This window comes from Tenacibaculum aquimarinum (assembly GCF_022478115.1).
GTDB classification, from domain to species: domain Bacteria; phylum Bacteroidota; class Bacteroidia; order Flavobacteriales; family Flavobacteriaceae; genus Polaribacter; species Polaribacter aquimarinum_A.
Window position 1 is genome coordinate 1 of sequence record NZ_JAKGSC010000001.1, and the last position, 230,686, is coordinate 230,686.

The window sequence follows — 230,686 nt, forward strand, 5'->3', positions numbered from 1 at the left end:
CTGAACTTACAGGTGCTACTGGTGCTGCGTTAATTGTTAAAGTAACTGGGGTTCTTGAGGCTGATATACATCCTGTTACACTATTACTTGCTTCTGCATAATAGGTTACTGTTCCTACTGAATCTAATGTTACATCTGCTGGTAAAACAACTGTTCCTCCTGTCGCTGCATCGTACCAAGTTAAGGTGTCGCCATCTACTAAGGTTGCAGTTGCAGTTAAGGTTTGGATTGGACTTTGTTCACATTCTTCGATATCTCCGCCTGATGTTGGTGGCGTTGGCAAAGCATCAATTGTTAAATCCATAACATCGGATACTACTGTTGAACAACTGCCTATTCCTGTTACTGTTTTTGTTAATTGAACTACTGATGCTGATTGATCTGCTGTTCCTAAACTATAAACTGGGGCTTCTGCTGTGGCATCATCAAAAGTTCCATCTCCACTTGTACTCCATACTATTGTTCCTGATGTTGATGTTGCAACTGTGGTTGCTGTACTTAAATCAAAACTTACGCCATCAGCACAAATTGACTCGTCTGATCCTGCATTTACCTCTGGTGTTGGATCTATGGTTACTGTTATTGTTTCTGGATTTCCAATACAACCTGCTATACTTGTTGGTGTTACTACATAAGCTACTGTTAATGCGCCTCCTGTTGCATTGGTAAATACATCATTAGCTATTGCATTTGATGGTAATCCTGTTCCTGCTGTAGCATTACTTCCGCCTGCAACTAATCCTGCGTCTGGTGTTACACTTACTAACTCCCATGTTGCTGCGGCTGTACTTGTTGGTAAAACTTCTAACGCTACTCCTATTGCGCCATCACTACAAACTGTAGTATCTAAAGCTGTCGAAACTACTGGCTCTGGATTTACTGTAACAATTACATCAAACGGTGTACCTACACAACTATCTGGTGCGGCTCCTTCTGGTGTTACTGTATATGTTATCGTTACTGGATTTGCTGTAACATTTGTATAGGTATCTGTAATATTTGCTGCACTTCCTGTGGTTCTTGCTGCTCCTGCTGCTACATTCGCTTGGTCTGATGAAGCAACTGTATAGGTAAATGTACTGCCTGATGATAATGCTGATAAATCAAAATCTAAGGCTTCATCTGAACAAGTAACAGCTGTTTGATCTGCTATCCCATTTGGTGCCGCATTGATTGTTAATACAACTGGGGTTCTTGTTAAACTTGAACAACCATCTGCATTGGTCGATTCTGCATAATATGTAATCGTTCCTACCGAACTCAATGTTGGAGCACTTACTAAGTTTCCTGCTGTTGCTGCATCATACCAAGTAATAGTAATACCTGCTAACGGTGCAACTGTTGTACTAGCATCTAAAGTTTGTACTGGCTCTAAAGCACATTCTGTTAAATCTCCTGAACTTACAGGTGCTACTGGTGCTGCGTTAATTGTTAAAGTAACTGGGGTTCTTGAGGCTGATATACATCCTGTTGCATTGCTACTTGCTTCTGCATAATAGGTTACTGTTCCTACCGAATCTAATGTTGGTGTTGTAACTACGGCTCCACCTGTAGCTGCATCATACCAAGTTAAGGTATTGTTTCCATCTACTAAGGTCGCGGTTGCGGTTAATGTCTGAATTGGACTTTGCTCACATTCTTCGATATCTCCGCCTGATGTTGGTGGTGTTGGTAAAGCATCAATTCTTAACACAAAGTCTGAAACTACTGATGTTCCTGAACAACTTCCTGTTCCTGTTACTGTTTTTGTTAAGGTTATTGTTCCTGCTGAAGCATCTGCAGAAGTTGGTGTATATGTTGGGTTTTCATTCGAAAGACTACTAAATACTCCTGTTCCACTTGTTGCCCAAGTTATTGTTCCGTTTGATGATGTTCCATCTGTAAAAGTGTACATTTCATCTGGACAAATGGAAGCAAATGTTGTTGTTCCAACACTTGAAGTTGGTGCCGGATTTATTGTAACTGTAATAGTTTCAGTATCACCTTCACAACCAGAAGTAGATGTTGCTTGTACAACGTAATCTACTGTTAAATCTCCTGATGTTGTATTTGTAAACACATCATTTGCCATTGCATTTGAAGCCATTCCTGGTCCCGTAGTAACATTAGAACTTCCTGCAATCAAACCTGCTTGAGGACTAACACTAACAATTCTCCAAGATGCAGCCTCAACGCTTGTTGGTGCTACATCTAAATTAGCACCTACAACATTATCACTACATACTGTTGTATCTAATGTATTTGAAACAACAGGCTCTGGACTAACCGTAACTGTTATATCAAAAACTTGACCTGAACACGCACCAGCGCTACTACCAATAGTTACAGTATAAATAATTGTAACTGGCGCCGCAGTAGTATTTACATAAGTATCTGTAATATTTAGAGACATTTCTGCTGTACGATCATCACCTGCTGGAACGTTTAATTGATCTGATGATGATACTGTATATGTTGTAGGGAATGATGATATTCCAATATTTAATGCTTCTTTTGAACAAACTTCTTCTGTTAAATTTGGAAAAGGTGGTGATTCCAATCTTAAAACAACTTCTTCTCTAACTGGGTTAACACATGGTGTTGTTGTATCAAATACTTCAGCAAAATAAGATGTTGAACCATTACCTGTATGAGTTGGGCTTGCAACTTGAGTTCCACCTGTTAAAGCATCAAACCACCTTACATCTGTATTAGGGTTCAATGTAATAGCATTATTAGCATCTAAAGTTTGCCCACTATCACATTCTATTAAATCTTGTACACTTGCTAATTTTGGTTGTTGATTTATAGTTAACACAACATCAAAAGGTGTTCCTGGACAATTCCCAGGAGCTGGTCCAATTGGTGTTACTGTATAAGTTAAATTAATTGGATTTAAACTTTCATTTTTAAAAGTACCTGAAATTGTAGTTCCTGCTCCTGGAGCTGGAGCTGGTATTTCACTTGGATTTGAAGAAACAACTGTGTAGCTAAAATTAGTTCCATCTGACACTGTAGTTAAATCTAAAGAATAAGGATCATCTGAACATACTTCTCCAACTGTATTTGTACCTGTAGGAGAATCAAAAATTGTTAATGTGAAATCTGAAGTTGCGGATGTTCCTGAACAACTACCAGTTCCGTTTACAGTTTTTGTTAAAGTTATTGTTCCAGCACTGGCATCCGCAGTACTTGGTGTATATGTAGGGTTTTCATTAGAAACACTACTAAATGTACCTGTTCCGCTAGTAGTCCATGCTATTGTTCCGTTTGATGATGTTCCATTTGTAAAAGTGTACATTGCATCTGGACATATAGAACCCTCTGTATCAGTACCGACACTTGATGTTGGTGCAGCATCAACAGTTATTGTTACCGTATCGCTTACTGCTACACAAGGCGCAATTGTATCTGTAGTTAAAGTTAACACATAAGTTCCTGCTGCGGTTGCACTAAAGTTTACTGTATCTGGCGTTGCCGTTGCCGTTGCTGGAGTTAATGAACCTGCACTTCCTGGATTAGTTGTTACAGTCCAAGTTCCTGTTGTTGCTCCACCTCCAATACTAGAACCAGATAATTGATAGTTTCCGAAACCTTCACATAATGTTGCATTTGGACCAGCTTCAACTGTTGGTTCTTCAATTATATTTAATGTAAATTCTGAAGTTACTGGTGTTCCTGAACAAGTACCAATTCCATTTACTGTTTTTGTTAACGTTACTGTTACTGCTGAAACATCTGCTGCACTTGGTGTATATGTTGGGTTTTCTGCTGAATTACTACTAAACACTCCTGTTCCACTTGTTGACCAAGCTACTGTTCCTCCTGACGATGTTCCATCAGAAAAAGTATACATAGCATCTGAACATATTGTATCTGAGGTATCTGTTCCAACATCTGATGTTGGCGCAGGATTTATTGTCACAGTAATAGTTTCAGTTTCACCAGTACAACCTGATGAAGATGTTCCTTCTACAACATAATCTACTGTTAAATCTCCGGTTGTTGAATTTGTATATACATCACTTGCTATTGCATTCGAGGCCATACCTGGTCCTGTTGCAACATTAGAACTTCCAGCAACTAAACCTGCTTGAGGAATAATGCTAACAATTCTCCAAGATGCAGCAGCAACACTTGTTGACTCAACATCTAAAACAACCCCAATAGCATTATCACTACAAACTACTGTATTTAATGTACTTGAAACAACTGGTTCAGGGCTAACAGTAACTGTTATATCAAAAACTTCTCCTGCACATGCAGATACTCCACCGATAGTAACTGTATAAATAATAGTTACAGGAGCTGTGGTAGTATTTACATAAGTATCCGTAATATTCGCAGACATTTCTGTTGTACGATCTACACCTGCAGGAACATTTAACTGATCTGAAGATGAAACTGTATAAGTTGCTGGAAATGCAGATATACCAATATTTAAAGCTTCGTTTGAACAAACTGCTTCTGTTAAATCTGGGAAAGGTGGCGATTCTAATCTTAACACAACCTCTTCTCTTATAGGATTAACACATGGAGTAGCTGTATCAAATACTTCAGCAAAGTATGAAGTTGAACCAACAGTATTGTGTGTTGGAGTTGTAACTAGAGTACCTCCTGTTAAAGCATCATACCACCTCACACCTGTATTAGGATTTAAAGTAATAGCGTCATTAGCATCTAATGTTTGTCCACTAAAACACTCTATTAAGTCTTGTACACTTGCTAATTTTGGTTGTTGATTTACCGTTACAATAACTTCAAATGGATCTCCAGGACAATTATTTGGAGATGGTCCTATAGGAGTTACAGTATAAGTAAGGTTTACTGGGTTTAAACTTTCATTTTTAAAAGTGCCTGAGATTGTAGTTCCTGTACCAGAAGCTGGAGAAGGAATTACACCTGAGTTTGAAGAAACTGCAGTATAACTAAAATCTGTTCCATCTGATATTGTAGTTAAATCTAAAGAATATGGATCATCAGAACACACCGCTTCAGAAGTATTTGTTCCTACTGGTGAATCGAAAATTGTTAATGTTACATCTGATCTTGATGCACTTGAACAACCAAACTGATTTTGAACTTCAGCATAATATACAATAGTACCAATCGAATCTAATGTTGGGCTAGGTATAATTGTATTTCCTGTAGCTGAATCGTACCAAACTACAGTCTCTCCTGGTTGCAGTGGTAAAGCATCGTTTGCGTCTAATGTCTGTATTGGGAACTCCTCACATTCTTCTATAGCATATGTATCAAATACTGGATTAGGTCTTACTTGAGCAGTAGCAGAATCTGAAAATGTATCGGTACATCTAGGTTCATCTATATAACTAACCGTAACACTCAACTCATAAGGACCTGGTGTATTACCTGCTGTTACTGTTACAGTTTCCTGATCCGTATCTGTTAAAGTTATATCTCCAGAAACAACATTCCAATTATAAGCTAAAGGTAAATCTCCACTAGCATCTACAGTAACTGTAGCTGATTCCCCAACACATAAATCTGATGATGGTAGAGGTGAATTTATAATAGGTTTTGAAAAAACATCCCAAGAGATACTCTCTATACGTGCACAATTTCCTGGAGAAGGACAAGGTCCATCAGTTTCATTACCACTATTTCCTCTAGAACCTCCTTTTGACCTTAATTCTAGACTAACGACTCCATCTGCAGCTAACGCACTTATATCATCCCCTATTAGATCTATAGTAATTGTACTTACTGTTCCTGAACACTCACCTAATCCACTTGGAGGAATCCCTCCGATTATTTCATTATTTTCATCAATTACAACTACCCACTCTGTACCACTATTAAAATCTCCCTGAGTATTAATTACTGTTGTTGCGTCTGAACAAGTAGTAGTTTCTCCAGGTGGAACCGAAAAATTAAAAAGAAAATCTGGCCCTTCTGTTCCTACTTGACAGTATTGGGCATCGGTTAAACTACCAGAGGTTGTTGCCTCATAATTAGTAGGATTTGCATCTCCTGCCGCTGTTTCTGCAGTAACATCTACAGTTACAACAATACCAGCATCTCCAGGATTGTTTCCTGTTGCTGGTATTGGATTGTAAAACTCATTTACAATTGCCTGAGTAATTGTAGCACAACCTGGTTTTGATTGTATTTCTGCTAAAGTTTGTGTTTGAGCACTGACTGAAAAACAACCTAATATCAAAAAGAAAGCTGATATTAATGTTTTTTTAATATTATTACTAATTCTCAAATTAATATAAAATATTCTCATACAAGGGAGCGTTAAGTGATTTATTTAAACTAAAAAAACTTCAAGTTCTTTGAATTAAAAACTTGAATTGAAATCAATGTAATTTTCTATGATATTAAAGTTTAGACACAATTTCTAGGTAAATGTCACACGAACACTTAGTCGAATGCCTAGTCTTTAATTCAATTTCATAAAAAAAAATGAGCTTGAAAACTCGATTTAAAATCAAATATAAGTGGAATTTAAGAAAATTTTAAGAAACTATTAAGAAAATTTAGACTGAACAACAAAATTTAACATTGGCATAATAATAATAATAATAATAATAACAACCTTAAATCAAAACAAGTAAGTATTTATAATGTTTTACCTCAACTTAAAATGCATCTCAACAGGTATATGATCAGAAGCCTCACCAAACTGAGTTAACACTTTTCCATCTAAATATTCTATTGATTTTTTTGTGTAAAAAATATAGTCAATTCTTTCAACCGGGTTTTTAGTATCAAAAGTATTTCCTGGGTTTCCAGCATTAAAAGCAGCATTACCAACATCATTTAAAGCAAACATTTTCTGTATAATAGCTTCTTTGTCTCTTGCCCTTGAATTAAAATCGCCCAATAAAATTGTTGGATATTCATTCTTATAAGAATTAAACAACTCTAAAACTGCATTAAACTGATTTACTCTTGTTTGCTTATCAAAAGCTTCTAAATGCACATTTATAACTACAACCTCTTTATCTTCAATTACAACTTTAGTTACCTGAGCTAAACGTTCAATATATAATGCATCTCTATAAAACGGAGCGTCTGCTACGCGCTCTAGAACTATACGTTTATATTCTTTTATAGGATATTTACTAATGACTGATTGCCCAGAATTCATTCTTCCAAAATGCATACTTGGTGGCCAATACGGAAAAGGAACATAGGTTTCATCCCAATTTGTACCTTCAGCTATATAATTGTAACCTAATTTTGCAATTTCATCTTGTTGATCTACATCGTAAGATCTTGCTGAAGCATAATCTATTTCTTGAAAAGCAATAATATCTGCTTTTACTTTTTTAAACTCAGATTTTACAATTTCCAAGTTTTTATCAAACAACTCTTTTGGCTTTGCAATTGCGCGGTTATTTGTCATTCCACTTAAATACCCAATATTATAGGTTACAATGCTATAAATACTATCATTATCGGTAGTTGTAGAATATTCCTTTGTAATTAATTTTTCATATTGACCTTCTTCCATTGTTGGTGATGAAGCCCACACAAAAAACAATGTAAAAGCAATTAATAATAAAAAAACGAACAAACTTAATACTCTAAAAAAACGTTTCATTTAGTGTTGATTTTTGGTAAATTCTTCTACTATCTTACTAATAGAAGTATTTATTTCTTCTTGGTTAATATTATATGCTAAATCTACGGTTTTTTTATCAGGAAATTGTTCAATCATAATTGTTGAAGAAGGAAAAGCAAATTCCACACCCAATGCTTTTGCCAGTTTTACAATAGCAATATGAAACTTATGTTTTGAAGATTGCTCAACACCCCATTGTAAAGATTTAAAATACACATTTATCATAATTAATAATGCCGAATCACCAAAACCAGTAAACTCTACATTATACGATTCTGATCTTGTTTCTGGATGCACAATAACAATTTCTCTTATTCCTTTTACAAACGCTTCAATTAATTCTGGCGGCGTATCGTAACGAATACCTAACTCCGTATTATAACGTCTAAATAAACGTAAACCTTTATTATTGATTGTAATTTCTGCCAACTTACTATTCGGAATTTGATATATTGAAGTATCTACTCCACGTATTCTAGTTGACCTAAAACCAACCTCTTCAACTTCTCCAGAAATACTATCTGCTTCTACCCAATCTCCAATATGAAACGGTTTGTCTAAAAATATCATTACCGTTCCTATTAAATTCTTAACAGTGTCTTGAGAAGCCAACGCCAACGCCAAACCTCCAATTGAAACCCCTGCAATTACAGCCGTAGTATCAATTCCTAATAAGGTTAACAGTTTTAAGAAACCTAAAAACAGTACAATACCTGTTAAAAATTTATGCAAAATTGGCACTAATTGATCATCTAACCTTCCGTGTGTTCTTTCTGTAAATTCTGAATAAATTCTCATTACAACTTTCACTAATTTTAAGAATACATAAATCCAAAAAACAGTTGCAGCTATATTTAAAATTAGAAAAACCCACTTATTTACATGCAAACCAAATCTTAAAGAAGGAAAAATAGTTTCTACAAACCATATGCCAACCAACAAACTTATTGGATGCGCTAGCTTTTTTAAAACTGAGTTTATTTCTGCATTCTTGCTATGTGTTATTCTATATTGAATTTTTCTTAAGATGAAATATGAAATCCATCTACAGATAAAATAAATTACAAATGCTATTGCAATTAAAATAAGACTCATTATTGCTTGCCATAATTCTATACCAAATAATTTTTTATGACCAACTTCTGGAACAAAATCTTGAATTTTTCTAACATACCAAGGATAAACCTGATTATAAAGAGCATCTATATTTTGTATTGTTTCTTCTGAATAATACCAACTTTTATCAGTTCTTTCAACAGAAATTAAAGGCATTCTGTCTGGAAACAACACATATTTATAAGATTTCACATAACCAATAGTATCGTTATAATTAGGATTTGTTGGTATTTTACTAAAATCTACAAACAAACCTTTTCCATCTAAAACCTGTTTTATTCTTTTCGCTTTTTTAATAGCCAAATCCTCGGGTAAACCTTTTATGGTTTTTGCTGCTTTCTCAGGAAAATAACTATCCGACTGTAAAAAATACAAGTGTGTATATATGGCAGCGTTTGGATTGGAAAGGTTTACGTTCTGTGTGTTTTGAGCAAAAGTAAACGTAGTTATAGTTAAAAATATAAAGAATAAGTTTCTCATTAGATTGCAGTTTTCTATAGCCGGGAGATTGTTAATCATCTGTTAAAGTAAAAACCAAAGTTAAACCTTTTTAAAATTTGAAGGTCTTAGATGTGTAAATAAATTATAACCTTAAAATAAAAAAAAGATGAAACAGATAATAACAGTAGTAGCATTAATGTTTGCCGTAACTTTTACAGCACAAGCACAGAAAAAACAAAAAAGAGGAGATTCAGAAAAATTAACCGTTGCACAACAGGCCGATTTAAAACTTAAGAAAATGACTTTAGCTTTAGATTTAACCGAAAGCCAACAAAGCCAATTAAAACCAATTATAGCTGAGCAAGCTGCTGAAAGAAAAGCAATGCAAGAAAAGCGTAAGGCAATGAGAGATAGCGATAAAAAACCTAAAAAATTATCTGCAGATGAACGTTACGCTATGCAAAGCAAAAAGTTAGACAAACAAATTGCAATGAAAAGCAAATTAAAAAATATTTTAAATGACGAGCAATTTGCGAAGTTTGAAAAGAAGTTTGCTAAGCAAAAAGGGAAAATGAAAAGAAAGATGAATAAGAAGCGTAAAGGCAAAAAAGAGGATAGAAAATAAATTAGTTTAGTTGATTAGTTTTTTGATTGAAAAACTCGGTTTCGGTAAAAGGAAATCGAGTTTTTTTTGTGTTTTAAATTTAGTTTGATTCTAAACTTATTTTTAAATAACTTCGCTAACGTTGAATATTAACAATTAAAACTGTGAATATTCTTTTACATTAGCGAATCAATAAAAATAACTTGGTCAGTACGCCCAACTATTCTTTAAACCAACTCGAATATTTTACATAATTATTGGCAATTCGGTCAATTTCTCCAGAGATAAGTTCTTGCGAAATGTCTTTAACTTTCTTGGCAGGAACGCCCGCATAAATGCTTCCACTTTTAACGTGTGTGTTTTTTGTAACCACAGCTCCGGCAGCAATAATTGAATTCGATTCCACAATACAATCGTCCATAATTATGCTTCCCATACCAACCAAAACGTTGTCGTGAATTGTGCAACCGTGTACAATTGCATTGTGCCCAATAGACACATTATTGCCAATTGTTGTGGGCGATTTTTGATAGGTTGCATGGATTACCGCGCCATCTTGCACATTAACCTTGTCGCCCATTTTTATAAAATGCACATCGCCTCTAATTACGGCGTTATACCAAATTGAGCATTCGCTTCCCATTTCTACATCGCCTAAAATTGTAGCATTTTCGGCTACAAATGTTCCTGCTGGAATTTGTGGGTGTTTTCCGTTTACTGTTTTTATTATTGGCATAGTAGTTTCTTTTTAAGTTTTTGATAAGAGTAGCGTCTATTCTTTCGTTTGTATGACTTTCCTTTTATCATTCCAAAAACTTCATTTGTTTTCGGAAAATATTTAAGTGAACTTTCAAAACAACCTTCAAGTGCATAATCATTTTCCGTTTCATTTGGAAGTTTAAATCCTGTTCTTTTAGGTTTATATGTTGCAAAAATATACGTTTTACCTTTTTTAAACTCTTGAATACTTGCACGACAATCAGCTCCATCAGTATCAAAAATCTCAATAATTCTTCTATTTTCTTTTCCTTTAATAACTTCTATTATTTCAACTCTAATAGACTCTCCAAGATCATAGGAATTATCAAATTCATTTTCAATTTGTGCTTCATTAAATTTTTCGAAATCAAAATAACGTTTACCTTCTTTTGTATGATAAACATGTTCAATAACTTTTCCTTTTACAACTAGTTCAGACAATGGAGCTAGTTTCATAAAATTCCCACCCCATTCGCAATCACAAGCAAATATCTTATTAGAAAAACAAAGAACAGTTAAGATGATTAATATTTTTCTCATATCTATTTAAAATAAGACAACAAATTAGCTTTTTTAGAGGCAGAAACTAAAATTTCTTTTCCGTTGGAAACAATAACACTTCCACCCTTTCCTTTTTTGTATTTTGTAATTGCATTTACGTTTACTAAATACGATTTATGAATTCTTGCAAATGTGTATTCTTTTAAAATATCTTCAAAATACTTCAACGTTTTACTGACTAATTTTTTAGAGTTTGCTAAATGAATTTCGGTATAATTATCGTCTGCTTTGCAGAAAACAATATCGTTGATATCTAAAACTTCAAAGCCATCTTGTTGCGGAATGGTTATTTTTCCTGAAGCTGAATTTGTTATTGGCGTTAAAATTTGATGTTGTAATTGATTCTCTTTTTCTTTAATTTCGGTAACAATATTTACGGCTTTAATCAGCTCATCTATAGAAATTGGTTTTAGTAAATAATAACTTGCATGGCTGTTTAAGGCCTCAATTGCGTAATGATCGTAAGCAGTTACAAAAACCGTTTCAAAAGTTCTGTCTTCCACTTTTTCTAACAAATCGAACGCATTTCCAAACGGCATTTCTACGTCTAAAAACACTAAATCTAACTCGTGTTTTTCAATTAATTTATACGCATCTTCAATATTACTTGCTTCACCTAACAACGTTACATTTGGGCAATATTTACCAATATAATTACGGAGAATTTCTCTGCTTATTTGTTCGTCTTCTACTAATATTGCTTTTAGTTTCATGCTTAATTTTTTGAAGCTATTTCCTGCTTTCCGTTATATCTTTTTTTATGAAAAATAAAAAAAGGATGCCACTTCAATCAGGGCTAAGTTTATTTGCTTACTTCTTTTACTTCTTTAAAAAAACGTCCACTTTGGTTCCGCTTCCGTCTTTAGAAACATCAGCAATTGTTACTGATATTCGCTCTTTATACATATCGTTTAAAATGGCAATTCTGTTTTTAATAGTGCTCATTCCTTTCGATTTTTGCTTCAACTGATTTTTAGTTTTTAACGCTTGCGATTGCTTTCTTCCAATTCCGTTATCTTCAATTGAAATCTGAAGTGTTTCAGCATCTTTTTGAGCTATAGAAATAGATAAATTTCCTTTTTCTTTACGGTAACGTAAACCATGCCAAATGGCATTTTCAATATATGGTTGCAACAACATTGGCGGAATTGAAAATTGGTCTAAATCAATATTTTTATCCACATTAATTTGATAATCGAACTTGTCTTTAAAACGATTATGCTCTAATTTCACATACAATTCCAACAGCTCAATTTCTTTTGTAAACGGAATAAAATCTTCATCAGAATTCTCTAAAACAGAACGCATTAATACCGAAAATTCAGATAAATATCGATTTGCATTTCGCTCATCATTTACTGCAATAAAACTATTTACTGAGTTTAAAGCATTAAAAATAAAATGCGGATTCATTTGTGAGCGCATCGATTTTAATGCCAATAAGTTATTTGCAAGCTTTTGTTGCTTTGTGGTTCTAAACATAAAATACGCCAACAAACTCATCAATAAAAAACCAGCAATTAACGAGTAAATTATGTATTGTTGTCGCTTATTACTTTCTTGGGTAAGTTGCTGATCTTTATACGCTAAACTTATTTTACTTTTATTTAATTCTTTGTCTTTCTCCAGGCTAGAAATTCTGTTTTGGTTGTCAGAAATCTTTTTAGAAAAACGTTTTGTCTGTTGAATTTCCTGTTGTTTTCTCACATAGTCTTCATCAACCAACTTTACATATTCTTTGTAATTCTTTAACGCTTCTGCATCATTTCCAACAGTTGCAAAAGCTTCAGAAATTCTTCGAGTTGCGTCTTTTTCCACTTCAAAATCGCCTTCTTTTTTTGCTTCACTTTTACTCTTTTTAAAATAACTAATTGCAGCAGGATATTCTTCTTTTAACAAATACGCATTTCCAATTTTATAGTTTATTTTTTGCGTATTTATAGAGTCTTTATTTATTGCAACTGGAGCTTCTAATTCTAAACTTTCAATTTGTTCTGCTTCTTCTAAAGTTTGCTGACGTAGCTTAATTTCATCATCATACCTACTAGATTTATTGTAATAATCTGCTACTCTTTCTTGCTCTTTTAAAGAACGTTTTTTGTTTTCTTTAGAAGCTAAATCCAATGAGTTTTTAAACAATGTTTCCGCTTCAATAGTATTACCAAGATTTGCAGAAACCTCTGCTAATTTTGAATTTAAATCCGTAATTTTTGGTGTTACTAAATTTTTCTTTGCAACATTTAATGCCGTTTGATAGTGCGTTTTTGCTTGTGCAAATTTTTGCTGAGCCAAATACACATCACCCAAACCTTCATTCACCACAATCACCTGATAACTAGTTAATTTACTATTTAAAAGTGTTTTATAGTTTTGCTCGCTGTCTTTGTATTTTTTAAACAAAAATTTATTTTTAGCCAACTGCAAACGCGTATCTACTTTGTCATTTAAGCCAAGTGAAATCGTATAATTTTCTATCGCTAAATCATATTGTTTCCAGTACGAATACACATCTCCTAATATTTTATAAGCAGTTGCATTTTTATCTTTAGCATTGTTGTTTTTTAAAGCTTTAGTTATAAATGAAAGACTTTTATCAATATCTTTTTTCTTATAGAAATCAGCCGAATCTAATAAATGAGTTTGATTTACAACTCTAGACTTAGACACATATTTAGACTTTCTTTTTTGTGGAAATCCTTCCACCAAAATCTTAACATCTTCGTCTGACTTTATTGTATAACGAACTGTTTCAAAATCTGGATGACTAACTATTAACTCATCATTTATATTGGCTTTTACTTTATAAATCCCATTAAAATCGGCAAATGAAGTTCCAAAACCATTTACCTTAACCTCGGCATCTTTAATAGTATTGTTATATTCTTTGTCTACAACCCTTACTTTAACTATAAAGGATTTTGAATTTGATATTGCTTCATTTTCTTGCGAAAACAAAGAAAAAACAACTCCAAAAAGGAATATAAAAAGTATGTTAATTTGTTTACTCATTAGTATCTTTTATGCTCTTTACTCCTAAAAATATTTAAACATCTTTGAAAAAAATTAGGTTTTTCTGCAACAGCAATCATTCCTACAGTTACAACTTCCCCTAAAATACTATCATCTTCTTCCATTAGAATTACAAGTGGCTTTTTAATTGATAAAATATCAATTTCTTGAGTCTTTAAACCTATAAAAGAAACAACTAAGATATGAGACTTTCTTTTTTTATTGGGTATTTCTATAGAAAAATTTCCATCAAAATCTGTTTCTACCCCAATAGTTGTTCCTTTTAAAATAATTGCTGCACCTGGTAAAGGCCCAGTAATATCTTTAATAGTTCCTTTTATTAAAATACTATCCGTCTTAACTTCTTTATCTAAAAAAACAGCCTCAATAGTTGGATTTACTTTTTTAAAATGATGACTTTCAACCTTATTTACCTTACCTTGAGAAAACATTGGCTCAGCACCAGATATCATGGAAATTAAAGCAAAACTTGCAGCTACTTTAGATAAATTTTTATTTTGTGGAGTTTCAATTTCTCTTTCTAATTGAGTGTTTTTAAAACGACCACATACGTTTTTACTTCCCGAAACTATACTTGTAATTTTAGCATCTGTAAGTTTTGTAAAATCGATAACTTCCTTATTACAACTTTTACAAAATTTCCCTTTTTGAACAGGACTCATTTTAGCCCAGTTTTCATGACATGGTTTTGGAATAGATAATTGATATTTCATAATAATTAGTTTTAATTTCTTGGTAAACTTAAACACAAAAAACCAACCAAAAAAACGTGAAAACCCAATAAAATCAATCTAAACAAGCTTAAAAACATAGTTTACTCAATTCTTATTCTCGTTCACTCATTCAAAAGCACACTTTACTCATTCTAGTTTTTTTAATAAAAAAGTTGACGGTAGTTTTATACCATCAAACTGATACAAACCGTAAAATAACTTATAACTTAAAAAAACTAAAACATTATGAAAACATCAGTAAAAACATTCGTCCTTTCGTTCCTTTTCTTAGGATTAATTTCTTGTGGAAATGCAAATGCATCTGAGAAAAATCCGAAGAAAAAAAACACCATTAAAGTTGCTTTATTATTAGATACAAGCGGAAGCATGAGCGGATTAATAAACCAGGCAAAAGCGCAATTATGGGAAATTGTAAACGAACTTTCATATGCAAAATGCGGCAACGAAAAACCTAATTTAGAAATTGCTTTGTATGAATATGGAAACGACAGAATATCTTCGGAAAGTGGTTTTATCAGAAAGGTTTTACACTTTAGTACAGACTTAGATGAAATCTCAGAACGATTATTTTCTTTAACTACAAACGGCGGAAGCGAGTATTGTGGTAAAGTTATTCAGACTTCAATAAACGAGTTAGAATGGGGTAAAAATAAAGACGATTTAAAAATGATTTTTATTGCTGGTAACGAACCTTTTACGCAAGGAAATGTATTTTACAAAGACGCAATTACCAATGCTAAAGAAAACGATGTTGTTGTAAATACTATTTTTTGTGGTGATTATAGATCTGGAGTTTCAGGAATGTGGCAAGATGGAGCAACGCATGGAAATGGAGATTATATGACTATAAACCACAATAAAAAAATTGTACATGTTGTAACTCCTTATGATGATGAAATTATCATCTTAAATAAGCGTTTAAACAAAACTTATGTTTATTATGGTAATAAGGGTGCTTCAAAATTTGCAAGTCAATACACACAAGATATGAACGCCGAAACATTAGACGAAGTTGTGGTTGTTAAACGTGCAGTTAGTAAAAGTTCTCGTTTGTATAATAATAAAAACTGGGATTTGGTGGATGCTGAAAAAGAAGCTGACTTTAATTACAACAAGATAAAAAAGAAACAATTACCTAAAGAATTGCAAGGTAAATCTACTGAAGAAATAAAAAAATATGTAAAATCAAAAAGTGAAGAACGTGCTAAAATTCAACAAGAAATAAAAGAATTAGATAAAAAACGTAGAGCTTTTGTTACTAAAAAAAAGCTAGAAAAAACGAACAAAGATGAGCTAAATAGCGTTATGATTAACGCCATAAAAAAACAAGCGAAAAAGAAAAGTTACACTTGGTAAAACAGTTTTGGTTGATTTAGTTAGTGGGTTCGTGGAGATTTATAGAAATCTCTGCGAACTTTTTTAGTTTAACAATAAATGTTGCCCAATACTAATTTCATTACTTGTTAACCCGTTAATTTCTTTTAACTTCTCAACAGTAGTATTATACTTTCTAGAAATTGAATACAGTGTATCTCCTTTTACTACTTGATAATAATTACCAACCGTATTTTCTATTACAATGTTAGGTTCTTCTTTCACAATTTCAGTAGTTTCTTCAACAACAGTATTGTTTTGTTGTGACTTGGCATAATCAAACTCGTACAATTTATACCTTTCAATAATACTTATTAATTTACTTGGATATTTTCGATCGGTAGCATAACCAGCTTTTCTCAATCCTTTTGCCCAACGTTTATAGTCTTTAGGATCTAAAGTAAATAAGCTTGCATATCTTTTTCTTCCCGCTAAAAAAAGTGAATGATCTTTAAACGAAGTATCTGGATGTTGGTATTTTCTAAAACACTCCCCTTTTTCATCATCATCATGCAGTACCTTTTGTCCCTGCCAACCTCTATGACATTTTATTCCAAAATGATTGTTAGAACGAGTTGCTAAATCGCTACGACCATTTCCAGATTCTAAAATTCCTTGTGCTAATGTGATACTTGCAGGAACTTTATGCGCATGCATTTCTGAAACAGCAATTGGCGCAAATTTATTAATGTATTGTAAAGTGTATCTATTTAAATTTGGATTAGCTTTAACAATCTCCTCTACATGTTCTTCTTGGTTAACATTTGGTTGCTCTTCTGGAGTTTCTTCAACAATTACAACAACTGGTTTTGTAGGTTGGACAACCTTTTTCTTTGAACCACAGCTTGAAAATGCTAAAGTTGACAGAACAATTATTATAAAATATTTTAACCTCATTAAACCAATATTAACTCTTTATTCTTTGTCTTTAATTGCGCATTAACTCCGTCAATTCCTTGTAAACCTCCAGTATGAATTACTAAAATTTTACTTCCTTTTTCAAAGTAATCTTTACCAACTAAATCTAAAACTCCAAATAACATTTTACCTGTGTAAACTGGGTCTAATGGAATTGTAGTTTCTTCTTTAAATTCATTAATGAAACGAATTAGTTCTTCATTATATTTTCCATAGCCACCAAAATGATATTTCTTTTGCAATTTCCAATTATCATTTCTTGTTGTGTACTTCTTAATATCATCAGCTAAAGAATAGGCTTTTAAAGCAGGAAAGCCCAATATTTTCTGGTTCTTTTTTGCTGAATTAACTAACCCTGCAATTGTACCTCCAGTACCAACTGCACTACAGATATAATTGAATTGACTATCTTCTTCTGTTAAGATTTCTTGACAACCATCTACCGCTAAACAATTTGTACCACCTTCAGGAATAAGGTAAAAATCTCCCCATCTGTTTTTTAACTTTTCAATAAAACCAAACGATGTTTTTTGGCGATAAACATCTCTAGGGACAAACTGAAAATGCATTCCATTTTCATGTGCTTCTCTTAAAGTTGCATTATTTTTTAAGGTTTCCTTTATATTAAGACCTAACTCTTCTCCGCGAATAACACCAATTGTTTTAAAACCACTTTTCTTTCCCGCAACAGCTGTTGCTACAATATGATTAGAAAAAGCTCCTCCAAAAGTTAACAGTATTTTTTTCTTTAATTTTTGCGCTTCTTGAAGATTATATTTTAATTTTCTGAATTTATTACCCGACACAAAAGGATGTATTGCGTCCTCTCTTTTTACAAATAATTCCACTCCTTTTTCTTCTAGAATAGATAGATTAATTTGTTGATTTTGGGTTGTAATTCCTTCTTTAAAAATATTCATATTAGTATTTTCCAAAAACTGGATTTATAAATTTATCTGGTTAGCTCTCTACCTTTACCAAAAGGTTAGATAATTGCAAAAATAGTGTTTGATTTTGTATTTATAATAACGAAAACCTATAAAAAACGTTTATTTTTTAATAAAATTTAACTTTATGATAATAGTAACTTTGGCTTAAAATTATAAAAATAATTTAAAATAAGAAAGAAATCATTATTTATTTGAATGCTTTTTAAAATTATATTTGCTAATTCAATAAACCAAATAAATTGGTTTATATTAATAAATTAGCCAAAAGGATAACAAAAAAAGAAAACCTATGAATTTAAAGTTAATCTTATTAATTGTTTGTGGCGTTTTTTGGTCTATAGCTTATATAGCTGTTGCTAAAAAAGGCTTAAAAGACAAAACGTATGCAATGCCTTTTTTAGCATTGTCGCTTAATTTTTCTTGGGAAGTTTACAACACAATACAAGGATATCTTTTTGCAGGTTTTCATATTTCTACAAAAATAAATATTGTTTGGACTTTATTAGATATGCTTATTCTATACTCTTATTTTAAGTATGGAAATAAAGAATTAAAGAAAGAAAAACAGTTCTTTTATCTATATTCAATTTCAATTTTGCTACTATCTTTTTGCCTACAACATTACATCGGATATAAATTAGGGTTAATACAAGGTGCCGTTTATTCTGGCTTTTGGATTAACTTATTAATGTCTATTCTATTTATCAGAATGTTTTATAAAAGAAGTAATTTAGAAGGACAATCATTGTTAATTGCATCGGCTAAATGTATAGGAACTTTAGCTATTACAATTCTTGTTGGTGTTCTTGGAATTAACCGTTTAGGCGGAAAAATAGACTCAATAATGTATATTGGGTTTATTACTTTTATTATAGATTTCTATTATGTTTACCTTGTTGGTAAAGCTTTAAATACTAAAAATTAGTAACCTGTTCCTCTACAGTTTCCCAATCTGTCATTAAATCTTCTACTTTTTTCTTTTTAGCTTTATAGTTTTCAAAGAAATTCGGTTTCGAAGAAACTTCATCGTAGTTTTCTGCTAATTGTAGATCAATTTTGCTAATTTCTTTTTCTAAATCAGCAATTTCAGTTTCAATTTTATTAAGTTTATTCTTTAACTTCTTTAAAGCTTTTTCCTGATCTCGAGATAATTGATGCGCTTCTTTCTTAGCAGGTGTTTTTTCAACTTTTACAACAGTTCTTTTTTCTGCCTCTCTAAGATTTTCAATTTTATGTTGCTCTAAGAAATAATCTATATCTCCTAAATATTCTTTAATCTCTTTATCTTTAAAACCATACACAGTTGTAGTTAATCCTTGTAAGAAATCTCTATCGTGAGAAACAACAATTAACGTTCCATTAAAATTATTTAACGCTTCTTTTAATACTGTTTTAGAGGCAATATCCAAGTGGTTAGTTGGCTCATCCATTATTAAAACATTAAATGGCTGCAATAATAATTTACATAATGCAAGTCTATTTCTTTCTCCTCCAGAAAGCACTTTTGCTTTTTTATCTACTGCATCTCCTCCAAATAAAAACGAACCTAACATGTCTCTAACACGCATTCTGTTTGTATCTGTAGCTGCATCTTCCATAATTTGCAAGACCGTTTTTTCTGGTGGTAAATGTTCTGATTGATTCTGAGCGAAATACCCTACTTCTACATTATGACCGAGTTTTAGATGTCCTTCAAACGGAATTTCTCCAACCATCATTTTTGCTAACGTAGATTTTCCTTGACCGTTTTGACCAACAAAAGCAATTTTACTGTTACGCTCAATTAATAAATCTACACCTTCTAAAACATGTTTATCTCCATAACTTTTGCTAAGATTTTCAGCTTCAACAATAATTTTTCCAGGCTCTTTAGAAATTGCAAAACGAACATTCATCGCTTGGTTATCATCTTGATCCACTTCAATTAATTCAACTTTATCAAGTTGTTTCATTAAAGATTGCGCCATGGAAGCCTTACTTGCTTTTGCTTTAAATTTGTTTATTAAGTGCTGTTTTTGCTTTATTTCTTTCTCTTGATTCTTCTGTGCTTGTAACTGCTTTTCTTTTATTTCTCGTCTTAATAATAAGAATTCTGAATACGGTTTTTTGTAGTCATAAATTTGACCTAAAGAAATTTCTATAGTTCTATTAGTTACGTTATCTAAGAACATTTTATCGTGAGAAACCAATACAATTGCACCAGAATACGACTTTAAGAAGTTCTCTAACCAAATAATTGATTCTATATCTAAGTGATTTGTTGGCTCATCCAACAATAAAATATCGTTATTTTGAAGTAATAATTTTGCTAATTCAATTCGCATTCTCCAACCTCCTGAGAAAGTATCTGTTAGTTTATCAAAATCTTCTCTTTGAAAACCTAAACCTTGTAAAATTTTCTCTGTATCTCCTTGGTAATTATAACCTCCTAGCAACTCATAACGCTCAGTAAACTCAGTTAAATCTACAATTAATTGAGAATACTCTTCACTTTCGTAATCAGTTCTTGTAGCAAGTTGCTCGTTAATTTCATCTAGCTTAGCTTCTATTTCTTTAATTTCTACAAAGGCTTGGTACGCTTCTTCTAATATTGTTCTTCCTTCTACAAAGTCTATATCTTGACGTAAGAAACCCATATTAATATCTTTATCAAAAGCCATTGAACCTCCACTAGACTCAATATCTTTAGAAAGGACTTTTAATAAAGTAGATTTTCCTGCTCCGTTTTTACCAATAAGACCAATTCTATCACCTTTATTTAATTTGAAAGTGATACCAGAAAACAAATCGGTTCCCATAAAAGAAACCGTTAAATTGTGTACGTTAAGCATAGAATGTAATAAATGTTACTTAATTAAATGGATAAAAAAATTACCTTTGCAAAAGTATATAAATTATAACGCAAGATGTTTAAAAAAGGAACAAAACTCTACAGTATTTTTACAGGTAAATGTCCACATTGCCATGAAGGTAAATTCTTTAAGTATCCTTTTACAATTAAACCTTCAAAAATTCTTAAAATTTACGATAATTGTGAGGTTTGCAACCAAAAATATATGCTAGAACCTTCATTTTATTATGGAGCAATGTATGTAAATTATGGTTTATCCGTAGCTACTTTTGTGGCTGTATTTATTATTGCTAAAGTACTTTTAGGACTTACTATTTTAGAAAGCTTTATCGCAATAATAGTAGTTTCAATACTACTTACACCTTTTTGCCTGCGTCTTTCTAGAATTATTTGGATTAATATTTTTGTGCATTACAAAAAGAAAAAGTAATTTTTTTTAGGCCTTCAACTTTTTGATAAATCTTATTATATCGATTTCTTCGTCTAAGTCTGCACCATTTTCTAAGTGATTATACAATTGCTTAGCAACTGTTGGAGCAATCATAACTCCGCGAGTTCCTAAACCATTTAAAACAACCAAGTTTTTATATGTTGGATGTACACCGACTAAAGGTCTTCGTCCTGCTACTGTTGGTCTTATTCCTGCTGTTTGCTCAATAATTTTATAGGGAACGTTAATTACCTTTTCTAATTTTTCAACGAGTTCTTTTTTTCCTTCTTCAGAAGGATTAGATGTTTTATCCGTCCAATTAAAAGTTGCACCTACTTTGTAAATATTATCTCCTAAAGGAAGTACAAAAAGTGTTGATTTTAATAAGAAATTAATATCTAATTCTGGCGCATGAATGGTAATTAACTCACCTTTTGCTTCGTTTAAAGGTAATTTATTAAAAAACGGATTTTCTGTAACTCCATAGCCTTCACAAAAAACAATATTTGTTGCTTCTACTTCTTTGTAAGTAACTGTTTTTTCTTGAAATTCTATTTGTTGATGTTCAAACTTCTCGAATCTAATAGCATTTTCACTTTCTAGATAATCTCTATAGGTTTCAACTAGTTTTTTTGTATCTATTCTACCAGTCTCTTTTACGTTTCCAAATGAGAAATCTGCTAGTACTCCATTGTAACTTTTGGTATCTAAATTTGGATCTATATAAGCTGTTAGTTTTGGTTTATCGGAAGCTTCAAACCAATTATTTTGGTCTTCTATTGATTTAAAAACTTTTTTGGTTGTAAATTTTTGATCGAACTTTGTATTGAATTTACCTTCTAATTTCTCGTAAAAGGGAAGTGCAACTGCTAATTGTTCTTTTGCGTTCCAAACGGGAGTAAACCTTTTTAAAATAACGGGATTATAAACTCCTCCTGCTACTAAAGAAGATGTTTGAGAGCTATCTTCAAAAACTATAAAACTTTTCTTATTTGCTACTAATTCTTCTACAAATGCTAAACCAGCAAGTCCTAAACCAACTATTATATAATCTACTTTCACGCTTCAAAAATACGGATTGTTTATTAATGTTTTGATTTTTATATTGCGTTAAAAAACACCCCTAAAATTCCCTCAAGGGGATAACCGAACGTCTTTAAATTTTCTGTTACTTAAACAAACTGTTTGATGTTAATACATAGAAACATAGTTGAAAAAACTGGAACAAAAAGCTTGCAAACAGGTTTAGCCCTGATTGAACGGTTTGTTTGAGCTCTTTTGTGAAGAATGAACAAAAAGGGAGTAGTGAAAGCAGGAAATTGCTTCACATAAAAAAAGCGCTCTTTAAAAAGAACGCTTTTGTTTTATTTATTGAATTGTGGTTAGTAATTCCACATATCCATTTCTCTGTTACGGATACCGTCTTTTATTTTATCTGCTTCTAACAGTTGAAATAAAGAGTTTCCACGAACGTAATCTTTAATACCTCTATTACCGTAAATGTTTTCTTCTTTTACAATAGTTGCATTAAATCTACGTGCGTTTAACAAGTTATCGTATGATATTGGTTGCGATGAATTCTTAGGGTTAAAGACTTTCGTTTTATGTAATAAATCTCTTGCTTCTGGATAAAATACCCAGAAAAGTTCATATACATTTTCTGAATCGTCTATTTCTTCAACTCCTAAAGATTGTACGTCTGGACCCATTGGCGCAATTGCCAATAAACGATATTTTAATTCACCTTGACGTTTATCAAAATACCACATTCCTTTTAACATATATCCTTCAATACGGTCAGATTTGATTTCATAATTATCAACGTAATCTCCTACTTGACGTGAGTTTACTAATAATTGATCTAACTCATCTACATTCACTTTTGTAGTAAAATAAGAATCGGTATACACTTCTGTAAGTTGTCCTGATTTTACTCCTTTTAAAAGCGTATCGAATAATGAACGACGATTTGCTGGTGCGTTTAAAGTATCGATTGGAAAATAGTATGGTAAATTAATTTTTTGACTTAAATCTACATACTCCCAAACAACCTTAGACCATAAAACATCTCTATCGGCTATATAACCGTAAGGTAATGGTTTATCTTTGTCTACTGCTTTTTGCTCTTCAGATTTTACACCAATCTCACCAGCTTTTTTGGCATTTAAGAGATTAGATTGTGCATTTGCAACACTTACTGTTGCAACTAACACTAAAATCATATAAAAACGTTTCCAATTCATACTTTTAAATTTTATCTATTAATTCGTAATTTCTATACTTACAGGTATTACTTCCTTAAGTTGGTAAGATGAGTTACTTACTTTTGCTTTTATATCGTAAAAAGTAATCATATCTCCTCTTCTGGCTTTTGAAATTAAACTAGCAGCCTTAGCATTTAGTTGAGAGCCACTAACATTTGCTGTTAATTGTCCTGGAACTTTAACTTTGAAGCTTAATACTTGTAATTTTAAATCGAATAAAAAATCTGGTAAACCTGCAGAAATTTGAGCTCTTGAAGCACTACTTTTTGGCATTCTTACAACACCTGTTTTACCTCTTACCATTCCCATTGCGGCTGGTATATCTTTTATTCTAAACTTTTTATTTGAACTTACTGGTGTACCATCTGGCAATTTACCTGAAACTCTAATTGTTACATCACTTCCACCTGCTCCTGTTGGACGCATGTTGTATTTACTTCCTGAACCTTTAGTTAAACCTGGTGCAGAAGCATTTACTTTATTTGTAGGTATTCCTGGAATAGAAATAGTCATTGGGTTTGTTAACCCTTTATAAACTACATTCATTTTATCCGCAGAAATTACCGCTTCATTTGGTTTTGGAATTACAGCGTAAGAACCTTTAATTGGAATTTTAACTAGAGAATCTCCTTCTCTAAACATAAACTCACCTTTTATATCGTGATCTCCTACTCCTCCAGTTGGTCCGTCTAAAATAACTTGACCTGCCTGAATTTTAGATTTATCAACATCCTTACCATTTAAAACAACTCTTTCAGCTGTTAAGTTTGGATCGTTTTTACCTAATACAATTTTTCCTGATAATTTTTCTCCTGCATAATATGCGTTCTTGTCAAAAACCACCATTGCATCGTAGTTTGTCATAGAAACTGCAGCTGATAACTCTTGTGTTAGCAATGCAGATAAAGCATCTGCTTCAGTAGCTTTAATATCTGCTTGCATTTGAGTTAACTTAGTTACAGAAGCTATTAAAGGAAAACCTTCAAAATGATAATTTAACCAGTTTTTTGTTACTCCTTCACTATCGGTAACATCAGTAGTTTCAAAACGAGAAGATACTACACCAGCTAATTCTCTTTTTCCTAAAATTTTAACTGTTTCATTACGATAGTTGTTAACTTTAGATAAAAATTCTTGACCGTTAGGTGAAGTTTTTCCTCCTTGAAAGAAGTATTCATCTAAAAAGTCTGGTTTATCCATTTCTTCGTAAGCAGATTTATCTTCAACATCTGAAGTCATTTCTCCTTTTAATCCTTCTAAATAATTATAAAGATCGTCAGACATAGTTCTTATACTATCTGTCTTTCTTTTTGCATCACCATATTGCTTAGCTTGTTCAGAAGCTTTCAATTTTAATGCATCATAAGAAGCTGCATTACTCTTTTCAGCTCTAGTATTAGAGTCTGCTATTTTTTTATTCATTAATCCAAATGCAGAAAGAACTTCTTTACTCATATTCATTGCTAACATTGCAATAAAAACAAGATACATCAAGTTAATCATTTTCTGCCTTGGAGATAATTTTCCGCCTGCCATATTAATTAGTTTTTTTTAGTTAAAATTAGTTGAACTAATTAATTATTATTTAGACATTGCTGATAACATACCACCGTAAACTCCATTTAATGAAGATAAGTTAGTTGCTAAAGAATCCATTTGTTCTTGTAAACGAGAAGCATTTGCTACCATTTCAGAATTTAACTCTGATTGCTTTTGGGCAGATTCAACTTGGTTTACATATAAGCTATTTAATTGCTCCATCTTAACCGCAGCTAAAGACATTTGCTCGTTATATTTATTTGTTGAAGAAACAGTTTCTGATGCAGAAGTTAATCCTTGTGCAGCATTTTCAAAGTTCTTAATTCCATCTCCTAAACGAGACATTAAACCTGCATCTAATTTTGCTTCAGAAAGCATGTTATCTAATTTTTGAGATAATAAACTTTGTGCATCAGCTGGAGATGCATCTCCACTTAAAGATGAACTTTCTGCTCCTGCTAATTCTGGGTATACTTTGGTCCAATCTAAATCATCCTCAACTGGTTCAAAAGCTGATATAAAGAATACAATTGCTTCTACTATCATACCTACCATTAACACTTCGTTACCATAAGGCCAGTGTAAAATTTTAAATAAAGCTCCTAAAATTACTACTGCAGCTCCGATACCGTAAGCCATGTTAAATAATTTCTTAGTTGATTTTGATTGTGCCATAATTTTTTTCTTTTAATTAAGGGTTTAAAATATTAAAGTTTGATTATTAAATTTAATTCTTTTTAGTTCCAAGGTAATCTTGAACTGTTCTAAAACCGATATAACTTCTTGCTGTATCAGAATATTCCCAATCACGAGAACCTACCTCTAAGAAATAAGCTACATCTTTCCATGAACCTCCACGAATTATTTTCTTTTTATTTTCTCTGTTTTCTACATTTGGATTCATAGTAGAACCCATATAGTAAGACATTTGATTGTAACCAGTTGCAGTCCATTCTGCTACATTACCAGACATATTATACAAACCATATTCGTTTGCATTGTATGATTTTGCTTCTACTGTGTATAAAGCTCCATCTGCTGCATAATCTCCTCTTACTGGTTTAAAGTTTGCTAAGAAACAACCTTGGTCGCTCGTTGTACTTGGACCTCCCCAAGGATATTTTGCGTATTTTAAACCTCCACGTGCAGCATATTCCCATTCTGCTTCTGTTGGCAATCTAAATCCTGGTACACTTCCTAACTTTTTTCTTGAACTTTGGTAAGCGTTTTTAATTTTTGTTCTCCAATTACAAAATGCTCTTGCTTGATCCCAAGTAACACCAACTACTGGGTATTCTTCATAAGCTTGGTGAGCGAAGTATTCTTGGTGCATTGGATCATTATAAGAATAATTGAAATCCTTTATCCAAACTGTTGTATCTGGAAAAACATTTACAGCTTCATGCTTTAAGAAGTTTTTTCTACTTTTTCCTTTACGTGCAGCTTCTTCATTATCAAACCAAGAAAAACGATATTCTAAATACTTTGTATTAAAAGTTCTAACTCCATTTAAAGCTTCGTCTCTTTTAATATATAATGAGTCCATAACCTCTACATAATCTGCATCTGGATATTCATTTTTATCCCAAAGTAATTCTTCTTCCCAATTTAATGGTTTTAAAGAATCTAACCCTTCACCTAAATCATAATAGTTTTCTATCATGTATTTTTGATAAGCTGTTTGGTTTGTTGTGTCTGCAGATGCAAACGCATAACGTTGTATACCTGTAGCATCATCTCCTTCTACACCAGAGTCTCCTCCAACTGCAAATTCTGCTTGGTATGCTAACTTAGTTCTAGTAATAGAATCTCTAACCCAGTAAACAAATTGTTTGTATTCACTATTTGTTATTTCAGTTTCATCCATATAATATGGCTGAACCGTAACTGTTCTTGTTGGAGCATTCATAGTTGCTAATGGGTCTTCATCTTGTTTTCCCATAGTAAAAGATCCTCCTGGAATTAATGTCATTCCTAAAGGCTTCTCTGCAAACCATTTTCTTTTAGATTTAACACCTACAAGTTCTCCTCTATCGTTAGAGCCACAACTGTAAATAAATGCTATTAGTACTGCAAATACTGCGATTTTCTTCATATTACTTCTATATCTTTTCAAAAAAGTCTGTAAACCTATTATTTTTTTAACTAAAAAACAACGTTTTTTGTTAGTCTTTTTATATTTTTTTTAGAGCTTTAAACCATCTATCAGGAATTTTTTGTGCTATTGCTTCTTTATAATCCTGATATGTACATGGTATTAACGCATGTCTTTTGTATTTATTATTTGTAATTAAATTTATTTCCATCCACCAACGACCGCTCTTATCGCTTTTATAAAAGTTAATTGGATCATCATCTTCTAATAAAACAGTGAATTTTTGATAACTCTCTTTGGTTGAATATGGATAATCTTTTGCCCTAAAATTCACTCCTTCAATAAAATACCAAATAATTTGGGCTATTAAATGCGCTGTTTGAAAATTAGCATCGTGTTTAGAATTATACTCATAAACTCCAAATGACGTTACTTTATCACTTATTCCTGCATAACGTGCAATGGCACAAATTTCTTCACCATAAAAACCATTGGGCGACGCATTATTATTGGCAGGAGCTTCACTTTGACGGATACTTCCAATATCAATTGAAACAATATCTGCATCTCTCATTATTGGTTCAACTAAAGTTATATCTTTAACCTTACCCAAACGATATGCATCAAAAAACATATTTTCTAACAATTCTAATTCTTCCTGTGAATTAAAATATGTTTGATAACCAATATTACTATAATTAAACAAATTATTAGGCTGTTGCATAATAATTTTACTTAAAAAAGAAGTTGATGTTAATTCATCTTCAAGTGTACCAATATCAAAACGACTATCAACAGAAACTAAATTTACGGTTTGCTCTAAAACATCATATGCTCTATAGTTTGCAAATGTAAGATCTTGGCTTCCTCCAATAATTACTGGTATTATATCATTTTTTAACAAATGAGAAATAATTTCTCTAACCGCAAAATAAGTATCTTTTACTGTATTTCCTTTTTGAACATTTCCTAAATCTGCAATTGCTGCATTCCATTTTCCTGGAAATAATTGATATAAATGTTTTCTAATATTGTGTAAATTTTCGCCACATCCAATATTATCTTCTGCATTTCTATCTTCTTGCACACCAAAAATGGCGATTTTAACATCGTCTAATTCTGGAAAACCATCCTGCTGAGAGTGAATAGTAATATTATTTCCCAAAGCCTGATCTGACTGCAACACAAGATGTGCTACAACAGTTTCTTTTACAGGTGATAAAAAATCTGCAATCATTTACTTATTTCTTTTTTGCTGTTTTTTTAGCTGGTGCTTTTTTCTTTGCTTTCTTTTTTGGTGTCTTAGCTTCAATCATTTTTACCGCTTCTTCTTTAGAAAGTTTTTCTATTTCAGTGGTTTTAGGTAACTCAATTTTAATTTTCCCTTTTAAAACGTTGAATCTTCCCCACCTTGCTTTTTCCACACGGATACCAACATCTTCCCAGTTATGGATTACTTTGTCGATTTCTTTTTGTTTTTTAACTTCAATTAATTCAACAATATCATCATCAGAAAGATTATCGAAATCGTATTTTTTATTAACGTTGATAAACATTGAGTTCCATTTTATAAATGGTCCAAAACGCCCAACACCTTTTTGTACTGGTAAATCTTCGTAATGATAAATTGGTGCGTCTGCTTTTTGTTTTGCTACAATTAATTCTTGTGCTCTTGGCAAATCTACTTCCATAGGATTTTCTCCTTTATCAAGAGAAACAAACATGGTTCCAAAACGAATATATGGTCCAAAACGACCGTTAGAAACAATTACGTCTTCACCTTCATAAGAACCTAACGTTTTTGGAAGCAAGAATAACTCTAACGCTTCTTCCATAGTTATGGTTCCTAAATTCTGGTCTTTATTTAAACTTGCAAATACTTTCTCTTCATCTTCTGGCGCTCCAATTTGTGCAATTGGCCCAAATTTACCCAAACGTACTAATACCGTTTTTCCAGATTCTGGGTGTTTTCCTAAGATGCGCTCTCCACTTTCTCTATCTGCATTTTCTTTAACATCTTCTACAGTTTCATGAAATTTAGTATAGAAACCTTTAATCATTTCTATCCAATCTTCATCACCTTCAGAAATATCATCAAAAGAGTTTTCTACTTTAGCTGTAAATCCGAAATCTAAAATATTAGAGAAATTAGCAACTAAAAAGTCGTTTACAATGTTCCCAATATCAGTTGGAACTAATTTGTTTTTATTAGATCCTGTTTTTTCGGTTAAGGTTTGACTTTTTACAGTTCCGGCAGTTAAAATCATCTGCTCGTAACCTCTTTCTACACCTTCATCTTCACCTTTTTCTACATAACCTCTTCTTTGAACAGTAGAAATTGTTGGCGCATATGTAGACGGACGTCCAATACCCAATTCTTCTAATTGCTTAACTAAAGAAGCCTCTGTAAAACGGTAAGGTGGACTTGTAAATCTTTGTGTTGCATTTATAAAAGTATAATCTAATGCTTCTCCTATTTTTAAATTCGGCAACATTCCTGCTTGCTCTTCATCTTCGTTATCATTTCCTTCTAAATATACTTTAAGGAAACCATCAAACTTTATCATTTCTCCGTTTGCAGTAAAGATTTTTGCGTTTTCAGAATTTTCAATCTTAAAATTGGTTCTTTCTAATTGCGCATCACTCATTTGAGAAGCTAATGTTCTTTTCCAAATTAAATTATACAATCTAGTTTGATCATATTCAGTATCAATAGAATGCATTTTCATATTTGTAGGTCTAATAGCTTCGTGAGCTTCTTGAGCACCTTTTGCTTTCGACTTAAAAACACGTTGTTTACTATATTCTTTTCCGTAATAATTTGTAATTTCTTCTTCAGCAGCATTTCTTGCATCTACAGATAAGTTCACACTATCTGTTCTCATATAAGTAATTAAACCGGCTTCATACAAACGTTGTGCAACTTGCATTGTCTTGGCAACAGGAAAACCTAATTTCCTTGATGCTTCTTGTTGTAAAGTTGATGTTGTAAATGGTGCTGCTGGAGATTTCTTTGCGGGTTTTTTTGTTAAATCTGCAATAGAAAAATCTGCATTAGCACAAGACTCTAAGAAGCTTTCTGCTGCTTTTTTAGAATCGAAATTTTTAGGAATAGCTGCTTTAAACTTCTTTCCTTCGTTATTAGAAAACTCAGCAACTACTTTATAATGTGTTTCTGAAGTAAACTCCTGAATACTTCTTTCTCTTTCTACTATTAAACGTACAGCAACAGACTGAACTCTACCTGCAGATAAACCTCCTTTTACTTTACGCCATAAAACAGGCGATAATTCATAACCAACAAGTCTATCTAAAACTCTACGTGCTTGTTGTGCATTTACCATATTATAGTCTATATCTCTTGGATTTTCGACTGCTTTTAAAATGGCATTTTTAGTAATCTCATGAAAAACAATACGTTTTGTATTTTCATCTTTAAGTTCTAATTGCTCTTTTAAATGCCAAGCAATTGCTTCTCCCTCTCGATCCTCATCACTTGCTAACCAAACAGTTTCTGCTTTCTTTGCTAAGGTTTTTAATTTCTTAACTACTGGTTTCTTATCGTCGGAAACTATATATTTTGGACTAAAATCGCCATCAACATCAATACCTAATTCTTTGGAAGGTAAATCTGCAATATGTCCATAACTAGACTCTACTTGAAAATCTTTTCCAAGAAATTTCTCAATGGTTTTTGCTTTTGCTGGTGACTCTACTATAACTAAATTCTTTGCCATAAATCTTTTCAATTATCAATATCTTACACCTTATATATATGATGTAATGAGTTTGCAAAAGTAGAACGTTTTTTTTAAAAACAAATTTTTTATTCCATTTTAAGGTGTTTTTAATGGAAAAATACCCGTTAATATTCTGCCAATTTGTCACAATCCTTATATTTTGGTTGTATATTTGCCTTCTATTTTACACGAATAAAGTACACATGGAACCGATTGAAAAAGTAATTGATGAAAGAGTGCAAGGTAAAGCACTTACTACTGAGCATAAAGATGGAAATACTAAAAAGCTTTTTATAGAAAGTTATGGTTGTCAAATGAATATGAACGACAGTGAAATTGTTGCTTCTATTCTTTCTGACCAAGGTTTTAACACCACTCAAATTTTAGAAGAAGCCGATTTAGTTTTGGTAAACACTTGTTCTATTAGAGAAAAAGCCGAAACTACTGTAAGAAAACGTTTGCAAAAATATAATAGAGTAAAAAAAGAGTCTAACAAAAACATGAAAGTTGGTGTTTTAGGCTGTATGGCAGAACGTTTAAAAGAAAAATTTTTAGAAGAAGAAAAGATTGTAGATTTAGTAGTTGGTCCAGATGCTTATAGAGATATTCCAAATCTTTTAGAAGAAATTGACGCAGGTAGAGATGCCGTAAATGTGATACTTTCTAAAGACGAAACTTATGGAGACGTTTCTCCTGTTCGCTTAAACTCTAACGGAGTTTCTGCATTTGTTTCTATTACGCGTGGTTGCGATAATATGTGTACATTTTGCGTAGTTCCATTTACTCGTGGTAGAGAAAGAAGTAGAGATCCAAAGAGTATTATTGAAGAAATAAGATCTATGGTTGATAAAAACTTCAAAGAAATTACACTACTTGGTCAAAACGTAGATTCTTATTTATGGTATGGCGGCGGATTAAAAAAAGATTTTAAAAAAGCCTCTGAATTAGCACAAGAAACAGCTGTAGAATTTGCAGAATTGTTAGATATGTGTGCTACAGAATTCCCAAAAACACGTTTTCGTTTTTCAACTTCTAATCCGCAGGATATGAGTTTAGACGTAATACATGTAATGGCAAAACATAAAAACGTTTGTAAATACCTACACTTACCTGTTCAAAGTGGTTCTAACGCAATGTTAAAAGCCATGAACAGACAACATACACGCGAAGAATACATGGAGTTGGTAGACAATATTTTTAAAATTGTTCCAGAAATGTCACTATCTCAAGATATGATTGTTGGTTTTTGTGGAGAAACAGAACAAGATCATCAAGACACCTTAGAGTTGTTGAGATACGTAAAATACGATTTCGGTTTTATGTTCACCTATTCTGAAAGACCAGGAACTTTAGCTGCCAAAAAAATGGCAGATGATGTACCAGAACCTGTTAAAAAACGTCGTTTACAAGAATTAATCGACTTACAACAAGAACACGCTTTATATAGAACACAACAACATTTAGGAAAGACGGAAGAATTTTTAATTGAAGGAACTTCTAAGAAAGATCCAAACCAATGGAAAGCCAGAAATACCCAAAATACCGTTGCTGTTTTTGAAAAAGGAGACTATAAATTAGGTGATTTTGTAATGGTGAAAATTGAAGATTGCACTTCAGCAACCTTAAAAGGAACTGTTGTTGGATATTCTGATAATAATTAATTTTTAGAAAAGAGAAGCAAGAGACAAGAACAAAGATCACCTCTTTTCTCTCTATTCTTTTTTCTCTATTCTGAAGAAAAAAAATGGAAAACCTACAAGCAATAAAACAACGTTTTGGCATTATCGGTAACGATGTGCAACTTAATCGTGCAATAGAAAAAGCATTACGAGTAGCGCCTACAGATATTTCTGTTTTGGTAACTGGAGAAAGCGGAGTTGGTAAAGAAAATATTCCGAAAATAATACATCAATTATCGCACAGAAAACATGCAAAATATATTGCTGTAAACTGTGGTGCAATTCCTGAAGGAACAATTGATAGTGAACTTTTTGGGCACGAAAAAGGCGCTTTTACAGGCGCAACTGCAACCAGAAAAGGATATTTTGAAGTTGCCGATGGAGGAACTATTTTTTTAGATGAAGTTGGAGAATTACCATTAACAACTCAAGTACGTTTATTACGTGTTTTAGAGAATGGAGAATTTATAAAAGTTGGTTCTTCACAAGTACAAAAAACCAATGTTCGTATTGTTGCAGCTACCAACGTAAATATGCAACAAGCAATAGCAAAAGAAAAATTTAGAGAAGATTTATATTACAGATTAAGCACTATTGAAATTAATTTACCAGCGCTTAGAGAACGTGGTGAAGACATTCATTTGTTATTCAGAAAATTTGCTTCAGATTTTGCTCAGAAATACAGAATGCCAACTATTAGACTGGATGACAATTCAGTAAAAATGCTGTTAAATTACCGTTTTCCAGGAAATATTCGTCAATTAAAAAATATAGCAGAACAAATTTCTGTTGTAGAGGAAAGCAGACAAATAACTGCGGATAAAATGGTGCAATATCTACCAAACAACAACGGTAACTTACCTGCAATTTTTGGAGAAAAAGCAGCAAATGATTTTTCTACAGAACGCGATATTATGTACAAAATTTTGTTTGACATGCGTAACGACATTAATGATTTAAAGAAATTGACTTTAGACTTAATGCAACATGGTAATTCCGAAGAAGTACAAGAAGAAAACAGCCGATTAATTGAACGTATTTACGAAGAAAAACCTGCTCTACAAAATCAAGTAGAGGTTGTACAGTTACCACAAAAATCGGTTGAAAATAATTACGATTTTGCAGAAACCGTAGAAGAAGATGAAAGCTTATCATTACAAGACAAAGAAATTGAAATGATTAGAAAATCGTTAGAAAAAAACAAAAATAAACGTAAATTGGCTGCAAAAGAGCTCGGTATTTCTGAGAGAACTCTGTACAGAAAAATTAAACAATACGATTTGTAATACTTTAATACATGAAAGCAGTAGAAATTTTTAAAATAAGAAAATCTTTTTCTCCAAACAGTTCAGAAACAATTAAAACTGAAGCAGAAGATTTAATCAATGAAAAACACTACAAAGGTTACAGGTTAGTTTCTACATCTTTTACTGTTGAAGGTCGTTATTTTTATGCTTTTATTACCATGAAAAAACCTAACACATATTAATTATGAAATTACGTCAAATTGGCTTTTTAGTTATAGTTGCAATTACAATTGTAGGTTGTGGTGCTTATTCTTTTACAGGAGGAAATACTGGTGATGCAAAAACAATTCAAATAGATTTTTTCCCAAATCAAGCTTCTTTAGTTGAACCAACACTAAGTCAAAAATTTACGAACGATTTACAAGATTTATTTACAAGACAAACCAACTTAACTTTAGGTCCAAATGGCGACTTAGTTCTACAAGGTGAAATTACAGGTTACAGAATAACACCAATGAGTGCAAATGCAGACCAAACTGCATCTCAAAACAGATTAACAGTTACCGTAAATGTAAGATTTACAAACAAATTAGTTGAGAAAGATGATTTTGAAAGAAGTTTTTCTTTCTATTCAGACTACGGAGCACAAGTACAATTAATTGGAGGTGTTTTAGAAACGGCATTAGAAGAAATTATAGAAAGAATTACGCAAGATATTTTTAATGCATCAGTTGCAAAATGGTAACAGTTAGAACTGAAATGGATAAAAATAGATACATACAAATTCTTAACACACCACATTTAATTCAGCAAGAAGAAATAACCGAATTAAAGAAGGTTATTGATGAATTTCCTTATTTTCAAAGTGCAAGATCATTATATTTAAAAGCTTTAAATAACCAAAAAAGTTTTAAATACAATAATGAACTTAAAACCACAGCAGCTTACACTACAGATAGAACCGTATTATTCAATTTTATTACTTCAACTATTTTTACGGAAGAAACCTCAACCAAAGAAGCAACACTTCATCAACAAATAGCGGAAGAAATTCAACAAGAAGAACCGCAAGAAGTTCTAGACATAAAAGAAGAATTATCATTAGGAAAACCTCTCTCTTTTACACAAAACGAATCTCACTCTTTTAATCAATGGTTGCAATTATCTGTTAAAAAACCAATAATTAGAACTTCTGAAAAGCCTAAAACTGAGGATAAAATTTCAATTATAGAAAAATTCATACAAAATAGTCCTAAAATATCAAGAGTAAAAAAAGGTGCTATTTCTGAAGTAAAAGTTCATAAAAATGAGCAACCAACCCTTTTAATGACAGAAACTTTAGCTAAAGTTTATCTTGAACAAAAAAAGTATGGAAACGCTATAAAAGCTTATGAAATTTTAAGTTTGAAATATCCAGAAAAAAGTGGTTTCTTTGCAGACCAAATTAAACGAATACAAATTTTACAAAACTCAAAATAAATGACAACTTACGGTTTAATCTTAATTTTAATCTTAATTGTTGCAATTGCACTAATCTTAATAGTAATGGTTCAAAACCCAAAAGGTGGCGGATTATCTTCTTCTTTTGGTGGTGGCGGTTCTCAATCTTTAGGAGGTGTTCAAAACACAAACAAATTTTTAGACAACACAACATGGACATTAGCAATTGCTATGTTTGCTTTAATTTTATTAGCAAACTTTGCTATTCCTAGAGGAAATGGAAGTGATACACATCAATTAGATAATACTTTAGACGGAATAGAAGCTACTACTCCAGTTGAAGCTCCAGCAAATACTGGAAACGACAGTATTCAGTAGTTTACTAAATAACACTATTAAAAATGCCAACGAAAATGACACGTTGGCATTTTTTTTTACAACTATTTTAAGCAAAAAACTATTAGCTCGTAAATTTGTCAGTTGAATTCAATTGGCATAATTTCTGACTACTTATAAAACATAAAAAGTAATTAATTAATCAAAATTTATAAAAATGGGATTAAATATAAAACCTTTAGCAGACAGAGTTCTTGTAGAACCAGCTCCTGCAGAAACAAAAACAGCATCTGGATTAATTATTCCAGATAACGCAAAAGAAAAGCCTCAAAAAGGTACAGTTGTAGCTATTGGAAATGGAACAAAAGACGAACCTTTAACTGTAAAAGTTGGTGATACTGTGTTATATGGTAAATATGGCGGAACAGAATTAAAACTAGAAGGAAAAGATTATTTAATGATGCGTGAAAGCGATATCATGGCAATTGTATAAAAGTAGCATTCAATTTTTAGTTGCAGTATTCAGTCGCAACAATTAAACGAATAAACATTTAAACGAATAAAAACTTAAAGAAAATGGCAAAAGATATAAAATTTGATATTGAAGCAAGAGACGGTTTAAAACGTGGAGTTGATGCTTTAGCAAACGCAGTAAAAGTAACTTTAGGACCAAAAGGAAGAAACGTAATTATTTCTAAATCTTTTGGAGCTCCAACGGTAACAAAAGATGGTGTTTCTGTAGCAAAAGAAGTTGAGTTAGAAGACGAATTAGAAAACATGGGAGCGCAAATGGTTAAAGAAGTTGCTTCTAAAACTAACGATTTAGCTGGAGACGGAACAACTACTGCAACTGTACTTGCACAAGCAATTGTAAAAGAAGGTTTAAAAAACGTAGCCGCTGGTGCAAATCCAATGGATTTAAAACGTGGAATTGATAAAGCTGTAACTGCAATTGTTACTGATTTAGAAAAACAAGCTAAAAAAGTAGGTAATTCTTCAGATAAAATTCAACAAGTAGCCTCAATTTCTGCAAATAACGATTCTGTTATTGGAGATTTAATTGCAACTGCTTTTGGCAAAGTTGGTAAAGAAGGAGTTATAACTGTAGAAGAAGCTAAAGGAACAGATACATATGTAGATGTTGTAGAAGGTATGCAATTCGATAGAGGTTATTTATCTCCATACTTTGTTACGGATGCAGACAAAATGATTGCAGATTTAGACAATCCTTATGTGTTATTATTCGACAAAAAGATTTCTAACTTACAAGAAATTCTTCCAATATTAGAACCAGTTTCTCAATCAGGAAGACCTTTATTAATTATTGCTGAAGATGTAGACGGACAAGCATTAGCTACTTTAGTTGTAAATAAATTAAGAGGTGGATTAAAAATTGCTGCTGTAAAAGCTCCAGGTTTTGGAGACAGAAGAAAAGCAATGTTAGAAGATATCGCAATCTTAACTGGAGGAACCGTTATTTCTGAAGAAAGAGGATTTTCATTAGAAAACGCAACTTTAGACTTATTAGGAACTGCAGAATCAATAACAGTAGACAAAGACAATACAACAATTGTAAATGGTGCTGGAAACGCAACTGCAATTAAAGCGAGAGTTAATCAAATTAAATCTCAAATAGAAACTACAACGTCTGATTACGATAAAGAAAAACTACAAGAACGTTTAGCTAAATTAGCTGGTGGTGTTGCTGTTTTATATGTTGGTGCTGCTTCTGAAGTAGAAATGAAAGAAAAGAAAGACAGAGTAGACGATGCTTTACACGCTACAAGAGCCGCAGTAGAAGAAGGAATTGTTGCTGGTGGTGGTGTTGCTTTAGTTAGAGCAAAAACTGTTTTAACTAAAATAACAACTGATAATTTAGACGAAACTACAGGTGTACAAATTGTAAACAAAGCAATTGAAGCTCCTTTAAGAACTATAGTAGAAAATGCTGGTGGTGAAGGATCTGTAGTTATAAATAAAGTATTAGAAGGAAAAAAAGACTTTGGTTATGATGCAAAATCAGAAACGTATGTAAATATGTTAGATGCAGGAATTATCGATCCTAAAAAAGTAACACGTGTTGCTTTAGAAAACGCAGCTTCTGTTGCAGGAATGATTCTAACAACCGAATGTGCTTTAATAGACATTAAAGAAGATAATCCTGGTGGAGGAATGCCTCCAATGGGTGGCGGAATGCCAGGAATGATGTAATCGTTTATTACAACACTCTATAAATTTAAAAAATCCGTTCTTTGCTGAACGGATTTTTTTATTATAAACCAATTAATAAAAGACTTAAATAAAATCTCAATGATAAACTGGTAAAAATTTAATTCTACTATTTACAACTAACTTAAAATCTTATTTATTAGTTCTTGTTTTGCTTTTTCATCATCACCAAACAACCATTGCAGCACATTGTCTTCCCAAATTTGACCTTTTTCAGTTTCTGTAATAATTTTCTGATCAATTGCTAAATCTAAAATTTTTCCAGGATACGAAGATTGCCTATCACTTTCCATTTCTCCTAAAGGATACGGATCATCTAAGCCCATTAAAACTTGACTTGTTCCTTGCCTTTTAAACATTAATTTCAACGAATCCGTGTCGTGAACTAACGTATCGAAAAAGATGTTTTTATGACCAACTGCTTTTCTTGGATGTGTTTTCCCTTCAAATAAATCTGGTCTTCCATCAAAACCTTGAATACGTCTTCCTAAATTCATTTGTGCCAATTGGCCTCCGTGTGCAAAACATGTTCTGATATTCGGAAAGCGTTCTTGCATTCCGTTTAAGGTATAAAAATGATACGCATCGCCACATTGTGCCAACATCCAAATTAGGTGAAAACGCCAATTTGTGTTTTCTAGTTTTATCATTTTATCTCCATCATACGGATGAATCTCAATTGCTAGTTTGTATTTATCTGCTAATTCAAAAATTCGATCGTTTTCTTCGTCAAAAACACAACGCCATTGCCCTATTGAATCCATAAAATGCGTTGGCAAACAAAGAACTTTTAAACCTAATTCTTCCACACAACGTTTCATTTCATCTAATGCTCCGTAAATAAAACCTGGATGCACAACAAAACCACAGGTAAACTTAGATGGATTATCATGCTCTACTTTTGCATTAAAATCGTTTTGAAAACGTAATGCCTTTTTCATTTCCTCTAAACGTAATCCATTTCCATATAATTGAGATAGATTTAAAACTACTGCGTGATCTATTTTGTTTTTCTCCATCCACAATAATTTCTCATCTAAGAAAAAACTTGAATCGGTTACTGGACGTCTCCATCCCTTTTGCAACATATGTTTACGCTCATCATCTACCCAAAAAATTTCCTTTTCCTTCATAAAATCAGGAATTTGCTCTGGATAAGGCAATAAATGTGAATGTCCGTTTATTCGTAGTTTACGCTTCATTTATTTAATTTTCTTTGGTGATTGCATTACGGTTCCACAATTAGAACAGGTGCATTTCTTTTTATCTGAATAATATTTATCGAAAATAATTGGCATATCGGTTTCTATGTTATCCAATGCAAATTCTTCTCTGTATAATGGATTTCCACAGTTTTCGCAATACCATTCTAACGCGTCCAACATTCCTTCCGAACGTGGATATTCTATAACTAAACCAACAGTATTTTCTTTTCTTTGTGGAGAGTGTGGTACTTTTCCTGGCAGTAAATAAATATCACCTTCATTAATTTCTACGTCAATCATTTCTCCTTTATCGTCTATGATTTTTAAAATCATATCGCCTTCTACTTGATAGAAAAACTCTGGAGTTTCATTATAATGATAATCTTTTCTGTTATTTGGCCCACCAACAACCATAACAATATACTCGCCATTATCCCAAACTTGTTTGTTACCAACGGGTGGTTTTAATAAATGACGATGTTCATCAATCCACTTTTTAAAATTTAAAGGTTGTACTAAATTCATTTTATAGATTTTTAAATTATTGGATATTTTGATTGTTAGACTTTAAAATTACTGATTTTTTATGTCTTTATAATTTATCACTTCGTTTCTTTTAACTCACAAACCTCCACAAACAAGTTTAGCCCTGATAGAGCGGCATGTTTGAGCTCGTTGAGGAACGAAACAGCGAGTAGCGAAAGCAGGAAATAGCTTCTTATAACAATTTGGGCGTTACCTAAAGGTCGGGCTTTTATCTATATCTTTTTTTTGAAAAAAGAAAAAAGGATGTCGTTTCAATCCCTAACGCGGGGCTTCGTTATACATTTATAAAGATTTTGTTCTTCCGCCATCTACAGGAAGGTTAATTCCGTTGATATAACTTGCCTGTTCGCTTGCCAAAAAAGTAACAGCTGCAGCAGTTTCCTCTGGTTTTGCAAAACGTGCAGCCGGAACATAACTTTTTAAAAGTTGCTCCATTTCTGCTTCGGTTGTGTTTGCTTTCTCTGATTTTATCTTAATAATTTGGTCTAAACGCGCCGTATTTGTAAAACCTGGCAGCACATTATTTACCGTAATTTGAAACCCACCAAGTTCTGTTGCCAAGGTTTTTGCCCAATTACCAACCGCATTTCTAATAGTATTTGAAACACCTAAACCCGGAATTGGCTCTTTTACAGATGTAGAAATTACATTAATAATTCTACCAAATTTCTCAGATTTCATAAACGGAACCACTGCTTGCGTTAAAATTTGATTGCAAACAATATGCATTTGAAACGCATTTATTAAATCGGTTGGAGTTGCTGTTAGTAACTCTCCTCCTTTTGGTCCTCCAGTATTATTTATTAAAATATGAAACTTTAAATCGGTAGTTTCTAATACTTTTTTTAGTTCTTCTGGTTTAGAAAAGTCTGCAACCAAATAACCATGGCATTGGTTATCTTTTGGTAATTCTGCTAGAACTTCTTTAAGTTTTTCTTCGTTTCTTGCTACTAAAGTTACGTTAGCTCCTTCGTTTGCTAAAGCCATTGCTGTGGCTTTTCCAATTCCTTGAGTGCTTCCACAAACTAATGCGTTTTTGTTTTTTATGTTTAAATTCATGTTTTATAGATGAAAGAAAAAAGAAGTTAGAAGTAAGACTTTCTCATCTCTCTTCTTGACTCTTTTCTCCAGATTCTTATTTATTTTCTAACACCATTTCTTTAATCTTCACTGCTTTTTCAAAGTGATCTAATTTATGTGTATCAATCCACCAAGTTGCTGCTTCCATTAACAACTTTGGATTGTCATTTTTATTTTTGAAAAATGCGTAAAAAGACAAACCTACGTTTGTTCCTTTTTTTTCAATTTTATCATCACAAACTTGAATGATTTTTTCTTTTAATTCTTTATTCATAACTAATACAAATATTTTTAGGTTCAGTAAAAAAACGCAAAGCTTCAAAACCTCCTTCACGTCCTACTCCGCTTTCTTTTTGCCCTCCAAAAGGCGTTCTTAAATCTCTCATTAGCCATGTATTAACCCAAACAATTCCACTATGTAATTGTTTAGAAAACTGCATGGTTCTATTTAAGTTATTTGTCCATAAAGTAGCTGATAATCCGTATTTTACATCGTTTGCTAATTGCAAAGCTTCATCATCTGTCTTAAAAGGGATAATAGTTACAACTGGACCAAAAATTTCTTCTTGATTCAATCTACATTGATTGCTTTCAACTTCTATAATTGTTGGTTGTAAATAGTAGCCGTTCTCGCTTCCATTTACGGCAACTTTTTTACCTCCAAAAAGTATTTTCCCACCTTCTTGTTCGGCAATATCTATGTAACTTTTTACTTTTTCTAAATGTTGTTTGGATACTAATGCACCAATATTTGTATCAGTTTCTGATGGATTTCCAACTTTCAATTCAGATACTTTCTGAACAAAATCTTTTTTGAATTGCTCATATATTTTTTCTTCTACAAAAATTCTACTTCCACATAAACAAATCTGACCTTGGTTTGCAAATGAAGAACGAACCGTAGTTTCTAACATTTTATTGTAATCGCAATCTGCAAAAATTATATTCGGATTTTTACCGCCTAATTCTAAAGACAGTTTCTTAAACATTGGAGCAGCAACTCGCGCAATGTGTGCGCCTGTTGTTGTTCCGCCTGTAAAGGAAATTGCTTTAATATTTTTATGCTCAACAATGGCTTGACCTGTTGTTTGTCCTAATCCGTGAACAATATTTAAAACGCCTTTTGGGAGGCCAGCCTCTTTTGTTATTTCTGAAAGTAGATATGCTGTAGCAGGAGTCACTTCGCTTGGTTTTGCGATAACGCAATTTCCTGCAGCGATTGCTGGTGCAATTTTCCAAGTGAATAAATACAATGGTAAATTCCACGGAGAAATACAACCAACAACGCCAATTGGTTGGCGTAAGGTAAAATTAACGGCATTTAACCCAACACTTTCATGAGCTTCTGAAGAAAACTGTGTAATTGCATTTGCAAAAAACTGAAAGTTTGCTGCTGCTCTTGGAATGTCTATTGCAGTTGCTAAACTAACTGGTTTCCCGTTATCTTTAGATTCTACTTCTGCTAAAAAAGTTAATTTCTCTTTTATTAAATCCGCTATTTTAGACAAGATTTTACTTCTTGTTGCCAATGTTGTATTAGACCAACTTGGAAATGCTTTTTCTGCCGCTTCAACAGCTTTTTCTACATCTTCTTTTGTAGAATCTGGAATTTGCCCATACACTTCTCCAATTGATGGATTATAGTTATCAATATAATTACCCGAAATTGGATTTACAAATTCTCCGTTTATGTAGTTTTGGATTTTCATTATTGCTTCTTATAAGCCGTTACCTTAATTTCTACAACCAAATCTGGATGCGGTAATTGATGCACGGCAACTGTGGTTCTTGTTGGTCCTGTTTCTTTGTCAAAAAACTCTGCGTAGGCTTTATTATATCCTGCAAAATCATTCATATTTACTAAAAACGAAGAAACATCTACTACATCTTCTATAGATGCTCCAACAGTTTGTAACGTTTTATCTATGTTTTTTAAAACTTCTCTTGTTTGGGTTTCAGCATTTAAACGCTTTGTTCCCATTTCATCAATAATATCAACGCCTGCAATGGTGTTGTCTGCTCTACGTGAACTGGTTCCTGATACAAAAATAAAATCGCCCACAACTTTAACATGTGGATATGCGCCTCTTGGTGTTACTTTTTTTTCTGACATATTATTTTGCTAATTCTAACAGTTTTAATGTGGTTCTTAAATTTCTTGTTGTTGCTATAACTTTGAGTTTCTTCTCAATACTATTATTGGTCAGTTTTGTTTTACCAAAACCAGATGGACAATTTAAATACACAACATCATTGTCAACTTTATATTTGTCTTCTCCAATATTTTTAATCTCAATAATTGTTTCTTCTGGCACTTTATTTAAAAACGAAAAAGCAACTATTTTTTCATTTTTTGTTGAAAAATGATAGCTCTCAATTACTTTTTCCCATTCCGGAATTGTTCTTATAATTACAGGAACATCATAACCGAATTTATCTAAAATTCCGTTTTCTATTATTTTACAGATTTCTGATTTTAGTTTTTCTGACTCTAAAATAATATTCCCGCTTTGAATGTATGTTTGAACATTTTTAAAACCTAAATCGTTTAATAAATTACGAAGTTCTGCCATTGGAAGTTTGTTTTTCCCTGACACATTTATTCCACGTAATAAAACAATGTACTTTTTCATTTTTAACTTAAATATTCTATTAGTTTCAATTTATAACTGTCTTTTATAAAAAGATTTAGCCCTGATTGAAACGGCATCCTTTTTTATTTTTCATAAAAAAGATATAGTGAAAAGCAGGAAATAGCTTCAAAAAAAAACTATAATCCTGCTATTTTATTTGCTTCTAAAATTTCATTTGTTTCAACTTTCACTTTTTCTAAAATGACTTTTAATTCATCTTTTGTCATGTTCAAATGCGTGTGAACTTCATCACCTGCAATTAAATTCAGTAACGCTTTGTCTTGCGCTCTTCCTCGCTTCATTGCTTCATTGTAACCAATTTCATCATTAAAAGTTACCTTTGAGTATTTAGAAAAATACTTTGTTGGAAAGGTTTTCTCTAAATCCATTTCTATCTTTCTTTTTTCTTTAAACAACGGATTTGCGACATGACCTTTCATCTCATGGAAATTATCTAATGCCAAATCTGCAATTGCATCTGTGTTTTCTTTCCTAGCTTTTTCATACGTTTTGAAAACGGTTTCCCAATTGCCTAATTCTTGATTTAAAATTTCGTCAAAAACGGTAACATCTTCAAAGGAAGCATTCATTCCTTGTCCGTAAAACGGAACAATTGCGTGTGCTGCATCGCCCAATAAAATGGTGTTATTTTTATAAGACCAAGGCGAACATTTTACGGTTCCTAACGCACCTGTTGGGTTGTTTAAAAACTCTTCTTTTATATTCGGAATTATTGCCAACGCATCTGGAAATTCATTTTCAAAAAATGCTGTTATTTTTTCTTCGGAAGTTAAATTATTGAAATTATATTCGCCTTCATCATAACTTAAAAATAAGGTTACTGTGAAGCTTCCGTCCATATTTGGTAATGCAATTAGCATATAATCGCCACGAGGCCAAATGTGTAAATGTCCATCGCTTATTTGATGTTTTCCATTTTTATCCGCTGGAATTTCTAGCTCTTTATAACCGTGTGTTAAGTAATTTTGCGAATAACTAAACAAGAATTTCTTTTCTAAATAATAGCTCTTTCTTAAAATAGAACCTGCTCCATCGGTTCCAAAAATAACATCTGCATCAATAGAAAATGTTTCTTTAGTTTTGTAGTCTTTAAAATGAGCGATTGTATTTTCTATAGCTACCGAAGTACATTTTTTATTAAAATGAATGTTTACATTTTCATGTTTTTCTGCTTCAGTTAATAGAATTCCGTTTAAATCGCCACGAGAAATTGAATTTATATATTCATTTTCTCTTCCTGAATAATTAGAGGCAAACGTATTTCCTTCTTTGTCGTGCATTAAACGACCGTACATTGGTATACAAATTTCTCTTGCCTTCTCTTCTACTCCACATAAACGTAATGCTTTAAATCCGCGATCTGACAATGCTAAATTGATTGATCTTCCTGCAGAAATATCTGTAGTTCTTAAATCTGGTCTACTTTCATACACCTCAACTTTGTAACCTCTTTGTGCTAATCTTAAAGCCAATAAACTTCCGCATAAACCAGCTCCTATTATTAGTATGTTATCTTGTTTTGTCATTTATTTTTTCTTTATTCTTACATTCATTTTGTTTTGATACAAAACGAACCAAAAAATCATATTGAATTGAGGAAATTCCTTCGTTCATTATTTTACAAAAGCGTTTGTAAAATTGAAACCATTCTATAAACATCTTCAAAAGAATTATACATTGGCGTTGGCGCACAACGAATAACATCTGGTTCTCGCCAATCTGTAATAATATTGTTTTCTGTTAGTTTTTTATGTAAACTTTTATCAGCGTTTTTAACTTGAATTGATAACTGACAACCGCGTTCTTTTGGATTACTTGGCGTTATAATTTTAATGTCATGCGAACCAATTTCATTTATTAAAAACTCAAAATACCCTGTTAGTTTTTCTGATTTTTCTCGCAACGCAACCATACCAACCTCTGCAAACATATCTAAAGATGCTTTAATTGCCGCCATAGATAATATTGGTGGATTACTTAATTGCCAACCTTCTGCTCCGTCCATTACATCAAATGGTTGACGCATATTAAAACGTGTATCTTTATTATGATTCCACCAACCTGCAAAACGTGGTAAATCTTTATTTTTTGAATGTTTTTCGTGAACAAATAATCCGCCTAAACTTCCTGGTCCAGAATTTAAGTATTTGTAAGTACACCAAGCTGCAAAATCTACTCCTGAATTGTGTAAATCTGGCGAAATGTTTCCTGCTCCGTGTGCTAAATCGATTCCGACGACACAATCTTTAAAATGACCAATTTCTGCAATTCGTTTTAAATCTAAATATTGACCCGTATAATAATTTACGCCTCCGATTAGTAATAAAGCAATTTCATCTCCTTGTTCAGAAACAATGGTTTCTAAATCTTCAATATTTAGTAATTCTTCCCCTTTTCTTGGTTTCCATTCAATAACATCTTCTTCAGAAAAGCCGTGAAATTTTAATTGTGACTGTACCGCATATCTATCCGAAGGAAAAGCATCTGATTCAATTACAATTTTATATTTTGTTTTTGTTGGCCTGTAAAACGACACCATTAGCAAATGAAGATTGGTTGTAAGCGTATTCATAACCACAACTTCAATTGGTTTAGCACCTACAATTTTTGCCATATTTTCAGTAAGAAACTCATGATAAGGCATCCAAGGATTTTTGGCTTCGAAATGACCTTCTACTCCGTAATTTGCCCAATCATCTAATTCTTGTTGAATATATTCTTTGGTTGATTTTGGCTGTAAACCAAGAGAATTCCCTGTAAAGTAAAGCCAATTATTTCCGTTTTTGTCTTTCGGAATATGAAATCGATTTCGTAAATAAGAAAGTGTATCTTCTTTATCTTGCTGTTGCGCGTACGCTAAAGTGTTTTGGTAGTTCATTAAATAAAAAAATGATTGTCTTCAAATATAAAACAATCATTTTTTAGATAATAATATTTACTATAGATTTTAATACAATACTCTAAACTTAATAGTTCCTTCTATTTTTCTTAATTCGTCTAAAACTTCTGTATTATATTCTTTATCTAGATCTGTAATTACATAACCAACTTTAGGATCTGTAGACAAATACTGACCTGTTATGTTTAAGTTATATTCTGCCAAAACCTTATTAATTTTAGCCATTACGCCTGGAACATTTTTATGAATATGTAAAAAACGATGCGCATTAGTTTGTCTAGGCAATCTAATATTTGGGAAATTTACTGCATCTACAGTATTACCAGAATTTATATATGCCATAATTTTACCAGGAACAAAATCTGCAATATCTCTTTGTGCTTCTTCTGTACTTCCACCAACGTGTGGTGTTAAAATTACGTTTGGCAATCCTTTTAATTCTGTGAAAAAATCACCGTTCTTTCTTGGCTCTTCTGGATACACATCTACTGCAGTTCCAGCAATTTTACCTGATTTTAAAGCTGCTACTAAAGCAGGAATATCTACCACAAAACCACGAGAAAGGTTTACTAAATGTGCACCATCTTTCATCTGAGAAATCTCTTTTTCTCCAAAGAAATTTTTATTTGCAGCATTATCATCAACATGTAAAGTAACAACATCTGAAAGTGCTAATAAATCTGACAATTCATCTACTTTAGTTGCGTTTCCTAATGCTAATTTATCTTCAACATCATAATAATAAACATCCATTCCAAGAGCTTCTGCTAAAATAGAAAGTTGTTTTCCAATGTTTCCATAACCGACAATTCCTAATTTTTTACCACGAACTTCCCTAGAACCTTCTGCTGTTTTATTCCATTGACCATTGTGAATTTCTGTGCTTCGTTGAAAAACAGAACGCATTAACATAATAATTTCCCCAATTGCCAACTCTACAACTGAACGTGTATTACTATAGGGTGCGTTAAAAACTACAATTCCGTTTTCTTTACACGCTTCTAGATCAATTTGCTTTGTACCAATACAAAACGCACTTACAACCATTAATTTTTCAGCAGCATCAACAACTTTTTGAGTTACATGCGTTTTAGATCGAATACCTAAAACGTGTACGTCTTTTATTTTTTCAATTAATTCGTCTTCAGACAAACTTTTTGAAACTGTTTCTACTGTAAAACCATCTTTAGACAACTTCTTAAAAGCATCTGAATGTACGTTTTCTAACAATAAAATTTTAATTCTGTTCTTTGGGTATGAGATATTTCTTGGCAAATCGTTTATGTATAAAAATTCGTCTAAACTTGGTGTAATATGGTCTGCATTTGCAACCGTTTTTTCTCTTGACACATTTTCTGTATATGCAAAAAAAGTATCTGCAATTCCTGCTACCTTAGTAACAGCATCACTGTAACCGTCTCCAATTACTTGAATTTCCCCCACTAAATCTAGATTTTGTAAACACTCTATTTTTCCATTGTGTTTAGAAAGTGAGTTCTCTGCATCAAAACCTACAATTAAATCGTTTTCATCAAACTCAAAAGTATTGGCAAAAACTCTTTCTGAAGGAATATTATATTCCGCAACAATTGGATCTATAAATTCTTTAAATCCTGCTGAAATTACATAAATATCATCAGAATATTGTTCAAAAAATTCTTTATTTCTTTCTATTGAAGGTGAAACATATTTTTTTAATTCTTCAATTAAAACAGATAAATCTGATTTTTTAGCTTTTAGTAACTGAATTCTTTGTTTTAATGACTCAGGAAAAGAAATATCACCATCAATTCCTTTATTGGTAATATTTACAATCTCTTCTAAAACTTCTTCTCTATTAGGATTATTAGCCTGTGTAATTTCACACAATACATCTAGAGCTTCTACACTTGTTAATGTGCTGTCAAAATCGAAAACATAATTTCTTTTCACGTTACTTATTTCTTGAATTAAACACCTAATGTACAACCCTTTTTTAAAATAATTTTAAGACAAATACCTCATTTTATTCATTTTTTCTGAATATGCACTAAAGCGAAATATTCACTATCATTTTCTTAAAAAATGGCTTGCATTTTATCAAATCCTAAAAGTAATAACCACCAAAAAACAGGAACTGCTTCTACCCAAACTGCACTATAATATTTAGATTGCTTTACTGAGGCTCTCATCAATAGAAATAACACTAAAAAAAAGACTATTAAAAAGACTGACCTAAAACTTGAATTTGGAGTTATTAAAAATTCTAAAAACAAACAAAAAGCCAACAAAACAAAACCTACCTTTTTAGTTTTCTCTACACCTATTTTCTGTGGAAGGGTTTGTAAGGAAATTGCATCAAATTGCAAATCTCGAATATCGAAAGGCAAAATTAAAACCACCACAAATAAAAAACGTTGAAGCGCAGTTAAAAAAACAGTTAAGTCAACTATTTTTTCCGCATTATAAACTGGTAATAAAACTGTAAAACCTGACCAAACTAGTGCAACTACAATAATTTTTAAATGACTTATGTTTCGTAAATTCTTTTGAAATCCACTTAAAAAAGGAACCGCATACAAAAGTGTTAATAGTACTAAAGGTGATAAAAACAACAATGTTTTTAATGATAATTGCCATGCATAAAAGCACATCAACAAAAAACAAATAAGCGAGAAAACCTGTATTATTTTTAAGTTTTTGGTTAAACTTCTGTGATGCAGTTTTGCTACACCGGCATATTTTACAAAGTTATAACCTGTAATTGTTCCGAAGAAAGCAAAAAAACTTAATGAATTACTATAAGGTAAATCAAAATACAACTCAGTAATTCTAACTAAAGAAAAAACTGCTAATGCAACATGAATACTTGAATTTATATAAAAATTTAATATTTTTTTAAAGAACAACATTTCACAAAAATACTTAATTGTTTATAACCTCAAAAAAAGGTTGATAAATATCTAATTTGCCAATCTAAAATTCTTTGATTTTGGTTATTTTTACACACGGAAAAACATATAGCCTAATGAACACAACTTCATTTCAATTAAGACATATTGGACCTCGTAAAAAAGACCAATCTAAAATGCTCGAAACTATTGGTGTAAATTCTTTAGACCAATTAATATTCGAAACAATTCCTGATGATATTCGCCTAAAAAGTGAATTAAATTTAGCGCCAGAAATGAGTGAATATGAATATTTAAATCATATTAACGAATTGGGAGCTAAAAACAAGGTTTTTAAATCTTACATCGGTTTAGGATATCACGAAGCAATTGTGCCAAGTGTAATTCAACGAAACATCTTAGAAAATCCAGGTTGGTACACAGCGTACACGCCTTACCAAGCTGAGATTGCACAAGGTCGTTTAGAAGCCTTATTAAATTACCAAACTATGGTTTGCGATTTAACAGGTATGGAACTTGCAAACGCATCTTTACTAGACGAAGGAACTGCCGCAGCAGAAGCAATGGCTTTATTATTTGATGTTCGTGAACGTACACAAAAGAAAGCAAATGTGAATAAATTCTTTATTTCTTCAGCAATTTTACCACAGACTTTATCGGTTTTACAAACACGTGCAACTCCAATCGGAATTGAATTAGTTATTGGAAATCACGAAGATTTTGATTTTTCTACGGATTTTTTCGGAGCAATTGTTCAATATCCTGGAAAACATGGTCAAGTTTATGATTATACAGATTTTGTTACAAAATGTAATAACAATAATATAAAAGTAGCAGTAGCAGCTGATATTTTATCATTAGTAAAGTTAAAAGCTCCTGGAGAATTTGGTGCAGATGTAGTAGTTGGAACAACACAACGTTTTGGAATTCCTTTAGGTTACGGAGGTCCTCACGCAGGTTACTTTGCTACCAAAGAAAAATACAAAAGAAGTATTCCTGGAAGAATTATTGGTGTTACAAAAGATGTTGATGGCGGCCGAGCAATGCGTATGGCGTTACAAACACGAGAACAACATATTAAAAGAGAAAAAGCCACTTCTAACATTTGTACTGCACAAGTTTTATTAGCAGTTATGGCAGGAATGTATGCTGTGTATCACGGTAAAGACGGCTTACAATTTATTGCTGATAAAGTTCATAGCGCAACAAATACGTTAGCTAACTCTTTAACAAATTTAGGTTTTACTCAAAAAAATAGTTCATTCTTCGATACTATTTTAGTTGAAGTTGAAGCAAATATTTTAAAACCAATCGCAGAAGCAAACAATATTAACTTTAACTACGTTGATAACAATCTTGTTTCTATTTCAATAAATGAAACAGTTAGTTTAAAAGAATTAAATGCTATTGTTAATTGTTTTGAACAAGCATTTAATCTTAAAAAAGCAGAAATTACTGAATTCACTTCTGAAGAAAAAATTATAGATGCTGCAAAAAGGAACACTTCTTTTTTAGAGAATAAAATATTTAACACGTATCAATCGGAAACAGATATGATGCGTTATATTAAAAAATTAGAACGTAAAGATTTAGCCTTAAATCACTCAATGATTTCTTTAGGTTCTTGTACAATGAAGTTGAATGCAGCTTCAGAAATGTTACCTTTAAGTAATCCTAATTGGGGAAATATTCATCCTTTTGTTCCTTTAAATCAAGCTGAAGGATATCAAACAGTTTTAAAAAATCTTGAAGAACAGTTAAATGTTATTACTGGTTTTGCTGGAACTTCTTTACAGCCAAATTCTGGTGCACAAGGAGAATTTGCTGGTTTAATGACAATTAGAGCATATCATCAATCTAATAATGATTCACACAGAAATATTTGTTTAATTCCAGCTTCTGCTCACGGAACAAATCCTGCGTCAGCAGTAATGGCCGGAATGAAAGTGGTGGTTACAAAAACAGATGAACGCGGAAATATTGATGTTGAAGATTTACGCGCAAAAGCCGAATTACACAAAGACAATTTAGCTGCATTAATGGTTACATATCCTTCTACTCACGGAGTTTATGAGAAAGCTATTATGGAAGTTACCAAAATTATTCATGATAACGGCGGACAAGTTTATATGGACGGTGCAAATATGAATGCCCAAGTTGGATTGACAAATCCTGCAACAATTGGCGCAGACGTTTGTCACTTAAACCTACATAAAACATTTGCTATTCCACATGGTGGTGGTGGACCTGGAGTTGGACCAATTTGTGTTGCTCCACAATTAGTTCCATTTTTACCGACAAATCCTGTTGTTGCAACTGGTGGTGAAAATGCTATAACAGCAATTTCTGCAGCGCCTTGGGGTTCTGCTTTAGCTTGTTTAATTTCTTACGGATATATTACAATGTTAGGCTCAAATGGATTAACAAACTCAACCAAAAATGCCATATTAAATGCCAACTATATTAAAGAACGTTTAAACGGGCATTACGAAACTTTGTATACGGGTGAAATGAATCGTGCTGCACACGAAATGATTTTAGATTGCCGTGCTTTTAAAGAAAAAGGAATTGAAGTTGTTGATATAGCAAAACGTTTAATGGATTTCGGTTTTCATGCTCCAACTGTTTCTTTTCCAGTAGCAGGAACTATAATGATAGAACCAACAGAAAGTGAAAGTGTTGAAGAATTAGATAGATTTTGTGATGCAATGATTGCGATTAGAAAGGAAATTTCTGAAGCTGAAAAAGACAATGTGAATAATCCACTTAAAAATGCACCACACACACAAGCAATGCTAACATCGGATGAATGGTCTTTACCATACTCAAGAAAACAAGCGGCATTTCCATTAGAATATATTGCTGATAATAAATTTTGGCCTTCTGTACGTAGAGTTGATGATGCTTTTGGAGATAGAAATTTAATGTGTTCTTGTAATCCTATTGAAGATTATATGGAAGCATAAAACAATAAATATTGATAATTCACCAAAAACCCAACAAAATTTTTGTTGGGTTTTATTTTTTAAAACAGTTATCTATAAACCTCTTCTAAGCTTTCAATCTTACCATTTTCTACAGATCTTCTGAAAATTTCTGTTGCTTTAACATCTGCTATAGATTTTTTACCCATTGCCGCAACCAATTCTTTTGTTGCCAAAATGGTTTTTTCATGATAATTTTTTACACGAACATTCTTATCACCTACAACCAACGCTTTTACCAAATCGTCATCTTGGGTTGCAACACCTACTGGACACGTATCTAAATTACACTCTCTGGCTTGTATACAACCTAAACTTAACATAAAACTACGCGCCATTCCTATTGCATCAGCACCAAGTGCAAAATATTTTACAATATCGAAAGCATCAATGGCTTTACCACTAGCAATAATTTTAATTTGATGTCTAAGATTATACTTTTCTAATGTTTTATTTACAAAAGATAATCCGTCTAACAGTGGCGTTCCAACATAATTAGAAAACTCTAATGGCGCAGAACCTGTACCTCCTTCTCCTCCATCAACAGCTATAAAATCAGGATAATTATTAGCTTCAGAAAATGCTTTAATCATCTCTTCAATCTCTTCATTGTTACCAACACAAAACTTAACTCCAACAGGCTTTCCTTCGGATAAATCTCTTACTTTTTGCAAGAAAACAATCATTTCTTCAAAATTAGAAAAAGCCGAATGTCCTGGAGGAGAATCTACCTGTGTAAATGGAACAACACCTCTAATTTGTGCAATTTCTTCAGTGTTCTTTTTTGCAGGAAGAATTCCTCCATGTCCTGGTTTCGCTCCTTGAGAAAACTTAATTTCAATCATTTTTACTTCTGGACGGATTGCATTTTTCCTAAACGCTTCATCATCAAACAAACGCTTACCATTAATATCGTGTTTTCCTGCACCAAAATAACCTGTTCCTACTTGAAAAATTAAATCGCCACCTTGTAAATGGTATGGTGAAATTCCTCCTTCTCCAGTATTATGAGCAAATCCTGCCATTTTTGCTCCTTGATTTAAAGCCTTAATAGCATTTTTACTTAAGGAACCAAAAGACATTGCCGAAATATTAATAATAGAAGCATCATACTTTTGAGAACATTTATCGGAACCTATTAATACTCTTTCTCCAGTAACTTTATGATGATCTGTTGGGAATAAAGAATGTTTTACAAACTCATACCCTTTTGCATACACGTTATGCTGTGTTCCAAAGGGAATTGTATCTTTTTGCAGTTTTGCTCGTTGGTAAACAATAGATCTTTTTTCTCTGTTTATTGGCGTTCCATTTAAATTATCTTCAATAAAATATTGTTGAATTTTCTCTCTTTCATCTTCAAAAAGCCAACGTAATCTTGCAATTAAAGGAAATGATCTTAATAAAGAATGCTTATCTTGAAAAGCATCAAAAAGTGCAACTATAGTTAAAATTCCTGTAATTGATAGTAAAATAATATTACCAACATGTGGTAGAAAGTAAACTAAGACTCCGGAAGCTAAAGTTGCAGTTATTAAAATAGCAAGAATTGTATTTCTCATTTTATTGAATTTATTTGACGGATAAAAGTACAAAAATGCGTTCAAATTAAAGCCAAAAATTATTTGATAAGTTTAGCCCAGATTGAACGGCGTGTTTGAGCTCTCACGCTTTTTCAGCGTGAAGCGAGTAGTGAAAGCTGGAAATAGCTTCCATAAAAAAAGCCCTAACAGACGTTAGAGCTTTGAATAAATTGCAATCAAAAAAATTATTTTTTGAATTTTGCGTATCTTGTTTTGAACTTGTCAATACGACCAGCTGTATCTACTAATTTAGATTTACCAGTGTAAAATGGGTGAGAAGTTCTTGAAATCTCTAATTTAATTAATGGATATTCTGTACCCTCAACCTCTAAAGTTTCTTTAGTGTTTGCTGTAGATTTAGTTAAAAAAACATCTCCGTTAGACATGTCTTTAAACGCTACCATTCTATAATTTTCTGGATGTATACCTTTTTGCATCTTGTATAATTTTAATATCTTACTTTTGTATAAAACTGTTTAAATTGGTAAAATTAAAACGTTTTATTTATCAAAAACCTGCAATGGCTATTTGAGTGCGCAAATTTAACCCTTTTTTTGAATTTGCAAACAAATAAATTGTTTTATTTGTAGTGAAAATTATAATTATGTATAAATCTAAACTTTTATTGGTTGTTTTTACAGCAACTATCTTACTCTCAGCTTGTAAAAGCGGTTATAAATTTAAATTAACATCGCCTAAAAAAACTACACTTGGTAAAAGTGTAACTGTTTCTTTGGAAGAAATTAATGGAAATGCGGTAGATTCTATTCAGTTTTTTGTGAATAACAAGAAAATTGTTTCTAAAGGTGCTTCTGCAACTATTAATACTAAAGAATTTGGTGTTGGTAAACACGCTGTAACTGCTGTTGCTTTTTATCCTGAAAAAGCGAAAAAAATTAATAATACAATTGAAATTTTTGCCACAAAAGCACCTGATGTTTATTCTTACAAAATTGTAAACACGTTTCCGCATGACCAAAAAGCCTATACACAAGGTTTAGAGTTTAATAATGGTTTTTTATATGAGACAACTGGTAGAAAAGGACAGTCTTGGTTACGTAAAGTTGATTATAAAACAGGTGAAGTTCTACAGCAAGAAGACTTAAGCAGCACTTATTTTGGTGAAGGAATGACTATTTTTAATGATAAAATATTTTGGCTTACTTGGCAAGCTGGTAAAGGTTTTGTGTATGACGTAGATTCATTTAAACAAGAAAGAAGCTTTGAGTATTTTAACAGTAAAGAAGGTTGGGGTTTAACGCATAATGATACTGAATTAATTAAATCTGACGGAACTAATAGAATTTGGTTTTTAGACCCAGTAAATCAAAAAGAAAAGCGTTCTATCCAAGCTTACACAAACAAAGTTTCTTTACAGAGTTTAAACGAATTGGAATATATTAATGGTAAAATTTATGCGAATTACTGGCAAAAACCTTTAATTGCAATTATAAATCCAGAAAATGGAACTGTAGATGGAATTGTTGATCTTACTAATTTAGTAAAAGAAATGAAGAAGTCTCAAAAGTTAGATGCTGCTGATGATGTTTTAAACGGAATTGCTTTTGATGCAAAAAACAACAGAATGTTTGTTACCGGAAAACATTGGAGCAAATTATTTGAAATTGAATTGGTAAAAAAATAAGTCCATAATGGACGTTTTTTAATTATAAATGTCAGATGGAGCGCAGAAAGACCTTAATTAACCTCTCGACTGCGCTCTAGGAGATCGAAATGAAAAAATATGCGTAACTTTCTTATAGTATTACTTGTAATTATTCTTGCTTCTGTAACTTCTTGTAGAAAAGATTTTACAACCATACAAAGTTTTGGCAACTTAGAATTTTCTAAAGACACTGTTTTTTTAGACACTGTTTTCAGCAATATTGGTTCAGCAACATATAACTTAAAAGTATATAATAGAGGAAGCAAGGCAATTACAATTCCGTCAATTCAATTAGAAAACGGAATGGCTTCTAACTACCGTTTAAACGTAGACGGAATTTCAGGAGACACTTTTAACGACATAGACATTCTTGCAAACGATAGTATGTATGTTTTTATTGAAACTACAATCGATTTTAATGCAGTTCCAAATCCGCTGTACACCGATAAAATTTTATTTGATAACGGTAACAATCAACAAGATGTAGATTTGGTAACGTTGGTACAAGATGCGGTTTTTCTTTTTCCTGATAGAGATCCGATTTCTATGAAAATTGACAGTTTAACTTTAGATGGACAACCAACTACAATTAGAGGTCGATTTTTAGAAGATTCAGAATTAACGTTCACCAACGAAAAACCTTATGTAATTTATGGTTACATGGCAGTTCCTAACGGAAAAACAGCAACAATTGAAGCAGGTGCAAAACTTCATTTTCATGACAATTCTGGTTTCATTGTAGATAATGGTGCAACATTAAAAAGTAACGGAACATTAACCGAAAAAGTTGTTTTTGAAGGCGATAGATTAGAACATGCCTTTAGTAATATTCCTGGACAATGGGGAACACTTTGGATGCGCGCAGGAAGCAAAGAAAACGAATTACATAACACACAAATTAAAAACGGAATTATTGGTGTTTTGGTTGATAGTATTAACGGAACAAACCCTGTTTTAACATTAAAAGGCACAGAAATTTACAACAATTCTAACTACGGAATTCTTGCCAGAGAAACCAATATTTTAGGAGAAAACATTGTTATTGGCAACGCAGGCCAATCTTCTTTAGCGGCAACTATTGGCGGAACTTATAACTTTACACACAGCACATTTGCCAACTATTGGAGCAACAGTTTACGTCAATTACCTAGTGTTTTGGTAAATAATCATTTCACGTATTTAAATGCAAGCGGAGATGAAATTACCGAAACCAGAGATTTACACGCGGCAAACTTTACCAACTGTATTATTACAGGAAATAATAACATCGAATTTATTTTAGACAAGGTAGATGGAAGCGCTTTTAACTATTCTGCGACAAATAGTCTAATTCAGTTTGAAGATGTTGGTGGAACATTTACAAACAATACAGAAATGGATTTTACAAATTCCAATTACAACAATATAATTCTAAACGGATTCCCACATTTTAGAGATACTTCTAAAAACGATTTTATTATTGGTGAAAATTCCGATGCTATAAACGCAGCTGCTCCAAGTTCAATTTCAGAAGACATTTTAGGAGTTAGTAGAACTGTAAATCCAGCAATTGGTGCGTATCAAGATATTATTTTTTAGAAGCTATTTCCTGCTTTCCGTTATATCTTTTTATGCTGTAATGGTCAAGTTTTACTTTTTTGTAAACTGTGGCAATCTCATAATTAAAAAACAGATTGCTTCGTTATTTTTTTAGCATAAAAAGGATGCCACTTCAATCAGGGCTAAACTTATTTGCTAACTTAAGTTTGCTTTTGAGTTTCTTCAGAAATCAAACCTACAAATTCATTTTTCTTATCAACTGAAATAGCTAACGATTTTGCTTTCTTTTTAAAACCGTAAAAACTATCAAATTCAACTTCATCTTTTAAATGAATAATTACATTATGACCACCTAAATCATTTAATGGAGAAAAACTTACTATACTTTTGTCTTCAGGTAAATCTTTTGTACTGACCTCCACTCCTTCAATCAAATTAAAAGGTATAATTGCTTTGCTAAAAAAACCAAATTGTAATAAAACTTCCTTTGTTTCAACATCAACTTTAAAAGGCATTCTTACTAAAGATTTTACCAAAGCAAATATCTGCAACCCTGTATAAATACTTGTTCCAGTTAAAATCCAAGATAGTAATACATTCCAATCTTCTATTAATTTATGAATAGCAATTGTTTCTATAAAAACAATCAATATTAAAACAAGTAAAACTGAAACAAGCCCATTTTCTTTATAATTAGAAAACTCATTTTTTTTAAGATTTCGTTTTTTCCATAAAAAAAAACCATAATAAATAACAGCTACTTCAGTTGCTAACAAGGTTGCAATTTTGGAAGGAAAACTTTCTTTACAAGCAATTTTTACAGTATCAAAGAAATTTAGATTTGTAGTTTTAAGCTTTTTAAATTCTAGTGTAATTTTTCTAATTTTAATAAACAGAAAAGTTAAAACTCCTAACTCAATAATAGGAAAGAAATAAGTTTTAATTTGAGACAAAAGTGATTGTTGATTCTCTGGCAACATAAAACTTGCCGTTACCAAACCGATAAGAAATAAAGAAATAATAGTGATTTTTGGAATTTCTTTTTTTCTAATACTAAAAAAGTAAACTAACGGAATTGTAAACAACAAATCTAAAGTAATTCCTATAGAAAGTTCTTTAGGATACTTAGAAAACCAAGTTGATTTTGTCAATAAAAACATTAAAAAAATCATTAATAAGGGAATCCCAAAAACTATTAAATTACTTTTAACAGTAGTTATTTTAATCATAAGAAAACTGTTTTATGTTACACTACTTATTAGTAGTAAAACACTTTAATATGTTACAATTTTCATTGGTTTATTTCTCCTTATAAACAACTCCATTTTTCATTACAAAAACAACATTTTCCATGGTAGCAATATTCTTTGTAGGATCATCATTTACAGCAATAATATCAGCAAAAAAACCTTTTTTCACTTGACCAATTTCTGCTTCCATTTTTAACAACATGGCGTTTGTAATTGTTGCAGATTGCAATGTTTCCATTGCTGGCATACCAGCTTCAACCATATAACCAAATTCTTTTCCGTTGTTACCGTGTTTAAATACACCTGCATCGGTTCCAAAAGCAATTCCAACACCTTTTTTATACGCTTTTGCAAAAGTTCCTTGTATTTGTGGACCAACTGCCAATGCTTTTGGCACAACAATATCAGGGTAAAATCCTTTAACGGCAGCTTTTTCAGCCACTTCTTTTCCTGCAGTAATTGTTGGGACTAAATACGCGTCGTGTTTTTTCATTAACTCCATGGTTTTATCGCTCATGTAGGTTCCGTGTTCAATGGTTTTAACGCCACCAATAATTGCGCGTTGCATTCCTTCATCTCCATGCGCATGCGCAGCAACATGCATTCCGTAATCTTTTGCCATATCACAAATTGCTTTTACCTCTTCAATTGTAAATTGTGGATTGTCACCCGATTTTGCGACACTTAAAACGCCACCAGTTGCAGTTATTTTTATACAATCTGCTCCGTTTTTATAACGTTGTCTTACTGCTTTTTTTGCATCTTCAACAGAATTCACAACACCTTCTTTGGGTCCAGGGTTTCCAATAAGCACTCTACTACTTCCGTTTGTTGGGTCTGCATGACCTCCAGTTGTTGCCAACGATTTTCCTGCAGTAAAAACTCTTGGCCCAGGAATTTTACCCGCTTCAATTGCTTTTTTTATGGAAATATTTACGCCTGTTCCTCCTAAATCTCTAACCGTTGTAAATCCGTTTAACAACGTAGATTTTGCAAAACCTACTGAGTTATAAGCAACATCAGCTTCGTTTAATGTGTATTTATTAATCCTTGTTTTTTTATCGTATTCCATTTCAATATGAACGTGCATATCAATTAAACCAGGCATAACCACTTTATCTTTTAAGTCGATGGTTTTGTCAACCGCATTTCTTGGCATCACATAACCACTCATCACATCAATTATTTTGTTTTGATTGACAACAATGGTTTGTTCTGTTTTAATATTTCCAGATTTGGTGTCAATTAATTTTCCACATAAAATATAGGTGTTTTGAGATTGTGCATTACAAATCATCAATAGGAAACAAAAAATAAATGTTAGTTTTTTCATGAGTAAAAAATTTAGTTGAGTTGATAAAAGTAAGGATTTTTTAAGTAGCTTGCTTCTTTAAATTATAAGTACTTAATGAAAAATGTAGTTATTACTGGAACAAGTAGAGGAATTGGTTTTGAATTGGCTAAACAATTTGCCGAAGCAGGCAATAATGTATTGGCTTTATCAAGAAATACAAAACCTTTAGAAACTTTTAATCATAAAAACATCACCACAATTTCTGTAGATTTATCTAATAATTCTGATATTAAAAAAGCGGTAGATTTTATAAAAACTGAATGGAAACAGGTTGATATTTTAATAAACAACGCAGGTAAATTAGTTAACAAGCCGTTTACAGAATTAACTTCTGAAGATTTTTTAGACGTATATAAGGTGAATGTTTTTGCAGTGGCAGAATTGACAAAAAGCTTGATTCCGTTTTTCCAAAAAGGAAGTCATGTTGTTACCATAAGTTCTATGGGTGGAATTCAAGGAAGTTTAAAATTCCCAGGTTTAGCGGCTTATTCTTCTGCAAAAGGCGCAGTAATTACACTTTCTGAATTATTAGCCGAAGAATACAAAGAACAACAAATTGCATTTAATGTATTGGCTTTAGGAGCTGTACAAACCGAAATGCTAGAAGAAGCTTTCCCTGGTTATATAGCACCAATTTCTGCAACAGAAATGGCTGAATATATTTTCAATTTCGCTTTAACAGGGAATAAAGTGTATAACGGAAAAGTGCTGCAGGTTTCATCTACAAATCCTTAAAAAAATGAATATAAACTTTTGAAAGAAATACTTATAAAATATATTCCTGAAAAAGCAATTCCGTTAGTCGAATATTTAATTAACGAACATAACATCAATCTGAAAATTGTAAGTCAACGACAAACAAAACACGGTGATTTTAGAAAATTAGCCAACGGAAAAATGCAAATTACCGTTAATAACAACCTCAACGAATATCAGTTTTTATTAACGTTAATTCATGAAATTGCGCATCATGTTGCGCACGTTAAGTTTGGAAGGGTACAACCGCACGGAAAAGAATGGAAAACGGTTTTTCAGCATTTAATGTTACCTTTTTTACAGCCAGAAATTTACCCGAAGGAAATAGTTCCTTTTTTAGCAAAATATCTTAAAAACCCTAAAGCAAGTACTGATGCAGATGTTAAACTTTCGTTAGCATTACGCGGATTTAAGGCAGAAACAGGAAAGAACTTTATCTTTGAAATTCCTAATGGAAGTGTTTTTAAGTTTAAAAACAAATTGTACAAACGCGGTGCAAAAAGAAGAACTCGTTACGAGTGTTTGCAAATACAAACAAAACGCGTATATTTATTTAATCAAAATGTAGAAGTGGAATTATATGAAAGATAACTATTACGCAGTAATTATGGCTGGTGGCGTTGGCTCAAGATTTTGGCCTGTAAGCACACAAGAGTTTCCAAAGCAATTTCATGATATGCTTGGAACTGGACAAACATTAATTCAACGAACTTTTGAAAGAATTAACGAGTTAGTTCCTTCAAAAAATATTTTAATTGCAACCAATGCTCGTTACGAGGAATTGGTTTTAGATCAATTACCAAAAACAACAAAAAAGCAACTATTATTAGAACCTGCAATGCGTAATACCGCACCTTGTATTTTATATGCTGCTTTAAAAATACACGCACAAAATCCTGACGGAATAATGCTAGTTGCTCCTTCGGATCATTGGATTGATAATGAAAGTGAATTTACAAAAAACATAAAAACTTCTTTTGATGCTTGTGCTAAAGAAGATATTTTAATGACTTTAGGTATTCAGCCAGACAATCCAAATACAGGTTATGGTTATATTCAATTTGAAGGAAATTCAACTGAGATTAAAAAAGTGAAAAACTTTACAGAAAAACCAAATTTACCAACTGCAAAACAATTTTTAGCAAGTGGAGATTATCTTTGGAATGCGGGTATTTTTGTTTGGTCGGTTAAGAGTATTTTAAAGGCTTTTAAAAACTATTTACCCGAAATGGTTGACCTTTTAGATGACGGAAACAATGTTTACAATACAGATTTCGAAGACGATTTTATAAATAGTAATTATGTGAAATGTCAAAATATTTCTATTGACTTCGGAATTATGGAACATTCTAAAAACGTACATGTTTTACCTGTAGACTTTGGTTGGAACGATCTAGGAACTTGGGGTTCACTTTATAATAAATTAGAAAAAGACACTGCTAAAAACGCAAGCATTGGTGCACAAACTATTTTTAAGGATGCCAACGGAAACATGATTAGAACACAGTCTGGTAAACGTGTTGTAATTCAAGGATTGAGTAATTATATAGTTGTTGAAAAAGACGATGTATTACTTATTTGTCCGAAAGAAGACGAACAAGATATTAAGCAAATTTCACAAGAAGTAAAAGATACTTTTGGTGATGAATATGTATAAAAAAAGGCTTCCGAAATGGAAGCCTTTTTTTTTTATCTAATCTCTTTTAATAAAGAGAGTATCTAATTCCATTTCTTTCTGTAACCAAGTACGCAATTCTCTTTCTTTTGGACTTATAATACTATCTGGCAAACTTCTATTCCATTTTAAAGTTAGTACAGGAATCGTATCAATTTTAATAAAATCTTTCGATAATAAAACGTTTGCAAAACCAATTTCTTGAATACCGTTATATCTTATTTTAGCATCTTTTGCAATGCTACTAAACGCTACTACTTTTTGATTTTTATTTTGTGCGTTTAATTCAATCCTTTGATTTAAAGACGAAACTGTTCCTTGTAAATCTTCAATCTGTTTTTGTAACCCAGCAATTATATTTTTACTCTCTTGAAGTTCTTGACGCTTCTCTTTATACGCTGTAGTTATCATGTCAAAACTCTTAGTATCACTTCCTTTAATATTAAGTGTAAAATCTTTTATATGATTATATTTAGTATCACTTACTAGTTCATTTTCTAAATCATTTTTTGTGGCATCAGTAATTTCATTAAAAAAGTTTAAATCAATAGTTTTTGTCTCTAAATTAGGTTCAAATTCTATTAACTGTAAAGAAACATTTCCTTTTATTTCATTTTGAATAAAACTCTTAACCTCTTGATTCATTCTTGTTTCACTCAACAATGTTAAAAAAGTTAAAACCGCTGGTATCATGGCTATTAACCCAAAAAAAGCTGCCATTTGCGCTATTCTTTTTCTTTTTTGTGAATTAGCGTATTTTAACATAGGAAAACTTAATACTTTTAAAACTATAAAAGTAGAAAGCGCAATGAAGGTAGTATTGATTGTAAACAAATACATAGCTCCAAAAAAGAAGCTATAATTACCAATTGCTAATCCATAACCTGCAGTACATAAAGGTGGCATTAATGCAGTTGCAATTGCTACACCAAAAATAACTGAAGCTATTGTTCCTTTTTTTGTTCGTGCAACTATTAAAGCCAAACCTCCAAAAATTGCTATAAGTACATCAAGAATATTGGGCGATGTTCTAGCCTCTAATTCTGGTGTTAGTTCAGTAAGTGGAGATATCCAAAAATACAAATATGCTGTTAAAACACTTAGCACAACCATTACCAAAAGATTAATAAAAGAACTTTTTAGAGTATCAATATCATTAATTGCTAATGACATACCTATTCCTAAAATAGGCCCCATTAAAGGAGAAATTAACATGGCACCAATTACTACAGCAGTAGAACTTACATTTAAACCAATAGATGCTACAAATATTGCGAAAATAAGAATCCAAGCTGTGGCTCCTTTTAATGGAATATCATTTTTTATAGCTAAGATTGTTGCATCGTGATCCGTGTCATGCCTAAAGTCAAAAATATCTTTTATAAATTTCTTTATACTTTCAACTAAGCCAATAGCATCTTCCCTTACTTCTTGTTTAGATTGTTCTATTTCTAATTCTTTATTATTTTCTTCCATAAAAATACACTTATATAATGTTCGAAATATACAAAAAGAATTTCTAGTTATAAATGGATTTATTTTTATTAAAAATCTACAATAAAACCAAAACCTGGCAATAAATTTCCTTGAGAGTTTTCTACCTCTTCTAAGACATATTTTGAAGAATCATTTGGATCTACAACCTTATTTCCGTTTGCGTCTAAAACTGGAACCAAAAAGGCTTGTTGCACAGACTCTGAACCTAACGCATTCTGGATATCAATATAAAAATTAAGTGAAGTCTTCTTCCAATACCAAGTTTTATCAATTCTAAGATCTAATTGGGTAAAGGTGTCAAATCTTTCTGTATTTAATTTTGAGAAATCTAAAACCCCTTGATTATTTGCATCATAATTTTCAATAATTGCTGATTTTTCAAAGTCGTAAGGCGTATAAGGTCTACCTCCAACTAGTCTAAATTTTGCACCAATTTCCCAATTTCTATTTAATTTTTTCCCTCCAGTAAAAGTTAACAAATGCTTATTGTCCCAAGTTGAAGGAACATAGGTGTTATTAACATCCTTAAATTCACTTCTTACAAAAGTGTACGATAGAATTCCGTAAATACCATCAAAAGATTTTTTTTGAGCAAGCAACTCGAAACCGTAAGATCTACCTTGATTGTTAGAAATAACGGCTTCACTTCCAACAACACCAAAATCGTTTCCTAAATTAGCTAAACTCACTTGATCTTTTATTGAAAACGGATACTTATCATAACTTTTATAAAAACCTTCTAATGTGATTTTTGAATTATTTTCTGGTCTAAATTCCAATCCTGCAACTGTATGTGCTGAAGAAATATAGCTTGTTGTTGGCTGATTAACCAAAACATTATTATTGTCTCGATAGCCTAAAACTGTATAAGCTGGCAATTGATAATATTTTCCTAAAGATGCATTAACAAACCATTTATCTGACAAAGAATAAGAAGCCGAAACTCTTGGTGAAAATTGATTAAAAGGGTTTTTCATTTCTGAATTGTAGTTATTAGCATCTGCTCTCACTCCTACTGAAACTTGTAAATTTTCATTGAAAAAACCTTGAGAAGCTTGTGCAAAAACCGCATAACTAAACACAGAGAACTCAGAATCAAAATTAAATGTTTGTAATCCATTAGTATTTGCAAATCGTTGAAACGTTTTATTTTGATATTTGGCTTGTTGTAAACTAACACCAAAATTCAACTTTATACCGTTATTTAATCGCATATCATTTTCAAATCTGAATTTATTTTCAATCTCTTTTGAAGAATAATCTAATAACAAATCATTAGGATTGTTAGTATTATCAAAATATTTTACTGCATTATTTTTCCATTCATTTCTACTTAAAACATACGTTTGCGTACTATTTTCAGCATAATGTTTGTAGGAAGCACCAAAAGTATAATTCCATTGCGTTTGAATTGGAATTCTACTTAAAGAGTAGTTGTTCTTTTTTAATGTCTCTTCATCTGTAACACCATCATTAACTTCTTCATTTAATTCAAAATCATCAATTGCTGCAAGAGCAAAAACAGCAATTTCATCATTATTATCTAATTTAGATTTTACATTTAATTGAAAATCATTGTAAGTTGGTAAAAACGGCAATTTTATTAGTTTAAATAAGAACTGTAAGTAAGATTGACGCGCAGAAAACATTACACTAGTATTCTTCGATAATGGTCCTTGTAAGGTAATTCCTGCGTCAGAAGTACCAAGTGTTGCTCTTCCTTCAAATGAATTGAGGTTTCCTGTTTTCTGAGTAAACTCAATAACAGAACTTAAAGTATTTCCCCTATTTGCAGGAAATGCGCTTGAATAAAAATCTACTTTTCTAATTAAATCTGTATTAATAATTCCTACAGGACCTCCAGAAGCTCCTTGTGTTTGAAAGTGGTTTATTACTGGAACTTCAATTCCATCAACATAAAATTTATTTTCTGAAGTTGCGCCACCACGAATAATAATATCGTTTCTAAAACCTGGATTTGATGCAACTCCTGGTAAAGATTGAATTACTTTTAAAACATCTCTATTTCCTCCTGGATTTTTTTCTATTTCTGCAACTCCTAAGTTCTGTAAAGAAAGTGGACTTTCTACTTTTCTTTTGAATAACGAAGATTGAATTATTACCTCATCCAATTGAGAATTATCTTCCTCTAACGCTATTACTATAAAGGGTGTTTTATCTTGTGTAACTAAATAATCTTCTGAAACTACAGTAGAAAACCCTACAAAAGAAGCACGAATTTTAACATAACCCAAGGTTACGTTTTTTAATTCGAAAGAACCATTTTCATCTGTAATTGTTCCTTTCTGACTTCCTTCAATAATTACATTTACAAAAGGTAATACTTCTCTTGTTTGCTTATTGATAACACTACCCTTAACTACACCTATTTCTTGGGCAAAACTAGTTAATGAAAAAACTATTAGAATAATTAATAATACTACTTTCTTCATGTTATTTTTTTTCAAATATACGATTTTGTTTAACAAATAATTAAAAAACATAAACAAAAATATTTTTTAATTAAAAAAAGAGCTTAACTTTATCAGTTAAACTCTTTTTAGTGACCGGGCTGGGGCTCGAACCCAGGACCCTCTCCTTAAAAGGGAGATGCTCTACCAACTGAGCTACCAGGTCATTTTCCTTTTGCGCTTAGCGGGTGCAAATATATATTCTAATAATGGATTCTACAACAAAAAAATTAATTAATTTTCATTTAAATATGCTTCCCTTACTTTCTTAAATAAGTTAGAAGAATACACAAACTTTACAACTGCTTCATTATCAGTTTTAAAGATTTCCTCATTAGTACCTTCCCAAGCTTTTTTTCCATCCTTTAAAAAAATAATTTTTTCTCCAATTTCCATTACAGAATTCATATCATGCGTATTTATTACCGTAGTAATTTGATATTCGTCTGTAATTTCTTGAATTAAGTTATCTATTACAATAGCTGTATTGGGATCTAAACCAGAATTTGGCTCATCACAAAATAAATATTTAGGATTCATTACAATTGCTCTAGCAATTGCTACACGCTTTTGCATTCCTCCAGATAATTCTGCAGGGAATTTTTTATTAGAATTCTCTAGGTTAACACGCTTTAAAACAACGTTAACGCGCTCTAACATTTCTTTTTCAGATTGTTTTGTAAACATTTTTAAAGGAAACATTACATTTTCTTCAACTGTTTGAGAATCGAATAATGCAGACCCTTGAAAAACCATACCAATTTCTTGTCGCCATTGGCGTTGTTCTTCTATCGTAAATTCAGTATTAACTCTTCCGTCAAAAGAAATTGTACCTTCCTCTGGTGTATGTAAACCAATTAATGATTTTAAAAAAACTGTTTTACCAGAACCGCTCTGCCCAATTATTAAGCTTGTTTCTCCAGGGTGAAAAGAAGTTGTAATTCCTTTTAACACCTTTACATCTCCAAATCCTTTATGTAAATTTTTTACTTCTATCATATTATGTAAGCAAGAGTTGTGTTAAAATATAATTTGCAATTACTATTAATATTATGGTCCAAACCACAGATTGTGTACTCGCTTTACCGACTGCTATAGAGCCTCCTTTTACATAATAACCATGATAAGAAGGAACTGTAGCAATTAAGAATGCAAAAATTATAGTTTTAACAAATGCGTAAAAAACTAAAAATCCATCAAATTCTAATTGAACTCCATATATATAATCTACAGAAGAAAACATTCCTGAAACAAAACCTGCAAAATACCCACCTAAAATTCCTAAAAATATTGCTAAAATCAATAAAAAAGGATAGAAAAATAATGTGGCTATTACTTTAGGAAGTACTAAGTGATTTAATGAATTTATCCCCATTACTTCTAATGCATCTATTTGCTCTGTAACTCTCATAGCTCCAATACTCGATGTTATATAAGACCCTACTTTACCTGCTAGAATAATAGAACAAAAAGTAGGTGCAAACTCTAAAATTATAGAACGTTTAGTTGCAAAACCAATTAAGTATTTTGGGATAAATGGACTGTTAATATTTAATGCTGTTTGTAAAGCAATTACACCACCAATAAAAAAGGATATAAACATAATTATACCAAGAGATTTTAGACCTAACTCGTCTATCTCCCTAACAATTGCTTCGTAAAAAACACGGCCTCTTTGTGGTTTTTTAAACACCTGGCGTAACATAATAAAGTATTTACCAATATGTTCTATATAGTTCATTTGATTTATTTAATAACGCTAAAGTAATAAACTATTTGGTTTCTTTTATGATGATTTGTGTACATTTGATTTTATCAAAAATGAAATTTCAAAATGAAGAATGTATTTTCTATTTTAATCTTAAGTATTCTAGTGTTAACTTCTTGTAAAAATGAGAAAAAAACTACAACTAAATCTAAACTAGTAGTTGGTATTGTTATAGACCAAATGCGTTACGATTACTTAACGCGTTTTGCAGATAAATATGGTGACGGTGGTTTTAAACGTATATTAAAGGGAGGTTTTTCACTTGAAAATGCGCACTATAATTATATTCCAACTTATACTGCTGTTGGCCATACATCTATATATACCGGAACAACTCCAACTAATCACGCAATAATTTCTAACAACTGGTATGATAAATACGAAAAGAAAACAATTTACTGTGTAGATGATTCAAACTATAAAACGATTGGAAATGATGGTGATGGAGGAAAAAAATCTCCTTATAGAATGCTTACAACAACCATTGCAGATCAATTAAGGTTATCACAAAATATGAATGGAAAATCTATTGGACTTTCCATAAAAGATAGATCAGCAATTTTACCGGCTGGTCATACAGCAAATGCAGCTTATTGGTTTGATGGTGGAGCGCAAGGAAAATGGATTTCGTCTTCTTTTTACATGAACGAACTACCAAACTGGGTAAAAGAATTTAATGAAAACGGAAAAGCTGATGAATACTTAAGTAAACCTTGGGAAACCTTATATGACATTAACACTTACATTGAAAGCGTAGAAGATAACAACAAATTTGAAGAAACTTTTAAAGGTCAAGAAGCTCCTGTTTTTCCGCATGACATTCCAACTTTACGAAGTAAAAACAATAATTATAGTATTTTAAAAGCAATACCGGCAGGAAATTCTTTTACAACAGATTTTGCAAAAGCTACAATTACTAATGAACAATTAGGAAAATCTAATTACACCGATTTTTTAGCAATAAGCTACTCTTCTACAGATTATGTTGGGCATCAATTTGGTGTAGCTTCTAAAGAAATTGAAGACACTTATTTACGCTTAGATAAAGATTTAGAGATTTTATTTACTTTTTTAGATACAGAAGTTGGCGCAGGAAATTACACTTTATTTTTAACAGCAGATCATGCAGCAGTTCAAGTTCCGTCTTATTTACAATCTGTAAAAATCCCAGCAAATTATTTTAGTTACACTAAATTTAAAACGTATTTAAATGAAGTTTCAAAAAAGTATTTTAAATCTGATGAATTGATAGAGAACGTTTCTAATTTTCAAATATTTTTAAATAAAGAGAAAATTGAATCTTTAAAATTAGACGAACATTTAGTTGCACAAAAACTAGCCGACGAATCTATTAACTACAAAGGTATTTATAAAGCTGTTACGGCAAAAACCTTACAAACAACTACTTTTACAAACGGTATTTTAAACTCACTACAAAATGGATATAATCAAAAATATTCTGGAGATATTCTGTTAGTTCCAAATCCATCTACAATTAGTAATTATTATAAAAATGGCGGAACAACACATGGATCTGGATATTCTTACGATACTCATATTCCTATTATTTTCTATGGAAATGGAATAACAAAAGGGGCTTCAAAAAAGGAATATGAAATTATTGATATTGCTCCAACAATATCTAACTTACTACAGATTGAATTCCCGAATGGTAATACTGGAAAAATTATTGATGAAGTTTTAAAATAATTACACTCAATTACTTTAGATAATTTATGACTTTTTTAACAAAACTCGAGATGGTTGCACATGCAACGACCTCGAGTTTTGTTGTATTTTTGCAGCATGAATTCAGAGAAAAATAATATTGACTTCGAAAACTCTATTGGTCCTTGGTTGGGTCAAACTGGTAAAATAGTTGACTACTTTTTTCATGAATCATTTAAATCTAAAAATATAGATCTTACTAAAGAACAAATGATAGTTCTTAAAAAACTACATGATCAAGATGGTTTAAATCAAAATGAATTAGCTTTTTTAACATTAAGAAATAAATCTTCATTAACACGATTACTGTCAAAAATGGAGATAAAAAAATATATCTTCAGAAAGCAAAGTAAGGAAGACAAACGCATTAAAAATGTATATCTAACTCCATTTGGAAAAGAAATTTTTGAAAAAACAAAACCTGTTATTCAGAATTTAATAACAACTATGGAACAAAACATTTCTCTTGAAGAAAAACAACAAATCATAAAAACCTTTAAAAAAATTCAAACTAATTTTCGCTCTAAAATAGAGCACATTTAATAAACTATATATGAGAAAAATAATTCTTTCAGTACTTGGAATACTCTTAATTGCAGGTGCTTTTCTACTTGGAAATTACATGATTGAAAACAAGAAAAAGCCAAAACCAAAATTTAATAAAGTAATAAAAACTGTCTTTGTTAAAAATGTTATCAATAAAGAAATTCCTATAGTATTAACAGCAAGCGGAAATTTAACAGCTAAAAATAAAATTGAAATCTATTCTGAAGTTTCTGGCGTTTTAAAACCATCTGCAAAGCCATTTAAAAGCGGAACAAATTTTTACAACGGACAAACATTATTAAGTATTAATAGTGATGAGTTTTACGCAAGTTTACAATCTCAAAAAAGTAACTTGTTCAATTTAGTTACTTCAATAATGCCAGATTTACGTTTAGATTATCCAAACGATTTTAAAAAATGGGAATCTTATTTACAAAGTTTCGACATTAATAAAACTACTCCTAAACTACCTGAGTTTTCATCAGACAAAGAAAAATATTTTATTTCAGGAAGAGGAATTAACACAGCATATTACAACGTTAAAAACTTAGAAGTTAAGTTAGGTAAATACAGAATTAGAGCTCCTTTTAGTGGAATCTTAACTGAAGCTTTAGTTACACCTGGAACTTTAGTTAGAGTTGGTCAGAAATTAGGTGAGTTTATAGATTCTTCTGTTTTTGAAATGGAAGTTTCGTTAAATACTGCCTATGCAGATTTATTAAAAATTGGCAATTCGGTTTCTCTATCAAACTTAGAAAAATCTAAAAACTATACTGGTAAAGTTGTTCGTGTAAATGGAAAAGTAGATCAGGTTTCTCAAACTATAAAAGCCTTTATTCAAGTTGCACATAAAGACTTAAAAGAAGGCATGTTTTTAGAAGCAAATTTAATAGCAAAATCTGAAAAAGATGCTATTGAAATACCAAGAAAGTTATTGGTAGATAACGAAGCTATTTATACAGTTACAAACGATAGTATTTTAACTTTAACCTCTGTAAACCCAGTTTATTTTGGTGCAGAAAACGTCATTATAAAAGGGTTAGATGATAACACTAAAATTTTAACACAAACTTTACCAGGTGCTTTTGATGGTATGATTGTAAAAATTAACACTAAGAAATAAGCTATGAAAAAAATCATTACTTATTTTATTAAGTATCCAGTAGCTGTAAATGTAATGATTATTGCATTTATTATTTTTGGAGCCGTTGGTGCTCTTAGCATGAAATCTTCTTTCTTTCCGTTAGTAGATTCCGAATTAATAAATATTTCTTTAGCATATCCAGGAGCTTCACCAGCAGAAATGGAAGAAGGTGTTGTTCTTAAAATTGAAGATAATTTAAAAGGAATTGTAGGTGTAGAAAGAGTTACGTCTGTTTCTAGAGAAAATTCTGCAACTGTTAATATTGAAGTTGAGAAAGGAAAAAATATCGATGTTGTTTTATCCGATGTAAAAAATGCCGTAGATAGAGTTCCGTCATTTCCTTCAGGAATGGAACCTGCTGTAATTGCTAAGGTAGAAAGTATACGTCCAACCATTAGTTTTACGGTTAGTGGAGAAAATATTTCCCTAAAATCTATTAAACAATATGCAAGAAATGTAGAAAACGATATTAGAAGTATTGACGGAATTTCTCAAGTTGCATTGTCTGGTTTCCCTGATGAAGAAATAGAAATTGCAGTAAGAGAAAATGAATTAAGATCTTATAATTTAACTTTTTCCGAAGTTTCGAACGCGGTAAAAAATTCTAACATTCTTATAACGGGTGGAAATATTAAAACTATTGAAGAAGACTATTTAATTAGAGCAAGTAACCGTTCTTATTACGGAATTGAGCTTCAAAACTTAATCGTTAGAACAGAAACTAACGGAAATATAATTCGTTTAAAAGATGTTGCAGAAGTTAAAGATACTTGGTCAGAAACTCCAGATAGATTATATTATAACGGCAATTTAGCAATTAATGTAACGGTTAGTAATACTAATAATGAAGATTTAGTTTCTTCAGCAGAAAAAATTAAAGAATACATTCATCAATTTAATCAAGAGAATCAAAATGTACAGTTAAATGTTTCTAGTGACTCCTCTACAACTTTAAACGGAAGAACAAAGTTATTGATAGAAAATGGTGTTGTTGGTATTTTATTAGTGCTATTCTTTTTAGCATTATTTTTAAACTTACGTTTGGCAATTTGGGTGGCTTTTGGTTTGCCTATAGCTTTCTTCGGAATGTTTATTTTTGCAGCACAATTTGATGTTACAATTAATGTTTTATCGCTCTTCGGAATGATTATCGTTATTGGTATTTTGGTGGATGATGGAATTGTAATTGGAGAAAATATTTATCATCATTATTACGATTTAGGAAAATCTAAAATTCAAGCTGCAATAGATGGTACTATGGAAGTAATTCCGCCAATTGTTTCTGCAATTTTAACCACAATCATTGCATTTTCTACCTTCTTTTTTGTTGATGGTAGAATAGGAAGTTTTTTTGGGGAAGTTTCTACAATTGTATTGCTAACACTATCTGTTTCTTTAATTGAAGCACTAATTATTTTACCTGCACATATTGCACATTCCAAAGCTTTAGACAGGAAAAGGTTAGAAAACGGAGAAGATAAAAAGACAAATGTAATTGATACTTTTTTCAACAAAGTAAACAAAGCTGCAGATACAATATTATCAAAATTCAGAGATACTTATTATTTACCATTTTTAAAATTCTGTTTACAAAATAAAATATTTGCTTTTGCAATACCAGTTGCTTTAATAGTAATTAGTATGTTATCTATGCAAGCTGGTATCATTAAACAATCATTTTTTCCAAGAATTGCAAGTGACAGAGTTCAAATTTCTTTAACAATGCCGCAAGGTACCAACGAACAAATTACAGATTCTATTATTTCATCTATCGAAGAAAAAGTTTGGTTAGTAAATAAAGAATATTCAGAAAAACAATCTGGAGATTTAGAAGTTGTAGAAAATGTTATAAAACGTGTTGGACCAGGAAGCGCAAATGCAACATTAACAGTAAACTTATTACCAGGAGAAGCAAGAGATTTTTCATCTCCAGAAATTACAAACTCAATTAGTGATTTAGTTGGTAAAGTATATGGTGTAGAAAGTTTAACTTTTGGTTCTGGAGGTAATTTTGGTGGTAGCCCAGTTGCCGTTTCTCTTTTAGGAAACAATATTAATGAGCTTAAAGCTGCTAAAGAAGAATTAAAACAAGAATTAGAAAATAATTCACTTTTAAAAGACATTTCAGATAACGATCCTGCGGGAATTAAAGAAATACAAATCACTTTAAAAGACAACGCTTATTTATTAGGTTTAAATCTACAATCTATAATGGCGCAAGTACGTTATGGTTTCTTCGGATTACAAGCTCAACGTTTTCAGCGAGGACAAGATGAAATTAAAGTTTGGGTTCGCTACGATAAAAAAGACAGGTCTTCTATAAATGATTTAGATGATATGCGTATTGTAACTCCAAGTGGAGCAAGAGTTCCTTTTTCTGAAATTGCAAATTATAATATCCAAAGAGGAGACATTGCTATTAATCACCTAAAAGGAAAAAGAGAAATACAAATTACAGCAGATTTAAAAGATTTAGAAGCAAGTGCTACTGAAATTTTAGATGATATTAAAACGAGAGTTATGCCACAAATTACGGCTAAATATCATACAGTATCACCTTTGTATGAAGGGCAAAATAGAGAAGCTAATAAAACTACAGATTCTGTAGTTGTAGTTGGGCCAATTATATTATTGCTAATTTATATTGTAATTGCATTTACATTCCGTTCATATAGCCAACCAATTTTGCTAATTATTATGATTCCTTTTAGTATGATTGGTGTTATTTGGGGACATTATTTCCATAATTTTCCAATAGGAATTTTATCATTCTTAGGTATAATAGCCTTAATAGGAATTATGGTAAATGACGGCTTAGTCTTAATAGGAAAATTTAATAACTTTCTAAAAGAAGGTATGAAATATGATGATGCACTTATTGCAGCAGGTCAATCTCGTTTTAGAGCCATATTTTTAACCTCATTAACAACAGTTGCTGGTTTAGCACCATTGTTATTAGAGAAAAGTAGACAAGCACAATTTTTAATTCCGATGGCTATTTCAATTTCTTACGGAATTGCAATTGCGACTATATTAACATTGGTTATGTTGCCATTATTATTATCAGTTTCTAACTCAATTAAAGTAGGAATTAAGTGGTTAAAAACTGGAGACGATATTACAAAAGAAGAAGTAGAAAGAGCAATTATAGAATCTAAATTTGATGAAAATGAAGGTCATTAAAAACACAATACTAATAGTCGCTTTTTTAACGGCTTTACAAGGAATTTCTCAAGAAATTTTAACAAAAAAAGAAGCACTAGCAATAACCTTAGAAAACAACTTTGGTGTTAAAATTGCAAACAATAATTTAGAAGTTGCTAAAAACAATACAAGTATTTACAATACTGGATTTTTACCAACAGCTTCTATTTCTTCAGGTGCAAATTATAGAAATGAAAGTCAGACTATTAATAGACAAGACGGAACTTCTACAACAATTAACGGCGCAGTTACCAAAAGTTATAACGCATCTTTAAACCTAAATTATACAATTTTTGATGGTTTGGGAAGAAAGTACAATTATCAGCAATTAAAGGAAACTTATAATTTAACAGAATTACAAGCAAAGGAAACAATTGAAAACACGTATTTACAATTATTTACTACGTATTTTCAAATAGCAAGATTGGCTGAAAACACCACTAATTTAAGTGAAGCTTTAGCAATTTCTAAACAACGTTTAAAACGTGCAACCTATCAATATGAATACGGTCAATATACAAAGTTAGAATTGTTAAATGCTGAAGTAGATATTAATAATGATAGTATTACATTAATAAACGCTAAGCAACAATTAAGCAATGCAAAGCGTGGTTTAAATGTAATTTTAGGTGTAGAAAAAGAGGTTAATTATGATATAGAAACTGAAGTAGCTTTTAATAAAATGTTGAATTTTGATGATTTACATCAAAAAACAATTGCTAATAATGCTACTTTAAAACAAAATGAAAAGAACATTGCAATTAGTGAATTCAACATTAAAATAAATAAGACTAGCTACTTACCTACTTTAGGTTTAAATACATCCTATGGTTGGAATAAAAGTGAAAATCCTGCAACTTCTTTTTTAGCTGCTTCTACGTCTAACGGCTTAAATGCTGGTTTAAGTTTGTCTTGGAATTTATTTGATGGCGGAAGTACAAAAACACGTGTTGCAAATGCTAAAATTGCCTTAGAAAACCAAGAAATACTTTTAGAACAGCAAAAAATAACAATAGGAAACACATTAAAAAACACTTGGGAGAATTACCAAAATCAGTTGTTTATTTTACAAGCTCAGGAGAAAAATGTATTAACAACTCAAAACAACTTTGAAAGAACGCAAGAGCGTTATAAATTAGGGCAAGTAACTTCTATTGAATTTAGACAAGCACAAATAAATTTAATTAATTCTAAAACTGCTTTAAACAATGCAAAATTTGATGCAAAATTAATTGAACTACAATTACTTCAATTAAGTGGTCAAATATTAAATTTGGCGTTTTAAGAAGTAATAACTTATATTAAAAAAAGCAGCTAAATAGCTGCTTTTTTTGTTTCTATAAACTAGAGAATATGTTATTTACTAGAATGCTTTTTAATTGCTTTGTTGGATAAGAAAATTCCAATAGCAAGAGATATAAATGCTCCTGTTGCAATTCCAGGAACGAAGTCTATAAATAGAAAGAAATCATAAGCTCCATGAAATAAGGTTGCAATTAATAAACCGATAAAGTTCAATTTTGTTTTATTAGTAGAAAACTTAGCTTTCCCCATAAAATAACCCATTAAAATTGCAAAAGTACCATGTGCAGGAACTGCTGTAAAGGCTCTTAAAACTCCTGTTGCTGCTCCATGTTGAAAAGTATATAGTACATTTTCTAAAGCTGCAAAACCCATAGAAACCATTACTGCATATACAATACCATCAAAAGGCTCATTGAACTCTTTATTGTTTTGTGCATAATATTTTACAATTATAAACTTGGCAAACTCTTCTACCAAAGCAACTACAACAAATGCTTGTACAAATTGCTGAATAATGCTTTTAGAGTCTGTTAAGGGTATTAAATTAATTAATATTCCGCTTAAAATTGCTGTAATTAAAACGCTTGCTGTTGCTCCTAACATAAAGTTTTTAAATAAAAACTTTATGGGTTCTTTTTCAAATTTATCTTTAAAATAGATATATAAAATAATGACCATTACTGGCGCAACTGCTAAAAGTAGTAAGTTCATTTTGTGAATATACGTTTTTTAATAAACGGACTAGCTTTTTTATAAAACAATAGCCTTAATTAATAAGCTTAGCCTTGATTGAGCGGCATGTTTGAGCTCTTTTGAGGCACGAAAAAAGCGAGTAGCGAAAGCGAGAAATAGCTTCTAAAAATTATGCTTTTGGCAGAAAAACTTCTGCCATCATGCAGCGTGCGCTTCCGCCTCCACAGGTTTCTATAGTTGTTAAATCTGAATGAATAATATTAGAATGCTTTTCTATCTTTTGTAATTGACTTGCTGTTAATGATTTATAAGCAGAGGTGCTCATTATTAAAAACTTTTGATTGTCGTTTCCAATAACCTGCAACATATTTCCGGCAAATTGTTGCACTTGTTTTTCAGTAATATCTATAACTTCTTTACCGTCTGATTTTAAGTTTTTTACAACATTTTTTCGTTCTTTTTTATCGTCAATAGCACTTAAACAAATTACCGCAAAAGTTTCTGCAATACACATCATAACATTAGTATGATAAATTGCTTCCCTGCTTTCTTGCACGGTTTGATTTGCTGTAAAAATGATTGGAGTATATTCAAAATCTTCACAAAATTCTATAAATAATTCTTCCTCTGCTCGTGGAGAAATTGCACAATATGCTTTTCTATTTTGTCTATCTAAAATCATACTTCCAGTACCTTCAAGAAAAATTTGTTCCTCTTCGGCTTCAGTATAATCTACACAGTTTTCTATTTTAAAACCTTCTTTTTCTATTAGTTCTAAAACATCTTCCCTTCTTTCTAACCTCCTATTTTCAGCAAACATTGGGTAGATTGCTACGTCTCCGTTTTCGTGAAAAGAAATCCAGTTATTCGGAAAAAGTGCATCTGGAGTATCTGGTTCTTTAGTATCTTCAATTACAATAACTTTTATTCCGTTTTGTTGTAATTTATCTACAAAAGCATCAAACTCTTGCTGTGCATTGGCATTAATAGCAGCTGGCAACATGTTTTTTAAAGACTGTTGATAGTAATTGTTTACTGCTGTTTGCTCGTTCATCCTAAAGCTTGCTGGACGAACCATTAAAATAGTATTGGTAGTTTGTTGCATTTTCTATTGTTTGATAAAAAATTAATCTCTAATTAAAGGCATTGTACTACAACGTAACAAACCTTCTTGTTTAGAGATTTCTGAATATGGTACTTCTTCTACAGTAATACCGTTTTTGCGTAACCAAGTGTTTAATCTTGTAAAGTTCTTTTCTGAGATTACTACATCTTCAGAAATAGAGAAAATATTACTATTCATATTATACATTTCTTCTTTAGAAATGATAAAACAATTGTCTTTTCCGAAGTAGTTTAATAACCATTCATATTCTTCTTTCTCTAAGAAACCTTCTTTATGTAATATTGCTTTATTTTTTCCTACTGGTTGAAAACAACAATCTAAATGCAAGGCATTATCTCTAGGGTTCGTTTGAGATTTTCTTAAGTTAAATGATTTTACTTTTTTGTGTGGAAAAGTTTTCTCTATAAACTCAACTCCTTGTGTGTTAGTTCTTGCAACAATATAATCTGCATAGTCTTCTCCTCTATAAGTTCCTATAAAAATATAATCATTCCAAAGCATAACGTCTCCTCCTTCAATATGTACTTCTTCTGGAGGGCGAATAACTTTGGCAGGATTAATTTGATCTATAACATATTGCAGTGCCTCTAACTCTACTTCTCTGTTTGGTAAAATATTTGCCTTTATAAAAACATCATCAATAACAAATGCGATGTCTCTTGCAAAAATTTGGTTACAATTTTCTATTAATTCAGGTCTATAAACTTTTATGTTGTATTTCTTAAAAACGGCAGCAACAGCTTCCATTTCTTTTACCATATCTTCTTCTAAAGGATATGTTCCTGCTTTTATATGTTCTAACGATTTAGGATCATAAGCTTCTTCCAAACTAGGTGTTGGGCCGTTGCTTTTAGCAGTTCCAAGAACTACAGCTCTTAATCTAGAAATTTCGTTTTTTACGTTTAATTTTAGCATGGGCAAATATAAAAAAAAACTTCATGTTAAACATGAAGCTTTTTTTTATAAAAATTCTTTACTATTATTTTATCTATTAGAGATATCTTTAAATGCTCTATAGTTTTCTCCTGTATATACTTGACGTGGACGTCCAATAGGCTCTTTACCTAAACGCATTTCTCTCCATTGTGCAATCCAACCTGGTAAACGACCTAAAGCAAACATTACTGTAAACATTTCTACAGGAATTCCCATAGCTCTATAAATTATACCTGAATAAAAATCTACATTTGGATATAATTTACGTTTTACAAAGTACTCATCATTTAATGCTTCTTGTTCTAAACCTTTAGCAATATCAAGAATAGGATCATTAACTCCTAATTCTTTTAAAACTTCATCAGCTGCAACTTTAATAATCTTTGCACGAGGATCAAAGTTTTTATATACTCTATGTCCAAAGCCCATTAAACGGAAAGGATCATTTTTATCTTTTGCTTTTGCCATGTACTTCTTAGTATCACCGCCATCTTCTTTAATTGCTTCTAGCATTTCTAAAACTGCTTGGTTAGCTCCACCATGAAGTGGTCCCCAAAGTGCAGATATTCCTGCAGAAAGAGAAGCAAATAAACCTGCGTGAGAAGAACCTACAATTCTTACTGTAGAAGTAGAACAATTTTGCTCGTGATCTGCATGTAAGATTAATAATTTATCTAAAGCATTTACTAAAACTTCATTTTGAACATACTCTTCATTAGGTTGTTCAAACATCATTTTTAAAACATTTTCTACGTATCCTAAAGATTTTGATCCATAGTTTAATGGTAAGCCTTGTTTTTTACGCATAGTCCAAGCTACTAATACAGGGAATTTTCCTAATATTTTAACTACAGAATTATACATATCCTCTTCTGAATCTACATTGACAGAGCTAGGATTAAAAGCTGTTAAAGCAGAAGTTAATGAAGATAAAACGCCCATTGGATGCGCATTTTTAGGAAAAGCATCAATGATTTTTTTAATATCATCATCTACAATAGACTTATCTTTTATATCTGAATGAAATTTATCTAATTGTTCTTTAGTTGGTAATTCTCCAAAAATTAAAGCATAAGCAACTTCTAAAAAGTCTGCTTTTTCAGCTAATTCTTCTATAGAATAACCTCTATAACGTAAAATACCTTCTTCTCCATTTAAAAAAGTAATAGCACTTTGGCAAGAACCCGTGTTTTTATAACCTGGATCTATTGTGGTAATACCACCAGTTGCGCCTCTAAGCGTTTTTATATCAATTGCTACTTCATTTTCTGTTCCTGTAATTAAAGGAAATTCATATTGATTATCGCCTATTTGTAATTTTGCTATATCTGACATTTTCTAAACTTATTTTTAATATTGAAGTGAGCCACGAAGATACCAAATTTAAAGGATTTTAAAAATATCCTAACATAGATTTTTAGTATCTTGAAATTGTTTCTTTCTATTCATTAAATTCATAAAAAAAACCTCACTTTTCTATAGATAGAATGTGAGGTTTATAAATTTATTTAATTTAATTTATAATTTAAAAGCTTTTTCTTGTGGAAAATAAGCTACATCTGCTAATTGTTCTTCTATTCGAAGTAATTGATTGTACTTTGCCATTCTATCTGAACGAGAAGCAGAACCAGTTTTTATTTGACCACAATTTAATGCAACTGCTAAATCTGCAATTGTATTATCTTCAGTTTCACCAGATCTGTGACTCATTACTGAAGTATAACCTGCATTATGCGCCATGTTTACAGCAGCAATAGTTTCAGTTAAAGTACCTATTTGGTTAACTTTTATTAAAATTGAGTTTGCTGTATTAGTGTTAATCCCTTTAGATAAACGTTCTACATTTGTTACAAATAAATCGTCTCCAACTAATTGTACTTTATCTCCAATCTTTTCAGTTAAATATTTCCAACCTTCCCAATCGTTTTCATCCATACCATCTTCAATAGAAATAATTGGATAATTTTCTGAAAGTTCGGCTAAATAATCTGCTTGTTCTTTACTTGTTCTTATTTTTCCTGTACTTCCTTCAAACTTAGTGTAGTCGTATTTTCCATCTACAAAAAATTCTGCAGCAGCACAATCTAAGGCAATCATAACATCATCTCCTAATTTGTAACCTGCATTATCAACTGCTTTTTTAATAGTATCAAGAGCGTCCTCTGTTCCACCTTCTAAATTTGGAGCAAAACCTCCTTCATCACCAACTGCTGTCGATAAATTTCTATCGTGTAAAACTTTCTTTAAGTTATGAAAAATCTCAGATCCCATTTGCATAGCGTGCGTAAAATTCTTTGCTTTTACTGGCATTACCATAAACTCTTGGAATGCAATTGGAGCATCTGAATGAGACCCCCCATTAATGATATTCATCATTGGAACTGGCAATGTATTGGCTGAAACACCTCCAACATATCTATATAATGGCATTCCTAATTCATTAGCTGCAGCTTTAGCAACTGCTAAAGAAACACCTAAAATTGCATTTGCTCCTAATTTAGCCTTGTTTGGAGTAGCGTCTAAATCAATCATTGCTTGATCAATTGCGTTTTGTTCAAAAACAGAAACACCTAATAAGTTTTCAGCTATTAATGTATTTACATTCTTAACAGCATTTAAAACTCCTTTACCCATATAATCTTTTCCGCCATCACGTAATTCTACAGCTTCGTGTTCTCCTGTAGAAGCTCCAGAAGGAACTGCAGCTCTACCTAAAACTCCATTATCTGTAGTTACATCTACTTCTATAGTTGGGTTACCTCTTGAATCAAAGATTTGACGTGCGTGAATGTTAATTATAATACTCATAATAGTTGTTATTTTTTACTTGCAATTTAATAAAAGCTTGGTTTTATTCTATTTTTTAAATGTAATTTCTACGAAAACGTTTACGCTTGTACCTGTTTTGCCTTTTTTATATTCTCTATAAATTGATCAAATAAATATTCCGAATCGTGTGGTCCTGGGCTTGCTTCTGGGTGATATTGTACAGAAAATACATTTTTAGAATTCATTTTAATACCTGCAACTGTATTATCATTTAAATGTACATGTGTAATTTCTACATCGGAATGTGCCTCAGTTTCTTCTCTATTTATAGCAAAACCATGATTTTGAGAAGTTATTTCTCCCTTACCTGTTAATAGGTTTTTTACTGGGTGATTGATTCCTCTATGTCCATTATGCATTTTGTAGGTTGAAATTCCGTTTGCTAACGCAATGACTTGATGTCCTAAACAAATTCCAAATAAAGGAGAATCACTCTTTATAATTTCTTTTGCAGTTTTAATCGCATCGGTTAAAGGTTCTGGATCTCCAGGACCATTTGAAATAAAATAACCATCTGGATTAAATGAGCTTAATTCTTCGAAACTTGAATTATAAGGATACACCTTAACATATGCTCCTCTTTTTACTAAGTTTCTTAAAATATTCTTTTTAATTCCAATATCTAAAGCTGCTATTTTAATTTCAGATTTTTCATCACCAACAAAATAAGGTTCATTTGTAGAAACTTTAGAAGCTAGTTCTAAACCTTCCATATTTGGAGTTCCTGCTAATTGTTTTTTTAATTCATCAATGTTATCAACTTCAGTAGAAATAATAGCATTCATTGCACCATTATCTCTAATGTATGATACAAGTGCACGAGTATCTACATCTGATATAGCTACTAAATTATGTTTTGTAAACCAGTCTAATAAATTTCCATCAGAATCTACACGAGAGTGAGTAAAACTAAAGTTACGGCAAATTAATCCTGAAATTTTAATTCCATCAGATTCTACTTCGTTATTATTAATTCCGTAGTTACCAATATGTGCGTTGGTTGTTACCATTAACTGTCCAAAATAAGATGGATCAGTAAATATTTCTTGGTAACCAGTCATACCTGTATTAAAACAGATTTCTCCAGTAGATGTTCCTTCTATTCCTACAGATTTTCCATAAAAAATGGTTCCATCTGCTAATAAAACTAGTGCTTTTTTACGTGATTGATATTTCATTGGGTGTGTTGTGTTGTTGTGTTTGTTGCAAAAATAATATAAAAAAAAGGATAAACTAAATAGTTTATCCTTTTGTATATGTGAATTATAAAAATTTCATTTTTATTCTTCAGTTTTCTCTTCAGTCTTTGTATCAACTGATTCAACTGCTGCTTCAGCTTTGTTTCCTCCACGACGGCTACGACGAGTAGTTTTCTTAGCTTTGTTTCCTTTAGGGTTGTATAATTCGTTGTAATCAACTAATTCTACCATTGCCATTGGAGCGTTATCTCCTTGACGGTTTCCTAATTTGATAATACGAATATATCCTCCTGGACGATCAGCAACTTTAACAGATATTTCTTTGAATAATTCTGTTACAGCATGTTTATCGCGTAAGTAACTAAATACTGTTCTACGATTGTGTGTTGTATCTGATTTAGACTTAGTAATTAAAGGCTCTATATACTGACGTATAGCTTTAGCTTTTGCTACTGTTGTGTTAATACGCTTGTGCTCTATTAAAGAACATGCCATATTTGCTAACATTGCTTTTCTATGCGCTGTTTGCCTTCCTAAATGATTAAATTTCTTTCCGTGTCTCATGACCTTTGTGTGTTTGCTTTCATCTTGCTACTACTTATTATAAGGAGCAAAATATGAAAGGTTAATCTTTATCTAATTTGTATTTACTTAAGTCCATTCCAAAACTTAGGCTTTTATTTATCACTAACTCTTCTAATTCAGTTAATGATTTTTTACCAAAGTTTCTAAACTTCATTAAATCGCTTTTGTTAAATGATACTAAGTCTCCTAGAGTATCTACTTCTGCAGCTTTTAAACAGTTTAATGCACGTACAGATAAATCCATATCGATTAAACGAGTTTTAAGCAACTGACGCATATGTAATGATTCCTCATCATATGTTTCAGTTTGTGCAATTTCATCTGCCTCTAAAGTGATACGCTCATCAGAGAATAACATAAAGTGGTGGATTAAAATTTTAGCTGCTTCTGTTAATGCATCTTTAGGGTTAATAGAACCGTCTGTGTCAATATCGAAAACTAATTTTTCGTAATCTGTTTTTTGTTCTACTCTAAAGTTTTCTACTGCATATTTTACATTCTTTATAGGAGTGTAAATAGAATCAGTAAAAATAGTACCTAAAGGAGCATTTGCCTTTTTATTTTCTTCTGCTGGAACAAATCCTCTACCTTTTTCGATAGTGATTTCGGCGTTAAACTTTACCGATTTATCCATATTACAAATAACTAAATCTGGATTTAAAACTTGAAATCCTGAAGTAAATTTTTGTAAATCACCAGCTGTAAGCTGATCTTGACCTGATACTGAAATTGATACAGTTTCTCTATCAGACTCTTCTATTTGTTTCTTAAAACGAACTTGTTTTAAGTTTAAGATAATTTCTGTTACGTCTTCTACAACACCTTTAATTGTTGAAAATTCGTGCTCAACACCATCAACTCTTAATGATGTAATTGCAAAACCTTCTAAAGATGATAATAAAACTCTACGTAAAGCATTACCTACAGTTAAACCAAAACCAGGTTCTAGAGGTCTGAATTCAAATCTACCAGAAAAATCTGTAGATTCGATCATAATAACTTTATCGGGCTTTTGAAAATTTAAAATTGCCATTTTTTTCTTCTTTTTAATTGTTATTCAGTTGCGCGGTTTATAAGTGTGAAGAATTACGAATAAACCCTTTGGCTGAATTTCAATATTATTAATTTATTACTTAGAATATAATTCTACGATTAATTGTTCTTTGAACGTTTCTGGGATTTGTAATCTTTCTGGAGCTTTTACAAAAGTTCCAGATTTTTGATCGTTGTTCCAAGTTAACCATTCATAAACAGCACTGTTAGACGCTAAAGCATCTTCAATTGCTACTAATGATTTAGATTTTTCTCTTACAGCGATTACATCTCCTGCTTGCACAGAATAAGAAGGGATATTTACAATCTCTCCGTTTACAGTAATGTGACGGTGAGAAACTAATTGACGAGCTCCACTTCTAGATTTTGAAACACCTAAACGGTATACAACATTATCTAAACGAGATTCACAAAGTTGTAATAAAACTTCACCTGTAATACCTCCAGCAGCTTGTGCTTTCTTAAATAAATTACTGAATTGACGCTCTAATATACCATAAGCATATTTAGCTTTTTGCTTCTCCATTAACTGAGTTGCATATTCAGATTTTTTACCTCTTCTTCTAGCATTTCCATGCTGTCCTGGTGGGTAATTTCTTTTTTCGAAGTTTTTATCATCTCCGAAGATTGCTTCGCCAAATTTACGAGCAATTTTAGTTTTTGGTCCTGTATATCTTGCCATTTCTTTTTGTTTTTGATAGGGATTATGAATTAAGGCTTAATCCTTCGATAATCTAATTCCTATCTATTAAAATAATTAATTATTATACTCTTCTTCTCTTTGGTGGACGACATCCGTTGTGAGGCATTGGAGTAACATCAATAATTTCTGTTACTTCGATACCTGCATTGTGGATAGATCTGATCGCAGATTCTCTACCGTTTCCAGGTCCTTTAACATACACTTTTACTTTACGTAAACCTGCTTCTTTAGCTGGTGCCGCACAGTCTTCTGCTGCTAATTGAGCTGCATAAGGAGTGTTCTTTTTAGAACCTCTAAAGCCCATTTTTCCTGCAGATGACCAAGAGATTACATCTCCTTTTTTGTTTGTTAAAGAAATAATAATATTGTTAAAAGATGCAGTTACGTGCGCTTCTCCAACAGATTCTATTATAACCTTACGTTTTTTTGAACTTGATTTTGCCATAATTTTTAAGTTTTAGTAATTTAGTTTTCTAACTTAAAAGTTTAATAACTTCTATTAGATCTTTATTACTTTATCTAACTTTATTTTTTCTTGTTAGCTACAGTTTTACGCTTACCTTTTCTTGTACGAGAGTTGTTTTTAGTTCTCTGACCTCTTAAAGGGAGACTCATTCTGTGACGAATTCCTCTTTGACATCCGATATCCATTAAACGTTTAATGCTTATCTGAACTTCAGAACGTAATTCACCTTCAATAGTGAATGTACCTACTTGTTCACGGATTGCCGCGATTTGATCATCTGACCAATCTTGAACCTTTACACTTTCGTCAATTTTTGCGTTAGCTAAAATTTCTTGTGCTCTACTTTTTCCTATTCCAAAGATGTACGTTAATGAAATAACACCTCTTTTATTCTTAGGAATATCAATACCTGCTATTCTTGCCATTACCCTTGTCTTTGTTTAAATCTAGGATTTTGTTTATTAATTACGTATAATCTACCTTTTCTGCGAACTATTTTGCAGTCGGCACTTCTTTTCTTAATAGATGCTCTTACTTTCATCGTTTTAAACTTTATATAAATATTAAAGAATTAATATCTATAGGTTATTCTTGCCTTTGTTAAATCATAAGGACTCATTTCTAACTTTACTTTGTCTCCAGGTAAAAGTTTTATATAATGCATACGCATTTTACCAGAAATGTGTGCTGTTACAATATGTCCGTTTTCTAACTCTACACGAAACATAGCATTAGACAATGCCTCTGTTATGCTTCCGTCTTGTTGAATTGCTGGTTGCTTAGCCATCCTTTTATAATGATTTTCTATTAGTATTACCTGTCTTCATTAAACCATCATAATGGCTATTTAGCAAGTAAGCGTTAATTTGTTGTAGAGTATCAATTGCTACTCCTACCATAATAATTAACGATGTTCCTCCATAAAATAGCGCCCAATTTTGTTGTACTCCAAATTGATATGCTACTGCTGGTAAAATAGATAAGGCAGCCAAGAAAATTGAACCTGGTAAGGTAATTCTTGATAATACTGAATCTAATCTATCTGCTGTATCCTTTCCTGGTCTAATACCTGGAATAAAACCTCCGCTTCTTTTTAAACCTTGAGCCATTTCATCTGTACGAACCGTAATGGCAGTATAGAAATAACTAAAGATTATAATTAATAATGCGAAGATTACGTTATACCACAATCCGTTAATGTCTTGTAAACTAGCTAAAGCTGGAAAACGTTGCGCTAATGCAATTGGCAAAAACATAATTGCTTGTGCAAAAATGATTGGCATTACACCTGCTGCGTTTAACTTTAATGGGATATAATCTCTTGATCCTGCTACATTAGAAATACTTCCTGCAACTGTTCTTCGGGCATATTGTACTGCAATCTTACGAACTGCTGTTACCAGTAACACGGTTAAGAGAATTACTACAAACCAAATAATGATTTCAATTAAAATCATCATTACTCCACCTGCACCTGCGTTTGTTGTTTTAGAAACAAACTCTTGTAAAAATGCCGCTGGAAAGTTAGCGATAATACCTACAGTAATTAATAACGAAATACCGTTACCAACTCCTTTATCGGTAATACGCTCACCTAACCACATAGCAAATATAGTACCTGCACTTAATAAGATTATTGATGAAACCCAAAAAGTAGCACCACCAACTAAAAATGCAGATTCTGGTAAACCAAATTGCGTTTTAATTGCTGTGATGTATGTTGGCGCTTGAAACAATGTAATTAAAATTGTTAACCAACGTGTTATTTGTGTAATTTTCTTACGACCACTTTCACCATCTTTTTGTAGTTTTTGTAAATAAGGAATTGCTATTCCCATTAATTGTACTACAATAGATGCCGAGATATATGGCATAATACCCAAAGCCATTACAGATGCTCTTGCAAAAGCTCCTCCTGTAAATGCATTTAAAATTCCTAAAAGACCAGAAGATGTACCCTCTTTTAATGCTGAAAGTTGTAATGGATCTATACCAGGTAATGGTACAGCTGCCATAAAACGATAAACAGCAATTAAACCGATTGTAAGAAGAATTTTGTTTTTCAATTCTTCAATCTTAAATATGTCTCTTAAAGTATTTATAAAATTCATCATTTACATTTAGTATTATAAACTTACTGCCTCACCTCCAGCAGCTTCAATAGCAGCTTTAGCGGTAGCAGTATATTTATGAACAGTAATATTTAATTTAGCTTTTAATTCTCCACCACCTAATATTTTAACTAAGTCGTTCTTACGAACTAAACGGTTTTCTATTAATACTTCTAAATTAACTGTGTCCTCGATTTTTTTAGCGTCAACTAAAGATTGTAATTTATCTAAGTTGATTCCTACATATTCTTTACGATTGATGTTTGTGAAACCGAATTTAGGCACACGTCTTTGTAACGGCATTTGCCCACCTTCGAAACCAATCTTACGAGAATATCCAGAACGAGATTTTTGTCCGTTGTGACCTCTAGTAGCGGTACCACCTTTACCAGAACCTTCACCACGTGCAATTCTCTTAACTTTCTTAACAGATCCTTCTGCTGGTTTTAAGTTGTGTAAACTCATGATTTTTATTGTCTTATTTAACTTCTTCTACAGAAATTAAGTGTTTAACTGTATTTACCATACCAATAATAGAAGGAGTTGCCTCATGTTCTACTGTTTGGTTCATTCTTCGTAAACCTAATGCCTCTAATGTTCTCTTTTGGTTTTTAAGGCGACCGATTTTACTTTTTACTTGTGTAACTTTAATTTTACTCATCGTCTTAAATTTTATCCGTTAAAAACTTTCTCTAAAGAAACTCCTCTTTGCTTAGCAATAGTTGCTGCGCTACGTAATTGTAATAAAGCATTAAAAGTTGCTTTTACAACATTATGAGGATTAGATGATCCTTGAGATTTTGATAATACATCATGTATACCTACAGCGTCTAATACCGCACGTACTGCACCACCGGCAATAACTCCTGTACCATGAGAAGCAGGCTTAACAAATACTCTTGCTCCACCAAATTTCCCTTTTTGTTCGTGTGGTAAAGTACCATCTAAAATAGGAATTCTAACTAAATTTTTCTTTGCATCTTCAATTGCTTTTGCAATTGCTGAAGCAACATCTTTAGATTTTCCTAAACCATGACCTACAACTCCGTTACCATCTCCAACAACAACAATTGCTGAAAAACCAAAAGCTCTACCACCTTTAGTTACTTTAGTTACACGTTGTACGCCTACTAATTTATCTACAAGCTCTAATCCGCTTGGTTTTACTCTTTCTACGTTTTTATATCCTTGCATAATATAACTTCTTAAAATTTTAAACCAGCTTCTCTAGCAGCATCTGCTAAAACTTTAACTCTACCGTGATATAAATATCCGTTTCTATCAAAAGCAACAGTTTCAACACCTGCTTTAGATGCTTTCTCTGCAATTGCTTTACCAACTGCTACTGCTGTTTCTGCTTTAGAACTTGCTGTAATTTCTTTATCTCTTGATGATGCAGCTACTAATGTAACACCGTCAACATCATTTATTATTTGAGCATAGATTTCTTTGTTACTTCTAAAAACCGTTAATCTTGGTTTTGTAGCTGTACCAGTAACAATTTTTCTAATTCTATGCTTAATACGTTGTCTTCTTTCAAGCTTTGATAATGCCATAACTCTATAAATTATGCAGATTTACCTGCTTTTCTTCTTAATACTTCTCCTACAAACTTAACTCCTTTTCCTTTGTAAGGCTCTGGGCTACGGAAGCCACGGATCTTAGCGGCAACTTGACCTACTAATTGCTTATCATAAGAAGTTAATTTAACTAATGGGTTCTTACCTTTTTCAGATACTGTTTCAACTTTAACTTCTGGAGCTATTTCTAAAACAATATTGTGAGAGTAACCTAATGCTAAATCTAGTTTTTGACCTTGGTTTGAAGCTCTATAACCTACACCAACTAATTCTAATTCCTTAGAAAAACCTTTTGTAGTTCCTTCAACCATGTTATTTATCAAAGCTCTCATTAAACCGTGTTGGGCTTTATGAGTTTTACTTTCTGATGCTCTATCTAGAACGATTTGTGCATCTTCTATCTTTACGGTAATTCCTTCAGAGATAACTTGTGTTAATTCTCCTAATTTACCTTTTACTGTAACCACGTTATCGTTTACTTTAACTTCAACACCTTGTGGTAATGCGATTGGATTTTTTCCTATTCTACTCATTGTACAAAGTGATTAATAAACGTAACATAAAACTTCTCCTCCAACATTCTCTAAACGGGCTTTCTTGTTAGTCATAACACCTTTAGAAGTTGAAACAATAGCAATACCTAGACCATTTAAGACTCTTGGCATTTCTTTTGAGCCTACGTACTTACGTAAACCTGGAGTTGAGATTCTTTGAATCTTTCTGATTACTGACTCTTTTGTGTCACGGTCATACTTTAAAGCTATCTTAATTGTTCCTTGAACTTTATCGTCATTGAACTGATAACTTAAAATGTAACCTTGATCAAACAAAATCTTAGTCATTTCCTTCTTCAAATTTGAAGCAGGAATTTCTACTACTCGGTGTCCTGCACTAATTGCATTTCTTACTCGAGTTAGAAAATCCGCGATTGGATCTGTATACATATTAAATTGATTTGCGATTTTGGTTTTTAATTACCTCTATACTACTTACAGAAAGTGTGTCTTCTGTGATAATTAAACCTTAAATCTGTTAAAATTTGTTATACTCAAAAAAATAGAGCGTGCAAATATACACATTCTATTTTTTATATTGAGATTTATTTTTAGTTGCTTACCAACTTGCTTTTCTAACACCAGGAATTAACCCTTGGTTAGCCATTTCACGAAATGTAACACGTGAAACTCCAAACTGACGCATATATCCTTTTGGACGTCCAGTTAATTTACAACGATTGTGCATTCTTACTGGTGAAGCATTCTTTGGTAACTTCTGTAAACCTTCATAGTCTCCAGCTTCTTTTAAAGCTTTACGTTTTTCAGCATATTTTGCAACTGTTGCTGCTCTTTTACGCTCACGTGCTTTCATTGATTCTTTAGCCATCTTCTAGTTCTTTTTAAATGGTAAACCTAATTCAGTTAATAACGATTTAGCTTCCTTATCAGTAGCTGCAGATGTTACAAATGTAATATCCATACCGTTAATCTTCTTAACTTGGTCTATGTTAATTTCTGGGTAGATGATTTGTTCAGTAACACCTAATGTGTAATTACCTCTACCATCAAAACCATTCGCTTTAATTCCGTTAAAATCTCTTACACGTGGTAAAGAAGCTGTAACTAATCTATCTAAAAATTCGTACATTTTCTCTCCTCTTAACGTAACTTTTGCACCAATTGGCATTCCTTTACGTAATTTGAAGTTTGCAACATCTTTCTTAGATAAAGTTGAAACTGCTTTTTGACCTGTAATAGTTGCTAACTCTTCTAAAGCGTAGTCTATTAATTTCTTATCAGCTATTGCAGCACCAACACCTTTACTTACAACTATCTTTTGTAATTTAGGCACTTGCATTACATTCTTATAACTGAATTCTTCAGTAAGAGCACTTATTACTCTTTCTTTATATTCTGCTTTTAATCTTGGTACGTAACTCATGATTATTATTATTTTTTAGTTTTTTTAGAGATTCTAGTTTTAGTATCTCCATCAACTTTATAACCTACTCTTACAGCAACACCATCTTCTACTAACATAACATTAGAAATATGAATAGAAGCTTCTTTCTTTACGATACCACCTTGAGGACTTGTAGCACTTGGCTTAGTGTGTTTAGACACCATGTTAGCACCTTCTACTATTACTCTATTCTTATCTTTAAGAATTTGTAATACTTTACCTTCAGTATTTTTACTAGTACCTGTAATTACTTTTACAGTATCTCCTGTTTTTATTTTGAACTTTTGCATCTTATTTGATATTAAAGCACTTCAGGTGCTAATGATACTATCTTCATAAATTGTTTCTCACGTAATTCACGTCCAACAGGTCCAAATACACGTGTTCCTCTCATCTCCTCAGTTGGATTTAAAAGTACACAAGCATTATCATCAAATCTGATGTATGATCCGTCTTTACGTCTTACTTCCTTTTTAGTACGAACAACTACCGCTCTAGATACTTGACCTTTTTTAACAGATCCGTTAGGAGTTGCGGACTTTACAGTAACTACAATTTTATCTCCTACTCTAGCATAACGCTTTCTTGTTCCTCCTAAAACTCTTATCACTAAAACTTCTTTTGCTCCAGTGTTATCTGCGACTTTTAATCTTGATTCTGTCTGTAACATATTATTTAGCTCTTTCTAGGATTTCTACTAATCTCCAACGTTTAGATTTACTCATAGGACGTGTTTCCATTATCCTAACTGTATCTCCTTCGTTGCAATCATTCTGTTCGTCGTGTGCAACATACTTTTTCGTCTTTAATACGAATTTACCGTACATTGGGTGCTTTACTCTCTTTACTTCTGCAACAACAATAGATTTCTCCATTTTGCTACTAGAAACAACACCTATTCTCTCTTTTCTAAGATTTCTTTTTTCCATCTTTAAAATTGACTATAGAATTATTGTAATTCTCTTTTGGTTAATTCTGTTGCAATTCTTGCAACCGATTTTCTTAAGCTTCTTAACTCCAAAGGGTTTTCTAATGGAGTAATGGCGTGAGCCATCTTAAGATCCGAATAATTTTTCTTCAACGCTCCAAGCTTTTCTTGTAAGTCAGCTGCAGATAATTCTTTAATTTCTGATTGTTTCATATCTATTAGAATTAAGCGTTAATATCAAAATCTCTTGCGATAACAAACTTCGTTCTTACAGGAAGTTTTTGTGCAGCTAAACGTAAGGCTTCTTTTGCAACATCAATTGGCACTCCACCAATTTCAAACAAAACTCTACCTGGTTTAATTACTGACACAAAATGGTCTGGTGCTCCTTTACCTTTACCCATACGAACCTCTAAAGGTTTTTTGGTAATAGGCTTGTCTGGAAATATTTTAATCCAAAGCTGACCTTCTCTTTTCATGTGACGAGTTGCCGCAATACGAGCTGCCTCTATTTGACGAGAAGTAAGAAGGTTCTGATCTAAAGATTTAATCCCAAACATTCCGTTAGAAAGTTGAGTTCCTCTACCAGAGTTACCATTCATATTCCCTTTCGCCTTTTGTACCTTACGGTATTTTACTCTTTTTGGCTGTAACATTTTTAATTTCTTTTAAAAATTATTTTCTTCTGCGTGGTTGACGTTTAGAGTTACCACCACCTTTAGGACCACCTTTTTGTTTAGATAAACCTACTAATGGAGATAATTCACGTTTTCCGTAAACCTCACCTTTCATAATCCATACTTTAATACCTAATCTTCCGTATTGTGTATGAGCTTCTACAAGTGCATAATCAATATCTGCTCTAAAAGTAGATAATGGAATTCTTCCTTCTTTATAGTGTTCAGAACGTGCCATTTCAGCTCCGTTTAAACGACCAGAAAGTTGAACTTTAATTCCTTCTGCATTCATTCTCATGGCTGCTTGAATAGCCATTTTAGTTGCACGCTTGTAAGAAATTCTATTTTCAATTTGACGAGCAATACTAGCTGCAACTAAATTTGCATCTACTTCTGGACGTTTAATTTCAAAAATATTAATTTGAACTTCTTTACTTGTAATTTTTTTAAGCTCTTCTTTTAACTTGTCTACCTCTTGACCACCTTTCCCAATAATAATACCAGGTCTTGCAGTAGTGATAGTAACGGTTACAAGTTTAAGCGTACGCTCAATAATTACACGAGAAACACTTGCCTTAAATAATCTAGCACGAACGTACTTTCTTATTTTATTATCCTCAGCTAATTTATCTCCGTAGTCATTTCCACCATACCAGTTAGATTCCCATCCTCTGATAATTCCTAAACGATTTCCTATTGGATTTGTTTTTTGTCCCATATCTACTTTGATTAATTGCTTTTAGTTTTAGTACCTAACTCTAAAGTAACGTGATTAGAACGCTTACGAATTCTGTGTGCACGCCCTTGTGGAGCTGGTCTTAATCTTTTTAACATACCTGCGCTATCTACACAAATCGATTTTACGAATAATCCTGCATCTTCGATGCTTGCATCTTCATTTTTAGCTTGCCAGTTTGCAATTGCAGACATTAACAATTTCTCTAAATTACGTGATGCTTCTTTTGGACTAAACTTTAAGATTTGTAAAGCTTTTTCAACTTCTACACCTCTTACCTGATCTGCTACCAAACGCATTTTTCTTGGTGATGTAGGACAATTAGTTATTTTAGCGAAAGCTCTAGTCTTTCTAGCTTCTTTTAACTGTGTTGCCATGTTATGTTTACGACTTCCCATAATTTCCTACTTATTTTTTTCCTTTATTTTTCGCACCTGCATGTCCACGGAATGAACGTGTTGGTGAAAATTCTCCTAGTTTATGACCTACCATGTTCTCTGTAACATATACAGGAACAAATTGACGTCCATTGTGCACTGCTATTGTTTGCCCTACGAAATCTGGAGTAATCATACTTGCTCTTGACCAAGTTTTAATCACAGATTTGCTTCCAGCTTCAATACTAGCTTGCACTTTTCTATCTAATTTATAGTGAACGTAAGGTCCTTTTTTTAATGATCTTGCCATGGTTTATTTTTTTCTACGTTCTATAATATACTTATTACTCGCTTTGGTCTTAGATCTAGTCTTATAACCTTTAGCAGGTATACCGTTACGAGATCTTGGATGCCCTCCAGAAGCACGTCCTTCACCACCTCCCATTGGGTGATCAACTGGATTCATACGTACTGGGTTAGTTCTTGGTCTTCTACCTAACCATCTGCTTCTACCTGCTTTACCAGATACAAGTAATTGATGATCTGAGTTAGATACAACTCCGATAGTAGCCATACAAGTTAACAAGATTAATCTTGTTTCACCTGAAGGTAACTTAACTGTTGCATACTTACCATCTCTTGCCATTAGTTGAGCAAACGAACCTGCTGAACGAGCCATAACAGCTCCTTGACCTGGACGTAACTCTATACAAGAAATTGTAGTTCCTAAAGGAATATCACTTAAGTATAAAGCATTTCCAATTTCTGGAGTTGCTTCTCTACCTGAAACGATAGTTTGACCTACTTTTAATCCGTTTTGTGCAATTACATAACGTTTTTCTCCATCAGCATAAAAAACTAATGCAATAAATGCAGTACGATTTGGATCATACTCAATAGTTTTAACTGTTGCAGGAATACCTTGCTTATCTTTCTTAAAATCGATAATACGGTATTTTTGCTTATGACCACCACCTATATTACGTGTTGTCATACGTCCTTGACTGTTTCGACCTCCAGATCTTTTATTCGGTGCCAATAATGACTTTTCCGGCTTATCAGTAGTTATGGCGTCGAACCCATTTACTACTCTAAAACGCTGACCTGGTGTTACTGGTTTTAATTTTCTAACTGACATTTGTGTCTTTTTTCTTAAAGATTGTTATAAAAATCAATGCTTTCTCCTTCAGCTACTTGTACAATTGCTTTCTTGTATCCACCAGTTAATCCTGTAACCATACCTTTTTTGGTAAATTTGGTTTTTCTTTCGATAGGATAATTCATGGTTTTTACTGAATTGATAGTTACTCCATAAGCAGCTTCAACAGCTCCTTTAATTTGTAACTTATTAGCTCTCTTATCTACTACAAAAGTAAAACGGTTAAATAACTCGCTGTCACTTGTAGCTTTTTCTGTAATAATAGGTTTAATTAAAATACTCATCTTGTTCCCTATTTACTTAAATTAGATTCAATTCCTTCTAAAGAACTTTCAGCAATTACTACTTTACTTGCATGTAATACATTGTAAGTGTTAATTCCTGTTGCGTTCACAACTTTAGAGCCTTTTAAGTTACGTGATGATAAATACACATTTGCATTTCCTTCATTACCTAAAACAAATAAAGATTTCTTAGAATCTAACTCTAATGCTTTTAATACATTAACAAACTCTTTAGTTTTTGGAGTTTCAAAATTGAAATCTTCAATTACTACTAAGTTGCTATCTTTTGCTTGAATACTTAAAGCTGACTTACGTGCTAAACGCTTTAAGTTTTTATTCAATTTGAAAGAATAATTACGTGGTCTTGGTCCGAACATACGTCCTCCACCTCTAAAAACTCCAGACTTGATAGAACCTGCTCTTGCAGTACCAGTTCCTTTTTGTTTTTTAATTTTTCTTGTACTTCCTGCTATCTCAGCTCTCTCTTTTGCTTTGTGAGTACCTTGACGCTGGTTAGCTAAATATTGCTTTACATCTAAGTATATAGCATGATCATTTGGCTCTATTCCGAATACCTCTTTAGAAAGTTCAACTTTCCTTCCAGTATCTTTTCCTGTAATATCTAAAACTGCTACCTTCATTATTTCTGAATAGTTACAAAAGCATTTTTGTGTCCAGGAATTGCTCCTTTTACAACAAGTAAGTTCTTTTCAGCAACTACTTTTAATACTTTTAAGTTTTGAACTTTAATTGTGTCTCCACCCATACGACCTGCCATGCGCATTCCTTTGAATACTCTTGCAGGATAAGATGCGGCACCAATTGATCCTGGCGCTCTTAAACGGTTATGTTGACCGTGAGTAGCTTGACCGACACCGGCAAAACCGTGACGCTTAACAACTCCTTGAAAACCTTTACCTTTTGAAACTCCAGATACATCTACGAATTCTCCTTCTGTAAAATGATCTACTGAAATTGAATCTCCTAATTTGTACTCTTGATCAAATCCTTGAAATTCAACGACTTTCTTTTTTGCAGTTGTACCCGCTTTTTTAAAGTGGCCATCTAACGCTTTGTTAGAGCTTTTTGCTTTTTTGTCATCGAAACCAAGTTGTAATGCATTATACCCATCAACTTCTTCAGTTCTGACTTGGGTAACAACACAAGGACCTGCTTCTATAACGGTACAAGGAATATTCTTCCCGTTCTCGTCAAATAAGCTGGTCATCCCAATTTTTCTACCTATTAATCCAGACATTTGTTTAGATTTTAGACGTTAGATGCTATTTATCCAGCGCGTCTATTAATAATTAATTGTTTGAAACGTATGTTTCATTTTCTTCCTTTAGGTTAATTCAAAAAAAAAGAGCGTAAAAATAATTTTCATGCTCTGAATATTATTTTACCGTTTTTCCTTCGCGAAACCCTCTGGACATGTTGTTTTTACTGATTATAAACTCAATAAAAACTTTACCCCGAACTAATTCGGAGTGCAAAAATATAAAAAACTTTCGGTTTAACAAAATTAAACCGAAAGTTAGATAATACTTAAACTTTAATTTCTACTTCTACTCCACTTGGTAATTCAAGTTTCATTAGCGCATCAATAGTCTTCGAAGAAGAACTATAGATATCTAACAAACGCTTGTAAGCAGATAATTGAAATTGTTCTCTAGATTTTTTGTTTACGTGTGGTGAACGTAATACAGTAAAAATCTTTTTATTTGTTGGTAAAGGTATTGGTCCGTTTACAACAGCACCAGTACTTTTTACAGTCTTTACAATTTTTTCAGCAGATTTATCTACTAAATTGTAATCGTAAGACTTTAATTTTATTCTAATTTTTTGACTCATCTTAATCTATTTAGTAAATTATCCTTTAGCTTTTGCAATTACTTCTTCTGAAACATTAGAAGGTGTTTCTGCATAGTGAGAAAATTCCATAGTAGAAGTTGCTCTACCAGAAGACATTGTTCTTAATGCTGTAACATAACCAAACATTTCTGATAATGGAACTGTTGCTTTTACAACTTTTGCTCCAGCTCTATCAGACATATCAGATACTTGACCACGTCTTCTATTTAAATCTCCTACGATATCTCCCATGTTTTCTTCAGGAGTTAACACTTCTAACTTCATGATTGGCTCCATAATTTTAGCTTTTGCAGCTTTAGAAGCAGCTTTAAAGCCCATTTTTGCAGCTAATTCAAAAGATAATTGATCAGAATCCACAGGGTGGAAAGAACCATCTCTTAAAGTTACCTTCATAGAATCCATTTCATAACCCGCTAAAGGACCATTGTTCATAGCCTCTTTGAAACCTTTCTCTACAGAAGGAACAAATTCTTTAGGAACATTACCACCTTTAATTACAGATTCGAATTGTAAACCTTGCACACCTTCGTCTGCTGGCTCCATTGTAAATACAATGTCAGCAAATTTACCACGTCCACCAGATTGTTTCTTGTAAACTTCTCTATGATCTGCAGAAGCAGTAATAGCTTCTTTATACTCAACTTGAGGTTGACCTTCGTTAACTTCCACCTTGAATTCACGTCTTAAACGATCAACAATAATATCTAAGTGTAACTCTCCCATTCCTGAGATAATAGTTTGCCCTGAAGCTTCATCTGTTCTAACTGTAAATGTTGGATCTTCTTCAGCTAATTTTGCTAAAGACATACCTAACTTATCTACATCTGCTTTAGTTTTAGGCTCAACCGCAATACCAATTACTGGATCTGGGAAGTCCATAGATTCTAAAACAATAGGATGTTTTTCATCTGATAATGTATCTCCAGTTTTAATAGATTTAAAACCTACAGCTGCACCAATATCTCCTGCTTCAATATAATCGATAGCATTTTGCTTATTAGCGTGCATCTGATAGATACGAGAAATACGTTCTTTTTTACCTGAACGGTTATTTAAAACATAAGAACCTGCATCTAAACGACCAGAATATGCTCTAAAAAATGCTAAACGCCCAACAAAAGGGTCTGTAGCAATTTTAAATGCTAAAGCAGCAAAAGGCTCCTTAGCATCTGGCTTTCTTTTTTCTTCTTCATCTGTATCTGGATTTACTCCAACTACAGCTTCCTTATCTAAAGGAGAAGGCAAATAACGACACACAGCATCTAATAAGAACTGAACACCTTTATTTTTAAAAGCAGATCCACAAATCATAGGAATAATTGCCATATCCATTACAGCAGCTCTAAGTGCAGCATGCACTTCTTCTTCTGTAATAGAATTTTCATCTTCCATGAATTTTTCTAAAAGATTCTCATCATAACTTGCTACTTCTTCAATTAAAAGTGCACGGTACTTACGAGCTTCTTCTTTCATATCCTCAGGAATCTCGATAATATCGAAAGTTGCTCCTTGAGTTGCATCATGCCATACAATAGCACGGTTTTTTACTAAATCAATAACACCTTTAAAATCATCTTCGTCTCCAATGTTTAAAACGATTGGCACCGCGTTAGATTTTAACATGTCTTTTACTTGTTGACAAACTCCTAAAAAGTCAGATCCTTGACGGTCCATTTTGTTAACGAAACCAATTCTTGGTACTTTATAGTTATCAGCCAATCTCCAGTTAGTCTCAGATTGAGGCTCAACACCATCAACTGCACTAAATAAAAATACTAAACCATCAAGTACTCTTAATGATCTATTTACTTCTACTGTAAAATCAACGTGACCTGGAGTATCAATAATATTAAAGTGATATCCTTTAGTTTCTGGAGTTGCTTCTCCATTTTCTAATGGGAACTTCCACTCACAAGTTGTAGCTGCAGAAGTAATTGTAATACCTCTTTCTTGCTCTTGCTCCATCCAGTCCATTGTAGCTGCACCATCATGTACTTCACCAATTTTATGTGAAACACCTGTATAATACAATACACGTTCTGTAGTTGTAGTTTTTCCTGCATCAATATGTGCAGCAATACCAATATTTCTTGTAAATTTTAAATCTCTAGCCATTTCTTAGAATCTAAAGTGTGAGAATGCTTTGTTTGCTTCAGCCATCTTATGCGTATCTGTACGCTTTTTAACCGCTGCACCTTCTTCTTTAGCTGCTGCTAAAACTTCTGCTGCCAAACGTTGAGCCATTGTTTTCTCGTTACGCTTACGTGTGTAAGTAATCATCCATTTAATTGCCATAGATACTTTACGATCTGGGCGAATTTGCATTGGAATCTGGAATGTTGCTCCACCAACACGACGAGATCTTACTTCTACGTGAGGCATTACATTAGATAAACCTTCTTTCCAAATTTCTAGTGCTGACTTCTCTTCGTCAGTCTTTTTTTCTTCTACGATATCCATTGCATCGTAAAATACTTTAAAAGCTACAGATTTTTTACCGTCCCACATTAAGTTGTTTACAAAACGCGTAACTAACTGGTCGTTAAACCTTGGATCTGGCAAAAGCTCTCTTTTTTTCGCTTTTCTTTTTCTCATGTCTTTACATTAAAAAAGTTAATTAATTTTAGTTATTAATACCTACGTACCTTTAACCTCTTTTTACTTCTTTGGGCGTTTAGCTCCGTATTTTGATCTACGTTGCGTTCTTCCTTCAACTCCTGCAGTATCTAAAGCTCCACGTACTACGTGATACTTTACACCTGGTAAGTCTTTTACCCTTCCACCTCTAACTAATACTATCGAGTGCTCTTGTAAGTTGTGTCCTTCACCGCCAATGTATGCGTTGATCTCGTTACCATTTGTTAACCTTACACGCGCTACTTTACGCATTGCTGAGTTAGGTTTCTTTGGTGTTGTAGTATATACACGAGTACAAACTCCACGACGTTGTGGACAACTTAATAAAGCGGCCGATTTACTCTTCTTAGTTATTTTGGTTCTTCCTTTACGAACTAATTGTTGAATAGTTGGCATACTAAATTGTTGCTAATTTTCGTTCTACTTAAATCTTTTTTCTCTTAATTATAAGAGTGCGCAAATGTACAACTAATATCCAATTAAGCAAATATCAGGTAGTTATTTTTTTAAAATGATTTTTCAACATTAAAAAACACATAAAAAAACAAGCGTTTTAAAAACAATAATTCCCCTGTAATTACCTTTTTTGGTGGTTTTGATTTAGTACATTTACCAATAATTTTCACTTTACTTATTTCCTTTTGATAAAAAAAACAACCTCATATATATGTATAGTAATTTTAACATTGACTTTTAACGAAGTTTTTGGACAAGAGTTACTGCTAAAAATTAAATCAAAAGATAGCCTAGAAAATACTTTTTTAAAGAAACTGATTTTCATCGAGAATCAAAAATCAGAAAAAGACATATATAATGAGGTAAATATTATCTCAGAAAAACTAAAATATTTTGGATACTTCTTAAACTCTATAGACAGTATAATTAACAAGAACAAAACCTACACTTCTTATTTTACATTAAGGAACAGAACAGAAAAAGCACTGATAAAACTAAACGAGAATAAGACACATACAAACAAAATCTATTTAATTAAAAATGACACTGCAATTATTGCAATTGAAGAATTATCCCCTTTTCTTTCTTCAATATCTAGTGAATTAGAAAACAAGGGCAAGTCTTTCTCAGAAGTTAAACTAAAAAACATTCAACTTAAAGAAAACTTCCTACATGCTGAATTAGATATTTATCAATCAAAAGAAAGATCAATTAACAAGATTATAGTTAAAGGGTATAATCAATTTTCTAAACCTCACCTGAAACGTTTCCTGAATGTAAAAAAGGAAACTATCTTCAATCAACAAAAAATAGAAGAAATTTCTTCTACAATTAATTCTTTAGATTTTATTTCAGAAATTAAACCACCAGAAATTTTATTCAGTAAAGACTCCACCTTATTATACATCTATCTAAAAGAGCAAAAAACAAATAGCTTTGACGGCTTATTAAATTTTGCTTCAAAAGAAAATGGAAAGGGATTGCTTTTTAACGGTCATTTAGATTTAAAATTAAATAACATTTTACACACAGGAGAGAAATTCGAATTGTTTTGGAAAGCCAATGGTGAAGAAAGACAAGAATTTAAAATAACAACAGAGGTGCCATATATTTTTAACTCTGCATTTACCCCAAACTTATCTTTCTCTATTTACAAACAGGACTCTACTTTTTTAAGCACAAAATTCCACACAGGTATAAACTACAAAATAAAACCTAAAATGGATATCGCATTAACTTTTGATTCTGAAACATCAGAAAACACACTTCAAAATAACACCAGTGAAACCGTAAAAGATTTTGAAAACACTTTTTTAGGTGCTCAATTAACATATCGAAAATCTAAAAACGACGCTTTTCATAATGATAAATTCCTAATTAGGCTAAACCCATCTTTCGGGTACAGAAATAGCGAAAACATAAAAACAGACCAATTTAAAATTAATATTGAAGTATCATATCTATGGGATTTAAACAACAGGAGCTCTATTTATATTAAAAACGAAACCGGACACTTAAACTCAGACAATTTTATTGATAATGAATTATATAGAATTGGTGGAGCAAATTCAATTAGAGGTTTTAATGAACAGAGCATTTTCACATCTCAATTCAGTTTCATAAATTTAGAATACAGGTATTTAACATCGCAAAATTCTTACCTATATTCTATTACAGACTTCGGAAGAGTAAAAATTTCAAATACAACTAATGAAAACCTATATGGTTTTGGTTTTGGGTATTTATTTAAAATTAACAACTCTCAAATAAATCTCGGCTATGTTTTAGGTAAAACAACTAGTCAACCATTTGACTTTAAACAATCTAAATTACTCATAAGCTTCCTTAGCTATTTTTAATCAATTCATTTAAGTCTAAATAAAAGATCAAACCTTACAAGAAAATATGATTTTTTCACACTTATTTAACATTTTAATAGGTTATTTAAGATAAAATTAAGAATTTAGCCTTTAATAATTCAAATAATCAAGTATGAAAACAAAGTTTAAAGGAATCTTAACGCTGTTTCTAGCGTTTATTGTGCATGCCTCATTTGCACAAGACAGAACTGTTTCCGGAACAGTATCTGACAGCACAGGTGGTTTACCAGGTGTTGGAGTTTTAATTAAAGGAACAACCCAAGGGGTTGAAACAGATTTTGATGGAAATTACTCTATCAAAACAAAAACAGGAGCTACGTTAGTTTTTAGCTATGTTGGAATGAAAACTACTGAGAAAGTGGTTGGAACATCAAGCACTATTAATGTATTAATGGAAGAGGATGCCAATGTTCTTGAGGAGGTTGTTATAACCGCATTAGGAATAAAAAGAGAAAAAAAATCACTTGGTTTTGCTCAACAATCTGTAAAAGGAGAACAGTTAACTCAAACCAAAGAAGTGGATGTTAACAATGCTATCGCTGGTAAAGTTGCTGGTGTTCAATTATTAGGCGCACCTAGTTCTGGTTTCGCAAACGCAGTAGTTAGATTAAGAGGTGAAAGCAATTTACTATATGTAGTAGATGGTGTTAAAATTGAAAACTCAGCTGACATTAACACTGATGACATTGAAGACTTAAGTGTATTAAAAGGTAGTGGAGCTACAGCTCTATATGGTCCTATTGGAAAAAATGGTGTTGTAATTATTACTACCAAAAAAGCAAAGAAAGGTAAAACTTCTTTTGTACTTGACCAATCTCTACAGGTTTCTAACGTATATATTCTACCTGAATATCAAAATGAATATGGTGGTGGATACACACAAACTTTTAGCACTTTAAATGGTCAAAATATACCAAATTATGCTGCTGATGAATCTTGGGGACCACGTTTAGATGGTACCTTAGTAAGACATTGGGATAGTTGGATTCCAGGATCTTCAACTTATGGTGAATTAAGGCCTTGGTCTGCTAACCCAGACAATGTACAAGATTTTTATGAAAGTGGTATTACAACCAATACTTCTTTAGCGTTTAGTAAAGGCGGTGAAGGCTATAACATAAAAACTGTTTTAAGAAATGTTGACATAGAGGGAGTTATGCCTAACTCAGAAAGAAACTTACAACAAATTAGCGTTGGTGCTAGTTTTGATATCTCAGAGCAAGTAGAAGTATATACGAACCTTAATTATCAACATAGAAAAACGTTAAACAACCCTACTGAAGGATATGGTAACGTTGCATCTAACTTTAACCAATGGTTTCAAAGACAGGTTGACATGAATAGATTGAGAGATGGCTACAACCAAAATGGTCAATTTTACTCATGGAACATGAGAAGCACTACCGATCCAAACCCTCAATATTGGGATTCTCCGTTTTTCGAAACTGATTTAAACTTAAAACATCAAACAAAAAACGCAACATATGGTAATTTAGGGCTTAACTATAAACCAACTGACAATTTAACTATAAACGTTGAAGCAAGAAGAGCTGTAAATGCCTATAAAAGTGATGCTAGAGTTGCATTTGGTGGTTTAAACCAAACTTCTTTCACACAAAGAGATGACACAACAACATCTACTGAATTTTTTGGAGCCGCTACTTACAACACAGATTTAACTGAAGATTTAGATGTTACAGCTACAGCAGGTACTGAATTAAGACAATGGCAAAGAAGGTATATTGATGGAGCTACTAGTGGTGGTTTAACAATTCCTGGTATTTTCACAGTTGCTTCTTCTAAAGACAGACCTGTATATACGAATAGAGAATGGAATGAAAAAAATAGAGCGGTATTTGCTACAGCTTCTTTCGGCTATAAGGATATGTTATATTTAGACGGATCTATAAGATCTGATTGGAACTCTAATGCAAATAAAGAAAACAATAGAGTTATAACAAAAGGAGGATCGTTAAGCTTCTTATTCCACAAAGTCTTAGATTTTGATGCTTTAAGTTTTGGAAAAATTAGAGCAGGTTTTGCAGAGGCTCCAAGTTTCCCTGGAGTAAATGAATTACAACAAACATACAACACAGGTGGTTCTTTTAATGGTACAATACCTTTTTATCCAACGGCAAACCAAGCTAACAACCTATTAGAAGGTGGAATAAGAGAAGAACTTGAATTAGGTGCTGAACTACAATTTTTTAGAAATAGATTAGGAATAGATTTTACTTATTTTGACAGAAAAGATAATAATCTTCCAATTCAAGTACCGTTAACAGGTGCTACAGGTTATACGTCTTCAAGTATAAATTCAGGTAGACTCTCTTCTAATGGTATTGAAGTTGCTATTTCAGGAACTCCTATTAAAAATGATAATTTAACATGGAATATAGGTCTTAATTTTGCGACATTAAAAAGAACTGTTGATGAGTTATATATTGACCCTACTACAGGTGAAGAAATCACAACAGATGTACTAGACACTTCTTGGAGAGGTTTAACTCTAGAAGCTAGAGTTGGTGAAGAATGGGGTGCTTTTTACGGACGTAAAATCAGAAGAGATGCAGATGGAAACCAAATGCTTGATGCTTCCGGTGCTGTACAATTTGATCAGAATCAATATTTAGGTAATTTATTACCAGATTTTACTGGTGGTTTAACAAATTCTATTACTTATAAAAACATTACTTTATCTGCTAATATTGATTTCCAAAAAGGAGGGAAATATTTTTCAGTAACAAAAATGTTTAACAATTACTCTGGTTTAGGTATAGAAACTGTAGGTAACAATGACCTTGGAAACCCAGTAAGAGACCCTGTAGCTAATGGAGGTGGTGTTCTAGTTGAAGGAGTAGACATGACTTCTGGCGCACCTGTTTCTTATCACGTAGATGCATCATCTTATTGGCCGAGTTTATTTGCCCTACACGAAAGATGGTTATATGATGCGTCTTATATAAAACTTAGACAATTATCTTTAGGCTATACATTATCGTCTAAACATTTTGAAAACACACCTATTGAAGATATAACCTTAAATGCGTTTGCTAACAATTTATGGTTAATTTACTCTGACGTTAAAGGCATTGACCCTTCTGAAATTGAGAATAGTAGTGCTGGCGGATACAGATGGGAAGAAGGAGGACAAGCACCAAGTGCTAGAACTTTCGGTATGAATATTAAAATAAGATTTTAATTTAAAAATTTTAAAAATGAAAAAAATAATATATAAAGCATTTGCATTTACAGCTATACTTTCTTTAATGTATAGTTGTGAATCATATGATTTTGGAGGAACTAACGACAATCTTAACAACCCGTCAACTGCAATTCCATCATCACTATTAACAGGAGCACAAGCAAAACTATCTGGAGCAGTAACCTTAGACGGAACAGCAACACCATCTTTGTATGTGCAACATTTATCTCAAACTCAATATACTGAAGAGTCTAGATATCAAACAATAAACTTCAGTTGGAACATTACAGGAAGTGGAACTGGACAACAAGGTAATGTTGGTATTTATAATAAACCAATTTTAGCACTTCAAACTATTATAGATGTAAATTCAGATCCAGAAACAGCAACAGCAATGTCTGCCTTTGGTTCAAATAACAATCAAATCGCTGTAGCTAAAATTTTAACTGCTTATTATTACCAATGGATGACTGATAGATGGGGAATGTTACCTTACAGCGAGGCACTTGGCGGTGTTGCTTCTCCTTACCCAGCATATGATAGCCAAGAAGCAATTTACAAAGGTTCTTTTGACCAAATTGATGAAGCTTTAGCTCAAATGGATGCTGGAGCAGGCCCAGATGGAGACATCTTTTATGGCGGTGATATGACAAAATGGAAAAAGTTTGCAAATACATTAAAAATGAATATGGCAATTCGTTTAGCTAAGGTGTATCCAGCTGCAGGGGATTATGCTGCAACTAAATTCACCCAAGCAATGCCTGGAGCAATTTCTTCTGTAAGTGAAAACATAATGTTCCCATTTATTTCAGATGACCAATATGACAACCCTTATCAAGATGACTACATAGACGATGCAAGAACAGATGAATGTTTAAGTGACGTGCTTGTTGACTATATGCAAGACCCAACTAGAAATGACCCAAGACTACCTATGTTTGGCGAACCAGCAGTATCTACAGGAACATATGTAGGTTTACAATATGGTTGGGACGGAGCAGGTACTATTCCAAATGATGATGTATCATTTATGAATGATAATTTAATTAAAAACGGAGAAACAGAAGTACCAATGTTTACCTATGCACAAGTATCATTTAATAAAGCAGAAGCTGTTTTATTGGGATGGATTGGTGGAAATGCACAAACATTTTATGAAGATGGAATAAAAGCTTCAATGGAGCAATGGGGTGTTTCAAGTGCAGATGCAACAACTTATATTGGAATGTCTGGTGTTGCATATAACGCATCTACTGGTTTGCAACAAATTGCAGAACAAAAGTGGTTAGCATTATTTTACCAACCTTATGAAGCATGGGCTGAATGGAGACGTTTAGATTTCCCAGTACTAACTCCAGCAGTTGATATATTAACAGGAACTACAATTCCTGTAAGACACGGTTATCCTTCTGCGGAACCAAGCCAAAACACTGCAAGCTACAATGCAGCTGTTAACGCTCAAGGCCCAGATGCATTATCTACAAAGTTATGGTGGGATAAATAATATATTACATTAAATAGTACTAAAAAGGTAGAAAATTATATTTTCTACCTTTTTTTTTATGTAAATTTTGTATTTTTATAAAAAAACAAATGAAAACATTTACTTTACTAATAACATTGACATTTAATATTAGCCTTTTTTGTCAGGGAAGTTCAGATTTGGCTTTAGTTGGCAGTGGACCGAGAAGCTCTACAGAAAGTTTATTAGATTTTAACCTATCTAAACTAAATGGTTCTTTTCAATTTATTGACAATAACCTTTTAAAAAAAACAGAAAACTCAAATATAAAAGGTAGTTTTTATCTCTATAAAAATTGGAAAAACAAATCATCTATAATCACTAAAAATAATAAGAAATATGATTTACCTAATATTAATTTTGATTTAGACATTGAAAAATTCATTTCTAAAACATCAAAAGATAGTGTCTTTATATACACTGATTTAAAAGAAGTAAAAATAAGTGACAACAAATTTATAAAAATTGAAAATAAATATTTCGAAATATTAATTGACAAACCATCTAAAATTTCTTTTTTTAAGAATTATTCAGGAAAACTTAAAAAAGCAGTTTTAAACAAAATGACGAACCAACAACTTAGACCAGCTGAATATGTTAAAGTAATAAAATATTTCACCCTAAAAAACAATCAATTATCCGAAGTAAAACTTAGCAAAAAAAATATTTTAAAAACAATTGACCCTAAAAATCAAAAAGAAATAAAAAAATACATTAAAGACAATAAACTTTCTTACAAGAAAGAAAAAGATGTATTAAAAATATTAACTCATAACAATAAATTAACGAATTAGAACCTCTTTCAATTTCAAAATATATCATATTTTAAAAACACTCTACTAAATTTAATAGTGGAGTGTTTTTTTTTGTGATAAACCAATAAACAAACATCTAACAATACATAAAACAACTTATTTGGAACATTTTTATGTTAAAAAAGTTGTCGTATTAAGATAAATTTAAGATTTTAGCGATTAATTAATTCAAATAATTATACAATGAAGACAAAGTTTAATGGAATTTTAACGCTTCTACTAGCGTTGGTTGTGCAAATTTCCTTTGCACAAGAAAGGACTATTTCTGGTACTGTTTCTGATGAAACAGGTCCTTTACCAGGGGTAACCGTATTAAAAAAAGGAACTACATCTGGAACAGAAACAGATTTTGATGGTAACTATACTATCAAAGCTAAAACTGGAGATGTATTAGTTTTTAGTTTTGTAGGAATGGTAGCAGTTGAAAAAACAGTGGGCCTTCCTAATAATATCAGCTTAGTGATGAAAGCTGACACTTTATTAGACGAGGTAATTGTAACTGGTTATGGTGTTTCTACTAAACAAGCATATACAGGTACAGCTAAGGTTGTTAAAAGTGAAAACATTGAAGCTAAATCTGTATCAAACGTTTCTCAAGCATTAGCAGGAGAGGTTGCTGGTGTAACAGTAATTAACAGTTCAGGTCAACCTGGATCTGCTGCAACAATTAGAATTAGAGGTTTTGGTACTATTAATGGTAATAGTAGTCCTTTATATGTTGTGGATGGTGTACCTTACTTAAACAGTATTAGTAACATTAACCCAGCTGATATAGAATCTACAACTGTATTAAAAGATGCAACTGCAACTTCAATATATGGTTCTAGGGGAGCAAATGGTGTTATTGTTATAACTACAAAAAAAGGTAGAAACGGTGTTTCTAACATTTCTGTTGACGTTAAGACAGGTGTAAACATGAGACTTTTACCTTCTTATAATGTAATCACAGACCAAGAAGAGTATATTGGTATAGGATGGGAAGCATTAAAAAATACAGGAGAATTCTTAGGAAGTGCAGATCCTGTAACTTATGCAAATGATAGATTATTTTCAGGTGCAGGTATTAGCCCAGATTATAACATGTGGAATGTAGCTAACACAAGCGAATTAATTGACCCTACAACTGGAACAGTTAGACCTGGTGTTACTAGAAAATACACTCCAGAGAATTGGGCTGACTATGGATTTCAATCTTCAATTAGAACAGAAGCAAACTTAAGTATGAGTGGTGGTAATGATAACACAACTTATTTTTCTTCTTTCGGTTATTTAGATGATGCTGGTTATGTAATAAATTCAGATTATAAACGTTACTCTACAAGATTAAATGTTACTCATAAGCCTGCTGAATGGTTAGAAGCAAATGCTAACATAGATTATTCTTATGGTGTACAAACTACAAATGGACAATCTTCAGATTCTGGTTCTATTTTTTGGTTTACTGATAACATTCCATCTATTTATCCTTTATTTTTAAGAGATGCAAGTGGTTCAATTGTTCCTGACCCTTTTTATGGAGGAAACCAATATGATTATGGACAAAACAGAGGTTTTGGAGGTTTAACAAATGCCGTAGCAGATGCAACATACAATTTAGATCAAAATAAACGTCACTCTGTAAACGGAAACTTTTCTTTTAAAGTAAACTTTACTGAAGATTTATCTTTTACAGCTAAATATGGTGCAAATTACTACAGCTTTATTGACGATAGTATAAATAACCCTTTCTACGGTTCTGCTGTAGGTCAAGGAGGTAGTTTATTTAAAGAGCAAAGACAAGCTTTAACTCAGAACTTTTTACAAATGGTAAATTATAATAAGAGTTTTGGAGATCATTACATTTCTGCTTTAGTAGCACATGAAACAAATGAATGGAAAAGAGATCGTACTTTTATTAGTAAAAATACTGTTGTAAACTTAGTTAACGGATTAGATAATCCTTCTAACTACATTAACACTGGTAGTGATCCATCAGGATATACTGAAGAAACAGGAATTGAAAGTTATTTTGCACAAGTTAACTATAACTATTTAAGCAAATATTACTTATCTGGTACAATAAGACGTGATGGTTCTTCTCGTTTTGCTGTAAATAAGTGGGGTACATTCTGGTCTGCAGGTGCATCTTGGATTATGAGTAAAGAAGACTTTATGAGTGATAATTCATTTGTAAACTATTTAAAATTAAAAGCTAGTTACGGTATTCAAGGAGACCAAGGTGGTGTAGATTTTTACTCTGGACAAAATGGATATGATATTGACAATTTAGATGGAAACATCTCATTAATTGTTAGACCTAGACAAAACCCAGAATTAACTTGGGAGTCAAGTAAAATGTATCAGGTTGGTACTGAATTTACACTTTTCAACAATGTAATTGATGGTTCTTTAGATTACTATATTAAAGATACTGAAGATTTAATTTTTAGCGTACGTGTACCTATTTCTACAGGTGATGCAATTGATACTACAAATGATGGATCTATTGTAAACAGAGGTTTTGAATTTGATTTAACTGGACATATTATAGATAAAGAAAATTTTAAATTAGACTTATCTGTTAATGGTGAAATGTTAGATAATGAAATTACTAAAATGCCATTTGATGCTGCAGAAGGTAGAGATAAAATTATTGACATTGATGGTAGTTTCGGTAGAGCTGAAGGACATAGTAGATATGATTACTATATGCCAGTATGGGCAGGAGTAGATGCTGCTAATGGAGATCCGTTATGGGAAACAAATTATGTTGATACTAATTCAAATGGAAGTTTTGACTCTGGAGAAGAAATTTTAGATTTATTTGAATACCAAGTTAGAAACCCAACAACGGAAGTTAAACAAGCACTTACTAACGTATACCAAGAAGCTACTAGTAAATTTGTTGGAAAATCTGCAATTCCTACTGTAAGAGGTGCATTTAGATTATCTGCTAAAATACATGACTTTGATATCACATCTCAGTTTGCTTATAGTTTAGGTGGTTATGGTTACGATGGTAATTATGCAAGTGTCTTAGGTAGCCGTCAAGCAGGTAGTAATAACTATCACGTTGACATAAGAGATAGATGGCAAAATCCAGGTGACGTAACTAACGTTCCTAGAATTTATAGTAACCAAAACATCAACGTTAATAGTGTGTCTACACGTTTTTTAACAAGTTCTGATTATTTAGCATTAAATAATGTAAGGATTGGTTATAACCTACCGTCTAAGTATTTAAGCGAAACAGGTATTTCTAATGTTAGTGTTTGGGTAGCTGGAGATAATTTATTTTTATTAAGTGCTAGAGATGGATTTAATCCTTCTGCTTCTTTAATAGGATCTTCTGCAAGATACCAGTATACACCATTATCAACATTTACACTTGGTGTTCGTGTTAAAATATAATTAACTATTAAACTAAAAAAAAATGAAACGTAATTTTTTAAAAACAGTACTTGCTATAGCAGTAACTGCAACATTTTTTAGTTGTGGAGACGAGCTATTAGAAAAAAGCCCTACATCATTTATTAATGTAGATGATGCAGGTGAGTCTGGTCAATTAAATCCAGCAATTTTAGATGCAAATCTAAACGGTATTTATTCTATGATGATAAATACTGGAACTGGAGGAACAACTAGCCATGAGGATTTTGGACAAAAAGGGTATGATATTATGTCAGACTTTTTATCTGGTGATTTAGCATTAACTGCAAATAACTATAATAGGTATGGTGATTTTGCAAACTTATTATCAACAATTGATTATGCTAATACGGATAATTATACGCCTTGGAGATATTACTATAGAGTAATAAGGTCGGCTAACTTAGTAATTAACTCTTTAGGAGGTAATGATATAGTGCCAGAGTCTGATAATGCTAAATATTCTTTAGGTCAAGCTAAAGCATTAAGAGCATACGCATATTTTTATTTATCACAATACTATCAAGCAGAATATAATGGTTCAGAAGCTATATTACCTTTATACAAGGATGCTAATGACCCAGTATTAGGTCAAGCTCCAATGAGCGAAGTATATGATTTCATGATCGAAGATTTAACATCTGCTGTATCATTCTTAAATGGTTTCAATAGAACTAGTAAATCTTCTGTTAATCAAGACGTAGCTAAAGCATTATTAGCATATGTTTATGCAGCCAAAGGAGATAGCGCATCTAACTTATTAGCTAAAGGTTTAGCTGATCAAGTAATTGCTTCTGGTTATCCTTTAATGACTTCAAGCGAAGTTACTGGTGGATTTAATAATGCAGCTACTCCAGGATGGATTTGGGGATTTGACATTACTTTAACTAACGGTTTAGACTTAATCTCTTGGTGGGGACAAATGGATGTATTTACATACAGCTACCAATGGGCTGGAGATAAAAAAGGTATGGATAATGGTTTATATGCATCAATTAATGCAAATGATGTAAGAAAAACTCAATTTGATACTTCAAACTCTTTACAACCACGTAACAAATTTTACAATGCTGCAAGAGTTATTGGTGGACAAAGAAATATTGAAGATGATTATATTTATATGAGAGTAGCTGAAATGTATTTATTATCTGCAGAGATGGCAGCTAAAGAAAATCAACCTGCTGCTGCACGTACTAGACTTAAACAATTATTATCTCAAAGATTTAGTAGCGCTGCTGATTATGCTTATGTAGATGGTTTAAGTGGTGATGCTCTTTTAGATGAAGTAGTTTTACAAACTAGAATTGAATTATGGGGTGAAGGTAAGAGTTATTTATCTATGAAGAGAAATAAACAAATGATGACTAGAGGTTCTAACCACGTTTTTCTTGCAGGTTTATCTATTCCTCATACTGATGAAAGATTAACTTACGAAATTCCACGTGCTGAAGTTCAAAACAACCCATTTATAGACTAATATTGTGATTTTAGAAAGTTTCTTATTCATTTAAGAAACTTTCTATTTTACATTATAAAATTTAACAATTATGAAAAAACAAATATTTTTATTATTATTTTCTTTTACATTTTTAACTTTTACAAGTTGTAAAGAAGATATAGAAACTTCTGCGTTAAAATATATTTCTTTTGAAAAAACTGAAATGAGTTTAGGCGTAACAGTAGGTTCTGAAGAATCAAGAGAGATCAAAATTTACACAACAAACACAACTAGTACTGATAGAACTATCAATATATCAGTAATTGAAGATGAATCTACTGCTGATCCTGCTGCATATACTGTATCATCGTCAGTAACAATCCCAGCTGGAACTAATGAAGGTGCAATTAACCTTAACTTTAAGGATATTGGATTAGATTTTACAGCAAGTAAAACGGTAGCATTAAAGTTTGAATCTAGTGATGAAATCGCTGTAGGTGAAAAATTAATATTAAATGTTACTCGTGTTTGTCCAAATGAACAAACAGAAATAAGTGTTGTTTTTGATGGTTACGCAAGTGAAAATGCTATTAGCATTAAAGATTCTAGTGGAAACGTAGTGTTTTCTGCTGGTTCTTGGGCTGATGGATTAGGAAGTTATTCTTCTCAAATATGTTTAATCCCAGGAGATTATACTTTTACTATAACTGATAGTTATGGTGATGGACTATCTTATCCTGCAAACGGTTCAGTTGAAGCAACATATAACGGAACTACTTTAGTGAATATTGTTGGAAATTTTGGATCTGGTCAAACTGTTAGTTTTACAATTCAATAAGAAAGTAATTTCAATAAAATAATTTAAAAACCACCTTTCGAGGTGGTTTTTTTATGCATAAACTTTACATACCTTTGCAATATGCAAAATGAAACAACAAATATATTTGGAATAAGAGCAATTATAGAAGCAATAGAATCCGGCTCTACACTAAACAAGGTATATCTACAAAAAGGATTACGCGGAGATTTGTTTTTTGAATTAGATAAACTAATTAAAAAAAATAAAATATCTGTTAGTCAAGTTCCTGTGGAAAAATTAGATAGGTTATCAAAAAACAGTAATCACCAAGGAGCTGTAGCTCAAATTTCTCAAATAGATTTTTATGATTTAGAAGAGTTAATAGAGAAAACAGTTGAAGACAATAAAACTCCTTTATTTCTTTTATTAGATCAAATTTCTGATGTTAGAAATTTTGGGGCAATAATAAGAACGGCTGAATGTACTGGAGTTAATGGAATAATAATACAGAAAAGTGGTAGCGCGCCAGTAAACGCAGAAACAATAAAAACTTCTGCTGGTGCAGCTTTTAAAGTACCAATTTGTAGAGTAGATCATATAAAAGATGCATTATACTTGCTACAAGCCTCAGAAATAAAAACAGTAGCTGCCACTGAAAAAACTGAAGATTCGGTTTTTGATATCAATTTTAATCAGCCAATTGCAATTGTAATGGGATCTGAACACAGAGGTGTTAATCCATCTGTACTAAAAATGGTTGATTATAAAGCTAAACTTCCTCTATTAGGGGAAATAGGCTCTTTAAATGTTTCAGTTGCTTGTGGGGCTTTTCTATACGAAAACGTTAGACAAAGAACATTAAAACAGTAACCTATTTTAAATTATCTGATTCTTCAGGAAGGTTTGTCTCATAAATTTCTTCCTGAAGAATTAAATTACCCTCTTCATCAAACATTTCATCAAACTCAGTTTGTGTAAATTGAAATTCTTCTTTTACAATTCCTTTTCCTTTATATAAAAAGGCGAAAATAATTCCAGCAACAAATCCAGATAAATGTCCTTCCCAAGACATTCCTTCTTTAATAGGCAATACATACCAAATCATGCTTCCATAAAGGAAAATAACCACTAAAGAAAGTGATATTAATCTTAAATGTCTTTTTAAGATACCACTAAAGAATATAAAACTGAATAGTAAATATACTATTCCACTTGCTCCAATATGATAGGAATCTCGAGCAATTATCCAAGTAAAAAGGCCAGTTAATAATCCACCATAAACTAAAACTTTTAAAGCTACTTTTTTATAAAAAAATAATAAACTAGTTAAAAATATAAATAATGGTATAGAGTTATTAAATAAATGGCTTGTATTACTATGGATAAAAGGTGATAAGAAAACACCTCTGAAACCTTTAATTGTTCTTGGAAAAACTCCAAACTTATTAAAGTTGTAATTAAAATTAATTTCTAACCAATATACAAACCAAATTATAACCACAGATAGTATTGGAATTAAAATGGTTTGTTTAGAAAACTTAAGTTCTTTATCGTTTAACATTAAAATAAAGGTAACAAAAACTTAACCATTTAATATTTACTGAATACCTGTCAGAAATCTTTATTATTTTTACTGAATGAACGAACCTTTGGCAGAAAGAATACGACCAAAAAAATTAGAAGACTATATTAGTCAACAACATTTGGTTGGTAAAACAGGTATTTTAACAAATCATATAAAACAAGGTATTATACCTTCTTTAATTTTATGGGGACCTCCAGGAATTGGAAAAACTACGCTGGCAAACATTATCGCAAACGAATCTGGACGTCCATTTTATACATTAAGTGCAATTAGTTCTGGAGTAAAAGATGTTAGAGAAATAATTGAAAAGGCTAAAAAAAGTGGTGGTTTATTTACTGCTAAAAATCCTATTTTATTTATTGATGAAATTCATAGATTTAGTAAATCTCAACAAGATTCTTTATTAGGTGCTGTAGAAAAAGGTTGGGTAACACTTATTGGTGCAACTACAGAAAACCCAAGTTTTGAAGTTATACCTGCCCTACTCTCTAGATGTCAAGTTTATATTTTAAATTCCTTTGATAAAAATGATTTAGTTGCTTTAATAAAAAGAGCAATGGAAAAGGATGAAATTTTAAAGGATAAAAATATTACATTAAAAGAAACGGAAGCTTTACTTCAAGTTTCTGGCGGAGATGCTCGTAAATTGTTGAATATATTTGAATTATTAGTTATTGCTGAAGATAAAATTACTATAACTAATAAACTGGTTTTAGAAAAGATTCAGAAAAATACTGTTAGATATGATAAAACTGGCGAACAACATTATGATATAATTTCGGCATTTATAAAATCTATTAGAGGAAGTGATCCAAATGCGGCTGTGTATTATTTAGCAAGAATGATTGAAGGTGGTGAAGATGTGAAGTTTATTGCACGAAGACTTTTAATTTTGGCTTCGGAAGATATTGGAAATGCAAATCCTACTGCTTTAATTTTAGCAAACAACACTTTTCAGGCAGTTTCTGTGATAGGACATCCAGAATCCCGAATAATACTAAGCCAGTGTGCTGTATATTTAGCAAACTCAGCAAAAAGTAATGCTTCTTATATGGCAATTAACGTAGCGCAAGATTTAGTTAGAAAAACGGGAGATTTATCGATTCCTTTGCATTTAAGAAATGCGCCAACAAAATTAATGAAAGATTTAGATTATGGTAAAAATTATCAATACTCTCATAATTATGACGGTAATTTTATTGATCAAGAGTTTTTACCAGATGAAATAACAAACACGAAATTATACGAACCAGGAAACAACGCCAGAGAAAATCAATTTAGAGAAAAATTGAGAGAGCGTTGGAAAGATAAATATGGCTATTAGCTAGCTCGCATGAGGGATTGAAACGGCATCCTTTTTTTGTTTTTATCAAAAAAGATATAGTGTAAAGCCCGACATTAAAAAACCGAAAAGCAGCTACTGCTTTTCGGTTTTTTAATGGCATGCCCTAAAATTTAATCTGATATGTTTTTTGAACTAATTGTCCATTCTTATAATATTCTGCAATCCAATTGTTACCATTTTTAAAAAATACTCCGTCTAAATTTTTAATAAAAAAGAAATCTTTTTTACTAGATTTTAAAATTTGAAAAACTATTGCTGGTTTTGTGTTAACCAATTGGAAACCATTAGATTTTTTTTGAGCGTATAAAACATTGTTTTCTTCAATTTCTTTTGTTTCTTCTTTTAATTCTATCTCTTTTTCTGGAACAACTTTAACTCCTGGGTTTACAATTGGCGGCAAGACTTCTTTAACTTCTGTTTCGTCTTTAAGAGGTTGGTAATTGTAATTTAAATTTTTAACGGAAACAAAAGCATTTCTTATGGCTTCCTGATAAGCTTTTTTGTAATCTTTACTTTTACTTTTACCTTCAATTGAAGTGAATATAACATTATTAGAACAATCTTTTAATTCTATAAAATTTGCTATGGAAAGCATTTTAGAAGAATTTTTAACATTTGCCGTTAAAGCTAGACATCTATTAATGGATAAATCGCTAGGTAACTTTTCATCACTTAAAAAAGCAGTAAAACCATATTTTTTAAACAAAAACTTGGTCAAAGAATTAACTTGATGTTTATCTGGAGAACTTAACCATTCGAACTGTGTTGGAATAATTATATATTTATAATTATTGATGCTTTTTTCTTGAGAAAATGCATTTATAGCTAAAAAAAGAAATATTAAATAAATTATTTTTTTAATCATTGTTAGTTGTTTTTAAATATAAGAATATGACTTAAAGATAGTCTTTTATTTGTTTTAAAGAATTGACAGAAAGTATACCTCCTATTTTGTTTTCAGCAGCTTTAAAGTTACAATGTATTGCCATCATACCAAACTCGAGAGCTCCAATAACATCTGCATCATAACTATCTCCAATCATAATACTTTCTTGCGGAATAGTATTTGCTTGATTTAATGCAAACTCAAATATTTTTGGATTTGGTTTTTTAACACCTACACTTTCAGATGTTATTATTTTATCAAAATAAGAATTTAAACCCGATTTTTTTATTTTTAAATGTTGTACCTCATCAAAACCATTGGTAATTATGTGCATTTTATATTTTGATTTCAAATAATCTAACAAGTCCAAAGTCCCTTCAAGAAGATAATTATAGTTAGGTAAATATTCTATATATAAATCTGCTATTTTATTAATTTTTCCATCTGAAATAGTAAATTCAAGTGCATTAAATGAATCTTTTAATCTACCATAACGCAATTTAGATTTACTAACTTTTTCTTCTCTAAAAAGCCTCCAATAATTTAAATTAATTGGCATATAGACTTCTAAAAAATCATTTACTTTGATGGATATTTCTAATTCTTGAAAGACTTCTTGAAAGGTAAGCTCAGAATTTTTATCAAAATCCCATAACGTATGATCTAAATCGAAAAAAACGTGTTTAATATTCATACGTCTAAAATACTTTAATTTGAATAATATTAGCGTATTTTCGTTTAAATTTATTGTCTTAAATCCTTTAAAAATTGAGTAAGAAACTGCATATTTTATTTCTCTGCGGATGGTATCCTTCAAAGGTAAACCCTACTAATGGTGATTTTATTCAGAGACATGCAGAAGCTGTAACTTTAGAAAATACAGTTAGTGTATTACATGTTGTAACGGATAAAAATTACTCTCAAAATATTGAGTATTCTTTTGAGATAATAAATGGAGTAAAAACACATATTGCTTATGTAAAAGCAACTAAAAATCCGTTTTTAAAAGGAATTTTATTTTTGAAAGCTTTTAAAACAATTTTAAGTAAAATAAATTCTATTGATTTAGTACACTTAAATGTTTTATATCCTTTTGGCTTATTTGCTTTGTATTTAAAGTGGTTTAAAAAAAAGAAATACATAATTACAGAACATTGGACTAGATATCTTTATCCGCAAGTAAATGATATTAGTTTTATTGAAAAAAACATTTCAAAACTAATATGTAAAAATGCATTTTTAATTTGCCCAGTTTCTACTGAGTTAGAAGATTCTATGTTAAAAAACAAGTTTAAAGGAAACTACCAAAAAATAGGGAACGTTGTAGATACGTCCTTATTTACACCTAAAAAAAAGACTAATACCGTTTTTAATTTGTTGCATGTATCTAGCTTATTAGATCATCATAAAAACATTTCTGGTATGTTAAAAGTTGCTAAACAGCTAGAAAATAAAATTGGTGAATTTACATGGAAATTTGTTGGCGGCAAACAAGATCAATATCAGGAATTAATAAATACATTAAATTTCTCAAAAGCCAAAATTGAGTTTATTAATCATGTTCCTCAAGAAATATTAGTAACCTATTTACAAGAAGCGGACATTTATATTTCGTTTAGTAATTACGAAACTTTTGGAATTGTTATGGCAGAAGCATTATCTTGTGGAGTTCCTGTTATTTCTACAAATACCGGTATTTTAAATGAACTTGAGCAAAACGAAGAATTTTATAAAATTATATCTATTAAAGATAAAGTTGCTTTATTGGAAGAAATCGAAAATTTTAAGCAGGCTTCAAAGAAAGGTGATCAACTTAAAATGCATGATTTTATCGTAAAAAACTACAGTAAAAAAGCAATATCTAATCAATTTTCTGAGATATATCATAAATCTTTAAAAGCATAATTTGAAACTCTTAAAGAACTATATTCAAAATTTCTTAAACAGATCTGGTAGTTATGTCTTTATGGCTACCATAATTTCTAGGTTCTTATCTTTTTTAGCTTCTTGGGTTGCATTACAACTTATACCAAATAAAGAATTAGGAGTTGTGTTATTTGCTTTTAACATTATATCCTTTATTATTCCGTTTAGTGGACTAGGGTTAAGTCAAGGGTTAATTAGATACGGAGCTTTATTAAAAACAAAACAAGAGAAAGACAACCTATTTTCTTATACGTTTAAAAAAGGGGTTTTTGTTTCATTATTGATGATTTTATCAATAATTATTACAAGTTATTTTATCCCTTTTGAGTTTGAAAACACTTATAAATTTTTAGCTCTTTTATCTTTTCTGGTACTTCCGATGTTTGCTTTCGAAATGCTAAAAATTAAATTTAGACTAGAACATAATAATAAACAATTTGCTTTTACTGAAATTCTTTACAACACAATTTTAATTATACTTGTATTTGTTTTAAGCTCCTTATACAGAGAAATAGGTTACGTTTTTGCGTTACTTTTAGCACCAACAATTACTGTTTTAGCACTTTACAAGAATAGTAGTTTTACACTAAAAACAACACTAAAACCATCAATTGTAGATATTTCGTTTTGGAAGTATGGTTTTTTCGCAAGCTTGGCTAATGTAGCAACACAATTACTTTTTGTTATAGATGTTTTCTTAATTGGTTATCTTTTAAAAGATGCAGAGATGGTTACTAATTACAGATATGTATCTATAATTCCATTTAGTATTTTGTTTTTACCAAGAGTTTTTATAGCAACGGATTTTGTTGCTTTTACTGAAAAAATTTACAATAAAAAATACATTTTCAACTATATAAAAAGTTACATGTTGTTGTTTTTTATTGTTAGTATCCTTTTGCTTTTGTTTTCAGTTTTATTTGCTGAAGAAATTCTATCAATATTTGATGACAGTTTTATACAATTTTCTAGTAGTTTTATAATCTTAACCATTGGTGTTTGTGGAATTTTGCTACTTAGAGGTTTATTTGGAAACCTACTATCTTCAATTGGTAAAGCGCATGTAAACTATTATATTATATCTGTTGCTTTAATAATAAACGTAATTAGCAACTATTATTTAATTCCAAATTTTGGTATAAAAGGCGCGGCAATTACCTCTGCTTTATTAATGTGGTTTACTGGTATTACTTCAGCAATATGTTTTGCAATTTTATATAAAAAAGAAGTGAATACTACTTCTTAAAAAAACGTATAAACTTAGGTAAGTTATTCTTTTTTAATTGCTGATAAGTTTCTGTTTTAGCTCCAAAACTGTTAAAGTATTTAGCAATAGAACTTATTGAAGAACCTCCAAAACCAAATTCTTTAAAACCATTTCTATATTTAAAAATAGCGCGATCGATTAAAAAAGTATTTGCTCCGTTTTTACGATTTTTAAAATCCGTTGAAGAAACTAATATTGAAACCCTGTCTACATCTTTTAAAAAAAATCCTGAAGCAACTAGTTTATTATCGCTATCGTAAATAGAAAGCAACTCTCCTACTCTTCTTTCTATACAGGTTTGCATAAGTTTTAATAAGTTTCCGTAATCTTTTTCTGTAATTCCTTTAGCTTTCTTACCTATATTCTCTTTAAAAAGTTGAATTAAATTTGCAGGATTATCATTCCATTTTTCTGTTAAATCTGCTTTTTTAGCTCTTCTTAAATCTTTTTTTCTATCGCTTTTATAGTTCTTAAAAATAGTTGCATCATCGAAGTTTAAGGTTAAATATTGTAAATATCTATCTAAACAACTATCTTGAAACATTGTAAAAGAATTTTTAGAATTCATTCTTAAATCTGTGTATTTAAATTCATCGAATAATTCAATTAAAAACTCATTTTCATCAATAATTTCTGTTGAAAAAATACCGAGCTGTAATGTCCACAATGGTTGATATGCATATTTTATTAAGTATTTCCTTCTCCAAGTAACTGGCATTACCGCTTCATAATCTTCCAAGACAAAAACGCTCCAATTATCTGTAACAATATCTAAATACCATGAGAACGCAAAAATGTTGCTTTGCTGTGCATTTTGTATACAAGCATCGTATTTTTCAACATCAATATGTTTGCGTTCAACTAAACGAATCATATTTATTTATTTACAATTTTTAACATAGAACCATACAAACGTCCCCAACCTTTCCAACGTAAATAATTACTTAAACTCTCGTTATGAAACAAGGTTATAAAGGTTCCGTTTACGTGTTTTACTTCGTTTTTTAAATCACGAATTCTACCTAAAGATTGTTTTGGAGTTAACTTCATATAATCGTTTAAAGTTGTATCCATTACTGCAAAAGGAAATATTTTTAAAGGTGTTTGAATTTCAAAATCTAAATCGTAAAAATAAAATGGCGTACAAGTACTTGCCCTAAAACCAACATGACTTGCGTAACCCATAGAATAGTCTTCTTCTATTTCTAAATCTATTAATATTTGATAGGTTTCTGGTAAATCGAATTTTAAAAAATGTTGTCGAGATCGTTTTATTGGCATATTAGTAATGCTTTCTAAACGTTTTTTCTCTTTCTTTAGAAGTTGTAAATTATTCATTGTAAAATATGAAGGATGTAAACCAACTCTTGCATAATCTACCATATCTTTAATAAGCAACCTGAACTTGTTTTTAGCTGCTGAAATATTTGTATCAAACGTTGTATAATCTCCAATTAAAAAGAAGAAAATAGTTCTTACTTCTAATTCTTTTTTTAGGTTGATAATTTTCTCAAAAGTATCAAAAGGATCTTTTTTAAAACCTGCTCTAACTGCAAATCTATCCCAAATATTAAAAATCTTTAATTTGTAGAAGTCATTTAAAAATCCGCCAATAGTTCTTACAAAACCTTTATGCTTGTATGCATACGCATTATCTACATCAATGGTAGAAATATAGTTATATTCTCTTTTTTTGTACGGATGCTCTGGAAATTTTTCTTGTAATACTGATAAGAATTTATACGCCCAAATGTCTATAACTGGTTTTTCTAAAAAACCTTTATTAAAAGCTAAACTTTGGTCTGCTGTGTAACGCCCATGTTTATCTTTAACGTGTGGTAAATATTCTTCGTAACGGGTTATTAAATAAAAACTTGCTGCAAAAATATCAAACGGAATAGCCGATTTTGCGCCAGATGGAAAAAAACAAGGAATCTCTTCCCATTTTTGAATGGTAATATCTACATCATTAACACCTTGTTCAAATAGTAAATCGTTACTTTTAATAAAAAACTCACTCCCTAAAGGTACTTTTGTATAGGACATTTTAGCGCCACTATGTGCCACAAAGTCTTCAATTTTTGTTGTAAAATCGATAGATATAAGCAATGTTCTGGTAAAGATGTGCTTAAATATATAGCGAAGTCTTGGAGTAATTTTATGTGTGTAAACTAATATCATTCTGTTCAGTTAGCAGTTGGCAGTTGCAGTTTTCAGTCAGTCGCTTACTAAAACTGTAAACTATATTAATCCTTCATCTGCGAAGCTAAAATACGCTTTTTCGGTTATTATTAAATGATCTAGCAATGTAATATCTAGGGTTATTGCTGCTTGTTTTATTTTTTGAGTTAATGTCTTGTCTGAATTACTTGGTTGTAGTTTTCCTGACGGATGATTATGACAAACAATCATACCAATTGCAGATAGTTCTAAAGCTCTTTTACACAACAATCTAACATCTACCAAAGTTGCAGTTAAACCTCCTTTACTAATTTGATGTTTCTCTAATACTTTGTTAGCATTATTGAGATATAAAACCCAAAATTCTTCGTGAGCTAAATCTCCAATTACAGGCTGCATTATTTTAAATGCACTATTACTACTTGTTATTTTTGGGTTTATTGAAGTTTCTTCAAACTGTCTTCTTTTGCCTAATTCTAAAGCCGTTATTATTGAAATTGCTTTAGCTTCTCCTATTCCTTTAAAAACTTGTAATTCTTCTACAGATAAACGCGACAACTTGTTTAAATTATTATTTACCGATTGTAAAATTCTTTTGGATAATGCTACGGCACTTTCTTGCCTATTTCCTGAGCCTATTAATATGGCAATTAGTTCTGCATCGGATAATGCTGCTTTTCCTTTTGAAACTAGTTTTTCTCGCGGTCGATCATCTAAAGCCCATGACTTTATAGTTAACTTTTCCATTTTTTTAGCTTTTTTAACAAAGATAGTAAATGAGATTTTAGTTAGCTTTATTGCAAAAAATCCATAGATACGTTTAGCCCTGATTGAGGCATTTGTTGAAGCTCTTTTGTGAAGCATGAACAAAAAGCGACTGCCGAAAGCAGGAAATAGCTTCTTAAAAATAGTTTTATTTATGTAAAACCGTATCTTTGTATTCTATTCTTATTCATACTTATGAAGATTATTATAGCTGGAGCTGGTGATGTTGGCTTCCATTTGGCTAAATTACTGTCCTATGAATCTCAAGACACTTATGTGATTGATTTTGATGGAGATAAACTAAATTATATTAATAATAATTTGGATGTTATCACTAAAAAAGGTGATGCTACTTCTGTTAAATTACTGAAAGAAATTGGTGTAGAATCTGCCGATTTATTGCTTGCAGTTACTGAAAGTCAGAACACAAATTTCACCATTTCTGTGATTGGTAAAGCTTTAGGAGCTAAAAAAACTATTGCCAGAATTAAAAATCAGGAGTTTTTAGAAACAAAAGATGTTAATTTTAAAGATTTTGGTGTAGATTTTATGATTTCGCCACAAGAATTGGCTGCAGATGAGATTAAAATGCTTTTAAATCAATCTTCATTTAACGATACAGTTGCTTTTGAAAACGGGCTTTTTAATGTGATGGGAACTTCTCTTACGTATAAATCTCCAATTGTAGATTTAACTGTAAAGGAAGCTAAAGATAAGTTTAATATGGTAGATTTTATTACCATTGCTATTAAACGAGAAGGTGTTGCACAAACTATAATTCCGCGTGGAGATACTGTTTATAAAATGTCTGACCAGGTTTATTTTTCTGTACCAAATTATAGTTTAGATAAATTATACCCAATAATTGGTAAAGAGCATTTAGATATAAATAATGTTATGATTTTGGGCGGAAGTGGAATAGGACAAAAAACTGCCAGAAATCTTTGTAAAGATAATTTTAAGGTTAAACTTATAGAAAAGAATAAAAACAAAGCTATACGTTTGGCCGAAGAACTTTCTAATACGCTAATTATTAATGGAGACGGACGTAACTTAGAACTTTTAGAAGAGGAAAGTATTAGACAAATGGACGCTTTTATTGCCGTAACAGGAGATTCTGAAACCAATATAATGTCTTGTTTAGTAGCAAAATCTAAAGGTGTGAAAAAGACAATTGCCTTAGTTGAAAATATGGATTATATCAATATTTCTCAAACTATTGGAATTGATACACTTATTAATAAAAAATTAATTGCCGCAAGTAATATTTTTCGTCATATTAGAAAAGGAGAAATTTTAGCATTGGCAAACTTACATAATATTGATGCCGAAGTATTTGAGTTTGAAGTACAACCAAATGCTAAGGTTACCGAAAAACCTATTAAAGAACTTCGTTTTCCTCGTGAAGCCGTTTTTGGTGGAATTATTAGAGATGAAAAAGCATTAATGTCTTTTGGTGATATGCAAATACAAAATGGCGATAAAGTTATTGTATTCTGTTTACCAGAAGCTATAAGTACTGTTGAAGAATTGTTTAACTAATGAACCTCAACCTAAAAATAATTTACCGCTTTCTTGGTATAACCGCAATAATGAATGGTATTTTTATGCTGTTTGCTGTTCCGTTTAGCATTTATCATGAAGAAGTTGCCAAATGGGGAATTTTAAATGCAGGTATAATTACCATTTCTATTGGTTTACTACTTTACTTCTTTAACAAACCCAAGAGTACAAATATTCAAAAAAAAGAAGGGTATTTAATTGTTACACTCGGATGGTTAACTCTTTCTTTTACAGGAATGTTACCCTATTTATTATCTGGCGCAATACCAAACCTAACCAATGCTTTTTTTGAAACTATTTCTGGGTATTCTACTACCGGATCTTCTATTTTAACAGATATTGAATCCATGCCAAAAGGTATACTTTTTTGGAGAAGTGCAACACATTGGATTGGAGGAATGGGGATTATAGTACTAACAATTGCCATCTTGCCAATGCTAGGAATTGGAGGAATGCAACTATTTATGGCAGAAGCTCCTGGTCCGTCAGCAGATAAACTACACCCAAGAATTACAGATACTGCCAAAAGACTATATTTAATATATGTAATCTTAACTTTTGCGCAATTTTTATTATTAAAAATAGCAGGAATGTCTTGGTTTGATTCTATAAACCATGCAATGGCAACAGTAAGTACTGGAGGTTTTTCTACAAAAAATGCTAGTGTTGCTTATTGGAACGGAATTCCTGCAGTACAGTACATAATTATCTTTTTTATGTTTATTGCAGGAACAAATTTTGTATTAACTTATTTTGCACTAAAAGGAAAAGTGCAGAAAATGTTTCAAAGTGAAGAGTTTAAATATTATCTCTTTGGCATATTAGGAGTTTCTCTCTTAATTGCTATCATCATTTACTTTTTCCAGGATCCAAATTTACAGACAACAATTGCACATCCTAAAGTTTATGGAAATGCAGAAAGTGCTATAAGGCATGCTTTGTTTCAAGTTATATCAGTTGTTACAACCACAGGTTTTGTAACAGCAGACTTTACTATGTGGAGCTTTTTTGCAACCGGAATTTTCTTCGCTTTATTTTTTACAGGAGGTTCTGCAGGATCTACTTCTGGAGGTATTAAAATTGTAAGACATATTGTAATGCTAAAAAATAGCTTCCTAGAATTTAAAAAAGCATTGCATCCAAATGCAATTATTCCGGTGAGATATGACGGAAAAACTGTTAGTCAAAATATTGTATTTAATATTTTATCTTTCTTTATACTTTACATGCTTATATTTATTGTTAGTACAGTAATACTAACTATTTTAGGGTTAGATATTATGTCTGCTTTTGGTGCTGCTGCTTCTTCTTTAGGTAATATTGGTCCTGCAATAGGTTCTGTAAGTCCTGTGGATAATTTTGCACATCTATCTATTGGTGCTAAATGGTTTTGCTCTTTCCTAATGTTAATTGGAAGGTTAGAACTATTTACTGTCTTAATACTATTTACACCTTTCTTTTGGAGAAATAATTAATATTAATTTAATATTAATAAAATTATTAGTATCTTTTAACTTTCTATATTTGATATCTAAACTCAATAACACAATTTTATGAAACAAAAATACTTTTTAAAAACATTATTAATTACAACACTTTTTTGGGGAATCCAAAATTCCTGGGGTCAATTAAGTATTACAACTGCTGATACAGACTTTTCAATTGATTTTGACTCGACTGTAGCTGATGTTAACAATGGGCAATTTAATGCTTCTGGCTTAGATGCTTCACCGGCATCAGGACAATTGGACAGTGATGCCTGGACAATTACCGGTTTTAGCTCTGCTGCTGATTTAACAAGAGGTGAAAATGATGGTGGTGTTACTACTGGTGGTTTATATGCATTTGACATTTCAAATGGAGGAACAAAAAATAACGCTATTGGAATTCAACCAGGTGGTTCAGATTTTACTCCTGGAACAATAACTTTAAAAATTGATAATAATACAGGTGCTGCTGTGATAGAGGCAAATATTAACTACGATATTTGGGTTTTGAACAATGCATCAAGAGGAAACAGTTTTAACTTTTCTTATAGTACTGATAACTCTACTTACACTGATGTTGCTGGAATGGATTTCACTTCTACTGGAGATATTCTTCCTGAAGCTAGTTGGGAAAAAACAGGGAGATTTAATAACATTTCTGGATTAAATATTCCAAATGGTGGAAGCTTATATATTAGATGGACAGGAGATGACGAAGTCGGTAGTGGTTCTAGAGATGAATTTGCTCTTGACAACATAATTGTTAAGATGTCAGGAAGTGTTCTTGATAAAGATTCTTTCAATAAACTAGATGTAAATGTATATCCAAATCCTGTTACTAACGGAGAGGTTTTTATTAAATCTTCTAACGGTGAAGAAAAGAACGTTGAAGTTTACAACATTTTAGGAAGAAGATTAATTTCAACTAAAGTTAATGCTAACGACAAACTTGATGTTAGTAATTTAAATGCAGGAATTTACCTTCTAAAGATAAATGAAGGTGAAAAACAACTTACTAAAAAGATAGTAATAAAGTAACAAAATACTTTTAAAACTATTCTACTAACTATAATTAGTGGTAGAGAGATATTAAAAAAAGCCAGAACATATAATATATGTTCTGGCTTTATGTTATTTACAAAATAAAATCTTTTAAAATAAAAAAAGCTTCTCTAAATGAGAAGCTTTTTGTTTGTACAGGCGGAGAGACTCGAACTCTCACACCTTTCGGCACTAGATCCTAAGTCTAGCGTGTCTACCAATTCCACCACGCCTGCAACTTTTCCGAAGTAAATCGGGATGCAAATATAAACAATAAGCAGAAACTACAAAGCAGTTCATAATTATTTTTCTATTTTTGAGTTGAAATAAAAAACTACACATGAGTATTATAAAATCTTACATAGAAAATAATAAAGATAGATTTATTAACGAACTAGTAGAATTACTTAAAATTCCTTCAGTTAGTGCTGATTCCGCATATAAAAAAGATGTTTTATTAACTGCTGATTTTGTTTTAGAAAGCCTAAAAAAGGCTGGTTGCGATAAAGTTGAATTATGCGAAACTCCAGGTTATCCAATAATTTATGGAGAGAAAATAATTGATAAAGACCTACCAACAATATTAGTATATGGACATTATGATGTTCAACCTGCTGATCCAATAGAACTTTGGACTTCTCCTCCATTTGAACCTATTATCAAAAAAACAGATAAACACCCTGAAGGCGCAATTTTTGCACGTGGTGCTTGTGATGACAAAGGTCAAATGTATATGCACGTAAAAGCGTTAGAATACATGACTTCAACAGGGAATTTACCTTGTAATGTGAAGTTTATGATTGAAGGTGAAGAAGAAGTTGGTTCAGAAAGTTTAGCTTGGTTTGTTCCAAGAAACAAAGAAAAATTAGCAAACGATGTAATTTTAATTTCTGATACAGGAATGATTGCAAACGATATTCCTTCAATCACAACAGGTTTACGTGGTTTAAGCTATGTTGAGGTTGAAGTAACAGGACCAAATAGAGATTTACACTCTGGCCTTTATGGAGGAGCTGTTGCAAATCCTATTAATATTTTAACAAAAATGATTGCTTCTTTACATGACGAAAACAATCATATTACCATTCCTGGTTTTTACGATAATGTAGAAGAACTTTCAACAGAAGAAAGAGCAGAAATGGCAAAAGCACCATTTTCTTTAGAAAACTATAAAGACGCTTTAAAAATTGAAGCTGTTCATGGAGAAAAAGGCTATACAACTAATGAACGTAATTCAATAAGACCAACCTTAGATGTAAACGGAATTTGGGGAGGTTACACTGGAGAAGGCGCTAAAACTGTAATTGCTTCTAAAGCATATGCAAAAATTTCGATGCGTTTAGTACCAAATCAAGATTGGAAAGATATAACAGAATTGTTCAAAAAGCATTTTGAAAGTATTGCTCCAAAATCGGTAACAGTTCTTGTAAAACCACATCATGGAGGTCAAGGTTATGTTACTCCAATTGATAACATTGCCTATCAAGCAGCAAGTAAAGCGTACGAAACAACGTTTGGTAAAACGCCTATTCCGCAACGAAGTGGAGGAAGTATTCCTATCGTTTCTTTGTTTGAGCAAGAACTAAAAAGTAAGACTATTTTAATGGGCTTCGGTTTAGATTCTGATGCCATTCACTCTCCAAACGAGCATTTCGGGGTTTTCAATTACCTAAAAGGAATAGAGACCATTCCGTATTTTTATACATATTTCACAGAAATGTCTAAATAAAAACAAACAATCCGTTCAGCAATGAGCGGATTTTTTTTTGGGGCGTTACCCAATTATTTTACCAAATAATTGCGTCAGGCTTTCCACTATATCTTTTTTTAAAACAAAAAAAGGATGCCGTTTCAATCCTTAACCCAGGCGTTATTTGCCAACTTCAGTAAAATTTCAAAAAAACATTTATACTCTACATTTGTAGAATTAAAATATTTGTTCTATGTTTGTAGAGTAAAAAATAATTCTTATGATTCAATTATCTAAAACAGAAGAACAATTAATGCAATATTTATGGAAGCGAGAAAAAGCTTTTATGAAAGATTTGTTAGAAGATTATTCTGAGCCAAAACCTGCTACCACAACTGTTGCAACACTATTAAAAAGGATAGCAGACAAAGGTTTTATAGATTATAAATTGTTTGGTAAATCGAGAGAATATTTTCCTATTATTAAAAAAACCGATTACTTTTCTAATCATGTAAACGGATTAATTAAAAACTTCTTTAACGATTCTGCGAGTCAGTTTGCGTCTTTTTTTACCAAAGAAACCAATCTTACAACAGAAGAGTTAGAAGCTTTAAAAAAGATAATTGATAGTCAAATTAAAAAACAACAATAATGGTAACCTATTTAATAAAATCAACCTTGTGTTTAACGTTGTTTTTAGCGTTTTACCATCTTGTTTTAGAACGCGAAAAAATGCATCGTTTTAATCGTTATTATTTATTAAGTTCTGTATTAATATCATTTCTAGCGCCTTTATATACTATATATATAAAAGTGATTCAAGAACCTATGGATGAATTTACGCTACTAACTGATAATACGGTTTTTACTGAAGAAATAATTCCAATTGAAGAGCCCGTAAATTATTGGAATTATGTAATTTATTTTTCTATTGTGGTTTCTACAATACTATTAATTAGGTTTATTAAAAACTTGTATTCAATTTATAGAAAAGTAAGTATTTCGGAGAAGTTCACTTATAAAAGCTCAACTATTGTTTTAGTGGCAGATAACATTTTACCGCACACCTTCTGGAACTATATTTTTATCAATAAACAAGAATACGAAACACAAAAAATTGAACAAGAATTATTTACACACGAGCTTACACATGTTGCTCAAAAACACACTTTTGATGTCTTACTAATCGAACTTTTAAAAGTAGTTTTTTGGTTTAATCCTATCTTTTATTTTTTAAAGAAATCGGTACAATTAAATCATGAATTTTTAGCAGACACCAATGTAGTTTCGCTACACAAAAACGTATCAAAATATCAACATTTACTAATCAACACTTCGGCTTGGAGCAATGAATATGCATTGGCAAGCAACTTACATTATTTAGTAACAAAAAAACGAATCGTTATGATGACAAAACAAACCTCAAAATCCGTAATCCGACTAAAAAAAATAGCGGTTTTACCATTACTAATTGGCGCAATATTTCTATTTGCAGAAAGAGTTGAAGCGCAGGAAGAAATTATAGAAGAAGTTACTGAAAAAATACTTCCTCCCCCTCCCCCTCCAATATCACCCTTAAAGTATATAAAAGATCAAAAAGGTAAAAATACTACATACTTTTATGAAAAAAGAGAATTAAATTACTCTGAAGCCATCAAATTAGTTGAAGGCAAAAAAGATATAAATATTGAATCTAAAAAAATTAATGATAAAACAATTATTAACTTTTCTGAGGAACCAATAACTATTTATGAGCAAAAACCTAAAAAAAGAAAATCTTCAAAGCAAAGTATAACTTCTAGCAAAAACATTAAACTTAATTTAAGTCTTACTAAAAAAGACACCATAAAAAAACCAATTAAAATTAAGTATGAAAAACTTTCTGCTTCTAAATCTGAAATGAAAGAATACAACTCAATAATTGAAAGAGGTAAAAAAGACAGATTATTTAAAAACAAGGATATTATAAAACTACAATATCTATATAGTTCTATGTCTAAAGAACAGAAAAATTCTGTAGAAGATTATGCAAGTATTATTCCTCCGCCACCTCCACCAATAATGGTAAAGAAAGGTGAAAAATCAAACATTCCACCACCACCTGCTCCAAAGGTTAAAAAAGGAGAAGAATCTAATATTCCACCTCCTCCTCCTCCAGTTAAAACAAAAGATGGTGTTGAAAAAGGTTGGTTTTATGCAAATAACCAAACATTGTATTATGTAAAAGAGAAAGGAGAAACTAAGTACTTTAACCGTTGGGGAAATGCTGTAGATAAAGAAGGGAAATTAAAGACTAATGATAATGTTGTTTATTATTTAAACGGGGAAAGAATTTCTAAAAAAGAAATAAATAAAATAGACAAAGATAAAATTGAAACAATTAATGTTTATAGAGGAAAAAATGATAAAAAATCAATTCATTTAACCATGAAGGAAAAAACAAATAAAGATTTTATACTTTATAAATCTGGTAAAGCAAATAAAAAAAGTGAATTCAATGATAACGATAGTAAAGAATTAAAATATAGAAAACAGATTATTAAAGTTGCAGAAAGAAAATCAAGCGAGTTTTTATTTAAAATAAACAGTAAAAAAGTAACTTCAAGTCAATTATATTCATATGTAAATAAAAATCCTGAATCAATTATTAAAGTTTCAGAAAATTCAGATGGAAAATTAACGTTAGATTTTTCAACTTCTAATAATAAAAAAATGAATGAAGATGAACTTCAAAATGTTTATAGCAAAGTATTTAATCTCGTTAAATAATTTATTCTCTACAAATTATGTTAAAAGCCTCACAATGTGAGGCTTTTTTTGTAACAATTTAAAAAATCGTTCGTTGTATAAGTATACACAATCATATACTGTCAATTCGAGTGATTTTCTTTTTTCAAGAAAATTGTATCGAGAAGTCTCTAATATTAATTAGAACAGACAATACTTAAAAACAACTACCAATGCTTAAAAATTTCTTTCTAATTTGCTCTGGAGTAGATTTAAAACTTATAGACAATTGTGCTAACGGAGAGCAAAATAAATACGTAGGTATTGGTGCAACTGTTTTCTTTACAGCAATTATGGCAACAATTGCCGGAAGTTATGCTTTGTACACAGTTTTTGACAATCCATATACTTCAATATTCTTCGGAATTATTTGGGGATTATTAATCTTTAATTTAGATCGTTTTATAGTTGCAACAATCAAAAAAAACGATTCTAAATGGAAAGAATTTTTACAAGCTTCACCAAGAATTATATTGGCTGTAATTATTGCTGTGGTAATTTCTAAACCTTTAGAATTAAAGATATTTGAGAAAGAAATAAATCAGGTTTTGTTGACGGAAAAGAACCAAATGACTTTGGACAACAAAACTCAAATTGCACAACAATTTACTCCTGAAATTGCAAAAATTAATTCTGAAATTGAGAGTTTAAAATCTGAAATAGCATCTAAAGAATCAGAAACAAATAGCTTGTATGAAACGTATATCGCAGAAGCAGAAGGCCGAAAAGGAACTAAGTTATTAGGAAAAGGTCCTGTTTATAAAGAAAAAAGAGAAAAACACGATGCATCTTTATTGGCTTTAAATCAGCTCAAAAAAGATAACGGAGAAAAGATTAAAAACAAGGAATTAGCTATTGCTTCTTTAATTGAAAATCAAAAATTAACAGAAACTACAACACAACCTATTATAAATAATTTCGACGGATTAATGGCAAGAGTTACCGCACTAAATAAATTACCTTGGTTACCATCTTTCTTTATTTTCTTATTGTTTTTAGCTATAGAAACGTCACCAATATTTGCCAAATTAATTTCACCAAAAGGCGAATATGATTACAAATTAGAAGACCAAGAAACTGCTATTAAAACTTGGGTTAAACAACAAGTTAATCAGCGAGAAGAAATGTTACAAGCAGATATTGATATCAATAAAAAAGTATATGATGATATTAAAAACGAAGAAGAAATTTATGCCTATAAACAAAAAATGGCTCGCGATTTATTAAAACTGCAAGCCGATTCTTTTTATAAAAAACAACAAAAAATGTTGTAATACTATTTGTTTGCAAACACGCCCGCGTTAGCGATTGAAATGGCATCCTTTTTTGAGGAACGAAAAAAAGATATAATGTAAAGCGCGACCTGAAAGGTAACGCACATAAAATCCTACTCCTTTTCAGACATTTTTTTAACGTAATCTGTAATAATTACAATTTGTGTTGGTCCAACTTTACCTTCAATATAGTTGGCATTTTCGTGATCTAAAGAAATTCTACGAACAGCTGTACCTTGTTTTGCAACCATACTAGAGCCTTTTACTTTTAAATCTTTAATTAAAACCACAGAGTCTCCTGCCTGTAAAATTGCTCCGTTTGCATCTCTATGAATTATCTTTTCACTCTCGTCTAAATGATCTCCAGACTCTTTTGCAAAACGCAAATCATCATCCTCCAAATACATCATATCTAACAAATCTTTTGGCCAACCTTCGTTTCTTAAACGAGACAACATACGCCAAGCAACTACTTTTACAGCTCTAAATTCGCTCCACATAGAATCGTTTAAACAACGCCAATGATTTGCATCTGTTGCTTCTGCATCATCAATTTGAGTTCTACAAGTTTCACAAGCAAGCAAACTTCCATCAACTCCACCTCCACCAGTAATAGTCGGTTTTACATCGTAAATTGCTAAATTATTGGTTGAAGCACACAATTCGCACTTATTTCCACTTCTGTTTTCTAAATCTTGTTGTAAACTCATCTTAAAAATTTTGTTAAGCAAAAGTACTATTTTATTTTGAAGCTATTCCTGCTTTTCGCACTCGCTTTTTTATTCATAAAAAGAGCTCAAACAAATGCTTCAAATGCGAAGCATTCAACGAATCAAAAAAAATATAAAAGTGCAGTTAACCCGGTCTAAACTAACTTGCCAACTTTTATACTTTACCAATTAAGTTTATCTTTACTTTATGAATTTAGAAAGTGAACGTTTAATTATTAGAGAAATTGAAATTAGTGATGCTCCATTTTACTTTGCGTTATTTAACGATCCAGATTGGATTAAATTTATTTCAGATAAAAACTTAAAAACGGTTGATGAGACTGAAGCTTATCTTAAAAAAATGAAAACGGATAACGCTAAACTTGGCGGATTAGGATTCTTTACTGTACTCTTAAAAGAAACCAACCAAGCAATTGGGGTTTCTACCGCTTTACAACGCGACAATTTGGAATTTGTAGATATTGGTTACGGATTTTTACCAAAATATCGTGGAAAAGGATATGCTTCAGAAGCAACAAAATTAATTATTGAATATGTTCGTAAAAAATTTAAACAGAAAAAGGTTTTAGCCTTTACTATGCCTGATAATACGGCTTCTCAAAAATTACTAAAGAAACTTAACTTTAACTATGTTGGTTTACAGATTGTTTTTGAAAACGAAGAAGATGCAGTTTTCGAATATATTTTCAAATAAAAAAAGCATCCAAATAGGATGCTTTTAAATTCAATATTAAATCACTTTTAATATGTAAATCGCTGAGGACCACCTCTTCTGATGTCTTCATTTGCAACATCTTCAAATTGCGTAAAGTTATTTCTAAAAGCATTAGATAATTTAAATGCTGTTTTATAATACTCTTCATCATTATTCCAAGTTGCTCTTGGGCTTAATAACTCAGTTGGAACTCCAGGACATTTTCTTGGTTGTGCTACTCCAAATACAGAATGGATATGATAATCTTCATATTTATAGCTTCCTAAATCTCCATTTAAAACCGCAGAAATCATTGCTCTTGTATATTTTAATGGCATTCTTCTACCAACGCCATATTTACCACCAGACCAACCTGTGTTAATTAACCAAACATTTACATTTGCATCTTTCATCTTTTTACTTAACATCTCTGCATATTTTGTAGGATGTAAAGGCATAAATGGCGCACCAAAACATGCTGAAAAACTTGGTGTTGGCTCCGTAACACCTGCTTCTGTACCTGCAACCTTAGCAGTATAACCAGAAATAAAGTGATATGCTGCTTGGTTTGGTGTTAATTTAGATATTGGAGGTAAAACACCAAAAGCATCTGCCGTTAAGAAGAAAATATTTTTTGGATTCTTACCAATTGATGGTTTTTTAATGTTTTCTATATGATAAATTGGATAACTAACTCTTGTATTTTGAGTAATTGAAGTATCTGCAAAATCGATAGCTCCTTTATCATCCATTACAATGTTTTCTAAGATAGCTCCTTTTTTAATTGCTCCGAAAATTTCTGGCTCTTGCTCTTGCGATAAGTTAATTACTTTTGCGTAACAACCTCCTTCAAAATTGAAAACAGTATTTTCAGCAGTCCAACCATGTTCATCATCACCAATTAAACTTCTATCTGGATCTGTAGAAAGTGTTGTTTTTCCTGTTCCAGATAATCCGAAGAAAATAGCTGTGTCTCCATCTTTACCAACATTTGCAGAACAATGCATTGGCAAGGTGTTTTTATAAACTGGTAAAATGAAGTTTAATGCAGAAAAAATTCCTTTTTTAATTTCACCTGTATAACCTGTACCTCCAATTAATGCAATTTTCTTTTCAAAATTTAAAATTGCAAAATTGTGTTGACGTGTTCCATCAACTTCAGCATCAGCCATAAAACCTGGAGCGTTTATTACTGTCCATTCAGGAGAAAAACCTTTTAATTCTTCTTCTGTAGGTCTTAAAAACATATTATAAGCAAACATATTACTCCAAGGATATTCGTTTACTACACGAATATTTAACTTGTAATCTTCATCTGCACAGGCATAAGAATCTCTAACAAAAATTTCTTTATTAGAAAGATAAGCTACAACTTTATCATAAAGTTTATCAAATTTATCTGCATCAAAAGGAATATTAATGTCTCCCCACCAAACTTTGTCTTTAGTAATATTGTCTTTTACAATAAACCTATCCATTGGTGAACGTCCAGTAAATTCTCCTGTATTAACAGCAATTGCTCCTAAAGAAGATTCTTTTCCTTGTTTTTTTTCTAAAACTTCAGCATGTAACTCATCTGAAGATAATTGATAACGAATTGTTGGGTTTTTAATTCCTAAACCGTCTAACGAAATCGTTTTCGTATTAAGATCTGTCATTCCTTAATTTTTAGTTGTGTTATAATAAAGTCCAAAAGTACAGAATATTTTAAGATAAAAAACTTTAAGCTAAATTTTTATCAACTATTAATTTTTAATAGTTTTTTTTACAAAATTGATAAAAAGTAAAATCCATCCTATACAGAAAAGCAATCCTCCTAATGGTGTTATAAACCAGATAGTTTTTGCAGAAATATTTAGTAATTGTATTGCATAAATAGATCCAGAAAAACATAAAATTCCAGCAAAAAATAAATAACTAATGTAGTTTTTTTGTTTCTCGGAGAATTTATCAAAAGTATTTACCAATAAAAGTACAATTACATGATACATTTGATAACGAACCGCAGTTTCAAAACTAAGTAAGGCATCAACTGAAAGAGATTCTTTTAAAGCATGCGCTCCAAAAGCCCCTAAAATAATTGCTAATAGCCCTAAGAATGCTGTAATAGATAAATTTTTATACATGTTTGTTTTTTTAGAATTGAAATTTGCTAATTTCGCTATTAAGGATTTGCTAATTTTTTAGCAAAAATAAAGAGAATTTTACAATGAGAAAAGTTTTAGTAATTGGTGCTGGAAGATCTAGTTCTTCATTAATTCAATATTTATTAGATAAATCTACAAGTGAAAACTTACATATTACCATTGCAGATATCTCTTTAGAAAATGCAAAAGAGAGAGCAAACAATCATAAAAACGCTTCAGCAATACTTTTTGATGTTTTTAATACTGAACAACGTAGAGAAGAAATTGAAAAAGCCACTATAGTAATCTCAATGTTACCCGCTCGTTTCCATATTGAAGTTGCCAAAGATTGTGTTGATTTAAATAAACACATGGTTACTGCTTCTTACATTTCTAAAGAAATGAAAGAGTTGGATGAAGCTGTAAAAAAGAAAGGTTTAGTTTTTATGAATGAAATTGGGCTAGATCCTGGTTTAGACCACATGAGCGCAATGCAAATTATTGATAAAATTAAAGAAAACGGTGCTAAAATGCTACTTTTCGAATCTTTTTGCGGAGGATTAGTAGCTCCTGAAAGTGATAATAATTTGTGGAATTACAAGTTTACCTGGAACCCAAGAAATGTTGTTTTAGCTGGGCAAGGTGGAGCCGCAATGTTTATACAAGAAGGTACTTATAAATACATTCCCTATCATAAATTATTTAGAAGAACAGAATTTTTAAACATAGATGGAAGTGGTAAGTTTGAAGCTTATGCAAATAGAGATTCTTTAAAGTACAGAAGTGTCTATGGTTTAGACAATATACCAACAATGTACCGCGGAACAATAAGAAAAGTTGGTTTTTCTAGAGCTTGGAATGTTTTTGTTCAATTAGGTATGACTGATGATACTTATACTATTGAAGACTCTATGAACATGTCTTATAGAGATTTTACAAATTTATTTTTAGCGTATTCTCCTTCAGATTCTGTTGAATTAAAGTTTCGTTCTTATTTAAAAATTGAACAAGATGATATTATGTGGGACAAGTTTTTAGAACTTGATATTTTTAATCCGAATAAAAACATAGGCTTAGAAAATGCAACTCCTGCTCAAATCCTTCAAAAGATATTAATGGATCAGTGGACTTTACAAGAGCAAGATAAAGACATGATTGTTATGCATCATAAATTTGGGTATGAATATCAAAATGAAAGACGTCAAATTGAAAGTAGTATGGTAATTAATGGAGATGACCAAACGTTTACCGCTATGGCAAAAACAGTTGGTTTACCTGTAGCTATGGCAACTCTTAAAATATTGAATAAAGAAATAACAACTCCTGGGGTTCAGTTACCAATTACAAAAGAAGTTTACGAACCTATTTTAAAAGAATTAGAGGAATATGGCATCAATTTTATAGAGAAAAAGGTAGACTACTTTGGTTATAACCCAATGAATCTCTAATTAGTTTATAGCTTTAATTTATATTGCTCTGGTAATAATTTAAAAGTTTTTCGATGGTATTTTGTTGCTCCAAATTCTCGAATAGCATTTCTATGTTCTTTGGTTGGGTAACCCTTATTTTTTTTCCAATTATACATTGGAAATTCTTGGTGGATTTTCTCCATATAATCATCTCTATAAGTTTTAGCCAACACTGAAGCTGCTGCAATACTCATAAATTTAGCATCTCCTTTTACAATTGTTTCGTGTGGTATATCTTTAAAAGATTTAAATTTATTTCCATCAACAATTATAAATTCTGGAGTAACAGTTAACGCAGAAATGGAACGATGCATTCCTGTAATAGAAGCCTGTAAAACATTAATTTCATCAACCTCTTTTTGATCTATAAAAGAAACTCCAAAAGCAAGTGCTTTTTCTTCTATATAAGGACGTAATTCTTGTCGTTTTTTTTCTGACAATTGTTTAGAATCATTTAAAAAAGGATGCGAAAAACCTTCAGGTAAAATTACTGCTGCTGCAACAACAGGTCCACTTAAACAACCTCTGCCCGCTTCATCTGTTCCTGCTTCTAAAGAAAATCCACTAAAATTAAATTGTAACATTAACACAATGTTACAATTTCTATAGAAATTATTACTAATTTTTTTCGTTTTATTATTTTACATTTGCTTTATAAAATTCTTTATGAATAAATTTTTAGTTTTTACTTTTTTACTGCTATTTTTTAATAGCTTTTCTAGTTTTTCTCAAAAAAGAAAATTAAGCAGAAGTGGTATTAATATGCCTAAATCTGGAGGAAACAGTGGTAACATAAACGACTCTATATATTCCGGAGAAATTGATGTAACATTAAGCGGAAAAACTAAATACACAGACTATAAAATTATATCCCATAAAAGAGACACAACTTTAATAGACACGACACTTACAATACAAAAGGAGTATAAATTTAACTTTTTAAGAAAAGATAATTTTGAATTATTACCTTTTCATAACCAAGGACAAACATTTAATAATTTAGGTTACGACTTTTCTAACAGTTCCCTTTTTCCGGATATTGGTTTTAGGGCTAAACAATTTAATTTTTATCAAATAGAAGATATAAATTACTATCACTTACCAACTCCTACTACACAAATTATGTACAGAAGTGGTATGGAACAAGGGCAGGTCTTGGATGCTCTTTTTACATTAAACTTCTCTAAACGATTAAACGTTGCCTTAGAATATAAAGGATTGCGTTCTTTAGGGCATTATCGTAGTTCCTTAGCTAGTCATGGAAACTTTAGAGCTTCCTTTACTTATGAAACTAAAAAGGGGCAATACTCAATTAAAGGACATACCGCAATTCAAGATATTTTTAATGAAGAAAGCGGTGGTTTAACTGACGATTCCTTAACAGCCTTTATTACAAACGATGAAAATTCTGCCAATGACAGAGGCCGATTAGATGTAAATTTAACAGATACAGAAAATTATTTTGACGGAAAACGCTATTATTTAGAGCATAGTTTTAGGTTATTCTCTACTGAAAATAATAAGAAAGCAAAAGAAAAAACTAAGGCTCAAACAGAGATTCCAAGAGATTCTTTATTTATCGACAAAATAGATAGCATTGCTAAAAACAAAGCTATGACTAAAATAAATACAACTTCTAAAACTGATAGTATTGCTAATAAAACTCTTTCTAAAGAGAATACTAACTTTACTAATTTAAAAGTTGGGCATATTGTTTTAGTTGACAATAAATTTTACAAATTTGAACAACCAACATTAAACACAACAATGTTTGGAAGTGCTAATATTACAGGAAATATCTCTACAATAACTGATTATCAATTTTTAAGTAATCAATTGTTTTTAGACTTTAATTCAAAATATATTTTAGGAAATTTTAGAGCTAAGGTTACACATTCTACTTATGAATATGGTTATAGCGAATTAACAAACATAAACGCATATCCTAATGTTAATGTAGATAAGTTAAGCGGAGACGCAATTTCGTTTGGTGCAGATTGGAACGGGAAAATTGACAAATTTAAAGTTAATGCAAGTGCACAAATTACACCAGGAAACGGACGTTTAGCTGGTAACGATTTTAAAGCAGAAGCTATCTATAAAAAAGACAGTCTTTTTACAATTAAAGGCCGCTTGAACATTAATTCTAAATCGCCAAACTTCAACACTTTATTACATCAAAGTAATTATGACAATTATAATTGGCAAAACAATTTTGAAAACATTGGAACCAGAAATATTGGCGGAACTTTTGAAAGCAAATGGGGAAATGCTTCCTTAGATATTACCAATATTGACAGCTATGTCTATTTTGATGAAAACGGAACACCGCAACAAGCATCTGAAAACATAAATTATCTAAAAGCCAAAGTCTCAAAAGAATTTAAAGTTGGTAAATTTGCTTTAGACAATACCATAATGTATCAAAATGTATCTAACGGAAGTTCGGTTTTTAGAGTGCCCGAATTGGTTTCTAGAAATACATTATACTATGCAGACAGTTGGTTTAAAGGAAAACCTATATTAGTTAACATTGGTGTAACTTTTAAATATTTTTCTAAATACAAAGCCAATGCTTACAATCCGTTATTGGCAGAATTTCAACTACAAAACGACACAGAAATTGGCTACCCAACCTTTGATGTTTTCTTTAACGCCAGAGTTCGTAGAACAAGAATTTATTTAAAATTAGACAATGTAACCTCTAGTTTTGCTGAAAAAAATTATTTCTCTGCACCAAGTTATCCATACAGAGATTTTTCAATTCGTTTTGGATTGGTGTGGAATTGGTTTATTTAGTTCTATGTTATTAATAGTTACCCTTTATTTTTTAGCTGTTTGGATATTTAGTGTTTACCTTCTTCACCCTTGGAAGAAAATAAAGCACTTTATAATTGCAAATATCCTACTTATTTTAAGTTATGTTGTATTAATAATATATGGAGGAGAAAAAATTTGGGGTACAGATCCTTACGGTCTTGGTATGTTTTTTAGGTTAATTTTAGCAATTATTACTCACACCACATTAATATTTATATTCTCATTATATAAAAGTTTTAAGCTTAAAAATGAAAAATCAACTTAAACAAAATTGGAAATTATTTTTAATAGCAAGTTTAACCTTAGGTTTGGCACCATTTAATCCGCCACATATTGTTGGAAAGTTAAATTGGATTTTAGGCGGAAATGCTTTTAGCGGAGAAAATGCTATGCAAAGCAAAGATTTATATGATATCTTTTTACACGGAACTCCATGGCTTTTGTTACTAATTTCTGGAGTATTAAATATTTCAAAAAAGAAATAATTACATATTTTCAGGAAACTCTAATTCCATTTCTGGTAAAAACCTACCTACAATAGCACTTTCTCTTCTAGCAATTACCTTAAAACCGTGTTTTGCATAAAATGCTTCTGCATTTGGATCCGATAAAACATTTAAAATTGCCGAGCTTCCTTCAATACAATACGCAATTGCATGGTCTAACAACTGTTTACCAATTCCTTGTTTTATAAACTGTGGAGAAATAAATAAAAAATGCAGTATACTTGTTCTAATATTAACTCTTTCTAAAATATAGAATCCTGCTATTTCGTCATCAACAAGATATTTGTAAATATTAGAATCGTCGAACATTTTGGCAGTAATGGTTAAATCTTCTCGCCAACTCTCAATAATTTCATCAGAATAACCCCAAAAAGCTTTTGATTTTAAAGCAATTTCAGTGAGTTGATCTGCTTCAGAAACATCAGCTTTAACAATCATATTATTTTTTAACTAATTGCTTAATTTTAATTCTAAATGCAGCAAAAAGCAATGTAGTAAATGGAGATAACCAGTTAAATATTGCATACACAAAGTACTCTCCTACTCCAACACCTAAAACTCCAGATTGGTATGCTCCACAAGTATTCCAAGGAATTAAAACCGAAGTTACGGTTCCAGAATCTTCTAATGTTCTACTTAAGTTTTCTGGCGCTAAACCTTTATCTTCATATGCTTTTTTAAACATTTTTCCAGGAATAACTAATGCTAAATATTGGTCTGACGCAATTGCATTTAAACCTAAACAACTTACTACAGTACTTGCAAACAGCCCAAAAACTGAAGTTGCAACAGACAATAATGCTTTTGTAATTTTAGCCAATGCTCCAATTGCATCCATTATTCCTCCAAAAACCATTGCGCAAATAATTAATAAGATTGTCCAAAGCATTCCTAAAATCCCTCCAGAACTAAATAATTCTGTTAGTTTATCATTATCAGTTGTAATTTGAACATCTGTCCAAATTGCATTCAAAATTGAAGAAAACTTAGTGTCAGACAATATATTTAAGACATCCGATTGAAAAATAAACGCAAAAACGGCTGCTAATAAAACACCTGTTCCTAATGCAATTAATGGCTTTGTTTTTAATAGAATCATTGCAATTACTGCTCCAGGAACTAAAAATAACCAAGGAGTAATTGTAAAGGTATTATCTATTGAAACTAATAAATTACTTACGTCTGCACTTCCTGTTGTATCAATTGTTCCACTTAAAACTGCAAATACAATTAGTGTTACAATAATTGTTGGTACTGTTGTATAAGCCATGTATTTTATGTGTGTAAACAAATCGGTTCCTGCCATTGCAGGCGCCAAATTTGTTGTGTCTGAAAGTGGCGACATTTTATCTCCAAAATAAGCTCCAGAAATTACGGCACCTGCAATCATTCCTGATGGAATTCCTAGCGCACTTCCAATTCCAACCAATGCAATACCAACAGTTGCAGAAGTTGTCCAAGAACTACCTGTTGCTATTGAAATTATAGCTGCAATTATTACTGATGCTGGTAAAAATATTTCAGGACTTAATACTTGTAACCCGTAATACACCATTGCTGGAATTATACCACTTACCAACCAAGTTCCTGCCAAAGCTCCTACTAAAAACAAAATCATAATTGGTACAAAAACGCTTTTCCAGTTTTCTATAACTTCTGCAACCATTCTGTTAACAGAAACCTTATTAAATAAACCAACTGCAGCTGCAACTAAACCTCCTAACAATAGAATATATTGATTAGAATAATCTCCTAACCAAGCTCCATCAGCATAAAAAATATTATACGCCAACATTCCCATCAAAATAAAAACTGGAATTAAAGCTTCCCAAATATTTAATTCTTTGTTGTCAATTATTTTTTGATCCTCAATTTTAATTTCAGATATATTCTTATCGTCTTGCATTGTCTAAATTTTGGTTTTGTAATGTTACGATTTTGAAAAGAATTACACAAATGAAAACTGTTTGTTACATTTGCGCTCTGTATGGATTCATTAACACAAATAGTTTTAGGTGCCGCTTGCGGAGAGTTAGTTTTAGGTAAAAAGATTGGCAATAAAGCAATGCTTTTTGGTGCAATTGGCGGTACAATACCCGATTTAGATGTATTTATTGGGAAATTATTTTATAGCAATGAAATTGATATAATGATGTTTCATAGAGGTTTTATGCACTCTATTTTATTTGCTTTTATAGGAGCTTTCGTATTTGGGTTTCTCTTTTACAAAATGTACAATTGGGGAAAAAGAACAGATACAACAACTCAAAAAGATTGGATTTGGTTATTCTTTTTATCCATTTTTACACATCCACTTTTAGATTGTTTTACGCCTTACGGAACGCAATTATTTGCTCCTTTTACAGATTATAGAGTTGCCTTTAATAATATTTCAGTAGCAGATCCTGCATACACAGTTCCGTTTTTATTGTGTTTAATTATTGCTATGTTTTTCAACCGAAATAATATCCGAAGAAAAAAATGGGTGAAAGCTGGTATTTATTTAAGTTCGATTTACATGTTATTTACAATCGGAAATAAATTATATATGGATTCTGTTTTTAAAAAATCGTTTGCTAAAGCAGGAATTGAGTACAACCGATTTTCTGCGCAACCAACCATTTTAAACAATGTTTTATGGTATGCAATTGCAGAAACCGACACCAATTATAAAGTAACCTTTTATTCTTTGTTTGATAAAAGTGCAACGGCAGATACTATTTTAACCTTGCCTAAAAACCATGATTTGATTGATATACAGCATCCAGACATTAAAAAAATGGCTTGGTTTAGCAATAATTATTTCAACTTGATTAAAAAAGATTCAACTGAAACAGTACAGTATAACGATTTACGTTATCCTTTATTAAACTCTAACGACCCAAATTCTTCAGTCTTTAGTTTTACACTTAAAAAAGAAGGTAAGCGTTGGGATATTATTCCATTTTACGGAGCAACACCTTCAAAAGAAGATTTAGAAAACTTTAAAGAACGAATAAAAGGTATTTAATATGAAAGCTGTAATTCAACGTGTGTCTAAAGCAAGTGTTACTATAAATGCTGAAAAAGTAGCGAATATTAAAAGCGGATTATTAATTCTGTTAGGAATTGTAGAAGAAGACACACAAGAAGACATAACTTGGTTATCAAAAAAAATTGCAAACCTGCGTATTTTTAATGATGAAAATAATGTGATGAATACTTCGTTATTAGATAGTAAAGGAGATGCAATTGTTGTCAGTCAATTTACGTTGCAAGCTTCCACAAAAAAAGGAAACAGGCCAAGTTATATAAAAGCAGCTAAACCAGATATTGCAATTCCACTGTATGAAAAATTTATTTTTCAGCTTGAAAAAGATTTGGGAAAGAAAATTCAAACAGGTCAATTTGGAGCCGACATGCAAGTAGAATTACTTAATGACGGCCCTGTTACAATTATAATTGATACAAAAGATAAAAAATAGTTTCCAAGGAAAATAAATTTTGTATATTTGCACTCAATAAAGAACATAAATCAATTAAATAATTATTAAAATGAAAAAAGTAATTTTATCACTTGTTGTTATAGCATCAGTTTTAACAGCTTGTAAAGGAGAAAAGAAAGAAGAAGTTGCAGTAACAGAAGAAGTAAAAGTTGAGGTACAGGAATTAAAAAACAACTTAGACGTAGAAGCATCTGTATTAACTTGGAAAGGAAACAAACCAACAGGTTCTCATGATGGTGTTGTATCTTTAAAAGAAGGAAATTTAACTGTTAAAAACGGAGTTTTAACTTCAGGTGAATTTGTAATTGACATGAATTCTATTACTAACTTAGACATGAAAGGTAGCGATGGTGCTGGTAAATTAGAAGGTCATTTAAAAAATGCTGACTTTTTTGATGTAGAAAAATATCCAACTTCAAAATTTGTAATTACAAGTGTTGCTAAAGGTGAAAATGCATTAAATGTAACTGGTAATTTAACAATAAAAGACGTTACAAAAAGTATTACAATACCTGCAACACTTTCAGAAAACGAAGGTGCAGTTACTTTTAAAAGCGAAAAATTTAAAATTAACAGAGCCGATTTTAATATTAAATATGGCTCTAAATCTTTCTTTGACAACTTAAAAGACAAGTTTATTGATGACTTAATGGAAATGTCTTTTGAAGTGAAGACAAAAGCATAACTTAAAGTTTATAAAACTTTTTTAAAAATCCCAAAACTATGTTTTGGGATTTTTTTTATACGACAATTTTAGTTTCGTTTTTCACAACATTAATTGCAAAAGAACTGTGTGTGCTTCCAATATGTTTTAAAGCTGTAATTTTATGTACCATAAATTCTCTATATTCTTGCATGTCTTTTACATAAACTTTTAGAATATAGTCGTAATCTCCACTTACATGAAAACACTCAGAAACCTCTTCTAACTTCTGAACTTCTTTTTCAAAAGTTGCTACATATTCCTTAGTATGTTGAATTAATTTTATGTGGCAAAAAACTAAGAAAGAACGATTAACCTTTTGCTTATCTACCAACGCAACGTATCGTTTGATAACCTGTTCTTTTTCTAGCTTTTTAATGCGTTCATAAACTGCAGTTACAGACAAATTTAACTGTAAAGACAACTGTTTTGTGGTCTGTTTACTATCATCTTGTAAAAGGTTAATTAGTTTTCTATCCGTTGCATCCAAATTCATAATGAAAAAATTTCTAAAATTAGTGTTTAAACTTTTAATATTTAGTTTAATAAACTACATATTAAATCAAAAGTAGAAAATAAAACTATATTTAAAACTTATTGTTGACTATTTTTCATCTCAATAGTATTTTTACCCAATACAAACTACTAATACTATTTCTTATGAAAGATTTTAAACCAGCTAACGAAATTCAAGATTTACAATATTTTGGTGAATTCGGTGGCGTAAATCCATCAATTTCAGATTCTTCAACCTATACCTTTTTATCCGCAAAAACCATGTTTGATACTTTTGAAGGAAATACAGACGGTTGTTATTTATATTCTCGACATTCTACGCCTTCAAATTTATATTTAGGAGAAGCTTTAGCTGCTATGGAAGGAACAGAAACAGCAAATGTTGCCGGTTCTGGAATGGGCGCAATTACACCTACAATTTTACAGATTTGTGGCGCTGGAGATCATATTGTTTCAAGCAGAACAATCTACGGAGGAACGTATGCTTTCTTAAAAAATTTCACTCCAAGAATGGGAATTGAAACTTCATTTGTAGACATTACAAAATTAGATATAGTTGAGGCAGAAATAACTAAAAACACAAAAATGATTTATTGCGAATCGGTGAGCAATCCATTATTAGAAGTTGCAGATATAAAAGCTTTATCCGCTTTAGCAAAAAAACATAATTTACAACTTGTAGTTGACAATACTTTTTCTCCTTTGTCAATTTCACCAGCAAAATTAGGTGCAGATGTTGTAATTCATAGTTTAACCAAATTCATTAATGGTTCTTCAGACACAATGGGCGGCGTTATTTGCGGAACATCAGATTTTGTAAACTCGACCAAAAGTGTAATTGATGGCGCAAGTATGTTGTTAGGTGCTTCGATGGATTCGTTGCGTTCTTCTTCAATATTAAAGAACATGAGAACTTTGCACATCAGAATGAAACAACATAGTAAAAACGCTGCTTTTTTAGCTGAAAAATTTGAATCAATCGGATTAAAGACAGTTTATCCAGGATTAGAATCACATCCTTCTCACACAGTTTTTAAATCGATGATGAATGAAGAATATGGTTTTGGTGGAATATTAACTATTGATGCTGGTTCTTTAGAAAAAGCAAATGCGCTAATGGAATTAATGCAAGAAAAAAACTTAGGGTATTTAGCAGTAAGTTTAGGTTTTTACAAAACATTGTTTTCCGCTCCAGGAACTTCAACTTCTTCAGAGATCCCAGCAGACGAGCAAAAAGAAATGGGTTTAACTGATGGTTTAATTAGATTTTCAATTGGTTTAGATAATGATATTGAAAGAACATATCAAATGATGAAGAACTGCATGATAGAAGTTGGTGTTTTACACACCTGAAATGGCTTAAAAAACACGTAGTTGAGTGTAGCCGAAACTACATTTTTAAATAAAAATCTTTCGTCAATGCTATATATTCTTTTGTATAGTTATGGCGAGAGATTTCAATTATCAATTCCTCTTCAATAAGTGCCGATTCTTCAAAAGAAAACTCCAACAAACTGCGTTTAATTTCTGAAGTTTCAGTTCCTTTTACACGACAAACTCTATTTAAAAACAAACTATTTTCTAAACCTAAAGCGGTAAAATTCTCTTCTTCCTTCTTCGGAATTACAACAGCAAACGTTCCGTTTTTCGATAGAATCTTAGAAACTCCACTTATTAACGCTTCAAAAGACAAAGAAGATGTAAAACGAGCTTTATTTCTGGCATCGTTTTCGGTTTCAAATTCATCTGTATAAAAAGGCGGATTCGATATAATTATATCATACGTTTCTTCTTCCTCAGCAATTTCTTCAGCAAAATCCTGAAAAGAAGCATTGTAGCAATACAAACGATCTCCCCAATCCGATTGCTCAAAATTCTCAACCGTTTGTTCGTACGCATTTTCGTCAATTTCAACCGCATCAATTGTCATAGCATCACAGCGTTGTGCGGCCATTAAAGCAATAATTCCTGTTCCAGAACCAACATCTAAAACAGCATCTGGATACGTTTCAACAGTACACCAGGCACCTAACAAAACAGCATCTGTACCAATTTTCATGGCAGTCTTGTCTTGGTTAACTGTAAATTCTTTAAATTGAAATGGTTTAGACATGAAGTAAATATTGCAGAGAGAAAGGGATTCGAACCCTTGGTACCGTTTCCAGTACACTACCTTTCCAAGGTAGCCTATTCGGCCGCTCTAGCACCTCTCTAGTTTTTAGTTTTCTAAATACAAATCAATTAAACCTTCAGGAGTTTCAACTTCAAAAACCTTGTTTTCTCTGTCTATTTTCTTGATAAAGTCATCAATCATTGGAATTAGAACTGTACTACCATCTCGCTCAACTTCTAAAAGCGGATGTGCTACTCTTTTGTCATTTATAAAGACCAACTCTCCTACTTCTCCAAAATTTGTATCAACAACAGTAAAACCAATTACTTCGTGATAATAAAATTTGTTTCCAGACAGTTTTGGTAATAAATCTAACGGTAAATAAATACCTGCGCGCATCATAGCATCTGCATCTGCTTCATTAGAAATCCCTTCAAACTTAACACGCAAAGCAGTGCCTTTACTTAAAGAAGATTTTTCAATAAAAAATGGAACCAGATTATTGCCTAAGTCGACAAAAACTGATTCCATATTTCCATATAGCTCTGGTTCATCGGTATCTAATTTGATAACCACTTCACCTTTAAAACTATGTTTTTTAACAATATTACCTAAATAAAAACAATCTTCTTTACGCATATTGTTAGTGTAATTTATTCTTCGCTATCTCCAGCAGTTGCAGCAACTTCTTCAGTGTCTTCAACAACTGGTGCAGCAGCAGCAATACGTGCTTCGTTTACAGCTTTTTCAGCTTCTAATGCTTTAATTTTTGCATCAGCTTCAGCTTTAGATAAACCTTCAGTTTTAGCTAAAATCTTTGAAGCTTTTTCTTCTAACCAAGCAGTAAATTTAGCTTCTGCTTGCTCTTCAGTTAAAGCACCTTTAGCAACACCTCCTGCTAAATGATTTTTTAACATTGCACCTTTGTAAGATAATAATGCTTTCGCAGTATCTGTAGGTTGTGCACCTTTTTGTAACCAATCTACAGCTTTATCAACATCTAAGTCAATAATTGCAGGGTTAGTGTTAGGATTGTACGTTCCAATTTTTTCTAAGTAACGTCCATCTCTTTTTGCTCTACTATCAGCAGCAACAACCCAATAAAAAGGTTTTCCTTTTTTACCGTGTCTTTGTAATCTAATTTTTACTGGCATAATTTTAATTTTTAAGGTTCGCGACCTTGATTATTAATAAATCTTACTATCTCGTAGTAAGTGGGCGCAAAAATACAAAACCTTTTTAAACTAAAACACTAATTATCAATAATTTTTATGGCGTTCGAGCGGGCTTTCACTACTCGCTTTTTTTCATACTTCAAAAAGAGCTCAAACAAGCCGTTCAATCCCTAACGCAAGCATCAGTAATCAGTAATCAGTAATCAGTAATCAGTAATCAGTAATCAGTAATCAGTAATCAGTAATCAGTAATCAGTAATCAAAATTAAAAACTTTGAAACTTTGAAACTTTCTAACTTTCTAACTTTCTAACTTTCTAACTTAAAAACGTTAATAACTTCTCTCTTCTTTTCTCTTTTCTCTTTTCTCTAATCCGTATTTTTACAACTCGTTTAAACAGCTAAACGTATCAACAAATAAACATCCTTCATGTACTTAATTTTCGATACAGAAACTACGGGTTTACCTAAAAGTTGGAACGCTCCAATTACCGACACAGACAATTGGCCAAGGTGTATTCAAATTGCCTGGCAATTGCATGACGAAATGGGAAACGTTGTAGAACACAACGATTTTTTGATTCAACCAGACGGATTTAATATTCCGTTTGATGCCGAAAGAATTCATGGGATTTCTACAGAATTAGCTGCCAAAGACGGAATTACGTTACCCGAAGGATTACAATTATTTAACGAAGCTTTACAAAAAACTAAATTTATTGTTGGTCAAAATGTAGGTTTCGATATTAATATTATGGGCTGTGAGTTCCATCGTTTGGGTGTAGAAAATAATTTAACAACACTTCCACTTTTAGATACGTGTACAGAGAAAACGGCATTAATGTGTCAGATTCCTGGAGGTCGTGGCGGGAAATTTAAATTACCAACCTTAACTGAATTACACAATCATTTATTTGGTACTGGTTTTGGCGAAGCACACAACGCAACTGCCGATGTTGAGGCAACAACACGTTGTTTTTTAGAGTTAATTCGTTTACAAGAATTTACAAAAGAACAATTAGATGCTGATGACGATTATTTCAAAAATTTCTCTGAAGCCAACCCAAAGCCAATTCAAGTAATTGGTTTAAAACACATCAACCTTAAAAGGGAAAGTGAGAAGATTCGTAAAAGTCTTGAAAAGCTAAAAGACACAGCTGACACCAAATCTACCTCAGCAGGTTTAGCGGAATTAGAAGGTGTTCAGTTTTCGCATTTACACAATCATACACAATATTCAGTTTTACAATCTACCATGCAAATTGGTAATATTGTTAAAGCAGCTGCAAAAGACAACATGCCAGCAGTTGCCATGACAGATACTGCAAACATGATGGCTTCATTTCATTTTGTTAGCGCTGTTTTAAAACACAATAAAACTGCAGAAACTCCAATGAAACCAATTATTGGTTGCGAGTTTAATGTCTGTACAGATCATAAAAATAAATCGCAAAAAGACAACGGTTATCAAGTTGTTTTGTTAGCAAAAAATAAAAAAGGGTATCACAATTTAGCAAAAATGTCTTCCATTGCTTTTGTGGATGGTTTCTATTATGTTCCTAGAATTGACAGAGAAGTTATCAAAAAGTACAAAGAAGATATTATTGTTTTAACAGGAAATTTATACGGTGAAGTACCAAGTAAAATTCTAAATGTTGGAGAAAAACAAGCCGAAGAAGCATTGCTTTGGTGGAAAGAAGAATTTCAAGACGATTTTTATATTGAGTTGATGCGTCATAATCAACAAGATGAAAAAATTGTAAATGAAACCTTATTAAAATTCTCTAAAAACCATGACATTAAAATTGTTGCCACAAACAACACTTTCTATTTAGAGAAAAAAGATGCAAATGCACACGATATTTTATTGTGTGTAAAAGATGGAGAAAAACAAGCTACGCCAAAAGGAAAAGGTCGTGGTTATCGATATGGCTTACCTAACGAAGAGTATTATTTCAAGTCTACCGACGAAATGAAAAACCTCTTCGCAGATTTACCAGAAGCTATTATCAATATTCAAGAAATTGTAGATAAAATTGAAATTTTCACTTTAGCAAGAGACGTTTTATTACCTGCTTTTGATATTCCAGAAGAATTTAAAGACGCTGAAGATGAAATAGACGGTGGAAAACGAGGAGAAAATAATTTCCTAAAACACTTAACTTTTGTTGGTGCTAAAAAACGTTATGGAGAAATTACAGAATCCATTAAAGAGCGTTTAGATTTTGAGTTAGAAGTAATTGAAAAAACAGGTTATCCTGGTTATTTTTTAATTGTTGAAGATTTTATTCGCGAAGCAAGAAATATGGATGTTTCTGTGGGTCCTGGACGTGGTTCTGCAGCAGGTTCTGTAGTTGCTTATTGTCTTTGGATTACAAATATTGATCCTATTAAATACGATTTACTTTTTGAGCGTTTCTTAAATCCAGAACGTGTATCCATGCCCGATATTGATATTGATTTTGATGATGAAGGTCGTGGACGTGTTATGGATTATGTAATTGATAAATATGGCGCAAATCAAGTTGCACAAATTATTACTTACGGAACCATGGCTGCAAAATCCTCTATTAGAGATACTGCCAGAGTTTTAGATTTACCACTTTTTGAAGCCGATAGAATTGCAAAATTAATTCCAGGAATTAAACTGAAAAATATTTTTGGTGAAGACGCAAAAAGTAAAGGAAAAGTTGATGGTTTACGTTCAGAAGAAAAACAATTAGTAGAAGAGTTAAAAAACATGTCTTTCGGAAACGATTTGGTTTCAGAAACGATAAATAAAGCTACAATATTAGAAGGTTCTGTTAGAAATACTGGTATTCATGCTTGTGGTGTAATTATTACACCCGGAGATATTACAAACTATGTTCCCGTAGCTTTAGCTAAGGATTCCGACATGTATGTTACCCAATTTGATAACTCTGTAGTAGAATCTGCAGGTTTATTAAAAATGGATTTCTTGGGTTTAAAAACGTTGACTTTAATTAAAGACACCGTTAAAATTGTAAAGGCAAAACATAATGTAGATTTAGATCCAGAGAATTTTCCATTAGATGATGAAAAAACATACGAACTTTTCCAAAGAGGAGAAACTGTAGGTATTTTTCAGTATGAATCTCCAGGAATGCAGAAACACATGCGCTCTTTAAAACCTACGGTTTTTGCAGATTTAATTGCAATGAACGCATTATACAGACCTGGACCAATGGAATATATTCCGTCTTTTATTAATAGAAAGCACGGAACCGAAGATATTGAGTATGATTTACCTGCCATGGAAGAATATTTGGCAGAAACCTACGGAATTACAGTGTATCAAGAGCAAGTAATGTTACTCTCTCAAAAATTGGCAGATTTCACAAAAGGTGAAGCCGATGTTTTGCGTAAAGCAATGGGTAAAAAGCAAATTGCGGTACTTGATAAAATGAAACCAAAGTTCATTGAACAAGCTGGTAAAAACGGGCATGATGAAGAAAAATTAGAGAAAATTTGGAAAGACTGGGAAGCCTTTGCAAGTTATGCATTTAACAAATCTCACTCTACTTGTTATGCTTGGATTGCTTATCAAACTGCCTATTTAAAAGCGCATTACCCTGCGGAATATATGGCTTCTGTACTTTCAAATAATATGAAAGATATAAAAGCAGTGTCATTCTTTATGGAGGAATGTAAACGAATGGGGTTACAGGTTTTGGGCCCAGATTTAAATGAATCTTATTTAAAATTTTCCGTAAATGATGAAGGTGCTGTTCGTTTTGGAATGGCTGCGGTTAAAGGGGTTGGTGCTGGAGCTGTAAGAGCAATTATTGAAGAAAGAAAAGAAAACGGAAACTACACTTCTATTTTTGATTTAGCGAAACGTGTTGATTTAAGATCTGCCAACAAAAAGTCTTTTGATAGTTTAATAAAAGCAGGTGCATTTGATTCTTTTACAGATACACACAGAGCTCAATATTTTGCAACAGATGAAAAAGGTTTAACCTTTTTAGAACGTGCCATGAAATTTGGAAGTAAATTTCAAGAAAATGAAAATTCTGCTCAGGTTTCTATGTTTGGAGAAGCTTCTACGGTTCAATTTCCTGAACCAGACATTCCTGAATGTGAAACTTGGGGAACCATGGAACTTTTATCGCAAGAAAAAGAAGTTATTGGTATTTATATCTCTGCACATCCGTTAGATGATTTTAAAAATGAAATGATTTTTTGCAATGCAACAATAAGGCATTTTAAAGATGATTTTAGCAAATATGTTGGAGCAAATTTATCTTTTGCAGGTATTGTAACTGATGTACAACACAGAGTTTCTAAAGCTGGAAAAGGTTGGGCTATGTTTACTATTGAAGACTATGCAGATAGTAATGAGTTTAGAGTTTTTGGAGAAGATTACTTGAAATTCAAACACTTTTTAGTTCCTAATTCTTTCTTATTTGTTCGCTCTACCATTCAAGCTGGTTGGACAAATAAAAATACAGGAGTTGTTGGTGAACCAAGGTTAAAGTTTTTAGACTTTAAGTTGTTACACGATATAATGGGAGAGTTATGTAAAAAAATAACCATAAAAATACCTTTACATCAAATTACAAAAGACACCATTAAAAACCTAGAACATACCTTTGCAACCAATAGCGGAAATCAATCTTTGCATTTTACAATTTGGGATGCAGCAGAAAAAATTGAAGTTAATACACCAAGTAGAAATACAAAAGTAAATATTACTAATGAGTTTTTGAGTTCACTTAAAATGAATAATATAGACTTTAAGTTGAATTAATTTTTTTATCGAAAAAATAAATGAATCAAGATAAAAGCGGAGTTTGGAATAGTTGGAATGAAAATATTTCTTACAATTACAAATCACTATATAAAATCAACTCAGAAGAAGAGCTTCAAGAAGTTGTAAGAAATTCAGAAAAAATTCGTGTTTTTGGAAACAAACAATCTTCTTCAGATATTGTTTCTGGGGCTTCAACTTTAGTTGACATTAAAACGTATAATAAAATTTTGTCTTTTAATGATTCCGAAAAAACAGTTACAGTTCAATCTGGTGTAATTTTAGGAGATTTACTAGAAGTAATCGAAGCAAGAGGCTGGTGTATTCCCTGTTTACCAGACATTAATACAATTACTATTGGTGGCGCATTAACAACAGGAACTCACGGAACTAGCGGAAAATTACTAAGTGAATACATAACAAAATGTACGATTATTTTAGCAGATGGTTCGCTAAAAGAAATTACAGAAAAAGAGGAATTAATACATGCCGTAAGAGTTTCTTTGGGTGTTTTAGGTGTGCTCTCTGAAATCACATTTAAATGTGAAGATATTTACACTTTACATGTAAAAGAAGGACCTGAAAACGATAGTGATTGGCTACCAAAAATTAAGGAACGCCTAAAAAAACATGATTTTCTTAGAATTTTATGGCTTCCTCATACGGATAAAGGATATGTTATTATTGGTGATAAAATTTCGGCAGATACAGAGATAAAAGAAAACCTAGGTCCTAAATTCTTGAAACACCGACGAAAAGCATCTAAAATATTATACAAGTACACACACGTTTTTCCATGGATAACAGCAATTGCAAATAAACTTTTGTACAGAGGTTTTTTCAGTTCTACAAAAGAACACAAAGGCTCTTTATACCAAGCAACAGTTACAAAATCTAGAGGTTCTACTTTAGAATTAGCAGAATGGACAATTGGATTAGATAAGTTTCCGAAGGTTTTTGAAGAATTAAAAACAGAAATCAACAAATGGTCAAATAAATCATTTATTCATATTCCAATGGATATTCGTTTTATTTATAAAGACACCTCTTGGTTAAGTTATGCTTATAAAAAAGATACTGTAACAATGGGTTGTGTTTCTAGAAACGCTGCCACTGCAGATTCTTATGAAGCTTTTAAAAGTATTGAAAAAATATTCTTAAAATATGGAGGGAAACCTCATTGGGGAAAACGATTTACCGCTAAAGACGCTGAACTTTCTAAAATCTACGATAAGTGGGAAGACTTTAAAATTTTAAGAAAAGAATTAGATCCTAACAATAAGTTTTTAAATCCATATTTGGCTGAATTATTTAACGAAAAACCATCAACTAATGAAACTACCTAAAGGATTTTTATTTGACTTTGATGGAGTTGTTGTTGATAGTAAAGAAAGCCATAATTCTGCTTGGGCCTCAGCTTTTAAAGAGTTATTTAATTCAGAAATAGCTCCATTCCCTAAAACACATGCAGGAAAATCGCCAATGATTATTGCTGAATACTTTTGCAGCGTAATTGGTCAAGAAGAAAGAACGGAAGAATTGTTTTATTTGAAAGATATTCATTTAGACAAATATTTTAAAGTACCTAAACTACTACCTGGAGTTAGAGAATTTACAACTTTTTTATCTGAAAAAAACATTTCTTATGGAATTGCAAGTAATGCTACAAAACAATTTTTAAAGAACAGCATTCATTATTTAAATTTAGAGTTTACTACCGTTTTTGGAGTACAAGATTACATAAAACCAAAACCAGCTCCAGAAGCTTATATTACACTTGCAAAAGCTTTAAATTTTAAAGAAACAGACTTTAAAGATATTTGGGTTTTCGAAGATAGTTTAACAGGTACAACAGCAGCAAAATTAGCAGGTATGATTCCAATTGGGATTACTACACAGTATTCTGAAGAAGAATTAAAGAAAGCGGGAAGTATATTAGTTTTTCCAACTTTGCTGGAAGCTTATCATTTTTTAACCAACAAATTTTAATTGGTTAATTCCCTAAATAGTTTTTCTAAATTTTTATTTTCTGAATTAAGTTCAAGAATCTTAAGTTCATGTTCTTGCGCAAAGTCAAATATTTTTGGACGCATATCTTCTTCCGATGAAAAAGTAAGTAACCAAGAATTATCGAAGTTATTTTTTATTGTTTTTACATTTGGTAAACGCTGTAAAAACTGCTCCTCAATCTTATAATCAAACATAACATTTAGCACTTGTTCTTTTTGATTTTTAAGCTCGCTAAGCGGTTTATTAATTACGATTTCTCCTTTATCAATAATTATAACACTGTCGCACATTGCTTCTACTTCTTGCATTATATGTGTAGAAAGTAGTACCGTTTTTTCTTTTCCTAATTCTTTAATCAACTCTCTAATTTCAACTAACTGATTCGGATCTAAACCCGTTGTTGGTTCATCTAAAATCAACACATCTGGGTTATGAAGAATTGCCGCGGCTAAACCAACTCGCTGTCTATAACCTTTAGATAATTGACTTATCTTTTTTGAAGCTTCTAATGTTAATCCAACTTTTTCAATTACAGTTTCTATTTGATTTTTATCAACTTTAAAAATTGAAGCTTGAAATTGCAGATATTCACGAACATACATTTCTAAATACAACGGATTGTGTTCTGGCAAATAACCAATCGTTTTTTGTGCTGATATTGGATTTACAATCACATCAATATCATTTATTTTAATCTCACCTTCTGTAGGTTTTAAAAATCCAGTAAGCATTTTCATTGTGGTAGATTTCCCTGCTCCGTTTGGACCTAAAAAACCAACAATTTGACCTTTTTTCACTGAAAAAGAAATATTGTTTACAGCTTTTTGGTTTCCGTAATTTTTAGAAAGTGATGTTACTTGTATAGACATTTTTCAAAAATAAAATGATTTATCTATTCAACGAAGTTTTTACCTAATTAGTTTACATGAAAAAACCGATTGAATAATTCAATCGGTTTTTTATGCTTTATAAAAAGTTTATTTTATAATAATTTTTCTTGTGGAAATTTTACCTCCATTAGAAATTCTTAACAAATAAATTCCTGTTGAAACATTATCGTATATTAACTTTTCAGAGAATTGTGTTGAAACATTTTTAAATGTTTTTTGATTTACTTTTCTCCCTCTTAAATCATATAACTGAGTTTTTACTTCATCTGTGTTAATCACTTCAAAAGCTAAATTAATTTCTCCGTTTGAAGGGTTTGGGTATAAATTAAAACCACTAAAAGCAAAATCTTCTATTGACGCTGCCGGATTTTGAACTTCTATTGTATAATCTTCAGTTTCTCCCCATCCGCTTGCGTAATTTGCTGTACATGGACCGTCTCCGTGAGGCGCACTTGTTCCGGTATACTCTAACACAACACGCATTCTAGTATTTCCTGTTACAGCATCACTTGGTATTGTTATGTTTAAAGTGGCGGTTGAAACGTCATCTAAATGAGTTCCTAAGTCATATCGCTCGTCTGTTATATTGAACACATAATCTTTATTCCAGTCTATAAACACATAAACATGGTCTTGAAATCCTGCAGTATCAAAAGTTACACTTATTTGATGTTCTTCATCTGTATTTACAGTGGTAGAAACTGATGTAAAATCCTGATAACCATCTAATACGCCATCAGTATTTGAATCATAGTCATTGTCTGAATTATTATTTATAGTATTAAATGTTACATTAGAAATCCACTCACTACTAGTGCTTTCACTAAATGTAGAGTCACAATAAGAAGGATCTTCAGTTGTAAAACTAAATGCACTTGAGAAAGCACCTTCTGCACATTCATTTTTAGGCTTTACTCTCCAGAAATACTGTGTACTTCCATTTAATACAGTAGAAACTGTATATGAATTTGTACTCACAGTTCCAGAATCTATAATATTTGAAAAGCTATTATCAGTTGCAACTTCAACATCATAAGAACTAGCATTAGAATCTAAATTCCATATTAAATCTGGTGTAACAGTTATATCTGTAGCACCATCAGCTGGTGTAGTTAAGGTTAAACTAGAAAAAGCACTTCCTAAAACCAATAATTCTGCATTTACAGTTCGCATAACAGAAGTAGTGGCTGAAGTTCCAGTAATTTCAATTGTATATAGTTGAGCTGTTGCTCCATCAAAATTACTCACTGTCATTGTAACATCTCCATCGCTATTTATTGTAGAAGGAGAAAAAGAAATACTTGAACCTGCTGGTTCATTAGCTGTGGTAAATGAAACATCTTCTGTTAAACCATTTACAAAATCTAGATTTAGAGTATAATCAACTGAATTCCCTCCTGAATTACAAGCACTTTGTTGTGTAGTATTATTAGCAAAAACAAATGTTGGTGTTGTAGAGTTTATAGTAAAATTAGATGAATTTACACTGTAAAAGATATTATCAACAGCTTCTATCATTATTCTAGCTGAGGTTGAAGGGGTATCTGGCACTGAGAAAGTATGTGTACCATCATTTGGAGTACTTTCAATTAAAGTAATTGGAAAAGTAACCCCTCCATCTATAGAAAGTCTAATTTTAACATTAGCACAATTAATTGGAGCAATATCTGTAGCTGCTTTATCCCAAGTGATTGTTTGAGTAGAACCTGTGTCCCAAGTAACTACAGTATTTTGAGAAGTTACAACAAATGGATCCGAGCTACCATCAACAGTAATAGTTGTTGTATCAAAACTTGATTGTCCATTTAATCCAGTTGCAGACGGTTCTCTATCTCTAACAGTTAACGCCCAATTTAAATCTCTAGCAACGGTAGATACTGTTTCCCAATCATCTCCAGAATTTGGATTAGTCTCTGTTAATTGCCCAGCTACAACTCTACTTAACTTTGGAATATATCTATCTGGTGAAGTAGTTGGAGGTAAAGATCTAGCTTGTGCCCCAACTGTTCTTGTAGGTCCAAACTGACCACTAGTAACCTGACCACTATCTGTTTGCTCCCAGCTATACATTAAATTATCTCCTGAATCAGAATCTGTTGCAGTTCCTCTCAATACAAAAGCTGTTCCCTGAGGGATTGTATAATTTTGGCCTGCATTTGAATTTGGCGGATTATTAGTGATAGTAACAGGATTGTTGTCTTGCCAACAAGTTCTATTATTAGTAACATTATCCATTACTTGTTTTATACTATGATAATGAAAATAAGGATCACTATTTTGTTGCACATTAGAACTTGTAATACCCGCATAACCCATTATTGTTGAACCAGACCCTGGTTCTGCATTAACTCCTGTGCCCTCTGTGGAGTGAGAGAATGTGTGATTAGCACCCATTTGATGACCTATTTCATGAGCTACATAATCCACATCAAAAGTATCTCCTTGTGGTATTCCATCAGCTGGTGAAGTAATTCCAGCTCCTTTATTTTCATCATTTGTACTACTAGTATCATCTCTACAAACACAACCAATACACCCAGCATTTCCACCTCCTCCAGATGCACCGAACATATGCCCTATATCGTAAGCATCATTTCCTATTACATCTGTAAGCGTATTTTGTAGCTCAACATTCCAAGCACTCAGTGAACCTGAATAAGGATCTGTCGCTGAATCGGTATAAATTAATTCCGGAAAATCTTGTAACTCAAAAGTAATTGCCATGTCTGTTTCAAAAATAGCATTAACACGGGTTATTGTAGCGTTTATGGCTGACAATGCCCCAGCAACAGTTCCTCCATGAAACTGTGTGTATTCTCCATTTACAGAAACAGCAAGTCTAAACTTACGAAGTATTTGATCATTAGCATCTCTTTGAGTAATGCTGTTTTTTCCTGAATCTTTTACAATTTCATCTACAGTTGAACATACAAAATCTTCTTTAGGTAAATTTGTTTTAGACAATCTATTATAAACAATGTATTTTTCAACATTTCCTTCTATAGGTTGCATAAAAACTGTTGGCTTGTTTTTATAAGAAATCATGGTCTGAACTCCTTTTGGAGAAACACTCATTCTTACCACAGCTCCTGAATTATCAACAGAAAAACCAACATAAGATTTTATTTCCGGAAATTTAGCAGATAAACTTGGCGAAAAAACGGGTGCTTCAAATATTTTAAAAGATTGCATATTACCATTTTCTTCAGGTAAATTAATTACAACCTCAGACCTCCCAGTATTTAAACCTCTTAAAGGAACTTCGTTTAATTGCTCTTTAAAATCATTAAAATTTAACTCTAAAGCTTGAGAATTCTCCTTTTGTAACAAAGAGACATCTTGACCATTTAAATTACCTTTAACTGCAGTTTTTTTCCAAAATGAATTTTGAGAAAATAAACTGACACTAAAAAGTATAGTTGTTATAAAAAATGAATTACGTAATTTTAATCCCATAATATTGTGTTTTTACTTGATAATTAACAAATATAATACATATCTTTTCTAATATTTAATATTTAATATTAAATTTACAAAAATCATTTATTCTACATTACTCAACAATCCATGACACACAAAACATACATCATTTTAATTTTAATTTCTACTTTAACTTTTATTAATTGTAGTTCAAGTAAGAAGGCGGTTATTGCAAGTGAAGTTATTTACGATGCTCACACTAGAGGGAGATTTGAAAAAATAACATTAGTCAGTAATAATTTAACCTATAAAACTCGCCAAAAATCTGAAATAATCACCATAAGTGAAGAGCAAAAAAACTCTTTAAATAAGGAAATCTCTAAAATAGAATTAAATAAAATTGATAAATTAACCGCACCAACAAATAAAAGACTTCACGATGGAGCAATGCATACTTTTATTTCTATTAAGCAAGGAGAAGAACTATATACTTCTATTACTTTTGACGACACTAACCCTCCTGCTGAATTGTTACCACTTTGCAATTTAATTAAGAGTTTTATAAAAAAATGATTCACATATAAATCTTATCTTTGATTCATATTTGAACTATGAATAAAAACGTCCATTTAAAAGATTTATCTCTAAAAGATTATAAGGATACTTGGGATTATCAAACAACTTTACTGCAAGAAACAGTAAATATTAAGTTTGACAATCGTAAGAACAATCTATCTAATTCTACAAAAAACCACTTTCTTTTTGTTGAACATCCTCACGTTTACACTCTTGGTAAAAGTGGAGATTTAAGCAATCTTTTACTTAATGAAAAACAACTTGAAGAAAAAGGCGCTGTTTTTTATAAAATAAATCGCGGTGGAGATATTACCTATCATGGCCCAGGACAAATTGTTGGATACCCTATTTTGGATCTAGAAAATTTTTTTACAGATATTCATAAATACCTTCGTTTATTAGAAGAAGTTATCATTTTAACAATTGCAGAATATGGTTTAAAAGGCGAAAGAAGCGAAGGTGAAACCGGAGTTTGGCTAGATGTAGGAACACCTTTTGCTCGTAAAATTTGCGCAATGGGAATTAGATCAAGTAGGTGGGTTACAATGCATGGTTTTGCCTTAAATGCAAATACAAATCTTGGTTATTTTGACAATATTATTCCATGTGGAATTAAAGGGAAAGCTGTAACATCTATGGAAGCTGAACTTGGTAAAAAAGTAAACGCAGAGGAAGTAAAATCTAGAATTTTAAAACACTTTAAAGCTCTTTTTGAAGTTGACCAATTTATTCAGAATTAATTATTTATAAAGTCTTCAAATAGTAATAGGCTTTCTTTTGGGCTTTCCTCCATTGGAACATGTCCTGAGTTTTTTACTATTATTAACTTAGAATTTGGCATTAAGCTATCCATTCTTTTTCCGTTATCTAACGGAATCCAATTGTCATTTTCTCCCCAAATTAATAACGTTTTATTTTGGATACTTTTCAACTTTTCTAAATTTGAATTATCTCCTAATTTAAAATCGGTTTTGGCTCTATCAATAAATGCTTTTCTATTCCCTTCTCTTAAAGCCATTTCATGATAACGAGTAATTAAATCTTCAGAAATTTTTGAATCATCTTCATAAACTTGCTCAATATTATCTTTAATAACGGCTCTTGGAGTTACATATAAAAACATTGAATTTACAATAGGAGTTTTTGCCATTTTAAAAATCCACGGTTGCGGTTTATTTGTTGGCAATCCACTAGCATCTACTAAAACCAACTTTTTAACAGCCTTCGGGTTTTCTGCAGTAAAATTCCAAGCAATATTTCCTCCTAAAGAATTTCCAACTAAATACATACTATCTAATTCAACCTTATGTAGAAATTTAGTTAAAAAGTTAGTGTAATTTTCTATCGAATAATCTCCGTTAGAATTTGCTCCTGTTAAACCAAAAGCTGGCAAATCCATTCTTACTACTCTGTGCTTCTCTTTTAATTTTGAAGTCCAATAATCCCAAGTATGTAAAGATGCTCCTGTTCCGTGAATTAAAACAATTGGCATTCCTTTTCCTTCATCTCTGTAATGCACTTCCATTCCATCAATTTCTACAAATTTCGAATGTTCATTTGCATATTTCTCTTTTAAAACTTCAACAGAAATATCAGAATAAATAGCTCCTTTTATCAACAGAATTACACCTATAAGAATTGCGTAGAAAAAATATTTCTTTGTAGAATTTTTCTTCATAATTATTTTATAATCTTATATAAAACTGGTTTGCTTGGTGTTGCATCATTTTCGAAAGGCGCAATCATTAAATTTAATAAATACTCTCCATCCTCCACAGAATTTGGTACATAAATAAACTCTGTAATAGTAGCATCCATTCTTAATTTACCTGCAGTATTCCAAAATGCATTATGAGACAAAAGTTTACCTTCATCTTTCTCCTTATCTACAGACGGTAAATCAATTAATAAATGTTTTATTCCTTTTTCTCTTAAATAAATAGCTGCTTTTTCAGACAAATAAGTTGGATTTGTATTAGAGTATCTCATACTCTTTTTATCCTCTAAATTAGGTAAAGTTCTAATTACTATTGCATCTCGCTTTTTATTTCTTAAAGCATTACTTAACTGTTTAACTCCTATAATAAAGTCTCCATTATGAAACAAAGGTGCAATGGTAACAACCTCTGCGAGAAAAATAAAATATTTTAAATTTTTATTGACTGAATGCACTTCTTCAGTTATATGACCAACACATTCTGTATGTGTAACATGAGAATGTGGATTAAAATGAATATTATTAAAATTTACAACAGCTCCTTCAGATACTTTTATTTTTTCCCCTTCCATTTCTTCAGGAAAAATTTTTGGATCTTCTATGTACCAAGCATTTAAATTTTCCTTTGTAACATCTATAGGAATTGAAATATCTATTGGATTAGATATGTTTACTTCAATTTTTCTAGAGTTATATTCTATTATCGCTTTCATATATGTACTGCTATTTTTTAAACCTAATTTACCTTAAATAAATCTGCTGAAATACCATCTGATAAAAATTTACCTTTTAAAGTAGTTTTTAAAATTTGATTTTCAATATACAATAATTCTTGTTTTATATATTTTTCTGATTGATTTTTTAAATACTCAACAAACTCATTACCAAAATCAGTTTTAATTTTATCTAAAGAAACTCCCCAAATAGTTCTTAAACCTGTCATTATATATTCGTTATAAGCATCAGTTTTAGAAAGTATTTCTCTTTCAATTGGCAATTTATTTTCTTGAATTGACTTTATATAAATCGAATTATTTCTAACATTCCAACTTCGTTGAATTCCATCAAAAGAATGTGCCGAAGGACCAATTCCTAAATAACTTTTACCCAACCAATAGGCTGAATTATTTTTACTAAAAAAACCTTCTTTACCGAAGTTAGACAACTCGTAATGCACAAAGTTTTCGTTCTTTAATTCTTCAATTAAAATATGAAATTGTTCTGAAGCTTTTTCTTCGTCTACATTTTTAATCTTCCCTTTTGCAATTAACTTTTCTAAAACTGTTTTTGGTTCTACTGTTAATGCATAACTTGAAATATGTGGAATTCCAAAACTCAAAACTGTTTTTATATTCGCTCTCCATTCTTCATTTGTGCAATCTGGAATTCCGTAAATTAAATCGACTGAAATATTATCAAAATACTGATTTGCGACTGATAAACAGTTTTTTGCCTCTTCAGAATTATGTGCGCGATTCATCAATTTTAAATCTTTTTCGAAGAAAGATTGCACTCCAATGCTTAATCTGTTAATTGGACTTTTGGAAAGCTCAATTATTTTTTCTTCGGATAAATCATCTGGATTTGCTTCTAATGTAATTTCAGGGTTTTCAACAACATTAAAGTTATTATAGACCGAATTAATCAACAATTCTATTTCACTTGCTGATAATAAACTTGGTGTTCCACCTCCAAAATAAATGGTTTCAATAGTTGAATTCTGCAATTCATCTTTACGCAATTCAACTTCTTTTATTAAACAAGAAATTAGTTCATCTTTCTTTTTTAACGAAATAGAAAAATGAAAATCGCAATAATTACATGCTTGCTTACAAAACGGTATGTGAATATAAATGCCTGCCACTACTTCTTAACGCGTTTCTCATTTTGCTTAACAAAAGAAGCCCAACCAGAATAACTTTTACCGCCAACTATTTTTCCTGAATTGTAAAAATGACAAACCGCAGCCGCCAAGCCATCCGTAGCATCTAAATTTTTTGGTAAGGTTTTTAAATTTAAAAGCGATTTTAACATCAAAGCAACTTGCTCTTTACTTGCATTTCCGTTTCCAGTAATTGCCATTTTTATTTTCTTCGGAAGATATTCCGTTACAGGAATTTCTCTAGACAAACCTGCAGCCATTGCAACTCCTTGAGCACGGCCTAATTTTAACATCGATTGCACATTTTTACCAAAAAACGGAGCCTCTAAAGCAATTTCATCTGGATGATAAGTGTCAATTAACTCAATTGTTCGTTCAAAAATTAGCTTTAACTTTACGTATGGATCTTTGTATTTATTTAAAAGTAACTCGTTCATTTGAACAAATTCCATCTTTTTATTTACAATTTTTATAATTCCGAATCCCATAATTGTGGTTCCTGGATCTACGCCTAATATGATTTTTTCTGTCGCCAAATTTGTCGTTCTTTGTTGAAATGTACAATTCACTTCCTTACAAAACTAAGCAATTCTTTTGGTTAGCAATTAAATTATCAATTGTAATTGGTTGCTGCTACTTTGTATATCAAAAATTAGTAGGAAATGACAATTTTCGTTTTTCTGATTTTTATCAAAATTTGACTAAAAACAACGTTTTATCATTAAAAAACAGCATTATTTTATTCTTATTTACGTTTTTTAATTGGATTTTAGAAATTACAAAATGGAGGAATTTAGCTTCTTTTGTTCGTAAAACTTCATTTTACGAAGCTACAAAACAAAGTTTAGCTTCTTTAACTACATCTTTAATTACACCAAATAGAATTGGCGAATATGGAGCAAAAGCATTGTATTTTAAAAAACAACATAGAAAGGAAATTGTTGGCTTAAATTTAGTTGGTAATTTTTACCAAATGCTAATCACATTAATTTTTGGCGTTATTGGTTTTGCCTTTTTCTATTATAATAATGATGTTACTATAAACTTTAGAAGAGTGTTACGATTACTTTTTCTGGGTATTATTCTTATTTCAGCATTCTTTTTTGGTGCAAAACATTTTAAATATCGAGGTTATGGTGCTGAAAAAGCAAGAAAATTTATTAATAGAATTTCGTTTAGCTTAAATGTAAAAACTGCCTTTTTATCGTTGTTTCGTTATCTTATTTTTTCGCATCAGTATTACTTATTGTTGCTTTTATTTAATGTTGAAATCTCTTATTTTGATGCAATTACAGCAATTACTTCCGTTTATTTTATAGCTTCAATTGTGCCAATGTTAAGTTTGTTTGATGTTGTTTTAAAAGGGACAGTAGCAATTTGGGTTTTCGCTCATTTTGATGTAAAACCTATTTTAGTTTTATCGATTACAACCTTAATGTGGATTTTCAACTTTGTAATTCCTGCTTTTATTGGAAGCTATTTTGTGTTAATTTTTAAACCTGTTTCCAACAAATGATTTGGTTTTTAATCTTCATATTTAGTTGCTATGCAATTTTGATTATTTCTTTATCAATTGGGTTTAGAAAAGTTAAACCATTTTCTTCTGAAAAAACAATTCCAAAAACAACGTTTTCTGTTGTAATTCCGTTTAGAAATGAAGCCGAAAAACTACCTTTTTTATTAAAATCTATTGAAGAATTAAACTATCCAAAAAGTTTATTTGAAATTATTTTTGTTGATGATGCTTCGGAAGATAATTCTGTTTCTGTGATTCAAAAATTATTTTCTGTCATTTCGAACAAGAAACGAGGAGAAATCTCAAACAAAGAGATTCTTCCTAACGTCAGGTTGACAATTAAAATTATAAACAATATAAGAACCTCAAATTCTCCTAAAAAAAATGCTATTACCTCAGCAATTTCGATTGCAAAAAATAATTGGATTGTAACAACAGATGCAGATTGTTTATTACCCAAAAATTGGCTACAAACTTTAGATAATTTTATTCAAAAAAGTAATACAAAAATGATTGTTGCTCCAGTAAATTATACAATTAAAAACAGCTTTTTACATCGTTTTCAATTACTAGATTTTATGAGCATGCAAGGAACTACAATTGGTGGATTTGGAATTAACTTTCCGTTTATGTGCAATGGCGCAAATTTGACTTACAAGAAAGAAGATTTTATTAAACTTAATGGTTTTGAAGGAAACAACAACATTGCAAGTGGTGACGATGTTTTTCTATTAGAAAAATTTATAAAAAATGATGTAAATTCAGTTAGGTTTTTAAAATCGAAAGATGCAGTTGTTAATACTTTTCCTGTAAATTCTTGGAATGATTTGGTAAATCAACGAGTTCGTTGGGCTTCAAAAACGGGTAATTTTAAATCTATAAAAGTTAAACTGATTGGTTTGTTGATTTTAATAATAAACATGAGTATCCTTTTTTCTTTCTTTGGATGTTTAATTAAGCAAAGTTCTTACACATTATTTCTAATTTTATTTGCCTCTAAATCGGTTATTGATTTGTTTTTATTCTTGCCAACAATCAAGTTTTTTGAGCAAGAAAAATCGTTTTGGGAAAGCTATTTATTAAGTAGTTTTTTATATCCATTCTTTAGTGTTTGGGTTATTTTTAAATCGGTCTTTTTTAAATATAACTGGAAAGGCAGGGAATTCAAAAAGTAAGCAAACAAGTTTAGCCCAGATTGAACGGTGTGTTTGAGCTCTTTTTTGTTTTTCTCAAAAAAAGCGAGTAGTGAAAGCTGGAAATAGCTTCTTAAAAAAATTATATATTTGATCTATGAGCGTATTTGGAATGAGAACATCGAATCCGGCTTTTTCGAGCTACTTTTGGGGGAAGAAAAAAAGCTATTCTAGAGCAAAAATGAGCCTTTCTGGTATTGTTTTTAAATCGTTTTTAATGTTGTGTTTAGTAGCTTTAACAGCAAGTTACACTTGGAAAATTTTCTTTGAAGGAACCGACATAAAATGGTATACAACTTTGGGTGCTTTTGTGGCAATTGTGGCAAGTTTATTTATCTCTTTTAAACACAATTTAGCCAAATGGTTGTTGCCAATTTACGCATTGGCAAAGGGTTTTTTCTTAGGCGGAATTAGCGCGTACGCACACAAACGTTTTCCGGGTTTACCGTTGCAAGCAATTGCAGTAACAATTACTACTTTTTTTGTGATGCTATTCTTGTTTAAAACCAGATTAATTGTGGTTACTCGCCAGTTTAGAGCCATTTTAATTACAGCTTCTATAACTATTTTTACCATTTATATAATTAGTTGGATTTTATCTTTCTTCGGAATTCACTTGAGCTTTATTTACGGTACTTCTAACTTTGCAATTGCTTTTAATGTTGTGGCAGCAATTGTAGCTTCGTTTAGCTTACTTTTAGATTTTTACTATATAGAAAGACAAATAGGAAAAGCGCCTAAAACTCGTGAATGGCTAGCAACTTGGGGATTTTTAATAACACTTATTTGGTTATATGTTGAAGTGTTACGATTGATGAAAAAATTGGCAATTCGATTTTAAAAAAACTTACTTAAAAGTGAATCTGCATTAAAAAACAAATACAATGCAATTGCTAACAAAACCACTAAAAACAATCCTTTTTGAGGTTTTGCTTGTTTCTTTTTCCCAAACTTTCTTTTGAATTCCATTTTACTGATTTTGTTTTATTGTTCTCGATACAAATTTATTCATTCTTCATAAATTCACTCGAACTGACAGGCTGAAAACTAACTACTTCTTAATTGCGCGTAACATCTCTCTTTTTCCTGGAGGTCCAGGCAAACGCTCTACTGCGAAACCTACAGCAATCATTGCTCTACGTACACTTCCTTTTGCAGAATAGGTTACTAAAATTCCGTTTGGTTTTAAAGCATTATACATTTTTGTAAAAATAGCTTCTGTCCATAATTCTGGTTGCACACGTGCTCCAAAAGCATCAAAATATATTAGATTAAATGCTTCTACATCATCAATATCTTCGAAGAATTGTTTCCTTTTTAAGATTGAAAAATTATCTGTAACCTGATGTTTTTCTTCCCAAGAAACACTGTGAATTTTGTTAAAAGCTTCACTTTCTTTTTCGGCTTTTAAAACCGAAATAAAGTTCATTTTCTCAACCTCTTCAGCAGAAACCGGATATGCTTCTACGCCAACGTAATCTACTGGTTTTTCACTTTCTAAATACGTAATAAAACAGTTTAAACCGGTTCCAAAACCAATTTCGAGTATTGAAACAGTATCTGCTTCAACTAGTTTTAATCCACTATTTATAAAAACGTGATACGTTTCATTTATTGAACCATTTTTAGAATGATATTGTTCATTCCAATCAGGTAAATTAATGGTTGAAGAACCATCTGAGGTAATAATTATTTCTCTTTTGATACGCTTTTATTTTAACAAAACACCATTTGCTTCAAAAGCAAATTCTACTTTAGGTTCAGTAATTTTAGCTATTTCTTCTTTACTTTTTCCAGCATCTTCTGCATAATGACGTAATTCATCAACAGGAGTTTCTTTTACAAAAGCAATACCATCTACAATAACTTCTTTACCTTGACTATCTAATGGCATAAAAAAACCATAGTCTTTAAATTTAACCATTGTTTCTGTTTCGCCATTTAGTGGAAGTTTCATCCAACAACCTTTTTTAGTACAAACTTCTTTTATTGTTGAAGCAAATTTTGCATTTATAGTATCTCCTACTTTTAAAGTATTAAACTTTTCCAACATTTTTTCTGCTGTTAAAGCTTCTCCTACAGAAATTTGATTCCCTATAAATTGGTAATCATTTTCAGTTGATTTTATATCTGCCTTTTTTTCAGTTTTACACGAAGTTAATGCAAGCGCAAAAATTATAGTAACTTTAAATAGTAATTTCATTTTCTAATAGTTTAATTTTATTAAAACAAATATAAGAAATTATAAGAAAACCTCTTACAGATTATAACTAAAAAACTCATTCTTATTTTGTATTTTTGACATATCTTAAACAAACACAAAACATGCAAAGTTCTGATATTAAAGTTCAACTGATTGAAGAATCAAAAATTAGCCAAGTAGATTTTAATAATTTACCTTTTGGATCCGTTTTTTCTGATCACATGTTAGAATGTGATTTTAAAAATGGCGAATGGCAAACACCTGTTATTAAGCCATATTCTCCTATTACTTTAGATCCGTCTGCAAAGATTTTTCATTACGGACAATCTATTTTTGAAGGAATGAAAGCTTATAAAGACGCTGAAGGTTCTACCCTACTTTTTAGACCTTTAGAAAACTGTAAACGTTTAAACAAATCTGCTGAGCGTTTGGTAATTCCTCAAATACCAGAAGATATTTTTATGACTGGTTTAAAAAAACTATTAGAAATAGATGCTGATTGGATTCCAACAAATGATGGAAGTTCTTTATATATAAGACCATTTATGTTTGCTTCTGGTAACGGTTTTCATGCTTCACCTGCAGACGCTTTTAAGCTTATTATTTGTACAGCTCCTTCTGGTGCTTATTTTGCTGGTAAAGTAAAGGTTTTAATTGAAGAGAAATATGCACGTGCTGCAAATGGCGGAGTTGGTTTTGCTAAAGCTGGTGGTAATTATGCTGCACAGTTTTACCCAACACAATTAGCCATAGAAAAAGGCTACAACCAAGTTATTTGGACAGATGACAATACGCATGAGTATATTGAAGAAGCTGGAGCAATGAATATTTTCATTCGAATAAACGACACTTTAATTACAAGTCCAACAAGCGATAGAATTTTAGATGGAATAACTCGTAAAAGTATTATTCAGATTGCAAAAGATAGTGGCGTTGATGTTGAAGTAAGAAAAATAACAGTTTCTGAAGTAATTGCTGCTGCACAAAGCGGAAGTTTAAAAGAAATGTTTGGAGCTGGTACAGCTGCAGTTATTTCTCCTATTGCAGGTTTTGGTTATCAAGAAAAAGATTATGATTTACCAGAATTAGAAAATCCGCTTGCATTACAATTGAAGAAACAAATTACAGATATTCAAACTAATAAAGCTGAAGACCCTTACGGTTGGAGAGTTAAATTATAATCTCAAGAAACTATGTTTTTAATAAACGCACTTGCAAAACCCAAAAAATCTTCTGAACATTATGACGAAGTCATTGGCGCTTACGTTAGCGTATATGTTGACTATAAAGATATTGATGGCGCTTTTAAATTAGCCAAACATTATATTAAAGAAGAAGGTTGGAAAGTAACTGAAATTGAAGAAGAATACTTTACGTTAAGTTCTTTAGAAGATGTTGATGAAGACCAAGAGGACTTCTTTACAGAAGCCCAAGAGTTCGGTTACACAATGGTTTTTAATTGCTACGAAGAGGAATAAAACTTATTCCGCAATACTTTTCGCGCAAATAAAACCACCAGTCCAAGCGTTTTGAAAATTGAAGCCACCCGTTACGGCGTCAATATTTAAAATTTCACCTACAAAAAAGAGATTTTTATGTAATTTACTTTCAAAGCGCTTGAAATTAATTTCTTTCAAATCAATTCCACCTGCTGTTACAAATTCATCTTTAAAAGTAGTTCTACCGTTTGCGTTAAAAACTCCTTTTGTAAGTTGATTTGACAAACTTTCTAATTGATAGTTATTTAAATCCGCCCAATTTTGATTTTGTCTAATTTCTGAAGCAATTACAAAACGTTCCCACAGTCTTTTAGAAATCTCCGTAAATGGCGATTTTAAAATCACTGTTTTACGTGGTTCTTTCTTTTTTAAATTCAGTAATACATTTAGCACTTTATCTGTTGGTCTAGACAACCAATTAACTTCAACATTATAATGATAATTTTTATCAGCTAAAATTCTTGCTCCAAAAGCAGAAAGTTTTAACACTGCTGGTCCACTCATTCCCCAATGTGTAATTAACAAAGGACCTGAAGCTTCTAATTTTGTATTTACAATTTTTACCGTAGCATTCGGAACAGAAGTTCCTAATAAATCTGTTAGCCTTTTATCTTTAATATTAAAGGTGAATAATGAAGGAACTGTTTCAATAATAGAATGACCTAAATCGTTCGTCATTTCCCAAATTTTCTTAGAACTTCCTGCAGCGACTACTAATTTATCGGCAATAAATTTTTCGTTTTTTGTGTTAATAACCCAACTCTCTTCTTGTTGATAAAACGAAATTACACCACAGTTTGTTAACACTTTAATATTTAACTTATCAACAGCTTTTTGAAAACAATCTATGATTGCTTGTGAAGTATTTGCTTCTGGAAAAACTCGATTATCATCTTCTATTTTAAGCGGAACACCTCTATCATCAAACCACTCAAAAGTATCTCCAGTCATAAATTGATGAAAAGGTCCAAGCAATTCTTTTTCTCCTCTTGGGTAAAATTTCACCAATTCTTTTGGTTCAAAACAAGCATGTGTTACATTACATCTTCCTCCTCCAGAAATTTTTACTTTCTGTAAAACATCTTTTCCTTTTTCTAGAATTGTAATGTCTAAATCCGGATTTTGTTCCTTTGCATTTATAGCAGTAAAAAAACCTGCTGCTCCTCCTCCAATAATTATTACTTTCTTCATAAAATCATTTCTGAATACGTAAGAATTGTTTCAAATCCTTTATTTTTAAAATATGCTAATGTTTTCTTATCTCCTGTTACTAAAACGAAATCTCCGCCCCAAGCTCCCAAGCTTTTTACTGCTCCAAAATAGTCTGGAAATAATCTTTCTTTTACGGGTTTTAGTTTAATTATTGAACTGATTATTTGTTCATGTTCAACTATTAACTTCTCAAATTCCTTTAATGATTTAGCTTCTAAAAATTCATTAGAAATCTCTGAAACTCTTTTTATTTCATTCTGAAAATCAACACCACTTTCTCTAAATTTTGCGATACCTTCTTTAGAATCTTGCTTCTGATTTAAATACACAAAAAATAGGTTTTCTTTAAAAGTCGGATTGAATTCAACTTGCTCAACTTTAGGTGTCATCTTGAGCGCAGTTGAAAGATCTTTTTCTATTTGATAAAATATTGCCGCATCATTTTGCGCACAAGCAATATCGTAACCACTTCCTTTAAACGAATTCCATAGTAATTTAAAAGCATCTACTTTTGCCCAATTGGCAATATTATTTATTAAAGTTGAAGAACTCCCTAAACCCCAATTCTGAGGAAAAGTTAAGTTTGTTTTCACTAAAAACCCATTATCTGTAGTTAAAAAATCAGGATTTAAATTTTTAGCTTCTTTTAAAATGTCTAATAACGTTTCTCCAATAAATTCTGCACTTCCTTCTTTGTCCGAATTAAATGTTGCAGAAACTAAACGGAGTTTTGTTAAATCAAAAACAGCTTCAAACCAACAATCTCCAGTATTTGTAAAACTTGCCCAGATTAATTGTGGCTCTTTAATTTTTTCAACAATTAAATCTTGCCCAAATTTAGTTGGAACCGCTAAAGATTTTGCGCCATCTAAAACAAGATATTCACCTGTTAATAAAAGTTTTCCGTTAGAATAGCTTCTCATTAGATTAATCCAAATTGTTTAAAATGATGTGTAAAATGTTTTACTTGAAACTTCTTCCAATACTCATAATCTAGCTCACCAAAAAACGGATGCACTACACTTCTATTTTTATCTTTTGCAAAAACGGATTCAAAAACTTTAACTTGCTCAATTAAATCATTTGTCGCTGCTGCAATTGATTCGAATTTTAATTCTATTGGATCTTCAGCCAAAAAAGGCGCTTTAAAACCAACTTGCAACTCACCTCCTGTATTTAAATACGGTTTTCTACGCGCTTGTTTATCATCAGAAACATAACTATCTACCTTCCAGTTTCCATTTGCAATTTGCGTTACAGCACTTAAATGCTCAATCATCTGTTGCGCATTCATTTTCCCAAAAAGAGGTTTAGTCTCAACTTTTAAAGTTGACAAAATATTTGTAACTTCAACTTCATCTAAAAAATTCACCCAACTAATTGTTGGTTTTCTTAATTCCTTAAACTTAGTGACTACAGCTGAATGAGAAACTGTTCTTTTATCAAAATACGTTGTAATTTCTTCTTTCTCTTCTTTTGTTGCTCCTAACTGATTCAATATATTCTGCAAATGCATTTTCATGTGTCCATGCTGAATACCTTTTGTTGTTAATGCTCTTAAAGCTGCAAAATTCTGCGCCAAACCTGCCGAAGCAATTATTTGCATTAAAACTCTTGCTGAAGGTTTTTGCATTAAATCTAAAGACAGTTTTGCCATTGGATGTAATGCTGTTAATCCACCAACAGTTCCTAAAGCCAATGGTACTTCAATCCAAAACTTAAAAACTCCCTCTTTTACAGTACAATGTGTTAAACTCTTATATTCTCCATCTCTTGCCGCATAAGCATGTGCGCCAGCTTCAATGGCTCTAAAATCGTTTCCTGTAGCTAAAACCACAGCATCAATTCCGTTCATAATTCCCTTATTATGAGTAACAGCTCTGTAGGGTTCAATTTCTGCAATTTTTACTGCTTGCTCAAATTTTTGCGCAAATTTTTCAGGGTTTTCTCCACCTAGTGCTTCAACTTTACAAGAAACTTCAGCTCTAACCAAACACTCCGGAACATTGTTAGAAAGAATACTCATAACAATTTCTACATCTTCCTTTTCAAATTCCTTAGCAATTACCTCTAAACAAGAATTTATAAAGTTTGCCCCCATACTATCTTTGGTTTCAAACGTTACATGAAGCTGATAGTAATTGGCTAATTTTTCTGTTTTATCTATTAATTTTATATCTAAAATTCCACCGCCACGTTTTTCCATATTTTTAGTAATAGAAGCTGTTGCGGCAAATAATTCAGTTTTATTTTTGTTGAAATAAGTTTCTAATTCGGCTTTATCTCCAGCATACATAAAATGTACTTGACCAATTTTTGTAGTACCAATTACTTCAGTCTTAAAACCTCCACGAGTACTCCAATATTTTGCCACTTTAGATGCCGCTGCAACCACAGAACTTTCCTCAACAACCATAGGAATAACATATTCTCTGTTATTAATTACAAAGTTTGGTGCTACTCCATAAGGAATATAAAAATTGGTGATTGTGTTTTCAATAAAATCGTCATGGAGTTGTTGTAATTTTTCATCTACATTCCAATACTGTTTTATTGTTTGTATAATCTCTGGCTGATTGCTAAAATAATTAGCAGCCAACCATTGTATTTTTTCTTCTTTGGTAAGTTTTGAAAAACCGGATATGATTTTAGTCATTTGTGTATCAAATTTTGATAAAGAACAAAGATAATTGAATAGCCATTAACTACGTTAAAATTTCAAGATTTATAATTTTTAGCGTTGATTTTTGCTGATTTTTCCGTAAACTTGGCAAATCATTATCAAAACTACTTATTTAGATGAAAAAACTGTTTTTTCTGGCAATCTTAGCCATTATTTTCTCTTGTAAAGAAGAAAACAAATCAACTACCAATTTTACTACTGGAACAAAAGAAATAACTGTTGAAGAAATTTGGAATGGCACTTTTTCTGCCGAAAGAATGAATGCTCTAAATTCTATGAATGGCGACTTTTATTCCCTTTTAAATTCTGATAAAGACGCAAAATCTACTTCAGTAGACAAATACAGTTATCTAACTTTAGAAAAAGTTGCAACTATTGTAGACAGTAAAGATGTTAGTGGTTTAGATCGATTTTCTTCGTATGAATTTAACAATGATGAAACTAAATTAATTTTAGGTTCAAAATTTAAGAAAGTATACAGACGCTCTTTTACAGGAACTTATTATGCTTTTGATATTGCTTCAAAAAAAGTAACTTTAATTGGAGAAAACATACAACAACCAACTTTTTCTCCAGACAGTAAAAAAGTAGCGTACACAAAAGACAACAACATATTTGTTAAAAATTTAGCTTCTGGAAAAGTTTCTCAAATTACTTTAGACGGAAAAACCAACTCTATAATAAACGGAACAACAGATTGGGTTTACGAAGAAGAATTTGGTTTTGTTAGAGCTTTTGAATGGAACAAAACAAGTGAATACATTGCCTTTTTACGTTTTGATGAAACTGACGTTCCTACTTTCTCAATGGATATGTATGGTAAAAGTTTGTATCCAAATCAGCAAGTATTTAAATATCCAAAAGCGGGTGAAAAAAACGCAAATGTTAGCTTACACTTACACAACTTAAATGTTGGTTCTACTAAAAAATTGAATGTTGGTAAGTATGAGTACATTCCAAGAATTCAGTGGACAAATGATGCAAATACGTTATCAGCAACAACTTTAAATCGTCATCAAAATGATTTAAAATTATACTTTGTAAATGCTAAAAACGGCTCATCTAAAATTGTTCTAAATGAAAAAGATGATGCATATGTAGACATACAAGACAACTTAACTTTCTTAGATGACAACAGTTTTATCTGGACAAGTGAAAAGGACGGATTTAATCATATTTATCATTATACTTCAAATGGGAAGTTGAAAAATCAAGTTACTAAAGGAGATTGGGAAGTAACCAATTATTACGGTTTCAACAAAGACTTAAATACTATTTACTATCAATCTGTAGAAAGCGGTTCAATTAATAGAAACGTTTACAGCATTAAATTAGATGGTTCTGATAAGAAAGTAATTAGTAGAGATTACGGAACAAATTCGGCTTCTTTCAGCAAGAACATGAATTACTTTATCAATACATTTTCTGATGCAAAAACACCGCAAGTGTATTCATTATACAAAGCTGATGGAACTCGTGTAAAGATTATTAAAGACAATGCTGATTTAAAAAAGAGTATTGCTGAATATAAAATGAGTCCGAAAGAATTTTCTACCATAAACATTAACGGAAACGATTTAAATATGTGGATGGTTAAACCTGCTGATTTTGATGAGAACAAGAAATATCCAATGTTAATGTTTCAATATTCTGGACCAGGATCTCAACAAGTTAAAAATAGTTGGAATGCAAGTAACGATTATTGGCATAATATGCTAGCTCAAAAAGGCTACATTATTGTTTGTGTTGATGGACGCGGAACGGGTTTAAAAGGGCGTGACTTTAAAAAAGTAACACAAAAAGAATTAGGTAAATATGAAGTTGAAGACCAAATTGCTGCTGCTAAAAAATTAGCAAAACGCAACTATATAGACTCAGATAATATTGGTATTTGGGGTTGGTCTTACGGGGGTTTCATGAGTAGTAATTGTTTATTAAAAGGAAACGATATTTTCTCTATGGCAATTGCTGTTGCACCTGTTACTTCTTGGCGTTTTTACGATTCGGTTTATACAGAACGATACATGCAAACTCCGCAAGAAAATGCAAGTGGTTACGATGATAACTCTCCAATAAATCATGTTGAAAAACTAAAAGGAGATTATTTATTAGTACACGGTTCTGGAGATGATAATGTACATGTACAAAACTCAATGCAAATGGTAAATGCACTTGTAGATGCTAACAAACCATTCGACTTTTTTATCTACCCAGATAAAGCACACGGAATTTACAAAGGAAGTAACACAAGACTTCATTTATACAACAAAATGACTTCATTTATTGAAGAGCATTTAGGTAAAAAAAAGAACGAAACAACTAAAGAAATAAAAGGATAAACTTATGTCAGACACTACTATTAAAACTTCAGAAGAACAACAAATGTTCGGTCATCCAAAAGGGTTATTTTATTTGTTTTTTGCGGAATTATGGGAACGTTTTAGTTTCTATGGAATGAGAGCGTTATTAACGCTTTACATGGTACAAGAAATTTTTAAGGCTATTTCTGAACGCGACACTGCAACAGCAGTAGTTTATGCTTCTTATGGGTCTTTAGTATATGCATCTACCGTAATTGGAGGTCAAATTTCTGATAAGATATTAGGAATGCGTAGCTCAATTTTTTTAGGCGGAATTTTAATGGCAATTGGTCATTTTGTACTTGCAATTGAACATGATATTGCTTTTTTCTTAGCTTTAGCTTTAATTGTAGTTGGTAATGGTTTCTTTAAACCCAACATATCAACCTTTGTAGGTGCTTTATATGAAGAAGGAGATGTAAGAAAAGATTCTGGTTTTACTATTTTCTATATGGGAATTAACATTGGTGGTTTTGCTGCTCCTCTTTTATGTGGATGGTTGGCTGCTACTTATGGATGGCATTATGGTTTTGGCTTAGCCGGAATTGGAATGTTAGCTGGTTTAATTTTCTTTTGGAGCGGGATTTCTAAAAATGTTTTTGGAGATAAAGGTTTACCTCCAAGTCAAGAAATATATGAAAAGAGAATTTTAGGAATTCCTCAGAAAACTTTAATTCCAATTATTGCAGTATTATTTGTTCCTGTAATTGCCTATTTACTTTCTTCTTGGCAACAAAATTATGTAAGTGGTATTTTTAAATTTATTGGTTTTGCGGTATTAGCATATTTAGTTTACATAATGTATAGCTTAGATGTTGTTGCAAGAAAAAAATTAATAATGGCGGTGTTAATTACCTTCTTCATGACCTTGTTTTGGGGATTCCATGAATTATCTGGAAGTGTAATTACTTTATTTGCCTCAAGAAATGTTGCTTTAGATGGAATTATGACTGCGAGTCAAACTAACGCATTAAATTCAATGTTTATTATCATTTTGGCAATTCCTATTTCTTTACTTTGGGGATATTTATCTAAAAACAAATTAAACCCAAGAACGCCATATAAATTTGGTTTAGGATTACTTTTAGCCGGTGCAAGTTTTTATATTTTATCAATAAGTGGAGCTAGTGCAGATGAAAACGGAATGGTACCTTTTGCTTACTTATTTATTATGTACTTTATTATCTCTATTGGAGAGTTATTTATGTCTCCAGTTGGATTATCAAAAATAACAGATTTATCTCCTAAAAACATTGTAGCATTTATGATGGGAGTTTGGTTTTTATCTTCTGCTTTTGCATTTCAAATTGTAGGATTCATTTCTGAAGAATTAGCCATAGAAAATGTACCAGGACAAGTTATTAACCCATTAGAATCTTTAAGTGTTTACACAGAAGGTTTTCATCTAATAGCATTATATGCTCTTGGAGCTGGAGCAATCGTATTAGTTTTTTCTCCTTTAATGAAAAAATTAATGGGTAACGTACACTAAAAACAAGTATTAATCAATATATATATTTATGAACACAGATATAGAAAATCTATTTAAAGACAAAGTAATTGGGCATCCTGCTGGATTATTTGTACTATTTTTTACTGAAATGTGGGAACGTTTTTCATTCTATGGAATGCGTATCCTTTTAGTATTATTTTTAACTGCTCCTTTAATTGGAGACAATCCTGGTTGGGAATGGCCAAGAGAACATGCTTTAGCTTTAATTGGAACATATGCATCACTTTTATATTTAACACCAATTATTGGTGGTTGGGTTGCAGATAAAATTACTGGTTATAAATGGGCTGTAGTTATAGGTTGTTTTATTATGATGTTAGGTCATGCTTCAATGGTTTTTGAAACACAATTCACATTATACTTAGGTTTAGCACTTTTAGTTATCGGTACTGGTTTCTTTAAACCTAACGTAACTTCTATGATTTCTGAAATGTACAAAGGAAAAGAATCTAAAAAAGATGGAGCTTATACTATTTTTTATATGGGAGTTAACGCTGGTGCATTCTTTGGAATGATGCTTTGTGGTTATTTAGCAGAAAATATTGGTTGGTCTTGGGGATTTGGTCTTGCAGGAATCTTTATGTTTTTAGGAATGTTACAATTCTGGTTAGCTAAAGATTTATTTGGAAGTATTGGTGAAAAACCATCTAAGATTCATGAAGTAGAACTTTCTCAAAACATAAATGAAGTAAGCCCTACTGAAGATAACAAATCAGAAGAAAAGCTTAATCCTTTTACAAGTTTAGACAAAATATTAATTGTTCTTTCTGCTTTAGGTGGAGTTTTATATTTATTCAACGATCCAATGTCTAAAATTGGAAACGTAAATATGTTAAACTTTAAAGTTGGAGGCATGGACGGTTCTAATGTAACTATACTTACAGCTTTAGTTTTGTTTTTATACTTAATTACTTCAAGAATTTCGAGATATACTAAAATAGTAAGAGATAAAATTATTGCTGTTTCTGTATTTGGAGTATTTACAGTTTTCTTTTTTGCAGCATTTGAGCAATCTTTAGGATCAATGACAATTTTTGCAAGAGATTATACAGGTAGAGCATTATCTGGGTCTTCTGCTATGATTTTTAAAATTATAGATTTAATCTTAACTGTAGGGCCTTTAGCAATTATTACTTGGGTTTTATATTTATTATTCAAAAAAACGTATTCTAAAATTCCATATTCTAACATTGTATTAGCCTTAGCTTTTGTATCGCTTTGGGGAATTGTAATTTGGAAAATAAACAGAGAATTTAGTACTGATACAACAGAAGTTGGAGCTTCTTGGTTTGGTATTTTAAATTCGTTCTTTATTATTACTCTTGCTCCTTTATTTTCTAGATGGTGGGAAAGTAAATACAATCCAAGCGCAGCAATGAAATACGGTTTAGGTCTAATCCTTTTAGGCTTAGGATTTGGAGTATTAGTAATGGGAACAATGGGAATTGAACAAGGAGCAAAAACAGCTTCTGTTAGTATGTTCTTTTTAATATTTGCTTACTTATTTCATACAATGGGAGAACTTTGTATATCTCCAGTTGGATTATCTTATTTAAGTAAACTGGTTCCAGGAAGAATGATTGGTTTTATGTTTGGTATTTGGTATTTAGCAATTGCCATTGGACAAAAAGCAGCAGGAACAATGGGAGGAATGATTGATAAGATTACTGAAGAACACTCTTTAAGTACTTTCTTTTTAATTTTTACAGTTGTACCAATTGCTGTAGGGTTAATTTCAATAGTATTAAATCCACTTTTAAAGAAGTTAATGCACGGAGTTAAATAGTAATTCTTAAAATATTTATAAAAATAAAAAGCACCGAATTCGGTGCTTTTTATTTTTGTAAATTTGGCACATAATTTGCGACATAAATAACATGAAAAAATATATTCTTACAGCACTTATTACTTTAAGTACAATTGCAATACAAGCACAAGAAATTAATTGGGTAACGTTAAATGAAGCTTTAGCGCTTCAAAAAGAAAACCCTAAAAAGATAATTATGGATGTTTACACAAATTGGTGTGGACCTTGTATTTTATTAGACAAAAACACTTTTCATAACCCTGATCTTGTTGAATACGTAAATAAAAATTATTACGCTGTAAAGTTTAATGCGGAAGGAACACAAGATATTACCTACAAAGGAAATACTTTTGGAAACCCTAATTACGATCCTAAAAAAGCTAATAAGAATAATAGTCCGCATGAATTTAGTAATTACATGGACATTGAAGCATTCCCTACAATTGTTTTTTTTGATGAAAACGGAGATTACATAACACCTTTAAAAGGATATTACAATGCACAACAATTAGAATTATATTTAAAAATGTTTAACGAAGACAAGCATAAAGAAATAAACACCCAAGAAAAATTTAATGAATATTTTGAAGCTTTTAAACCAAGTTTTAAGAGCTAAGTCATGAAAAAGTTACTATTTACATTTTTTATTGGATTACTGATTTCTACAAATAGTTTTTCACAAGAAAAATTAACTTGGCATACCAATATTGATGAAGCTTTAGAGTTAGCCACTAAAGAAAACAAGAAAGTCCTATTATTTTTTACGGGTTCAGATTGGTGTGGTTGGTGTAGAAAATTACAAAGTGATGTTTTGAAAACTCCAGATTTTCAAAAATGGTCTTCAAATTTTATTCTAGTAGAATTAGACTTTCCTAGAAGAACAGCACAAGACATAAAAATTAAAACTCAAAACAGAAAACTACAAAGAGCATTTAATGTAAGAGGGTTTCCTACAATACATTTTGTAAGTGCTGAAAAACTCCCAAACGGTAAAACTAATTTAAAGAATCTTGGTAAAACAGGTTATGTTCGTGGAGGAGTTAAAAACTGGATAAAGACGGCAAATAACATTGTTAACAAAACAATTTAGCTCTTTTAATTCTTTATTATATAAGCGCCATTTTTTCCTGTAGGATAAAATGGCGTTTTTGTATTGGTACAAATTACTTGCCAACTTTTTATATAGCTTTTATAATTACTTCCATCCGCTATTATTTCTTTCGGATTTAAAGTAACAATTAACCTTTCTAAATTAATTTTTGGAGAATTCTGTAATATTACAATCGGATTTTTAAGTGAATTTACTTTATAAATACCCAAACTATCAATAACAATTATGTGTTGGTTTTTAAACTGAAATATTGACGGGTTTCTGGTTTCATATTTTAAATTAATAGCTTCACCTACTTTATAGGAAGTCAACATTTTATCTTCCTTAATTATTGTAGCATTAAGGTTATGAAATACATGTAAGGTATCTCCTACTCTTTCACCTAAAACAGATTTCTTGTTCTTATGAAAAACTATAAACTCATGTTTTTTCTTTTTCTGAAAATCGCCATAAAAGACAAAAGACTGAACAATGACAATAGAAATCAACCAAAAAACGAGCTTTTTTGGTCTTTTTTCAATCAAAAATAAAAATCCGAAAATAATAACAAAGTACCATGCTAACATTAAAATACCTGACATTGAGATCTCACTAAACAGAAAGCTTTCTTGTTTAGAAATCCAACTTACAAAAGTATTCATCAAAGAAATTACAAAACCGTAACTATCTGCTACAAATTCCGGTAAAACTTCAAATAAGGATAACATTATTACGATTATTCCACCAATTAAAATGGTTCCCAAAAAAGGAATAATAACTAAATTAGAAAGTAAAAACAGCCCAGGAAATTGATGAAAATAATACAAACTAATTGGTAAAACACCCATTTGTGCAGCAATAGAAACCGTGAATAATTGCCAACCTTTATCTAACACAACTACTTTAGGTTGCCATAAACCATACAACCTAGGTTGTACCCAAATTATTCCAAAAACGGCTAAATAACTTAACTGAAACCCAACATCAAATAAAAATAGTGGCTTTATTAGTAACAGCAAAAACATTGATGCAATTAAAGAGTGCTCAACAATCCGTTTTCGCTTAAAAGATTGTCCAATTGCTACAAACGTAAACATTGTTACCGCTCTAACTACAGATGCAGATAAACCTGCTATAAAAGCAAACATCCATAATAAAGTAATTATTAAAATCGTTTTAGAAAATCTACCAATCTTTGATGTATCTAACCTTTTAAATAACCAATTTAAAATCAACAGAACAATACCAACGTGTAACCCAGAAACTGCTAAAATATGTATTGCACCTGCTCTAGAATAATCATTAATTAGTTCTTTTGAAATATCTTGTCTTTGCCCTAACAACAATGCATTTATTACAGCATATTCTTCATCTTTAAAGTTATATTTTTTTAATGATTTCTGAATTTCAAATCTCACTTTTGAGGCCAATCCATAAAGAGAAAAGCTTCGTTTATCAATAATTTTAAATTGATGGTTATTAACAAAAACCTGATGATAAATTCCTTGTCTGGCTAAATATTCTTTATAATTAAATTGATGCGGATTTAAGGATGGAATTAAGGCTGTAAAACTAGGTTTCAAAAAGAGTTTATCATCAACATTTAATGTTTTTCGCAAACAATCTTTCGGAATATTTAATAGCACTTTACCAACTGTTTTCTCTTCATTTATTTGAGAGACTTCAGCTTCGTATTTATAATAATAATTGCCCGGTTTTAAAATTTTATCAATTGTTAAAATTGCAGTTACATTTTCTTCCAGATGAATGTTATAATAATTTTCACTATTTCTTTTATCAGAATTATAAACTATTAAAACACCTATAAACACAAAGAAAACCCAAGAAGAAAATGTAAATATTTTTTTCCTTTTTAGTTGAGAAAACAGCAATAAAATCAACATAAAAAAGATGGTTAGAAAACCTAAATTTTGCGCACCAAATTGCCAACCATTAGTATAATACTGAATAGAAATTCCAATTATTAGACATAGTAAAAAGTGAAAAGGCAGATATTTCAGCAACTTTTCCATAGCGGACTAAAGTTACTAAAATTTTTAATATCAACAAATTACAAAACTCGTTTTGCTCTTACAAATGCGTTCTTCCAATAATTTTCTGAAAGAGAAGAAATTTTAACGCCCTTAGAAGTGGTTGCATGTATAAATTTAATTTCTCCATCAACAGAAGTAATTAAACCAACATGATTTATTCCTCTACTCGATTTTGAAGTACTAAAAAACAACAAATCGCCTCTTTGTGCTTCATTTAAAGAAATTTTAAACCCTTCTTTTGCCATTACATAAGAAACTCTTGGAATAGCAACTCCACGCTGTTTAAAAGAAGTATAAATTAAACCCGAACAATCCATTCCTTTTTTAGTGGTTCCTCCATATTTATAAGGTGTTCCTTTGTAAGTTACAGCAGTCCAAACTATTTTATCGGCTACAGAAATTTCAGTTTTTTTGGTTGTTGAGGAAACTACTTTTTTAGAAGAGGAACAAGAAACTAAAAAGAAAGTTAATAGGATATAAAGTAGTATTTTTCTCATGCTTTTATTTTAATCCTTCTACAATTAATGTTGCTGTTTTTTCTGAAGCTCCTTTTCCGCCAAGTATTTTTTCTAATTCGTAATAATTTTCAAACAATTGTTCTCTTGTATTTGGCTCTAAAATTTTAATTAATTCTTGTTCTAAATTTTTAGAAGTGAAATCATTCTGAATTAACTCCTTCACCACTTCTTTATCCATGATTAAATTAACTAAAGAAATATATTTTAAAGTAACAATTCTCTTTGCAATTTGATACGAAATTGCGCTTCCTTTATAACAAACTACTTGTGGCACTTTAAACAATGCCGCTTCTAATGTTGCTGTACCAGAAGCTACTAACGCAGCAGAAGAAATACTTAATAAATCGTATGTTTTATTGTTAATAAACTGTACATTTTTGCTGTTAATAAACTCATTGTAAAATTCAAAAGATTGGCTTGGAGCACCAGCAATAACAAACTGGTAATTGTTAAATTTTTCTACAAGAGAAAGCATAACAGAAAGCATTTTAGTAATTTCTTGCTTTCTACTTCCAGGTAATAATGCAATTATTGGTTTTTCTCCTAAATTATGTTCTCTTCTAAAAACAAACTCATCAACTTGTGGTCTTCCTGCAATTCCGTCAATTAAAGGATGTCCAACGAATTCAACATTATAATCATACTTTTTATAAAATTCTTTTTCAAAAGGAAGAATCACAAACATTTTATCGATATCTCTTTTAATATCTTTAACTCTACCTGCTCTACTTGCCCAAATTTGTGGAGAAATGTAATAATTTGTTGCAAAACCTTTTTGTTTTGCCCACTTTGCAATTCTTAGATTAAACCCAGAATTATCAATAAAAATAATAACATCTGGCTTAAATTCTTCAATATCTTTTTTACAAAAAGACATGAAGCCAAGAATTTTTCTAAGGTTCATTAACACTTCAACAAAACCCATAAAAGCACGCTCTTTGTAATGTTTCACCAAAGTTCCGCCTACTTTTTGCATTAAATCTCCACCCCAAAATCTAATATCTGCATGTGCATCTTTTTTATACAGCGCCTTCATTAAATTAGAACCGTGCAAATCGCCAGAAGCTTCACCAACAAGTATGTAGTATTTCATCAGAAGAAAAAAGTATTAAATAAACTTTAAAATTAATGTAAATAATGCTGTTATTATTGTTGTTAGTAATACTCCACGCGCTCTATAGTCTTGTTTCTTTTTAATAAAAATTAAAAAAACAAACAAATTCGGTATAGATGCCAAAGCAATTACTGGACCTAAAACATCGCCTTGCTGAATCATTTTAATAGTTTCATAAAATCCAAATCTAGAAACATATTGCACGTAAATATACAAACCACAACAAGTAGCAAAAACAGAAATTAAAACGCCAATTAAGACTTCTTTGGTTATAGTTCCCATTGATTTAATTTTTGAATTGCATGATGCGCAGTCATATCAAACTGAACAGGTACCACTGAAATATAACCGTTTTCTAATGCCCAAATATCTGTATCCTGACCCTTATCTCTGTTTACAAACTCGCCAGAAAGCCAGTAATATTCTTTTCCAAAAGGACTTTTACGCTTGTCAAAATCTTCTTTCCAATACCCATTTGCTTGTCTACAAATTTTAACTCCTTTTATATCTTCTTTCTTTAACTTCGGAATATTTACATTTAAAACTGTTGCATCTGGCAAACCATTTAACAACACATTTAAGGTGATTTTTTTGATAAATTCTTCAGCTTGCTTAAAATCTGCGTGATAATTAAAGTCTAATAATGAAAAACCAATTGCAGGAATTCCTTCAATACCTGCTTCTACAGCAGCACTCATAGTTCCCGAATAAATTACATTTATTGAAGAATTAGCTCCATGATTTATTCCAGACACACAAATATCTGGAACTCTGTTTAAGATTTCATGCTTTGCCATTTTCACACAATCTGCTGGCGTACCAGAGCAATTGTATTCAATTTGAGGGCCATCATCTATTGTTATAGGATTACAATGCAAAACGTTATCAACTGTAATTGCGTGTCCCATTCCGCTTTGCGGACTATCTGGCGCAACAACAACAACTTCTCCAATAGTATTCATTATTCTTATTAATGCACGAATACCAGGAGCTGTTATTCCATCATCATTAGTAACTAAAATTAAAGGCTTTTCTTGCATTATTAATGGGTTTTAGGATAACAAATGTAACAGATTTATATGAATATATTTTTAACGTTTTGTAAAGATTTAATCATTAAGTTTTTCTGTAATCTTGTATGTATTAAAATAATATACTTTTTGGCATTATTTTAGTAGTTTAGCTACCAAGATTTTGTAAACATTAAAAATAAACACCGACTGAAGATTTATGAAGACGAAATTAACAACAATATACATCCTTCTATTAACTGTTTTTGCATCTAGTTTTACTACTAATGCTAACACAAATAAGGATCCTGATAAAGATAAAGTTATAATTTATGTGTTAAAAAACATTTTAACGCGTGGTCATTATGTCCAAAAAGAACTAAATGATGACTTCTCTGTACATGTATATAATTCTTTTATTGATGGACTAGATCCAAGCAAACGTTATTTTACTCAAGATGATTTAAAAGAGTTTTCTCAATTCAAATACGAAATAGACAATCAATTGTTAGACAATAAAATAGATTTCTATAAATTGGTTTATGATCGTTTTTTAGAAAAAATGAAATCAGCTAAAACCTATTATGGGGTTTTATTAACTCAACCTTTTGATTATAGCAAAAAGGAAAGTATCGATATTGATTATGATAAAATACCTTTTGCGAAAAATGAAAATGAATTGGTTGATTATTGGAGAAAACAGTTAAAACTACAAGTATTAGGTAATATTGAAAACCTTGAAAACTTACAAGAAGAAAATATCAAAAAAGACCCAAAAACTGTACAAAAAAGTTTTGAAGATTTTGAACACGAAGCTCGTACAAAAGTGTTGAAAAACATGGACGATTTATATTTAAGAATAGAAGAGCTTGAACATTCAGATTGGTATTCAACATTTCTAAATAGTGTAGTTTCTGGTTTTGGACCACATACAACTTACATGTCGCCAAGATCTAAATCTCGTTTTGATCAAGACATGTCTGGTAAATTAGAAGGTATTGGAGCAAGACTTCAAAAGAAAGGAATTTATACACACATTTTTGAACTAGTTTCTGGCGGTCCTGCTTGGAAACAAGGAGAATTAGAAGCAGGAGATATTATTTTAAAAGTTGCGCAAGGAGATGAAGAGCCTTTAGATATTGTTGGTATGCGTTTAGACGATGCAATTAAATTTATTAAAGGACCTAAAGGAACGGAAGTACGTTTAACTGTAAAGAAAAAAATAGACGGTTCAACCAAAATTATCTCAATAACAAGAGATGTTGTTGAATTAGAGGAAACATTTGTTAAGTCGAGTATTGTTGAAAAGAATGGAAAAAAATATGGAATTATAAATCTTCCAAAATTTTATATTGATTTTAGTGATACTAATGGTAGAGATTCTGCAAAAGACATGGAACAAGAAATTGCTCGTTTACAAAGTGAAGGTGTAGAAGGATTAATTGTAGATTTAAGAAACAATGGTGGTGGTTCTCTTAAAACTGCCATAGAAATTGGTGGTTTATTTATTGATGAAGGACCAATTGTACAAGTAAAATATCGTGATGAAGCACCTATAATTAAAAAAGACACAGACCCAAAAATACAGTGGAATGGACCTTTAGTTGTAATGGTAAATGAGTTTTCGGCTTCAGCATCAGAAATCTTTGCCGCTGCTATGCAAGATTATAAAAGAGGTGTTATTTTAGGAGGAAAACAAACCTACGGAAAAGGTACTGTTCAAAATATTTTACCAATAAACCGTTTTGCACAAAACTATCCGGATGATTTGGGTGCAATTAAAATGACAATCCAAAAATTCTATAGAATTAATGGTGGTTCTACACAAATTGAAGGTGTATATTCTGACATTGCAATGCCAGATAGATATAGTTATATGGAAGTTGGTGAAAGAGATTTAGAAGGCGCTTTACCTTGGGATAAGGTTCCGCAAGCAAAATACACACAAACTAACTCGTATGAGAATTTTAATGATGTTTTATACAATAGTAAAAACAGAATTAATAGCGACTCTAAATTTAAAATGATAAATGAATATGCTAAATGGTTAAAAGCAAATCAAGACCACACAACATATTCTTTAAACTATAAAGACTTTCTTGCTGAAAGTAAAAAACAAGATAAAAGTGGAGATCAATTTAAAGATGTTTTTAAATTTGATTCGAATCTTAGATTTTTATCACCAAAATACGAATTTGATTTATTCAAAAAAGACAGCGTTTTAGAAGACAAACGAATGGCTTGGCATAAAAACTTATCGAAAGATATTTATGTAAACGAAGCTTTAAATGTACTTAGCGAATTAAAGATGAATAGAAATCTAGAACCATTTAAAAACTAAAATAGCAAGCTATTTTCAACAAAAAAACCGATGAATTTCATCGGTTTTTTTTGTTAAAATATGTTTTAAAAATATTGTCCAACTCCAAAAACTAATCCGCCTGATTTGTCTTTTAAACTAAAGCCATAATCAATTCTAAAAGTTGCATTGTATATTTTTTTACTTGAAAGTCGTAAACCAACACCAGAATAAATTCTAACGTTTTCACTTTTAAAAAAATCATTTAAATCTCCTCCAGGATTTCTCCAAGTTCCACTATCTATAAAAGCGTTTCCTTGTATTGCAAACTTCTTTTTATCATAAAAAGTATGCCTATATTCAGTATTTAAAACAATACTTCCTGTACCACGATCAACCAAAATACCAACTCCACGTAGATTTACATTATTGTCTAAAGCAAATGGCGCAAACGGCGTTTTTTTATTTGAAGACAAACCAACTCGTAATCTATTTGCCCAATTTCCTTTTTCTCCAACTCTTTTGTAGTAAAAAAAATCGTTCCAAAAAATGAGGAAATTATTCTGAAACTCATTATCAGAAGATACGTATTGTCCATAGAAAACACTTTTAAAACCATTTACATATTGATAAAAGTAATCTAGATTATTATATGTGTACACAAATTTATAAAGCATTTTATCCACATCTAAGTTTTGCGGAACTGATGGATTTGTTGCACCAGAAATGTATTCATACTTTTCATTAAAAATATTAACACCAAAATTTATTTCATTTTTAAAATTGACTTGATATAAACCCAAAACCTCATAAGAAGTGTTGTTATACAAATAATTAGCGGAAGTATTATCGAAATATAGCGGCTCTTCACTTTTCCAGTTTTGGTAACTAACTACTAATCCAAATTTATTTGAAAACAAGTTTGGCGCTTTAAAATTAGCGCCATAAGTATTATATCCATTATTTTGATAGAAACCTCCAAGAGTAATATTTCTTCCTAAAAAATTATAATCATACAGGCCTATTTTATAAGAAAATTGATTGTTTGCTGAAGTCCAAAAACCTGTTTCAGGAATAATTGTAAAATTCTCTTCTATATTAAAAGAGACACTATAACTGTTTTCTTTACCTTTAATTACTTTATAATTTGCATTTGAAATTGCAGGTAATCTCTTTAAGAGTATTACGTCTTTATTTAGCTGAAGAGAATCTAAAGGTTTATCTTTTTGGGTTGAAATTAACGCTTCTAAAAATGTAGTTTTTGTTTTTTTAATACCAATAAATTCTACTTCATAAACGGTTTTTTCTTGTGTATAAACAAGAGAAGTAAAACTTAGAAATATGATTAAAAAACATCTCATTTTGAATATAATTCTTTTAGCAGTTTTTCACTGGGTTTATTTTGTGGGGTAAATCTGTTATTCTTTTCTCCACCAACCTCTTCATGTCTATGAAACCATTTCCAAACAAAACCGCCAGCAAACCAATCTTCTTTCCAAAACTGATTGTGTATGGCTTGTAATCCATTTTTCTGAGCTTCAAGATTTATATTCTCAACAATTCTACTAGAATCCCAAGGCTCTTTCCCTGTATAATCGGTACTTCTATAACCAAACTCTGTAAATAAAATTGGTTTATTAAATTGCTTATGTATTTTTATTATTTCTTCTTTATGGGGTTTCCAACCTAATTCAAAATCTGCTATTGTTGGAGATTTTTTGTCTGTTAAAGGAAAATATGCATCTACTCCAATAAAATCTAACTCGCCCCAAAATGTAATTCGTTTAAATTCATCCCAATTTGCGGCATACGTTAACTTCCCTTTATAAATCTCTCTAATTTGTTTGATAAGTTTCAACCAAAAGTCAGGTCTTTTTAATACAAATTGTTCTAATTCCGTTCCAATGCAAAGAATTTCTGCTTTCATATTTTGTGCAGCTTTTGCATAGGTTAATATATAGTCTCTATAAGAATTCTCTAAAACTATCCAATTCGCTTCTGTATCTGCTTTTAAATGCCCGGTAAAGCCTCCTCTTCTTAACCACAAATGTGGCTTTACCATAACTTTTACATCAACTTTTTGAAATTCTTTTGCGTATTGTAAAAGCCCGTTTTCTCTTTCACCAAACCATTCTCTATTAGTGTTAAATTCGATTTTCGGAGTTTCTATATTTCGTATAAAACTATAAGGCATCAAAGCAACATAGTTGCTTTGTACATTTAAGACAGGGTTTATATGCTTATCATTTATAGAATCTCTTGACGCTACAAAACTTACACCATTAATTTTTTTCGTCTGACTTTTACAAGAAAAAATCAAAAAAATTAATAGTAAAAAAAGGAAATTTTTTGTCTTCATATATCTCCTAAAAATACTTCTTTTTATTAAAACAACGCTCTCAAGCCAATATTAAAACTTTGCCCTAAACCATTATCGGTTCCTCTAACAAATTTACTATACAAAGCCTCTATATTTAAAGTATTAGAGAGTTGATATTTACCACCTAAACCTAAAGCTGTATAGTCTTGAGAAAAATCTCCAAAACGTTGCGAATGCTGTACAAAACCTAATAAAGTTGACTTATCACTTGGAAAATAACTCATAAAAATACCTGGAGCTAATAAGAATGTATTGTTTGCAAAACTCGTTTCTTTTCCAAAACTGTATTCTGTATTTAACTCTGTAAACAACTGCCATTTTCCACTATCAAAAGTATAATCATAGAACAATCTATTTTGAAAAATCCAAGAAGATTGATCCAAGAAAACTCCGTTTTCAGTTTCATTTTTTACTAAAGGAATATGAAATGCAGATTGAATAGAGAAATTACCAACATCTTTAATTGGTTGCCATTTAATAGCAGGTGCAATTGAAGTAATCCCTTTTCTATCGGTTGCTGTATCATCTAAGCTAAATACAGAAAAAGCCTCTCTTCCTGCAATAGTATTAGATCTAAATTCAATAATAGCACCAACATTTATGCTGTTATTATCAGAAATACCTGTAAATGCTTCAATGGTTGATGTAAAATAATTTTCTCTAGCTTTTGATTGACTATCACCATTAGAATCGGCAAATTTAGTTTCCGTATATAAATTGTTAAACCATTTAATATCCCATTGTCCTTTATTTAAAAGCTTTGACGGTGTATATGTTTGAATATTACTTTTATTTTCATCTTGAGAAAACACAGCAAAGCTTGTAAGTAAAAGTAAAATTGTAAATAAGAGTGTTTGTTTCATCTTGTTATTTTGATTAATTTTAAACACTTCGTAAGTCGAACTAATTTCTAAGCAATTACGTTTTTCAAAAAGAAATAAAGTTATTTAAAATAATTCTAAATTAAATTACGGAATTAAGTTCTTAACTTTAACTTCGACATAACCAACAACTATTTATAAAACATGGAACATATTGTTATTATTGGAAACGGAATTTCTGGCGTAACTGCCGCAAGACATATCCGCAAACTTTCTGATAAAAAAATCACTATAATTTCTGCAGAAACAGAATTTTTCTTTTCTAGAACAGCCTTAATGTATGTTTACATGGGCCACATGAAGTTTGAACATACGCAACCTTATGAAAATTGGTTTTGGGAAAAGAACAACATCAATCTTAAAAAAGGGTTTGTTTCTTCTATAAATTCTGAAGAAAAAAATGTTGTTTTTTCTGATAATACCAAACTTTCTTACGATAAATTAATTATCGCAACCGGATCAAAACCTAATAAATTTGGTTGGCCAGGTCAAGATCTAGATGGTGTTATGGGTATGTATCATAAGCAAGATTTAGAAAATTTAGAAAAATATGCTCCCGACAATAAAACTTGTAAAAGAGCTGTAATTGTTGGTGGTGGATTAATTGGAATTGAACTTGCAGAAATGTTAAGAAGTAGAAAAATTCCTGTTACTTTTTTAGTACGCGAAACTAGTTTTTGGAACGGAGTTTTACCTGCACAAGAATCAGAATTAATTAACAATCATATTAAAGAACATCATATAGATTTACGCTTAAGCACCAACTTAAAAGAAATTAAAGCTGATGAAAACGGACGCGTAAAATCTGTTATTATTGAAGAAACAGGAGAAGAAATTGCTTGTGATGTTGTTGGATTAACGGCTGGTGTAACACCAAATATTGATTTTATTAAAAATTCTGGAATTGAATTAGGAAGAGGTGTAAAAGTGAATCGTTTTTTAGAAACCAATACAAAAGATGTATATGCAATTGGAGATTGTGCAGAACAACATGATGCAATTGGACAACGTAGAAATATTGAAGCTGTTTGGTATACAGGAAGAATGATGGGAGAAACTTTAGCACAAACAATTTGTGGTAATAAAACGGAATACAAACCAGGACATTGGTTTAATTCTGCTAAGTTTTTAGATATTGAATATCAAACTTATGGTTGGGTTTTTAGCGAACGAAGTAAGAAAGAAAATGAGGCTTATTTTCAATGGCAACATCCAAAAGACAATAAATGTATTACTATTTCTTTTGATAAAAATACCAATACTTTTTTAGGTATAAACACCTTCGGAATTAGAATGCGTCATGAAATTTTTGACAAATGGCTTACAGAGAAAAGATCTATAGAACATGTTTTAGAATATTTATCTGATGCTAATTTTGATCCAGAATTTTACAAATTACATGAAGCTGAAATTGTAGCCAAATTCAACAAAGAAAACAACGCAACTATTCAATTAAAAAAGAAAAGCTGGAAAAGAATTTTTAGCAAATCATAATTATGAAATTTATAAAACAAACAGGTTTAGTTCTATTTTTATTAGGACTATTCATCTTTATAGCAACTATTTTTACAGGTTCATTTAGCTTAACACAATCTGAATTAGACACCTATATTTCAGAAAAAGGCTATAAAAGTGAACTCATAAAAGAAGAGCTTTCTAAAGCAATTGTAACTTCAGAAAACTTAAATATTTTTCAATTTTCAAGCAAGGTTAGAGGTGCTTTTGATAAATCTAACAATCATTATGACGCGCTTATTGCAAAATACGACGCAGAAAAAAACTGGGATAAAAAAGGAGCTCAATTTCAATATAAAATATACGGAAAACCACATAGTTTAAGTTTTGAACTTGCAAAAAAAGCTGGTAAAGGTTTCGCACCAGAAAACACGGGATTAGCTTGGTTTTTAACTTTCGGATTAGGTATTCTTGGCGCACTACTATTTATTATTCCAGATGTTGTTTTATTAGGAAAACCAGGTATTAAAAACGATGGTATTTTTCTAAACGCAGCAACTAATCGTGGTTGGATTGGTTGGTTTGCTTTTGTATTTTTAGTTACTTTTTATATTCTACTTTATTTTATGCCAGATTTAATAGTAAACTGGGTGTATTTAGTAGATCCAATAAGTAAATCTATTAGCGGAAATGCCGCAAGTCAATGGTTTTTGTACGGATTTTTATATTGTGTTGTTATGACTGTTATGGCTGTAAGAATGTATATAAAATATCGCCATAATAAATACCAAATCTTAAGAACCACTTCGGTTTTATTCTTTCAAATTGTATTTGCTTTTTTAATTCCTGAAATTTTAGTTCGTTTCGAAAAACCTTGGTACGATTTTAAAAATGCCTTTCCTTTAGATTATGATTTTTTCTTTAAATGGAATTTAGACGAACTACTTTCAAGCGGAGGTTTTGGTCTATTTATTTTAGTTTGGGGAGTTGTTTTAACTATTGTAGTTGTACCAGTAATGGTTTATTTCTTCGGAAAAAGATGGTACTGTTCTTGGGTTTGTGGTTGTGGTGGTTTAGCTGAAACTTTAGGAGATCCTTACAGACAAAACTCTAGTAAAACCTTACTTTCTTGGAGAGTGGAACGTATTGTAATACACTCTGTTTTAGTTTTTGTTTTAGTAATGACAGGTTTTGCTTTATATACTTTCTTTTCTGGAGCAGACCAAGTTATTGGAATTAAAACACAAACTATTCAAGATATTTATGGTTTCTTAATTGGTGCTGTTTTTGCCGGTGTTATTGGTACAGGATTCTACCCTATTTTTGGAAACAGAGTTTGGTGTCGTTTTGGTTGTCCGTTAGCGGCTTATTTAGGTTTTATCCAACGTTTTAAATCAAGATTTAGAATTACAACAAATGGTGGTCAATGTATTTCTTGTGGAAACTGTTCTACATATTGTGAGCAAGGAATAGACGTTAGAGCTTATGCACAAAAAGGGGAAAATATTGTGCGTTCTAGTTGCGTTGGTTGTGGTGTTTGTTCTGCAGTTTGCCCAAGGGGAGTTTTAAAATTAGAAAACGGACCAGAAGAAGGAAGAATAAATCCTACAGATGTTTTATTAGGAAATGATGTTGATTTAATGGAATTGGTAAACAACAAATAATGTTTACAAAAAAAGTTCTTTTTCTCTTTTTATTTTTGATTAGCTCCACACTTTTCTCACAAAAAAAATATCAAAAATCATATTACAAAAATGAAGTTTTAAAAGCTGAAGGTTGGATAAAAGACAACAAAAAAACGGGTTATTGGAAATTTTACCATAGAAACGGAAATCTTAAAAAAGAAGGTAGGTTTAAAGATGGATTAGAGTCTAAATATTGGTATTTTTACAGCAAAAATTCAGTAAAAGAAAAAGAAGGCCATTTTTCAAAAGGGAAACAACAAAAATGGTGGTTGTATTATGATGAAAAAGGAAACTTAAATCATAAATGCCAACTAAAAGACAATCGTAAAAATGGTTATTGCTTTATTTATGTTGAAAAAAAACTAAAGAAAGCCTTACAGTTTAAAAACGGTAAAAAGATGAAAGAATGGACAGATTTTTCTTCCTTCAGAAAAGAAAACAATCTAAATGATTTACGCTAAATGAAGCCAATTATTAAAGTAATTATCCCTGCTTACAACGAGCAAGATTCAATTGCAAATGTTATAAATGATATTCCAAAAACTGTTGAAGAGATAATTGTTATCAGTAATAATTCTACAGATAAAACGGAAGAAAATGCTAAAAATGCGGGAGCAACTGTTTTAAAAGAACAAAGAAAAGGCTACGGTTATGCGTGTTTAAAAGGAATGGACTACATTGCTTCAGCAACGCTCAGCAATCCAAATACAAAACCAGATATTATTGTTTTTTTAGATGGAGATTACTCCGATTATCCGGAACAACTTACAGAACTTGTAGCACCAATTATTAATGATGATATCGATTTTGTAATTGGAACTCGTGTAAAACGACTACGTGAACAAGGTTCTATGACACCACAACAAGTTTTTGGTAATTGGTTAGCAACCTTTTTAATGAAATTATTCTTTGGCGCAAAATTTACTGATTTAGGCCCTTTTAGAGCTATTAAGTACAACAAACTACTTGCTTTAAACATGGAAGATAAAACCTACGGATGGACGGTTGAAATGCAACTAAAAGCATTAAAACAGAAATTCTCCTATACAGAAATACCTATGAAATATAGAAATAGAATTGGTGTTTCAAAAGTTTCAGGAACCGTAAAAGGAACTATATTTGCGGGTATAAAAATTCTAGGTTGGATTTTTAAATACAGCTTTAAAAAATGATACTTGAATATATAATTATTACAATATACACCATATCAATTTTATTGATATTTATGTATTCTTTAGCGCAATTAAACCTATTAATCAATTATTTAGGCGCTAAAAAAAACAAGGAAACTTCTGAAACTTTCAATTTTGAAAATGCTGATGAAATTCCTTTTGTAACCATACAATTACCCGTTTTTAACGAATTGTATGTAATGGAAAGATTGCTAAAAAACATTGCAAAAATTGAATACCCAAGAGAAAAACTTGAAATTCAGGTTTTAGATGATTCTACGGATGAATCCATACAAATTACAGCTAAATTAGTTGCCAAATTAGAAAAAACAGGCTTAGACATCCTACACATCAGAAGAGAAAATCGTGAAGGTTTTAAAGCTGGAGCATTAAAAGAAGGTTTAAAAATTGCTAAAGGCGAATTTATTGCCATTTTTGATGCTGACTTTTTACCACAAACAGATTGGTTAAAAAAGACAATTCCGTATTTTAAAGACACTGCAATTGGTGTTGTTCAAACTCGCTGGGGGCATATCAATAGAAATTACTCTACGCTAACAAGAATACAAGCATTTATGTTAGATGCGCATTTTACCTTAGAACAAACTGGTAGAAATAGCAAAGGACACTTTATTAACTTTAACGGTACAGCAGGTGTTTGGAGAAAGGAATGTATTCTAGATGCTGGTAATTGGCAAGGCGATACATTAACAGAAGATATTGACTTAAGTTATAGAGCTCAACTTAAAAATTGGAAGTTTAAGTATTTAGAAAATGTAGAAACTCCTGCGGAATTACCTGTGGTTATTAGTGCAGCTCGTTCTCAACAATTTAGATGGAACAAAGGAGGTGCTGAGAATTTTCAAAAAATGATAAAAGGTATCATTAAAAATAAAAATATTTCTGCAAAAACCAAAATTCATGGATTGTTACATTTATTAAATAGTTCCATGTTTACTTGTATCTTTTTAGTAGCAGTTTTAAGCATACCAATGCTCTATATTAAAAATGAATACGCACATTTAAAGTCTTATTTTTTAATGATGAGTTTCTTTGTGGTAAGCTCTATAATATTCTTTATCTGTTATTGGTTTATGTATAAAAACATTTACGGAAGCGGAATTAAAAATTTCTTTAAATACATTGGGGCCTTTTTTACTTTTTTCTCAGTTGCAATGGGCTTTTCTCTACACAATACAATTGCTGTTTTAGAAGGTCATTTTGGTAAAAAAAGTGAGTTTGTTAGAACACCAAAATTTAACATTACTGGCTTAAAAGGAAACTGGAAAAACAACAAATACATTAAGAAAAAACCTTCAATACATGTTATTATTGAAGGGCTTTTAGCCTTGTATTTTGTCTTTGGAATGTACAGCGCTTTTATTGTTGGAAATGAAGGTGGAGATTTTGGATTATTCCCTTTTCACTTTATGTTATTTATGGGATTTGGTTATGTTTTTTTCAAATCTATATTCTCTAAAGCATAAGTGGATTTTCTGAATAAAAATAAAGGAACATTACTCATAATTCTGAGTACATTTTTATATTTTTTCTTTGCTTATTTTTTAGAACGAACACAATTTAACACATTATTTATTACTTGGTTTTTTCTCTTCGGATGTTTTTATTTGTTGATGAAAACCGAGCAACTTTCATTTAAATATTTAGCAGGAATTGCAATTATATTTCGGTTAATATTTCTCTTTGCAACACCTAATTTATCACAAGATTTCTATCGTTTTATTTGGGATGGAAGAATGCTGTTTAATGGATTTAATCCATACTTGTATTTACCGGAAACATTTATTCAGCAAAGAAACTTCCCAATACCCGAAGCTCAAGAATTGTATTACGGAATGGGAGAACTTAATGGAAGTCATTACACAAATTATCCGCCTTTAAATCAATTATCATTTTTTATTGCAGCACTATTTGCAGGTAAAAGTATTTTTTGGTCTGCGGTTGTTTTACGCTTGCAAATAATTATAGCGGACATTGGAATTTTATACTTCGGAAGTAAATTGTTGAAGAATCTCAATTTAAATCCGAAGAAAATTTTCTGGTATATGCTAAATCCATTTGTGATAATAGAGTTAACAGGAAACTTGCACTTTGAGCCTGTAATGTTGTTTTTCTTAATTTGGAGTTTATATAAATTACAGCAACAAAAATGGATTTTTGCAGGTATATTATTAGCTTGTTCTGTAACTGTAAAATTAATTCCTCTATTATTTTTACCCTTATTTTTTCAATGGTTTGTAAAAGAAAATAAAATTAAAGGAATTCAAAAATTATTTGGTTTTTACGCAATTGTTATAACAACTTCTCTTCTATTATTCTTACCTTTTTATTCATTAGAATTGATTGAAAACTACATGAATTCTGTTGGTTTATGGTTTAAAAACTTTGAATTTAACGCGAGTATTTATTATATTTTTAGGGAAATTGGATATCTATTTAGAGGTTATAATGAAATTGCATTTATAGGAAAAGCGCTTCCAATTTTAACTATTCTATTTTTAATTTACCTAAGTCTCTTCCGAAGAAATAATTCTTTTAAAAGTATAATTACAGCATTATTATTTGGATTATCATTTTATTATTTTACTACAACAACAATGCATCCTTGGTATTTAGCAACCTTAATTTTATTGTCTGTTTTTACTAAATATAGATTTCCAATTGTTTGGAGTTTAGCAGTAATATTAAGCTATCAAGCCTATGCAAATATTCCTTGGAAAGAAAACTTATGGTTTGTTGCCATAGAGTATAGTGTTGTTTATGGTTTCTTAATTTGGGAGCTAAAAAGCACGAGCCAAAGATCTATCAAAATTTAATTTTAACTTAAAATCTACTCCTTAGATTTTCCGTATATTGTCCCTTTAATTTTTTTTATGAAAAAACTTACCATTAAAGACATTGCAAAAGAGTTTAGTGTATCTATATCTACAGTTTCAAAAGCTTTAAATGATAGTTATGAAATAAGTGAAGCTACTAAAGAAAAAATTAAAAAATACGCCAAAGAAAATAATTACAAGCCTAATTTTAACGCAATAAGTTTAAAAAATAGAAGCACCAAAACTATTGGCGTAATTATACCTACAATGCTTAATTATTTTTTTGCACAGGTTTTTAAAGGGATAGAAGATGCTGCAAATAAAAAAGGATATAAAGTAATTACTTGTATTACAAATCAATCTCATAATAAGGAATCTGAAATTATTGAAATGCTTTCTAACGGAAGTATAGATGGTTTTATTTTATCTATGGCAAAAGAGACTGAATTAAAAAAAGAATATAACCATTTTAAAGAAACTATAGAAAACGGAACTCCAATTGTTATGTTTGATAGAGTTGCAGAATCTATTGAATGTGACAAAGTTATTACAGATGATTATAATGGCGCTTTAAACACTGTAGCTTTTTTACACAAAAAAGGACATACAAAAATTGCCTTTGTCTCTACATTAAGTGATTTACATATTGGTAAACAGCGATTTTTAGGATATAAAAAAGGATTAGAAAACGTTGGTTTACCTTTTAACGAAGATTTGGTAATTAATATTCTTGACAGAGATTATAAAAAATATGAGACTTTATTAACTCCTTTTTTGAAAAACAACAATGTAGATAGTGTTATTACAACTGGAGAATCTGCAGCAGTTGCAACTATGAAATGCTTAATTAAAAGCGGTAAAAAAATACCTAAAGATGTTTCTGTAATTGCTTTTTCTAATGGAATTTTAGCAAGACATTCTAGCCCTAAACTAACCACAATTAGTCAACACGGAGAACAAATGGGTGAAGCAGCTGCAAATATTCTTATTGAAAAATTAGAAAAGAAAAACACTGAAACTATTACTAAAATTATAAAAACAGATTTAGTAATTAGAGATTCTACTAGATAATCTAATCATCATAAGAAACCGTACTTTGTCTTTCTCTGTTTACATGTAATTTAGTAACATCTGGTCGAGAATAATGACCAACACAGTCAAAATTTTGACGCTCTTCTAAAACCCTATTAAAGTCTAAAGTTTCAATAATTAAACCTTCTTTGTGTAAAACAGGTTCCACTAACCATTCTCCATTAGGTGAAGCAATACAAGAACCTCCGTTTGCTAAAACATCAGGAGCATTTTCTACAATTTTATCATAATGTGGAACGTCTTTTAGAAAGTCTGATTTTGCCATTAGACTAGAAACAGAAATCACAAAAGAACGAGATTCCCTAGCAATAAAACGTGTAATATCTTTTGTGTTATGATCGCTCCCAGGCCAAACAGCAATATGTAAATTTTCTCCCAAACCATATAACGCAGTTCTTGGTAAAGGCATCCAATTTTCCCAACAGTTTAAACCACCAACAGTAAACTCTTTAAGCGGATGAACTTGTAACCCGTTTCCGTCTCCAGGCGCCCAAGTTAAGCGTTCATCAAAAGTTGGCTGCAATTTTCTATGCACAGATTTTATTTCTCCATCTTGATTTATATACACCAAAGAAGCATAAATACTATGTCCTCCTCTATTTTGAGCACGTTCCATAATACCTAAATAAATAGCAATATTATTTTCTTTTGCCAATTTACAAACGGAATCCAACTCGCCTTTTTCTATAGTAATTGAATTACGAACGTAATGTGCATGAATTTCCTTTTGCGTTTTAGAATCCCATTCTGCACCATTTGTTAAGGCAACCCAAAATGGATAACCAGGCAATAATGCTTCGCCAAAAACGATGAGTTCGCAATTCTCTTTTGAAGCATCAACTATAGATTTTTCAATCTTTTCAATTGTTTTTTCTTTATTCAACCAAACTGGTGAAATCTGTGCTAAGGCTACTTTTAATAAATTGTTACTCATTTTTATTTATTTTTAATACTGAAAACTACCACTGTTTTACTGAATACTAATTTGTACAACCAAACCTTCATTGGCTCTCACATTAAAGACTGTTTGGTCTTCAAAAATTAAATACTGCCCCTTTATTCCGACTAATTTCCCAGAATAATTAGGCGTTTTAATCAAGTTTAAACTTTTGGGTTTTTCTGGATAAGCAATAACAGGAAACTTTAATTCAGTTTCTTTATTATTTTCTATAAAATATTCTTTTGCTTCTTCAGGAATGTATTGTTTTAACTTGTTTTTCCAATCTTCTAAGCTTTCATCAACAACATCATTCTTTAACATTTTACGCCAATTAGTTTTATCAGCAACATACTCTTTTAAAGCAACTTCAGTAATTCCTGCTAAGTATCTATTTGGAACTTCAACAATTTCAATTGCTTCATGTGCTCCTTGATCTATCCAACGCGTTGGCACTTGACTTTTACGCGTTACACCAACTTTTACGTTGCTAGAATTAGCTAAATACACAATATGAGGCTTTAATTGCGACTGTTTTTCATATTCTAAATCACGATCTTCAATACCTAAATGCGCCTTACTTAATTCCGGCCTCATAATCCAATCTCCAGCACGAGCTGTTTCAAAAAAACAACTTTTACAAAATCCTTGTCGGTAAATTTGCTTGTCTAAACCACAATTTAAACACTGATATTTTACAAACTGAATAGTAATAGTTTTTGTAAGTAACTGATTCATATTAATAAAATCAGATTCCATATCTAAATAATACTGAATCTCATCATTATTTTCAGTTAACATCTTTTTTAAAACTCCTTGGTATTGCATTGCGTAAAATTTACTATTTTTAACTCCTAACAAACTTACAAATTAAGTCTTAATCTATGGCGTTTCCGTTTATAAATTCTATTATCTCTTGGTTCTTGAAGAAGCGAAAACACCAAATAGAACTTTTTCTTAAATATCCTGATGATGTTCAGCAAGAATTATTAAAGCGGCTTGTAGAAACTGCAAAAAACACAGAACTTGGTAAACAATTAGACTTTTCCTCTATAAATAATTATACTGATTTTGCAGATGCTGTTCCTATTCAAAAATACGAAAGTATTGAACCCTTAATTGAACGTTGTAGAAAAGGAGAACAAAACTTATTTTGGCCAACAAACATACGTTGGTTTGCAAAATCTAGTGGAACTACAAATGCTAAAAGTAAATATATTCCTGTTAGTGACGAAGCTTTAGAAAACTGCCATTTAAAAGCAGGTAAAGACATGTTATGTTTATACATAAACAACAACGAAGAAACTAAAATGTTTACAGGAAAAGGCCTGAAATTAGGTGGAAGTACAGCAATTTATGAAGACAACAATACATATTTTGGAGATTTATCTGCAATTATTACTGAAAACTTACCTTTTTGGGCAGATTACAGTTCTGCTCCAAGCCAAGAAGTAGCTTTAATGGGCGAATGGGAAACCAAAATGGAGGCCATAATTGATGAAACCATTCATGAAAACATTACTAGTTTAATTGGTGTACCAAGTTGGATGTTGGTTTTACTAAACAGGGTTTTAGAAAAAACTGGAAAAGATAATATATTAGAGGTTTGGCCAAATTTGGAAGTTTATTTTCATGGAGGCGTAAACTTCAATCCTTATAGAGAACAGTATAAAAAGCTGATTCCTAAAGCAGATTTCAAGTATTTTGAAACCTATAATGCATCTGAAGGATTTTTCGGAATTCAAGACCGAAATAATTCTGATGAACTATTATTAATGTTAGATTATGGAATTTTCTATGAATTTATTCCAATGGATTCTTACGATGAAGAAAACTCAGTTGCAATTCCACTTTCTGAAGTAAAAAAAGGTATTAATTATGCAATTGTAATTACTACAAACGGTGGTTTATGGCGTTATTTAATTGGAGATACTGTTAAATTTACCTCAACAAAACCATACAGAATTAAAATTACTGGACGTACAAAACACTTTATAAATGTTTTTGGCGAAGAATTAATTATAGAAAATGCTGAGGAAGCTTTAAAACAAGCTTGTAAGAAGACCGATGCTTCTATTTTAGATTATACTGTTGGCCCAATTTTTATGAGTGAAAACCAAAAAGGTGGACACGAGTGGATTATTGAATTCAATAAAAAACCGAGTAATATAGCCTATTTTACTGAACTCTTAGATAATGCTTTAAAAGCTATAAATTCTGATTACGAAGCAAAACGTTATAATAATATGACGCTAGGAATGCCAACGATTCATGTTGCAGAAGATGGTTTATTTTATGCTTGGTTAAGTGCAAAAGGTAAATTAGGTGGCCAACATAAAATTCCTCGATTATCTAACAAAAGAGATTTTGTAGAAGAATTGTTAAAACTATAGGTAGTAATTTAGATTTTACGCTCTACTACATAATCAATCATTTGTAGTAAAGAATTCTTATAATCTGAAGTTGGGAAGTTATCTAAAATAGCAATTGCTTTACTTTTATAATCGTGCATTTTGGCAGTTGTGTATTCAATACCTCCGTTGTTTTTAACGAATGAAATTACTTCTTTTACGCGTTTTTTATCTTTATTATATTTCTTTATAGAGTTGATTAGCCACTTTTTATCTTTTTCTGAACAGTTATTTAATGTATAAATTAACGGCAACGTCATTTTTTGTTCTTTTATATCTATTCCGGTTGGCTTTCCTATTTTTTCGTCAGAATAATCGAACAAATCATCTTTAATTTGAAAAGCAATACCAATGTATTCTCCAAATTTTCTCATTTGCTGAACCGTATCTTGACTTGCGCCAACAGAAGCAGCTCCAATACCACAACAAGCGGCAATTAAAGTTGCTGTTTTTTGACGAATAATTTCAAAATAAATAGCTTCAGTAATATCTAGTTTACGAGCTTTTTCTATTTGCAAAAGTTCCCCTTCACTCATTTCGCGAACAGCAATAGAAATCAATTTTAAAATATCAAAATCTTCATTATCTATGGAAAGTAATAAACCTTTTGAGAGTAAAAAATCTCCTACTAAAACGGCTATTTTATTTTTCCAAAGTGCATTTATTGAAAAGAAACCTCTACGCCTGTTGCTATCATCTACAACATCGTCATGGACTAAAGTTGCTGTGTGAATTAATTCTACTACTGAAGCGCCACGATAAGTACGCTCATCAAAACCGCCATCTGAAACCATTTTTGCTACCAAAAACACAAACATTGGTCGCATTTGTTTTCCTTTTCTACGAACAATATAATACGTAATTCGGTTTAATAACGGTACTTTAGAAAGCATAGAATCTTTGAATTTGGTTTCAAAGAGTTCCATTTCACTTTTAATAGGAAGTTTTATTTGTTCTACTGGTTTCACGAAGTAAAAGTACTAAATATGAAGAGATGTTGAAACAAGTTTAACATCACTTTAATTATTAAGATTTATTAGCTAATTGCCCACAAGCTGCATCAATATCTTTTCCACGAGAACGACGCACATTTACAGTAATATCATTCATTTCTAAGTTAGAGATATAGTTGTTTATTGCTGAGTTTGTTGCTTGTTGAAACTCTCCATCGTCTATTGGATTGTATTCTATTAAATTTACTTTACAAGGAACGTAACTACAGAATTCTACCAACGCTTTTATATCTTCTTTACGATCGTTAATTCCGTTCCAAACTACATACTCATAAGTAATCATTCTGTTGGTTTTTTCATACCAATATTCTAAAGATTCTCTTAAATCTTGTAAATTCATCTTGCTGTTAAACGGCATTATTGAGGTTCTAACTTCATCTATTGCTGAGTGTAATGAAACTGCTAAATTAAATTTAACTTCATCATCTGCCATTTTTTTGATGATTTTTGGAACTCCAGATGTAGAAACTACTATTCTTTTTGGAGACATTCCTAAACCTTCTGGCGATGTAATTTTATCGATAGCTTTAATTACATTATTGTAATTCATAAGCGGTTCTCCCATTCCCATAAACACAATATTTGTAAGTTTATGACCATGATATAATCTACTTTGTTTGTCTATTGCTACAACTTGATCGTAAATTTCATCTGGATTTAGATTACGCATTCTTTTTAAACGTGCTGTTGCACAAAATTTACAATCTAAACTACAACCTACTTGACTAGAAACACAAGCGGTTGTTCTTTTAGGAGTTGGTATTAAAACAGATTCTACAATTAAACCATCGTGTAATTTTATTCCGTTTTTTATAGTTCCATCTTTACTTTGTTGCATAGAATCTACTTCTATGTGGTTGATTACAAAGTTTGTTTCTAACATTTCTCTTGTTTCTTTAGATATGTTAGTCATATCTTCGAAAGTATGTAGAGATTTACTCCACAACCATTCGTATACTTGGTTTCCTCGGAAGGCTTTGTCTCCGTTTTCTACAAAAAAATCTCTTAGTTGTTCTTTAGTTAGAGCGCGTATGTCTTTTTTCTTATCCAAGTGATTGCTATTGAAAGGTTATAAAAATATGAGTTGCAAAAATACGTATATATTTTGAGGTTATTACTACCTTTTATAAGTACGCCCGCGTTAGCGATTGAAGTGGCATCCTTTTTCTTTTTTTGAAAAAGATATAACGGAAAGCGCGACCTGAAAGGTAACGCCCAAAAGAAGAAAAAACTGATAACTTGCGCTATCAGTTTTTTAAAAATATATGTTGTATGCTTGTTATATAATTAACATTGCGTCTCCGTAAGTAGAAAATCTGTACTTTTCTTTTATGGCTACTTGGTAAGCTTCCATTACAAAATCGTAACCTCCAAAAGCTGCTGCTTGCATTAATAAGGTAGATTTTGGTGTGTGTAAGTTTGTTATCATACTATTTGCGATACTAAAATCGTGTGGTGGAAAAATGAATTTATTTGTCCAACCTTCAAAAGCATTTAGTTCTCCACTAGACGAAACTGAAGATTCTACAGTACGCATAACTGTTGTACCAACAGCACAAATACGCTTTTTGGTTTTTAATGCGCTGTTTACCATTTTACTTGTTTTTTCTGGAATTATAATTTTCTCAGAATCCATTTTGTGCTTTGATAAATCTTCTACTTCTACAGAGTTAAAAGTTCCTAAACCAACGTGTAATGTTAACTCAGCAAAGTCTACTCCTTTAATTTCTAAACGCTTCATTAAGTGTTTAGAAAAGTGTAAACCAGCAGTTGGTGCTGCTACAGCTCCTTCATGCTTTGCAAATATTGTTTGGTAACGTTCTTCGTCTTCTGGCTCTAATTCTCTGTTTATAGTTTTTGGAAGTGGAGTTTGCCCTAACTCTTGTAACTTTACTCTAAACTCATCATAATCTCCATCGTATAAGAAACGTAAAGTTCTACCACGAGATGTTGTGTTGTCTATAACTTCTGCTACTAAACTATCATCTTCTCCAAAAAATAATTTGTTTCCAATTCTAATTTTACGTGCTGGATCTACTAAAACATCCCACAATCTGTTCTCTGCATTTAATTCTCTTAATAAGAAAACCTCTATACGAGCACCTGTTTTTTCTTTATTACCAAACATACGCGCAGGAAAAACCTTAGTGTTGTTTAGCATCATAATATCACCTTCGTCAAAATAATCGATTACATCTTTAAAAAGTTTGTGTTCAATTTTTTGCGTGTCGCGGTGTAATACCATTAAACGAGACTCATCTCTATGTTCAGTAGGATATTCTGCTAATAATTCTTCTGGCAATTCAAATCCAAAGTGTGATAATTTCATATATGCGTTTTCTTATAAGGTCGACAAATATACGATATCGGAATAGGCGTTGTCAAGTGTTTTGACGTTTATTTTATTTCTTGAGTTTGAATACCAACTTGTTGCATGTCTTTCCAGAAACTTTGAAACGATTTTGAAACTACTTCTGCATTTAAAATTTTGATTGAAGTTCTAAACGCAAGCGGCGCAAATGCCATTGCCATTCTATGATCGTTATAGGTTTTTATTGCTACATTTTCTTTAATTTCTGAACTTGCTTCTAAATGCAAACTTTCATTTGTTACCGAAATTGTTGCGCCTAATTTTGTAAGCTCTTCTTTAAGTGCTTCTAACCTATCAGTTTCTTTTATTTTAAGTGTATGCAAACCTGTTAAATTACACGCTATATTTTCTGCAAAACAAGTTACAGCAATTGTTTGTGCAATATCTGGCGCGTTTTTTAAGTTGATTTCCAACACTTGTTTTTGAGTATTTTTTACTTTTTTAAGGTTGATGAAATTTTCTCCAAAAACTGTTTCTACTCCAAAATGTTGGTAGATTTCTGCCAAACAAGAATCTCCTTGTAAACTATCTTTTTTATAAGCTGATAATTTTATTTCTGAACCAATTTTTGCCAATGCAATTATTGAATAAAAATAACTTGCAGAAGACCAATCTGACTCAACAACTACAGTTTGTTTTTCTATTGATTCCTTTGGAAGAACTTTTATAATATTTTCTTGAAAACTAGTTTCAATTCCTAGTTGATTTAACAAACTAAGTGTCATGTTTATATATGGAACAGACGTAATTTTACCAATAAGTTCTATTTCTAAGCCACTTTTTAACTTAGCAGCAATTAATAATAATGAAGAAATGTATTGGCTACTTACATTTCCATTTATCTGCACTTTATTTGTAGTGATTTTTCTTCCTTTAATTCTAATTGGCGGATAACCAACTTTATCTTCATAGGTAATTTCTGCTCCTAAATCTTTTAACGCATTTACCAATATTTCTATAGGTCTATTTTGCATTCTTTCTGAACCTGTAAGTACAACTTCTCTACCTTCTTTTACTGCAAAATACGATGTTAAAAAACGCATTGCTGTTCCTGCATGACCAATATCTACCGTTTCTTCATCTGTAGAAAGTGCGTGTTGCATGTGCACAGAATCGTCTGAATCGGACAAGTTTTCTATGCTTACTTCCGGAAACAAATTCTGAAGAATTAACAATCTATTAGATTCACTTTTAGAACCCGAAATAATGATTTCTTCTTTTAATTCTTGTTTGTTTGAGCTTAAATGTAAATCCAATTTATTTTAATTTTTCATTATTATGATGACGATCGTGATCTCTTTTTGTTTTAATATCTAACTTTTTTTCAAAAGCATCTTGTAAATTAATACCTGTTTGGTTTGCTAAACATAAAACTACAAACATAACATCTGCCAACTCTTCTCCTAAATCTTTATTTTTATCAGATTCCTTTTCGCTTTGTTCTCCATAACGACGTGCAATAATACGAGCAACTTCACCGACTTCCTCCGTTAATTGCGCCATGTTTGTAAGTTCATTAAAATAACGAACTCCGTGATTTTTAATCCAATCGTCTACCTGTTGCTGTGCGTTTTCTATGTTCATTTTTTCTTTTTTAAATGGTTGAAAAAAATAAAGATTCAAATATACATTTTCTAATATAATTTGGTTTGTTTATAAACGTGTTTTTGGTAAGTTCAGATTCAATAAATTAGATTATTATTAATTTTTAAAACATAAAATATTTTAAAGCAACCTTAAAAACTCTTCTCTGCTAATTTCTTTAGCACCTAAACTTGCTAAATGATCATTATAAACTTGACAGTCTATAAACTTATATCCGCAATTATTTACTAGATGAATAAAAGCTAATTTAGAAACATTAGATACTTTGCTAAACATACTTTCTCCGCAAAAAACTCCGTTTCCTAAATCTACTCCGTATAAACCTCCAACCAACTCATTATTTTCCCAAACTTCAATAGATTTTGCAAATCCGTTTTTATGTAGATTAATGTAAGCTTGCTGCATGTCATCAGTAATCCAAGTACCAAACTCATCTTTTCTATTAATGGTTTTACAATTAAAAATAACTTCTTCAAAAGCTGTGTTTTCTGTAATTATAAAATCATTTTTTTTGATGATTTTCTGCATCGACTTAGACACTTTTAAATCCTCAGGAAACAATAACATTCTTTCTGGTGGCGTATACCAAACAATTGGTTCTCCTTCTGAGTACCATGGAAAAATTCCGTTGCTATATGCTAACTTTAATCTTTCAATAGATAAATCACCTCCTAATGCTAAAACACCATCTTTTGTAGCGGTTTTATGTGATGGGAATTCTAATTTTTCACTGAGCCAAATCATTAATAAATGATTGTTTTTTTTAGGTTGATAAACGTTTTACTTAAATTTAATTCAAAAATAGAAAAATCTTAACTATGAAATTATTAAAATGTGCGTACTTTTGCTATTCTGAAAAAAGGAACGAAGATTAAATGGCTAAAAAGAAACAAAAATCTGCTAAGCAAAAAGCGAAACTGATACACAACTACTATCAGCGTACAGGGTTTTACATGTTTCTTTGGGAAAGTTTAAAAAAAGCTTTTTGGCCTATTGTTGCAGCTGTTGTTGGCTTAATTTTATTTAACAAGTATGTTTATAATATTAACGATGGTTTACAAACAATTACTGAAACTTTTTCTAGAATTGGAGTTTTAGTTACTTTTTATATTTCTGAAACGATACTTGGATTAATTCCACCTGAAATTTTTATAGCTTGGTCTAAGAAAACTGCAAGTCCAATTTTAAACTTGTCTATTTTAGCTACTTTGTCTTATTTAGGTGGTTTAACTGCTTATTTTTTAGGAAGAATGTCTTTAAAAATAAAATCGGTTAAAGAATACTTAGAAGTAAAAATGGCCGACAATCTAAAAAACACTAGCAAATGGGGAAGCTTGTTAATTATTGCAGGAGCTTTATTGCCACTTCCTTTTGCTATTAGTTGTTTAACCGCTGGTATGATAAAATATCCGTTTAAACGAGTTGTTCTTTTTGGATTATTTCGTTTTTTACGTTTTGCTTTTTATGCTTCACTAATTTTTAATGTAGTTAACTAATTTTACAATTATGGGATTAACAAATAATGATATTTTTAAAAAATTAAGAGTCGCCAATAAACTACGTGACACAGATATTATTGAAATTTGTGCTTTGGTAGATTTTAAGGTTACTAAAGGTGAATTAGGTGCAATCTTTAGAAATGAAGAGCATCCTAAATATATGGAATGTGGAGATCAGTTTTTGCGTAATTTCTTAAACGGATTAATTATTCACCTTCGTGGACCAATGCCAAAAAAAGGAGAAAAAAAGAAACAAGACTAAACTTCATTAATTAGCTTAGCCCAGATTGAAGTGGTTGTTTGAGCTCTTTTTGAAGAATGAAAAAAAGCGAGTACTGAAAGCTGGAAATAGCTTCAAAAAAAATTCTGGACAATAAAATCACTAGAGTTTGACACATAAAAAAAGACCGCAATTTGCGGTCTTTTTTTATTCTAATTATCTAAGAATCTAGCTTTCTAAATTTCTAGAAAGGTAAATCATCTGGTTCGTTAGCTGTTAAATCTGGTGCTGGAGCAAATTGCTCAGCTGGTGGTGTGCTAGCTGCTGCTTGAGAAAGACCTTCAATTCTCCAACCTTGTACAGAGTTAAAGTATTTTGCAACTCCTTCTGGATTAATCCACTCACGTCCACGTAAATTAATAGATACTTTTACATCTTGACCAACTTTATAGCTATTTAATAAATCACATTTATCTTGTACAAACTCAATCATTATCATTTGTGGATATTGTTCGTCTGTTGTTACAACAACTTCACGTTTTCTAAATCCGTTACTTCCAAAAGTTTGAGTTTCTCCTACTAATTTGATTTTTCCTATTACTTCCATTTTCTATCTATTTAATTAAGAGCACTTTCCAAGCGCTATCCACATCGTTTTTTGTTAAAAATTCTTGAGCAAAAATATGATTTTTTTCTTCAGAAATGTTTAAAAACTGAGGATGTTCTTTTGCAAAGTTATCAACATCTGCTGTGTTTGGTAATTTTTCTACATTACCCAACATTCCTAAATTGTTACCTGTTAAAATATTGCTATTTCTTATTGATGATGGAATTTGATCTACACCAATTCCTAAGGTAGAAATTGGTTTTGGTATTTCAAAAAAACCATCGCGAGCTCTAGAATAATAACTTCCGCCAGCTCTTGCAACTAAATCTATTTTATGTTGATCTATGCTTCCGTCTTCCGCTAAAACGTCTTCATTTATATGTAGTTTTACAACTTCACACACAATTAAATTTCCTGCTCCACCTTCTGTTCCTGTATAAATAATATCGGTTACTTTACACTCAAGTTGCACTGGAGATTCTGCAACTCTAAACGGTTTTACAAGGTCGGATTTTAACATTGTTAATCCCGCTTTTTCAAACTCGTTTACGCCTTTTGCATACATTGTGCTACTTAAAGACATTTGCTGAACAATATTGTAATTCACTACGTTTATTACAACTTCCTTTGTAATTTCTGCATTATCTAAGGTGTGTTTTGTTGTGTTATTTCGCACACTTCTTGCTGGAGAAAAAATTAGCATTGGCGGATTTGCACCAAACACATTAAAGAAGCTAAACGGCGATAAATTCGGATTTCCGTCAGCATCAATTGTACTTGCAAATGCAATTGGTCTTGGTGCTATTGCACCTAATAAATAACCGTGTAATTTACCAGTTGGTATTTCTTTTGGGTCTATTGTAAGCATCAATAAAAATTTTACTGTAAATATACTATCTATTTATAATATAAGTTATGTTTTGAGAATGCTTTATATTTGACCAATGAGCCTTTTTAAAAACACATTATGGTTTAAACGATTTGCCATCTTAATATCGTTTATTATTGTTTCCTTAATTCTTTGGAACACCTATGTTTTCTTCCAGAAATTTAAGGATGAAGAACGCGTTAAAATGGAAATTTTAGCTACAGCACAAAAAGAACTTGCAACAAATACTGACTTAAATGCAAATGTAGATTTACCGCTAAAAGTTATTGAAAGTAGCAATAACATTCCTTTAATTCTTGTTGATGAAAATGGTAAAATAGAATCGTTTCAGAATTTAGATGCTATAAAATCTTTAAATCCTGAATACGTAGCACTACAATTGGCAAAAATGAAGTCTGAAAATGAACCTATTGAAATTAGCTACAAAGGTGAAAACAAAAAACTAATCTACTATAGAAATTCCGATTTACTAAACAAACTTACCTATTATCCACTAGCATTAATTCTAATTTTAATCTTGTTTTTATCGGTTATTTACTTGTTTTTTAATTCGAACAAAATTGCGGAACAAAATAAACTTTGGACAGGAATGGCAAAGGAAACAGCGCATCAAATTGGTACGCCGCTTTCTTCTCTTTTAGGTTGGATTGCCATTTTAAAAATGGAAAATATAGACGATAAATATGTAGATGAAATAGAAAAAGATGTACATAGATTAAACACAATTGCTAATCGTTTTTCTAAAATTGGTTCGTTACCAGAATTGAAAAAAACAAACATTGTTACCGAAACAGAAACGTCTTACAACTATTTAAAATCTAGAAGTTCTAAACAAATTACGTTTTCTTTTTCTGCTCCGCAGGAAGAAATTTTTGCCAACTTAAATTCTGAATTATATAGTTGGGTTATAGAAAATTTGATTAAAAATGCTATTGATGCAATGTTAGGTAAAGGCTCATTAAGTGTGCAAATTTCAGCAACTACAAAACATGTGAAAATCTTAGTTTCTGATACTGGAAAAGGAATTCTGAAATCGCAACAAAAACAGATTTTTAAACCTGGTTTTACTACCAAAAAACGTGGTTGGGGTTTAGGTTTATCGCTTTCTAAACGTATTATTAACGATTACCACAAAGGAAAAATAGTTGTTAAAAAATCGGAAATTGGAAAAGGAACTACTTTTGAGGTTTTGTTGGATAAAGTTTAGTACATTATTCAATTCTGATTAATTCATATAATTCAGCCATTCCAGAAAGTTTTTCTTCGGAAACTTTTATTTCCATTGGAAAAGTATTCGGAACAAGTTTAGTTAAATTTATTACTGAATGTATTGGCAAATCAATTTGTTCAGTTACATACATTTCATAAATCGTATCTCCTAAATCACTTTCTTTATCGATTTTTACCAACTTTAATTTGAAACAATCAAAACCATTTATTTCTTTTCTGTCCTTTTTGTTTTCCGTAATTTGATATTCGTAGTTTTGAGAAAAAAGATCATATTTTCTGTAATTCACTGATTTAGATTTGTCATAATAGTTTAAAATTCCACTATTTTTTTGAATCATAAAATAATCACCAATCATTTTGCCATCTAATTTAGTAGATCGCCAAATAGAATCATTTTCTACTTCAACATAAATTTCTGTTTCTGGTGATTGAGCAAGTGAATTGATGACCTCCATTTCTTTGAGTTTTTTATTTATCAAAGAATCTTTTCCTTTCGGATTATAAGTGACATGAATTAGAGAATCAGTTTTTGATTGCAAATCTAATATTCCGTTTTGATAAGAAATAATAGATTTTTTGAAAACAAACTTTGTTGGTTTAGAGTTATTTTCTGTTAGATTTTTTGCTGATGAACAACCAACTAAAAGCAGAAATATTAAAATGTAGTTTATATGTTTCATTCGTATTAAACTCATCTCTTTTTTATTTTGAGATTCTTCGGTCATGCTTCCCTCTGAATGACAATTATTTAAAATTACCAGAAATTCCTTCAGCCAAAGCAACAAACTCTTCATTTGTTAATTGCTCTTTTTTACTAAACTGAATATCTGCCATTGCGTTTAACGGAATTAAATGTACATGAACATGCGGAACTTCTAAACCAATTACACTCATACCAACTCGTTTACACGGTATTGTTTTTTCAATGGCTTTTGCAACTCTGTACGAGAAATCCATTAAACCTAAATATTCGTCTTTTGAAAGGTCGAATAATTTATTTTCTTCTCGTTTTGGAACTACTAACGTGTGTCCTTTTGCATTTGGATTTATATCTAAAAAAGCAAAATAAGTATCGTCTTCTGCTATTTTATAAGATGGAATTTCTCCGTTTATTATTTTTGTAAAAATGCTCATATCTTAAGTTCTAAATTTTGATTTGTGTGTTGATAGTAAAGGTAAAAAAAGAATTCGGGTTTTGGCAAAGCCAAAACCCGAATTTATAATTTATTCTCTTAAAAAAACTATGCTTTTTGAATAAACACTAGAGTTTATAAAGTAGCTTAGCCCTGATTGAAGTGGCATCCTTTTTTTGTTTTTTTCAAAAAAAGATATAACGGAAAGCAGGAAATAGCTTCTAAAAAAATTATCTAGAAATTTCCATAATTTCGAACTTCATAATTCCGTTTGGAACCTGAATTTCTGCAATATCTCCAACTTCTTTACCTAATAAACCTTTACCAATTGGCGAGTTTACAGATAATTTTCCGTTTCTAACATCGGTTTCTGAATCGGCAACTAGCGTATAACTGAACTCCATGTTATTTACAGTGTTCTTAATTTTTATTATTGAATGTATTAACACTTTAGAAGTGTCTAATTGAGATTCGTCTATAATACGCGCATTTGAAATGACGTTTTTTAATTTTGCAATCTTAAATTCTAAGTGAGATTGTTCTTCTTTTGCTGCATGATATTCTGCATTTTCACTTAAATCTCCTTTATCTCTTGCGTCTGCAATTTCTTGCGTTACTCTCGGTCTTTCTACTTGTTCTAACTGAACTAATTCGTCTTTTAGGTTCTTAAGACCTTCTGCCGAATAATATGATATTTCACTCATCTTTCTAATAATTTAAAAAATCTCACACCAATAGGAATGAGATTAGATTACAAATGTACAAAATATTTGTAAATTGCACTCGTTTACCTAAATACAAAGCCCTTTTTTAAGATGAAAAATTTATTATTACTACTTGTTTTTATTACTTTTTTAGGTTGCAGTAGCGATGCTATAAATAATAATTGTTTCTCTAATTTTTCTTTTAACGAAACTATTGATCTTAATAATGCGCAATATATAGATATACAAGTTCCTGGCGGAAGTTCTATTACTAGCGTTGCTGCAAGAAATTTAATAATTATCCGTAGAACTAATACTGCTTATAAAGCTTTTGATTTAAAATGCCCAGAAAATGATTGCACTACAGCAATGACTTTTGATGGGTTAAAATTAAAATGCCCTTGTTCTGATAAAGAATATAGTACTTTAGACGGTTCACCAATTAATGGAGAAGGTTGTTTTGCGCTTGAATACAGTATCTTTAATGTTGGTAATAACACTTTACAAATTACTCGTTAATTTTATCTAATTTCTACTTTTAGATTGTTATTTTTGTGTACACAACTCAACAATAACACTTTTGAAAAATTATTTCTCTTCCGATTTTAAACTAGGAATTTTAGGCGGCGGTCAATTAGGTAGAATGCTACTTACCGAAACCCAAAAACTAGATATTTACACTAGTATTTTAGATAGTAACAAAAACGCACCTTGTGCACAAATTTGTAACGAATTCCATCTTGGCGATTTATTAGATTTTGATGCGGTTTATAACTTCGGAAAAACAGTAGATGTTTTAACCATAGAAATTGAAAATGTAAATTTAGATGCCTTAGATAAATTAGAAGATGAAGGATTAACCATCTTCCCGAAACCTAAAGATTTACGTATTATTCAAAGTAAAGCTAGGCAGAAGAATTTTTATGTAGATCATCAAATACCAACTGCTGCGTTTTCTCATTATGCATATTTAGAAGAATTAAAACATGCCGTAGAAAATGATATTGTTGAATTTCCTTTTGTTTGGAAAGCTGCTCGTTTTGGTTACGACGGAAATGGTGTAAAGATTGTTAGAAATATAGCAGATTTAGAAAGCTTACCGCTAGTAGAATGTATTACTGAAAAGTTAATTCCGTTTAAAAATGAATTGGCTGTAATTGTTGCAAGAAATGCAAGCGGAGAAGTTAAAACATATCCTGTTGTTGAGATGGAATTTCATCCAGAAGCAAATCAGGTAGAATATGTAATTTGTCCTGCAAGAATAGATAGTCAAGTAGCTGAAAACGCAAGAGAATTAGCTTTAAAAGTAGTTAGTGATTTAGATTTTGTTGGCTTATTAGCTGTTGAAATGTTTCAAACTAAAAACGACGAAATCTTAGTAAATGAAGTTGCACCAAGACCACATAATTCTGGACATTATTCAATAGAGGCTAGTTATACAAATCAGTTTGAACAACATTTACGTAGCATTTTAAATCTTCCGTTAGGAAATACTGACAATAAAGTTGCCGGAATTATGGTAAACTTAGTAGGAGAAGAAGGTTTCTCTGGTGAAGTTATCTATGAAAATATTGAAGAAATTTTAAAAATTGAAGGCGTTACGCCACACATTTACGGTAAAAAAGAAACACGTCCTTTTAGAAAAATGGGACATGTAACTATTGTAAATGAAGATATAGATGAAGCTAGAAAAATAGCACAGCAAGTAAAAGAAACAATTAGAGTAATTACGAAGTAATTACTCGAAAAGCTGAACTTGATTCAGCTTCTTAAAATAATAAACAAATTCTGAAACAAGTTCAGAATAAAAATATAATTATGGTAGGAATTATAATGGGAAGCGATTCTGATCTTCCAATAATGCAAGAAGCAATAGATATTTTAGAGAGTTTTGACATTAAAATTGAAGTAGATATTGTTTCTGCTCACAGAACTCCAGAAAAATTAGTTGAGTATTCTAAAAATGCACATACACGCGGAATTAAAGTTATTATTGCTGGTGCAGGTGGCGCAGCGCATTTACCAGGAATGGTAGCAAGCATGAGTCCGTTACCAATAATTGGAGTTCCTGTAAAAAGTAGAAATTCTATTGATGGTTGGGATTCTGTTTTGTCAATTTTACAAATGCCTGGCGGTGTTCCTGTAGCAACCGTTGCTTTAGATGGCGCAAAAAATGCAGGTATTTTAGCTGCTCAAATTATTGGAGCTTCAGATAAAAATGTACTAGATAAAATTATTGCTTACAAAGAAGAATTAAAAGTGAAGGTTGAAAAAGCTTCTGAACGCGTAAGAAAATAGATTTTTCAACGATTACACTTTTAAACAAATAAACAATTACACATTTATTTTAAATGAATCCACTTTTACAAGATTTTAATACAGCTCCGTTTTCTAAAATTTCTAATGCAGATTACAAACCCGCAATTAAAAAAGGGATTGAAATTGCTAAAGCAGAAATTGATGTACTAATAAATAATGCTGATGCTCCAACTTTTGAAAATACAACAGTTGCACTAGATTTTACAGGTGAAAAACTGAATAGAATAACATCTATTTTCTTCAACTTAAATTCTGCGGAAACTAACGAAGAAATTCAGAAAATAGCACAAGAAGTTTCTCCTTGGTTAAGTGAGTTTGGAAATGACATCACTTTAAATGAAGACTTGTTTAAAAGAGTAAAACATGTTTTTGATGCTAAAGAAAGTTTAGATTTAACTCCTGAACAGCAAATGTTGTTAGAAAAGCAATACAAAAGTTTTGCAAGAAATGGGGCAAATTTAAATGAAACTGATAAAGCTGAATTACGTAAGGTTGATGCTGAGTTATCTAAATTATCTTTAAAATTTGGTGAGAATATTTTAGCAGAAACCAATGCTTTTGAAATGCATTTAACAGATGAAAAAGATTTATCTGGCTTACCTGAAAGTGTAAAAGAAGCTGCAAAAGAAGTTGCAAAATCTAAAGAGAAAGACGGCTGGATTTTCACCTTAGATTACCCAAGCTATATTCCTTTTATGACTTATGCAGACAATAGGGAGTTGCGTAAAAAGTTAGCAATTGCTGCTGGTAAAAAAGGGTTTCAACAAAACGATTTTAACAATGAACAGATTGTTTTAGATATTGTAAATCTTCGTCATAAAAGAGCCAATATTTTAGGTTATAAAACACACGCACATTTTGTTTTAGAAGAACGAATGGCAGAAACTCCTGAGAATGTAATTTCTTTTTCAAATGATTTACTTGCAAAAGCAAAACCTGCTGCGCAACGTGAGTTTACCAATTTAGAAAACTACGCTAAAAAATTAGATGGAATAGACAAACTTCAAAAATGGGATGGTAGTTATTATTCAGAAAAATTAAAGAAGGAATTGTTTTCTTTAGATCAAGAATTACTGAAGCCTTATTTTAAATTAGAAAATGTAATTAATGGTGTTTTTGAAATTGCCAATAAATTATTCGATTTACAGTTTGAAGAAATTGACTCAATTGATAAATATCACGAAGACGTAAAAACATATTCTGTAACAGATACAAAAGGAAATTTTGTATCGCATTTTTATGCTGATTTTCATCCAAGAAAAGGGAAAAGAAATGGCGCATGGATGACAAGTTACAAATCGCAACAAATTAAAAACGGAATTAACGAAAGACCACAAGTTTCTATTGTTTGTAATTTTACCAAACCAACCGAAACAAAACCGTCTTTATTAACGTTTAATGAAGTTACAACTCTCTTTCATGAATTTGGTCACGCATTACACGGAATGCTAGCAAACACAACTTATAATAGTTTATCTGGAACTTCGGTTTCTTGGGATTTTGTAGAATTACCAAGTCAAGTTTTAGAGAATTGGTGTTTTGAAAAAGAAGCTTTAGAGTTATTTGCTAAACATTATGAAACTGGTGAAACAATTCCGATGGAATATGTGCAGAAAATAAAAGAATCGGCAAGTTTTCATGAAGGTATGCAAACATTAAGACAATTAAGTTTTGGACTTTTAGACATGCAATGGCACGGTGGCGAGTCGCCGCAGACAATTAATTCGGTAAAAGAATTTGAAACTAAAGCTTTTGCTGAAACAAAATTATATCCAGATGTTGCCGAAAACTGTATGAGCACAGCTTTTTCTCATATTTTTCAAGGCGGATATTCTGCCGGATATTATTCGTATAAATGGGCAGAAGTTTTAGATGCAGATGCTTTTGAATATTTCTTAGAAGAAGGAATTTTTAATAAAGAAGTAGCAACTAAATTTAAAGATAATGTACTTTCTAAAGGTGGCACAGAAAAACCAATGAAATTGTATAAACGTTTCCGTGGAAAAGAACCAAAACCAGATGCGCTGTTAAAACGAGCTGGACTCTTAAAATAGTTACAGTTAACATTCTTTAACATTAAAAATCACTCGGATACTTATTTTGTATTTATTTTCACAAAATGAATATCCGTTTTTTACATATAATATTTCTTCTTTGTTTTTCTCAATCTTTTGCCCAAACTGTAATTTCTGGGAAAATAATTTCAGAGAAAAACATTACATTAGAAGGAGCTTCTGTTTACTTCAATAACACAACTATTGGTACAATCACCAATAAAGAAGGTCTTTTCCGTTTTAAAATCAAAGACGGAAACTACACATTAGTAGTTTCATATTTAGGTTTTAAAACACACCAACTTTCTATAGACACTTCAAAAAAACAAAAAGAGATAACTATAAAACTAAAAGAAGATAATAACGTTTTAGATGAAATTCTAATTAAAAAAACAGTTTATGACGATGACTGGAAGTATAATTTAAACCGCTTTAAACAAACTTTATTAGGTAGATCTAAATTATCTCAAGAGTGCAAAATTTTAAATGAAAAAGATTTACATTTTGAATTCAACTACAAGACAAATACACTAACTGCAATTGCAAAAAAACCGTTAAAAATTAAACATTCTGGTTTAGGCTATTTAATTACGTATGATTTGGTAGATTATACTTTACAAAAAAACCAATTGTTTTTTAGTGGCTATGCTCGTTATGAAAACTTAAGAAAATCAGTTAAAAAGAAATGGAAACGCAATAGACAAGAAGCTTTTAACGGTTCTCAAATGCATTTTTTTAGAGACTTAATTAATAACAAGTATAAAGAAAATGGCTTTGTTGTTAATCAATTTAAACGAGTTTTAAATCCAGAAAGGCCAAGTGAAGAAAAAATAAAATCAGCTAGAGAACTTATAAAACTTAATAGAAGAAATATTAATTTCTCTAAAACAATATTAAACCCAACAACTCATCTAGATAGCGCTTTAGTAACAGTTAAAAAAGCACGACTTCCAAAATATCAAGATTATTTATACAAACAAAATGTTCCTTATGAAGAAATAATTTCTTTTGAAAACAATATTCCTGTTTTGGATTTTGAAAATCATTTAATGGTTATTTATACCAAAGAAATTGAAGAAGAAAATTATTTAATTGGAATGTTTGGAAAAAGAAAAAAAGCTAGTGGTGTGCAAACCTCAAATATAGTTTTACAACAAGGAAAAGCTTTTTTAGATAGAACAGGAATTACTGTAAATCCTAATGCTTTATTTAATGAAGGTTATTGGGGATTTGAGTCTTTTGGAAATATGTTGCCTTTAGATTATATTAAAGACTAGGTTTATTCTTCTCTTCTATCCACTTACTCATATATTTTGTGGCTTGCATTGTTTTATGCTGCAATAAACTACCTAAAAAATTCTGAGTTCTATGTGATTCTAAATTCTCTTGAAGCTCTTTAATTATTTTGATAAAAGGCGCACCAATTTTCTCCTTATCATAAATCTGATTGATTATTTTCACACCTTTTTGTTGAGATTTTTTCCAAAGAACTTTATCAGTATATAATTGAATTGCTTTTCCTGAAAATTGAGTAAAACTATCTTCTACAAAACCATTCCATGCTAAATTATCATGCATTCCTTCTGCTCCTATTGAAGTTGTAATTGAAGGAGTTCCACAAATCATAGCTTCTGTCAATTTTCCTTTAATTCCAGCTCCAAATCTAATTGGTGCTAAAACCACTTTTGCATTTCTTACAACTTCATCAGCATCTTCAGCAAAACCTTTTATTAAAAAACCTTCTTTTTTATTATGTAGTTGATTTACTTGTTGATTTGCATACGCTCCGTAAATGTGAATTTCTGCTTTTGGTAATTGTTTTCTAATTGCTGACCAAATTTCATTTTTCAACGTTAAAACGGCATCAACATTTGGTTTGTGAAAGAAATTACCAATAAAAACAAAGTGTTCTCTTTCATTAAAAAGCTGCCATTTTTCTTGCTGATTTTCATCAATCTTATTCAATAAAAAAGGCAAATGACACAATAATTTTTCATCAATTTTAAAAACAGCTTTCAACAAATCTACTTCGAAAGTTGAAATAATTAACGACAAATCGCAACGTAAAATAGCCGCAATTTCTCTTTTAGCATCGTCTGATTTTAATAAGACTTCATTTGTAAACTCCTGACCTTTTTTTAATTGTTGATGACGGGTTTTTCTTAGAAAGTGTAAATCTTCCGTATCTAAAATTCGTAATGCATTTGGGCAGTTTTCGGCAACTCGCCAACCAAATTGTTCTTCCATCATAAAACGGTCAAATAACACAATAGTTGGATTCAATTCATGAATAAAACCATCAAAAGAAGCATTGTTTAATTCAATTGAAACCTCATCAATGTTTAAAGAATTTAAATCAATAGAGTTTTCCGTTTTTTGAGCTGGAGAAACAAACGTAATTTTCCAACCTTGCTCTTTAAAAAGTTCAATTAATTGCAACATTCTACTTCCTGCAGCAGATGTTGTTTCTAACCAAACATACCCAATTATTAAAACGCTATTCTTCAATTATTTTGTTTCTAACTGTAATTTATAAGCATCCTGAACTTTCTTTCCCCAAACAACAACAGCTTCAATTTGATCCTGTGTTAAATTTGCTTCAGTATGTGTCCAAGTATAAGAATCTAAAGGCATTTTTTTCTTTTCTACCTCTTCCCAAACTTCTTTCATTTTATGTTCTTTTCGTTTTAAAGAATACGAATTCCAAGAAGAAAAATTTAAATGCTTTTTACCATCTTTAACATGGTTTGCTAACCAATAATTTACCGGAGTAACATTGTTGTACCATGGATAATTGGTTGTATTTGAATGACAATCGAAACAACTTTCCTTTAAAATTTTCTGTACATTTTCTGGCGGATTCGTTTCAGCTATAAAAACAGAAACCGCATTTACATCTCCTTCATTTTTTTCTGGTCCAAAAAATTGCGAAATCAATAAAATAATAAGTAGTACTAGTGCTATTTTTTTAAGAATTTTCATCAGCTAGGTTTTAAAATGTTAGAATAAGTAAAACTACTAAATTCCCTCTTTAATTTATGAAAATATCCGTATTTTTGTTAACTGTAATTAAGAAAAACAACCGAAAGGTTAGATTATACGAAAACAAACACACATGAAATACGATATTATTGTAATTGGTTCTGGTCCTGGAGGATACATCGCAGCAATTAGAGCTTCTCAATTAGGAAAAAAAGTTGCCATTATAGAAAAATACTCAACTCTTGGAGGAACGTGTACAAACGTTGGTTGTATTCCATCAAAAGCATTATTAGATTCTTCGCATCATTATTATGATGCAGTTAATCATTTTGAAGAGCACGGAATTTCTGTAGAAAACCCATCATTTGACTTCGGAAAAATGATTGGCCGTAAAAATAAAGTTGTAGAAACTACAACTGGCGGAATTAAATATTTAATGGATAAAAACAATGTTGATATTTTTGAAGGATTAGGTTCTTTCGAAGATGCAACACATGTTAAAATAACTAAAAATGATGGTACTTCTGAAATAATTGAAGGAACAAATACCATTATTGCAACAGGTTCTAAACCGTCTACTTTACCTTTTATCTCTATAGATAAAGAACGTATTATAACTTCAACAGAAGCCTTAGTAATTAAAGAAGTACCAAAGCACTTATTAGTAATTGGTGGTGGTGTTATTGGTTTAGAATTAGGCTCTGTTTACAAGCGTTTAGGCGCAGATGTAACTGTAATTGAATATGCTCCAAAAATTACACCAACTATGGATGCAGATGTTTCTAAAGAACTTAACAAAGTACTTAAGAAACAAGGAATGAAAATTAACGCAAATCATGGTGTTACTTCTGTTGAAAGAAATGGAGATGAAGTTGTGGTTAAAGCTACCAACAAAAAAGGTGAAGAAGTTACTTTTACTGGAGATTACTGTTTAGTTGCTGTTGGTCGTAAACCATTTACAACTGGATTAGGTTTAGAAAAAGTTGGTATTAAAGTTTCTGACAGAGGAATGATTGAAGTTAACGATCATTTACAAACAAATGTTACTAATATTTTTGCAATTGGAGATGTTGTTCGTGGAGCAATGTTAGCTCATAAAGCAGAAGAAGAAGGTGTTGTTGTTGCTGAATTTTTAGCAGGAGAAAAACCACATATTGATTATAATTTAATTCCAGGAATTATTTACACATGGCCAGAAGTTGCTGCTGTGGGTAAAACTGAAGACGAATTAAAAGATGCAGGCGTTGCTTATAAAGCTGGTAAATTCTCAATGCGTGCCTTAGGAAGATCTAGAGCAAGTGGAGATATTGACGGATTTGTAAAAGTTTTAGCTGATAAAAATACAGATGAAATTTTAGGAGTTCACATGGTTGGTGCACGTGTTGCCGATTTAATTATGGAAATGGCAGTTGCTATGGAATTTAGAGCTTCTGCAGAAGATATTGCTAGAATTTGTCATGGTCACCCAACATATGCTGAAGCTGTAAAAGAAGCTTCTAAAGCTGCTTGGGACGGAAAACCTTTGAATGCTTAAATTCAAAATACTATATATTTTTAAAAAAATCCGAAGTAATTCTACTTCGGATTTTTTTTATTTTATATACTTAAATAGTACAACATTTAAACTATTTCAAGTGATGTAAATTTAAACGAACTTCCATCAAACAAACCTTTGTCTGATAATTTTAAAGCCGGAATTACCAACAACGCCATAAACGATAAACTCATATAAGGCGCTCTTAATTTACTTCCCATTTGTTTTGCCATTTTATCTAATTCGGCATAAGCCTTACCAATTTCTTCAGCAGGTTTATCAGACATAATTCCTGCAACCGGTAAAGAAACTATTTTTTCTTCGGAATTAGTTACCGCACAAACTCCTCCGCTGTTTTCTATAATTAAATTTACGGCTTTACAAATAGCTTCGTCGGAAACTCCTACTGCAATAATATTATGAGAATCGTGCCCAACTGAACTTGCAATTGCACCTTCTTTTAATCCGAAGTTTTTAATAAAAGCAATCGCTGGTTCATCATTTTTATAACGATTTACAACCGTCATTTTTAAAACATCCGTTGCTGTATTAGAAACTAAATTTCCATCTTTTATTAATGAATTTTCTTCAAGTTGATTAGTTACCAACTCGCCATCTAAAGCTTCAATAACTCTTATTTTTTCTGATGAAGATTCAAACCTAAAATCTGAAACATTCTTTTTATCTGTATCAAAATTATTCAGTACTTCAAAGTCTACATGCTTTACAAAAGATTCTCCATCTTTAGCTACTAACTCTCCATTTATATACGTTTCTAAAACATTGAATTTCTCTAAACTATCAACAACAACAAAATCTGCATCGTCTCCTTTTTGCAACAATCCAACATCTAAATTGTAATGTTTTACAGGATTTACACAAGCGGCCTGTAATACTTTAAAGACATCAATTCCTTTGGCAACTGCTCTTTCACAAAGCTGATTTATATGACCTAACAACAAATCATCTGGATGTTTATCATCAGAACAAAACATCATATTTCCGAAATGTTCTGGCAATAAATCGATTAGCGCTTCGAAGTTTTTTGCTGCAGAACCTTCTCGTATAATTACTTTCATTCCTTTCTGCAATTTCTCTAATGCTTCATCATAAGAAAAACACTCATGGTCTGTAGAAATTCCTGCCGAAATATATTTAGTAACATCTTCACCTCTTAAACCTGGCGCATGACCATCAATTGGTTTATTGTTATTCTTAGCATGCTCAATTTTCTTTAAAACTTCAGCATCATCAAATAAAACACCTGGATAATTCATCATTTCTGCGAGATATTTAATGTCTGGATTTTCCATCATTAATTTAATATCATCAGCATCTATAATTGCGCCTGCACTTTCAAAAGAAGTTGCAGGAACACAACTTGGTGCTCCAAAATTGAATTTTAACGGAACTTTCTTTCCGTTTTCAATCATAAACTCAACACCTTTTACACCTAAAACATTGGCAATTTCATGCGGGTCAGAAACTGTTGCAACTGTACCATGTTTTACTGCAATTTTTGCAAATTCTGAAGGCACCAACATTGAGCTTTCAATATGAATATGTGCATCTATAAAACCCGGTAAAATATAATTCTCTTTATTGTGATCAGCTTCTTTAATTGCTGAAATTTTTCCGTTTTCAACTTCAACTTCGCCTTTAAAAATTCGTTTGTTTTCTATGTCTACTATTTTTCCTTGTACAATCATTTGCTTTCTGTTTCTAAAACAAATTTACAAAGAAATAAATGCGATGTGTAGTTTATTTAGGATAGATTATTTTCTGTAAAGGAATATCAAATTCATTGAGATTCGTAATAGTTTGTATAGGTTTAAAAAAGTTTAATCCAATTGTTTTTACATCTTTTCTACATTCAGATAAGAAACGATCATAAAAACCTTTCCCATAACCAACTCTGTAATTTTTTTCATCAGAAATTAATAACGGAACGAAAACTAGATCTATCTCTTTAGCATCAATTTCCTTTCCATTTATAGGTTCTGGAATTCCGAAAGAACTCACTTTTAACTTGGTCTTTCTATCAAACAAAAAGTGTTTTAATGTGTTTGTTTCAAAATCACTTACACTTACAACAACTTGTTTATTGTTCAATAATAAAAAGTCGATGATTGGATTTGTATTCAACTCTAATAGTCTTTCTATGGATAGAAAAATGTGAATTGTATTGATAGTAGAAAAATCTAGAGCAAAAACTTGTTGATATATTTTTTCTTGAAGAGTTTCAACCTCTAGAGTTGATAAATCTTTACGTCTTTGTTTGTATAATTTTCGAAGTACTGTTTTATTCATTATCTCAAAGATAATTAGATTTATGAATAACGCTCCACATGAAATGGTTGTATGTTTAAACTATATTCTTTATCAGAAATAATTTCCGAAACTAATTTACCTGTTGCAGGTCCTAAACTCCATCCCATCATTGCATGACCAGTTGCAATAGTTACATTTTTTACTTTTGACAAACGCCCAATATAAGGTAATCCATCTGGAGAACAAGGTCTTAAACCACAAGCAGCATTATTGATGTCTGATTGGTCAATTTTTAATCCATTGTAATATTTTTCTGCCGCTTTTGCTATTGCATTTACACGAACTGGATTTATTTTATGATTTATTTTATCAACTTCCATTGTTCCTGCAAAACGTGTAAAACCGTTCATTGGAGTTACTGCAACTTTTGCTTCAATTAAAATTGATGGGATTTTAATTCCTGTTTCTTTAGTTACATTAATTCGATACCCTTTTCCTGCTTGCACAGGAATTTTTGTTCTCAATTTCTTTACTAATTCTTGCGTCCAAGAACCTGTAGCTATTACAAATTCATCAGATTTAATTTGAAGATTATTTGTTTTAATTCCAATAACTTTATTACCAGAAACTTCTATATCTAAAACTTCTTCATTACTTAAAATACTAACTCCTTTCTTTTTTAAATAAGTTTTCATTTGAGACATAAACTCATTTGGAGTCATATGAGCATCTGAATGGTAATACACTGCACCATTTACATTTATACCTGTATTAGGTTCTAATTTTTGTACTTGTTCTTTAGTTAAATTCTCAACTTTTAAACCTTCTTTTATTGCTCTTTGCCCAACTTTCCATTCTTCTTCTCCTGCTTTTTCTGTTTGGTAGCACATTAATAAACCTTTATGCTGATAAAAAAAATCAAAATCATTAGAAGACTTAATATCTTCATATAATTCTCTACTTAATAAATTAATATCTTTAATTACATTAATTGAACTTTCTACTTTTTTATGTGTAGATGCTTTTTTAAACAACCATGTCCACTTTAAAAAATCTGCATTAAATCTTGGCTTTACATAAAAAGGGCTTTCTGCACTAAACATCCATTTAATTCCTTTATTTATCATTCCTGGAGCTGCTAAAGAAATAATATGACTTGGAGTTATATAACCTGCATTTACATAAGAAGCCCCAGATGTAAAATCAGATTTATCGATAACAGTTACTTTATGACCTTCTTTTTGAAGATAATATGCAGAACATAAGCCTATAATTCCACCACCAATTACGATTACACTTTTTGCCATTTATCAAAAATTATTTTATAAACCAATCTACTGTAATAATTCTAAAAGTATTGGAATTTACAGTTATTTTAATATTATGTTCTTTATTATAAATATAGAAATTCTTTCCTTTTCTCTCGAAATTATCTACTTCAGTTTCTGTTAAAACTTTGCGAATTAAAGCTTCAATTTCTAGCTTTGTAAAACTTGAATTTAACTTTTTGTTGATTCTTTGATAAACAAGTTCTGTATAGCAATGATTTTGTAAAATTTCTTCCTTATCTAATTTCATAAATTTATATTACCTGAAAACCAAATGCATAAGGATCATCTTCAGTATCAATTGTAATTGTATTGTGTCCAAAAACTTTTGCCCATCCTTTTACGCTTGGTATTATTGCTATTTTTCCGTCTAAAATAGTTTCTTTTTCAACACAACCTACAAACTTACTCCCAATAAAACTTTCATGAATAAATTCTTCTCCGACTTTTAATTTCCCTTTGGTAAATAATTGAGCTAATCTTGCTGAAGTTCCTGTTCCACAAGGGCTTCTATCTATTGCCTTATCTCCATAAAAAACAGCATTTCTTCCATCAGAAGTTTTATCAATTGGAGTACCAGTCCATAACATATGTGTTACATCTTTTATTGATTCATTTTCTGGATGCACAAATAAATTTGGATATTTTTCATTAATTCTATCCCTAACAACTTGAGAATATTGAATGATTTTTGATGCTGTAAAATCTTGAATTCCGCTAAAATTTTTCTGAGGGTCTACAATTGCATAATAATTTCCACCATAAGAAACATCAAAAGTAATTTCTCCTAATTCTGGACATTCTATAGTTAAGTTTTCTGCAGCTAAATAGCTTTTAACATTGGTTAATTTTACCCAATCTACTTTATTATCCGTTTGTTGATATTCAATTTCTACCAAACCAGCAGGTGCTTCCATTCTAATTTTTTCCGGAATTTTTGGACTAATTAAACCCTCTTCAATAGCAATTGTAATGGTACCAATTGTTCCATGACCACACATTGGTAAACAACCAGAAGTTTCAATAAATAAAATGGCAAAGTCGTTTTCTTTATTGTGAGGTGGATACAAAATACTACCACTCATCATATCATGACCACGTGGTTCAAACATTAATCCTTTACGAATCCAATCGAATTCTTTTAAAAAATGAAGTCGTTTTTCACTCATTGATTTCCCAACAAGATGTGGGCCTCCACTTTTTATCACTCTTACAGGATTTCCACAAGTATGAGCATCAATACAAACGAAAGTGTGTTTACCCATTTTATTTCCCTCTAATTCCATCTACTGTTCTAAATACTGATAATAGATTTTCATCCTGTAATTCTTTAGGTAACAAATCATTTGGCCAATCTTGAAAACTAAATGGTCTTGCCCAACGTTTTATAGAATTAATTCCTACTGCAGTAAATCTACTATCTGTTGAAGCTGGATAAGGACCTCCATGAACCATAGATTCACAAACTTCAACTCCTGTTGGAACTCCATTAAAAATAATACGTCCAACTCTATTTTGAAGCGCAGAAATTACGTTAGAATAATCTGCAACTTCATTTTCATCAGAGATAACAGTCCCTGTTAACTGCCCTTCTAAGTTAGAAATTACATTTTCTAATTCTGCTTCATTTTCACATTGTACAACCATAGAAAATGGCCCAAAAACTTCTAAATGTAAAGTTGGGTTTTCTAAAAAATCTTTTCCTGTTACACTAACAATTGCTTGTTCTGCGTAATTATTTTTTACTTCTGATGTAAAGTTTGCTGTGACAGAAACATTTTTTTGAGAAACTACTTTTTCTTTGTTGCTACTATATCCTTTTTTAATATTTGGATGCAACATACAAGAAGGATTAATTTCCATAATTTCTTGTGATAGATTATTTATAAAACTAGATAACGAATCACCTTTAATTCCTAACATCAAACCAGGATTTGTACAAAATTGACCAGTACCTAAAGTTATAGAACCTGCATATGTTTTTGCAATTTCTTCATTTCTATTTTCTAATGCTTTTGGCAAAATAACAACAGGATTTATACTTCCCATTTCTGCAAAAACCGGAATTGGTTCTTCTCTTTTAGATGCTAAATCTAACAAAGCTCTTCCTCCTTTTATGCTTCCAGTAAAACCAACTGCTTTTACATCTGGATGAGAAACTAATTGTTGCCCAACTTCTATTCCGCTAGAATTTAAATTTGAAAAAACTCCATTTGGCATTTTTGTTTTTTGAGCTGCAATTATTATTGCAGAAGCTACTAATTCTCCTGTTCCTGCATGCATTGGATGCGATTTTACAATTACTGGACAACCAGAAGCTAAAGCAGCAGCAGTGTCTCCACCAGCAGTAGAATACGCTAAAGGAAAATTACTTGCTCCAAAAACTACAACAGGACCTAATGGAATTAACATTTTTCTAATATCAGATCTTGGCATTGGCTCTCTATTTGGTTGAGCTGTATCTATAGTTGCTTCTACCCAAGAACCTTCTGCAACTAATTTTGCAAAACTTCTTAATTGACCAACAGTTCTACCTCTTTCTCCTTTTGCTCTTCCTTCTGGCAAACCTGTTTCTGAACAATAAGTACTTATTAACAAATCATCTAAAGCTAAAATTTCATCTGCAATTGTGTTTAAAAAAGCCGCTTTTCTTTCTCCAGAAACTTCTCTAAATTCTTTAAATGCTTCTGAAGACAATGCAACTGCTTCATTGATTTCATCAGAAGTTGCTTCTGTAAAAACAGTTCCATTTTCTTCGTTCAATTCTGGATTGAAGGTTGTATAAGTTACTGTTCCTTTTGCCGAAAATTTATTCCCTATTGTATTTTTTCCTGATATCATTTTTACTTATTTTTTTAATGCTTTTTTCAAATTTACTGGTTTGTAAGCTACTTTATTTGAATATTTGAAAGCCTTAACCTATTAAGTCCAGAACTTCAAGTCTTTCTTTTGCCAGAATATATCTTGCACGTACATCATCAATTTGCTGTTGAGTTAATTGCTTACCAAAGGTACGTAGACCTCCAGCAACATCATTATGATGAATTCCCATAGCAAGCTTAAGATATTCCATAAGCAAAGGCTGAGCATCTAAATACGATAATGAATTTAAAGCCTGAGAAATTTTGTTTGCTTCAGCCCATTCTCCATTTAAAACGTACTCCTGCATAGTAACACTTGCTTTTGGGAAGATAGTACCTACACCTGTAATTCCACCACTTGCTCCAGCAAGTCCTGCAAATACAGTAACTGTATCTACTCCTGCCAAAATTTTTAAATCTTTGTTCTCTAACATCAGCGTTTCAATAATTGAAACATCTATAGTTGATATTTTAAGGGCAGTTACCTTAGGAAGAATAGAAAGTCTTTTAAGAAGGTCTGTTGAGAGCGCATGATAACCTGCTGCATCTGGATTATTATATGGCATAATTGTTACACCTACATCTTTTGCTGTTGCTTCAGAAAGTGCATAGTACTCATACATTTCTTTTTCAGAAGGAACCGCCTTAGTT

The 230,686-nt window shown here is 31.2% G+C and carries 214 protein-coding genes, 3 tRNA genes and 1 pseudogene (1 of these 218 cut by a window edge); 82 read left to right on the plus strand and 136 right to left on the minus strand.

All coding sequences use genetic code 11. The features are described 5' to 3' along the window. The 3 genes from L1S33_RS00005 to L1S33_RS00015 form a co-directional block, all read right to left on the minus strand. The coding region (locus tag L1S33_RS00005) for a PKD-like domain-containing protein (protein WP_240560594.1) at window positions 1-6,232 on the minus strand (6,232 nt) is incomplete at its 3' end. A gap of 345 nt (window positions 6,233-6,577) precedes the next feature. Beyond that, window positions 6,578-7,555, minus strand: coding sequence for an endonuclease/exonuclease/phosphatase family protein (locus L1S33_RS00010; protein WP_240560595.1), 978 nt, complete (start codon window positions 7,553-7,555; stop codon window positions 6,578-6,580). After that, window positions 7,556-9,172 (minus strand): mechanosensitive ion channel family protein, encoded by a 1,617-nt coding sequence (locus L1S33_RS00015; RefSeq protein WP_240560596.1) that lies wholly within the window; start codon window positions 9,170-9,172, stop codon window positions 7,556-7,558. A gap of 127 nt (window positions 9,173-9,299) precedes the next feature. Between L1S33_RS00015 and L1S33_RS00020 the strand changes: the two genes are divergently transcribed. After that, on the plus strand, window positions 9,300-9,758 hold the full coding sequence (locus tag L1S33_RS00020; RefSeq protein WP_240560597.1) for a Spy/CpxP family protein refolding chaperone: 459 nt from the start codon (window positions 9,300-9,302) through the stop codon (window positions 9,756-9,758). A gap of 199 nt (window positions 9,759-9,957) precedes the next feature. Here L1S33_RS00020 and L1S33_RS00025 read toward each other — a convergent pair whose 3' ends face one another. The 5 genes from L1S33_RS00025 to L1S33_RS00045 all read right to left on the minus strand — a co-directional run bounded on the left by L1S33_RS00025 (window position 9,958) and on the right by L1S33_RS00045 (window position 14,800). Continuing rightward, window positions 9,958-10,473 carry a gamma carbonic anhydrase family protein gene (locus L1S33_RS00025; RefSeq protein ID WP_240560598.1) on the minus strand — a complete coding sequence of 172 codons (516 nt, stop codon included), beginning with the start codon at window positions 10,471-10,473 and terminating at the stop codon, window positions 9,958-9,960. Beyond that, window positions 10,464-11,036 carry a hypothetical protein gene (locus L1S33_RS00030; RefSeq protein ID WP_240551551.1) on the minus strand — a complete coding sequence of 191 codons (573 nt, stop codon included), beginning with the start codon at window positions 11,034-11,036 and terminating at the stop codon, window positions 10,464-10,466. Before L1S33_RS00030 ends, L1S33_RS00025 begins: the two co-directional genes overlap by 10 nt. Window positions 11,037-11,038: 2 nt before the next feature. Further along, a complete protein-coding gene (locus L1S33_RS00035; protein WP_240560599.1) occupies window positions 11,039-11,770 on the minus strand; it encodes a LytR/AlgR family response regulator transcription factor in 732 nt (243 codons plus the stop codon). Between the two features lie 106 nt (window positions 11,771-11,876). Further along, window positions 11,877-14,066, minus strand: coding sequence for a tetratricopeptide repeat-containing sensor histidine kinase (locus L1S33_RS00040; RefSeq protein WP_240560600.1), 2,190 nt, complete (start codon window positions 14,064-14,066; stop codon window positions 11,877-11,879). After that, complete coding sequence (locus L1S33_RS00045; RefSeq protein WP_240560601.1) at window positions 14,066-14,800, minus strand: carboxypeptidase-like regulatory domain-containing protein; 735 nt, start codon at window positions 14,798-14,800, stop codon at window positions 14,066-14,068. Before L1S33_RS00045 ends, L1S33_RS00040 begins: the two co-directional genes overlap by 1 nt. Before the next feature lie 246 nt (window positions 14,801-15,046). Here L1S33_RS00045 and L1S33_RS00050 point away from each other — a divergent pair, with 246 nt between their 5' ends. Beyond that, window positions 15,047-16,177: a vWA domain-containing protein gene (locus tag L1S33_RS00050; protein WP_240560602.1), complete on the plus strand. Its 1,131-nt coding sequence runs from the start codon at window positions 15,047-15,049 to the stop codon at window positions 16,175-16,177. Window positions 16,178-16,240: 63 nt separating this feature from the next. Here the strand turns inward: L1S33_RS00050 and L1S33_RS00055 are convergent, their stop codons facing one another. Continuing rightward, window positions 16,241-17,092, minus strand: coding sequence for a glucosaminidase domain-containing protein (locus tag L1S33_RS00055; RefSeq protein ID WP_240560603.1), 852 nt, complete (start codon window positions 17,090-17,092; stop codon window positions 16,241-16,243). Then, the gene (locus L1S33_RS00060; RefSeq protein WP_240551545.1) at window positions 17,092-18,033 is read right to left on the minus strand and encodes a 1-aminocyclopropane-1-carboxylate deaminase/D-cysteine desulfhydrase; all 942 of its coding nucleotides are present in this window, start codon (window positions 18,031-18,033) and stop codon (window positions 17,092-17,094) included. The genes L1S33_RS00055 and L1S33_RS00060 overlap by 1 nt, the downstream gene beginning before the upstream one ends. Window positions 18,034-18,352: 319 nt before the next feature. On the opposite strand from L1S33_RS00060, the gene L1S33_RS00065 reads away from it, so the two are divergent. Further along, window positions 18,353-18,988, plus strand: coding sequence for a transmembrane-type terpene cyclase (locus L1S33_RS00065; RefSeq protein ID WP_240560604.1), 636 nt, complete (start codon window positions 18,353-18,355; stop codon window positions 18,986-18,988). Here L1S33_RS00065 and L1S33_RS00070 read toward each other — a convergent pair. Beyond that, window positions 18,978-20,894, minus strand: coding sequence for an ABC-F family ATP-binding cassette domain-containing protein (locus tag L1S33_RS00070; RefSeq protein WP_240560606.1), 1,917 nt, complete (start codon window positions 20,892-20,894; stop codon window positions 18,978-18,980). The genes L1S33_RS00065 and L1S33_RS00070 overlap by 11 nt on opposite strands. A gap of 75 nt (window positions 20,895-20,969) precedes the next feature. Between L1S33_RS00070 and L1S33_RS00075 the strand changes: the two genes are divergently transcribed. Then, window positions 20,970-21,344 (plus strand): DUF983 domain-containing protein, encoded by a 375-nt coding sequence (locus tag L1S33_RS00075; protein ID WP_240551542.1) that lies wholly within the window; start codon window positions 20,970-20,972, stop codon window positions 21,342-21,344. A gap of 6 nt (window positions 21,345-21,350) precedes the next feature. Here the strand turns inward: L1S33_RS00075 and L1S33_RS00080 are convergent, their stop codons facing one another. The 7 genes from L1S33_RS00080 to topA all read right to left on the minus strand — a co-directional run bounded on the left by L1S33_RS00080 (window position 21,351) and on the right by topA (window position 30,979). Then, window positions 21,351-22,406 (minus strand): NAD(P)/FAD-dependent oxidoreductase, encoded by a 1,056-nt coding sequence (locus tag L1S33_RS00080; RefSeq protein WP_240560608.1) that lies wholly within the window; start codon window positions 22,404-22,406, stop codon window positions 21,351-21,353. Between the two features lie 320 nt (window positions 22,407-22,726). Beyond that, the gene (porN, locus tag L1S33_RS00085; RefSeq protein ID WP_240560610.1) at window positions 22,727-23,587 is read right to left on the minus strand and encodes a type IX secretion system ring subunit PorN/GldN; all 861 of its coding nucleotides are present in this window, start codon (window positions 23,585-23,587) and stop codon (window positions 22,727-22,729) included. 18 nt (window positions 23,588-23,605) lie between these two features. Further along, window positions 23,606-25,144: a type IX secretion system motor protein PorM/GldM gene (porM, locus tag L1S33_RS00090; protein WP_240560611.1), complete on the minus strand. Its 1,539-nt coding sequence runs from the start codon at window positions 25,142-25,144 to the stop codon at window positions 23,606-23,608. A gap of 45 nt (window positions 25,145-25,189) precedes the next feature. Beyond that, entirely contained in the window at window positions 25,190-25,822 is a 633-nt protein-coding gene (porL, locus tag L1S33_RS00095) for a type IX secretion system motor protein PorL/GldL (RefSeq protein WP_240560612.1), read from the minus strand. Between the two features lie 52 nt (window positions 25,823-25,874). Further along, window positions 25,875-27,242 (minus strand): T9SS ring complex lipoprotein PorK/GldK, encoded by a 1,368-nt coding sequence (gene porK / locus L1S33_RS00100; RefSeq protein ID WP_240560613.1) that lies wholly within the window; start codon window positions 27,240-27,242, stop codon window positions 25,875-25,877. 79 nt (window positions 27,243-27,321) lie between these two features. Beyond that, window positions 27,322-28,479 (minus strand): formimidoylglutamase, encoded by a 1,158-nt coding sequence (locus L1S33_RS00105; RefSeq protein ID WP_240560625.1) that lies wholly within the window; start codon window positions 28,477-28,479, stop codon window positions 27,322-27,324. 4 nt (window positions 28,480-28,483) lie between these two features. Further along, window positions 28,484-30,979: a type I DNA topoisomerase gene (gene topA, locus L1S33_RS00110; RefSeq protein ID WP_240560633.1), complete on the minus strand. Its 2,496-nt coding sequence runs from the start codon at window positions 30,977-30,979 to the stop codon at window positions 28,484-28,486. Window positions 30,980-31,185: 206 nt separating this feature from the next. Here topA and miaB point away from each other — a divergent pair, with 206 nt between their 5' ends. From miaB to groL, 8 genes are all read left to right on the plus strand, one after another. Beyond that, entirely contained in the window at window positions 31,186-32,643 is a 1,458-nt protein-coding gene (miaB, locus tag L1S33_RS00115) for a tRNA (N6-isopentenyl adenosine(37)-C2)-methylthiotransferase MiaB (protein WP_240560645.1), read from the plus strand. A gap of 83 nt (window positions 32,644-32,726) precedes the next feature. Beyond that, window positions 32,727-33,947, plus strand: a complete 1,221-nt coding sequence (locus tag L1S33_RS00120) for a sigma-54 interaction domain-containing protein (protein ID WP_240560646.1) — start codon at window positions 32,727-32,729, stop codon at window positions 33,945-33,947. Between the two features lie 11 nt (window positions 33,948-33,958). Further along, window positions 33,959-34,150: a hypothetical protein gene (locus L1S33_RS00125; RefSeq protein ID WP_240560648.1), complete on the plus strand. Its 192-nt coding sequence runs from the start codon at window positions 33,959-33,961 to the stop codon at window positions 34,148-34,150. Window positions 34,151-34,152: 2 nt separating this feature from the next. Beyond that, window positions 34,153-34,653: an LptE family protein gene (locus tag L1S33_RS00130; protein WP_240551533.1), complete on the plus strand. Its 501-nt coding sequence runs from the start codon at window positions 34,153-34,155 to the stop codon at window positions 34,651-34,653. Beyond that, window positions 34,647-35,387, plus strand: a complete 741-nt coding sequence (locus tag L1S33_RS00135) for a hypothetical protein (protein ID WP_240560650.1) — start codon at window positions 34,647-34,649, stop codon at window positions 35,385-35,387. Before L1S33_RS00130 ends, L1S33_RS00135 begins: the two co-directional genes overlap by 7 nt. Further along, complete coding sequence (gene secG / locus L1S33_RS00140) at window positions 35,388-35,726, plus strand: preprotein translocase subunit SecG (RefSeq protein WP_240551531.1); 339 nt, start codon at window positions 35,388-35,390, stop codon at window positions 35,724-35,726. Window positions 35,727-35,901: 175 nt separating this feature from the next. Next, window positions 35,902-36,177 (plus strand): co-chaperone GroES, encoded by a 276-nt coding sequence (locus L1S33_RS00145; RefSeq protein ID WP_240551530.1) that lies wholly within the window; start codon window positions 35,902-35,904, stop codon window positions 36,175-36,177. An 83-nt stretch (window positions 36,178-36,260) separates the two neighbouring features. Next, window positions 36,261-37,895, plus strand: coding sequence for a chaperonin GroEL (gene groL, locus L1S33_RS00150; RefSeq protein ID WP_240560655.1), 1,635 nt, complete (start codon window positions 36,261-36,263; stop codon window positions 37,893-37,895). Window positions 37,896-38,032: 137 nt separating this feature from the next. Here groL and L1S33_RS00155 read toward each other — a convergent pair whose 3' ends face one another. From L1S33_RS00155 to L1S33_RS00205, 11 genes are all read right to left on the minus strand, one after another. After that, window positions 38,033-39,115, minus strand: a complete 1,083-nt coding sequence (locus tag L1S33_RS00155; protein ID WP_240551528.1) for an amidohydrolase family protein — start codon at window positions 39,113-39,115, stop codon at window positions 38,033-38,035. Beyond that, a complete protein-coding gene (locus L1S33_RS00160) occupies window positions 39,116-39,643 on the minus strand; it encodes a 3-hydroxyanthranilate 3,4-dioxygenase (RefSeq protein ID WP_240551527.1) in 528 nt (175 codons plus the stop codon). Between the two features lie 303 nt (window positions 39,644-39,946). After that, window positions 39,947-40,723, minus strand: coding sequence for an SDR family oxidoreductase (locus L1S33_RS00165; protein WP_240551526.1), 777 nt, complete (start codon window positions 40,721-40,723; stop codon window positions 39,947-39,949). 76 nt (window positions 40,724-40,799) lie between these two features. Then, a complete protein-coding gene (locus tag L1S33_RS00170; RefSeq protein WP_240560657.1) occupies window positions 40,800-41,018 on the minus strand; it encodes a DUF6500 family protein in 219 nt (72 codons plus the stop codon). After that, a complete protein-coding gene (locus L1S33_RS00175; protein WP_240560669.1) occupies window positions 41,011-42,453 on the minus strand; it encodes an aldehyde dehydrogenase in 1,443 nt (480 codons plus the stop codon). Before L1S33_RS00175 ends, L1S33_RS00170 begins: the two co-directional genes overlap by 8 nt. Beyond that, a complete protein-coding gene (locus L1S33_RS00180; RefSeq protein WP_240560681.1) occupies window positions 42,453-42,857 on the minus strand; it encodes a RidA family protein in 405 nt (134 codons plus the stop codon). The genes L1S33_RS00175 and L1S33_RS00180 overlap by 1 nt, the downstream gene beginning before the upstream one ends. A 1-nt stretch (window position 42,858) precedes the next feature. Further along, complete coding sequence (locus tag L1S33_RS00185; RefSeq protein ID WP_240560684.1) at window positions 42,859-43,377, minus strand: DUF1697 domain-containing protein; 519 nt, start codon at window positions 43,375-43,377, stop codon at window positions 42,859-42,861. Window positions 43,378-43,514: 137 nt separating this feature from the next. Further along, on the minus strand, window positions 43,515-44,924 hold the full coding sequence (locus L1S33_RS00190; protein WP_240560685.1) for an FAD-dependent oxidoreductase: 1,410 nt from the start codon (window positions 44,922-44,924) through the stop codon (window positions 43,515-43,517). A 92-nt stretch (window positions 44,925-45,016) separates the two neighbouring features. Beyond that, window positions 45,017-46,276 (minus strand): kynureninase, encoded by a 1,260-nt coding sequence (gene kynU, locus L1S33_RS00195; RefSeq protein ID WP_240560687.1) that lies wholly within the window; start codon window positions 46,274-46,276, stop codon window positions 45,017-45,019. Window positions 46,277-46,345: 69 nt separating this feature from the next. Next, complete coding sequence (serA, locus tag L1S33_RS00200; RefSeq protein WP_240561628.1) at window positions 46,346-48,238, minus strand: phosphoglycerate dehydrogenase; 1,893 nt, start codon at window positions 48,236-48,238, stop codon at window positions 46,346-46,348. Between the two features lie 116 nt (window positions 48,239-48,354). Next, window positions 48,355-49,188, minus strand: coding sequence for a UbiA prenyltransferase family protein (locus L1S33_RS00205; RefSeq protein WP_240551520.1), 834 nt, complete (start codon window positions 49,186-49,188; stop codon window positions 48,355-48,357). Between the two features lie 116 nt (window positions 49,189-49,304). Here L1S33_RS00205 and gcvP point away from each other — a divergent pair, with 116 nt between their 5' ends. Further along, a complete protein-coding gene (gene gcvP / locus L1S33_RS00210) occupies window positions 49,305-52,154 on the plus strand; it encodes an aminomethyl-transferring glycine dehydrogenase (protein WP_240560690.1) in 2,850 nt (949 codons plus the stop codon). Window positions 52,155-52,222: 68 nt separating this feature from the next. On the opposite strand, the gene L1S33_RS00215 is transcribed toward gcvP, so the two are convergent. Beyond that, the gene (locus L1S33_RS00215) at window positions 52,223-53,734 is read right to left on the minus strand and encodes an FMN-binding glutamate synthase family protein (protein WP_240551518.1); all 1,512 of its coding nucleotides are present in this window, start codon (window positions 53,732-53,734) and stop codon (window positions 52,223-52,225) included. Between the two features lie 206 nt (window positions 53,735-53,940). Beyond that, window positions 53,941-54,192, minus strand: coding sequence for a type B 50S ribosomal protein L31 (locus tag L1S33_RS00220; protein ID WP_240560696.1), 252 nt, complete (start codon window positions 54,190-54,192; stop codon window positions 53,941-53,943). A gap of 167 nt (window positions 54,193-54,359) precedes the next feature. Here L1S33_RS00220 and L1S33_RS00225 point away from each other — a divergent pair, with 167 nt between their 5' ends. Together L1S33_RS00225 and L1S33_RS00230 are read left to right on the plus strand one after the other, a co-directional pair. Beyond that, complete coding sequence (locus L1S33_RS00225; RefSeq protein WP_240560697.1) at window positions 54,360-55,400, plus strand: glutaminyl-peptide cyclotransferase; 1,041 nt, start codon at window positions 54,360-54,362, stop codon at window positions 55,398-55,400. Window positions 55,401-55,499: 99 nt separating this feature from the next. Next, window positions 55,500-56,999, plus strand: coding sequence for a hypothetical protein (locus tag L1S33_RS00230; protein WP_240560698.1), 1,500 nt, complete (start codon window positions 55,500-55,502; stop codon window positions 56,997-56,999). Between the two features lie 161 nt (window positions 57,000-57,160). On the opposite strand, the gene L1S33_RS00235 is transcribed toward L1S33_RS00230, so the two are convergent. Both L1S33_RS00235 and L1S33_RS00240 read right to left on the minus strand, forming a co-directional pair. Next, window positions 57,161-58,189, minus strand: coding sequence for a hypothetical protein (locus tag L1S33_RS00235; protein WP_240560700.1), 1,029 nt, complete (start codon window positions 58,187-58,189; stop codon window positions 57,161-57,163). Between the two features lie 70 nt (window positions 58,190-58,259). Further along, on the minus strand, window positions 58,260-59,543 hold the full coding sequence (locus tag L1S33_RS00240) for a metal-dependent hydrolase family protein (RefSeq protein ID WP_240560710.1): 1,284 nt from the start codon (window positions 59,541-59,543) through the stop codon (window positions 58,260-58,262). Between the two features lie 75 nt (window positions 59,544-59,618). Here L1S33_RS00240 and L1S33_RS00245 point away from each other — a divergent pair, with 75 nt between their 5' ends. From L1S33_RS00245 to L1S33_RS00255, 3 genes are read left to right on the plus strand one after another with little or no spacing between them, the layout of a single operon-like run. After that, the gene (locus L1S33_RS00245) at window positions 59,619-60,299 is read left to right on the plus strand and encodes an SDR family NAD(P)-dependent oxidoreductase (protein WP_240560711.1); all 681 of its coding nucleotides are present in this window, start codon (window positions 59,619-59,621) and stop codon (window positions 60,297-60,299) included. 18 nt (window positions 60,300-60,317) lie between these two features. Then, the gene (locus L1S33_RS00250) at window positions 60,318-60,911 is read left to right on the plus strand and encodes a SprT-like domain-containing protein (protein ID WP_240551513.1); all 594 of its coding nucleotides are present in this window, start codon (window positions 60,318-60,320) and stop codon (window positions 60,909-60,911) included. Then, the gene (locus L1S33_RS00255) at window positions 60,901-61,977 is read left to right on the plus strand and encodes a mannose-1-phosphate guanylyltransferase (protein ID WP_240560712.1); all 1,077 of its coding nucleotides are present in this window, start codon (window positions 60,901-60,903) and stop codon (window positions 61,975-61,977) included. Before L1S33_RS00250 ends, L1S33_RS00255 begins: the two co-directional genes overlap by 11 nt. Window positions 61,978-62,013: 36 nt before the next feature. On the opposite strand, the gene L1S33_RS00260 is transcribed toward L1S33_RS00255, so the two are convergent. From L1S33_RS00260 to L1S33_RS00280, 5 genes are all read right to left on the minus strand, one after another. After that, entirely contained in the window at window positions 62,014-63,471 is a 1,458-nt protein-coding gene (locus L1S33_RS00260; RefSeq protein WP_240551511.1) for a DUF389 domain-containing protein, read from the minus strand. Window positions 63,472-63,539: 68 nt separating this feature from the next. Next, complete coding sequence (locus tag L1S33_RS00265) at window positions 63,540-65,945, minus strand: TonB-dependent receptor (RefSeq protein ID WP_240560714.1); 2,406 nt, start codon at window positions 65,943-65,945, stop codon at window positions 63,540-63,542. A gap of 111 nt (window positions 65,946-66,056) precedes the next feature. Further along, window positions 66,057-66,129: transfer RNA gene (locus L1S33_RS00270), tRNA-Lys, on the minus strand. 68 nt (window positions 66,130-66,197) lie between these two features. Next, entirely contained in the window at window positions 66,198-66,962 is a 765-nt protein-coding gene (locus tag L1S33_RS00275; protein ID WP_240560721.1) for an ABC transporter ATP-binding protein, read from the minus strand. Window position 66,963: 1 nt separating this feature from the next. Beyond that, window positions 66,964-67,704: an MlaE family ABC transporter permease gene (locus tag L1S33_RS00280; RefSeq protein ID WP_240560723.1), complete on the minus strand. Its 741-nt coding sequence runs from the start codon at window positions 67,702-67,704 to the stop codon at window positions 66,964-66,966. A gap of 93 nt (window positions 67,705-67,797) precedes the next feature. On the opposite strand from L1S33_RS00280, the gene pafA reads away from it, so the two are divergent. From pafA to L1S33_RS00305, 5 genes are all read left to right on the plus strand, one after another. Next, window positions 67,798-69,441 carry an alkaline phosphatase PafA gene (gene pafA, locus L1S33_RS00285; protein ID WP_240560726.1) on the plus strand — a complete coding sequence of 548 codons (1,644 nt, stop codon included), beginning with the start codon at window positions 67,798-67,800 and terminating at the stop codon, window positions 69,439-69,441. Window positions 69,442-69,537: 96 nt separating this feature from the next. Continuing rightward, the gene (locus L1S33_RS00290) at window positions 69,538-70,002 is read left to right on the plus strand and encodes a MarR family winged helix-turn-helix transcriptional regulator (RefSeq protein WP_240551505.1); all 465 of its coding nucleotides are present in this window, start codon (window positions 69,538-69,540) and stop codon (window positions 70,000-70,002) included. A 10-nt stretch (window positions 70,003-70,012) separates the two neighbouring features. After that, entirely contained in the window at window positions 70,013-71,128 is a 1,116-nt protein-coding gene (locus tag L1S33_RS00295; protein WP_240560727.1) for an efflux RND transporter periplasmic adaptor subunit, read from the plus strand. Window positions 71,129-71,131: 3 nt separating this feature from the next. Continuing rightward, a complete protein-coding gene (locus tag L1S33_RS00300) occupies window positions 71,132-74,332 on the plus strand; it encodes an efflux RND transporter permease subunit (RefSeq protein WP_240560728.1) in 3,201 nt (1,066 codons plus the stop codon). Beyond that, a complete protein-coding gene (locus L1S33_RS00305; RefSeq protein WP_240560730.1) occupies window positions 74,319-75,638 on the plus strand; it encodes a TolC family protein in 1,320 nt (439 codons plus the stop codon). The genes L1S33_RS00300 and L1S33_RS00305 overlap by 14 nt, the downstream gene beginning before the upstream one ends. Window positions 75,639-75,709: 71 nt before the next feature. Here L1S33_RS00305 and L1S33_RS00310 read toward each other — a convergent pair whose 3' ends face one another. The 38 genes from L1S33_RS00310 to rpsL all read right to left on the minus strand — a co-directional run bounded on the left by L1S33_RS00310 (window position 75,710) and on the right by rpsL (window position 99,967). Continuing rightward, complete coding sequence (locus L1S33_RS00310; RefSeq protein WP_240560737.1) at window positions 75,710-76,369, minus strand: PrsW family intramembrane metalloprotease; 660 nt, start codon at window positions 76,367-76,369, stop codon at window positions 75,710-75,712. A 151-nt stretch (window positions 76,370-76,520) separates the two neighbouring features. Beyond that, entirely contained in the window at window positions 76,521-77,456 is a 936-nt protein-coding gene (gene ctlX, locus L1S33_RS00315) for a citrulline utilization hydrolase CtlX (protein ID WP_240560746.1), read from the minus strand. A 21-nt stretch (window positions 77,457-77,477) separates the two neighbouring features. Continuing rightward, window positions 77,478-78,392 carry a dimethylarginine dimethylaminohydrolase family protein gene (locus L1S33_RS00320; protein WP_240560748.1) on the minus strand — a complete coding sequence of 305 codons (915 nt, stop codon included), beginning with the start codon at window positions 78,390-78,392 and terminating at the stop codon, window positions 77,478-77,480. 69 nt (window positions 78,393-78,461) lie between these two features. Then, window positions 78,462-79,748 carry a citrate synthase gene (locus L1S33_RS00325; protein WP_240560749.1) on the minus strand — a complete coding sequence of 429 codons (1,287 nt, stop codon included), beginning with the start codon at window positions 79,746-79,748 and terminating at the stop codon, window positions 78,462-78,464. A gap of 183 nt (window positions 79,749-79,931) precedes the next feature. After that, on the minus strand, window positions 79,932-81,221 hold the full coding sequence (eno, locus tag L1S33_RS00330) for a phosphopyruvate hydratase (RefSeq protein WP_240560751.1): 1,290 nt from the start codon (window positions 81,219-81,221) through the stop codon (window positions 79,932-79,934). Window positions 81,222-81,301: 80 nt separating this feature from the next. Then, the gene (gene carA / locus L1S33_RS00335; protein ID WP_240560752.1) at window positions 81,302-82,420 is read right to left on the minus strand and encodes a glutamine-hydrolyzing carbamoyl-phosphate synthase small subunit; all 1,119 of its coding nucleotides are present in this window, start codon (window positions 82,418-82,420) and stop codon (window positions 81,302-81,304) included. Window positions 82,421-82,522: 102 nt separating this feature from the next. Next, window positions 82,523-83,005 carry a 50S ribosomal protein L17 gene (gene rplQ, locus L1S33_RS00340; protein WP_240560753.1) on the minus strand — a complete coding sequence of 161 codons (483 nt, stop codon included), beginning with the start codon at window positions 83,003-83,005 and terminating at the stop codon, window positions 82,523-82,525. Between the two features lie 61 nt (window positions 83,006-83,066). Continuing rightward, window positions 83,067-84,059, minus strand: a complete 993-nt coding sequence (locus L1S33_RS00345; protein ID WP_072554243.1) for a DNA-directed RNA polymerase subunit alpha — start codon at window positions 84,057-84,059, stop codon at window positions 83,067-83,069. Between the two features lie 96 nt (window positions 84,060-84,155). Further along, window positions 84,156-84,761 carry a 30S ribosomal protein S4 gene (rpsD, locus tag L1S33_RS00350; RefSeq protein WP_240560755.1) on the minus strand — a complete coding sequence of 202 codons (606 nt, stop codon included), beginning with the start codon at window positions 84,759-84,761 and terminating at the stop codon, window positions 84,156-84,158. Window positions 84,762-84,843: 82 nt separating this feature from the next. After that, a complete protein-coding gene (gene rpsK / locus L1S33_RS00355; RefSeq protein WP_072554241.1) occupies window positions 84,844-85,227 on the minus strand; it encodes a 30S ribosomal protein S11 in 384 nt (127 codons plus the stop codon). An 80-nt stretch (window positions 85,228-85,307) separates the two neighbouring features. Next, window positions 85,308-85,673, minus strand: coding sequence for a 30S ribosomal protein S13 (rpsM, locus tag L1S33_RS00360; protein WP_072554240.1), 366 nt, complete (start codon window positions 85,671-85,673; stop codon window positions 85,308-85,310). Next, a complete protein-coding gene (gene ykgO, locus L1S33_RS00365; protein WP_072554239.1) occupies window positions 85,673-85,789 on the minus strand; it encodes a type B 50S ribosomal protein L36 in 117 nt (38 codons plus the stop codon). The genes rpsM and ykgO overlap by 1 nt, the downstream gene beginning before the upstream one ends. A gap of 30 nt (window positions 85,790-85,819) precedes the next feature. After that, the gene (gene infA, locus L1S33_RS00370; RefSeq protein ID WP_072554238.1) at window positions 85,820-86,035 is read right to left on the minus strand and encodes a translation initiation factor IF-1; all 216 of its coding nucleotides are present in this window, start codon (window positions 86,033-86,035) and stop codon (window positions 85,820-85,822) included. Between the two features lie 4 nt (window positions 86,036-86,039). Further along, window positions 86,040-87,359: a preprotein translocase subunit SecY gene (gene secY / locus L1S33_RS00375; protein ID WP_072554237.1), complete on the minus strand. Its 1,320-nt coding sequence runs from the start codon at window positions 87,357-87,359 to the stop codon at window positions 86,040-86,042. 15 nt (window positions 87,360-87,374) lie between these two features. Continuing rightward, on the minus strand, window positions 87,375-87,824 hold the full coding sequence (rplO, locus tag L1S33_RS00380) for a 50S ribosomal protein L15 (RefSeq protein ID WP_240551496.1): 450 nt from the start codon (window positions 87,822-87,824) through the stop codon (window positions 87,375-87,377). A 13-nt stretch (window positions 87,825-87,837) separates the two neighbouring features. Next, window positions 87,838-88,020, minus strand: a complete 183-nt coding sequence (rpmD, locus tag L1S33_RS00385) for a 50S ribosomal protein L30 (RefSeq protein WP_072554235.1) — start codon at window positions 88,018-88,020, stop codon at window positions 87,838-87,840. Between the two features lie 11 nt (window positions 88,021-88,031). Next, on the minus strand, window positions 88,032-88,556 hold the full coding sequence (rpsE, locus tag L1S33_RS00390) for a 30S ribosomal protein S5 (protein WP_072554234.1): 525 nt from the start codon (window positions 88,554-88,556) through the stop codon (window positions 88,032-88,034). 8 nt (window positions 88,557-88,564) lie between these two features. Further along, the gene (gene rplR, locus L1S33_RS00395) at window positions 88,565-88,915 is read right to left on the minus strand and encodes a 50S ribosomal protein L18 (protein ID WP_240560756.1); all 351 of its coding nucleotides are present in this window, start codon (window positions 88,913-88,915) and stop codon (window positions 88,565-88,567) included. Between the two features lie 11 nt (window positions 88,916-88,926). Beyond that, window positions 88,927-89,472, minus strand: a complete 546-nt coding sequence (gene rplF / locus L1S33_RS00400; protein WP_072554232.1) for a 50S ribosomal protein L6 — start codon at window positions 89,470-89,472, stop codon at window positions 88,927-88,929. A gap of 12 nt (window positions 89,473-89,484) precedes the next feature. Further along, window positions 89,485-89,883: a 30S ribosomal protein S8 gene (gene rpsH / locus L1S33_RS00405; protein WP_240551494.1), complete on the minus strand. Its 399-nt coding sequence runs from the start codon at window positions 89,881-89,883 to the stop codon at window positions 89,485-89,487. 169 nt (window positions 89,884-90,052) lie between these two features. Further along, complete coding sequence (gene rpsN / locus L1S33_RS00410; protein WP_240551493.1) at window positions 90,053-90,322, minus strand: 30S ribosomal protein S14; 270 nt, start codon at window positions 90,320-90,322, stop codon at window positions 90,053-90,055. A 3-nt stretch (window positions 90,323-90,325) separates the two neighbouring features. Continuing rightward, window positions 90,326-90,877, minus strand: a complete 552-nt coding sequence (rplE, locus tag L1S33_RS00415; protein ID WP_072554229.1) for a 50S ribosomal protein L5 — start codon at window positions 90,875-90,877, stop codon at window positions 90,326-90,328. A gap of 8 nt (window positions 90,878-90,885) precedes the next feature. Then, window positions 90,886-91,188: a 50S ribosomal protein L24 gene (gene rplX, locus L1S33_RS00420; protein WP_240551492.1), complete on the minus strand. Its 303-nt coding sequence runs from the start codon at window positions 91,186-91,188 to the stop codon at window positions 90,886-90,888. Between the two features lie 11 nt (window positions 91,189-91,199). Then, window positions 91,200-91,568 (minus strand): 50S ribosomal protein L14, encoded by a 369-nt coding sequence (rplN, locus tag L1S33_RS00425; protein WP_072554227.1) that lies wholly within the window; start codon window positions 91,566-91,568, stop codon window positions 91,200-91,202. Between the two features lies 1 nt (window position 91,569). Next, window positions 91,570-91,827, minus strand: a complete 258-nt coding sequence (rpsQ, locus tag L1S33_RS00430) for a 30S ribosomal protein S17 (protein WP_072554226.1) — start codon at window positions 91,825-91,827, stop codon at window positions 91,570-91,572. 20 nt (window positions 91,828-91,847) lie between these two features. Beyond that, window positions 91,848-92,039, minus strand: a complete 192-nt coding sequence (gene rpmC / locus L1S33_RS00435) for a 50S ribosomal protein L29 (protein ID WP_072554225.1) — start codon at window positions 92,037-92,039, stop codon at window positions 91,848-91,850. Window positions 92,040-92,050: 11 nt separating this feature from the next. After that, window positions 92,051-92,482: a 50S ribosomal protein L16 gene (rplP, locus tag L1S33_RS00440; RefSeq protein WP_072554224.1), complete on the minus strand. Its 432-nt coding sequence runs from the start codon at window positions 92,480-92,482 to the stop codon at window positions 92,051-92,053. Window positions 92,483-92,501: 19 nt separating this feature from the next. Continuing rightward, complete coding sequence (rpsC, locus tag L1S33_RS00445) at window positions 92,502-93,221, minus strand: 30S ribosomal protein S3 (RefSeq protein WP_072554223.1); 720 nt, start codon at window positions 93,219-93,221, stop codon at window positions 92,502-92,504. A gap of 11 nt (window positions 93,222-93,232) precedes the next feature. Further along, on the minus strand, window positions 93,233-93,637 hold the full coding sequence (rplV, locus tag L1S33_RS00450; RefSeq protein ID WP_072554222.1) for a 50S ribosomal protein L22: 405 nt from the start codon (window positions 93,635-93,637) through the stop codon (window positions 93,233-93,235). A gap of 10 nt (window positions 93,638-93,647) precedes the next feature. Then, on the minus strand, window positions 93,648-93,926 hold the full coding sequence (gene rpsS / locus L1S33_RS00455; protein WP_072554221.1) for a 30S ribosomal protein S19: 279 nt from the start codon (window positions 93,924-93,926) through the stop codon (window positions 93,648-93,650). A gap of 3 nt (window positions 93,927-93,929) precedes the next feature. Further along, complete coding sequence (rplB, locus tag L1S33_RS00460; RefSeq protein ID WP_072554220.1) at window positions 93,930-94,754, minus strand: 50S ribosomal protein L2; 825 nt, start codon at window positions 94,752-94,754, stop codon at window positions 93,930-93,932. Window positions 94,755-94,768: 14 nt separating this feature from the next. Continuing rightward, a complete protein-coding gene (gene rplW, locus L1S33_RS00465; RefSeq protein WP_072554219.1) occupies window positions 94,769-95,059 on the minus strand; it encodes a 50S ribosomal protein L23 in 291 nt (96 codons plus the stop codon). Window positions 95,060-95,067: 8 nt separating this feature from the next. After that, entirely contained in the window at window positions 95,068-95,700 is a 633-nt protein-coding gene (rplD, locus tag L1S33_RS00470; protein WP_240560757.1) for a 50S ribosomal protein L4, read from the minus strand. Further along, a complete protein-coding gene (rplC, locus tag L1S33_RS00475; RefSeq protein ID WP_072554217.1) occupies window positions 95,700-96,317 on the minus strand; it encodes a 50S ribosomal protein L3 in 618 nt (205 codons plus the stop codon). Before rplC ends, rplD begins: the two co-directional genes overlap by 1 nt. Before the next feature lie 290 nt (window positions 96,318-96,607). Then, the gene (gene rpsJ / locus L1S33_RS00480) at window positions 96,608-96,913 is read right to left on the minus strand and encodes a 30S ribosomal protein S10 (protein WP_024740605.1); all 306 of its coding nucleotides are present in this window, start codon (window positions 96,911-96,913) and stop codon (window positions 96,608-96,610) included. Between the two features lie 18 nt (window positions 96,914-96,931). Next, on the minus strand, window positions 96,932-99,049 hold the full coding sequence (gene fusA, locus L1S33_RS00485; protein ID WP_240560758.1) for an elongation factor G: 2,118 nt from the start codon (window positions 99,047-99,049) through the stop codon (window positions 96,932-96,934). A gap of 3 nt (window positions 99,050-99,052) precedes the next feature. Next, entirely contained in the window at window positions 99,053-99,529 is a 477-nt protein-coding gene (rpsG, locus tag L1S33_RS00490; protein ID WP_072554215.1) for a 30S ribosomal protein S7, read from the minus strand. A 63-nt stretch (window positions 99,530-99,592) separates the two neighbouring features. After that, complete coding sequence (gene rpsL, locus L1S33_RS00495) at window positions 99,593-99,967, minus strand: 30S ribosomal protein S12 (RefSeq protein ID WP_072554214.1); 375 nt, start codon at window positions 99,965-99,967, stop codon at window positions 99,593-99,595. A 290-nt stretch (window positions 99,968-100,257) separates the two neighbouring features. On the opposite strand from rpsL, the gene L1S33_RS00500 reads away from it, so the two are divergent. From L1S33_RS00500 to rlmB, 8 genes are all read left to right on the plus strand, one after another. Further along, on the plus strand, window positions 100,258-101,886 hold the full coding sequence (locus tag L1S33_RS00500) for a ShlB/FhaC/HecB family hemolysin secretion/activation protein (protein WP_240560759.1): 1,629 nt from the start codon (window positions 100,258-100,260) through the stop codon (window positions 101,884-101,886). A 133-nt stretch (window positions 101,887-102,019) separates the two neighbouring features. Beyond that, complete coding sequence (locus L1S33_RS00505) at window positions 102,020-105,109, plus strand: SusC/RagA family TonB-linked outer membrane protein (protein ID WP_240560760.1); 3,090 nt, start codon at window positions 102,020-102,022, stop codon at window positions 105,107-105,109. Between the two features lie 16 nt (window positions 105,110-105,125). Beyond that, on the plus strand, window positions 105,126-106,616 hold the full coding sequence (locus L1S33_RS00510; protein ID WP_240560761.1) for a SusD/RagB family nutrient-binding outer membrane lipoprotein: 1,491 nt from the start codon (window positions 105,126-105,128) through the stop codon (window positions 106,614-106,616). A gap of 89 nt (window positions 106,617-106,705) precedes the next feature. Next, the gene (locus L1S33_RS00515) at window positions 106,706-107,428 is read left to right on the plus strand and encodes a hypothetical protein (protein ID WP_240560762.1); all 723 of its coding nucleotides are present in this window, start codon (window positions 106,706-106,708) and stop codon (window positions 107,426-107,428) included. Window positions 107,429-107,632: 204 nt separating this feature from the next. Further along, on the plus strand, window positions 107,633-110,839 hold the full coding sequence (locus tag L1S33_RS00520; RefSeq protein WP_240560763.1) for a SusC/RagA family TonB-linked outer membrane protein: 3,207 nt from the start codon (window positions 107,633-107,635) through the stop codon (window positions 110,837-110,839). A 22-nt stretch (window positions 110,840-110,861) separates the two neighbouring features. Beyond that, the gene (locus L1S33_RS00525) at window positions 110,862-112,334 is read left to right on the plus strand and encodes a RagB/SusD family nutrient uptake outer membrane protein (RefSeq protein ID WP_240560764.1); all 1,473 of its coding nucleotides are present in this window, start codon (window positions 110,862-110,864) and stop codon (window positions 112,332-112,334) included. 70 nt (window positions 112,335-112,404) lie between these two features. Beyond that, window positions 112,405-113,133 carry a flagellar hook assembly protein FlgD gene (locus tag L1S33_RS00530; RefSeq protein ID WP_240560765.1) on the plus strand — a complete coding sequence of 243 codons (729 nt, stop codon included), beginning with the start codon at window positions 112,405-112,407 and terminating at the stop codon, window positions 113,131-113,133. Window positions 113,134-113,214: 81 nt separating this feature from the next. After that, window positions 113,215-113,964, plus strand: a complete 750-nt coding sequence (rlmB, locus tag L1S33_RS00535) for a 23S rRNA (guanosine(2251)-2'-O)-methyltransferase RlmB (RefSeq protein ID WP_240560767.1) — start codon at window positions 113,215-113,217, stop codon at window positions 113,962-113,964. Window position 113,965: 1 nt separating this feature from the next. Here the strand turns inward: rlmB and L1S33_RS00540 are convergent, their stop codons facing one another. Next, on the minus strand, window positions 113,966-114,655 hold the full coding sequence (locus tag L1S33_RS00540) for a rhomboid family intramembrane serine protease (protein ID WP_240560768.1): 690 nt from the start codon (window positions 114,653-114,655) through the stop codon (window positions 113,966-113,968). Between the two features lie 76 nt (window positions 114,656-114,731). Between L1S33_RS00540 and L1S33_RS00545 the strand changes: the two genes are divergently transcribed. Then, entirely contained in the window at window positions 114,732-116,003 is a 1,272-nt protein-coding gene (locus L1S33_RS00545; RefSeq protein ID WP_240560769.1) for a replication-associated recombination protein A, read from the plus strand. 124 nt (window positions 116,004-116,127) lie between these two features. Here L1S33_RS00545 and L1S33_RS00550 read toward each other — a convergent pair whose 3' ends face one another. Next, a complete protein-coding gene (locus L1S33_RS00550; protein WP_240560771.1) occupies window positions 116,128-116,889 on the minus strand; it encodes a hypothetical protein in 762 nt (253 codons plus the stop codon). A gap of 31 nt (window positions 116,890-116,920) precedes the next feature. Continuing rightward, complete coding sequence (locus L1S33_RS00555; protein ID WP_240560773.1) at window positions 116,921-117,604, minus strand: YjjG family noncanonical pyrimidine nucleotidase; 684 nt, start codon at window positions 117,602-117,604, stop codon at window positions 116,921-116,923. Between the two features lie 74 nt (window positions 117,605-117,678). Here L1S33_RS00555 and L1S33_RS00560 point away from each other — a divergent pair, with 74 nt between their 5' ends. Next, the gene (locus L1S33_RS00560) at window positions 117,679-118,815 is read left to right on the plus strand and encodes a glycosyltransferase family 4 protein (protein ID WP_240560775.1); all 1,137 of its coding nucleotides are present in this window, start codon (window positions 117,679-117,681) and stop codon (window positions 118,813-118,815) included. 61 nt (window positions 118,816-118,876) lie between these two features. Further along, window positions 118,877-120,082 (plus strand): MATE family efflux transporter, encoded by a 1,206-nt coding sequence (locus tag L1S33_RS00565; RefSeq protein ID WP_240560777.1) that lies wholly within the window; start codon window positions 118,877-118,879, stop codon window positions 120,080-120,082. Here L1S33_RS00565 and L1S33_RS00570 read toward each other — a convergent pair. The 3 genes from L1S33_RS00570 to radC are packed head-to-tail and all read right to left on the minus strand — an operon-like array spanning window position 120,072 to window position 123,031. Continuing rightward, on the minus strand, window positions 120,072-120,977 hold the full coding sequence (locus L1S33_RS00570; RefSeq protein WP_240560779.1) for a hypothetical protein: 906 nt from the start codon (window positions 120,975-120,977) through the stop codon (window positions 120,072-120,074). The genes L1S33_RS00565 and L1S33_RS00570 overlap by 11 nt on opposite strands. A gap of 2 nt (window positions 120,978-120,979) precedes the next feature. Beyond that, a complete protein-coding gene (locus L1S33_RS00575) occupies window positions 120,980-122,284 on the minus strand; it encodes a polysaccharide deacetylase family protein (RefSeq protein ID WP_240560780.1) in 1,305 nt (434 codons plus the stop codon). 60 nt (window positions 122,285-122,344) lie between these two features. Continuing rightward, entirely contained in the window at window positions 122,345-123,031 is a 687-nt protein-coding gene (gene radC / locus L1S33_RS00580; RefSeq protein ID WP_240560781.1) for a RadC family protein, read from the minus strand. A gap of 213 nt (window positions 123,032-123,244) precedes the next feature. Here radC and trkA point away from each other — a divergent pair, with 213 nt between their 5' ends. From trkA to L1S33_RS00595, 3 genes are all read left to right on the plus strand, one after another. After that, complete coding sequence (gene trkA, locus L1S33_RS00585) at window positions 123,245-124,591, plus strand: Trk system potassium transporter TrkA (RefSeq protein ID WP_240560783.1); 1,347 nt, start codon at window positions 123,245-123,247, stop codon at window positions 124,589-124,591. Window positions 124,592-124,641: 50 nt separating this feature from the next. Then, entirely contained in the window at window positions 124,642-126,087 is a 1,446-nt protein-coding gene (locus tag L1S33_RS00590) for a TrkH family potassium uptake protein (protein WP_240560784.1), read from the plus strand. A 78-nt stretch (window positions 126,088-126,165) separates the two neighbouring features. Then, window positions 126,166-127,137: a T9SS type A sorting domain-containing protein gene (locus L1S33_RS00595; protein ID WP_240560786.1), complete on the plus strand. Its 972-nt coding sequence runs from the start codon at window positions 126,166-126,168 to the stop codon at window positions 127,135-127,137. Between the two features lie 157 nt (window positions 127,138-127,294). Here L1S33_RS00595 and L1S33_RS00600 read toward each other — a convergent pair. Continuing rightward, window positions 127,295-127,376 (minus strand) — tRNA-Leu (locus tag L1S33_RS00600). Between the two features lie 104 nt (window positions 127,377-127,480). On the opposite strand from L1S33_RS00600, the gene L1S33_RS00605 reads away from it, so the two are divergent. From L1S33_RS00605 to L1S33_RS00620, 4 genes are all read left to right on the plus strand, one after another. Then, a complete protein-coding gene (locus tag L1S33_RS00605; protein WP_240560787.1) occupies window positions 127,481-128,869 on the plus strand; it encodes a dipeptidase in 1,389 nt (462 codons plus the stop codon). A 241-nt stretch (window positions 128,870-129,110) separates the two neighbouring features. Next, entirely contained in the window at window positions 129,111-129,482 is a 372-nt protein-coding gene (locus L1S33_RS00610) for a BlaI/MecI/CopY family transcriptional regulator (protein WP_240551467.1), read from the plus strand. Next, on the plus strand, window positions 129,482-131,599 hold the full coding sequence (locus L1S33_RS00615; RefSeq protein WP_240560788.1) for a M56 family metallopeptidase: 2,118 nt from the start codon (window positions 129,482-129,484) through the stop codon (window positions 131,597-131,599). Before L1S33_RS00610 ends, L1S33_RS00615 begins: the two co-directional genes overlap by 1 nt. Before the next feature lie 191 nt (window positions 131,600-131,790). Beyond that, entirely contained in the window at window positions 131,791-132,891 is a 1,101-nt protein-coding gene (locus L1S33_RS00620; RefSeq protein WP_240560790.1) for a DUF4407 domain-containing protein, read from the plus strand. A 113-nt stretch (window positions 132,892-133,004) separates the two neighbouring features. Here the strand turns inward: L1S33_RS00620 and L1S33_RS00625 are convergent, their stop codons facing one another. Then, on the minus strand, window positions 133,005-133,601 hold the full coding sequence (locus L1S33_RS00625) for a PhnA domain-containing protein (protein ID WP_240551464.1): 597 nt from the start codon (window positions 133,599-133,601) through the stop codon (window positions 133,005-133,007). A 208-nt stretch (window positions 133,602-133,809) separates the two neighbouring features. Here L1S33_RS00625 and L1S33_RS00630 point away from each other — a divergent pair, with 208 nt between their 5' ends. Beyond that, window positions 133,810-134,316, plus strand: coding sequence for a GNAT family N-acetyltransferase (locus L1S33_RS00630; protein ID WP_240551463.1), 507 nt, complete (start codon window positions 133,810-133,812; stop codon window positions 134,314-134,316). A gap of 47 nt (window positions 134,317-134,363) precedes the next feature. Here L1S33_RS00630 and pckA read toward each other — a convergent pair whose 3' ends face one another. After that, window positions 134,364-135,974, minus strand: coding sequence for a phosphoenolpyruvate carboxykinase (ATP) (pckA, locus tag L1S33_RS00635; protein WP_240560791.1), 1,611 nt, complete (start codon window positions 135,972-135,974; stop codon window positions 134,364-134,366). Window positions 135,975-136,061: 87 nt separating this feature from the next. After that, window positions 136,062-136,442 (minus strand): DUF423 domain-containing protein, encoded by a 381-nt coding sequence (locus tag L1S33_RS00640; RefSeq protein ID WP_240551461.1) that lies wholly within the window; start codon window positions 136,440-136,442, stop codon window positions 136,062-136,064. A 77-nt stretch (window positions 136,443-136,519) separates the two neighbouring features. Here L1S33_RS00640 and L1S33_RS00645 point away from each other — a divergent pair. Then, window positions 136,520-137,890: pseudogene (locus tag L1S33_RS00645) on the plus strand (saccharopine dehydrogenase family protein); the annotation flags it as partial. A gap of 5 nt (window positions 137,891-137,895) precedes the next feature. On the opposite strand, the gene L1S33_RS00650 reads toward L1S33_RS00645, so the two are convergent. Then, on the minus strand, window positions 137,896-138,495 hold the full coding sequence (locus L1S33_RS00650) for a ribonuclease HII (protein WP_240551459.1): 600 nt from the start codon (window positions 138,493-138,495) through the stop codon (window positions 137,896-137,898). An 82-nt stretch (window positions 138,496-138,577) separates the two neighbouring features. Here L1S33_RS00650 and L1S33_RS00655 point away from each other — a divergent pair, with 82 nt between their 5' ends. Beyond that, a complete protein-coding gene (locus L1S33_RS00655; RefSeq protein WP_240560793.1) occupies window positions 138,578-140,710 on the plus strand; it encodes a putative porin in 2,133 nt (710 codons plus the stop codon). Between the two features lie 269 nt (window positions 140,711-140,979). After that, on the plus strand, window positions 140,980-141,216 hold the full coding sequence (locus tag L1S33_RS00660; protein ID WP_240560795.1) for a hypothetical protein: 237 nt from the start codon (window positions 140,980-140,982) through the stop codon (window positions 141,214-141,216). Here the strand turns inward: L1S33_RS00660 and L1S33_RS00665 are convergent, their stop codons facing one another. Beyond that, window positions 141,217-141,675 carry a GNAT family N-acetyltransferase gene (locus L1S33_RS00665; RefSeq protein ID WP_240560796.1) on the minus strand — a complete coding sequence of 153 codons (459 nt, stop codon included), beginning with the start codon at window positions 141,673-141,675 and terminating at the stop codon, window positions 141,217-141,219. Between the two features lies 1 nt (window position 141,676). After that, on the minus strand, window positions 141,677-143,143 hold the full coding sequence (locus L1S33_RS00670) for a Na+/H+ antiporter NhaC family protein (protein WP_240560797.1): 1,467 nt from the start codon (window positions 143,141-143,143) through the stop codon (window positions 141,677-141,679). Window positions 143,144-143,224: 81 nt separating this feature from the next. Here L1S33_RS00670 and L1S33_RS00675 point away from each other — a divergent pair, with 81 nt between their 5' ends. From L1S33_RS00675 to L1S33_RS00685, 3 genes are all read left to right on the plus strand, one after another. After that, the gene (locus L1S33_RS00675; RefSeq protein WP_240560798.1) at window positions 143,225-144,247 is read left to right on the plus strand and encodes a metal-dependent hydrolase; all 1,023 of its coding nucleotides are present in this window, start codon (window positions 143,225-143,227) and stop codon (window positions 144,245-144,247) included. Window position 144,248: 1 nt separating this feature from the next. Beyond that, a complete protein-coding gene (gene dtd / locus L1S33_RS00680; RefSeq protein WP_240560799.1) occupies window positions 144,249-144,701 on the plus strand; it encodes a D-aminoacyl-tRNA deacylase in 453 nt (150 codons plus the stop codon). A 70-nt stretch (window positions 144,702-144,771) separates the two neighbouring features. Beyond that, window positions 144,772-145,407 (plus strand): YceI family protein, encoded by a 636-nt coding sequence (locus tag L1S33_RS00685; protein ID WP_240560800.1) that lies wholly within the window; start codon window positions 144,772-144,774, stop codon window positions 145,405-145,407. 55 nt (window positions 145,408-145,462) lie between these two features. Here the strand turns inward: L1S33_RS00685 and L1S33_RS00690 are convergent, their stop codons facing one another. Beyond that, window positions 145,463-145,921, minus strand: coding sequence for an Lrp/AsnC family transcriptional regulator (locus L1S33_RS00690; RefSeq protein ID WP_240560801.1), 459 nt, complete (start codon window positions 145,919-145,921; stop codon window positions 145,463-145,465). A 164-nt stretch (window positions 145,922-146,085) separates the two neighbouring features. On the opposite strand from L1S33_RS00690, the gene L1S33_RS00695 reads away from it, so the two are divergent. After that, window positions 146,086-147,294 carry an aminotransferase class I/II-fold pyridoxal phosphate-dependent enzyme gene (locus L1S33_RS00695; RefSeq protein WP_240560803.1) on the plus strand — a complete coding sequence of 403 codons (1,209 nt, stop codon included), beginning with the start codon at window positions 146,086-146,088 and terminating at the stop codon, window positions 147,292-147,294. A 37-nt stretch (window positions 147,295-147,331) separates the two neighbouring features. On the opposite strand, the gene L1S33_RS00700 is transcribed toward L1S33_RS00695, so the two are convergent. The 4 genes from L1S33_RS00700 to L1S33_RS00715 form a co-directional block, all read right to left on the minus strand. Continuing rightward, window positions 147,332-148,054, minus strand: coding sequence for a tRNA1(Val) (adenine(37)-N6)-methyltransferase (locus L1S33_RS00700; RefSeq protein ID WP_240560804.1), 723 nt, complete (start codon window positions 148,052-148,054; stop codon window positions 147,332-147,334). 13 nt (window positions 148,055-148,067) lie between these two features. Then, a tRNA-Ser gene (locus tag L1S33_RS00705) sits at window positions 148,068-148,154 on the minus strand. A 5-nt stretch (window positions 148,155-148,159) separates the two neighbouring features. Then, window positions 148,160-148,693: a ribosome maturation factor RimM gene (gene rimM / locus L1S33_RS00710; RefSeq protein WP_072555796.1), complete on the minus strand. Its 534-nt coding sequence runs from the start codon at window positions 148,691-148,693 to the stop codon at window positions 148,160-148,162. Between the two features lie 14 nt (window positions 148,694-148,707). After that, window positions 148,708-149,208: a 30S ribosomal protein S16 gene (locus L1S33_RS00715; protein ID WP_240560805.1), complete on the minus strand. Its 501-nt coding sequence runs from the start codon at window positions 149,206-149,208 to the stop codon at window positions 148,708-148,710. A 450-nt stretch (window positions 149,209-149,658) separates the two neighbouring features. Between L1S33_RS00715 and dnaE the strand changes: the two genes are divergently transcribed. Genes dnaE through L1S33_RS00730 form a run of 3 tightly spaced genes read left to right on the plus strand, consistent with a single transcriptional unit; the run spans window position 149,659 to window position 155,988 of the window. After that, window positions 149,659-153,999, plus strand: a complete 4,341-nt coding sequence (dnaE, locus tag L1S33_RS00720; RefSeq protein WP_240560806.1) for a DNA polymerase III subunit alpha — start codon at window positions 149,659-149,661, stop codon at window positions 153,997-153,999. A 20-nt stretch (window positions 154,000-154,019) separates the two neighbouring features. Beyond that, window positions 154,020-155,345, plus strand: coding sequence for a D-arabinono-1,4-lactone oxidase (locus L1S33_RS00725; RefSeq protein ID WP_240560808.1), 1,326 nt, complete (start codon window positions 154,020-154,022; stop codon window positions 155,343-155,345). Next, complete coding sequence (locus L1S33_RS00730) at window positions 155,332-155,988, plus strand: HAD family hydrolase (RefSeq protein ID WP_240560809.1); 657 nt, start codon at window positions 155,332-155,334, stop codon at window positions 155,986-155,988. The genes L1S33_RS00725 and L1S33_RS00730 overlap by 14 nt, the downstream gene beginning before the upstream one ends. On the opposite strand, the gene gldA is transcribed toward L1S33_RS00730, so the two are convergent. Then, window positions 155,985-156,878 (minus strand): gliding motility-associated ABC transporter ATP-binding subunit GldA, encoded by an 894-nt coding sequence (gene gldA, locus L1S33_RS00735; RefSeq protein ID WP_240560811.1) that lies wholly within the window; start codon window positions 156,876-156,878, stop codon window positions 155,985-155,987. The genes L1S33_RS00730 and gldA overlap by 4 nt on opposite strands. 108 nt (window positions 156,879-156,986) lie before the next feature. Further along, on the minus strand, window positions 156,987-160,355 hold the full coding sequence (locus L1S33_RS00740) for a reprolysin-like metallopeptidase (RefSeq protein ID WP_240560812.1): 3,369 nt from the start codon (window positions 160,353-160,355) through the stop codon (window positions 156,987-156,989). Between the two features lie 111 nt (window positions 160,356-160,466). Between L1S33_RS00740 and L1S33_RS00745 the strand changes: the two genes are divergently transcribed. Next, entirely contained in the window at window positions 160,467-160,892 is a 426-nt protein-coding gene (locus L1S33_RS00745; RefSeq protein WP_240560813.1) for a hypothetical protein, read from the plus strand. Window positions 160,893-160,930: 38 nt separating this feature from the next. Further along, window positions 160,931-161,635, plus strand: coding sequence for a lipoyl(octanoyl) transferase LipB (lipB, locus tag L1S33_RS00750; protein ID WP_240560814.1), 705 nt, complete (start codon window positions 160,931-160,933; stop codon window positions 161,633-161,635). On the opposite strand, the gene L1S33_RS00755 is transcribed toward lipB, so the two are convergent. From L1S33_RS00755 to ruvC, 4 genes are read right to left on the minus strand one after another with little or no spacing between them, the layout of a single operon-like run. Further along, window positions 161,632-162,573, minus strand: coding sequence for an alpha/beta fold hydrolase (locus L1S33_RS00755; RefSeq protein ID WP_240560816.1), 942 nt, complete (start codon window positions 162,571-162,573; stop codon window positions 161,632-161,634). The genes lipB and L1S33_RS00755 overlap by 4 nt on opposite strands. 2 nt (window positions 162,574-162,575) lie before the next feature. Continuing rightward, window positions 162,576-163,325 carry a cyclase family protein gene (locus L1S33_RS00760; protein ID WP_240551436.1) on the minus strand — a complete coding sequence of 250 codons (750 nt, stop codon included), beginning with the start codon at window positions 163,323-163,325 and terminating at the stop codon, window positions 162,576-162,578. A 23-nt stretch (window positions 163,326-163,348) separates the two neighbouring features. Then, a complete protein-coding gene (hemW, locus tag L1S33_RS00765) occupies window positions 163,349-164,476 on the minus strand; it encodes a radical SAM family heme chaperone HemW (protein WP_240551435.1) in 1,128 nt (375 codons plus the stop codon). Next, window positions 164,476-165,030 (minus strand): crossover junction endodeoxyribonuclease RuvC, encoded by a 555-nt coding sequence (gene ruvC / locus L1S33_RS00770; RefSeq protein ID WP_072555822.1) that lies wholly within the window; start codon window positions 165,028-165,030, stop codon window positions 164,476-164,478. The genes hemW and ruvC overlap by 1 nt, the downstream gene beginning before the upstream one ends. A gap of 20 nt (window positions 165,031-165,050) precedes the next feature. On the opposite strand from ruvC, the gene L1S33_RS00775 reads away from it, so the two are divergent. From L1S33_RS00775 to L1S33_RS00785, 3 genes are all read left to right on the plus strand, one after another. Continuing rightward, entirely contained in the window at window positions 165,051-166,010 is a 960-nt protein-coding gene (locus L1S33_RS00775; protein ID WP_240551434.1) for a lysylphosphatidylglycerol synthase domain-containing protein, read from the plus strand. Next, window positions 166,007-167,185, plus strand: coding sequence for a glycosyltransferase family 2 protein (locus tag L1S33_RS00780; RefSeq protein WP_240551433.1), 1,179 nt, complete (start codon window positions 166,007-166,009; stop codon window positions 167,183-167,185). Before L1S33_RS00775 ends, L1S33_RS00780 begins: the two co-directional genes overlap by 4 nt. Window positions 167,186-167,300: 115 nt before the next feature. Beyond that, window positions 167,301-168,044, plus strand: a complete 744-nt coding sequence (locus tag L1S33_RS00785) for a Bax inhibitor-1/YccA family protein (protein WP_240560817.1) — start codon at window positions 167,301-167,303, stop codon at window positions 168,042-168,044. Here L1S33_RS00785 and L1S33_RS13155 read toward each other — a convergent pair. The 3 genes from L1S33_RS13155 to L1S33_RS00795 form a co-directional block, all read right to left on the minus strand. Next, window positions 168,041-168,172: a hypothetical protein gene (locus L1S33_RS13155; RefSeq protein WP_257785976.1), complete on the minus strand. Its 132-nt coding sequence runs from the start codon at window positions 168,170-168,172 to the stop codon at window positions 168,041-168,043. The two genes, L1S33_RS00785 and L1S33_RS13155, sit on opposite strands and share 4 nt — an antisense overlap. An 82-nt stretch (window positions 168,173-168,254) precedes the next feature. After that, the gene (gene mnmD, locus L1S33_RS00790) at window positions 168,255-168,908 is read right to left on the minus strand and encodes a tRNA (5-methylaminomethyl-2-thiouridine)(34)-methyltransferase MnmD (protein WP_240561629.1); all 654 of its coding nucleotides are present in this window, start codon (window positions 168,906-168,908) and stop codon (window positions 168,255-168,257) included. A gap of 6 nt (window positions 168,909-168,914) precedes the next feature. Further along, the gene (locus L1S33_RS00795; protein WP_240560818.1) at window positions 168,915-169,406 is read right to left on the minus strand and encodes a DUF4920 domain-containing protein; all 492 of its coding nucleotides are present in this window, start codon (window positions 169,404-169,406) and stop codon (window positions 168,915-168,917) included. A 122-nt stretch (window positions 169,407-169,528) separates the two neighbouring features. Between L1S33_RS00795 and L1S33_RS00800 the strand changes: the two genes are divergently transcribed. Further along, on the plus strand, window positions 169,529-170,587 hold the full coding sequence (locus L1S33_RS00800; protein WP_240560819.1) for a branched-chain amino acid aminotransferase: 1,059 nt from the start codon (window positions 169,529-169,531) through the stop codon (window positions 170,585-170,587). 12 nt (window positions 170,588-170,599) lie between these two features. Continuing rightward, complete coding sequence (locus L1S33_RS00805) at window positions 170,600-170,884, plus strand: hypothetical protein (protein ID WP_240551429.1); 285 nt, start codon at window positions 170,600-170,602, stop codon at window positions 170,882-170,884. A 3-nt stretch (window positions 170,885-170,887) separates the two neighbouring features. On the opposite strand, the gene L1S33_RS00810 is transcribed toward L1S33_RS00805, so the two are convergent. From L1S33_RS00810 to L1S33_RS00820, 3 genes are read right to left on the minus strand one after another with little or no spacing between them, the layout of a single operon-like run. Next, window positions 170,888-172,096 carry a BaiN/RdsA family NAD(P)/FAD-dependent oxidoreductase gene (locus L1S33_RS00810; protein WP_240560820.1) on the minus strand — a complete coding sequence of 403 codons (1,209 nt, stop codon included), beginning with the start codon at window positions 172,094-172,096 and terminating at the stop codon, window positions 170,888-170,890. Beyond that, window positions 172,093-173,040: a GYDIA family GHMP kinase gene (locus L1S33_RS00815; protein WP_240560821.1), complete on the minus strand. Its 948-nt coding sequence runs from the start codon at window positions 173,038-173,040 to the stop codon at window positions 172,093-172,095. The genes L1S33_RS00810 and L1S33_RS00815 overlap by 4 nt, the downstream gene beginning before the upstream one ends. Then, complete coding sequence (locus tag L1S33_RS00820) at window positions 173,040-174,773, minus strand: hydroxymethylglutaryl-CoA reductase, degradative (RefSeq protein ID WP_240551426.1); 1,734 nt, start codon at window positions 174,771-174,773, stop codon at window positions 173,040-173,042. Before L1S33_RS00820 ends, L1S33_RS00815 begins: the two co-directional genes overlap by 1 nt. Window positions 174,774-174,916: 143 nt before the next feature. Between L1S33_RS00820 and L1S33_RS00825 the strand changes: the two genes are divergently transcribed. From L1S33_RS00825 to L1S33_RS00845, 5 genes are all read left to right on the plus strand, one after another. After that, on the plus strand, window positions 174,917-177,139 hold the full coding sequence (locus tag L1S33_RS00825; protein WP_240560822.1) for a S9 family peptidase: 2,223 nt from the start codon (window positions 174,917-174,919) through the stop codon (window positions 177,137-177,139). A gap of 4 nt (window positions 177,140-177,143) precedes the next feature. After that, window positions 177,144-178,652, plus strand: a complete 1,509-nt coding sequence (locus tag L1S33_RS00830) for a peptide MFS transporter (protein WP_240560823.1) — start codon at window positions 177,144-177,146, stop codon at window positions 178,650-178,652. A 28-nt stretch (window positions 178,653-178,680) separates the two neighbouring features. Next, window positions 178,681-180,459 (plus strand): peptide MFS transporter, encoded by a 1,779-nt coding sequence (locus L1S33_RS00835; RefSeq protein ID WP_240560824.1) that lies wholly within the window; start codon window positions 178,681-178,683, stop codon window positions 180,457-180,459. Window positions 180,460-180,550: 91 nt separating this feature from the next. Continuing rightward, window positions 180,551-181,096 carry a thioredoxin family protein gene (locus L1S33_RS00840; RefSeq protein WP_240560826.1) on the plus strand — a complete coding sequence of 182 codons (546 nt, stop codon included), beginning with the start codon at window positions 180,551-180,553 and terminating at the stop codon, window positions 181,094-181,096. A gap of 3 nt (window positions 181,097-181,099) precedes the next feature. Next, complete coding sequence (locus L1S33_RS00845; protein WP_240551422.1) at window positions 181,100-181,570, plus strand: thioredoxin family protein; 471 nt, start codon at window positions 181,100-181,102, stop codon at window positions 181,568-181,570. Window positions 181,571-181,575: 5 nt separating this feature from the next. Here the strand turns inward: L1S33_RS00845 and L1S33_RS00850 are convergent, their stop codons facing one another. The 5 genes from L1S33_RS00850 to surE are packed head-to-tail and all read right to left on the minus strand — an operon-like array spanning window position 181,576 to window position 186,296. Beyond that, window positions 181,576-183,603 (minus strand): ComEC/Rec2 family competence protein, encoded by a 2,028-nt coding sequence (locus L1S33_RS00850; protein WP_240560828.1) that lies wholly within the window; start codon window positions 183,601-183,603, stop codon window positions 181,576-181,578. A gap of 38 nt (window positions 183,604-183,641) precedes the next feature. Next, window positions 183,642-184,121 (minus strand): C40 family peptidase, encoded by a 480-nt coding sequence (locus L1S33_RS00855; RefSeq protein WP_240560829.1) that lies wholly within the window; start codon window positions 184,119-184,121, stop codon window positions 183,642-183,644. A 4-nt stretch (window positions 184,122-184,125) separates the two neighbouring features. Next, a complete protein-coding gene (gene lpxB / locus L1S33_RS00860; RefSeq protein ID WP_240560830.1) occupies window positions 184,126-185,235 on the minus strand; it encodes a lipid-A-disaccharide synthase in 1,110 nt (369 codons plus the stop codon). A 15-nt stretch (window positions 185,236-185,250) separates the two neighbouring features. Beyond that, window positions 185,251-185,538, minus strand: coding sequence for a hypothetical protein (locus L1S33_RS00865; protein WP_240560831.1), 288 nt, complete (start codon window positions 185,536-185,538; stop codon window positions 185,251-185,253). Next, window positions 185,526-186,296, minus strand: a complete 771-nt coding sequence (gene surE, locus L1S33_RS00870; protein ID WP_240551417.1) for a 5'/3'-nucleotidase SurE — start codon at window positions 186,294-186,296, stop codon at window positions 185,526-185,528. The genes L1S33_RS00865 and surE overlap by 13 nt, the downstream gene beginning before the upstream one ends. Window positions 186,297-186,486: 190 nt before the next feature. Here surE and L1S33_RS00875 point away from each other — a divergent pair, with 190 nt between their 5' ends. Beyond that, the gene (locus tag L1S33_RS00875; RefSeq protein WP_240560833.1) at window positions 186,487-188,607 is read left to right on the plus strand and encodes a carboxy terminal-processing peptidase; all 2,121 of its coding nucleotides are present in this window, start codon (window positions 186,487-186,489) and stop codon (window positions 188,605-188,607) included. A gap of 65 nt (window positions 188,608-188,672) precedes the next feature. On the opposite strand, the gene L1S33_RS00880 is transcribed toward L1S33_RS00875, so the two are convergent. The 3 genes from L1S33_RS00880 to L1S33_RS00890 all read right to left on the minus strand — a co-directional run bounded on the left by L1S33_RS00880 (window position 188,673) and on the right by L1S33_RS00890 (window position 191,808). Next, window positions 188,673-189,926, minus strand: coding sequence for a BamA/TamA family outer membrane protein (locus tag L1S33_RS00880; protein WP_240560834.1), 1,254 nt, complete (start codon window positions 189,924-189,926; stop codon window positions 188,673-188,675). Next, a complete protein-coding gene (locus L1S33_RS00885; protein WP_394801747.1) occupies window positions 189,923-190,885 on the minus strand; it encodes a glycoside hydrolase family 113 in 963 nt (320 codons plus the stop codon). The genes L1S33_RS00880 and L1S33_RS00885 overlap by 4 nt, the downstream gene beginning before the upstream one ends. Window positions 190,886-190,950: 65 nt before the next feature. Beyond that, window positions 190,951-191,808, minus strand: coding sequence for a transporter (locus tag L1S33_RS00890; RefSeq protein ID WP_240560838.1), 858 nt, complete (start codon window positions 191,806-191,808; stop codon window positions 190,951-190,953). A gap of 162 nt (window positions 191,809-191,970) precedes the next feature. On the opposite strand from L1S33_RS00890, the gene L1S33_RS00895 reads away from it, so the two are divergent. The 7 genes from L1S33_RS00895 to L1S33_RS00925 are packed head-to-tail and all read left to right on the plus strand — an operon-like array spanning window position 191,971 to window position 200,046. Next, window positions 191,971-193,320 (plus strand): NAD(P)/FAD-dependent oxidoreductase, encoded by a 1,350-nt coding sequence (locus L1S33_RS00895; RefSeq protein WP_240560839.1) that lies wholly within the window; start codon window positions 191,971-191,973, stop codon window positions 193,318-193,320. Window positions 193,321-193,322: 2 nt separating this feature from the next. Next, the gene (locus L1S33_RS00900; protein WP_240551412.1) at window positions 193,323-194,945 is read left to right on the plus strand and encodes a 4Fe-4S binding protein; all 1,623 of its coding nucleotides are present in this window, start codon (window positions 193,323-193,325) and stop codon (window positions 194,943-194,945) included. Next, entirely contained in the window at window positions 194,945-195,427 is a 483-nt protein-coding gene (locus tag L1S33_RS00905; RefSeq protein WP_240560840.1) for a toxin-antitoxin system YwqK family antitoxin, read from the plus strand. Before L1S33_RS00900 ends, L1S33_RS00905 begins: the two co-directional genes overlap by 1 nt. Then, a complete protein-coding gene (locus tag L1S33_RS00910) occupies window positions 195,428-196,138 on the plus strand; it encodes a glycosyltransferase family 2 protein (protein ID WP_240551410.1) in 711 nt (236 codons plus the stop codon). Continuing rightward, entirely contained in the window at window positions 196,135-197,625 is a 1,491-nt protein-coding gene (locus tag L1S33_RS00915) for a cellulose synthase family protein (protein WP_240560842.1), read from the plus strand. Before L1S33_RS00910 ends, L1S33_RS00915 begins: the two co-directional genes overlap by 4 nt. Continuing rightward, window positions 197,626-198,975, plus strand: a complete 1,350-nt coding sequence (locus L1S33_RS00920; protein ID WP_394801748.1) for a mannosyltransferase — start codon at window positions 197,626-197,628, stop codon at window positions 198,973-198,975. A gap of 57 nt (window positions 198,976-199,032) precedes the next feature. Beyond that, entirely contained in the window at window positions 199,033-200,046 is a 1,014-nt protein-coding gene (locus L1S33_RS00925) for a LacI family DNA-binding transcriptional regulator (RefSeq protein ID WP_240551407.1), read from the plus strand. Window position 200,047: 1 nt separating this feature from the next. Here the strand turns inward: L1S33_RS00925 and L1S33_RS00930 are convergent, their stop codons facing one another. After that, window positions 200,048-201,001 (minus strand): carbon-nitrogen hydrolase family protein, encoded by a 954-nt coding sequence (locus tag L1S33_RS00930; protein ID WP_240560845.1) that lies wholly within the window; start codon window positions 200,999-201,001, stop codon window positions 200,048-200,050. Window positions 201,002-201,037: 36 nt separating this feature from the next. Beyond that, window positions 201,038-201,832: a DUF2797 domain-containing protein gene (locus L1S33_RS00935; RefSeq protein ID WP_240560846.1), complete on the minus strand. Its 795-nt coding sequence runs from the start codon at window positions 201,830-201,832 to the stop codon at window positions 201,038-201,040. A gap of 56 nt (window positions 201,833-201,888) precedes the next feature. On the opposite strand from L1S33_RS00935, the gene L1S33_RS00940 reads away from it, so the two are divergent. Next, complete coding sequence (locus L1S33_RS00940) at window positions 201,889-203,397, plus strand: GH3 auxin-responsive promoter family protein (RefSeq protein ID WP_240551404.1); 1,509 nt, start codon at window positions 201,889-201,891, stop codon at window positions 203,395-203,397. 8 nt (window positions 203,398-203,405) lie between these two features. Here the strand turns inward: L1S33_RS00940 and L1S33_RS00945 are convergent, their stop codons facing one another. The 6 genes from L1S33_RS00945 to aat all read right to left on the minus strand — a co-directional run bounded on the left by L1S33_RS00945 (window position 203,406) and on the right by aat (window position 209,148). Next, complete coding sequence (locus L1S33_RS00945) at window positions 203,406-204,383, minus strand: polyprenyl synthetase family protein (protein WP_240551403.1); 978 nt, start codon at window positions 204,381-204,383, stop codon at window positions 203,406-203,408. A gap of 58 nt (window positions 204,384-204,441) precedes the next feature. Further along, complete coding sequence (gene rlmN, locus L1S33_RS00950) at window positions 204,442-205,479, minus strand: 23S rRNA (adenine(2503)-C(2))-methyltransferase RlmN (RefSeq protein WP_240560847.1); 1,038 nt, start codon at window positions 205,477-205,479, stop codon at window positions 204,442-204,444. A gap of 228 nt (window positions 205,480-205,707) precedes the next feature. Continuing rightward, on the minus strand, window positions 205,708-206,757 hold the full coding sequence (gene queA / locus L1S33_RS00955; RefSeq protein ID WP_240560848.1) for a tRNA preQ1(34) S-adenosylmethionine ribosyltransferase-isomerase QueA: 1,050 nt from the start codon (window positions 206,755-206,757) through the stop codon (window positions 205,708-205,710). 68 nt (window positions 206,758-206,825) lie between these two features. Continuing rightward, window positions 206,826-208,055, minus strand: coding sequence for a 3-phosphoshikimate 1-carboxyvinyltransferase (locus L1S33_RS00960; protein WP_240560849.1), 1,230 nt, complete (start codon window positions 208,053-208,055; stop codon window positions 206,826-206,828). 1 nt (window position 208,056) lies between these two features. Then, a complete protein-coding gene (locus L1S33_RS00965; RefSeq protein ID WP_240551400.1) occupies window positions 208,057-208,383 on the minus strand; it encodes a nucleotide pyrophosphohydrolase in 327 nt (108 codons plus the stop codon). 141 nt (window positions 208,384-208,524) lie between these two features. After that, on the minus strand, window positions 208,525-209,148 hold the full coding sequence (gene aat, locus L1S33_RS00970) for a leucyl/phenylalanyl-tRNA--protein transferase (RefSeq protein WP_240560850.1): 624 nt from the start codon (window positions 209,146-209,148) through the stop codon (window positions 208,525-208,527). Window positions 209,149-209,279: 131 nt separating this feature from the next. On the opposite strand from aat, the gene L1S33_RS00975 reads away from it, so the two are divergent. After that, a complete protein-coding gene (locus L1S33_RS00975; RefSeq protein WP_072555883.1) occupies window positions 209,280-209,900 on the plus strand; it encodes a YqaA family protein in 621 nt (206 codons plus the stop codon). A 10-nt stretch (window positions 209,901-209,910) separates the two neighbouring features. Next, entirely contained in the window at window positions 209,911-210,165 is a 255-nt protein-coding gene (locus tag L1S33_RS00980; protein ID WP_240551398.1) for a DUF1456 family protein, read from the plus strand. 202 nt (window positions 210,166-210,367) lie between these two features. On the opposite strand, the gene L1S33_RS00985 is transcribed toward L1S33_RS00980, so the two are convergent. Together L1S33_RS00985 and L1S33_RS00990 are read right to left on the minus strand one after the other, a co-directional pair. Beyond that, window positions 210,368-210,730, minus strand: coding sequence for a DUF3127 domain-containing protein (locus L1S33_RS00985; protein ID WP_240560851.1), 363 nt, complete (start codon window positions 210,728-210,730; stop codon window positions 210,368-210,370). Window positions 210,731-210,737: 7 nt separating this feature from the next. Beyond that, complete coding sequence (locus L1S33_RS00990) at window positions 210,738-211,598, minus strand: flavin reductase family protein (protein ID WP_240551396.1); 861 nt, start codon at window positions 211,596-211,598, stop codon at window positions 210,738-210,740. Between the two features lie 76 nt (window positions 211,599-211,674). On the opposite strand from L1S33_RS00990, the gene L1S33_RS00995 reads away from it, so the two are divergent. Beyond that, entirely contained in the window at window positions 211,675-212,826 is a 1,152-nt protein-coding gene (locus tag L1S33_RS00995; protein WP_240560852.1) for a sensor histidine kinase, read from the plus strand. 4 nt (window positions 212,827-212,830) lie between these two features. Here L1S33_RS00995 and L1S33_RS01000 read toward each other — a convergent pair whose 3' ends face one another. The 3 genes from L1S33_RS01000 to greA form a co-directional block, all read right to left on the minus strand. After that, on the minus strand, window positions 212,831-213,574 hold the full coding sequence (locus tag L1S33_RS01000) for a hypothetical protein (protein WP_240551394.1): 744 nt from the start codon (window positions 213,572-213,574) through the stop codon (window positions 212,831-212,833). Between the two features lie 19 nt (window positions 213,575-213,593). Then, on the minus strand, window positions 213,594-213,983 hold the full coding sequence (locus tag L1S33_RS01005) for an HIT family protein (protein ID WP_240560853.1): 390 nt from the start codon (window positions 213,981-213,983) through the stop codon (window positions 213,594-213,596). 229 nt (window positions 213,984-214,212) lie between these two features. Continuing rightward, window positions 214,213-214,686 (minus strand): transcription elongation factor GreA, encoded by a 474-nt coding sequence (greA, locus tag L1S33_RS01010; protein WP_240551392.1) that lies wholly within the window; start codon window positions 214,684-214,686, stop codon window positions 214,213-214,215. A gap of 111 nt (window positions 214,687-214,797) precedes the next feature. Here greA and L1S33_RS01015 point away from each other — a divergent pair, with 111 nt between their 5' ends. The 5 genes from L1S33_RS01015 to L1S33_RS01035 all read left to right on the plus strand — a co-directional run bounded on the left by L1S33_RS01015 (window position 214,798) and on the right by L1S33_RS01035 (window position 220,336). Further along, window positions 214,798-215,205: a Rieske (2Fe-2S) protein gene (locus tag L1S33_RS01015; protein ID WP_240560854.1), complete on the plus strand. Its 408-nt coding sequence runs from the start codon at window positions 214,798-214,800 to the stop codon at window positions 215,203-215,205. A gap of 61 nt (window positions 215,206-215,266) precedes the next feature. Further along, window positions 215,267-216,424, plus strand: coding sequence for a 5-(carboxyamino)imidazole ribonucleotide synthase (locus tag L1S33_RS01020; RefSeq protein ID WP_240560855.1), 1,158 nt, complete (start codon window positions 215,267-215,269; stop codon window positions 216,422-216,424). Between the two features lie 80 nt (window positions 216,425-216,504). Continuing rightward, window positions 216,505-216,984: a 5-(carboxyamino)imidazole ribonucleotide mutase gene (gene purE / locus L1S33_RS01025; RefSeq protein WP_240551389.1), complete on the plus strand. Its 480-nt coding sequence runs from the start codon at window positions 216,505-216,507 to the stop codon at window positions 216,982-216,984. Between the two features lie 53 nt (window positions 216,985-217,037). Next, complete coding sequence (locus L1S33_RS01030) at window positions 217,038-219,059, plus strand: M3 family metallopeptidase (protein ID WP_240560856.1); 2,022 nt, start codon at window positions 217,038-217,040, stop codon at window positions 219,057-219,059. A gap of 65 nt (window positions 219,060-219,124) precedes the next feature. Continuing rightward, entirely contained in the window at window positions 219,125-220,336 is a 1,212-nt protein-coding gene (locus L1S33_RS01035) for a carboxypeptidase-like regulatory domain-containing protein (RefSeq protein WP_240560857.1), read from the plus strand. Here the strand turns inward: L1S33_RS01035 and L1S33_RS01040 are convergent. Beyond that, window positions 220,326-221,567 (minus strand): glycosyltransferase family 4 protein, encoded by a 1,242-nt coding sequence (locus L1S33_RS01040; RefSeq protein WP_240560858.1) that lies wholly within the window; start codon window positions 221,565-221,567, stop codon window positions 220,326-220,328. The genes L1S33_RS01035 and L1S33_RS01040 overlap by 11 nt on opposite strands. Then, window positions 221,568-222,041, minus strand: coding sequence for a heme-binding domain-containing protein (locus tag L1S33_RS01045; RefSeq protein ID WP_240551385.1), 474 nt, complete (start codon window positions 222,039-222,041; stop codon window positions 221,568-221,570). It abuts the gene before it with no gap. A gap of 133 nt (window positions 222,042-222,174) precedes the next feature. Between L1S33_RS01045 and lpdA the strand changes: the two genes are divergently transcribed. Then, window positions 222,175-223,575 (plus strand): dihydrolipoyl dehydrogenase, encoded by a 1,401-nt coding sequence (gene lpdA, locus L1S33_RS01050; RefSeq protein ID WP_240560859.1) that lies wholly within the window; start codon window positions 222,175-222,177, stop codon window positions 223,573-223,575. 86 nt (window positions 223,576-223,661) lie between these two features. Here the strand turns inward: lpdA and ade are convergent, their stop codons facing one another. The 7 genes from ade to L1S33_RS01085 all read right to left on the minus strand — a co-directional run. Continuing rightward, the gene (gene ade, locus L1S33_RS01055; protein WP_240560860.1) at window positions 223,662-225,284 is read right to left on the minus strand and encodes an adenine deaminase; all 1,623 of its coding nucleotides are present in this window, start codon (window positions 225,282-225,284) and stop codon (window positions 223,662-223,664) included. 52 nt (window positions 225,285-225,336) lie between these two features. Further along, window positions 225,337-225,885 carry a 5-formyltetrahydrofolate cyclo-ligase gene (locus tag L1S33_RS01060; protein ID WP_240551382.1) on the minus strand — a complete coding sequence of 183 codons (549 nt, stop codon included), beginning with the start codon at window positions 225,883-225,885 and terminating at the stop codon, window positions 225,337-225,339. Window positions 225,886-225,905: 20 nt separating this feature from the next. Continuing rightward, window positions 225,906-227,153, minus strand: a complete 1,248-nt coding sequence (locus L1S33_RS01065; RefSeq protein ID WP_240560861.1) for an NAD(P)/FAD-dependent oxidoreductase — start codon at window positions 227,151-227,153, stop codon at window positions 225,906-225,908. Between the two features lie 10 nt (window positions 227,154-227,163). Continuing rightward, on the minus strand, window positions 227,164-227,424 hold the full coding sequence (locus L1S33_RS01070) for a DUF3781 domain-containing protein (protein ID WP_240551380.1): 261 nt from the start codon (window positions 227,422-227,424) through the stop codon (window positions 227,164-227,166). Window positions 227,425-227,428: 4 nt separating this feature from the next. Beyond that, on the minus strand, window positions 227,429-228,439 hold the full coding sequence (locus tag L1S33_RS01075; protein WP_240553030.1) for a 4-hydroxyproline epimerase: 1,011 nt from the start codon (window positions 228,437-228,439) through the stop codon (window positions 227,429-227,431). Between the two features lies 1 nt (window position 228,440). Further along, complete coding sequence (locus tag L1S33_RS01080) at window positions 228,441-230,015, minus strand: aldehyde dehydrogenase (NADP(+)) (RefSeq protein ID WP_240560862.1); 1,575 nt, start codon at window positions 230,013-230,015, stop codon at window positions 228,441-228,443. Between the two features lie 73 nt (window positions 230,016-230,088). Beyond that, window positions 230,089-230,686, minus strand: the 3' portion of a protein-coding gene (locus L1S33_RS01085; protein ID WP_240560863.1) for a dihydrodipicolinate synthase family protein. 359 nt of this gene lie beyond the right edge of the window; only the last 598 of its 957 coding nucleotides appear in the window; the start codon falls outside the window, past its right edge — the gene reads right to left on this strand; it ends in the stop codon at window positions 230,089-230,091.

Bases quoted from the DNA above. Each gene is read 5' to 3' on its own strand.
- L1S33_RS00010 (WP_240560595.1), bottom strand. From the start codon at position 7,555: ATGAAACGTTTTTTTAGAGTATTAAGTTTGTTCGTTTTTTTATTATTA.
- L1S33_RS00015 (WP_240560596.1), bottom strand. From the start codon at position 9,172: ATGAGAAACTTATTCTTTATATTTTTAACTATAACTACGTTTACTTTT.
- L1S33_RS00020 (WP_240560597.1), top strand. From the start codon at position 9,300: ATGAAACAGATAATAACAGTAGTAGCATTAATGTTTGCCGTAACTTTT.
- L1S33_RS00025 (WP_240560598.1), bottom strand. From the start codon at position 10,473: ATGCCAATAATAAAAACAGTAAACGGAAAACACCCACAAATTCCAGCA.
- L1S33_RS00030 (WP_240551551.1), bottom strand. From the start codon at position 11,036: ATGAGAAAAATATTAATCATCTTAACTGTTCTTTGTTTTTCTAATAAG.
- L1S33_RS00035 (WP_240560599.1), bottom strand. From the start codon at position 11,770: ATGAAACTAAAAGCAATATTAGTAGAAGACGAACAAATAAGCAGAGAA.
- L1S33_RS00040 (WP_240560600.1), bottom strand. From the start codon at position 14,066: ATGAGTAAACAAATTAACATACTTTTTATATTCCTTTTTGGAGTTGTT.
- L1S33_RS00045 (WP_240560601.1), bottom strand. From the start codon at position 14,800: ATGAAATATCAATTATCTATTCCAAAACCATGTCATGAAAACTGGGCT.
- L1S33_RS00050 (WP_240560602.1), top strand. From the start codon at position 15,047: ATGAAAACATCAGTAAAAACATTCGTCCTTTCGTTCCTTTTCTTAGGA.
- L1S33_RS00055 (WP_240560603.1), bottom strand. From the start codon at position 17,092: ATGAGGTTAAAATATTTTATAATAATTGTTCTGTCAACTTTAGCATTT.
- L1S33_RS00060 (WP_240551545.1), bottom strand. From the start codon at position 18,033: ATGAATATTTTTAAAGAAGGAATTACAACCCAAAATCAACAAATTAAT.
- L1S33_RS00065 (WP_240560604.1), top strand. From the start codon at position 18,353: ATGAATTTAAAGTTAATCTTATTAATTGTTTGTGGCGTTTTTTGGTCT.
- L1S33_RS00070 (WP_240560606.1), bottom strand. From the start codon at position 20,894: ATGCTTAACGTACACAATTTAACGGTTTCTTTTATGGGAACCGATTTG.
- L1S33_RS00075 (WP_240551542.1), top strand. From the start codon at position 20,970: ATGTTTAAAAAAGGAACAAAACTCTACAGTATTTTTACAGGTAAATGT.
- porN (WP_240560610.1), bottom strand. From the start codon at position 23,587: ATGAATTGGAAACGTTTTTATATGATTTTAGTGTTAGTTGCAACAGTA.
- porM (WP_240560611.1), bottom strand. From the start codon at position 25,144: ATGGCAGGCGGAAAATTATCTCCAAGGCAGAAAATGATTAACTTGATG.
- porL (WP_240560612.1), bottom strand. From the start codon at position 25,822: ATGGCACAATCAAAATCAACTAAGAAATTATTTAACATGGCTTACGGT.
- porK (WP_240560613.1), bottom strand. From the start codon at position 27,242: ATGAAGAAAATCGCAGTATTTGCAGTACTAATAGCATTTATTTACAGT.
- L1S33_RS00105 (WP_240560625.1), bottom strand. From the start codon at position 28,479: ATGATTGCAGATTTTTTATCACCTGTAAAAGAAACTGTTGTAGCACAT.
- topA (WP_240560633.1), bottom strand. From the start codon at position 30,979: ATGGCAAAGAATTTAGTTATAGTAGAGTCACCAGCAAAAGCAAAAACC.
- miaB (WP_240560645.1), top strand. From the start codon at position 31,186: ATGGAACCGATTGAAAAAGTAATTGATGAAAGAGTGCAAGGTAAAGCA.
- L1S33_RS00120 (WP_240560646.1), top strand. From the start codon at position 32,727: ATGGAAAACCTACAAGCAATAAAACAACGTTTTGGCATTATCGGTAAC.
- L1S33_RS00125 (WP_240560648.1), top strand. From the start codon at position 33,959: ATGAAAGCAGTAGAAATTTTTAAAATAAGAAAATCTTTTTCTCCAAAC.
- L1S33_RS00130 (WP_240551533.1), top strand. From the start codon at position 34,153: ATGAAATTACGTCAAATTGGCTTTTTAGTTATAGTTGCAATTACAATT.
- L1S33_RS00135 (WP_240560650.1), top strand. From the start codon at position 34,647: ATGGTAACAGTTAGAACTGAAATGGATAAAAATAGATACATACAAATT.
- secG (WP_240551531.1), top strand. From the start codon at position 35,388: ATGACAACTTACGGTTTAATCTTAATTTTAATCTTAATTGTTGCAATT.
- L1S33_RS00145 (WP_240551530.1), top strand. From the start codon at position 35,902: ATGGGATTAAATATAAAACCTTTAGCAGACAGAGTTCTTGTAGAACCA.
- groL (WP_240560655.1), top strand. From the start codon at position 36,261: ATGGCAAAAGATATAAAATTTGATATTGAAGCAAGAGACGGTTTAAAA.
- L1S33_RS00155 (WP_240551528.1), bottom strand. From the start codon at position 39,115: ATGAAGCGTAAACTACGAATAAACGGACATTCACATTTATTGCCTTAT.
- L1S33_RS00160 (WP_240551527.1), bottom strand. From the start codon at position 39,643: ATGAATTTAGTACAACCTTTAAATTTTAAAAAGTGGATTGATGAACAT.
- L1S33_RS00165 (WP_240551526.1), bottom strand. From the start codon at position 40,723: ATGAATTTAAACATAAAAAACAAAAACGCATTAGTTTGTGGAAGCACT.
- L1S33_RS00170 (WP_240560657.1), bottom strand. From the start codon at position 41,018: ATGAATAAAGAATTAAAAGAAAAAATCATTCAAGTTTGTGATGATAAA.
- L1S33_RS00175 (WP_240560669.1), bottom strand. From the start codon at position 42,453: ATGAAAATCCAAAACTACATAAACGGAGAATTTGTAAATCCAATTTCG.
- L1S33_RS00180 (WP_240560681.1), bottom strand. From the start codon at position 42,857: ATGTCAGAAAAAAAAGTAACACCAAGAGGCGCATATCCACATGTTAAA.
- L1S33_RS00185 (WP_240560684.1), bottom strand. From the start codon at position 43,377: ATGAAAAAGTACATTGTTTTATTACGTGGAATAAATGTGTCAGGGAAA.
- L1S33_RS00190 (WP_240560685.1), bottom strand. From the start codon at position 44,924: ATGACAAAACAAGATAACATACTAATAATAGGAGCTGGTTTATGCGGA.
- kynU (WP_240560687.1), bottom strand. From the start codon at position 46,276: ATGAACTACCAAAACACTTTAGCGTACGCGCAACAGCAAGATAAAGAA.
- L1S33_RS00205 (WP_240551520.1), bottom strand. From the start codon at position 49,188: ATGTTGTTCTTTAAAAAAATATTAAATTTTTATATAAATTCAAGTATT.
- gcvP (WP_240560690.1), top strand. From the start codon at position 49,305: ATGAACACAACTTCATTTCAATTAAGACATATTGGACCTCGTAAAAAA.
- L1S33_RS00215 (WP_240551518.1), bottom strand. From the start codon at position 53,734: ATGAGAAATACAATTCTTGCTATTTTAATAACTGCAACTTTAGCTTCC.
- L1S33_RS00220 (WP_240560696.1), bottom strand. From the start codon at position 54,192: ATGCAAAAAGGTATACATCCAGAAAATTATAGAATGGTAGCGTTTAAA.
- L1S33_RS00225 (WP_240560697.1), top strand. From the start codon at position 54,360: ATGTATAAATCTAAACTTTTATTGGTTGTTTTTACAGCAACTATCTTA.
- L1S33_RS00230 (WP_240560698.1), top strand. From the start codon at position 55,500: ATGCGTAACTTTCTTATAGTATTACTTGTAATTATTCTTGCTTCTGTA.
- L1S33_RS00235 (WP_240560700.1), bottom strand. From the start codon at position 58,189: ATGATTAAAATAACTACTGTTAAAAGTAATTTAATAGTTTTTGGGATT.
- L1S33_RS00240 (WP_240560710.1), bottom strand. From the start codon at position 59,543: ATGAAAAAACTAACATTTATTTTTTGTTTCCTATTGATGATTTGTAAT.
- L1S33_RS00245 (WP_240560711.1), top strand. From the start codon at position 59,619: ATGAAAAATGTAGTTATTACTGGAACAAGTAGAGGAATTGGTTTTGAA.
- L1S33_RS00255 (WP_240560712.1), top strand. From the start codon at position 60,901: ATGAAAGATAACTATTACGCAGTAATTATGGCTGGTGGCGTTGGCTCA.
- L1S33_RS00260 (WP_240551511.1), bottom strand. From the start codon at position 63,471: ATGGAAGAAAATAATAAAGAATTAGAAATAGAACAATCTAAACAAGAA.
- L1S33_RS00265 (WP_240560714.1), bottom strand. From the start codon at position 65,945: ATGAAGAAAGTAGTATTATTAATTATTCTAATAGTTTTTTCATTAACT.
- L1S33_RS00275 (WP_240560721.1), bottom strand. From the start codon at position 66,962: ATGATAGAAGTAAAAAATTTACATAAAGGATTTGGAGATGTAAAGGTG.
- L1S33_RS00280 (WP_240560723.1), bottom strand. From the start codon at position 67,704: ATGAACTATATAGAACATATTGGTAAATACTTTATTATGTTACGCCAG.
- pafA (WP_240560726.1), top strand. From the start codon at position 67,798: ATGAAGAATGTATTTTCTATTTTAATCTTAAGTATTCTAGTGTTAACT.
- L1S33_RS00290 (WP_240551505.1), top strand. From the start codon at position 69,538: ATGAATTCAGAGAAAAATAATATTGACTTCGAAAACTCTATTGGTCCT.
- L1S33_RS00295 (WP_240560727.1), top strand. From the start codon at position 70,013: ATGAGAAAAATAATTCTTTCAGTACTTGGAATACTCTTAATTGCAGGT.
- L1S33_RS00300 (WP_240560728.1), top strand. From the start codon at position 71,132: ATGAAAAAAATCATTACTTATTTTATTAAGTATCCAGTAGCTGTAAAT.
- L1S33_RS00305 (WP_240560730.1), top strand. From the start codon at position 74,319: ATGAAGGTCATTAAAAACACAATACTAATAGTCGCTTTTTTAACGGCT.
- L1S33_RS00310 (WP_240560737.1), bottom strand. From the start codon at position 76,369: ATGAACTTACTACTTTTAGCAGTTGCGCCAGTAATGGTCATTATTTTA.
- ctlX (WP_240560746.1), bottom strand. From the start codon at position 77,456: ATGCAACAAACTACCAATACTATTTTAATGGTTCGTCCAGCAAGCTTT.
- L1S33_RS00320 (WP_240560748.1), bottom strand. From the start codon at position 78,392: ATGCTAAAATTAAACGTAAAAAACGAAATTTCTAGATTAAGAGCTGTA.
- L1S33_RS00325 (WP_240560749.1), bottom strand. From the start codon at position 79,748: ATGTCAGATATAGCAAAATTACAAATAGGCGATAATCAATATGAATTT.
- eno (WP_240560751.1), bottom strand. From the start codon at position 81,221: ATGAGTATTATAATTAACATTCACGCACGTCAAATCTTTGATTCAAGA.
- carA (WP_240560752.1), bottom strand. From the start codon at position 82,420: ATGAAATATCAATCACGTAAAAAAGCACTAGTTTTATTAGCAGATGGA.
- rplQ (WP_240560753.1), bottom strand. From the start codon at position 83,005: ATGAGACACGGAAAGAAATTTAATCATTTAGGAAGGCAAACAGCGCAT.
- L1S33_RS00345 (WP_072554243.1), bottom strand. From the start codon at position 84,059: ATGGCAATTTTAAATTTTCAAAAGCCCGATAAAGTTATTATGATCGAA.
- rpsD (WP_240560755.1), bottom strand. From the start codon at position 84,761: ATGGCAAGATATACAGGACCAAAAACTAAAATTGCTCGTAAATTTGGC.
- rpsK (WP_072554241.1), bottom strand. From the start codon at position 85,227: ATGGCAAAATCAAGTTCAAAAAAACGTAAGGTTATAATAGAATCTGTT.
- rpsM (WP_072554240.1), bottom strand. From the start codon at position 85,673: ATGGCAAGAATAGCAGGTATTGATATTCCTAAGAATAAAAGAGGTGTT.
- ykgO (WP_072554239.1), bottom strand. From the start codon at position 85,789: ATGAAAGTAAGAGCATCTATTAAGAAAAGAAGTGCCGACTGCAAAATA.
- infA (WP_072554238.1), bottom strand. From the start codon at position 86,035: ATGGCTAAGCAACCAGCAATTCAACAAGACGGAAGCATAACAGAGGCA.
- secY (WP_072554237.1), bottom strand. From the start codon at position 87,359: ATGAATTTTATAAATACTTTAAGAGACATATTTAAGATTGAAGAATTG.
- rplO (WP_240551496.1), bottom strand. From the start codon at position 87,824: ATGAGTTTACACAACTTAAAACCAGCAGAAGGATCTGTTAAGAAAGTT.
- rpmD (WP_072554235.1), bottom strand. From the start codon at position 88,020: ATGAGTAAAATTAAAGTTACACAAGTAAAAAGTAAAATCGGTCGCCTT.
- rplR (WP_240560756.1), bottom strand. From the start codon at position 88,915: ATGGCATTATCAAAGCTTGAAAGAAGACAACGTATTAAGCATAGAATT.
- rplF (WP_072554232.1), bottom strand. From the start codon at position 89,472: ATGAGTAGAATAGGAAAAAATCCAATCGCATTACCACAAGGTGTTGAA.
- rpsH (WP_240551494.1), bottom strand. From the start codon at position 89,883: ATGTATACAGATCCAATCGCGGATTTTCTAACTCGAGTAAGAAATGCA.
- rpsN (WP_240551493.1), bottom strand. From the start codon at position 90,322: ATGGCTAAAGAATCAATGAAAGCACGTGAGCGTAAAAGAGCAGCAACA.
- rplE (WP_072554229.1), bottom strand. From the start codon at position 90,877: ATGAGTTACGTACCAAGATTAAAAGCAGAATATAAAGAAAGAGTAATA.
- rplX (WP_240551492.1), bottom strand. From the start codon at position 91,188: ATGCAAAAGTTCAAAATAAAAACAGGAGATACTGTAAAAGTAATTACA.
- rplN (WP_072554227.1), bottom strand. From the start codon at position 91,568: ATGTTACAGACAGAATCAAGATTAAAAGTCGCAGATAACACTGGAGCA.
- rpsQ (WP_072554226.1), bottom strand. From the start codon at position 91,827: ATGGAAAAAAGAAATCTTAGAAAAGAGAGAATAGGTGTTGTTTCTAGT.
- rpmC (WP_072554225.1), bottom strand. From the start codon at position 92,039: ATGAAACAATCAGAAATTAAAGAATTATCTGCAGCTGACTTACAAGAA.
- rplP (WP_072554224.1), bottom strand. From the start codon at position 92,482: ATGTTACAGCCAAAAAGAGTAAAATACCGTAAGGTACAAAAGGCGAAA.
- rpsC (WP_072554223.1), bottom strand. From the start codon at position 93,221: ATGGGACAAAAAACAAATCCAATAGGAAATCGTTTAGGAATTATCAGA.
- rplV (WP_072554222.1), bottom strand. From the start codon at position 93,637: ATGGGAAGTCGTAAACATAACATGGCAACACAGTTAAAAGAAGCTAGA.
- rpsS (WP_072554221.1), bottom strand. From the start codon at position 93,926: ATGGCAAGATCATTAAAAAAAGGACCTTACGTTCACTATAAATTAGAT.
- rplB (WP_072554220.1), bottom strand. From the start codon at position 94,754: ATGTCAGTTAGAAAATTAAAACCAGTAACACCAGGTCAGCGTTTTAGA.
- rplW (WP_072554219.1), bottom strand. From the start codon at position 95,059: ATGAGTATTTTAATTAAACCTATTATTACAGAAAAAGCTACAAGTGAC.
- rplD (WP_240560757.1), bottom strand. From the start codon at position 95,700: ATGAAGGTAGCAGTTTTAGATATTACAGGAAAAGATACTGGAAGGAAA.
- rplC (WP_072554217.1), bottom strand. From the start codon at position 96,317: ATGTCTGGATTAATAGGTAGAAAAATTGGGATGACCAGCTTATTTGAC.
- rpsJ (WP_024740605.1), bottom strand. From the start codon at position 96,913: ATGAGTCAAAAAATTAGAATAAAATTAAAGTCTTACGATTACAATTTA.
- fusA (WP_240560758.1), bottom strand. From the start codon at position 99,049: ATGGCTAGAGATTTAAAATTTACAAGAAATATTGGTATTGCTGCACAT.
- rpsG (WP_072554215.1), bottom strand. From the start codon at position 99,529: ATGAGAAAAAGAAAAGCGAAAAAAAGAGAGCTTTTGCCAGATCCAAGG.
- rpsL (WP_072554214.1), bottom strand. From the start codon at position 99,967: ATGCCAACTATTCAACAATTAGTTCGTAAAGGAAGAACCAAAATAACT.
- L1S33_RS00505 (WP_240560760.1), top strand. From the start codon at position 102,020: ATGAAAACAAAGTTTAAAGGAATCTTAACGCTGTTTCTAGCGTTTATT.
- L1S33_RS00510 (WP_240560761.1), top strand. From the start codon at position 105,126: ATGAAAAAAATAATATATAAAGCATTTGCATTTACAGCTATACTTTCT.
- L1S33_RS00515 (WP_240560762.1), top strand. From the start codon at position 106,706: ATGAAAACATTTACTTTACTAATAACATTGACATTTAATATTAGCCTT.
- L1S33_RS00520 (WP_240560763.1), top strand. From the start codon at position 107,633: ATGAAGACAAAGTTTAATGGAATTTTAACGCTTCTACTAGCGTTGGTT.
- L1S33_RS00525 (WP_240560764.1), top strand. From the start codon at position 110,862: ATGAAACGTAATTTTTTAAAAACAGTACTTGCTATAGCAGTAACTGCA.
- L1S33_RS00530 (WP_240560765.1), top strand. From the start codon at position 112,405: ATGAAAAAACAAATATTTTTATTATTATTTTCTTTTACATTTTTAACT.
- rlmB (WP_240560767.1), top strand. From the start codon at position 113,215: ATGCAAAATGAAACAACAAATATATTTGGAATAAGAGCAATTATAGAA.
- L1S33_RS00540 (WP_240560768.1), bottom strand. From the start codon at position 114,655: ATGTTAAACGATAAAGAACTTAAGTTTTCTAAACAAACCATTTTAATT.
- L1S33_RS00545 (WP_240560769.1), top strand. From the start codon at position 114,732: ATGAACGAACCTTTGGCAGAAAGAATACGACCAAAAAAATTAGAAGAC.
- L1S33_RS00550 (WP_240560771.1), bottom strand. From the start codon at position 116,889: ATGATTAAAAAAATAATTTATTTAATATTTCTTTTTTTAGCTATAAAT.
- L1S33_RS00555 (WP_240560773.1), bottom strand. From the start codon at position 117,604: ATGAATATTAAACACGTTTTTTTCGATTTAGATCATACGTTATGGGAT.
- L1S33_RS00565 (WP_240560777.1), top strand. From the start codon at position 118,877: ATGGCTACCATAATTTCTAGGTTCTTATCTTTTTTAGCTTCTTGGGTT.
- L1S33_RS00570 (WP_240560779.1), bottom strand. From the start codon at position 120,977: ATGATTCGTTTAGTTGAACGCAAACATATTGATGTTGAAAAATACGAT.
- L1S33_RS00575 (WP_240560780.1), bottom strand. From the start codon at position 122,284: ATGATATTAGTTTACACACATAAAATTACTCCAAGACTTCGCTATATA.
- radC (WP_240560781.1), bottom strand. From the start codon at position 123,031: ATGGAAAAGTTAACTATAAAGTCATGGGCTTTAGATGATCGACCGCGA.
- trkA (WP_240560783.1), top strand. From the start codon at position 123,245: ATGAAGATTATTATAGCTGGAGCTGGTGATGTTGGCTTCCATTTGGCT.
- L1S33_RS00590 (WP_240560784.1), top strand. From the start codon at position 124,642: ATGAATGGTATTTTTATGCTGTTTGCTGTTCCGTTTAGCATTTATCAT.
- L1S33_RS00595 (WP_240560786.1), top strand. From the start codon at position 126,166: ATGAAACAAAAATACTTTTTAAAAACATTATTAATTACAACACTTTTT.
- L1S33_RS00605 (WP_240560787.1), top strand. From the start codon at position 127,481: ATGAGTATTATAAAATCTTACATAGAAAATAATAAAGATAGATTTATT.
- L1S33_RS00610 (WP_240551467.1), top strand. From the start codon at position 129,111: ATGATTCAATTATCTAAAACAGAAGAACAATTAATGCAATATTTATGG.
- L1S33_RS00615 (WP_240560788.1), top strand. From the start codon at position 129,482: ATGGTAACCTATTTAATAAAATCAACCTTGTGTTTAACGTTGTTTTTA.
- L1S33_RS00620 (WP_240560790.1), top strand. From the start codon at position 131,791: ATGCTTAAAAATTTCTTTCTAATTTGCTCTGGAGTAGATTTAAAACTT.
- L1S33_RS00625 (WP_240551464.1), bottom strand. From the start codon at position 133,601: ATGAGTTTACAACAAGATTTAGAAAACAGAAGTGGAAATAAGTGCGAA.
- L1S33_RS00630 (WP_240551463.1), top strand. From the start codon at position 133,810: ATGAATTTAGAAAGTGAACGTTTAATTATTAGAGAAATTGAAATTAGT.
- pckA (WP_240560791.1), bottom strand. From the start codon at position 135,974: ATGACAGATCTTAATACGAAAACGATTTCGTTAGACGGTTTAGGAATT.
- L1S33_RS00640 (WP_240551461.1), bottom strand. From the start codon at position 136,442: ATGTATAAAAATTTATCTATTACAGCATTCTTAGGGCTATTAGCAATT.
- L1S33_RS00650 (WP_240551459.1), bottom strand. From the start codon at position 138,495: ATGTTACAATTTAATTTTAGTGGATTTTCTTTAGAAGCAGGAACAGAT.
- L1S33_RS00655 (WP_240560793.1), top strand. From the start codon at position 138,578: ATGAATAAATTTTTAGTTTTTACTTTTTTACTGCTATTTTTTAATAGC.
- L1S33_RS00660 (WP_240560795.1), top strand. From the start codon at position 140,980: ATGAAAAATCAACTTAAACAAAATTGGAAATTATTTTTAATAGCAAGT.
- L1S33_RS00665 (WP_240560796.1), bottom strand. From the start codon at position 141,675: ATGATTGTTAAAGCTGATGTTTCTGAAGCAGATCAACTCACTGAAATT.
- L1S33_RS00670 (WP_240560797.1), bottom strand. From the start codon at position 143,143: ATGCAAGACGATAAGAATATATCTGAAATTAAAATTGAGGATCAAAAA.
- L1S33_RS00675 (WP_240560798.1), top strand. From the start codon at position 143,225: ATGGATTCATTAACACAAATAGTTTTAGGTGCCGCTTGCGGAGAGTTA.
- dtd (WP_240560799.1), top strand. From the start codon at position 144,249: ATGAAAGCTGTAATTCAACGTGTGTCTAAAGCAAGTGTTACTATAAAT.
- L1S33_RS00685 (WP_240560800.1), top strand. From the start codon at position 144,772: ATGAAAAAAGTAATTTTATCACTTGTTGTTATAGCATCAGTTTTAACA.
- L1S33_RS00690 (WP_240560801.1), bottom strand. From the start codon at position 145,921: ATGAATTTGGATGCAACGGATAGAAAACTAATTAACCTTTTACAAGAT.
- L1S33_RS00695 (WP_240560803.1), top strand. From the start codon at position 146,086: ATGAAAGATTTTAAACCAGCTAACGAAATTCAAGATTTACAATATTTT.
- L1S33_RS00700 (WP_240560804.1), bottom strand. From the start codon at position 148,054: ATGTCTAAACCATTTCAATTTAAAGAATTTACAGTTAACCAAGACAAG.
- rimM (WP_072555796.1), bottom strand. From the start codon at position 148,693: ATGCGTAAAGAAGATTGTTTTTATTTAGGTAATATTGTTAAAAAACAT.
- L1S33_RS00715 (WP_240560805.1), bottom strand. From the start codon at position 149,208: ATGCCAGTAAAAATTAGATTACAAAGACACGGTAAAAAAGGAAAACCT.
- dnaE (WP_240560806.1), top strand. From the start codon at position 149,659: ATGTACTTAATTTTCGATACAGAAACTACGGGTTTACCTAAAAGTTGG.
- L1S33_RS00725 (WP_240560808.1), top strand. From the start codon at position 154,020: ATGAATCAAGATAAAAGCGGAGTTTGGAATAGTTGGAATGAAAATATT.
- L1S33_RS00730 (WP_240560809.1), top strand. From the start codon at position 155,332: ATGAAACTACCTAAAGGATTTTTATTTGACTTTGATGGAGTTGTTGTT.
- gldA (WP_240560811.1), bottom strand. From the start codon at position 156,878: ATGTCTATACAAGTAACATCACTTTCTAAAAATTACGGAAACCAAAAA.
- L1S33_RS00740 (WP_240560812.1), bottom strand. From the start codon at position 160,355: ATGGGATTAAAATTACGTAATTCATTTTTTATAACAACTATACTTTTT.
- L1S33_RS00745 (WP_240560813.1), top strand. From the start codon at position 160,467: ATGACACACAAAACATACATCATTTTAATTTTAATTTCTACTTTAACT.
- lipB (WP_240560814.1), top strand. From the start codon at position 160,931: ATGAATAAAAACGTCCATTTAAAAGATTTATCTCTAAAAGATTATAAG.
- L1S33_RS00755 (WP_240560816.1), bottom strand. From the start codon at position 162,573: ATGAAGAAAAATTCTACAAAGAAATATTTTTTCTACGCAATTCTTATA.
- L1S33_RS00760 (WP_240551436.1), bottom strand. From the start codon at position 163,325: ATGAAAGCGATAATAGAATATAACTCTAGAAAAATTGAAGTAAACATA.
- L1S33_RS00775 (WP_240551434.1), top strand. From the start codon at position 165,051: ATGTACAATTCACTTCCTTACAAAACTAAGCAATTCTTTTGGTTAGCA.
- L1S33_RS00780 (WP_240551433.1), top strand. From the start codon at position 166,007: ATGATTTGGTTTTTAATCTTCATATTTAGTTGCTATGCAATTTTGATT.
- L1S33_RS00785 (WP_240560817.1), top strand. From the start codon at position 167,301: ATGAGCGTATTTGGAATGAGAACATCGAATCCGGCTTTTTCGAGCTAC.
- L1S33_RS13155 (WP_257785976.1), bottom strand. From the start codon at position 168,172: ATGGAATTCAAAAGAAAGTTTGGGAAAAAGAAACAAGCAAAACCTCAA.
- L1S33_RS00795 (WP_240560818.1), bottom strand. From the start codon at position 169,406: ATGAAATTACTATTTAAAGTTACTATAATTTTTGCGCTTGCATTAACT.
- L1S33_RS00800 (WP_240560819.1), top strand. From the start codon at position 169,529: ATGCAAAGTTCTGATATTAAAGTTCAACTGATTGAAGAATCAAAAATT.
- L1S33_RS00805 (WP_240551429.1), top strand. From the start codon at position 170,600: ATGTTTTTAATAAACGCACTTGCAAAACCCAAAAAATCTTCTGAACAT.
- L1S33_RS00810 (WP_240560820.1), bottom strand. From the start codon at position 172,096: ATGAAGAAAGTAATAATTATTGGAGGAGGAGCAGCAGGTTTTTTTACT.
- L1S33_RS00815 (WP_240560821.1), bottom strand. From the start codon at position 173,040: ATGAGAAGCTATTCTAACGGAAAACTTTTATTAACAGGTGAATATCTT.
- L1S33_RS00820 (WP_240551426.1), bottom strand. From the start codon at position 174,773: ATGACTAAAATCATATCCGGTTTTTCAAAACTTACCAAAGAAGAAAAA.
- L1S33_RS00825 (WP_240560822.1), top strand. From the start codon at position 174,917: ATGAAAAAACTGTTTTTTCTGGCAATCTTAGCCATTATTTTCTCTTGT.
- L1S33_RS00830 (WP_240560823.1), top strand. From the start codon at position 177,144: ATGTCAGACACTACTATTAAAACTTCAGAAGAACAACAAATGTTCGGT.
- L1S33_RS00835 (WP_240560824.1), top strand. From the start codon at position 178,681: ATGAACACAGATATAGAAAATCTATTTAAAGACAAAGTAATTGGGCAT.
- L1S33_RS00840 (WP_240560826.1), top strand. From the start codon at position 180,551: ATGAAAAAATATATTCTTACAGCACTTATTACTTTAAGTACAATTGCA.
- L1S33_RS00845 (WP_240551422.1), top strand. From the start codon at position 181,100: ATGAAAAAGTTACTATTTACATTTTTTATTGGATTACTGATTTCTACA.
- L1S33_RS00850 (WP_240560828.1), bottom strand. From the start codon at position 183,603: ATGGAAAAGTTGCTGAAATATCTGCCTTTTCACTTTTTACTATGTCTA.
- L1S33_RS00855 (WP_240560829.1), bottom strand. From the start codon at position 184,121: ATGAGAAAAATACTACTTTATATCCTATTAACTTTCTTTTTAGTTTCT.
- lpxB (WP_240560830.1), bottom strand. From the start codon at position 185,235: ATGAAATACTACATACTTGTTGGTGAAGCTTCTGGCGATTTGCACGGT.
- L1S33_RS00865 (WP_240560831.1), bottom strand. From the start codon at position 185,538: ATGGGAACTATAACCAAAGAAGTCTTAATTGGCGTTTTAATTTCTGTT.
- surE (WP_240551417.1), bottom strand. From the start codon at position 186,296: ATGCAAGAAAAGCCTTTAATTTTAGTTACTAATGATGATGGAATAACA.
- L1S33_RS00875 (WP_240560833.1), top strand. From the start codon at position 186,487: ATGAAGACGAAATTAACAACAATATACATCCTTCTATTAACTGTTTTT.
- L1S33_RS00880 (WP_240560834.1), bottom strand. From the start codon at position 189,926: ATGAGATGTTTTTTAATCATATTTCTAAGTTTTACTTCTCTTGTTTAT.
- L1S33_RS00890 (WP_240560838.1), bottom strand. From the start codon at position 191,808: ATGAAACAAACACTCTTATTTACAATTTTACTTTTACTTACAAGCTTT.
- L1S33_RS00895 (WP_240560839.1), top strand. From the start codon at position 191,971: ATGGAACATATTGTTATTATTGGAAACGGAATTTCTGGCGTAACTGCC.
- L1S33_RS00900 (WP_240551412.1), top strand. From the start codon at position 193,323: ATGAAATTTATAAAACAAACAGGTTTAGTTCTATTTTTATTAGGACTA.
- L1S33_RS00905 (WP_240560840.1), top strand. From the start codon at position 194,945: ATGTTTACAAAAAAAGTTCTTTTTCTCTTTTTATTTTTGATTAGCTCC.
- L1S33_RS00910 (WP_240551410.1), top strand. From the start codon at position 195,428: ATGAAGCCAATTATTAAAGTAATTATCCCTGCTTACAACGAGCAAGAT.
- L1S33_RS00915 (WP_240560842.1), top strand. From the start codon at position 196,135: ATGATACTTGAATATATAATTATTACAATATACACCATATCAATTTTA.
- L1S33_RS00925 (WP_240551407.1), top strand. From the start codon at position 199,033: ATGAAAAAACTTACCATTAAAGACATTGCAAAAGAGTTTAGTGTATCT.
- L1S33_RS00930 (WP_240560845.1), bottom strand. From the start codon at position 201,001: ATGAGTAACAATTTATTAAAAGTAGCCTTAGCACAGATTTCACCAGTT.
- L1S33_RS00935 (WP_240560846.1), bottom strand. From the start codon at position 201,832: ATGCAATACCAAGGAGTTTTAAAAAAGATGTTAACTGAAAATAATGAT.
- L1S33_RS00940 (WP_240551404.1), top strand. From the start codon at position 201,889: ATGGCGTTTCCGTTTATAAATTCTATTATCTCTTGGTTCTTGAAGAAG.
- queA (WP_240560848.1), bottom strand. From the start codon at position 206,757: ATGAAATTATCACACTTTGGATTTGAATTGCCAGAAGAATTATTAGCA.
- L1S33_RS00965 (WP_240551400.1), bottom strand. From the start codon at position 208,383: ATGAACATAGAAAACGCACAGCAACAGGTAGACGATTGGATTAAAAAT.
- aat (WP_240560850.1), bottom strand. From the start codon at position 209,148: ATGATTTGGCTCAGTGAAAAATTAGAATTCCCATCACATAAAACCGCT.
- L1S33_RS00975 (WP_072555883.1), top strand. From the start codon at position 209,280: ATGGCTAAAAAGAAACAAAAATCTGCTAAGCAAAAAGCGAAACTGATA.
- L1S33_RS00980 (WP_240551398.1), top strand. From the start codon at position 209,911: ATGGGATTAACAAATAATGATATTTTTAAAAAATTAAGAGTCGCCAAT.
- L1S33_RS00985 (WP_240560851.1), bottom strand. From the start codon at position 210,730: ATGGAAGTAATAGGAAAAATCAAATTAGTAGGAGAAACTCAAACTTTT.
- L1S33_RS00990 (WP_240551396.1), bottom strand. From the start codon at position 211,598: ATGCTTACAATAGACCCAAAAGAAATACCAACTGGTAAATTACACGGT.
- L1S33_RS00995 (WP_240560852.1), top strand. From the start codon at position 211,675: ATGAGCCTTTTTAAAAACACATTATGGTTTAAACGATTTGCCATCTTA.
- L1S33_RS01000 (WP_240551394.1), bottom strand. From the start codon at position 213,574: ATGACCGAAGAATCTCAAAATAAAAAAGAGATGAGTTTAATACGAATG.
- L1S33_RS01005 (WP_240560853.1), bottom strand. From the start codon at position 213,983: ATGAGCATTTTTACAAAAATAATAAACGGAGAAATTCCATCTTATAAA.
- greA (WP_240551392.1), bottom strand. From the start codon at position 214,686: ATGAGTGAAATATCATATTATTCGGCAGAAGGTCTTAAGAACCTAAAA.
- L1S33_RS01015 (WP_240560854.1), top strand. From the start codon at position 214,798: ATGAAAAATTTATTATTACTACTTGTTTTTATTACTTTTTTAGGTTGC.
- purE (WP_240551389.1), top strand. From the start codon at position 216,505: ATGGTAGGAATTATAATGGGAAGCGATTCTGATCTTCCAATAATGCAA.
- L1S33_RS01030 (WP_240560856.1), top strand. From the start codon at position 217,038: ATGAATCCACTTTTACAAGATTTTAATACAGCTCCGTTTTCTAAAATT.
- L1S33_RS01035 (WP_240560857.1), top strand. From the start codon at position 219,125: ATGAATATCCGTTTTTTACATATAATATTTCTTCTTTGTTTTTCTCAA.
- L1S33_RS01045 (WP_240551385.1), bottom strand. From the start codon at position 222,041: ATGAAAATTCTTAAAAAAATAGCACTAGTACTACTTATTATTTTATTG.
- lpdA (WP_240560859.1), top strand. From the start codon at position 222,175: ATGAAATACGATATTATTGTAATTGGTTCTGGTCCTGGAGGATACATC.
- ade (WP_240560860.1), bottom strand. From the start codon at position 225,284: ATGATTGTACAAGGAAAAATAGTAGACATAGAAAACAAACGAATTTTT.
- L1S33_RS01060 (WP_240551382.1), bottom strand. From the start codon at position 225,885: ATGAATAAAACAGTACTTCGAAAATTATACAAACAAAGACGTAAAGAT.
- L1S33_RS01065 (WP_240560861.1), bottom strand. From the start codon at position 227,153: ATGGCAAAAAGTGTAATCGTAATTGGTGGTGGAATTATAGGCTTATGT.
- L1S33_RS01070 (WP_240551380.1), bottom strand. From the start codon at position 227,424: ATGAAATTAGATAAGGAAGAAATTTTACAAAATCATTGCTATACAGAA.
- L1S33_RS01075 (WP_240553030.1), bottom strand. From the start codon at position 228,439: ATGGGTAAACACACTTTCGTTTGTATTGATGCTCATACTTGTGGAAAT.
- L1S33_RS01080 (WP_240560862.1), bottom strand. From the start codon at position 230,015: ATGATATCAGGAAAAAATACAATAGGGAATAAATTTTCGGCAAAAGGA.